The 230,686-nt window shown below is 66.7% G+C and carries 191 protein-coding genes and 1 riboswitch (2 of these 192 running past the window's edge); of the genes, 92 read left to right on the top strand and 99 right to left on the bottom strand.

The features are described from left to right. The 3 genes from dxs to FBZ89_RS01825 form a co-directional block, all read right to left on the bottom strand. Positions 1-774, bottom strand: the 5' portion of a protein-coding gene (gene dxs, locus FBZ89_RS01835) for a 1-deoxy-D-xylulose-5-phosphate synthase (protein ID WP_145748314.1). The gene continues 1,137 nt to the left of window position 1, outside the view; only the first 774 of its 1,911 coding nucleotides appear in the window; it begins with the start codon at positions 772-774; its stop codon lies off the left edge, out of view. A 78-nt stretch (positions 775-852) separates the two neighbouring features. Next, positions 853-1,719: a polyprenyl synthetase family protein gene (locus FBZ89_RS01830; protein ID WP_145748313.1), complete on the bottom strand. Its 867-nt coding sequence runs from the start codon at positions 1,717-1,719 to the stop codon at positions 853-855. A 231-nt stretch (positions 1,720-1,950) separates the two neighbouring features. Next, positions 1,951-2,223: a hypothetical protein gene (locus FBZ89_RS01825; RefSeq protein WP_145748312.1), complete on the bottom strand. Its 273-nt coding sequence runs from the start codon at positions 2,221-2,223 to the stop codon at positions 1,951-1,953. A gap of 341 nt (positions 2,224-2,564) precedes the next feature. Between FBZ89_RS01825 and FBZ89_RS01820 the strand changes: the two genes are divergently transcribed. Together FBZ89_RS01820 and FBZ89_RS01815 are read left to right on the top strand one after the other, a co-directional pair. Continuing rightward, positions 2,565-3,311: a response regulator transcription factor gene (locus FBZ89_RS01820; protein ID WP_088874235.1), complete on the top strand. Its 747-nt coding sequence runs from the start codon at positions 2,565-2,567 to the stop codon at positions 3,309-3,311. A gap of 107 nt (positions 3,312-3,418) precedes the next feature. Further along, entirely contained in the window at positions 3,419-5,452 is a 2,034-nt protein-coding gene (locus tag FBZ89_RS01815; protein WP_186457137.1) for a sensor histidine kinase, read from the top strand. Positions 5,453-5,470: 18 nt separating this feature from the next. On the opposite strand, the gene FBZ89_RS01810 is transcribed toward FBZ89_RS01815, so the two are convergent. From FBZ89_RS01810 to FBZ89_RS01800, 3 genes are all read right to left on the bottom strand, one after another. Next, a complete protein-coding gene (locus FBZ89_RS01810) occupies positions 5,471-5,797 on the bottom strand; it encodes an EthD family reductase (protein ID WP_145748310.1) in 327 nt (108 codons plus the stop codon). Between the two features lie 129 nt (positions 5,798-5,926). Continuing rightward, the gene (locus FBZ89_RS01805) at positions 5,927-8,047 is read right to left on the bottom strand and encodes a putative bifunctional diguanylate cyclase/phosphodiesterase (protein ID WP_186457136.1); all 2,121 of its coding nucleotides are present in this window, start codon (positions 8,045-8,047) and stop codon (positions 5,927-5,929) included. A 146-nt stretch (positions 8,048-8,193) separates the two neighbouring features. Next, the gene (locus tag FBZ89_RS01800) at positions 8,194-10,008 is read right to left on the bottom strand and encodes a GGDEF domain-containing protein (RefSeq protein ID WP_246171984.1); all 1,815 of its coding nucleotides are present in this window, start codon (positions 10,006-10,008) and stop codon (positions 8,194-8,196) included. Between the two features lie 338 nt (positions 10,009-10,346). On the opposite strand from FBZ89_RS01800, the gene FBZ89_RS01795 reads away from it, so the two are divergent. Further along, entirely contained in the window at positions 10,347-11,129 is a 783-nt protein-coding gene (locus FBZ89_RS01795; protein WP_145748307.1) for a 3-hydroxybutyrate dehydrogenase, read from the top strand. Positions 11,130-11,597: 468 nt separating this feature from the next. Here the strand turns inward: FBZ89_RS01795 and FBZ89_RS01790 are convergent, their stop codons facing one another. The 6 genes from FBZ89_RS01790 to FBZ89_RS01765 all read right to left on the bottom strand — a co-directional run bounded on the left by FBZ89_RS01790 (position 11,598) and on the right by FBZ89_RS01765 (position 19,373). Then, a complete protein-coding gene (locus FBZ89_RS01790) occupies positions 11,598-13,112 on the bottom strand; it encodes an OFA family MFS transporter (RefSeq protein WP_246171983.1) in 1,515 nt (504 codons plus the stop codon). Between the two features lie 242 nt (positions 13,113-13,354). Further along, positions 13,355-13,570 (bottom strand): formate dehydrogenase subunit delta, encoded by a 216-nt coding sequence (locus FBZ89_RS01785; protein WP_040846996.1) that lies wholly within the window; start codon positions 13,568-13,570, stop codon positions 13,355-13,357. Continuing rightward, positions 13,560-14,435 (bottom strand): formate dehydrogenase accessory sulfurtransferase FdhD, encoded by an 876-nt coding sequence (gene fdhD / locus FBZ89_RS01780; RefSeq protein ID WP_145748305.1) that lies wholly within the window; start codon positions 14,433-14,435, stop codon positions 13,560-13,562. The genes FBZ89_RS01785 and fdhD overlap by 11 nt, the downstream gene beginning before the upstream one ends. Further along, positions 14,432-17,293 (bottom strand): formate dehydrogenase subunit alpha, encoded by a 2,862-nt coding sequence (gene fdhF / locus FBZ89_RS01775; RefSeq protein WP_145748304.1) that lies wholly within the window; start codon positions 17,291-17,293, stop codon positions 14,432-14,434. The genes fdhD and fdhF overlap by 4 nt, the downstream gene beginning before the upstream one ends. A gap of 14 nt (positions 17,294-17,307) precedes the next feature. Next, a complete protein-coding gene (locus FBZ89_RS01770; protein WP_145748303.1) occupies positions 17,308-18,879 on the bottom strand; it encodes a formate dehydrogenase beta subunit in 1,572 nt (523 codons plus the stop codon). Next, positions 18,876-19,373, bottom strand: coding sequence for a formate dehydrogenase subunit gamma (locus FBZ89_RS01765; RefSeq protein WP_145748302.1), 498 nt, complete (start codon positions 19,371-19,373; stop codon positions 18,876-18,878). The genes FBZ89_RS01770 and FBZ89_RS01765 overlap by 4 nt, the downstream gene beginning before the upstream one ends. 193 nt (positions 19,374-19,566) lie before the next feature. Between FBZ89_RS01765 and FBZ89_RS01760 the strand changes: the two genes are divergently transcribed. Next, positions 19,567-20,298 carry a tetratricopeptide repeat protein gene (locus FBZ89_RS01760; protein ID WP_145748301.1) on the top strand — a complete coding sequence of 244 codons (732 nt, stop codon included), beginning with the start codon at positions 19,567-19,569 and terminating at the stop codon, positions 20,296-20,298. Between the two features lie 84 nt (positions 20,299-20,382). On the opposite strand, the gene FBZ89_RS01755 is transcribed toward FBZ89_RS01760, so the two are convergent. After that, entirely contained in the window at positions 20,383-21,303 is a 921-nt protein-coding gene (locus FBZ89_RS01755; protein ID WP_145748300.1) for a LysR family transcriptional regulator, read from the bottom strand. 169 nt (positions 21,304-21,472) lie between these two features. Between FBZ89_RS01755 and FBZ89_RS31135 the strand changes: the two genes are divergently transcribed. The 7 genes from FBZ89_RS31135 (at position 21,473) to FBZ89_RS01725 (ending at position 26,351) form a co-directional block, all read left to right on the top strand. Further along, positions 21,473-21,691 (top strand): hypothetical protein, encoded by a 219-nt coding sequence (locus FBZ89_RS31135; RefSeq protein WP_211115065.1) that lies wholly within the window; start codon positions 21,473-21,475, stop codon positions 21,689-21,691. Further along, entirely contained in the window at positions 21,676-21,972 is a 297-nt protein-coding gene (locus tag FBZ89_RS31130; protein ID WP_211115064.1) for a hypothetical protein, read from the top strand. Before FBZ89_RS31135 ends, FBZ89_RS31130 begins: the two co-directional genes overlap by 16 nt. A 132-nt stretch (positions 21,973-22,104) precedes the next feature. Further along, positions 22,105-23,562: an alpha/beta hydrolase family protein gene (locus FBZ89_RS01745; protein WP_186457135.1), complete on the top strand. Its 1,458-nt coding sequence runs from the start codon at positions 22,105-22,107 to the stop codon at positions 23,560-23,562. Then, complete coding sequence (locus tag FBZ89_RS01740) at positions 23,559-24,059, top strand: GNAT family N-acetyltransferase (RefSeq protein WP_186457134.1); 501 nt, start codon at positions 23,559-23,561, stop codon at positions 24,057-24,059. Before FBZ89_RS01745 ends, FBZ89_RS01740 begins: the two co-directional genes overlap by 4 nt. Before the next feature lie 129 nt (positions 24,060-24,188). Further along, complete coding sequence (locus FBZ89_RS01735; protein ID WP_145748297.1) at positions 24,189-25,055, top strand: Rap1a/Tai family immunity protein; 867 nt, start codon at positions 24,189-24,191, stop codon at positions 25,053-25,055. 10 nt (positions 25,056-25,065) lie between these two features. Then, complete coding sequence (locus FBZ89_RS01730) at positions 25,066-25,644, top strand: PH domain-containing protein (RefSeq protein WP_145748296.1); 579 nt, start codon at positions 25,066-25,068, stop codon at positions 25,642-25,644. Between the two features lie 119 nt (positions 25,645-25,763). Then, a complete protein-coding gene (locus tag FBZ89_RS01725; RefSeq protein ID WP_145748295.1) occupies positions 25,764-26,351 on the top strand; it encodes a hypothetical protein in 588 nt (195 codons plus the stop codon). Here FBZ89_RS01725 and FBZ89_RS01720 read toward each other — a convergent pair. From FBZ89_RS01720 to uraH, 20 genes are all read right to left on the bottom strand, one after another. Next, a complete protein-coding gene (locus FBZ89_RS01720; protein WP_145748294.1) occupies positions 26,327-26,782 on the bottom strand; it encodes a hypothetical protein in 456 nt (151 codons plus the stop codon). The genes FBZ89_RS01725 and FBZ89_RS01720 overlap by 25 nt on opposite strands. Positions 26,783-26,784: 2 nt before the next feature. Then, complete coding sequence (locus tag FBZ89_RS01715) at positions 26,785-27,387, bottom strand: HupE/UreJ family protein (RefSeq protein WP_145748293.1); 603 nt, start codon at positions 27,385-27,387, stop codon at positions 26,785-26,787. Positions 27,388-27,443: 56 nt separating this feature from the next. Beyond that, positions 27,444-28,067, bottom strand: coding sequence for an urease accessory protein UreG (gene ureG, locus FBZ89_RS01710; RefSeq protein WP_145748292.1), 624 nt, complete (start codon positions 28,065-28,067; stop codon positions 27,444-27,446). Further along, complete coding sequence (locus tag FBZ89_RS01705) at positions 28,064-28,834, bottom strand: urease accessory protein UreF (RefSeq protein ID WP_246171982.1); 771 nt, start codon at positions 28,832-28,834, stop codon at positions 28,064-28,066. The genes ureG and FBZ89_RS01705 overlap by 4 nt, the downstream gene beginning before the upstream one ends. Beyond that, on the bottom strand, positions 28,749-29,330 hold the full coding sequence (locus FBZ89_RS01700; RefSeq protein ID WP_246171981.1) for an urease accessory protein UreE: 582 nt from the start codon (positions 29,328-29,330) through the stop codon (positions 28,749-28,751). Before FBZ89_RS01700 ends, FBZ89_RS01705 begins: the two co-directional genes overlap by 86 nt. Positions 29,331-29,341: 11 nt before the next feature. Next, positions 29,342-31,054 (bottom strand): urease subunit alpha, encoded by a 1,713-nt coding sequence (ureC, locus tag FBZ89_RS01695; RefSeq protein ID WP_145748291.1) that lies wholly within the window; start codon positions 31,052-31,054, stop codon positions 29,342-29,344. Beyond that, the gene (locus tag FBZ89_RS01690) at positions 31,054-31,371 is read right to left on the bottom strand and encodes an urease subunit beta (RefSeq protein ID WP_040847580.1); all 318 of its coding nucleotides are present in this window, start codon (positions 31,369-31,371) and stop codon (positions 31,054-31,056) included. Before FBZ89_RS01690 ends, ureC begins: the two co-directional genes overlap by 1 nt. 15 nt (positions 31,372-31,386) lie before the next feature. Next, a complete protein-coding gene (locus FBZ89_RS01685; RefSeq protein ID WP_004273333.1) occupies positions 31,387-31,689 on the bottom strand; it encodes an urease subunit gamma in 303 nt (100 codons plus the stop codon). A gap of 13 nt (positions 31,690-31,702) precedes the next feature. After that, positions 31,703-32,524, bottom strand: coding sequence for an urease accessory protein UreD (locus FBZ89_RS01680; protein WP_145748290.1), 822 nt, complete (start codon positions 32,522-32,524; stop codon positions 31,703-31,705). A 229-nt stretch (positions 32,525-32,753) separates the two neighbouring features. Continuing rightward, positions 32,754-33,686: a LysR family transcriptional regulator gene (locus tag FBZ89_RS01675; RefSeq protein ID WP_145748289.1), complete on the bottom strand. Its 933-nt coding sequence runs from the start codon at positions 33,684-33,686 to the stop codon at positions 32,754-32,756. Positions 33,687-33,757: 71 nt separating this feature from the next. Next, a complete protein-coding gene (locus FBZ89_RS01670) occupies positions 33,758-34,072 on the bottom strand; it encodes a type II toxin-antitoxin system RelE/ParE family toxin (protein ID WP_145748288.1) in 315 nt (104 codons plus the stop codon). Next, positions 34,069-34,329, bottom strand: a complete 261-nt coding sequence (locus tag FBZ89_RS01665) for a CopG family ribbon-helix-helix protein (RefSeq protein WP_145748287.1) — start codon at positions 34,327-34,329, stop codon at positions 34,069-34,071. Before FBZ89_RS01665 ends, FBZ89_RS01670 begins: the two co-directional genes overlap by 4 nt. 73 nt (positions 34,330-34,402) lie before the next feature. Continuing rightward, positions 34,403-35,725 carry a guanine deaminase gene (gene guaD, locus FBZ89_RS01660; protein ID WP_145748286.1) on the bottom strand — a complete coding sequence of 441 codons (1,323 nt, stop codon included), beginning with the start codon at positions 35,723-35,725 and terminating at the stop codon, positions 34,403-34,405. Positions 35,726-35,739: 14 nt separating this feature from the next. After that, complete coding sequence (locus tag FBZ89_RS01655) at positions 35,740-36,963, bottom strand: urate hydroxylase PuuD (RefSeq protein ID WP_145748285.1); 1,224 nt, start codon at positions 36,961-36,963, stop codon at positions 35,740-35,742. 95 nt (positions 36,964-37,058) lie between these two features. Then, positions 37,059-38,036: a squalene cyclase gene (locus FBZ89_RS01650; RefSeq protein ID WP_145748284.1), complete on the bottom strand. Its 978-nt coding sequence runs from the start codon at positions 38,034-38,036 to the stop codon at positions 37,059-37,061. Between the two features lie 27 nt (positions 38,037-38,063). After that, complete coding sequence (locus tag FBZ89_RS01645) at positions 38,064-39,188, bottom strand: cysteine desulfurase family protein (RefSeq protein WP_246171980.1); 1,125 nt, start codon at positions 39,186-39,188, stop codon at positions 38,064-38,066. Between the two features lie 14 nt (positions 39,189-39,202). Then, a complete protein-coding gene (gene xdhC, locus FBZ89_RS01640; protein WP_145748283.1) occupies positions 39,203-40,087 on the bottom strand; it encodes a xanthine dehydrogenase accessory protein XdhC in 885 nt (294 codons plus the stop codon). Continuing rightward, positions 40,084-42,432 carry a xanthine dehydrogenase molybdopterin binding subunit gene (gene xdhB, locus FBZ89_RS01635; protein WP_145748282.1) on the bottom strand — a complete coding sequence of 783 codons (2,349 nt, stop codon included), beginning with the start codon at positions 42,430-42,432 and terminating at the stop codon, positions 40,084-40,086. Before xdhB ends, xdhC begins: the two co-directional genes overlap by 4 nt. Further along, positions 42,425-43,945, bottom strand: coding sequence for a xanthine dehydrogenase small subunit (gene xdhA / locus FBZ89_RS01630; protein ID WP_145748281.1), 1,521 nt, complete (start codon positions 43,943-43,945; stop codon positions 42,425-42,427). Before xdhA ends, xdhB begins: the two co-directional genes overlap by 8 nt. A 1-nt stretch (position 43,946) precedes the next feature. Beyond that, on the bottom strand, positions 43,947-44,351 hold the full coding sequence (uraH, locus tag FBZ89_RS01625; RefSeq protein WP_246171979.1) for a hydroxyisourate hydrolase: 405 nt from the start codon (positions 44,349-44,351) through the stop codon (positions 43,947-43,949). A gap of 234 nt (positions 44,352-44,585) precedes the next feature. Between uraH and puuE the strand changes: the two genes are divergently transcribed. The 4 genes from puuE to FBZ89_RS01605 are packed head-to-tail and all read left to right on the top strand — an operon-like array spanning position 44,586 to position 48,491. Next, positions 44,586-45,509 carry an allantoinase PuuE gene (puuE, locus tag FBZ89_RS01620; RefSeq protein WP_425465949.1) on the top strand — a complete coding sequence of 308 codons (924 nt, stop codon included), beginning with the start codon at positions 44,586-44,588 and terminating at the stop codon, positions 45,507-45,509. After that, complete coding sequence (gene uraD, locus FBZ89_RS01615; RefSeq protein ID WP_145748279.1) at positions 45,506-45,997, top strand: 2-oxo-4-hydroxy-4-carboxy-5-ureidoimidazoline decarboxylase; 492 nt, start codon at positions 45,506-45,508, stop codon at positions 45,995-45,997. The genes puuE and uraD overlap by 4 nt, the downstream gene beginning before the upstream one ends. Then, complete coding sequence (locus FBZ89_RS01610) at positions 45,994-47,241, top strand: allantoate amidohydrolase (RefSeq protein WP_246171978.1); 1,248 nt, start codon at positions 45,994-45,996, stop codon at positions 47,239-47,241. Before uraD ends, FBZ89_RS01610 begins: the two co-directional genes overlap by 4 nt. Continuing rightward, positions 47,238-48,491 (top strand): M20/M25/M40 family metallo-hydrolase, encoded by a 1,254-nt coding sequence (locus FBZ89_RS01605; protein WP_145748278.1) that lies wholly within the window; start codon positions 47,238-47,240, stop codon positions 48,489-48,491. The genes FBZ89_RS01610 and FBZ89_RS01605 overlap by 4 nt, the downstream gene beginning before the upstream one ends. A 15-nt stretch (positions 48,492-48,506) precedes the next feature. Here the strand turns inward: FBZ89_RS01605 and FBZ89_RS01600 are convergent, their stop codons facing one another. Genes FBZ89_RS01600 through FBZ89_RS01590 form a run of 3 tightly spaced genes read right to left on the bottom strand, consistent with a single transcriptional unit; the run spans position 48,507 to position 49,384 of the window. After that, positions 48,507-48,791, bottom strand: coding sequence for a hypothetical protein (locus tag FBZ89_RS01600; RefSeq protein ID WP_145748277.1), 285 nt, complete (start codon positions 48,789-48,791; stop codon positions 48,507-48,509). 21 nt (positions 48,792-48,812) lie between these two features. Then, positions 48,813-49,112, bottom strand: a complete 300-nt coding sequence (locus FBZ89_RS01595) for a type II toxin-antitoxin system RelE/ParE family toxin (RefSeq protein WP_145748276.1) — start codon at positions 49,110-49,112, stop codon at positions 48,813-48,815. Between the two features lie 8 nt (positions 49,113-49,120). Then, entirely contained in the window at positions 49,121-49,384 is a 264-nt protein-coding gene (locus FBZ89_RS01590) for a type II toxin-antitoxin system ParD family antitoxin (RefSeq protein ID WP_145748275.1), read from the bottom strand. A gap of 345 nt (positions 49,385-49,729) precedes the next feature. Between FBZ89_RS01590 and FBZ89_RS01585 the strand changes: the two genes are divergently transcribed. Both FBZ89_RS01585 and FBZ89_RS01580 read left to right on the top strand, forming a co-directional pair. Further along, positions 49,730-50,041 (top strand): ArsR/SmtB family transcription factor, encoded by a 312-nt coding sequence (locus tag FBZ89_RS01585; protein WP_145748274.1) that lies wholly within the window; start codon positions 49,730-49,732, stop codon positions 50,039-50,041. Positions 50,042-50,059: 18 nt separating this feature from the next. After that, positions 50,060-50,545: an SRPBCC family protein gene (locus tag FBZ89_RS01580; protein WP_145748273.1), complete on the top strand. Its 486-nt coding sequence runs from the start codon at positions 50,060-50,062 to the stop codon at positions 50,543-50,545. Positions 50,546-50,771: 226 nt separating this feature from the next. Here the strand turns inward: FBZ89_RS01580 and FBZ89_RS01575 are convergent, their stop codons facing one another. The 3 genes from FBZ89_RS01575 to FBZ89_RS01565 all read right to left on the bottom strand — a co-directional run bounded on the left by FBZ89_RS01575 (position 50,772) and on the right by FBZ89_RS01565 (position 54,009). Next, positions 50,772-51,512: an EAL domain-containing protein gene (locus tag FBZ89_RS01575; protein WP_145748272.1), complete on the bottom strand. Its 741-nt coding sequence runs from the start codon at positions 51,510-51,512 to the stop codon at positions 50,772-50,774. Between the two features lie 132 nt (positions 51,513-51,644). Continuing rightward, the gene (locus FBZ89_RS01570) at positions 51,645-53,072 is read right to left on the bottom strand and encodes an FAD/NAD(P)-binding protein (protein ID WP_145748271.1); all 1,428 of its coding nucleotides are present in this window, start codon (positions 53,070-53,072) and stop codon (positions 51,645-51,647) included. Between the two features lie 664 nt (positions 53,073-53,736). Beyond that, positions 53,737-54,009, bottom strand: a complete 273-nt coding sequence (locus tag FBZ89_RS01565) for a hypothetical protein (protein ID WP_145748270.1) — start codon at positions 54,007-54,009, stop codon at positions 53,737-53,739. A 316-nt stretch (positions 54,010-54,325) separates the two neighbouring features. Between FBZ89_RS01565 and FBZ89_RS01560 the strand changes: the two genes are divergently transcribed. The 3 genes from FBZ89_RS01560 to FBZ89_RS01550 all read left to right on the top strand — a co-directional run bounded on the left by FBZ89_RS01560 (position 54,326) and on the right by FBZ89_RS01550 (position 58,057). Further along, positions 54,326-56,068, top strand: coding sequence for an adenosine deaminase family protein (locus FBZ89_RS01560; RefSeq protein WP_246171977.1), 1,743 nt, complete (start codon positions 54,326-54,328; stop codon positions 56,066-56,068). A gap of 22 nt (positions 56,069-56,090) precedes the next feature. Next, positions 56,091-57,050, top strand: coding sequence for a nucleoside hydrolase (locus FBZ89_RS01555; RefSeq protein WP_145748269.1), 960 nt, complete (start codon positions 56,091-56,093; stop codon positions 57,048-57,050). Positions 57,051-57,214: 164 nt separating this feature from the next. Beyond that, complete coding sequence (locus tag FBZ89_RS01550; protein WP_145748268.1) at positions 57,215-58,057, top strand: substrate-binding periplasmic protein; 843 nt, start codon at positions 57,215-57,217, stop codon at positions 58,055-58,057. A 3-nt stretch (positions 58,058-58,060) separates the two neighbouring features. Here the strand turns inward: FBZ89_RS01550 and FBZ89_RS01545 are convergent, their stop codons facing one another. The 3 genes from FBZ89_RS01545 to FBZ89_RS01535 form a co-directional block, all read right to left on the bottom strand. Then, on the bottom strand, positions 58,061-60,241 hold the full coding sequence (locus FBZ89_RS01545; protein WP_145748267.1) for a formylglycine-generating enzyme family protein: 2,181 nt from the start codon (positions 60,239-60,241) through the stop codon (positions 58,061-58,063). A 12-nt stretch (positions 60,242-60,253) separates the two neighbouring features. Continuing rightward, entirely contained in the window at positions 60,254-61,258 is a 1,005-nt protein-coding gene (locus tag FBZ89_RS01540; RefSeq protein ID WP_246171976.1) for a nucleoside hydrolase, read from the bottom strand. 152 nt (positions 61,259-61,410) lie between these two features. Then, positions 61,411-63,612, bottom strand: coding sequence for a TonB-dependent receptor (locus FBZ89_RS01535; RefSeq protein ID WP_145748266.1), 2,202 nt, complete (start codon positions 63,610-63,612; stop codon positions 61,411-61,413). A gap of 862 nt (positions 63,613-64,474) precedes the next feature. Between FBZ89_RS01535 and FBZ89_RS01530 the strand changes: the two genes are divergently transcribed. The 5 genes from FBZ89_RS01530 to FBZ89_RS01510 all read left to right on the top strand — a co-directional run bounded on the left by FBZ89_RS01530 (position 64,475) and on the right by FBZ89_RS01510 (position 69,022). Next, positions 64,475-65,329, top strand: a complete 855-nt coding sequence (locus FBZ89_RS01530) for an ABC transporter permease (RefSeq protein ID WP_145748265.1) — start codon at positions 64,475-64,477, stop codon at positions 65,327-65,329. 3 nt (positions 65,330-65,332) lie between these two features. Then, positions 65,333-66,088, top strand: a complete 756-nt coding sequence (locus FBZ89_RS01525) for an ABC transporter ATP-binding protein (protein WP_145748264.1) — start codon at positions 65,333-65,335, stop codon at positions 66,086-66,088. Positions 66,089-66,191: 103 nt separating this feature from the next. Further along, complete coding sequence (locus FBZ89_RS01520; protein ID WP_145748263.1) at positions 66,192-67,049, top strand: hypothetical protein; 858 nt, start codon at positions 66,192-66,194, stop codon at positions 67,047-67,049. A 15-nt stretch (positions 67,050-67,064) separates the two neighbouring features. Next, complete coding sequence (locus tag FBZ89_RS01515; protein ID WP_145748262.1) at positions 67,065-67,832, top strand: hypothetical protein; 768 nt, start codon at positions 67,065-67,067, stop codon at positions 67,830-67,832. A gap of 26 nt (positions 67,833-67,858) precedes the next feature. Continuing rightward, the gene (locus FBZ89_RS01510) at positions 67,859-69,022 is read left to right on the top strand and encodes an AGE family epimerase/isomerase (protein ID WP_145748261.1); all 1,164 of its coding nucleotides are present in this window, start codon (positions 67,859-67,861) and stop codon (positions 69,020-69,022) included. Between the two features lie 26 nt (positions 69,023-69,048). Here FBZ89_RS01510 and FBZ89_RS01505 read toward each other — a convergent pair whose 3' ends face one another. The 7 genes from FBZ89_RS01505 to FBZ89_RS01475 all read right to left on the bottom strand — a co-directional run bounded on the left by FBZ89_RS01505 (position 69,049) and on the right by FBZ89_RS01475 (position 79,253). Then, positions 69,049-70,836: an HAD family hydrolase gene (locus FBZ89_RS01505; RefSeq protein ID WP_145748260.1), complete on the bottom strand. Its 1,788-nt coding sequence runs from the start codon at positions 70,834-70,836 to the stop codon at positions 69,049-69,051. Next, positions 70,833-72,812 (bottom strand): glycosyltransferase family 2 protein, encoded by a 1,980-nt coding sequence (locus FBZ89_RS01500; protein WP_246171975.1) that lies wholly within the window; start codon positions 72,810-72,812, stop codon positions 70,833-70,835. Before FBZ89_RS01500 ends, FBZ89_RS01505 begins: the two co-directional genes overlap by 4 nt. A 324-nt stretch (positions 72,813-73,136) precedes the next feature. Further along, positions 73,137-75,887 (bottom strand): response regulator, encoded by a 2,751-nt coding sequence (locus tag FBZ89_RS01495; protein ID WP_145748258.1) that lies wholly within the window; start codon positions 75,885-75,887, stop codon positions 73,137-73,139. Positions 75,888-76,000: 113 nt separating this feature from the next. Then, positions 76,001-76,642, bottom strand: a complete 642-nt coding sequence (locus tag FBZ89_RS01490) for a DsbA family oxidoreductase (RefSeq protein WP_145748257.1) — start codon at positions 76,640-76,642, stop codon at positions 76,001-76,003. 124 nt (positions 76,643-76,766) lie between these two features. Then, a complete protein-coding gene (locus FBZ89_RS01485; protein ID WP_145748256.1) occupies positions 76,767-77,738 on the bottom strand; it encodes an oxidoreductase in 972 nt (323 codons plus the stop codon). Positions 77,739-77,892: 154 nt separating this feature from the next. Next, the gene (locus tag FBZ89_RS01480) at positions 77,893-78,537 is read right to left on the bottom strand and encodes an SDR family oxidoreductase (RefSeq protein WP_145748255.1); all 645 of its coding nucleotides are present in this window, start codon (positions 78,535-78,537) and stop codon (positions 77,893-77,895) included. Between the two features lie 95 nt (positions 78,538-78,632). Continuing rightward, complete coding sequence (locus FBZ89_RS01475; protein ID WP_145748254.1) at positions 78,633-79,253, bottom strand: FMN-dependent NADH-azoreductase; 621 nt, start codon at positions 79,251-79,253, stop codon at positions 78,633-78,635. 86 nt (positions 79,254-79,339) lie between these two features. Here FBZ89_RS01475 and FBZ89_RS01470 point away from each other — a divergent pair, with 86 nt between their 5' ends. The 3 genes from FBZ89_RS01470 (at position 79,340) to FBZ89_RS01460 (ending at position 82,408) form a co-directional block, all read left to right on the top strand. Next, positions 79,340-79,717 (top strand): winged helix-turn-helix transcriptional regulator, encoded by a 378-nt coding sequence (locus FBZ89_RS01470; RefSeq protein ID WP_145748253.1) that lies wholly within the window; start codon positions 79,340-79,342, stop codon positions 79,715-79,717. A 101-nt stretch (positions 79,718-79,818) separates the two neighbouring features. Continuing rightward, positions 79,819-81,882, top strand: coding sequence for a methyl-accepting chemotaxis protein (locus tag FBZ89_RS01465; protein ID WP_145748252.1), 2,064 nt, complete (start codon positions 79,819-79,821; stop codon positions 81,880-81,882). Positions 81,883-81,931: 49 nt separating this feature from the next. Continuing rightward, positions 81,932-82,408: a GNAT family N-acetyltransferase gene (locus FBZ89_RS01460; protein ID WP_145748251.1), complete on the top strand. Its 477-nt coding sequence runs from the start codon at positions 81,932-81,934 to the stop codon at positions 82,406-82,408. A 21-nt stretch (positions 82,409-82,429) separates the two neighbouring features. On the opposite strand, the gene FBZ89_RS01455 is transcribed toward FBZ89_RS01460, so the two are convergent. Then, positions 82,430-82,849: a rhodanese-like domain-containing protein gene (locus FBZ89_RS01455; RefSeq protein ID WP_145748250.1), complete on the bottom strand. Its 420-nt coding sequence runs from the start codon at positions 82,847-82,849 to the stop codon at positions 82,430-82,432. Between the two features lie 179 nt (positions 82,850-83,028). On the opposite strand from FBZ89_RS01455, the gene FBZ89_RS01450 reads away from it, so the two are divergent. From FBZ89_RS01450 to FBZ89_RS01440, 3 genes are all read left to right on the top strand, one after another. Then, positions 83,029-83,376, top strand: a complete 348-nt coding sequence (locus FBZ89_RS01450) for a VOC family protein (protein WP_145748249.1) — start codon at positions 83,029-83,031, stop codon at positions 83,374-83,376. Positions 83,377-83,505: 129 nt separating this feature from the next. Beyond that, complete coding sequence (locus tag FBZ89_RS01445; protein ID WP_145748248.1) at positions 83,506-83,877, top strand: hypothetical protein; 372 nt, start codon at positions 83,506-83,508, stop codon at positions 83,875-83,877. Continuing rightward, a complete protein-coding gene (locus FBZ89_RS01440; RefSeq protein WP_145748247.1) occupies positions 83,874-84,206 on the top strand; it encodes a hypothetical protein in 333 nt (110 codons plus the stop codon). The genes FBZ89_RS01445 and FBZ89_RS01440 overlap by 4 nt, the downstream gene beginning before the upstream one ends. 31 nt (positions 84,207-84,237) lie before the next feature. On the opposite strand, the gene FBZ89_RS01435 is transcribed toward FBZ89_RS01440, so the two are convergent. After that, positions 84,238-84,525 (bottom strand): type II toxin-antitoxin system RelE/ParE family toxin, encoded by a 288-nt coding sequence (locus FBZ89_RS01435; protein ID WP_145748246.1) that lies wholly within the window; start codon positions 84,523-84,525, stop codon positions 84,238-84,240. After that, positions 84,522-84,836, bottom strand: a complete 315-nt coding sequence (locus tag FBZ89_RS01430) for a type II toxin-antitoxin system RelB/DinJ family antitoxin (RefSeq protein WP_145748469.1) — start codon at positions 84,834-84,836, stop codon at positions 84,522-84,524. The genes FBZ89_RS01435 and FBZ89_RS01430 overlap by 4 nt, the downstream gene beginning before the upstream one ends. Before the next feature lie 162 nt (positions 84,837-84,998). On the opposite strand from FBZ89_RS01430, the gene ftrA reads away from it, so the two are divergent. Beyond that, the gene (gene ftrA / locus FBZ89_RS01425) at positions 84,999-85,991 is read left to right on the top strand and encodes a transcriptional regulator FtrA (protein WP_145748245.1); all 993 of its coding nucleotides are present in this window, start codon (positions 84,999-85,001) and stop codon (positions 85,989-85,991) included. A gap of 4 nt (positions 85,992-85,995) precedes the next feature. Here ftrA and FBZ89_RS01420 read toward each other — a convergent pair whose 3' ends face one another. Beyond that, the gene (locus FBZ89_RS01420) at positions 85,996-86,397 is read right to left on the bottom strand and encodes a hypothetical protein (RefSeq protein WP_145748244.1); all 402 of its coding nucleotides are present in this window, start codon (positions 86,395-86,397) and stop codon (positions 85,996-85,998) included. Positions 86,398-86,616: 219 nt separating this feature from the next. Between FBZ89_RS01420 and FBZ89_RS01415 the strand changes: the two genes are divergently transcribed. Beyond that, complete coding sequence (locus FBZ89_RS01415; RefSeq protein ID WP_246171974.1) at positions 86,617-88,959, top strand: beta-glucosidase family protein; 2,343 nt, start codon at positions 86,617-86,619, stop codon at positions 88,957-88,959. Positions 88,960-89,058: 99 nt separating this feature from the next. Beyond that, a complete protein-coding gene (locus FBZ89_RS01410; protein WP_145748243.1) occupies positions 89,059-90,681 on the top strand; it encodes a GMC family oxidoreductase in 1,623 nt (540 codons plus the stop codon). Between the two features lie 45 nt (positions 90,682-90,726). On the opposite strand, the gene FBZ89_RS01405 is transcribed toward FBZ89_RS01410, so the two are convergent. Then, positions 90,727-91,023 (bottom strand): ArsR/SmtB family transcription factor, encoded by a 297-nt coding sequence (locus FBZ89_RS01405; RefSeq protein WP_246171973.1) that lies wholly within the window; start codon positions 91,021-91,023, stop codon positions 90,727-90,729. 144 nt (positions 91,024-91,167) lie between these two features. Between FBZ89_RS01405 and FBZ89_RS01400 the strand changes: the two genes are divergently transcribed. Then, positions 91,168-91,914, top strand: coding sequence for a glucose 1-dehydrogenase (locus FBZ89_RS01400; protein ID WP_145748241.1), 747 nt, complete (start codon positions 91,168-91,170; stop codon positions 91,912-91,914). 42 nt (positions 91,915-91,956) lie between these two features. Here FBZ89_RS01400 and FBZ89_RS01395 read toward each other — a convergent pair whose 3' ends face one another. The 3 genes from FBZ89_RS01395 to FBZ89_RS01385 all read right to left on the bottom strand — a co-directional run bounded on the left by FBZ89_RS01395 (position 91,957) and on the right by FBZ89_RS01385 (position 94,083). Then, entirely contained in the window at positions 91,957-92,823 is an 867-nt protein-coding gene (locus tag FBZ89_RS01395; protein ID WP_145748240.1) for a CPBP family intramembrane glutamic endopeptidase, read from the bottom strand. Beyond that, entirely contained in the window at positions 92,820-93,347 is a 528-nt protein-coding gene (locus tag FBZ89_RS01390) for a MarR family winged helix-turn-helix transcriptional regulator (protein WP_145748239.1), read from the bottom strand. Before FBZ89_RS01390 ends, FBZ89_RS01395 begins: the two co-directional genes overlap by 4 nt. A gap of 139 nt (positions 93,348-93,486) precedes the next feature. Then, positions 93,487-94,083, bottom strand: a complete 597-nt coding sequence (locus FBZ89_RS01385; RefSeq protein ID WP_145748238.1) for a TetR/AcrR family transcriptional regulator — start codon at positions 94,081-94,083, stop codon at positions 93,487-93,489. A gap of 84 nt (positions 94,084-94,167) precedes the next feature. Here FBZ89_RS01385 and FBZ89_RS01380 point away from each other — a divergent pair, with 84 nt between their 5' ends. From FBZ89_RS01380 to FBZ89_RS01365, 4 genes are all read left to right on the top strand, one after another. After that, the gene (locus tag FBZ89_RS01380; protein WP_145748237.1) at positions 94,168-94,524 is read left to right on the top strand and encodes a hypothetical protein; all 357 of its coding nucleotides are present in this window, start codon (positions 94,168-94,170) and stop codon (positions 94,522-94,524) included. Between the two features lie 22 nt (positions 94,525-94,546). Then, a complete protein-coding gene (locus FBZ89_RS01375; RefSeq protein WP_246171972.1) occupies positions 94,547-95,383 on the top strand; it encodes a DUF2145 domain-containing protein in 837 nt (278 codons plus the stop codon). Positions 95,384-95,865: 482 nt separating this feature from the next. Further along, entirely contained in the window at positions 95,866-96,375 is a 510-nt protein-coding gene (locus FBZ89_RS01370; protein ID WP_145748236.1) for a hypothetical protein, read from the top strand. A gap of 250 nt (positions 96,376-96,625) precedes the next feature. Beyond that, a complete protein-coding gene (locus FBZ89_RS01365; protein WP_211115063.1) occupies positions 96,626-99,145 on the top strand; it encodes a PepSY domain-containing protein in 2,520 nt (839 codons plus the stop codon). A gap of 162 nt (positions 99,146-99,307) precedes the next feature. Here the strand turns inward: FBZ89_RS01365 and FBZ89_RS01360 are convergent, their stop codons facing one another. Continuing rightward, entirely contained in the window at positions 99,308-100,402 is a 1,095-nt protein-coding gene (locus tag FBZ89_RS01360) for a LacI family DNA-binding transcriptional regulator (protein WP_211115062.1), read from the bottom strand. Positions 100,403-101,091: 689 nt separating this feature from the next. Here FBZ89_RS01360 and FBZ89_RS01355 point away from each other — a divergent pair. From FBZ89_RS01355 to pgmB, 4 genes are all read left to right on the top strand, one after another. Beyond that, a complete protein-coding gene (locus FBZ89_RS01355; RefSeq protein ID WP_186457132.1) occupies positions 101,092-103,545 on the top strand; it encodes a TonB-dependent receptor in 2,454 nt (817 codons plus the stop codon). 157 nt (positions 103,546-103,702) lie between these two features. Next, positions 103,703-105,190 (top strand): MFS transporter, encoded by a 1,488-nt coding sequence (locus tag FBZ89_RS01350; RefSeq protein WP_246171971.1) that lies wholly within the window; start codon positions 103,703-103,705, stop codon positions 105,188-105,190. Positions 105,191-105,274: 84 nt separating this feature from the next. After that, positions 105,275-107,659 (top strand): glycoside hydrolase family 65 protein, encoded by a 2,385-nt coding sequence (locus tag FBZ89_RS01345; protein ID WP_145748234.1) that lies wholly within the window; start codon positions 105,275-105,277, stop codon positions 107,657-107,659. Then, positions 107,646-108,290, top strand: a complete 645-nt coding sequence (pgmB, locus tag FBZ89_RS01340) for a beta-phosphoglucomutase (protein ID WP_145748233.1) — start codon at positions 107,646-107,648, stop codon at positions 108,288-108,290. The genes FBZ89_RS01345 and pgmB overlap by 14 nt, the downstream gene beginning before the upstream one ends. A 114-nt stretch (positions 108,291-108,404) precedes the next feature. On the opposite strand, the gene FBZ89_RS01335 is transcribed toward pgmB, so the two are convergent. The 4 genes from FBZ89_RS01335 to FBZ89_RS01320 all read right to left on the bottom strand — a co-directional run bounded on the left by FBZ89_RS01335 (position 108,405) and on the right by FBZ89_RS01320 (position 115,082). After that, positions 108,405-110,369 (bottom strand): RiPP maturation radical SAM C-methyltransferase, encoded by a 1,965-nt coding sequence (locus FBZ89_RS01335; RefSeq protein WP_186457131.1) that lies wholly within the window; start codon positions 110,367-110,369, stop codon positions 108,405-108,407. A gap of 418 nt (positions 110,370-110,787) precedes the next feature. Beyond that, entirely contained in the window at positions 110,788-111,036 is a 249-nt protein-coding gene (locus FBZ89_RS01330) for an Os1348 family NHLP clan protein (protein WP_145748231.1), read from the bottom strand. A gap of 115 nt (positions 111,037-111,151) precedes the next feature. After that, on the bottom strand, positions 111,152-113,176 hold the full coding sequence (locus tag FBZ89_RS01325) for a sensor histidine kinase (RefSeq protein WP_145748230.1): 2,025 nt from the start codon (positions 113,174-113,176) through the stop codon (positions 111,152-111,154). A gap of 211 nt (positions 113,177-113,387) precedes the next feature. Then, positions 113,388-115,082: an ABC transporter substrate-binding protein gene (locus FBZ89_RS01320; RefSeq protein WP_186457130.1), complete on the bottom strand. Its 1,695-nt coding sequence runs from the start codon at positions 115,080-115,082 to the stop codon at positions 113,388-113,390. Between the two features lie 241 nt (positions 115,083-115,323). On the opposite strand from FBZ89_RS01320, the gene FBZ89_RS01315 reads away from it, so the two are divergent. From FBZ89_RS01315 to FBZ89_RS01290, 6 genes are all read left to right on the top strand, one after another. After that, entirely contained in the window at positions 115,324-116,724 is a 1,401-nt protein-coding gene (locus FBZ89_RS01315) for an SAM-dependent methyltransferase (protein WP_186457129.1), read from the top strand. 158 nt (positions 116,725-116,882) lie between these two features. Beyond that, positions 116,883-120,743 carry a two-component regulator propeller domain-containing protein gene (locus FBZ89_RS01310; RefSeq protein ID WP_186457128.1) on the top strand — a complete coding sequence of 1,287 codons (3,861 nt, stop codon included), beginning with the start codon at positions 116,883-116,885 and terminating at the stop codon, positions 120,741-120,743. Between the two features lie 172 nt (positions 120,744-120,915). After that, positions 120,916-121,758, top strand: a complete 843-nt coding sequence (locus FBZ89_RS01305; protein ID WP_145748226.1) for a p-hydroxycinnamoyl CoA hydratase/lyase — start codon at positions 120,916-120,918, stop codon at positions 121,756-121,758. A gap of 132 nt (positions 121,759-121,890) precedes the next feature. After that, a complete protein-coding gene (locus tag FBZ89_RS01300) occupies positions 121,891-123,348 on the top strand; it encodes an aldehyde dehydrogenase (RefSeq protein ID WP_145748225.1) in 1,458 nt (485 codons plus the stop codon). 256 nt (positions 123,349-123,604) lie between these two features. Next, positions 123,605-124,126, top strand: coding sequence for a MarR family winged helix-turn-helix transcriptional regulator (locus FBZ89_RS01295; RefSeq protein ID WP_145748224.1), 522 nt, complete (start codon positions 123,605-123,607; stop codon positions 124,124-124,126). Between the two features lie 171 nt (positions 124,127-124,297). Then, positions 124,298-124,377, top strand: a riboswitch (Fluoride riboswitch). A gap of 79 nt (positions 124,378-124,456) precedes the next feature. Then, positions 124,457-125,839 carry a voltage-gated chloride channel family protein gene (locus FBZ89_RS01290; protein WP_145748223.1) on the top strand — a complete coding sequence of 461 codons (1,383 nt, stop codon included), beginning with the start codon at positions 124,457-124,459 and terminating at the stop codon, positions 125,837-125,839. Here the strand turns inward: FBZ89_RS01290 and FBZ89_RS01285 are convergent. The 3 genes from FBZ89_RS01285 to FBZ89_RS01275 form a co-directional block, all read right to left on the bottom strand. After that, on the bottom strand, positions 125,836-126,693 hold the full coding sequence (locus FBZ89_RS01285; RefSeq protein ID WP_186457127.1) for a ParB/RepB/Spo0J family partition protein: 858 nt from the start codon (positions 126,691-126,693) through the stop codon (positions 125,836-125,838). The genes FBZ89_RS01290 and FBZ89_RS01285 overlap by 4 nt on opposite strands. Next, entirely contained in the window at positions 126,683-127,669 is a 987-nt protein-coding gene (locus FBZ89_RS01280) for an AAA family ATPase (protein ID WP_281292001.1), read from the bottom strand. The genes FBZ89_RS01285 and FBZ89_RS01280 overlap by 11 nt, the downstream gene beginning before the upstream one ends. 155 nt (positions 127,670-127,824) lie before the next feature. Then, complete coding sequence (locus tag FBZ89_RS01275) at positions 127,825-129,084, bottom strand: replication initiation protein (protein WP_246171970.1); 1,260 nt, start codon at positions 129,082-129,084, stop codon at positions 127,825-127,827. A gap of 1,135 nt (positions 129,085-130,219) precedes the next feature. Between FBZ89_RS01275 and FBZ89_RS01270 the strand changes: the two genes are divergently transcribed. The 4 genes from FBZ89_RS01270 (at position 130,220) to FBZ89_RS01255 (ending at position 134,390) form a co-directional block, all read left to right on the top strand. Next, complete coding sequence (locus tag FBZ89_RS01270; protein WP_145748220.1) at positions 130,220-132,418, top strand: glycosyltransferase family protein; 2,199 nt, start codon at positions 130,220-130,222, stop codon at positions 132,416-132,418. Positions 132,419-132,668: 250 nt separating this feature from the next. Then, positions 132,669-133,493: a hypothetical protein gene (locus FBZ89_RS01265; RefSeq protein WP_145748219.1), complete on the top strand. Its 825-nt coding sequence runs from the start codon at positions 132,669-132,671 to the stop codon at positions 133,491-133,493. After that, positions 133,447-133,689, top strand: coding sequence for a hypothetical protein (locus tag FBZ89_RS01260; protein ID WP_145748218.1), 243 nt, complete (start codon positions 133,447-133,449; stop codon positions 133,687-133,689). Before FBZ89_RS01265 ends, FBZ89_RS01260 begins: the two co-directional genes overlap by 47 nt. 47 nt (positions 133,690-133,736) lie before the next feature. Next, on the top strand, positions 133,737-134,390 hold the full coding sequence (locus tag FBZ89_RS01255; RefSeq protein ID WP_145748217.1) for a hypothetical protein: 654 nt from the start codon (positions 133,737-133,739) through the stop codon (positions 134,388-134,390). Positions 134,391-134,416: 26 nt separating this feature from the next. Here FBZ89_RS01255 and FBZ89_RS01250 read toward each other — a convergent pair whose 3' ends face one another. The 6 genes from FBZ89_RS01250 to FBZ89_RS01225 are packed head-to-tail and all read right to left on the bottom strand — an operon-like array spanning position 134,417 to position 140,667. Further along, entirely contained in the window at positions 134,417-134,839 is a 423-nt protein-coding gene (locus tag FBZ89_RS01250; protein WP_186457126.1) for a GtrA family protein, read from the bottom strand. An 11-nt stretch (positions 134,840-134,850) separates the two neighbouring features. Continuing rightward, positions 134,851-136,128, bottom strand: coding sequence for an NAD(P)/FAD-dependent oxidoreductase (locus FBZ89_RS01245; RefSeq protein ID WP_145748216.1), 1,278 nt, complete (start codon positions 136,126-136,128; stop codon positions 134,851-134,853). A 20-nt stretch (positions 136,129-136,148) separates the two neighbouring features. Then, positions 136,149-137,120, bottom strand: coding sequence for an NAD-dependent epimerase/dehydratase family protein (locus FBZ89_RS01240; RefSeq protein ID WP_145748215.1), 972 nt, complete (start codon positions 137,118-137,120; stop codon positions 136,149-136,151). Further along, a complete protein-coding gene (locus FBZ89_RS01235) occupies positions 137,120-137,872 on the bottom strand; it encodes an SDR family oxidoreductase (protein WP_145748214.1) in 753 nt (250 codons plus the stop codon). Before FBZ89_RS01235 ends, FBZ89_RS01240 begins: the two co-directional genes overlap by 1 nt. Before the next feature lie 5 nt (positions 137,873-137,877). Next, entirely contained in the window at positions 137,878-139,215 is a 1,338-nt protein-coding gene (locus FBZ89_RS01230) for an FAD-binding oxidoreductase (RefSeq protein ID WP_145748213.1), read from the bottom strand. Positions 139,216-139,218: 3 nt separating this feature from the next. Further along, positions 139,219-140,667: a UbiA family prenyltransferase gene (locus tag FBZ89_RS01225; protein ID WP_145748212.1), complete on the bottom strand. Its 1,449-nt coding sequence runs from the start codon at positions 140,665-140,667 to the stop codon at positions 139,219-139,221. A gap of 552 nt (positions 140,668-141,219) precedes the next feature. Between FBZ89_RS01225 and FBZ89_RS01220 the strand changes: the two genes are divergently transcribed. Next, positions 141,220-142,200, top strand: a complete 981-nt coding sequence (locus FBZ89_RS01220; protein WP_145748211.1) for a calcium-binding protein — start codon at positions 141,220-141,222, stop codon at positions 142,198-142,200. 140 nt (positions 142,201-142,340) lie between these two features. Then, positions 142,341-143,144, top strand: coding sequence for a hypothetical protein (locus FBZ89_RS01215; RefSeq protein WP_145748210.1), 804 nt, complete (start codon positions 142,341-142,343; stop codon positions 143,142-143,144). A 22-nt stretch (positions 143,145-143,166) separates the two neighbouring features. Here the strand turns inward: FBZ89_RS01215 and FBZ89_RS30665 are convergent, their stop codons facing one another. Continuing rightward, entirely contained in the window at positions 143,167-143,565 is a 399-nt protein-coding gene (locus tag FBZ89_RS30665; protein ID WP_186457125.1) for a hypothetical protein, read from the bottom strand. Between the two features lie 72 nt (positions 143,566-143,637). Between FBZ89_RS30665 and FBZ89_RS01210 the strand changes: the two genes are divergently transcribed. From FBZ89_RS01210 to FBZ89_RS01195, 4 genes are all read left to right on the top strand, one after another. Continuing rightward, positions 143,638-146,187 (top strand): glycosyltransferase, encoded by a 2,550-nt coding sequence (locus FBZ89_RS01210; RefSeq protein ID WP_186457124.1) that lies wholly within the window; start codon positions 143,638-143,640, stop codon positions 146,185-146,187. A gap of 19 nt (positions 146,188-146,206) precedes the next feature. Next, positions 146,207-146,803, top strand: coding sequence for a class I SAM-dependent methyltransferase (locus FBZ89_RS01205; protein ID WP_145748208.1), 597 nt, complete (start codon positions 146,207-146,209; stop codon positions 146,801-146,803). Next, complete coding sequence (locus FBZ89_RS01200; RefSeq protein WP_145748207.1) at positions 146,800-148,113, top strand: glycosyltransferase family 4 protein; 1,314 nt, start codon at positions 146,800-146,802, stop codon at positions 148,111-148,113. The genes FBZ89_RS01205 and FBZ89_RS01200 overlap by 4 nt, the downstream gene beginning before the upstream one ends. Positions 148,114-148,291: 178 nt before the next feature. After that, complete coding sequence (locus tag FBZ89_RS01195; RefSeq protein ID WP_145748206.1) at positions 148,292-148,945, top strand: hypothetical protein; 654 nt, start codon at positions 148,292-148,294, stop codon at positions 148,943-148,945. A gap of 15 nt (positions 148,946-148,960) precedes the next feature. On the opposite strand, the gene FBZ89_RS01190 is transcribed toward FBZ89_RS01195, so the two are convergent. The 3 genes from FBZ89_RS01190 to FBZ89_RS01180 form a co-directional block, all read right to left on the bottom strand. Further along, positions 148,961-151,774, bottom strand: coding sequence for an ATP-binding protein (locus FBZ89_RS01190; protein WP_145748205.1), 2,814 nt, complete (start codon positions 151,772-151,774; stop codon positions 148,961-148,963). Between the two features lie 126 nt (positions 151,775-151,900). Next, positions 151,901-153,532, bottom strand: a complete 1,632-nt coding sequence (locus FBZ89_RS01185; protein WP_145748204.1) for a hypothetical protein — start codon at positions 153,530-153,532, stop codon at positions 151,901-151,903. A 165-nt stretch (positions 153,533-153,697) separates the two neighbouring features. Beyond that, positions 153,698-154,654, bottom strand: coding sequence for a LysR substrate-binding domain-containing protein (locus FBZ89_RS01180; protein WP_145748203.1), 957 nt, complete (start codon positions 154,652-154,654; stop codon positions 153,698-153,700). A gap of 169 nt (positions 154,655-154,823) precedes the next feature. Between FBZ89_RS01180 and FBZ89_RS01175 the strand changes: the two genes are divergently transcribed. From FBZ89_RS01175 to FBZ89_RS01165, 3 genes are all read left to right on the top strand, one after another. After that, positions 154,824-155,450 (top strand): FMN-dependent NADH-azoreductase, encoded by a 627-nt coding sequence (locus FBZ89_RS01175; RefSeq protein ID WP_145748202.1) that lies wholly within the window; start codon positions 154,824-154,826, stop codon positions 155,448-155,450. Between the two features lie 132 nt (positions 155,451-155,582). Next, positions 155,583-156,056 carry a DUF1810 domain-containing protein gene (locus tag FBZ89_RS01170; protein ID WP_145748201.1) on the top strand — a complete coding sequence of 158 codons (474 nt, stop codon included), beginning with the start codon at positions 155,583-155,585 and terminating at the stop codon, positions 156,054-156,056. Positions 156,057-156,130: 74 nt separating this feature from the next. Further along, the gene (locus FBZ89_RS01165; protein WP_145748200.1) at positions 156,131-158,161 is read left to right on the top strand and encodes a multicopper oxidase family protein; all 2,031 of its coding nucleotides are present in this window, start codon (positions 156,131-156,133) and stop codon (positions 158,159-158,161) included. A 24-nt stretch (positions 158,162-158,185) separates the two neighbouring features. On the opposite strand, the gene FBZ89_RS01160 is transcribed toward FBZ89_RS01165, so the two are convergent. Then, on the bottom strand, positions 158,186-160,258 hold the full coding sequence (locus tag FBZ89_RS01160) for a M1 family metallopeptidase (protein WP_145748199.1): 2,073 nt from the start codon (positions 160,256-160,258) through the stop codon (positions 158,186-158,188). 385 nt (positions 160,259-160,643) lie between these two features. Between FBZ89_RS01160 and FBZ89_RS01155 the strand changes: the two genes are divergently transcribed. Then, entirely contained in the window at positions 160,644-162,128 is a 1,485-nt protein-coding gene (locus tag FBZ89_RS01155; RefSeq protein ID WP_186457123.1) for a methyl-accepting chemotaxis protein, read from the top strand. Positions 162,129-162,200: 72 nt separating this feature from the next. Here the strand turns inward: FBZ89_RS01155 and FBZ89_RS01150 are convergent, their stop codons facing one another. After that, positions 162,201-163,037 carry an oxidoreductase gene (locus tag FBZ89_RS01150; protein ID WP_145748198.1) on the bottom strand — a complete coding sequence of 279 codons (837 nt, stop codon included), beginning with the start codon at positions 163,035-163,037 and terminating at the stop codon, positions 162,201-162,203. A gap of 131 nt (positions 163,038-163,168) precedes the next feature. Beyond that, complete coding sequence (locus FBZ89_RS01145; protein ID WP_145748197.1) at positions 163,169-164,068, bottom strand: LysR family transcriptional regulator; 900 nt, start codon at positions 164,066-164,068, stop codon at positions 163,169-163,171. Between the two features lie 184 nt (positions 164,069-164,252). Between FBZ89_RS01145 and FBZ89_RS01140 the strand changes: the two genes are divergently transcribed. After that, positions 164,253-165,668, top strand: a complete 1,416-nt coding sequence (locus FBZ89_RS01140) for an aminotransferase-like domain-containing protein (protein ID WP_246171969.1) — start codon at positions 164,253-164,255, stop codon at positions 165,666-165,668. A 49-nt stretch (positions 165,669-165,717) separates the two neighbouring features. On the opposite strand, the gene FBZ89_RS01135 is transcribed toward FBZ89_RS01140, so the two are convergent. Continuing rightward, the gene (locus FBZ89_RS01135) at positions 165,718-166,572 is read right to left on the bottom strand and encodes an SDR family NAD(P)-dependent oxidoreductase (protein WP_145748195.1); all 855 of its coding nucleotides are present in this window, start codon (positions 166,570-166,572) and stop codon (positions 165,718-165,720) included. Between the two features lie 427 nt (positions 166,573-166,999). Between FBZ89_RS01135 and FBZ89_RS01130 the strand changes: the two genes are divergently transcribed. From FBZ89_RS01130 to FBZ89_RS01100, 7 genes are all read left to right on the top strand, one after another. Beyond that, positions 167,000-168,733: an IlvD/Edd family dehydratase gene (locus FBZ89_RS01130; protein ID WP_145748194.1), complete on the top strand. Its 1,734-nt coding sequence runs from the start codon at positions 167,000-167,002 to the stop codon at positions 168,731-168,733. 1 nt (position 168,734) lies between these two features. Further along, the gene (locus tag FBZ89_RS01125) at positions 168,735-169,664 is read left to right on the top strand and encodes a 2-dehydro-3-deoxygalactonokinase (RefSeq protein WP_145748193.1); all 930 of its coding nucleotides are present in this window, start codon (positions 168,735-168,737) and stop codon (positions 169,662-169,664) included. Positions 169,665-169,675: 11 nt separating this feature from the next. Further along, positions 169,676-170,305, top strand: coding sequence for a 2-dehydro-3-deoxy-6-phosphogalactonate aldolase (locus FBZ89_RS01120; RefSeq protein ID WP_145748192.1), 630 nt, complete (start codon positions 169,676-169,678; stop codon positions 170,303-170,305). A 172-nt stretch (positions 170,306-170,477) separates the two neighbouring features. After that, a complete protein-coding gene (locus FBZ89_RS01115; protein WP_145748191.1) occupies positions 170,478-172,043 on the top strand; it encodes a sodium/sugar symporter in 1,566 nt (521 codons plus the stop codon). A 1-nt stretch (position 172,044) separates the two neighbouring features. After that, a complete protein-coding gene (locus tag FBZ89_RS01110; RefSeq protein ID WP_145748190.1) occupies positions 172,045-172,995 on the top strand; it encodes an SMP-30/gluconolactonase/LRE family protein in 951 nt (316 codons plus the stop codon). Positions 172,996-173,025: 30 nt separating this feature from the next. After that, positions 173,026-173,754, top strand: a complete 729-nt coding sequence (locus FBZ89_RS01105) for a FadR/GntR family transcriptional regulator (RefSeq protein ID WP_040844859.1) — start codon at positions 173,026-173,028, stop codon at positions 173,752-173,754. Between the two features lie 30 nt (positions 173,755-173,784). Beyond that, entirely contained in the window at positions 173,785-174,168 is a 384-nt protein-coding gene (locus tag FBZ89_RS01100) for a methylglyoxal synthase (RefSeq protein WP_145748189.1), read from the top strand. 51 nt (positions 174,169-174,219) lie between these two features. Here the strand turns inward: FBZ89_RS01100 and FBZ89_RS01095 are convergent, their stop codons facing one another. Further along, positions 174,220-174,807 carry a DUF4142 domain-containing protein gene (locus tag FBZ89_RS01095; RefSeq protein WP_425465948.1) on the bottom strand — a complete coding sequence of 196 codons (588 nt, stop codon included), beginning with the start codon at positions 174,805-174,807 and terminating at the stop codon, positions 174,220-174,222. Between the two features lie 192 nt (positions 174,808-174,999). Here FBZ89_RS01095 and FBZ89_RS01090 point away from each other — a divergent pair, with 192 nt between their 5' ends. The 11 genes from FBZ89_RS01090 (at position 175,000) to rfaD (ending at position 190,873) form a co-directional block, all read left to right on the top strand. Next, positions 175,000-176,799 (top strand): HAD-IIIA family hydrolase, encoded by a 1,800-nt coding sequence (locus FBZ89_RS01090; RefSeq protein ID WP_186457122.1) that lies wholly within the window; start codon positions 175,000-175,002, stop codon positions 176,797-176,799. A gap of 154 nt (positions 176,800-176,953) precedes the next feature. Next, positions 176,954-178,927: a M61 family metallopeptidase gene (locus FBZ89_RS01085; RefSeq protein ID WP_145748187.1), complete on the top strand. Its 1,974-nt coding sequence runs from the start codon at positions 176,954-176,956 to the stop codon at positions 178,925-178,927. 324 nt (positions 178,928-179,251) lie between these two features. Next, complete coding sequence (locus FBZ89_RS01080; RefSeq protein ID WP_004271904.1) at positions 179,252-179,842, top strand: helix-turn-helix domain-containing protein; 591 nt, start codon at positions 179,252-179,254, stop codon at positions 179,840-179,842. 182 nt (positions 179,843-180,024) lie between these two features. Beyond that, the gene (locus FBZ89_RS01075) at positions 180,025-183,690 is read left to right on the top strand and encodes a hydantoinase B/oxoprolinase family protein (RefSeq protein WP_145748186.1); all 3,666 of its coding nucleotides are present in this window, start codon (positions 180,025-180,027) and stop codon (positions 183,688-183,690) included. Further along, positions 183,690-184,382, top strand: a complete 693-nt coding sequence (locus tag FBZ89_RS01070) for a DUF969 domain-containing protein (protein ID WP_145748185.1) — start codon at positions 183,690-183,692, stop codon at positions 184,380-184,382. Before FBZ89_RS01075 ends, FBZ89_RS01070 begins: the two co-directional genes overlap by 1 nt. Then, on the top strand, positions 184,379-185,335 hold the full coding sequence (locus FBZ89_RS01065) for a DUF979 domain-containing protein (protein ID WP_186457121.1): 957 nt from the start codon (positions 184,379-184,381) through the stop codon (positions 185,333-185,335). Before FBZ89_RS01070 ends, FBZ89_RS01065 begins: the two co-directional genes overlap by 4 nt. Beyond that, positions 185,332-186,360, top strand: coding sequence for a DUF2891 domain-containing protein (locus tag FBZ89_RS01060; RefSeq protein WP_145748184.1), 1,029 nt, complete (start codon positions 185,332-185,334; stop codon positions 186,358-186,360). The genes FBZ89_RS01065 and FBZ89_RS01060 overlap by 4 nt, the downstream gene beginning before the upstream one ends. Positions 186,361-186,390: 30 nt before the next feature. After that, positions 186,391-187,284: a homocysteine S-methyltransferase family protein gene (locus tag FBZ89_RS01055; protein ID WP_145748183.1), complete on the top strand. Its 894-nt coding sequence runs from the start codon at positions 186,391-186,393 to the stop codon at positions 187,282-187,284. Beyond that, positions 187,281-188,192, top strand: a complete 912-nt coding sequence (locus tag FBZ89_RS01050) for a DMT family transporter (protein ID WP_211115061.1) — start codon at positions 187,281-187,283, stop codon at positions 188,190-188,192. The genes FBZ89_RS01055 and FBZ89_RS01050 overlap by 4 nt, the downstream gene beginning before the upstream one ends. 107 nt (positions 188,193-188,299) lie before the next feature. Then, positions 188,300-189,769, top strand: a complete 1,470-nt coding sequence (gene rfaE1, locus FBZ89_RS01045) for a D-glycero-beta-D-manno-heptose-7-phosphate kinase (protein ID WP_145748182.1) — start codon at positions 188,300-188,302, stop codon at positions 189,767-189,769. A 117-nt stretch (positions 189,770-189,886) separates the two neighbouring features. Continuing rightward, on the top strand, positions 189,887-190,873 hold the full coding sequence (gene rfaD / locus FBZ89_RS01040) for an ADP-glyceromanno-heptose 6-epimerase (protein ID WP_145748181.1): 987 nt from the start codon (positions 189,887-189,889) through the stop codon (positions 190,871-190,873). Between the two features lie 27 nt (positions 190,874-190,900). Here the strand turns inward: rfaD and FBZ89_RS01035 are convergent, their stop codons facing one another. Further along, on the bottom strand, positions 190,901-191,839 hold the full coding sequence (locus FBZ89_RS01035) for an alpha/beta hydrolase family protein (protein WP_145748180.1): 939 nt from the start codon (positions 191,837-191,839) through the stop codon (positions 190,901-190,903). Between the two features lie 573 nt (positions 191,840-192,412). On the opposite strand from FBZ89_RS01035, the gene FBZ89_RS01030 reads away from it, so the two are divergent. The 8 genes from FBZ89_RS01030 to FBZ89_RS00995 all read left to right on the top strand — a co-directional run bounded on the left by FBZ89_RS01030 (position 192,413) and on the right by FBZ89_RS00995 (position 203,832). After that, positions 192,413-192,955, top strand: a complete 543-nt coding sequence (locus FBZ89_RS01030; RefSeq protein ID WP_145748179.1) for a hypothetical protein — start codon at positions 192,413-192,415, stop codon at positions 192,953-192,955. A 203-nt stretch (positions 192,956-193,158) separates the two neighbouring features. Continuing rightward, positions 193,159-194,664 (top strand): aldehyde dehydrogenase family protein, encoded by a 1,506-nt coding sequence (locus FBZ89_RS01025; protein ID WP_145748178.1) that lies wholly within the window; start codon positions 193,159-193,161, stop codon positions 194,662-194,664. Between the two features lie 40 nt (positions 194,665-194,704). Further along, the gene (locus FBZ89_RS01020) at positions 194,705-195,853 is read left to right on the top strand and encodes an isobutyryl-CoA dehydrogenase (protein WP_145748177.1); all 1,149 of its coding nucleotides are present in this window, start codon (positions 194,705-194,707) and stop codon (positions 195,851-195,853) included. A 22-nt stretch (positions 195,854-195,875) separates the two neighbouring features. Beyond that, entirely contained in the window at positions 195,876-196,766 is an 891-nt protein-coding gene (mmsB, locus tag FBZ89_RS01015) for a 3-hydroxyisobutyrate dehydrogenase (RefSeq protein WP_145748176.1), read from the top strand. Between the two features lie 200 nt (positions 196,767-196,966). Further along, a complete protein-coding gene (locus tag FBZ89_RS01010; RefSeq protein ID WP_145748175.1) occupies positions 196,967-197,815 on the top strand; it encodes a DUF4214 domain-containing protein in 849 nt (282 codons plus the stop codon). A gap of 96 nt (positions 197,816-197,911) precedes the next feature. Further along, positions 197,912-201,415 (top strand): glycosyltransferase, encoded by a 3,504-nt coding sequence (locus FBZ89_RS01005; protein ID WP_145748174.1) that lies wholly within the window; start codon positions 197,912-197,914, stop codon positions 201,413-201,415. A gap of 300 nt (positions 201,416-201,715) precedes the next feature. Then, positions 201,716-202,783: a GDP-mannose 4,6-dehydratase gene (gmd, locus tag FBZ89_RS01000; protein ID WP_145748173.1), complete on the top strand. Its 1,068-nt coding sequence runs from the start codon at positions 201,716-201,718 to the stop codon at positions 202,781-202,783. Between the two features lie 80 nt (positions 202,784-202,863). After that, positions 202,864-203,832 (top strand): GDP-mannose 4,6-dehydratase, encoded by a 969-nt coding sequence (locus FBZ89_RS00995; RefSeq protein ID WP_145748172.1) that lies wholly within the window; start codon positions 202,864-202,866, stop codon positions 203,830-203,832. A 49-nt stretch (positions 203,833-203,881) separates the two neighbouring features. Here the strand turns inward: FBZ89_RS00995 and FBZ89_RS00990 are convergent, their stop codons facing one another. From FBZ89_RS00990 to galE, 8 genes are all read right to left on the bottom strand, one after another. Next, the gene (locus FBZ89_RS00990; RefSeq protein ID WP_145748171.1) at positions 203,882-204,766 is read right to left on the bottom strand and encodes an FkbM family methyltransferase; all 885 of its coding nucleotides are present in this window, start codon (positions 204,764-204,766) and stop codon (positions 203,882-203,884) included. A 76-nt stretch (positions 204,767-204,842) separates the two neighbouring features. After that, positions 204,843-205,733 carry a radical SAM/SPASM domain-containing protein gene (locus FBZ89_RS00985; protein WP_145748170.1) on the bottom strand — a complete coding sequence of 297 codons (891 nt, stop codon included), beginning with the start codon at positions 205,731-205,733 and terminating at the stop codon, positions 204,843-204,845. Positions 205,734-205,778: 45 nt separating this feature from the next. Continuing rightward, positions 205,779-208,193, bottom strand: coding sequence for a glycosyltransferase (locus FBZ89_RS31355; RefSeq protein ID WP_145748169.1), 2,415 nt, complete (start codon positions 208,191-208,193; stop codon positions 205,779-205,781). Beyond that, complete coding sequence (locus tag FBZ89_RS00975; protein ID WP_145748168.1) at positions 208,190-209,938, bottom strand: glycosyltransferase; 1,749 nt, start codon at positions 209,936-209,938, stop codon at positions 208,190-208,192. Before FBZ89_RS00975 ends, FBZ89_RS31355 begins: the two co-directional genes overlap by 4 nt. Positions 209,939-209,953: 15 nt before the next feature. Continuing rightward, positions 209,954-211,081 (bottom strand): acyltransferase family protein, encoded by a 1,128-nt coding sequence (locus FBZ89_RS00970; RefSeq protein WP_145748167.1) that lies wholly within the window; start codon positions 211,079-211,081, stop codon positions 209,954-209,956. 6 nt (positions 211,082-211,087) lie between these two features. Then, complete coding sequence (locus FBZ89_RS00965) at positions 211,088-213,490, bottom strand: glycosyltransferase (protein WP_145748166.1); 2,403 nt, start codon at positions 213,488-213,490, stop codon at positions 211,088-211,090. 227 nt (positions 213,491-213,717) lie between these two features. After that, positions 213,718-214,683 carry an interleukin-6 family cytokine gene (locus FBZ89_RS00960; protein ID WP_145748165.1) on the bottom strand — a complete coding sequence of 322 codons (966 nt, stop codon included), beginning with the start codon at positions 214,681-214,683 and terminating at the stop codon, positions 213,718-213,720. Between the two features lie 291 nt (positions 214,684-214,974). Continuing rightward, entirely contained in the window at positions 214,975-215,961 is a 987-nt protein-coding gene (galE, locus tag FBZ89_RS00955; protein WP_145748164.1) for a UDP-glucose 4-epimerase GalE, read from the bottom strand. 439 nt (positions 215,962-216,400) lie between these two features. Here galE and FBZ89_RS00950 point away from each other — a divergent pair, with 439 nt between their 5' ends. Together FBZ89_RS00950 and FBZ89_RS00945 are read left to right on the top strand one after the other, a co-directional pair. Further along, positions 216,401-217,471: a class I SAM-dependent methyltransferase gene (locus tag FBZ89_RS00950; RefSeq protein ID WP_145748163.1), complete on the top strand. Its 1,071-nt coding sequence runs from the start codon at positions 216,401-216,403 to the stop codon at positions 217,469-217,471. 16 nt (positions 217,472-217,487) lie between these two features. Next, positions 217,488-218,306, top strand: coding sequence for a hypothetical protein (locus FBZ89_RS00945; RefSeq protein ID WP_246171968.1), 819 nt, complete (start codon positions 217,488-217,490; stop codon positions 218,304-218,306). A gap of 14 nt (positions 218,307-218,320) precedes the next feature. Here the strand turns inward: FBZ89_RS00945 and FBZ89_RS00940 are convergent, their stop codons facing one another. From FBZ89_RS00940 to rfbF, 10 genes are all read right to left on the bottom strand, one after another. After that, positions 218,321-219,598 (bottom strand): acyltransferase family protein, encoded by a 1,278-nt coding sequence (locus FBZ89_RS00940; protein ID WP_145748162.1) that lies wholly within the window; start codon positions 219,596-219,598, stop codon positions 218,321-218,323. 54 nt (positions 219,599-219,652) lie between these two features. After that, positions 219,653-220,903 (bottom strand): acyltransferase family protein, encoded by a 1,251-nt coding sequence (locus FBZ89_RS00935; protein ID WP_145748161.1) that lies wholly within the window; start codon positions 220,901-220,903, stop codon positions 219,653-219,655. A 205-nt stretch (positions 220,904-221,108) separates the two neighbouring features. Beyond that, complete coding sequence (locus tag FBZ89_RS00930) at positions 221,109-223,412, bottom strand: DUF7024 domain-containing protein (RefSeq protein WP_145748160.1); 2,304 nt, start codon at positions 223,410-223,412, stop codon at positions 221,109-221,111. A gap of 44 nt (positions 223,413-223,456) precedes the next feature. Further along, the gene (locus FBZ89_RS00925; protein ID WP_145748159.1) at positions 223,457-225,202 is read right to left on the bottom strand and encodes a thiamine pyrophosphate-binding protein; all 1,746 of its coding nucleotides are present in this window, start codon (positions 225,200-225,202) and stop codon (positions 223,457-223,459) included. A gap of 41 nt (positions 225,203-225,243) precedes the next feature. Further along, entirely contained in the window at positions 225,244-226,197 is a 954-nt protein-coding gene (locus FBZ89_RS00920) for a glycosyltransferase family 2 protein (RefSeq protein ID WP_145748158.1), read from the bottom strand. Beyond that, entirely contained in the window at positions 226,194-226,658 is a 465-nt protein-coding gene (locus tag FBZ89_RS00915; RefSeq protein ID WP_145748157.1) for a GtrA family protein, read from the bottom strand. Before FBZ89_RS00915 ends, FBZ89_RS00920 begins: the two co-directional genes overlap by 4 nt. Beyond that, a complete protein-coding gene (locus FBZ89_RS00910) occupies positions 226,655-227,656 on the bottom strand; it encodes an NAD-dependent epimerase/dehydratase family protein (RefSeq protein WP_145748156.1) in 1,002 nt (333 codons plus the stop codon). Before FBZ89_RS00910 ends, FBZ89_RS00915 begins: the two co-directional genes overlap by 4 nt. Further along, positions 227,607-228,935, bottom strand: coding sequence for a lipopolysaccharide biosynthesis protein RfbH (gene rfbH, locus FBZ89_RS00905; RefSeq protein WP_186457119.1), 1,329 nt, complete (start codon positions 228,933-228,935; stop codon positions 227,607-227,609). The genes FBZ89_RS00910 and rfbH overlap by 50 nt, the downstream gene beginning before the upstream one ends. A 36-nt stretch (positions 228,936-228,971) precedes the next feature. Further along, the gene (gene rfbG, locus FBZ89_RS00900; protein WP_145748154.1) at positions 228,972-230,078 is read right to left on the bottom strand and encodes a CDP-glucose 4,6-dehydratase; all 1,107 of its coding nucleotides are present in this window, start codon (positions 230,076-230,078) and stop codon (positions 228,972-228,974) included. After that, a protein-coding gene (gene rfbF, locus FBZ89_RS00895; RefSeq protein WP_145748153.1) for a glucose-1-phosphate cytidylyltransferase crosses the window boundary here: on the bottom strand, positions 230,075-230,686 show its 3' portion. The gene runs 165 nt beyond the window's last position; only the last 612 of its 777 coding nucleotides appear in the window; the start codon falls outside the window, past its right edge — the gene reads right to left on this strand; the stop codon is at positions 230,075-230,077. The genes rfbG and rfbF overlap by 4 nt, the downstream gene beginning before the upstream one ends.

The raw sequence follows: 230,686 nt of genomic DNA, 5'->3' as shown, positions 1-230,686 counted from the left end.
GTCCAAATCGTGCCCGTCGATGGGGCCGACATAGTAGAAGCCCAGTTCCTCGAACAGCGTCCCGCCCATGACCATGCCGCGGGCGTATTCCTCAACCCGCCGCGCCGCATTCTGCAGCGGCCGCGGCAGGTGTTCCGCCACCTGGCGGCCGATGTCCCGCAGGTTGCGGTACTGGCTGCTGCTGACCAGCTTGGCCAGGTAGCCCGACACGGCACCCACCGGCGGGGCGATCGACATGTCGTTGTCGTTCAGGATCACCACCAGGCGCGAGCCCAGGGCCCCGGCGTTGTTCATGGCCTCATACGCCATGCCGGCCGAGATCGACCCGTCGCCGATCACGGCGATGACGTGGTTGTTCCCGCCCGCCAGGTCGCGCGCCACCGCCATGCCCAGCCCGGCCGAGATGGAGGTGGAGCTGTGCGCGGCACCGAAGGGGTCGTACGCGCTCTCCGACCGCCGGGTGAAGCCCGACAGGCCCCCACCCTGGCGCAGCGTGCGGATACGGTCGCGCCGGCCCGTCAGGATCTTGTGCGGGTAGGCCTGGTGCCCGACGTCCCAGATGATGCGGTCCGCCGGCGTGTCGAACACGTAGTGCAGCGCCACCGTCAGCTCCACCACACCCAGGCCGGCACCCAGGTGCCCACCCGTCACCGACACCGCGTCGATGGTCTCGGACCGCAGCTCGTCCGCCACCTGCCGCAGCTGCTCAGGACGCAGCGCGCGCAGGCAATCAGGCGTCGGACACTGGTCCAACAACGGGGTCTTCGTCGCCATTCATCGGCTCCCAAATAATTATAACCGACCTCTTACGGGCCGGTGACAGACAAACATTTTTGCATAGATCGTGATAAATCACGACTCTCGGTCGATAAGCATAAAGGGCAGGCCGCGCAACGAATCCGCCGCCGAACCGAAACCATCCAGACGGGCCGCCGCTTGCTCGGCCAGTTCCACCACCTTGGCACGGGCGGCGTCCAGGCCCAGCAAGGAGATCAGGGTCGCCTTGCCCTGGGCCTCATCCTTGCCGACGGTCTTGCCCGCCTTGCCGGCATCGCCGGTGGCGTCAATAAGATCGTCGGAGATCTGGAAGACAAGGCCGAAATCCGCGGCGTAGTCACGCAGCAGGGCGCGTTCCGCTTCGCTGGCGCCGCCCAGGATGGGGCCGGCCTCGCAGCAGAATTCGAACAGCGCGCCCGTCTTCAACTTTTGCAGGGTCAGGATTTCGTCGTAGCCGAAGTCGGAATTCGGCGCTTCCATGTCCATCATCTGGCCGCCGATCATGCCCAGCGTGCCGCCGGCCTGGGCCAGCTTGGCGATCAGGGCGCAGCGGACGCCCGCGTCGGCGTGGGCCGCCGGCTGGGACAGCACCTCGAACGCCAGGGTCAGCAGGGCGTCACCGGCCAGCAGGGCCGTCGCCTCGTCGAACTGGACATGGGTGGTGGGCTTGCCCCGGCGCAGGGTGTCGTCATCCATGCAGGGCAGGTCATCATGCACCAGGCTGTAGGTGTGCACCATCTCCACCGCCGCGGCGGCCTGCAGCCAGTTGTCCTCGGACACGCCGAACAAGGCGGACGACGACTTCACCAGGAAGGGGCGCAAACGCTTGCCGCCGGCGAATACGGCGTAGCGGGCGGCTTCCTGCACCCGGCCGATGTAGCGGGCGGGGGTGGGCAGCAGTGCTTCCATGCGCTGCTCGGTCTGGCGCGATGCGAGGCCCATGGCCTCCAGCAATTCACGACCCGAGGGGTAACGGCCCGAGGAAGAGGGTGCGGCGGAAGAAACTAGGCCGGTCACTTGAAGAAACCTCGAAGATGATGACGCGTCGTATAAGCTGGGCACACTCTGCCAGCCATCTGCCAGTGTCAATTACTGGCGACCGCAGGGCGCCGTTGCGTCGCACGTAACAAGAGGTTGGTCAGGAATGAACACGCCGGCGATGGTTCCGGGAAATTATTCGACCAGACTGCGCTTGGCGGTGTCGGCCGACACAGACGAAACCGATGGAGACTCGGCGGCCTCATCATATGGCAGATCGTCCGGCGCGGTCCGGGCCGGCCAGCGTTCGGGCCAAGGACCGGTCAGCAGGGCGGCCACGCTGTCCGCCTCCAGCATGCCGCCCCGACGGATCCACAGGTCCCGCTCAGGACCCGAGGGCACGCTGGCGGCAACGCGATAGCATTGCTCGGCGGCGCGCAGCAGCGTCCATTGCTTCGCCTGACCCATCGATGACACCCCGATGACCCAGCCTTGGCACCGGTGCGGCCGGCGGACTGGTTCCTTTGGTGCCGTCCCGTCCAGGCCGGCGACCTTTTTCGCAAAGGGGGGAGCGTAAACAACCGGGCCGTCTGCGGCAATGCCCTTCATGCCACCGGGAGCTGAAATCCGTACATGATGGCGCACATACCCGCCAGGAATCGAGGCGGCACGCATCGTATTGCTATAAAATTAATGAAAAATTAGAATGCGCCTGAGAATAGTTCCAGCGGCAGGGCCGATCTGGGGACATGGCCCAAAAAATTTGTAACCGAACCATCGCTAAAACCTTTTAATAGAAAAGATTTTCTATGGCAGACCTGGATGCGAGCGTTGGAGTCGTCGCCCCGCGCGTGGTTTTGGTGGAAGACGATGTCGATCTTCGGGAATTACTGGCCCACTGCCTGAGCAGCCAAGGCCTGGCGGTCACCACGGCGGGCTCGGGTCTGGAATTGTACCAGCAGATCGCCAAGGAGCCGGCGGACATCGTCATCCTGGACATCGGCCTGCCCGACCAGGATGGCTACGCCATCGCCAGCTTCCTGCGCGCCAACACCAACATGGGCCTGATCATTCTGACGGCCCGGTCGCGGGTGGACGACAGGCTGAAAGGCTTCACCAGCGGCGCCGACCTGTACTTCGTGAAGCCGGTGGATTGCCGGGAGCTGGCCATCGCCGCCACCAACCTGGCGCGCCGCCTGGCCGCCGGGCCGGACGTCAACGATCTTCCCAGCCTGCAGGCCTCATCCTCCAGCGAACCCTGGGTACTGGACAATGCGCGCTGGTCCGTGCTGTCGCCGCGCGGCCTGCCCGTGCGCCTGACCGCCAAGGAATTCGACCTGGTGGTAGCCCTGACCCAGGACCCGGGCCGGGCGGTGGACCGCACCGCCCTGCTGGAAATGCTGGACTACGCCAACACGGTGCAGGGCAGCCGGGGCCTGGATGCCCTGGTCAGCCGCCTGCGCCGGAAAATCGAGGCCGCGGTGGGCGAGGCCTTCCCTATCCAGACCGTCCATGCCAAGGGTTACCTGTTCTCCGCCCCCATCAAGCAGCTGTAGTCCCCCGCCGCACCATGACCGCCACCGCCCCGCCCCCCGTAGCGCCCGCTTGGCGGCGACCCAGCGGATGGCCTCGGGGCGGATGGCTATGGCTGTGCATTGTCGCCTTGGCGCTGCTGTGCGCCCCGCCCGCGCGGGCCGCAGCGGGCCCCGATGGCTGGACGGCGCCGCCGTTGCGCCTGGGGGTCGAGACACGGACGCTGCCCATTGCCGGCCACCTTGAATTCCTGGTCGATCCTGACGGGTCGCTGACCCTGGCCGACGTGACGGCCGGCGAGGCCAGCCGCCGGTTCCAGCCCCTGGCCGGCAACCTCAACCGCGGCTTCACCCTGACCGACACGTGGGTCAGGATGCGCATCGCGCGGCCCCTGGACAGCGACGACACCTGGTATTTGGAACTGCTGCCCAGCTTCCTCGACACGGTGGAAACCAATGTTGCCTACACGGCGGCCGACGCGCCGCCGCCGCCGGCCGAGGCCTATGCCAGGACGGTACAGGGCGATAGCGAGCCCTCGGCCAACCGCATGCTGCGCTTCCGCAGCTTCACCCAGCCGCTGGTGTTCGACGGCGCCGGCCAGGCCTGGATCTATGTCCATGTCCACACCACCAGCGCCACCATCCTCAGCGGCCAAATCTACCGCCTGATCCCGCTGATGAACCATATCAGCATGCAGTCCATCTGGTTGGGCTTCGTGCTGGGTATGGCGGTGGCGGTGCTGATCTCCAATCTCATCCATAGTTATTGGCTGCAGGAGCGGGTTTACTTCTACTACGCCCTATATTTGATCAGTCTGATCGGACTGGCGTTCGGGTCTTTCGGCGCGCTGGCGCAGATTCTTCCCGGGCCAGCGCCCAAGCTGGCCAACCTCATCACCGGCACCAGCGTCTGCGGCGGCATCCTGGCCGGCGCCCTGCTGACGGAGGAGTTCCTGAACCTGCGGCGCACCCTGCCGCTGATCAGCCTGCTGAACCGCATCCCCATCATCCTGGGCGCCCTGGGCATCGTCGCCACCGTCGCCGGCTATTACACGATGGCCGGCGCCACGCTGGCCACGGTCACGTCGGCCTATATGTTCATCTATATCGGCAGCGCAATCTGGCTGGCGCGGCGGGGGCACCCGGGCGCCTTGATGTACAGCCTGGCCTTCGGCTCCACCTGCATGGCGGCCTTGATGGGCTTCATGCGTACCCTGGGCGTCATTCCCGAGATCAGCCTGACCGAGGCGGCGTCGCAAGCGGCGTCGCTGGTGCACATGATCCTGATGAACATCGCCATCGCATCGCGCGTGCGCCGGTCGGAAAAGGAGCGGAAGGAGGCGCAGGCCGCCGCCCTGTCGGCCTCCGTCCACGCCGAGCAGCGGGCCCTGGACATGGTGGCGCTGCGCACCCGGGAGCTGTCGGCCGCCAAGGAAAGCCTGGAGGAGGCCCTGGCCGCCGAGCGCCAGGCGGTGCGCGAGCAGATCCAGTTCATCGACATGGTGTCGCACGAATACCGCACGCCGGTGTCCATCATCCGCACCGGCATCGACATCCTGCAGATCAAGGGCTCCGCCGCCTTGGCGGAGGGTGCCAAGGGCCATGACCTGCTGAAGCGCATGGGCCGGGCCGTGGATCGCCTGGTGGAGATCATCGAGGTCGGCCTGCGTCGCGAGACCAACCGCTCACCCGGCCTGCACCTGGAAACCCAGTCGCTGATCCTGGAAGAGGTGGTGGCCGAAGCCGTCCGGTCCCTGCGCGCCTCGCACCCCGAGCAGGCGGTGCGGTTGGAGGGCGTGGTGCCGAACGAGATTCAGGGCGACCCGGCCCTCCTCAAGACATCCATCCTCAACCTGCTGGAAAACGCCGCCAAGTACGGCCCGCCCGGCCAGCCCATCCGGGTAGAACTGGCCCAAACGGGCACGCGCAGCACCGTGCGGGTGATCGACGCCGGCGCCGGCGTGCCGCCCGCCGACCGGGAGCGCATCTTCGGCAAGTTCGTGCGCCTGTCGTCGGCCGAGCGTGTGCCCGGCATTGGCGTCGGCCTCTACCTGGTGCGGCGCATCGCGGAACTGCACGACGGGCGCGCCTATTACGACCACACCCGCCTGGACGGCTGCTGCCTGGTGGTGGAACTGGCGAACGCCCCGCTGCCCCGGGGATAAGGCCCCCGGGACCGGATGTCAGCCGCGGCCGGCGCCCACCACCACCTCGCTCACCTGGATGGTGGGCGACAGGGTGGTGTAGTTGGCGATGTCGGCCACAATCTCCTCGGCCACAGGCCCGAAAGCGGCCCAGAAACTGTCGGCGGACTCGGCGAAGATGTGGCACATGGCGACATAGGCCGGCGCTTCGCTGGGCGGGGCACCGGTCAGGCCCTTGTCCACCGTATAGAACAGGCAGGCGGCGCCCAGCTTTGCCTGGACCAGCGGCATGTGGCGGTCCCTGTAGTAATCGTGGTCGAAGCGGGCGCCGGGTTCGTTGGCATACAGCACGCTGACTTTGATCATGGCGTCGTCCTGGGGCTGGTTCAGGCTGAGGGGGTTCAGGCTATGGGATGCGCCAAGGTACGCCGGCGGCCGAAGCCGGCGTATTGTCCTATGGTTGTATGGCCCCTTCACATGTTTTCGGCGCGGGGCTCAGCCCTTCAGGAAATCGCGCTCCACCAAATCCACCGGCATGGGCCGGGCGAACAGGAAGCCCTGGACCTCGGCGCAGCCCTGCTGGGCCAGCCAGTGCCATTGCTCCTCCGTCTCCACGCCCTCGGCCACCGTCTTGAGGCCGAAGCTGCGTGACAGGTCCAGCACCGCCGTGGCGATGGCGGTTTCGGCGGGGATGTCGTTCACGAAGGAGCGGTCCAGCTTCAGCGCCGTCACCGGCAGGCGGCGCAGGTAGGCCAGCGACGAATAACCCGTGCCGAAATCATCGACGCTGATGCCCACACCCAGATCGCGCAGGCGCGCCAGCAGCGCCTCGCTGTGGTCCAGGTCGCGCATCATGCTGGTCTCGGTGATCTCGATGTTCAGCAGTTCGGGTGGCAGATAGGACTTGGCCAGGCAGTCCGCCACCAGGTCGACCAGTCCCGCCTCTTGCAACTGGCGGGCGGAGACGTTGACGGAGACGGGCACGGCGTGCCCCGCCGCCAGCCAGCGGGCCGCCTGTTCGCAGGCCGTGCGCAGCACCCAGGCGCCGATGGGCACGATCAACCCGGTTTCTTCCGCAAGCGGAATGAAATCGCCCGGCATGACCAGCCGGTCCGGCTTCTGCCAGCGCAGCAGCGCCTCCACCCCGCTGAGCTTGCGGGTCAGCGTCTCCAGCTTGGGCTGGTAGTAGAGGACGAACTGGTTTTCCTCGATGGCGCGGCGCAGCGCCGTCTCGTTGTGCAGGCGGGCCACGGCCCGGTCCATCATCTCCCGCGCGAAGAAGCGATAGCGCCCGCCGCCGGCCGCCTTGGCCGTGCACATGGCGACGTCGGCGCCGCGCAGCAGCGGCTCGGGGTCGCGCCCGTCGCCAGGGAACAGCGCCATGCCCACGCTGGCGGTCAGCGTCACGGAATGGCCGTCGATGGCATAGGGGGCGGCCAGGGTGTCCAGGATGCGTTCCGCCAGGCGGGCCGCCATCTCCGGCTGGGCGATGTCCTCGGCCACCACGGCGAATTCGTCGGCGCCCAGGCGCGCCACGCTGTCACCTGCGCGCAGAACGCTGGTCAGGCGGGCCCCCACCTCGCGCAGCACGCGGTCGCCCACATCCAGGCCATAGCTTTCGTTGACGGTCTTGAACCGGTCCAGATCCAGGTGGAAGACGGCGACGTGAAAGCCCGCCCGCTCCGCCTTGGGCAGGGAGCGGCCCAGCTCCTCCGTCAGCAGCACACGGTTGGGCAGCCCGGTCAGCAGGTCGCGCGTGGCCATGCGGCGCTGCGCCTCCTGGCTGGAGGCCAGGCGGGCCAGCAGCTCATTGGTGCGCGCGGCGATATAGCCCAGCTCATCCCGCTCATGCCCCGCGGGTAGCGGGAGGGCCGTTTCCATGGGCCGGTCGGGATTGATGTGGGAAATGGACCGGCCCAGGCTGAACAGCGGCCGGGTCACGTAGCGGTGCAGCACCGCCACCAGGGCCAGGCCCAGCAGCAGGTTGCGCAGCACGCCGCTGACCAGGCCGGTGCCCGCCAGGATCAGCAGGTCACGGGCCAGGACCACCGGGTCCAGGTCCAGGCGCAGCTCGCCGATGATCTCGCCATTGGGGCTGTTGGGCTGGCGCAAGGGGCGGCGGATGGTGGACAGGTCGCCGAACACCAGGCGCGATAGCGGCCCCGTCAGCCAGCCGTCCTGCGCCGGCTTGCGCCGCACGCCGGCCAGCCGCTCGTTATCCTTCAGCAGGATTTCCACGCCGGAGACGGCGTGGAGCTTCAGGTTGTCCATGATGACCTGGTTGGCCAGCTGGGCATCCAGATTCCACGCGGCGATGGCGGCGCTGCCCTCGACCTGGGCGGCGATGTCATCGATGATGGTCAGGACCTTTTCGCGCTCACGGCTGGCGGCCCAGCCGATCTCCACCGCGGAAAAGGCGAAGCCGATCAGCAGGGCGGCCAGGGCGCCGCGCACGCCTTCCTTGAACGACAGGGAGGACCAGAACGACCAATGGAAGCGGGACCCGGCCACGTGGGGGTCGTCGGCGCCCCCACCATCGCCGGGCGCCCGCCCGGGGAAAACACCCGCCAGCGAATCGTCAGGGGTGTCGGCACCGTCCGTCGGAGCGCCGCCCATGCCCGCCGCAGCCCCGCCGGGGCCGGCCGGATCACCCGCCGAGTGGTGGAAAGAGTACCTGACCAACGAGAATAGCGCCCCAAATGTCTTATGTTCCGGCCGGCGCCCCAATACATCCGGGGCCGGCCGGCTGACGACCGCATCCGTCATCCCGCCACCAGGAACAGGTTGTCGGGCGCCGCCTTCGCCGCAGTTTTATGGACGGCGATCAGTTCCACAAGTGTTTCCAGACCCGGACGGGCTGTGCCAGCCACAAGCTGCACCATGACGGCGCTGACCCGCAACAAGGGGTACCGCCGCACACGCCCCTCGCGGTCCTTGGCCTCGAACCATCCGCGTTCGCGTGTTTCCACGTCGTAAAGGCTTTCGGCGTCAGAGCGGAAGCGGCCCAGGAAGGCCACCAGCCGTTCCCGCATGCGGTCGGCGGTCAGGCCGCTGCACGAGAGAAAGAAGTCATCACCGCCGATGTGGCCGGCGAACCCGCCGAGGGCGGAGGCCTGGACCTTCAACTGCTCACTGAACATCAGGATGGCGCGATCGCCCTGGCGGAAACCGAAGTAGTCGTTGAACGGCTTGAAGTTGTCGAAGTCCAGGTAGACCAGCACATGGTCCCGCTCACCATCCGCCACCAGCGCCTCCACCTGGGCGGTGATGGCGTTGTTGCCGGGCAGGCGGGTCAGCGGGTTCTGGTCCACCGCCGTGGCCAGGCGGTGTTCGTGCAGCAGGCGCACCAGCGACTGGCTGCTGAGGAAGCCGACATACTCGCCGCCCTCGACGATGATGACGCCGTCGCTGTCCGCCGCCTCGGCGAACAGCTCGATCACGCGTTCCAGGGGCGTCCCGATGTCGCAGACGGGGCAGGGGATGACGAAATCCTTCAGCGTGTTGCCGAAGGCGCGGTTGCGCAGGATTTCCGTACCGTACCGCGAATAGACGAAGGGCTTCAGGTGGCGTTCGCGAATCAGGCCGCGCGGCACGCCCGCCCGGTCCACCACCGGCACCACCGGCGGGGCGGCCAGGTTGCCGAAATACTCCAGCAGCTTGGCCTTGGGCGCCTCCAGCGGCAGGGGCGCGATGCGTTCGATCAGCTCGAACAGGCGCTGGCGGGCGTCGGACGGGCGGCGGCGGTCGCTGCGGGTCAGGGACTCGGCGATCTCGCTGGCCTCAGCCAGCAGACCGCCGCCGGGGCGGCCCAACAGGAAGCCCTGGGCATGGTCGCAGCCCAGATCCCGGCAGACATAGAATTCGCGCGAGGTCTCCACGCCCACGGCGATGGTGGCCAGGCCCAGGGCGTGGGCGCTGCCGATCAATTGGCCCAGCAGGGCGCGCTTGGCCTGGTCGCCGTCCACGCCGCTGATGAAGGCGCGATCGATCTTCACATAGCTGGGCGGGCTGGCCAGCAAGCGCTGGAAATCCGCCACGCCCACGCCGAAGCGATCGAAGGCGATATCGACACGGCCCCGCCGGTCGCCACCGTCACGGCCGGCACGGGTGGGAACGGGGCTCGTGCCCGTCGTCTCATAGACCAGGTGCACCTGTTCCCCCTGCGCCGGGGGCGACACCTGGCCCTGGGCCAGGGGATGGATGTTCAGGAACAGGCGCACCTCGGCCGTGCCGCCCGCCGCCAGGAAGGCGGCCACGGCGGCCGCCTGGATGTGCGCCTCGAGCGCCGGCAGCGCGCCCTCATCCACGGCCGCCTGGAACAAGGCGGCCAGGCTGGCGAAGCCCGCGGCCTCCCACCCGCGCAATAGGGCCTCATGTCCATGCACGCGCGCCGTGCGCATCTGGACGATGGGTTGGAAGACGGGATGCAGGTGCGCCACAACGTCGCGCCAGCGGGCCGGCAAGGCGACGGGTCCCTCCCCCGCCGGCGGGGCGGCAAGCGGCGGCGCTGAGGATCCGGCGGCCGGACGCCCCTGGGTTCCCTGCCGGGGGATGCCGGTCTCTCGCTCTTCAGGCATCAAGATCAAGGAGGGATCGGACCTTCAGGCCGCAATAAAGAGTGTGTTCTTCAGTAATATCCGTAGACGGTGACAGTTATGTGATGACCCGGCAACCGTTGATGCGCGGGCGCCGCATGCCAGGACGCCGGTGCACCAGAACCGGATGCCGCGATTTGTAGATTCCAGCGGCAATCGGCCTATGACAACGGCTTAGGCCGTGGGCGGGGCTTTCGGCGGCGCACACATGGCCTTATATCAGGGCGGCACACCAGGCACATGGGGCGCCCGCCACGGTCGTCCGCGCGATGCCAACGGAATCGAGATTCACCGAACGTCCTCAACTTATAGGGGTAGTCATGCTGAAGGGTAAATCCGCCGTCATCACCGGTTCCACCAGCGGGATCGGCCTGGGCATCGCCCGCGTCCTGGCCTCCAAGGGCGCCAACATCATGCTGAACGGCTTCGGCGACGCGGCGGAGATCGAGAAGATCCGCAGCGGCCTGGAAAGCGAGTTCGGCGTGCGGGCCGCCTACAACGCCGCCGACATCTCCAAGCCGTCCTCCATCAAGGAGATGATCGACACCACGGTGGAGACCTTCGGGTCCATCGACGTGCTGGTGAGCAACGCCGGCATCCAGTACACGGCCGCCATCGAGGATTTCCCCGAGGACAAGTGGAACGCCATCATCGCCATCAACCTGTCCGGCGTGTTCTGGGGCATGCACTACGCCCTGCCCTACATGAAGAAGCAGGGCTGGGGCCGGCTGATCAACATCGCCTCCGCCCACGGCCTGGTGGCCAGCCCGCACAAGGCGGCCTATGTCGCGGCCAAGCACGGCGTCGTCGGCCTGACCAAGGTGGCGGCCCTGGAAACGGCCGAGATCGACATCACCGCCAACGCCATCTGCCCCGGCTGGGTGCTGACGCCGCTGGTGGAAAAGCAGATCAAGGACATGGCGGCCAAGGACGGCATCAGCGAGAAGGATGCCGAATTGAAGCTGCTGTCGGAAAAGCAGCCGTCCAAGAAGTTCACCACGCCGGAAGAGCTGGGCGAACTGGCCGCCTTCCTCTGCACCGACGCCGCCGCCCAGATGACCGGCGTGCCCCTGCCCATGGATGGCGGCTGGACCGCGCAGTAAGCGCACAAACATCCCGTGCCACAAAGGGCGCTTCCCGCAAGGGAGGCGCCCTTAACTTTTGCCTCTCACCGTGAGGAAATTAGACGCCAACCGAATATCAGGAAAAACCAAATCACTGTGGCGGTGATGGTCTTGGCTTTATAGTGAACTCGACTAAAAACAGTAAATGGCAACGCCGCGATCGTAATAAGAATAAATGGGAAGATTAAGAGCACACATCTCACAATCCACGCCTCACGACCCCCATTCCCGCCATCGAAAGACATCACGAAAGCTATAAATACAGGAAAAATGAGAATTACCCCTAGGGCACCAAGCGCGGCAAAGCCTGCAGTGGCCATCCATTTCCAGATTCCATCCATGCGTCACTACTAAATCTAAATCAAGACACCGTCCGCCAGATTATACGATGAGAGCGTACCTGGCATCCAGACACGCTCTCATCATCGGACCCCGATCGCGCGCTGCTCAGTTGAACAGCGGCGTGGCCTTTTGCAGGGTGGTCCACACGCCCCACAGGATGGGCAGGCCCACCGCCAGCCAGGCCAGCATGGCCGGGCCGTTCAGGCCGCCCCGGCCGATGCCGAAGGAACCACCGGCGGCATTGGCGTTCGCGGTCTTGGCCTGCAAGGCCGCCACCTGCGCGTCGCTCATGAACCATTTGGCCGGCAGCTGCTTGATGGCCAGGTTGCAGAGCAGACCGATGATCAGGAACACGGCCAGGACATAGAAGGTGACGTCGTAGACGTGATCCTTCGGCACCTTCAGCGCCAGTTCCGCCTCACGGATGTAGCCGACCAGGATGGGGCCGACGATGCCGGCCACCGACCAGGCGGTCAGCAGCCGGCCATGGATGGCGCCCACGAACTGGGTGCCGAAGATGTCGGCCAGGTAGGCCGGCACGGTGGCGAAACCGCCGCCATACATGGACAGGATGACGCCGACGGCCAGCACGAACAGCGCCACGCTGCCGGCGCGGGCCAGGCTGGGCGCCGCCGCGTACAGCACCAGTCCCAGGACGAAGAAGACGCAGTAGGTCATCTTGCGGCCCAGCTTGTCCGACATGGAGGCCCAGAAGAAGCGGCCACCGATGTTGAACAGCGAGATCAAGCCGGCAAAGGCCGCGCCGATGGTGGCGATGGCCGTCTTCTGCCCCGGATCCAGCTGGTCGAAGCCCAGCTCGGGATGGCCGATCAGCTTGCCGGCGAAGATTTCCTGCAGCATGGGCGAGGCCATGCCGATGACGCCGATGCCGGCGCTGACGTTCAGGCACAGCACCGCCCAGATCAGCCAGAACTGCGGCGTCTTGTGGGCGTTGTCCAGGTGCACGTGGCCGTGGGTGATCATGGCCCGCTGCGCCGCCGCCGGCGGCATCCAGCCGTCCGGCCGCCAGCCGGCGGGCGGAATGCGATAGCCGAAAGAGCCGGCCAGCATGAAGACGAAATAGATCGCGGCCATGACCAGGAAGGTCTGCCACACGCCCGGGCCGTCCGGCCCCTTGAACTGGTTGATCAGGATGTTGGCCAGGGGCGACCCGATCATGGCGCCGCCGCCGAAGCCCATGATGGCCATGCCGGTGGCCATGCCGCGCCGGTCGGGGAACCATTTGATGAGGGTGGAGACCGGTGAGATGTAGCCCAGCCCCAAGCCCACGCCGCCGACGATGCCGCCCAGCCACACCAGCCAGAGCTGATGGACCATGATGCCCATCGCCGACACCACCATGCCGCCGCACCAGCAGAAGGTGGCGACGACACCGGCGCGCCGGGGGCCGACCCGTTCCAGCCAGCCGCCCCACAGGGCCGCCGCCGAGCCCAGGACGACGAAGAACAGGGTGTACATGATCTGGATGTCCGCAACCCGCCAGTTGCAGTCGGTGGTGGTCAGCGCCGCCATCAGCGAGATGTTCTTGCACGCCGCCTCATCCGTGCCCGTCAGGGCCTTGGACAGCGGCAGCCAGAACACGCTGAAGCCATAGGCCATGCCAATGCAAAGATGAACGGCAAGCGCCGCCGGCGGCACCAGCCACCGGTTAAAACCCGCCTTTGCGACTATCCTTTCGCGATCCAGGATCGAGCCGGACGAGCTTCCACCCGTGGGGCCCGAAGTTGCCACACTCATTGACGTCTCCCACTTTATTTTAAGACAGCAAAAAGCAGACGGACGCTCCTTTCAGGAACGCCATCCATCCCCCCGGTGTACTGTTTTTATTCTACACAGATAGTCTAATTTACTTTGGGCAGACTTTCCACCGCCTTCAGCACCTCTGGGTCCAATCCGCCGCCGCCCTGGGCCACATGCGCCTGGATCGCCTGGCGCATCCGGGGTTCCCAGAACTTGGCGATGTGGTTGGCGATGCCGGCCGCCGCCTTGTCGCCCGGCTGGGAGGTGAAGAACTTGCCGATTTGATTGGCCATGTAGACCAGCTTGTCAGGCGACATGCCGTGTATTCCCTTGCTTCGCTTCCGCCCCATCGCCCGGCACGATCCGGCCGGCATGGGTGAAAACCTCGAATCCGTCGCGGCGGGCCACCGCCACCAGCGTGATGCCGGCGGCCTCGGCCGTGCGGATGGCCAGGGCGGAGGGGGCGGAGACCGCCACCAGCACCGGCACGCCCATGGCGGCCGCCTTCTGCACCAGTTCCACCGACACCCGGCTGCTCATCACCACCAGGCCGGACGCGGCATCGACGCCGCCCCGGATCAGGGCGCCCGCCAGCTTGTCCAGCGCGTTGTGGCGGCCCACGTCCTCACGCACCGCCATCATGCCCGTGCCCGGACGCCAGAAGCCGGCGGCGTGGACGGCACGCGTCTGCTCGAACAGCGGCTGATGGTTGGCCAGGTCGTCGCGCGCGGCGGCCACCTGGGCCGCATCGATGGTGAAGCCCTGCGGCACCACCGGCAGGGCCCGTGTCGCCTCCGCCAGGCTTTCCAGGCCGCACAGGCCGCAGCCCATGGGCCCGGCCAGGCGGCGGCGGCGGCGTTCCAGCGCCTCCCCCGGGGTCTTGGCCAGCCACAGGCGGACGTTCACCCCTTCCGGCACCACCACCAGGTCCAGGTCGGCAATGTCCGCGCGGCCTGTGATGATGCCCTCGGTCACGCTGAAGCCCAGGGCGAAGTCTTCCAGGTCGCGCGGGGTCGCCATCAGCACGGAGTAGGCCGCGCTGTCGTAGCTGATGGCCACGGCCGTCTCCTCCGCCACCACGCGCGTCCCTTCCAGCGGGACGCCGTCGCGCCAGGCGACGCGGGTCGCCGGGCGGCTGGCATCCGGCAGGGCCTGCGGCACCGGCGTCACCCGGTCCGTCATTCAGCGGCATCCGTGCCGACGATGCGGCGGCTGAGGTCGCTGTGGGTCTTGTACTTCTCCTGCCAGTCGGACGGGCCGTTGCTGGGGCTGACCTGCACCGCCGTCACCTTGTATTCGGGGCAGTTGGTGGCCCAGTCGGAATAGTCGGTGGTGATCACGTTGGCCTGGGTCATGGGGTGGTGGAAGGTGGTGTAGACCACGCCGGGCGACACCCGGTCGGTGATCAGAGCACGCAGCGTGGTCTCGCCCGCGCGGCTTTGCAGCTTTACCCAGTCGCCGTCGCGCACGCCACGATTCTCCGCGTCGTGCGGGTGGATTTCCAGCCTGTCCTCCTTGTGCCATTCGCTGTTGGCCGTGCGCCGGGTCTGGGCACCGACATTGTACTGGCTGAGGATGCGGCCGGTGGTCAGCAGCAAGGGGAAGCGGGCGCCCGTGCGCTCATCCGTGGGGATGTATTCCGTCAGCACGAACTTGCCCTTGCCGCGGGCGAAGCCGTTGATGTGCATGATGGGCGTGCCCTCGGGCGCATCGTCGTTGCAGGGCCATTGGACGGAGCCGCGTTCATCCAGCATCTGGTACGTCACGTTGCGGAAGCCGGGGGTGGTGGCCGCGATCTCCGCCATGATCTCCGCCGGGTGGCTGTAGGTCATGGAATAGCCCAGGGCGTTGGACAGGATTTGGGTGATTTCCCAATCAGCATAGCCGTTGCGCGGCGGCATCACCCGGCGCACGCGGTTGATGCGCCGTTCGGCGTTGGTGAAGGTGCCGTCCTTCTCCAGGAAGGTGGAGCCGGGCAGGAAGACATGGGCATAGTTGGCCGTCTCGTTCAGGAACAGGTCCTGCACCACCACGCACTCCATGGCCTCAAGGCCGGCGGTGACGTGATGGGTGTCGGGGTCGGACTGCACGATGTCCTCGCCCTGGACGTACAGGCCCTTGAAGGTGCCATCGACGGCCGCGTCCAGCATGTTGGGAATGCGCAGGCCCGGCTCCTTCTCCAGGGTAACGCCCCACATGTCCTCGAAGATGGCGCGGGTGGCATCGTCATGGACATGGCGATAGCCCGGCAGCTCATGGGGGAAGGAGCCCATGTCGCAGCTGCCCTGGACGTTGTTCTGGCCGCGCAGCGGGTTCACGCCCACGCCGCGCCGGCCCAGGTTGCCCGTGGCCATGGCCAAGTTGGCGATGGCCATGACGGTGGTGGAGCCCTGGCTGTGCTCCGTCACGCCCAGGCCGTAGTAGATGGCGGCGTTGCCGCCGGTGGCGTAGAGGCGGGCGGCGGCGCGCAGCTCGGCCGCCGGCACGCCGGTATACTCGGCGATGGCCTCGGGACTGTGGCGCTCCTCCGCGACGAAGGCCGCCCAGTCCTGGAACTCGTCCCAGTCGCAGCGTTCGCGCACGAAGGCCTCGTTCACCAGGCCCTCGGTGACGATGACGTGGGCGATGGCGGTGACCACGGCGACATTGGTGCCGGGACGCAGCGGCAGGTGGTGGGCTGCCTGCACGTGCGGGGTCTTCACCAGGTCGATGCGGCGCGGATCGACGACGATCAGCTTGGCGCCCTGGCGCAGCCGCTTCTTCAGGCGGGAGCCGAACACCGGATGGCCGTCGGTGGGGTTGGCCCCGATGATCATGACGACATCGGTATCCTCGACACTGTCGAAGTCCTGGGTCCCGGCGGAGGTGCCATAGGCCGTGCCCAGGCCATAGCCGGTGGGGGAGTGGCAGACCCGGGCGCAGGTATCGACGTTGTTGTTGCCGAAGCCGGCGCGCACCAGCTTCTGCACCAGATACGTCTCTTCATTGGTGCAGCGGGAGGAGGTGATGCCGCCGACCGAGGCGCGGCCGTATTTCTCCTGAATGCGCTTGAACTCACCGGCGGTGTAGCTGATGGCCTCTTCCCACGAGACCTCGCGCCACGGGTCGGTGATCCGGGATCGGATCATGGGCTTCAGGATGCGCTCGCGGTGGGTGGCGTAGCCCCAGGCGAAGCGGCCCTTCACGCAGGAATGGCCCCGGTTGGCGGCGCCGTCCTTGTAGGGGACCATGCGCACCAGCTCGGTCCCGCGCATCTCCGCCTTGAAGCTGCAGCCCACGCCGCAATAGGCGCAGGTGGTCACGACGGAATGCTCCGGCTGGCCGATCTCGATGACCGACTTTTCCATCAGGGTGGCGGTGGGACAGGCCTGGACGCAGGCGCCGCAGCTGACGCACTCGCTGTCCATGAAATCCTCGTCCATGCCGGCCGAAACCTTGCTGGCGAAGCCCCGGTCCTGGATGGTCAGCGCGAAGGTGCCCTGCACTTCCTGGCAGGCCCGCACGCAACGGGAGCAGACGATGCACTTCGATGGGTCGAAGGTGAAATAGGGGTTGGAGGTGTCCTTGGCCTGGCCCAGGTGGTTGGCCCCCTCCATGCCGTAGCGCACCTCGCGCAGGCCCACGGCGCCCGCCATGTCCTGCAACTCGCAGTCGCCGTTGGCGGCACAGGTCAGGCAGTCCAGCGGGTGGTCGGAAATGTACAGCTCCATCACCCCCTTGCGCAGGCGCTTCAGCCGTTCCGTCTGCGTGGACACCACCATGCCCGGGGCCACCGGCGTGGTGCAGGACGCGGGGGTGCCCGCCCGGCCCTGGATTTCCACCAGGCACAGCCGGCAGGAGCCGAAGGCGTCCAGCGTGTCGGTGGCGCACAGCTTGGGGATGGTGACGCCGCTATCCATGGCGGCGCGCATGATGGAGGTGCCCTCCGCCACCGTCACCGTCTCGCCGTCGATGGTCAGGGTGACCATCCTGGCGTCGGTGTCGCCCTTCAGGCCGCGGGGATGCGGGGTGCCGTAGTCGATCTCAGGAACCAAGCCCATGGCCGGACCCTCCTTCACTCTGCCGCAGCCGGCAGGGGCCGGCCCGGGGAATTGCGGGTATGAAAGTCTTCGGGGAAGTGGCGGATGGCGCTCAACACCGGATAGGGCGTGAAGCCCCCCAGCGCGCACAGCGATCCGAACTTCATGGTGTTGCACAGGTCTTCCAGCAGCGCGATGTTGGCCGCCACGTCCCGGCCCGCCAGGATGCGGTCCACCACCTCCGCCCCCCGGGTGGACCCGATGCGGCAGGGCGTGCACTTGCCGCAGGATTCCTCGGCGCAGAACTCCATGGCGAAGCGCGCCATGTGCGCCATGTCCACCGTGTCGTCGAACACCACCAGGCCGCCGTGGCCGATCAGGGCGTCGCGCGCGGCGAAGGCCTCGTAATCATACGGGGTGTCGAACTGGCTGGGCGGCAGGTAGGCGCCCAGAGGACCGCCCGCCTGCACCGCGCGGACCGGACGGCGGCTGGCGGTACCGCCGCCCACCTCCATCACGATCTCACCCAGGGTCAGGCCGAAGGCCGTCTCGAACAGGCCGCCATGCAGGACGTTGCCGGCCAGCTGGATGGGCATGGTGCCGCGCGACCGGCCCATGCCGAAGTCGGCGTAGTATTGCGCGCCCAAATCCATGATGACGGGAATGGTGGCCAGGGACAGCAGGTTGTTGACCACGGTGGGCCGGCCGAACAGGCCCTTCAGTGCCGGCAGCGGCGGCTTGGCCCGCACGACGCCGCGCTTGCCCTCCAGGCTTTCCAGCAGCGCCGTTTCCTCGCCACAGACATAGGCGCCGGCCCCCACGCGCAGTTCCAGGTGGAACTCCAGGCCGGAGCCCAGGATGTCGCGGCCCAGCAGGCCGGCGGCGCGCGCGATGTCCAGCGCCGCCCGCATGGTGGCGTTGGCGTGCGGGTATTCGGAGCGGGAGTAGATGTAGCCCCGGGTGGCGCCCACCGCCAGACCGGCGATGGTCATGCCCTCGATCAGGCAGAAGGGGTCGCCCTCCAGGATCATGCGGTCGGCGAAGGTGCCGCTGTCGCCCTCGTCGGCGTTGCAGACGATGTACTTCTGATCCGCAACTGCGTCGCGCACCGTCTTCCACTTGATGCCGGTGGGGAAGCCGGCGCCGCCGCGTCCTCGCAGACCGGACTTGGTCACCGCCTCCACCGTGGCGGCCCCGCCCGCCTCGATGGCCTTGGCCAGGCCGCGATAGCCGCCGGCGGCCTTGTAATCCTCCACCGACAGGGGATCGACAATGCCGCAGCGGGCGAAGGTCAGCCGCGTTTGCCGGGCCAGGAAGGGGTGGTCTTCCGGCCGGCCGACGCGCAGGGGATGCGTGGCGCCGGTCAGCCAGCCGGCGGCGAACAGGGCGGCCACGTCGCCGGCCTGCACCGGGCCGTAGGCGATGCGGCCCAAGGGCGTTTCCACCTCCACCATCGGTTCCAGCCAGAACAGACCGCGCGAGCCGGTGCGCACGATGGTGACGGCGACGCCCAGGGCGGCGGCCTGCGCCTCGACGGCGCGCGCGACCTGGTCGGCGCCCACCGCCAGGGCGGCCACGTCGCGGGGAATGAAGATGCGGGTGCTCATGGCGTCGACCAATCGTTGCGGGCCTCGTTCACGGCGGCGTCCAGGCGTTCGCGGTTCAGGCGGCCCAGGGGACGGCCGTCGATCAGGGCCGCCGGGGCGCAGGCGCACAGGCCCAGGCAATAGACAGGTTCAATCGTCACCTGACCGTCGCCGGTGGTGCCGCCCCAGTCCAGACCCAGGCGATGCAACAATCCTTCAGCCAGCGCATGGCCGCCCATGGACTGGCACGCCTCGGCCCGGCACAGCTTCACCACGTGGCGGCCACCGGGCGCCTCTTTAAAGTCGTGGTAAAAGCTTACAATTCCATGAACATCGGCGCGGGAAAGGTTCAGCGCCTCCGCCAGAAGGGGTATCGCGTCCTGGGGGACGTGGCCGAAGGTCTCCTGCAAGGCATGCAGTATCGGCAATGCAGGCCCTTCGAGATTTTGGTGCGCCGCAATGACTTCAGCGGCCTTTTCACGGTCCCACGGGGTACTAGTTGTGGCAGACGTCACAGCAGCGGCCTCACTTCTCAGGCAATCTCCCTGTCATTAGAAGTTGGCTATCGCCGGAACTTAATCAACGAAGCTGTTCCATGTTGCGATAGAAAACCTCTATCACGCCGCCCGGCCCGCTTTCGCCCGCCCGCGGCACATTGAAACCATATAGGACGCCCAAATTAGGACGCCCGTCACTGGGACGTGGATCATGCGTGCGCGTATTTTAGTTGCGACCTCAACCTTGCTGAGCCTGATGCTGGCGGCCCCGATCGCGGTGCAGGCCGCCTCGGTCGATAGCCCGGCTTCGGTCATGGCGGCGGCCCCGGTGGCCGCCCAGCCCACCGACCCGGCGATGACGCAGGACGTGACGCAGCTGCTGCGCGATTGGTCGGTCATCAAGTACCAGATGCACGACGACAAGGCCCAGGCCCTGAAGATGCGGGACCTGCTGGTCCGCGCCAACGAGCTGCAGAGCCGCTACCCCGGCCGGGCCGAGCCAATGATCAGCACCGCCCTGATCCTGGGCAGCATCGCCGGCTATGAGCAGAATGCCGGTTCGCTGGACCTGGTGCGCAAGGCCCGCGACCTGTTCGAACAGGCCGATAGGATCGATCCCACCGCCCTGGACGGCGCGTCGGCCGTCAACCTGGGCTCGCTCTACTATCTGATGCCGGGCTTCCCCATCGGCTTCGGCAGCGACAGCAAGGCCCGCAAGTATCTGGAGCGCGGCATCGCGTTGAGCCCTAACGGGCTGGAATCCAACTATTTCTACGGTGAGTTCCTGTCACAGCAGGGTGAGTACGAGCGCTCGGCCAAGGTGCTGGCCCACGCGCTGGAGGCGCCGGTGTCGGTGACGCAGCCCGTGTGGGACGCCGGCCGCCGCGCCGAGGCCCGGGCCCTGCTGGCCGATGTCCGCCAGAAGCTGGTGGCGTCGAACTAAGCGCCGGCCTAAGCGCCGCCACGTCAAATCAGCCCCCGGAGCGGCCCTAGCCCCGGGGGTTTCTTTTTGGTCGCCAGACCGGTGTCATCGCGCCCCATCGACGGGGGCCATGGGCTCGCCAAAGGTGCGGGCCACCTTCTTGGCCTCGGCCACCAAGGCGGCGGTCAGGGGGGTCATGGGGTCGCGATAAGGCACCACCAGGCCGATGTCATGCACCGCCGCCGGGTCGACGATGGGGATGGCCCGGATCTCTTCCGGGAAGTTGAAGGCGGTGGTCAGCACCTCGGGCATGATGCTGGCCCACTTGCCCGTGCGCACGTGCGAGAACAGCACGATCATGGAATTGGATTCCAGGGTCGGCGCCGACGTGGCGCCGGCGATGGCCAGCAGCCGGTCGATGATGCGCCGGTTCTGCATGTCCGGCGTCAGCAGGCACAGCGGTATCTCCCCCACCTCGGCCCAGCTGACCTGGGCGCGGGCCCCCAGCGGGCTGTCGCGGGAGATCAGCAGCCGGTACTGTTCGCGGTACAGGGGCACGGTGCGCACCCGGCCCAGGGGTTCGTTGTCCAGGTAGGTGAGGCCGGCGTCGATCTCCAGCCCCTCCAGCAGATGCAGGATCTCGATGGAGGTGCGCGACAGCACGGTGAACTTCACGCCCGGGTGCCGCTCGCGATAGGGCGTGGTCAGAATGGGCACCATGGCCAGCGCCGTGGGGATGACGGCGATGCGCAGATGGCCGCTGAGGCCGTGGCGCAGGGCGCGCACCTCCTGCCGCATGGCGCGGGCGTCGCCCACGATGCGGCGGGCCCAGTCCAGCACCCGCTCCCCCTCCTGAGTGAGACCCATATAGCGCGCGCCGCGGTTGACCAGCAGCACGCCCAGCTGCTCCTCCAACTGTTTCAGGCCGGCCGACAGGGTGGGCTGGGTGACACCGCAGGCCTCCGCCGCGCGGCCGAAATGCTGTTCCCGGGCCAGCGCGATGAAGAATTCCAGCTTGTCGATCATGCCGTGCGGCGCCCCCCCTTCCCTTGATCGGGAACCCCGTTCCCGGTCCCCCGCGTCCCGCGCATGATCCGCGAACAGGGTCTGCGGATACAAGACCGCGCATGAGAGAGGGTGCCAAATTGGTGGCAAGCGGCCCCGGACCGCTTTCTCATGGAACAGGGACCATACCATGTTCGATCCAAGCAGTTACGTGGGCTTCCACACCGACCTCAGCCTGCTGGCCCTTGCCGCCGGGCTGGTTCTGATCGCCGGCCTGTTCAGCGGCCGGGTGCCACCGGCGCTGACGGCCTGCTACCTGGCGGCGGCCGTCCTGACCGACGTCACCGGCTTCGGCTTTCCCTTCACCGGCTTCCTGCCCTCGCACGGCTTGGGGTGCTGTCTCTGCTGATCCTGGTGGCGGCGGGCGCCGCCCTTTACGCCTTCGGCTTGCGCGGGGCGTGGCGCTGGATCTACGCCGCCGGCCTGACCGCCAGCGTCTTCCTGCTGGCCTTCGTCGCCGTCGCCCAGTCCTTCCTGAAGGTGCCGGCCCTGCACGCGCTGGCGCCCACGGGCAGCGAGCCGCCCTTCGGCGCCGCGGAAGGCGTCCTGCTGCTGCTGTTCGTGGTGGCCGGCATTCTGGCGACCCGCCGCTTCCACCCCGGCGTCCGGCGGGCCGCCGTCACCGCCTGACCCTTGCGGCTGCCCCCCATCCCCGCCGCCACACCACCTCTTACCCCCTGGACAGCGCCGGCCGGCGACCCCACGCTCATGTCGGGGCGACCGGTTGGCGAAGGGCTGTGGACGGTGCGACGGCGGGCTTGGATGCGGATGACGGTGCTGCTGTGGGCCGCCTGCGCCGGCGGCCCCCCGCCTGGTGCCGCCCGGACGGCACCGTCGCCATCCCAGGCGACAGCGGCGGCACCCGCCGCCGCCCTGACCGGCGACTGGCGGGGCACCCTGGACACCGGGCTGACCCGCCTGCGGCTGGAGTTTCATGTAACCGCCGCCCCCGGGCCCGGCGGCGCCCCCGCCCTGGCCGGCACGCTGGACAGCGTCGACCAGCAGGTCCAGGGCTTGCCCATCCCCAGCATCAGCCGCGAGGGCGACACGGTCACCTTCGACATCCCGGCCGTGCTGGGCGGCTATACCGGCACGCTGTCGGCCGACGGGCAGACCCTGACCGGCACCTGGCGACAGGCCCGCCAGTCCCGCCCGCTGTCCCTGACGCGCCTGACTACGGCGCAGATCCAGGCGGAACAGGCGCGGCCCCAGGTACCCCGGCCGCCCTTCCCCTATCGCACGGTCAGCGTGGCCTACGACAACCCGGCCGCATTCGGCGTCCGGCTGGCCGGCACCCTGACCCTGCCGCCGGGCAAGGGCCCGTTTCCGGCCGCGCTGCTGATCACCGGGTCGGGCCCCCAGGACCGCGATGAAACCATCGAAGGCCACAAGCCCTTCCTGGTGCTGGCCGACGCGCTGACCCGGCGCGGCATCGCCGTGCTGCGGGTGGATGACCGGGGCGTCGGCCAATCCACCGGCGATTTCGACGCCGCCACCACGCCCGACTTCGCCACCGACGCCGCCGCCGGCGTGGCCTATCTGCGCGGCCGCGCCGACATCGACGCGCGCCGCATCGGCCTGATCGGCCACAGCGAGGGCGGACTGATCGCCCCCATGGTGGCCAGCCGCGACCGCAACATCGCCTGGCTGGTGCTGATGGCCGGCCCAGGGGTGGACGGGGAAAGCATCCTGCTGAGCCAGAAGCGCCTGATCGCCGGCGCCACCGGCGTGGGTGCCGCCGGGGCCGAGCGCCTGGTGGACATGGACCGCCGCGAATACGCCATCGTGAAGGACGAACCGGATCCGGAACGCGCCCGCGCCCGCCTGCGCATCTTGCTGCAGGGCGGCATGATGGGCGGCGACAACCGCATCGCCACCTCCGAAGCGGTGATCGAGGCGGTGACCAAGCCCTGGTACCGCTGGTTCCTGACCTACGACCCCGCCCCCGCCCTGCGCACCCTGCGCCTGCCCGTTCTGGCCCTGGTGGGGTCCAAGGATCTGCAGGTCTCAGCCTCCGAAAACCTGCCGGCCCTGCGCGCGGCCCTGGCCGACGACCCCAAGGCCGAGGTGCGCGAGGTGCCGGGCCTGAACCACATGTTCCAGACCGCCGACACCGGCGCCCCCACCGAATACGCCCGCATCCCCGAAACGATCGCGCCCGTGGCCCTGGACCTGATCACCGACTGGGTGGCGGCGCGCAGCGGGGCCACCAAGCCGTGAGCGTGCGTCTGCGTGCGACCCGGCCTGACGAGTTGCCGACCCTTCAGGCGCTGGAAGCCGCCGCCCGCCGCCGCTACGCCGCCTGGCCGGACCTGGCCTTCATCGCCACCCGGCCACCCATCGCTCTGGAGCGCCTGGCGGCCGGCACGGTGTGGGTGGCCGAGCATGCGGGACGGCCAGCCGGCTTCATCCTGCTGCAACCGCAGGACGGCCAGCTTTACCTCGCCAATATTTCGGTGGTACCCGAGGCCGGCAGCCGGGGTATCGGCCGCGCCCTGCTGGCCCAGGCATTGAGTGACGCCCGCGCCCTGGGCGCCGAGGCCCTGACGCTGACCACCTTCAAGGCGCCGCCTTGGAATGGCCCGTGGTTCCGCCGCCACGGTTATACGCCCATGCCGGCGGAGCGTGTGGGGCCAGCCTTGCGCGCGACAATGGAGCGTCAGACCATCACCGTGGATCCGGCGACACGGGAAGTGTTGTGGCGCCCGGTCAGTTAGAATATCGTTGCAATATCACCGCATTATTGATGTCTGATTAACACAGGTGCGCGATTGTCTTTATTCAATAAACACCGACCTTTCCACCGTCTTTGCCTTCTTGTCATACTGCTGTGGGGTTCCGTGGGATTGCCCCCATCCGCCTTGGCCAAGGCGGATGATGACAGCGAAGTCAAATGGTTCATGGGCCTGCTGAAGACGAACAATGGCAAAACATTCTGCCTGCCGGCCAGCGCCACGCCCGGCGGCACCTTGCAGGCCCTGATACGGTACAATCAGGAGCATCGCCTGCCCGATGCCCCGACGGAACCGCAGGTCCTGGCCGCCTTGGCACAAATGTACCCCTGCGCCAAGGCCAGTGCCCCGGCACCGGCAGCCGCCGATGAATATGCCACCATCGACAACAGCGCGGTGATGGCGACCATGCAGACCCTGGTCAAGACGACTGGGCGCGAAAGCGACCCGTTGATCGACACCATCAAGAACAATGCCGGAAATTACGCCCCCGTCGTCTTCTTCCCCATGGCCAAGATCCTGTTCCAGGAAGGTGATGTTGACGGCGCCATCTTCTGGCTGAATGCTGGCCTGCTGCGTGGCACCTTCGACGGACGGCTATGCACGGACCCGTCGGCCGGGGCCGGCATAGGCGCCTTGATGGCGATGGTGCCGCCCGAATTGCGCAAAGCGCAATTCGACGACATGGCGAAGCTGAGCGCCATCATCGACCGAGTCATCCAGTGGGATGAAACCACGCCCTATAACTACGACCACCGCTGGATCGCCCTGCACGGCCTGGGCGCGATGCGCCGCCACCTGGGGGCGGACGCCACCAGCCCGCCCCAGCCACTGACCATCCCGAAGGATCAGTGGGATGCCGTGGCCCAAAAAGACCGCAAGGAATTGCGCGAAGGCATCGCGAAAGCCATCGCCACCGTGGAGAAAAGCCGTCAGGCGCCGCCATCCGGCGCGCCACAGGCGGACAGGCCGGCCCAATGACGGCGCGGGGATGACCGTGACCGATATGCTCACACCCACGATACCCTTCCCGGCCCTGGCCATGGCGCTCGAGCCGAGCGAAAGGCTGTTGTGGCAGGGCGTGCCGGCACAGGGGCCGCGACTGCGCAAGCGGGATACGCTACTGATCCCGTTTTCGCTGTTGTGGACGGGATTTGCGATCTTCTGGGAAGCCGGCGTGACCACGACGGGCGCACCGCTGTTTTTCAGACTGTGGGGCCTGCCCTTCGTGCTGTTCGGCCTCTATTTCGTCATTGGGCGCTTTTTCCATGACGCGTATCGCCGGGCGCGTACGGTGTACGCCCTCACCGACCAGCGCATCCTGATCCTGTCCCCCAAAAGCAGGCAGAGCCTGGAGTTGACGTCGCTGGGGGAGATACGGCTGGACCTGGCGGACGATGGCAGCGGCTCCGTCGCCTTCGGACCGGAGGTCAGCCTGTTCGGCCGCCACGACATGGGCATGACCCTGTGGACCGGAAAGCCCGCCGTGCCCACCTTCGAACTGATCCCGGCGGCGGAGCAGGTCTATGCCCGCGTACGCGAGGCCAAGCGCCGGGCGCGGGGGGACTGACGCCCGAGCCCTGCATAGATTCTGCACGATAAGTGCCGGTTTCTGCGGGAAAAATGCCCGCCATCCCGGGGCCGGCGGCGGGTAGCGTGGCGGCTGTTCGACCACCGCCGGGGAACCCCATGACCATCGCCATTCCCGCCGCTGACCGCCCCGCCCTGTGGCCAGTGCTGGCCATGGCCACCGTCTCCGCCGGTCTGGTCATGGTCGACGCGGCGCTGGAGTGGGAGCCGCCGTTCGATGCCCTGGCCCTCCTGCTGGTTCTCGCCCTGTGGTGCGCGGCGGCGATGCGGGCGGCAAGCCTGGCGGTACGGGCCCGGCGGCAGGGGCAGCCCCGGCGCGCCGTGTCCCTGGCGCTGCTGCCCCTGGCCTTTCTGGTGACGGTGGTGCAACCCCGCCTGGTCATGGGCGGCGCGCAGACCCTGGGGGATCGCCTGCACTTCATGATCGAATACCAAGAGTATCTGGCCCTGATCCGCGCCACGCCCGATATGGGCCAGCCCAAGCTGATGCTCTGGGGCTGGGGCGGCTTCATCGTCGCCTTGACCAGCCTGGTCTATGACGAGAGCGATGAAGTCACCCTGCCGCCGGAGCGCCAGTCCGCGAGTTGGAAGGCCCGCGCCGAGCATACCGACCTCGCCTGCCCCTATGGCTATTGGGTTCGCACGGCCCTGGGCGCGCATTTCTATGCCGTGGGCGTCGGGTGCTGAGCGCCCGGACATGCGGCCCGCAGCGCCCCGATGGCCGCTTCCAAGCCGGCCGTCGCCCTCTCGGATGTCAGCGTCCTGCCAACACGCAGCCGCAAGTGATGCGCCTTGGCCAGGCGATCAATCGCCCTGGCGCGGCCCTCCATCGGCACCAGGATGCCGCCCATGCCATCAGGCTGGTAACGGCCCAGGCCCAAGGGAACGGACCGTCCATCCACGATCAGCGCTACCGGGCACGTGTCCGCGCCGCCGCAGTCAGCCTCCAGCCACAGGGTCAGGGGACCTTCTTCGCAGGTCAGGGCCATGTCCGAGAACTCCCCCGCCCCGTCGTAGGCGATGCCGGCCTTGTCCCCGTTGGCGATCCATTGGGGAGATGCGGCCGCCATCGCCGGGGTGGCGGTGAGGAGCGCCAGGACGGCAAGCGGCACGCGCATCCTCACACCACCAGCAACAGCGGCGCCAGGGCCGCCAGGCCCAGGCCGGCCAGGCGCGGGGCCAGGGCCAAGCCGGCGCGCTCCGCCAGGCGCGACAGGGCGACGCCGGCCAGGTGCAGGGCGGCGGAGGCGGTGACGAAGCCCAGGCCGTAGGCCAGGCCATCGGCATCCGCCGGCATCTCCACCCCATGGGCGGCACCGTGGCAGAGGGCGAAGACACCGATGAGGGCGGCGCCGGCGGCCAGGGGCAAGCGGGCGCCGAAGGCGGTCAGCCAGCCCAGGGCGGCCACCGACAGGACGATGCCCCATTCCACGCCGGGCAGGGCCAAACCGTTGGCCCCGGCGATGGCGCCGGCCACCAGCAGCGCCAGGAAGGCCAGCGGCCACAGCCAGACGGCGCGGGCACCCTGCCCGCCTCGGGCCTGCTGGCCGGCCCACAGGCCCACCGCCGTCATGGCGGCCAGGTGGTCCAACCCGCCGAAGGGATGGGCGAAGCCATCGGTGAAGCCGTGGGTGTGGCCCGGCATGCCCGGATGGGCCATGGCCATGGCGGGCATGAATGCGGCGGCGGCGGTCAGGGCGATCAACAGGCGGCGGTGCATCATGGTCGGGTTCCCTTGATTGGCTGGTTCTGTTAGGCGGCCAAGCCGCCCAATGCGCACTAGGCGGCTAGGCCGCCGGCGCGTTCGATGAAGCGGGTGACGACGTCCAGTCCCTGCGCCGTCTTCAGGTTGGTGAAGACGTAGGGGCGCTGCCCCCGCATGCGCTTGGTATCGCTGTCCATCACCTCCAGGCTGGCACCCACCAGGGGGGCCAGGTCGATCTTGTTGATGACCAGCAGGTCGGACCGGGTGATGCCGGGACCGCCCTTGCGCGGGATCTTCTCCCCCGCCGCCACGTCGATGACGTAGATGGTGATGTCGGCCAGCTCCGGGCTGAAGGTGGCGGCCAGGTTGTCGCCGCCGGATTCGATGAGGATGATGTCCAGGCCCGGGAACTTGGCGTTCATCTGGTCCACGGCCGCCAGGTTGATGGACGCGTCCTCGCGGATGGCGGTGTGGGGGCAGCCGCCCGTTTCCACCCCCAGGATGCGGTCAGGATCCAGGGCGCCGACGCGCGTCAGGATCAGCGCGTCCTCCTTGGTGTAGATGTCGTTGGTGATGGCAACGATGTTGTAGATGTCGCGGAACCGCTTGCACAGCGCCTCCATCAACGCGGTCTTGCCGGAGCCGACGGGGCCGCCGATGCCCACCCGCAGGGGCCCATGGGGAGAAGACGTGCTCATGAGCGGAACAACCTCGTGTATTGCGTCTCGTGGTTCATGGAGGCGATGTCGGCCACCCAGGCCGCCCCGCCCAGATCATCCAGCGTGCTGGGCGCCGCCCGGCCGGCGGTGGCCAGCACCAGCGGTTCCAGCCGCGCCAGCGCCCGCTGGCCGTCCGTCTGCCCCAGCGGCACCAGGCGCAGGGCCGCCGACACCAGGTTGCCGACGAAGCCGTGCAGGTAACCCAGCAGGGTGGCGGGCAGGCCGAGGCCATGGCCGGCCGCCACCGCCCCCACCGCCACGGGATAGGCGAGATCGCCGCCCATGGCCTTCAGCCGATCGACGGCCTCACAAGGCCAGGCCGAGGCGATGGCGGCGGCGAAGGCGCGGCCCTGGGACAGGGTTTCCAGCCGCCGCTCCGCCGTGGGCGTCAGGGCGGCCGCCAGGTCCGCCACCTCGGCCAGGCCCGACCAGTCGCCGGCCGCCGAGGCGCGCCAGGCCGCCGCCGCCAGCACGGCATCGTTCCAGCCGGACCCCAGCGTCAGCAGGTCATCCACCCAGGCCACCAGCGCATCCACCGTGCGAATGGTGCCGTCCTCCACCCCCCATTCCAGGCCATGGCTGTAGGAAAAGGCGCCCACCGGGAAGGACGCCGTCAGCCAGGTCATGAGGCGGTAGACGCCGGCAGCGTCGGCCACGGTTTCAGCCATGGCCGTGCGCATGGTGATCGTGATGATGGTGACCGTGGTCATGGTCGTGATCATGCCCGTGGCCATGCGAATGGCCATGGCCGTGCCCATGGCCGCCGCCGGCCGGGCTGTCGCCATAGGCGCCGCCCTCGGGATCGAAGGGGGCGGAGACGGGGGTGACGATGGCGCCCAGGCCGGTCAGCATGTCGGCCAGCACATGGTCGGCGCGGATGCGCAGGCGGTCGCCGCGCAGTTCGGCCGGGATGTGGCGGTTGCCGATGTGCCAGGCCATCCGCAACAGGTCGCCGATGGCCTCGCACCGCACCTCCATCAGGTCCTCCGGCGCCGCCTTGACCGCCACAATGCCCACGCCGGTCAGCACCAGCCCATCGCCATGGCGGATATGCCGGGGGCTGGGCAGGTCCAGCATCAAGGGGCCATCCCCGCCGTCCCGCTCCAGCCGCAGGCGCCGGCGGCAGCGGTGGTCGAAATCCAGCGTCACGGTGCCGGCGGCCTTGGCGGCATCCCAATAGCCGGCGGGCAGGACGGTGTGCGCCCTGGGCAGATCGGTCGCGGGGGAAAGGTCTTCACTCAAGGCGGGGATCCTCAGAACAGGAAATAGCGCTGCGCCATGGGCAGCACGTCGGCGGGCTCGCAGGTGACGATCTGGCCGTCCACCCGCACCTCATAGGTTTCCGGATCCACCTCGACATGCGGCGTGGCGTTGTTGTGCACCATGGCGGCCTTGCCGATGCCGCCCCGGGTGTTGCTGACCGCCAGCAGGGTCTTCTCCAGCCCCAGGCGCTGGCCCAGGCCATCGTCCAGGGCCGCCTGCGAGACGAAGGTGACGGCGCTGCGCCGCACCGCGCGGCCATAGGCGCCGAACATGGGACGGTAGTGCACGGGCTGCGGCGTGGGAATGCTGGCGTTGGGGTCGCCCATGGGGGCGGCCACGATGGTGCCCATCTTCAACACCAAATCCGGCTTCACCCCGAAGAAGGCCGGCGACCACAGCACCAGATCGGCCAGCTTGCCGGCGGCGATGGATCCGACATGCGCGCTCATGCCATGGGCGATGGCGGGGTTGATGGTAACCTTGGCGATGTAGCGCTTCACCCGCGCGTTGTCGTTCTCCCCCGTCTCCTGCGCCAGCCGGCCGCGCTGCACCTTCATCTTGTGCGCCGTCTGCCAGGTGCGGATCAGCACCTCCCCCACCCGCCCCATGGCCTGGCTGTCGGAAGAGATGATGGACAGGGCGCCCAGGTCGTGCAGCACGTCCTCCGCCGCGATGGTCTCGCGCCGGATGCGGCTTTCGGCGAAGGCCACGTCCTCGGGAATGTTGGGGTCCAGGTGATGGCAGACCATGAGCATGTCCAGATGCTCGTCCACCGTGTTGCGGGTGTAGGGCCGCGTCGGATTGGTGGAGGACGGGATGACATTGGCCAGGCCGCAGACCTTGATGATGTCCGGCGCGTGGCCGCCGCCCGCCCCCTCGGTATGGTAGGCGTGGATGGTGCGGCCCTTGAAGGCGGCGATGGTGTCCTCCACAAAGCCGGACTCGTTCAGCGTGTCGGAATGGATCATCACCTGCACGTCGAAACGGTCACCCACATCCAGGCAGGTGTCGATGGCGGCCGGGGTGGTGCCCCAGTCCTCATGCAGTTTCAAGGCGGCGGCACCGGCGCGCACCTGTTCCTCCAGCGCCGCCGGCAAGGCGGCGTTGCCCTTGCCGGCGAAGGCCAGGTTCATGGGAAAGGCCTCCGCCGCCTCCAGCATGCGGGCCAGGTGCCAGGGCCCCGGCGTGCAGGTGGTGGCGTTGGTGCCGGTGGCGGGGCCGGTGCCACCGCCCAGCATGGTGGTGACGCCGGACATCAGCGCCTCTTCGATCTGCTGCGGGCAGATGAAGTGGATGTGGGTGTCGATGCCGCCGGCCGTCAGGATCTTGCCCTCACCCGCGATGACCTCCGTCCCCGGGCCGACGATGATGTCCACCCCCGGCTGCACGTCGGGATTGCCGGCCTTGCCGATGTGGTGGATGCGGCCGTCGCGCAGGCCCACGTCGGCCTTGACGATGCCCCAATGGTCGATGATCAGGGCGTTGGTGATGACGGTGTCCACCGCCCCTTGCGCGCGGGTCGCCTGCGACTGGCCCATGCCGTCGCGGATGACCTTGCCGCCGCCGAACTTCACCTCCTCGCCATAGGTGGTGTAGTCCTTCTCCACCTCCACGATCAGGTCGGTGTCGGCCAGGCGCACGCGGTCGCCCACGGTGGGACCGAACATGTCCGCATACGCGGCGCGGCTGATCTTCACGGCCATCAGTTGCCCCCTTTCAGCGCACCCGAGACCTGGGCGTTGAAGCCGTACACAGTCCGGGCGCCGCGATAGGGCACCAAGGTGACGGTGCGGGTCTGTCCCGGCTCGAACCGCACCGCCGTGCCGGCGGGGATGTCCAGCCGATGGCCGTAGGCCTGGGCGCGGTCGAAGCTCAGGCCGGCATTGGTCTCGAAGAAATGAAAGTGGGAACCGACCTGGATGGGCCGGTCGCCGGTGTTGGCCACGTCCAGCGTCACCGTGGGCAGGCCGGCGTTCAGCTCGATCTCCCCCTCGGCGGTGAAGACTTGTCCCGGGATCATCGTCATCACGGCACCTCAGCGGATCGGGTTATGGACGGTGACCAGCTTCACCCCATCGGGGAATGTCGCCTCCACCTGCACGTCCGGGATCATCTCGGCGATGCCCTCCATCACCTGGTGGCGGCCCACCACATGGGCGCCCTGGTCCATCAGCTCCGCCACCGGGCGGCCGTCGCGCGCGCCCTCGACCACGAAGTCGGTGATCAGGGCGATGGCCTCGGGATGGTTCAGCTTCACGCCCCGTTCCAGGCGGCGGCGCGCCACCATGGCCGCCATGGCGATCAGCAGCTTGTCCTTCTCACGCGGGGTCAGATTCACCGCATATCCTCCCTCAGCAACGCCAGACGCGCGGGACGGCCATCCCGCGCAGATGTTCAATCAGCGGCGCCCAGGCCCGCAGCAGGGCTTGCCCGTCGGCGGCCACCAGGCGCAGGGCCAGCAGGCCGTTCCAGGCGCTGGCCCCGGCCCTCACGCCCTCGACGCGCAGCAAGTCGCGCACCGCGTCCACCCGGGCCTCGGCGTCCGCCGCCATGTAGAGACAGGACGCCACCGCCCGCCCGCCGCCGGCCACCGCCGCGCAGGACAACTGGGCATCGATGTCGCCGCTCAAGCGCACGGCGTCGGCATAGACCAGGCGCCCGCCCCGGCGGATGCGCCAGTCATCGCGGAACAGGCCGTGGGTCACCCGCTCCCCCCGGGCGGTGCGGCCGAACACCGTGGCCTCCGCCGCCAGCAGGGTGGCGTCCGGTTCCATCTCCACCTCCAGCCGGCGGCAGAGGCGGGCGCCGTCGAATAGGATGGTTTCCTGCGGCAGCCAGTCCAGCCGGCCGGCCACCGTCAGCCGGTTCACCACCCCCGCCTCGCCCGCGCTGGCGCGGTACACCTTCTCGGCGGCTTGCGTGGTGACGGTGGCATGGGCGCCCGCCGCCACAATCACCTCCGTCTCCAGCACGTCGCCGCCGGTCAGGCCGCCACCGGTGTTGATCAGCACGCCCTCCAGCCCAGGCCCTTTGGGCAGGCGCAGGCGGGCGGAGCCAGATTGATAAAGGCGGTCCAGGCGGGTGACGCCCTCGGCATCCGCCTTCACGGCGAAGACGACGCGGCCCTCCAGGCGCTGCAAACGGGTAGCCGACGGCAGGGCGGCGTCAGGCATGACGTCCCCTGTTCTCCCTTGGCATATCCCCCCGCCGCATCATTCCAGGCCACCCCATTGTTTCCCGGCCGTTGGTTCGCAACCGCCGTGCCAAGACTTGACCATGCGGTCAGCATGGCACGAGCGCCCGCGCGGGCAAAGACCATCGCCCATAAATTGGGCGCCTGGCGATGTGCGCCTAAAAGATTGGCAGCCCCCATACGTCATTTGACGTACCGGCCGCCCCTTCTCACATCACCGCATCCGGGTGGCTGGCGGCCAGCAGGCTGCGCACGCGCGGCACCAGGAAGTCGGACAGCGACTGCACCTTGGCCGGCAGCAGCGCCCGGTGCGGGTAGACGATGGCCAGTTGCACCGGCTCCGGCGGATGCTCGGGCATCACGATCTCCAGCGCGCCGGACTTCACCTCGTCCGCCACCTCCCACAGGGGTTTCAGGGCGATGCCGTGGCCGTCCACCGCCCAGCGGGTCAACACATCACCATCGTCAGCGTCCATGGGACCGGCGATGGACAGCTTGGTGCTCTTGCTCTCATCCTTACCGGGGCTGGTGAGTGTCCAGCGGTACTGCTGCGTGCCGGGGAAGCGCAGCAGCAGGCAGTCATGTTCCAGCAGGTCGGACGGCGCCTTGGGCCGGCCGCGCGCCTCCAGGTACCGGGGTGCCGCCACCAGCACACGCCGCAGGTCGGCGATCTTGCGCACGACGAAGCTGCTGTCCTTCAGCGTGGCCATGCGGATGGCCATGTCCACGGACTCGCGCAGCAGGTCCAGCAGATGGTCGGACAGGCGCAGGCGCACATCCACCATGGGGTTGGCGGCGCGGAATTCCGGCACCAGCGGGCTCAGCACACGGCGGCCGAAGCCCAGCGGTGCCGTCACCCGCACGCTGCCGGACGGCGCGCCGCCCTCCGCCGCGATGCTGCTGTGCGCCCGCTCCACCGCCTCCAGCACCTCCAGGCAGTGCTGGTAGAAGACCTGGCCGGTTTCGGTGGCCTGCAGCTGGCGGGTGGTGCGGTTCAGCAGGCGGGCGCCCAGGTGCGCCTCCAACTGCTGGATGCGGTGGCTGACCAGGGCCGGCGACATGCGCAGGTTCCGCCCGGCCGCCGACAGGCTGCCCAGGTCCACCACGCGCACGAACACCTGCATGTTCTCCAGCAGGGCCATCACCCCATCCCCCAAACACTAGGCTTATGTCCGGACTTCCCCTGCAAAACCGGGGCCTAACTAAAATTTCTTCAGTTCGCCGGCCATGCATCCGGCGGCCAATCACGGGTCATGTGCACAATGCGCAGGATCACCAGAGCTTCGCCGCCAGTTGGTTTGGCAATGAACTTGTAGGCGATAATATAAGGCAGGTCCGCCACCACCTTTTCATAGGTACCGGTAACGCGCCCTTTACGCCCCAAGGCGCGCTGCCCCAAGGCGCTGCCCGTTGCGCGGATGGCCACAGCCACCTTGCGGGCAGCTTCCGGATTGTCTTTGGCAATGTGACGCGCGATGCCTATCAGCTCGTCCAACGCATCGCGGGACCAGATGACGGACCGCTTCACCCCCGGCTCCGCGCAACTTCCTCAATCGCCGCGTCCAGTTCATCCATCGCCTGATCGTGTGGTATCAACCGGCCAGCCTCAATATCGGCCAAGCCGCGTTGGACTCCTTCAACCAAGGCGATTTCCCGTGCCACATAGTCAGCAATGGCCTCCGCCGCCAAATAGGAGCGGGTTCGGTTGGTCTGCACCGACAACGCAGCGAGCTGGTCCTTAACCTCGGGCTTGAGCCTGACGGTCAGAGTGGTGCTGTTAGACATGGCGCTTCTCTTCATATTAGCGGCCGGTATTCAGATGTACACATCTTCGCACAGGCGCACCTCAGATGCCATCTTAATCCCGGTCATGCACCCGTTGTCCCTGGATGTAGGTCGCCCGCACCGCCCGGTCGTCGCCCAGGGTCATCAGCAGGAACAGCTCCTCCTCCAGGTCGCCCTGGATGGCCTCGCGCCGGTGGGCCATGGCGGGGGTGGCGGAGGCGTCCAGCACCACCAGGTCGGCGTAGCGGCCGGGGGCGATCTGGCCAATCTCCTCCATCAGGCCCAGGGCGGCGGCGTTGCCCCGGGTCATGAGGTCGAAGGCGGCCAGCGCCGGCCAGCTCTGGCCGCGCAGTTGCAGCACCTTGTACCCCTCCCCCGCCGTGCGCAGCAGGGAATAGCTGGTGCCGCCGCCCACGTCGGTGGCCAGGCCCAGGCGCACCGGCCGGGCCGGGTTTTCCAGGGCGGCGCGGTCGAACAGGCCGCTGCCGATGAACAGGTTGCTGGTGGGGCAGAAGACGGCGGCGGACGCCGTCTCATGCATCCGGGCCATTTCCCGCTCGCTCACATGGATGCAGTGGCCGAACAGCGAGCGGCCGCCCAGCAGGCCGAAGCGGTCGTAGACATCCAGGTAGTCCGCCGCCTCGGGATACAGGCGCGCCACCTGGCGGATCTCCTCATGGTTCTCCGACAGGTGGGTCTGCATGTAGACGCCGGGATGCTCACGCAGCAAGGCACCCGCCGCCTCCAGCTGTTCCGGCGTTGAGGTGATGGCGAAGCGCGGCGTGACGGCGTAGCGCTGGCGGCCCACGCCGTGCCAGGCGCCGATCAGCGCCTTGGAATGATCGTAGCTGGTCTGAGCCGTGTCGGTCAGGGCGGTGGGGGCGTGGCGGTCCATCATGACCTTGCCCGCCACCAGGCCCACGCCGCGCGCCTCGGCCTCGGTGAACAGGGCCTTGACCGAGCCGGGGTGCACGCTGCCATAGACCACGGCCGACGTCGTGCCGTTGCGCGCCAGTTCATCCAGGAAGAAGCGGGCGTTGCGGCTGGCGTGCGCGTGGTCGGCGTAGCGCTGTTCCTCAATGAAGGTGTACTTCTCCAGCCACTCCATCAGCTGCGTCCCGTAGGAGGCGATGACCTGGGTCTGGGGGAAGTGGATGTGGGTGTCGATGAAGCCCGGCAGGATCAGGCCGTCGGGATAATGCGCCACCGCCATCCCCGCCGGCAGCGTGGGCAGCAGGTCCGCCGCCTCCCCCACCGCCGTGATGCGGCCGGCGGTCACCACCACAAGGCCGTCGGCGATGTAGCGATAGCTGTCGCGGTCGCCCGGCCCCTGGGGCGCGCGCAGGAAGGTCAAAAGCCGGCCGCGCAAGGCGGTGGTTCCGGGGGTGAACGCCATGACGAATATCCAGGTTACGGGACGCTTGCGGATGCCATGTGGGGCGATGCCGCACCGGCGGACCAGGCGGCCAGGATGGCCCGTTCCTCCGGCGTGATCAGGGTGACATTGCCGGGCGGCATGGCGCTGCTGAGCGCGGCCTGGCGCCGGATGTCGTCGGCATGGCGCAGGATATCGCCCGGATTGTCAAGGATGACGCCATGCGGCGGGGCGCTGATGCCGTCCCAGGCCGGGGCCGCCGTGTGGCACATGCTGCACCGGTTCATCACCACCTCCTGCGCCTGGGCGAAGGGGACGGTGAGTGCTGCGGCGCTGGCGGCCGGGCCGCCATCGGCCGACCCTTGTGCACTCAGCCACGCGGTCAGCAGGATGCCGGCGGCGGCCACGCCCCAGGTCCACCAGGGCGCCGGCTTGCCCGCGTGCTTGGTGTTGAAGAAGTGGCGGACGCTGGCGCCCACCACCAGGATGACGGCGAAGATCACCCAGTTGTAGCGGGTGGCGTAGGTCAGCGGATAATGGTTGCCGATCATCAGGAAGACGACCGGCAGGGTCAGGTAGTTGTTGTGCATGGACCGCTGCTTCGCGGCCTTGCCCAGGCTGGCGTCCGGTGTGCCGCCGGCCAGCAGCGTCGCCACCACCTTGCGCTGGTTGGGGATGATCAGCAGGAAGACGTTGGCCACCATCATGGTGCCGATCAGCGCCCCCATCTGCAGCAGGGCGCCGCGCGGGCTGAAGACATGGGTCGTGCCCCAGCAGGCCGCCACCAGGAAGACAAAGCCCACCGCCGCCAGCGCCCCGTTGTGCCGGCCCAGGGGGGATCGGCACAGCAGGTCATAGACGACCCAGCCGGCGGCCAGCAGGCCGATGCTGAGGGCGATAGCCTGCCCTTGCGTCAGGGCCATGACCGACTGATCGATCAGCAGCAGGTCCGCCCCCCGGTAGTAGAGGACGCACAGCAGGAAAAAGCCGCTGAGCCAGGTGGTATACGCCTCCCACTTGAACCAGGTGAGTTCAGCCGGCATCTGACTGGGCGCCACCAGATACTTCACCATGTTGTAGAAGCCGCCGCCGTGGACCTGCCACGCCTCCCCCTGCACGCCCTGCGGCAGGTGCGGCCGCTTGCGCAGGCTGGCGTCCAAGGCCATGAAGTAGAAGGAGGATCCGATCCACGCCACCGCCGCCACGATGTGCAGCCAGCGCGCCAGCGTATTGACCCATTCCCAGAAAATGAACGCCATCGCCCCGCCGCCCCGCTTTTATGCCGCAACCGCACAACGCTACGGGCGCTGGCGGCGCGGCGCCAGGGTCCGCGTATCCACAACAGCTTCAAAAATCATGAAAAGGCGGCAGCGTCCCACCACTTCAACACCCGCAGCGCCCGCAGGGTGACCCAGGGCGACGGCTTGCCCGGCCCGTCGTTGACCTTGAACCACACCCGCCCGCGCAAGTCCCAGTCCAGCGGCCAGGTGCCGTCCGCCTGGCGGCGGGACCGTAAATGGGCGATGGCCTCGGCCAGGCGCGCATCGGGCTGGGCGCCGGTGAGTTGGCCGGCGGCGCGGAAATAGTCCAGGGCGCGCAGGACGTCATAGCGCCAGCGGTTGGGGTGCAGTAGGTCCAGGAACTGCGGATCGGCCGGTTCCCCCGTCGTCAGGCGGCGGAACAGGTGGCGGGACAGCAGGTATTCCTCCCCCGTCCGCCGCGCCGCCCGGGAGCGGTCGGTGCCGCCGGTGGCACGCTCATACTCCAGCAGGCCTTCCAGCACGTTGAGGGTGCTGGCGAAGGAGGAACAGGCGGAACCGGCAGCGCGCTCGCAGTTCCAGCCCCCGTCCGGCTGGCGGTCATCCACCAGGCGGTCGACCAGGGCGGAAACGTCGGCGCCGAAATAGGCGCCGTTGGCCACCGTGCGGCCGTTGATGCACTCCTCCACCTCGCCCTGCCAGTAGGGCTGACCGCCCTGGTCCCAGCGGGAATGGGCGCCCACTAGGGCCACGGTGCGCCGGGCACGCTCGGTGGCGGGGTCCAAGCCGAATTCGCGCAACTGATCCAATGCGAAGGCGGTGGCGGTCCACGGCTGGCCGCTGCGGTGCCATTCATCCGGGGTGAAATCGGCGGGGAAGAAGGCCCCGCCGGCCCATTGCCCGTCCGCATCCTGGCAGGCCAGCAGGCGGGCACCCCACCCTTCCGTTTCGACCTTGGCGCGTTCCCCCGCCCAGTCCGCCTCCGGCAAGTCCAGCAGGTCGCACATCACCTGCCAGCGGATGGCCGGGTCCGTGCGTACCAGCCAGAGGATCACCGCGTCTTGCTCAGGCATGGGGCGCTCCCTGTGTGCGCCTGGATACTAGCGCGCCCGCAACGCTGCGGCGATATGGGCCACCGCCCGGTCCACCGCCGCCTCGGTGGTACCCCGGCCCAGGCCGAAGCGCAGGCTGCCGAAGGCCGCCGCCGCATCCAGGCCCATCGCCGTCAGCACATGCGAGGGCTGACCGGTGGCGGAGCGGCAGGCGGAACCGGTGGACAAGGCGAGGTCGGGCAAATCCAGCAGCAGGTCGGCGGCGTCCACGCCCGGCAGCGTGACATTGAGGCAGCCAGGCAGGCCGTCGGCGGGGCCGTTGCGCGTGACGCCGGGAACGGCGGCGCTCAGGCCCGCCCACAGCCGCGCCGTCAGCGCCGCCAAATGATCGCGATCCGCCTCGCGCCGCCCCAGGACCAGCCGCGCCGCCTCAGCGAAGCCGACGATCAGGGCGACGGGCGGCGTACCCCAGGACCAGGGGACGGCCGGCGCCAGCCCCGGCCGCGCCACCAGGGCACCCACCCCCTGCGGACCATAGAGCTTATGCGCCGACAGGGTAATCATATCGGGTCCGGAACGACCCTTGCCCCCCAGGGCCAGCGGCCCGGTGGCTACGTACTGCACGCCGTCGCAGTGCCACAGGGCGCCATGGCGGCGGCAGAGGTCGGCCACGGCCGCCAGCGGTTGCAGGCTGCCGACCTCATTGTTGGCGGCCATGAGCGACAGCACGGGCCGGGAGCCGGCCACGCTCAAGGCGGCCTCAAGCGCATCCAGGCGGATGACGCCCTGGCCATCCACCGGCAGCAGGGTCACGGCATGGCCGGCGGCCCGCAGTCCATCCAACTGGCGCAGCACGCTGTCATGCTCGATGGCGGAGACCAGCAGCAGGGCGCCGGCCGGCGCCAAACCCTGGAGCGCCAGACGGTTGGCCTCACTGGCGCTGGGGGTGAAGGTCACCGCCGCATCCGCCGGCGCCGCCACCAGCGCCGCCACGGCGCGGGCGGCCTGGGCGATGGCCCGCGCGGCTTGGCGGCCGGGAGTGTGATGGACGGATTGCGCGTTGCCGGCATGGTCCGGCTGGAACCAGGGCAGCATGGCGGCCAGCACGGCGGGGTCCAGGGGCGTGCTGGCCAGGTGGTCCAGGTAGATCACGCCGGTGTCGGCGCCGGCCACCGGATGGCCCCCCACTAGATGGCCCCGTAAATGTCGCCCATCATCACCGTGGTCTGCGGCGGTCGGCGCAACAGGGCCGTCAGCACCTCCGCCGCCGTCAGGGCGGCGATGACCTCCGGCCGCTTGTCGCCCGACAGGCCCGCGCCGATGGGACAGATCAGGCGCCGCAAATGGTTGGGATCATACCCCTGCGCCTGGTACCAGCGCGAGAAGCGCTGGCGCTTGGTGTGCGACCCGATGAGGCCGACATAGGCCGTGTCGGTGCGCTGCACCGCCTCCGCCGTGATGGCGAAGTCCAGGTCGTGGTTGTGGGTCATGATCAGGTAGCCGGCGCCGGGTGGGGCCAGGGCCACCTGGCTGGGCAGCTCCGTCGCCACGCGGATGTCGGCGTCCACCGGCGGGTCGGGTGGGAATTCCGAGGCGCGGCTGTCCACCCACACCAGGCGCAGCGGCAGGGGCGCCATGGCGCGGGCCACCGCCTTGCCGACATGCCCGGCGCCGAACAGCATCAGCCAGGGCTGGCCGGCCAGGGCCGTCGCCTCCGCCGCGCGCAGGCGGTACAGCACCGCCTCATCCACCCGTTCCACCGTCAGCACGACATGGCCGCCGCAGCATTGGCCCACCGCCGGGCCCAAGGGCACGTCCAGGCGTACCGGTTCGCCCCCCTCCGCCAGCAGGCGGCGGGCGGTTTCCAGGCCCAGATGTTCCAGCCGGCCGCCACCCACCGTGCCGGTCTGCCAGTCGGCACCCACCGCCATGCAGGCGCCGACCTCACGCGGGGTGGATCCCCGCGCCTCCGTCACCGTGACCAGCACCACGGCCTCACCCCGGGCCAGGCAGGCGGCCAGCCCCGCGGATTGCGGGCCGGGGGCGGAGAGCGGAACCCTGGACGCCATCATGCCGTCCGCCCCCGCAAGCGGTCGATGGTGGCCAGCACCCGTTCCGGCGTGGCCGGCGCGTCCAGTTGCGGGCACATCTTATGGTCCGCCACGCTGGCCACGGCGTCGGACAGGGCGTGCAGCACGCTGATGCCCAGCATCAGCGGCGGCTCGCCCACCGCCTTGGACCGGTGGATGGTGTCCTCGACATTCGGGCTGTTCCGTACCAGGCGGACGTTGAACTGGCGCGGGCGGTCGCCGCAGGCCGGGATCTTGTAGGTGCTGGGGGCGTGGGTGCGCAGGCGGCCCTGGGCGTCCCACCACAGCTCCTCCGTCGTCAGCCAGCCCATGCCCTGGATGAAACCGCCCTCGACCTGGCCCTTGTCCAGGGCCGGGTTCAGGCTGTCGCCACAGTCGTGCAGGATGTCCACGCGGTCCACCACATACTCGCCCGTCAACGTGTCCACCGTCACCTCCGCCACCGCCGCGCCATAGGCGTAATAGAGGAAGGGACGGCCCTGGCCCTTGGCCCGGTCCCAGTGGATCTTGGGCGTCTTGTAATAGCCGGTGGCCGACAAGGAAATGCGGCCCATGTACGCGGCCTTCACCACTTCCCTGAAGGTCAGCAGCCGGTCGCCCACCCGCACCCCATCGGCGGTGAAAACCACGGCGTCCCCGGAAACGTTCCAATGGCCGGCGGCGAATTCCACCAAGCGGGCCTTCAGCACGCGGGCGGCGTTCTGCGCCGCCTTGCCGTTGATGTCGGCGCCGGAGGAGGCGGCGGTGGCGGAGGTGTTGGGCACCTTTCCCGTGGTGGTGGCGGTGATGCGGATGCGGCCGATGTCCACCTGGAACTCATCGGCCACCACCTGGGCGACCTTGGTGTTCAGGCCCTGCCCCATCTCCGTCCCGCCATGGTTCAGGTGGATGGAGCCGTCGGTGTAGATGTGGATCAGCGCCCCGCCCTGGTTGTAGGGCGTGAAGGTGAAGGAGATGCCGAACTTCACCGGCGTCAGGGCCAGGCCCTTCTTCAGGCAGGGGTTGGCGGCGTTGAAGGCGCGGATGGCCTGCCGCCGCGCACGATAGTCCGACCACGCCTCCAGCTCATCGACCAGGGGGCCGATGATGTTGTCCTCGATGGTCTGGTGATAGGGCGTCACGTTGCGGTCGGTGGTGCCGTAGAAGTTCACCTTCCGCACGTCCAGCGGATCCAGGCCGGTGGCGAAGGCCACCTCCTCCACCATCCGCTCGGCCGCCACCATGCCCTGGGGCCCGCCGAAGCCGCGGAAGGCGGTGTTGGACACCGTGTTGGTCTTCAGCGGCAGCGAGGACATGCGCGCGTTGCCGTAGAAATAGCAGTTGTCGGCATGGAACAGGGCGCGGTCCGTCACCGGGCCCGAGAGATCCGCCGCGAAGCCGCAGCGCGCGGCGAACACCATGTCGGCGGCCAGGATGCGGCCCTGGTCATCAAAGCCGACCTGATAGTCCACCTCGAAATCATGGCGCTTGCCGGTGATGCGGAAGTCGTCGTCGCGGTCGGGGCGCAGCTTGGCGGCGCGGCCCGTCTTCTTGGCCACCAGGGCGACACAGGCGGCGAACAGGTTGGCCTGCGTTTCCTTGCCGCCGAAGCCGCCGCCCATGCGCCGCACCTCCACCGTCACCGCCGCATCGGGAATGTCCAGGACATGGGCGACGATGTGCTGCACCTCGCTGGGGTGCTGGGTGGAGACGTGGACCAGCACGTCCTCATCCTCTCCCGGCACGGCCATGGCGATCTGGCTTTCCAGGTAGAAATGTTCCTGCCCGCCGATCTTGATGCGGCCGGAAAGCGTGCGGGGGGCCGTCTTCAGCGCCGCCTCGGCATCGCCCAGGCGCAGGGTCATGGGCGGGGTGACCAGGGCGCCGGGATCGCGCGCCGCCGCGATGTCCAGCACCGCCGGCAGGTCCTCGTACTCGACCTTGGCCAGGCCCGCCGCGCGGCGGGCCTGGTTGCGCGTCTCCGCCGCCACGGCGAACAGCGGGTGGCCGTGGTACTGCACCACATCCTCGGCGAACAGCGGCTCGTCATGGCGCAGGCCGGCGCCGATGTCGTTGTCGCCCGGGATGTCGGCGGCGGTGAACACCGCCACCACGCCGGGGGCCTGGCGCACGGCGTCCAGGTCCAGGGATAGCACGCGGGCGTGGGCGCGGCTGGCCAGGCCCAGCTGCACATGCAGCAGGCCGGCGGGTTCCGCGATGTCATCGACGTACAGCGCCTCGCCGCTCACATGCTTGTGCGCGCTTTCATGGTGACGGCTGTCGTGCACCGCCCCGTCGATGCGGCGCGGGGTGACGGCGGGGATGTCGATGGGGGTCTTGTCAGGCATGGGACACCCCCTGGCTTGCGATATCGCAACCCGCCGAACGCGTCTGGGCACGCAGCGCCAACACGCGGGTGGCGGGGGCGTCGGCCATGCTTTCCGCCTGGAACTTCAGCAGCAGGTTACCGGCCACCGTCAAACGATAGGCGGCACTGGCGCGCCAGTCGCTGAGCGGCGTGAAGTCCCGGGCCAAGGCCGCCTTGGCATCGCGCGCGGCGGCGGCGTCCCAGGGCCGGCCCAGCAGCGCCGCCTCCGCCGCGTCCGCCCGCTTGGGCGTGCCCGCCATGCCGCCATAGGCCAGGCGGGCGCGGGTGATCCGGCCATCATCGCCCACCGTGATCAGGAAGCAGGCGCACAGGGCGGAGATGTCCTGGTCGAAGCGTTTGGAGATCTTGTAGGCGGCGAACAAGTCGCCCTGGCCAGGCTTGGGCACGGTCACGCTTTCCACGAATTCGCCCGGCTGGCGGTCCTGTTTGCCATAGGCTAGGAAGTAATCCTGCAGCGGCAGCGTGCGGCGCGTCGGGCCCCGGCGCAGGGTCAGGCTGGCGCCCAGGGCGATCAGGGCCGGCGGGGTGTCGCCGATGGGGGAACCGTTGGCGATGTTGCCGCCGATGGTGCCGGCGTTGCGCACCTGCTCCGCCCCCACCCGGCGCAGCAGTTCGTCCAGATCGGGATGCAGTGCGCCCAAGGCCGCCTTCGCCGCGGTGAAGGTGACGCCGGCGCCCAGTTCCAGGGCATCGCCCCGGTCGCGGATTTGGGCCAGCCCGGCCACGCGGCCGGTGTAGATCACGGTGGACAGCACCTTCTGATGCTTGGTCACCCACAGGCCCACGTCGGTGGCGCCGGAGACGATGGTGGCGTCGGGATTGGCCAATACCAGGTCGGCCAGCTGGTCCACCGTCGCCGGCGCCAGGAAGCGGCGGCCGTCACGCCCCGTCTCCACCACCGCGTCATCGGCCAGGGCGGCCAGCGCCCGGGTCACCGCAGGCAGGGTGTCGTCGATATGGTCCGGCGTCCGGTCGCGCAGCTGTTGGGCCGCCGCGACGATGGGGGCGTAGCCGGTGCAGCGGCACAGGTTGCCGGCCAAGGCGTCGTCGATGCGCTGTTCATCCAGCGCACTCCCTGGCGGTTCCGCCCGGTTCAGGGCGTACAGCGACATGACGAAACCGGGGGTGCAGAAGCCGCATTGCGAGCCGTGGCAATCCACCATGGCCTGCTGCACCGGGTGCAGGGCGCCGTCCGGCTGCTTCAGGTGTTCCACCGTCAGCAGCTGGCAGCCATCCAGGGTGGCGAGGAAGCGGATGCAGGCGTTGATGGCCTCATACCGGACCACCCCATCGACCAGGCGCCCCACCATCACGGTGCAGGCGCCGCAGTCGCCCTCGGCGCATCCCTCCTTGGTGCCCAGCCGGCGTTCCGTGCCGCGCAGCCAGTCCAGCACCGTCAGCGTCGGGTCCAGATCGGTCAGCTCACGCGGTTCATTGCCCAGCAGGAAGCGGACGGTTCGGCGATGCTGCATCTCAACTGCCCCGATACGTGGAATAGGCATAGGGGCTGATCAGCAGGGGCACGTGGTAGTGCTGACCGGCATCGGATATCGCAAAGCGGATGGGCACCTCATCCAGGAAGGGCGGGTCGGTCAGGGCCACGCCGCCCCCTTGATCGATGCGCGCGCGGAAATAGGCGCCGACGGCAAAGGTCAGCTCATAACGGCCGACCGTCAAGTCGGCACCCGCCAGCAGCGGCGCGTCGCAGCGGCCGTCGGCGTTGGTGCGGGCCTCCGCCACCCGGGTGCGGCCACCATGGTCGCCCAGCCGGTCCAGCACGACGGTGATGCCCGCCCCCGGCTTGCCCGCCGTCGTGTCCAGCACGTGGGTTGTCAGGCGCCCCGCGCCCCGGCCTGCATTCATATGGCCTGCACTCATCTTCGCCGCCCGTTCGTCGCCCTGACCTCGCTTATGCACAAAAGGTACATGGGGTGGCATCGCCCCGTCAGCCAGCCACCCCTGGAAAGTCTTTCAAAACAATCAGGAAGGCGCCCATGCCGGGGCGCGCGATATGCTGCCCTTCGCCATGCTGGACCTTTCGGGGTCGCGGCGGCAACCCTGTCGGGCGATAATGCGCCTTAAGGGCTGGGGAAACAGGGGGCGAGCAGCGGCATGATGACGGTGGACTACCCACGCGACCTGATCGGCTATGGCGCCAACCCGCCCCAGGCGGATTGGCCCAACGCCGCCCGCATCGCGGTTCAGCTGGTGCTGAACTATGAGGAGGGCGGGGAGAACTGCGTGCTGCACGGCGACGCGGCGTCGGAGGCCTTCCTGTCGGAGATGGTGGCGGCGCAGGCCCTGCCCGGCGTGCGTCACATGTCCATGGAATCGCTGTACGAATACGGCTCACGCGTCGGCGTCTGGCGCCTGCTGAAACTGTTCGAGAAAAAGAAAATCCCCCTCACCATCTTTGCCGTGGCCATGGCCGCCGAGCGCCATCCGGATGTCATCCGCGCCATGGTCGACCAGGGGCATGAGATCGCCAGCCATGGTTATCGCTGGATCAATTACCAGTACATGGACCCCGCTGAAGAGGCGGCGCACATGGCCAAGGCCATGACCATCCTGGGGCAGGTCAGCGGCACCCGGCCCGTGGGCTGGTACACCGGCCGCACCAGCCCCAACACCCGCCGCCTGGTGGCCGAGCATGGCGGGTTCCTTTATGACGCCGACGCCTATGACGACGATTTGCCTTACTGGCAGCTGGTCGGCGACCGGCCACAGCTGATCGTGCCCTACACCCTGGACTGCAACGACATGCGCTTCGTCCAGGTCCAGGGCTTCCACTCCGGCGACCAGTTCTTCACCTACCTCAAGGACAGCTTCGACGCCCTGTACGCCGAGGGGGCGGAGACGCCGCGCATGATGTCGGTCGGCCTGCATTGCCGCCTGGTGGGCAAGCCCGGCCGCATCCAGGCGCTGGAACGCTTCCTGGACTATGCCGCGGCCCATGAGGGCGTGTGGTTCGCCCGCCGCGCCGACATCGCCCGCCACTGGCACCAGCGTCATCCCTATCGCGGGGCCACGCTATGAGCGGCCGCGACGCCTTCATCGCCCGCTTCGGCGGCGTGTTCGAGCATTCGCCCTGGATCGCGGGGGCCGCGTGGGATGCCGGCCTGCCGCCCGATGCCAACACCGCAGAAGGGCTGCACGCCGCCCTGGTGACGCAGTTCCGGGCGGCCGGACGGGAGAAGCGGCTGGGCGTGCTGCTGGCCCACCCCGACCTGGCCGGCCGCCTGGCCGTGCGGGGGGAGTTGACGGCGGATTCCACCGCCGAGCAGGCGTCCGCCGGCCTGGACAAGTGCACGCCCCAGGAATACGCGCGCTTCCAGGAATTGAACGACACCTACAAGGCGCGCTTCGGCTTTCCCTTCATCCTGGCCGTGCGCGGCCTGACCCGCGCCGCCATCCTGGACAATTTCGAGGCCCGGGTGGGCAATGACGCGGAGACGGAGTTCGCCACCGCGACCGCGCAGGTGGAACGCATCGCCCTGCTGCGGCTGAAGGAAATGCTGCCGTGATCTTCGGCCCCGCCCTGATGGCGCGCCTGGACGATTTCGCCCGGTACAGCGCCGACCCGGACGCCCTGACCCGCCTGTACCTGACGCGGGAGCATCGCGCCGCCGCCGACCAGCTGCTGGCGTGGATGCGTGAGGCGGGAATGGCGGCGCACCTGGACGCCGCCGGCACCGTGGTCGGCCGGTACGAGGGAAGCACGCCCGGTCTACCCGCCCTGTTGCTGGGCTCGCACATCGACACGGTGCGCAACGCCGGCAAATACGACGGCAACCTGGGCGTGCTGGCGGCCGTCGCCGCCGTCGCCGAGCTGAACCGCCGGGGGGAGCGCCTGCCCTACGCCATCGAGGTGCTGGGCTTCGGCGATGAGGAGGGTGTGCGCTTCCCCGTCACCCTGACGGGCAGCCGGGCCGTGGCCGGCACCATCGCCCCCGACGCCATGACGGCGCGCGACCGTGACGGCATCGCCCTGGGCGACGCCCTGAGGGAGTTCGGCGGCGACCCCGCCGGCCTGGGGGCCGTGGCGCGCGATCCGTCCCAGGTGCTGGGCTTCGTCGAGGTGCACATCGAGCAGGGACCGGTGCTGGAATGCCGGGGCCTGCCCCTGGGTATCGTCACCGCCATCAACGGCGCCAGCCGTTACGCCGTCACCGTCACCGGCCAGGCGGGCCATGCCGGTACCGTGCCCATGGCCCTGCGCCACGACCCCCTGGCGGCAGCGGCGGAAATGGTGCTGGCGGTGGAGACGGCCGGCGGCGCGGAACCCGACCTGGTCGCCACCGTGGGCCGGATGGAGGCCAAGCCGGGTGCGGTGAACGTCATTCCCGGCCAGGCCACCTTCACCATCGACCTGCGCAGCCCGCGTGACGACAGCCGCAAAGCGGCCGCCGCCGGCCTGCTGGACACCCTGGCCGCCATCGCGGCGCGCCGGGGCGTGGCGCTGGACATCCAGCCGACCCACGACGCCGCAGCCGCCCACTGCCACCCCGGCCTGATGCGCCAGTTGGGCCAGGCGGTGGCGCGGGCCGGCATCGTGCCCCACCATCTGCCCAGCGGCGCCGGCCACGACGCCATGGCGCTCGCGGCGCTATGCCCCATGGCCATGCTGTTCGTGCGCTGCGCCGGCGGCATCAGCCACAACCCGCTTGAGGCCATCACGGTGGCGGACGCCGACCTGGCCGTCGCCGTGCTGCTGGACTTCCTGCGCCGTTTCGAACCCGTCTCCCTTGCTGAAGGACCCCGCTCATGACCGACACCGCCACCGCCATCCAGGGGGCCGTCCACACCTTCCTGGCGGCCAAGCGGGAGGAGCAGGTGCGCTTCCTGGCGGAGCTGATCAAGGTGCCGTCCGACAACCCGCCGGGCGACTGCGCCCCCCACGCCGCCCGCGCCGCCGAACTGCTGGAAGGCCTGGGCTATACGGTGGAGCGCCATGTGGTGCCGGATGAGCTGGTCAAGGCCAACGGCATGATCAGCGCCACCAACCTGATCGTGCGCCGCAGCTTCGGCACCGGCGGCCCCACCATCGCGCTGAACGCCCATGGCGACGTGGTGGCGCCGGGCGAGGGCTGGACGGTCGATCCCTATGCCGCCACCGTCAAGGACGGCTGGATGTACGGGCGCGGCGTCGCCGTGTCCAAATCCGACTTCGCCTCCTACACCTACGCCCTGATGGCGTTGGATGAGCTGGCGCGCCAGGGCGTGGCGCTCAACGGCACGGTGGAACTGCACCTGACCTATGATGAGGAGGCGGGTGGGGAGATCGGGCCGCGCTGGCTGTTGGAACAAGGGCTGACCAAGCCCGACTACGCCGTGTCCGCCGGCTTCAGCTATGGCATCGTCACCGCCCACAACGGCTGCCTGCATCTGGAGGTGGAGGTGCGGGGCAAGTCCGCCCACGCCGCCTTGCCCGCCACCGGCATCGACGCGCTGGAGGCGGCCACCGTCATCCTCAGCTGGCTGTACCGGCACCGCGCCGGCTACGCCGCCACCGTGTCGGCCGTGCCCGGCATCGGCAGCCCGCAACTGACCGTGGGCCTGATTTCCGGCGGCATCAACACCAACGTCGTGCCCGACCGCATCACCTTCCGCCTGGATCGCCGCATGATCCCGGAGGAGCAGGGTGCGACCGTGGAGGCCACCCTGCGCGAGGTCATCGCCGCGGCCGCCGCCGAACGGCCGGAGGCGACCGTGACCGTACGCCGCATCCTGCTGGCCGAACCGCTGAAGCCCATCGCCGGCACCGACCGCCTGACCGACGCCCTCAGCCGCCACGCCACCCGCATCCTGGGTGAGCCGGTGGCCGCCAAGGGCGTGCCCATCTACACCGACGCCCGCCATTACGCCGCCGCCGGCATCCCCACCGTGCTCTACGGCGCCGGCCCCCACACCATCGAGGAAGCCAACGCCCATCGCGCGGATGAGCGCCTGCCGCTGAGCGACCTGTACAAGGCGACGGAGGTCATGGCCCTGACGCTGGTCGATTTCCTGACCACCTGACGGCCGGCCCCCGCCTCACCGCCCCGGGCGGCGGGGGTTCCAGGGCTTGCCGCTGACGATCTGCGCCAGGACCAGCGCGCCGTTGACCAAGCCCATCACGCCCAGGATCACGGCGCCGAAGCGCGCGCCGTGCACCAGGCCGATGGTCACGACATTGTCGGCCACCAGCACCCCGACCGCCAGCAGGGTCACGGCGGCCATGAGCAGGAAGCCTGTGCGCTTTCGCGGAGTGCGCATGCCATGGACACAGATGGCAAGGATAGCCAGCAGGCCCAGGGCGGCGATGATGTCGAGGATCATGACGGAAACGGCACCGGAAATTTAAAAGTCGAGGGACAATAGGGTAGCGTAGTCGCGAGCGCCATGCAGGACGCGCAGCACCTCAACCCTCGACGCCCGGATGCGATAAAAAATAAGGTGGTCGCGAAATACGCGCCGGCGAATGCCATGCGCCTCAAAGCGCGGCACCAACGGATAGGCCAGCGGAAACTTGCCTAGGGCCGTACACCGCTCGTGTAGCGCGTCAATAAAGCCCGGGGCGCGGTCGGGCTGCTCCGCGTCGATCCAGTCCGCGATGGCCACCAGGTCGGTGAAAGCGGCACGGGTGATGACGACCCTCATAGGTTGCGTTACGCGCCTGCGGCGCTCTTAGCCTTGCCGAGCCTGGCCTTCAGCGCGTCAAACACCTCGTCAGCGGGCAGGACGTCACCTGCGTCCGCATCCTCCAGCCCCCGCTTCAGCGCCGCATCCAGCGCCGCAAGCCGGACCTCCCGTTCATGCAACAGGCGCACACCATCCCGAAGCACTTCACTACGGGAATTATAGCGGCCAGATTGAACGAGCTGATCCACGACGCCCTCCAGTTGAGGGCCAAGATTGACGCTGCTGGGCATATTCACAAACTCCTTCCGGTTCCGTAGCGTATGCCAGCCGGATAACTGTTATCAATACCGCTCAGAAGCGCTCTGGGAATCTGGGGCCGCCATGACGTACTGAACAATAACCCAGGCTGGTGTCTGCTTGGACGAAATCATCACCCTGGCTGCTGCCGGGCAGCCTCAGTTCATCACCAAGGACAACCGTGCGGTTGCGGTGGTGAGGCCGCCCAACCCTGTCCGGCCACCGTCACCGCGCCGGGCAGTCTCGCGGACTTTTTCACCACCTCGCCCCTACGGAATTCAGGACTGGTCGTTGATCGGTATCTTGACTCATCCGTTCGCCGTAGCTTACCGTAAGCCATGTCTTACGAACAAGCGCTGACCGCCCTGGCCGATCCCACCCGGCGGGCGGTGTTTGAGCGGTTGCGGGCTGGGCCGCAGCCGGTGGGGGAGTTGGCGCGGCATCTGCCCATCAGCCGGCCGGCGGTGTCGCAGCACCTGAAGGTGCTGAAGGACGCCGGGCTGGTGAGCGACCGGGCGGAGGGGACGCGGCGCATCTATCACATCGACCCGCACGGCCTGGGCGCCCTGCGCCGCTGGCTGGACCAGTTCTGGGAGACCGCGCTCGACGCCTTTGCCGCCGAGGCGGAGAGGACGAGCGACAAACCATAAACGGGAGAGGCCACCGCCATGACGCTTGCCGAACGCACCATCGCCGTAGCACCTGTGGTGAAGACCGTGACGGTGAAGGCCAGCCAGGCCCATGCCTTTCACGTCTTCACCACCCGCTTCAGCAGCTGGTGGCCCGCCACCCATCACATCGGCAAGGCGCCCCTGGCCAACGCCATCATCGAGCCCAAGGTGGACGGCCGCTGGTACGAGGTGGGCGACGACGGGTCGGAGTGCGACTGGGGCCGCGTGCTGGCGTGGGAGCCGCCGGCCCGCCTGGTGCTGAGCTGGCATCTGGACGGCGATTTCCAGATCCGCACCGATACCTATTCGGAGGTGGAGGTGACCTTCACCGTCCTGGATGAGACCCTGACCCGGGTGACGCTGGAACACCGCCACCTGGACCGCTTCGGCGCCGAGAACGGCGAGCGCCTGCGGGGCAAGGTGGACAGCGACGGTGGCTGGGGCGGCATCCTGGACCTGTACGCCGGCGCGGCAAGCGGCTGAAAACAGAACGGGGGGAACCGATGGGAAAGGTTGTCGACCGCGCGCTGGCGGTGCTGCTGATCCTGGGTGCCGCGCAGCGCACCGTCGCCCAAGCCCGCTGACCGCTATGAACAGCTGACCGATGCGAACAACGGAGGAACCGTCATGATCCCAACCGCTGGCACCCCCACCGCCCGGTAGCGGGCGGGAGGCGGTGGACCGGTCCTTCGACCGGTTCCTGGCGCGGCTAGAGGTCTAGAGGCTTGGGCAGCGCCTCGAACGCCGGCCGGCCGAACAGGTAGCCCTGGATCAGGGTGATGCCGAGATCGCGAAGGGTGGCCAGTTCCTCCGCCGTCTCCACCCCCTCCGCCACCACGGTGATGCCCAAGGTTTGGCAGACCTGCAGGATGGCGGCGATGATGGTGCGGCTGACCGGCCGGATATGCACGTCGCGGGTCAGTTCCATGTCGATCTTCAGCACGTCGGGCTGGAACTTGGCCAGCAAGCTGAGGCCGGCGTAGCCGGCGCCGAAATCGTCGATGGCCGAGAGGAAGCCGTGGCGGCGGTATTCCTGGAAGATGTCCAGCAAGTGGGCCGGGTCCTGGATGGGCTCGTTCTCCGTCGCCTCGAACATCAGGCGGTCCAGCGGCAGGCCCATCGCCCTGCTGGCCTTGAAGGTGGCGCGCAGGCAATGCTCCGGCCGGTGGATCGCCGCCGGCAGAAAGTTGATGGACAGGCGCGCACCCGTCTGCGCCAGACCCAGCTTGGCCGCTAGCTCGATGGCTTTCACCCGGCAGGCCTGGTCGAAGGCGTAGCGGTTGGCCGCGTCCACCCGCGCCAGAACGGTGCCCGCCCCCTCGCCCGCCGGGCCGCGCACCAGGGCCTCATAGGCGAAGACGGTGCCGGCGGCGGCATCGACAATGGGCTGGAACGCCATGGTGAAGTCGAAGGGAAGCACCGTCCCCTCACGGCAAGCCTGGCAATCCATCACAGGGGCACTCTTCCTTAACAAGGGACATATTCCGCCCACCGGCATGGAGGGGAACGGTCACGGAAGCCCTACATAAGGATCATGACGCCACCGTGGACAAGGGATGCGCCAAGGAATGGAAGGGTCGCGTCAGGCCTCCACCGCCACCTTGGCATGGCGGTCGATGTAGGCGCCGATGTGCTGGGCCAGGGTGGCGGCCTGCATGCGGATGTCGGGCACGGCCGTCATTTCCCAAAAGGTGCCACGCGTGACCGGGCCGATGGCGTACAGCCCGGAAACCGGCCGGCCGCCGGCATCCAGCACCCGCGCCTCGGTGTCCACGTCCAGGCCCAGGTGCAGGGGGTCGGGGCGGATGGTGCCCTGGGCCAACAGGTCGCGCACCAGCGGATCGGTCACCCGCAGGATGTCGCAGGCCGGGCCGGAGCAGTTGATGACCTGGTCGACCGGGAAGGTGATGTCGCCGTCCTCGTTCCGGGGGCGGTAGGTCACGCGCACCCGACCCTGCAGGGCGTCAGGCACCTCCTCGATGGACTGCAGTCGGCCAGCGGTGACGATCAGCGCGCCCGTGGCCTGCAAGGCGGTCAGTTGGGTGGCGACGGCCGGCGCCAGGCGGTGGCGGTGCACGTCCCACCAGGGGCGCAGATGACGCAAGAAGCGCTTCCTCTCACCTAGGGGCAGGGCCTGCCAATAGGCCACCGTGCGCGGGCGCAGGCTGTCGATCACCGGCTGCCAGGCGCGTCCGGCCGCCTGTTCCTGCCGCACCAGGCGGCGCACATGGGCCAGTGCGCGGGAGAGGGAAGTGGGCATGTCCGGCGGTGGCGGCACCACGTGGGGCACGGCGTCGGTGTGCCGGCGGGGCAGCAGGCCACGGCGCGACAGCGCCACGATCTGCCCCTGGTGGCCGCGCGCCCGCAGGGACAGCACCGTGTCGACCATGGTGAGGCCGGTGCCCACCACGAGCACGCTGTCGCGCACGCCGATGTCTCGCGCCACGCTGGGTGCCCAGGGATCGGGATGGAAGCGGGGGGAACGGAAAAAGGCGCCGTCGAACAGGTGCGGCGGCTGTGGCGGGAAATTGCCGATGGCCAGGACGGCCGCGTCCAGCTTGTATTCCCGGCCCACGTCCAGGCGCACCACCATGCGCCCGCCCTCATGCCGCAGGGCCACGGCCGTGTCCGGCACCAGGATGAGGCGGCCGGCGGAGCGTGACTGCTTGGCGGCGTCCGAGATCAGCTTTTGCAGGTAATGGCCGTAGGTCTGGCGCGCGACGAAGCTGGCGGGGCCGGCCCCGGCGGCCCCCGGCACCGCATCGCCCTGCTGGCGCAGCCAGGCCAGGAAATGTTCCGGCTGGTCGGGGAACGCGCTCATGTTCCCGGCCCGAACGTTCAGCAGGTGGGCGGGATTGCCGGTGGCGTAGGCCAGCCCCCGGCCGAAGTCGGAGGCGCGTTCGATCAACAGGATGCGGGGACAGTCGGCCCCGCGGGACAGGAGGTGCAAGGCCAGCAAAGAACCGCTGAAGCCCGCGCCGATGATGGCGATGGTCGGCCGTGTCGTCATGGGTGTTCCTACCCGGCGCCGGTGGGGTGCGCCCAAGGGGGCCGCAAATTGATCCCCATGCTCAATGGCGCCCACCCCCGCTGTCAAGCGACGTTTGGCTTACATACCACATTTGAGGTAACGTTAAATTTGCCAGACCATAGATCAGCCAAACGCCACGTGATCTATACAATTCTGGCATGGCACCTCCGCCGCGCGCCGTTCCAGGTCGACGCCTGCGGGACTGCGACGATCTGCGCCATGCTCAATCAATATGTTGAATAAAAATATGAACATAAAAAAAACGTTGTTCCTGCCCGCCTTCCTGATACCGCATCGAGAAGGGGCAGCCCCAAGAACAAGCTGAACTTGGCGGCGACCTGTGACTGGGACAAGCTGTCGCCCACGGTACGCCCCCGCCCCCCGCTAAGGCAGCACCACCTCGCTGGACAGCAGCAACCCGGCGCCGGGCCAGACCTATGGCGCCAGGTGGATCGCCGACGTCACCATCAGCTATCAGGTGATCGACGCCAACAGCACCAGCGGCGTCTATCCCTACAGCAACGACTCACCCTTCGGCTTAAACGGGGCGTTCTATTACGCCGCGTCAGCTACAAGTTCTGAGGCGGTCATTAGGATGACGGCCGCCCCGGCGGGTGCACGGGGGGCGGCCTCATCGTTTTTCTCAAGCCTTGGGTGCGGGCTTGGGCTTATGCGCATCGAGGAAGGCGCGGAACTGGTCCTGGTCCAGGAAGTACAGCTCCAGGCACTTCTCGTAATCGGCCTTTTCCTTGATGACGCGGCAGAGGGTTTCCGCGTCCTCATTTTCTTTCTGCTGCTGAATCACCGCCTTCTTGTCGGCGTCGGCCGGCGGGGAGCTCTGAGCCGCCGCCGGCAGAGACAGCAGCAGCGAGGCGGCAAGGGGGGCGCAAAGGGTGAGGGCGGAAAGGGCGCGCACCTGGGATTCTCCTGACGGCTGGAAGGACGGCCCCGGAACGGAGCGCCGTGAACAGCCGGAAGTTTAACGGCCAATGGTTAAGGTTCAACATCCCGTTTCGATAGCCGGCGGCTATGGCGGGACACCCATGCCCGGCTTGAAAGTCTTCCCGGATTTGGGCGGTGGCACCACTGGCCGCCAACCCCCATAATGCCCTGGACTGGCAACGGCGTATCCGCCCCGTGGCCCCCGCCCCTGGACGCGTCGATGGCCCGACCCTGACCCATCCCGGTGGCGGGCCATCCGTGGGCGGGTGAAATGACAAGGGGCGAGGGGCATGAGTATGGGGGCACTGCGTACCCAGATGGGGCGTACCCAGATGGGGCGTACCCAGATGGGGCGCACCCAGGCGGGGCGCACCGGGGCGACGCGTATTCGCACCATTCTGGCGGCGGGTGGCCTGCTGCTTTTGGCCGCCTGTGCCGCCGATGGGGGCCACGGCGACGCACCGGCGGCCGCTCCCCCCGCCCCGGCCGAAGCCCCCCAGACGCCGGAGTTGCGAACGGCCACGCTGTTCCGCCATCTGCGCGCCGACCCGGTGCGGCTGGCCATGTTCCTGCGCCGCATGCCCAAGGGCGCCGACCTGCACAACCACATGAGCGGCGGCATCTATGCGGAGAACATGGTGGACTGGGCGGCGGCGGAATCGGCGTGCATCGACCCCAAGGCGCTGGTGCTGAAGCCCGCCCCCTGTACGGGCGGCCTGGTGCCGGCTGCCGACGCGCGGCGCGATGTCGGCCTGTACAACCGGCTGATCAACGCCCTGTCCATGCGCAACTTCGTGGCGGGTGCGGAATCCGGGCACGACCATTTCTTTGATAGCTTCGCCAAGTTCGAGCCGGCGCTGAAGGCCCGCGTGCCCGAGATGCTGGCGGAGGCGGCGAACCGCGCCGCCGCCAGCCACGTGCTGTACCTGGAACTGATGTGGTCCAACGGCATGTCCAAGGCGGCGGCCCTGGCCGCCCCGCTGGGCACGCCGGCCCCCGGCACCATCCCCGGCAACGACGCCACGTTCGAGGCCTGGCGCGCGAAGGTGGAACCCGGCCTGCCCGCCGTCATCGCCGCCGCGAAGGCCGATACCGATGCGGCGGAGGCCCGCATGCGCCAGATCCTGCGCTGTGGGACGGCGGACGCCCAGCCGGGCTGCGCCGTCAGCATCCGCTATCTGGCCCAGGTCATCCGCGTGCTGCCCGCCCCGCAGGTGTTCGCGCAAAGCCTGTACGGCTACGCCCTGACAGCCGCCGACCCGCGCTTCGTCGGCGTCAATCTGGTGGCGCCGGAGGACAACCCGGTGACGCTGAAGGACTATGGCCTGCAGATGCGCCTGCTGGGTTATCTGGGCCGGCGCATGCCAGCGGCCAACCTGTCGCTGCATGCCGGTGAGCTGGCCTTGGGCCTGGTGCCGCCGGAGGACCTGCGCGATCACATCCGCCTGGCGGTCGAGGTGGCGGGCGCCAAGCGCATCGGGCACGGCGTGGACATCGGGCAGGAGACGGACGCCCAGCATGTGCTGAAGACCATGGCCGACCGGGGCGTGCTGGTGGAGATCAACCTGACCAGCAACGACGTCATCCTGGGCGTGACGGGCCGCGACCATCCCATCACCGCCTACCGTGCCTTCGGCGTGCCCTTGGCCCTGTCCACCGATGACGAGGGCGTGTCGCGCATCGACCTGACGCATGAGTATGTGCGCGCGGCGGAGACCTACGGCCTGGATTACGCCACGCTGAAGACCTTCTCCCGCAACGGGCTGGAACATGCCTTCCTGCCCGGCGCCAGCCTGTGGGGGGCGCCGGGGCAGCTCGTGGCATCCTGCGCCGCCGATCATCCCGGCACGAGCCCGTCCGCCGCCTGCCAGGCCTTCCTGGACCAGAGCCAAAAGGCCACCCTGCAATGGCGGCTGGAGGCGGACTTCCACGATTTCGAGATGGCCGTGGCCGCCGAGGCCGAAAGCGGCTTGTGGGGTCAGGGCCACGGCCCTAAAACCACCGCCGAGTCCCTTGGCAAATCCCCCAATTGAGTTTTGAAGCGAGACCGCGCCCATGCGCCTTCTGATCGACACCGATACCGCCGGCGATGACGCCTTTTCCCTGCTGCTGGCCCTGCGTAATCCCAAGGTGACGCTGGACGCCATCACCATCTGCCATGGCAACGTGACCTTCGACCAGTGCGTGGAGAACGCGCTGTACACCGTCGAGGCCGCCGGCCGCGGCGGCGAGGTGCCGGTCTACCCGGGCGCCCGCCTGCCCATGATGCGCAAGCCGCTGGACGCGGCCTATGTCTTCGGCAAAGACGGCATGAGCGACGCCAACTATCCGCCGGCCAAGCAGCGGCCGGAGGCCAAGCACGCCGTCGACGCCATCATCGACACCGTCCTGGCCCACCCCGGCGAGGTCACCATCATCGCCCAGGCGCCCCTGACCAACCTGGCGCTGGCGGTGATGAAGGAACCGGCCATCGTCCAGGCCACCAAGCATTTGTGGATCATGGGCGGCACCGACAACGCCGTGGGCAACGTCACCAGCGCGGCCGAGTTCAATTTCTATGTCGATCCTGAGGCCGCCAAGATCGTGGTCAACGCCGGCTTCAAGGCCAGCCTGCTGACCTGGACCCGGTCGATGGTCGAGGGCGTCATCACCAGCGCCGAGCTGGACGCCATCGCGGCCCTGGGCACGCCGGTGTCGCGGTTCTTCACCCGCGTGAACCGCGACAGCCTGGCCTTCTCACGCGATCGCCAGCGCATCGACGGCAGCATCCATCCCGACGCGCTGACCTGCGCCTGCGCCCTGAATGAGGCCCTGGTGCTGGAAGCGGAGGAGTGCGTGGTGGACGTGGAAACGGCCGGCACGCTGACGCGCGGCTATTCCAGCGTGTCGTCCGCCATCCTGCCGGACGCGGCCGATGCCGATCCGGACTTGGCGCCCCAGATGCCCAACATGCGCGTCATCAAGCGCGCCGACCGCGAAGGCTTCGTCCGCATGATGACGGACGCCGTCCGCTGATCCGAGGTGGCGCCACCACTACTACTACTGATGGTGGCGCTTTCTCCCGCAGCCCCTCTGGTGTAGCCTGTCTGGATTAGGAAGACGAACCGACCCGTTTCCAGGCTTAGTTAACGCACGTCCCGACACCTTCGATCATCCAGGACCGAACACGCGGGGGCTAGATGAGGGGCACCATCATGGACCGCCGCGCCCTGTTGCGGGGGGCCGGTTCCGCTGGCTTGGGCCTGGCCCTGGGCCCCTGGGCCGCCCGCGCGGCGGTGGCGCCCTTGCGTTTCGTCTATGCCGACAACGTGGTGCCCTTCAGCTATGCCGACGCGGACGGCAACGCCACCGGCCTACTGAAAGACGATGTGGACGTCGTCACCTCGGCCGCCGGTTATAGCCAAACCACCAGCCTGATGCCTTGGGGTCGCGCCCAAGCCACGGTGCGGGCCGGCCAAGCGGACGGCTTCTGCACCGTGCCCTCCGCTGACCGCGCCGTTTATGTCCAGTTCTGTCTGCAGCCGGTGATGACCAGCGACATCGGCATCTGGCACCGCCGCGACGACGACCGTTTCAAGGCGGTTGGCGGCCTGGAGGAACTGGCGGCCTTCCGTCTGGGCAGCTACGTCGGCAACGGCTGGGCGACGGAGCACATGGGCGCCATCCCCACCCTGGCGGTGGTGCCGGATCCGGTCAGCGTGTTGAAGATGCTGGCCGCCGGCCGCATCGACGCCTGGGCCGCGCACAGCGACACCAACCTGCGCAAGCTGATGAGCGGCAGGGGCCGCTTCTTCATCTTCCGCAACCCCGGCCTGACGGAGGTCATCCAGAACAACGGCTGGGACGGGCGGATTCGCATCCTGCCCCATCCGCTGGCGGTGGAGGACCAATATATGGTCTTCTCCCGCCACCTGGACCCTGAGGTGCGGGAACGGCTGGATGCCGGTCTTGAGCGCTTGGCTGCGGACGGCACGCTGGAACGTATCGCCCTGCGGCACGCGGGCCACGCCCCAGGACTTTGATCTTCAGCCCGCATCCTTCACGCAGCGGAAGCCCACCAAGGCGGAGCGATCGCGGGAGGGGGCCATCAGCAGCAGCTTGCCGTGCTGGTCGTTGCGGTAGGCCTGCGGGAAGTACCAGATGGAGCCCTGGGGCTGGTACAGGCTGCCGCCGCGCAGGATGGCGGCACGGGTATGGTCGTCCTGGTACTCATCCGTCCACTGCCAGACGTTGCCCACCAGATCCTCGACCCCGAAGGGACTGGCCCCCGCCGGATGGGCGCCCACGGCATCGGGCGGCCGCACGGCGCGGCCCCGTTCCGGCACGGGCGCGGCGTCATTCCGCCAAGTGTCACCCCAGGGGTAGCGGCGGCCGTCCCGCCCCTGCGCCGCGTATTGCCATTCCCATTCATGCGGCAGGCGCTTGCCCGCCCAGCCGGCGTAGGCGCGCGCGTCCTCCTGCGACACCCAGGTGACGGGCCGGTCGTCCCACCCGGCGGGATAGGTGCCGCCCTTCCAATCCTTCAGGAAGTTGCGGTCGTCCCGGGGGTGATAGCCGCTGGCGTCCAGGAAGCGCTTGAACTGCGCGTTGGTGACGGGAAAGCGGTCCATGAAGAAACGCGGCAATGACAGGCGATGCTCATGATAGCGCCGCGCCTCCCCCTCCCAGGGATAGGCGACATCGACGCCGGCGTTGGTGCCGCCCTCGATCTCCAACCCCTGGACGCGGAAGGTGAAGTCGCCGGCCGGGATTTCCACCATGCCCTCGGGCGCGGCGGCGGCGGGTGCCGTGGCTGGGATATCGACCAGGCGCTGCGGCAGCGGCGCCCACACGCGCGGCAGGCTGGCCAGATCCGTGGCCGTCAGCGCCTTCATGCGCGCCATCAGGTCGCGCGTGGCGGCGTCCGGCGCGCCGGGTAGCGCCAGCACGGCGCCGAAGCCCTGGGCCTCCAGCGGGAAGGACAGCAGCAGCTGGCCCCCTTCCCGGCGCGGCGCCAGTTCCACGCCGTGATAGAGGTCGAAATAGCGCAAGGCCGCCCCGTCCGCCGGCACGGCCAGCACCGCCTGATCCAACGGGTGGTCGTTGCGGTTGACGATGGTCCAGGCCACGCGGCCGTCGGCACCGGGCCAGCGGCTGGCGTATATGCCGGCGGCGCGGGTGGGATAAAAGGGCTGCCAGTCCGGGCTGGACAGCAGGCTTCCCAAGCCCCGTTCCAGGGTCGCCACCCGGCGCATCGCCTCGCCATCACGGGCACTGATACCGTTCCAGATGCCCCAGACGTTCTCCCACGCCTCCCAGCCGATGCCGTTGAAAAAGGCGTAGTGCAGGTCGTCGGTCTTATCCCGGGCCCAGCGGTCCGAAATGTTGACCATGTGCCGGGGCTCCAGCCACTTGTAGCGATCGACCTTGGGCACGGGCGCGAAGGTGTATTGACCCCAGGACATCAGGTCCCAAGCCACGGCCTCATCCGCCAGCACCCCTTCCGGCTGGAAGGCCAGCGGATGGCCCGTCTTGTCGGCCGCCAGCGAAAAGGCCAGCGGCACGCCGTCCTGGGTATCGCCGTTGATGCCGTCGATGCCGATCTCCCTGGCCATCTCGGCGATGGCTTGCGGCCAGGGGCGGTCCAGCGCGCGGCTGCCCTGGTCCCACATCATCATGGGCAGCAGCACGCGCACGCCCCGGCGGTGGAAGTCCGCCACCATGGCCTTCACCGCCGGCAGCCCGCCCGGCAGGTTGGCCACCTGGTCCAGCTGGTTGCGGTCGTCGATGCCCATGTTGGGGTAATCGGGCCACAGCAGGACGGCGTCGATGCCACCGAAGCGGGCCGTCAGATCATCCAGGTAGCGATCGACGGTGTAGCGCCCGGCCACGGGGTCATAGAAATAGCGATCCTCCACCATCATCTGCGTCTGGACGAAGCTGGTGCGCGTCCAGGCCAGCCGGGGATCGTCATAGCGGGCGGGGTCGTAGCCGATGCGGATGCGGCGTTCCTGGCGCCAATGGCGGACATCCGCCAGCCAGGCCTCGTAGTCGGCGCCCGCGCACTCCCGCGTCCCGCCTTCCCACGCCTCCCGCCAGGTGAGGCAGGCGGGGCCGTTGATCATCAGCTGCTTCCAGCTGCCGTAGGGCACAGCCTGGGTATCCTGCGCCCCGGCGGTGCCGGTTAAAAGCATGCCTAGAAAAGCGGCAACCAGCAGGCGGCGCATGGGCTGTCCCTCCTACTGCCGCGCCAGCAGGCCGGTCATCAATAGATCCAGGATGCCCTCCTTATCCTCCTTCAGGCAGACCTGCGCATTGGCGGGACCTGGCGCCGGCGTCGTCTCCCCCTTGTCGCCCACGACCAGGCGCAGGGGCGTCGTGGGGCACAGCCTGGGATCCAGGACATAGGCCACGGGCACCAGGTCGAACAGCGTGGGCGTGATCTGGCCCCAGCCGTTGAGGTGGCGCCACTGGTGATACATCAGGGCCAGGGCATCGGTCATGGGCGTGCCGGCGGCGAACAGCAGGTCGCGCTTCACCTCATCCAGCTTCAGCCGGGTGCTGTCGAGCGGCATCACCACCAGAGGCACGCCGCTGGCGAAAAGCTTCCTGGCCGAGCCGATGTCTGAATAGATGTTGTATTCCGGCGTGGGGCCCTTGAGCGGGCCATAGCCGGTGTCATCATAACCTGCATAAACCGAGCCACCCATCATGACCACGCGCTTCAGCTTGGCGAAGCCGGCGGGATCGCGGTCGATCAAGGCGCCCAGGGTGCTGGGCGGCGCCAGGGAGATGAGCGTGACCTGCCCGGGGTAACGGCGCGCCTGGTCCAGGATGAAGTCCACCGAGGACGGCACGGGCGCGGCCGGCACCGGCTGCCCTTCCGCCCACCGCTTCTGGGTGTAGGGCGTGGTGTTGGGCGTGGCGGGCCCTTGCGTCACGGGCACGTCGGCGCGTCCGGCGATGGCCAGCAGGCGCTGCAGCTGACGCACACGCAGGCCCGTGTCGCCCCAGGCCGCCGCCACGCCCAGAATGTCGAGGTGCTGATCATTCAGCGCCGCCGCCAGGGCGAAGGCGTCGTCGATATCATCGCCGATGTCGGTGTCGATGATGACCTTTTCCCGCATCGCCGGGGTGACCGCCCCCGGGGCCGCAACACCGGGACCGGCCGGCAGGGCGGCACAAAGGACACCCGCGCACAGCAACGGGAACAGAAAGGCGATCCGGAGTGTGGACCGGGTCATGGGTATCCCCCAAGGCACGGGACGGCCGCCCGCGATGGGGCGCGCATAGGAACAAGGACCCGCCGCTGCCACGGCCGGGCCCTTGCCAAAACAGCTCGCATCACGATCGCCCGGCGGCGGGCCGGCCGCCACCGGGATCACGCGGATACGTCTTAGAACGAGTACTTGGCCTGAACGCCGATGATGCGGGGCTCGTTGACCATGCCCGTCAGGTTGTTGAAGTCGATGGCGCCGATGACGCGCACCTGGTCCAGCACGTTGCGGACGAAGGCCGCGACCTCATAGCCGTCGTCGTTCTTGTAACCCAGGCGCAGGCCGCCATCCAGCAGCCACTTGCCGGTGAACTCCGTCGACTTGTACAGGAAGAAGTTCACGTCGCTGCGGTAGGCCCAGTCGGTGTAGAAGAACACCTCGCCCTTGTCGCCCACCGGCACGCCATAGCGGAAGGTGGCGTTCAGCACCCATTCCGGCGCCTCGGGCAAGGGGTTGCCGTCCAGCAGGGCGTTGCCCTGGGCGTTCAGCGCGTTGGTCACGGTGCAGCCGCCGCCGCAGGTGGCGACCGACACGTTCGGGTCCTGGATTTCAGTGTGGTTGTAGCTGCCGCCAAAGGTGACCAGCATGTGCTCCACCGGCTTGGCCTCCAGCTCCACCTCCACGCCGTAGCCGACGGCGTGGTCGGCGTTCAGCAGGCGGGCGGTGTTGGTGGCGCCGCCCACGGCGGTCAGCTGCATGTCGCTGGTGTCGTAGTAGTAGCCGGTCAGGTTGAAGCTGGCACGCTTGTCGAACAGCGACGACTTGACGCCCGCTTCATACGAGATGGTGGTCTCGGCCTTGGCGGACGACGTGGCGTTGGCGAAGGCGATGCGATCCTGGATGGACGGGGCCAGGTAGCCGGTGGCAACGCGGGCGAAGACGTTCACGTCGCTGTTGACGGCATAGTCGGCCGACACGTCCCAGGAGGCGTTGCCGCCGTTGACGCTGGTGCGCAGATAGATCGGGCCGGTGAAGCCGAAGTCGCGGATGGACTCGACCGACTTGTTGTCATGGGAATAGCGCACGCCGCCGCCCAGGGTCAGGGCGTCGGTGACCTTGTACTTCACCGAACCGAAGGCGCCGTCGGTCTCGCTGCGGTCCTTGTGCCGAACCTGGTTGTCGATGGAGCCATCGGCGGTGACGTAGTCGTAGTCCTTACCGGCCAGGTAGGAGTTGAAATAGTACAGGCCGCCCTGCAACAGCCAGGGGCCCAGGTCGTTGGAGGCGAAGCGCAGTTCCTGGCTCAGCTCGCGCGGGGAGTTGTAGCCGCCGGTCTCCACCGAGAACGGCACGTCCGAGGGCACGCCGCCGTCGATGTCGCCGCGGCTGAACACGTTGGCGCGCTCATAGCCGCTGACCGAGGTGACGGTCACGGGGCCGGCGTCGTAGACGACGTGCAGGTTGGAGCCGAAGGAGTTCAGCTTCTGCGGGTTGGCGCCGTCCTGGTTGGCCTTCTCGATGTCGAAGCCCGGAACCAGGTCATTGGTGCCCTTCTGGATGATGTTGGCGCGGAACAGGCGGGCGGAGCCGTCCAGCTGGCGGCCATGGACGTTCAGCAGGACGTCCAGGTTCTCGTTCGGCGTGTATTCCAGCTGGAACCGGCCGGCCAGATCGCGATAGCCCTCGAAATCCGTGTCGTTCTTCGTGGAGATGTCCTGGTTCTGGACCCAGTCGTTGCGGCGCTGCAGGCTGACCGAGGCGCGGTACTTCAGCACGTCCTTGACGATGGGGCCGCCCACGGCGCCGGTGAAGTTCACCGTGTCATAGCTGCCGTAGGTCAGATCGGCGAAGCCGCCGAAGGTGTCGCTGGGCTTGGCGCTGTCGATCTTGACCACGCCGGCCGGGGTGTTCTTGCCGAACAACGTGCCCTGCGGGCCGCGCAGCACTTCCACCGCACCCACGTCGAAGACCGGGAAGGCCTTCAGCATGGGGTTCTCCATGGCGACGTCGTCGAACACCACCGACACCGGCTGGGAGGCGTTGGGGTCGAAGTCGGCGTTGCCCAGGCCGCGGATGTAGAAACGGGGATAGGTGCGGCCGAACGACGACTCAGCCTGCAGGCTGGGGGCGCGACCCGCCAGGAAGCGGATGTCCTGGCCGCCGGAATTCAGCACGTCCAGCTTTTCCCCGCTGATGGAGGTGACGGCGATCGGCACCTCACGCTCCAGCGCCGGGCGGCGTTCAGCCGACACGATGATCTCGTCCAGCTTGTCGGAATTGTCGTCGGCGGCGTGCGCCACGCTGGTCAGACCCAGCAGGCTCAAAGCCGACATACCCAGCAGCGCGGACTTCAGCCCGCGGCCCTTCTCAACCCTCATCATGCTCGATCCCTTCACTTTTTCCAGGCCCTTGCCGGACCTGCTTTTGCGTTGCCCGTCGCACCGGTCCCCGCGCCAAAAGGCTAGGCTGGGAACAGCCGGGGGAGGGTACATGGCAGATTTTGTTTGCGGCAGCCCCACTACTACTGAAGGTCTTTCAAATCCAACAAGAAAGCGAGGACCAGACCGGAATTTTGCCGCAATGCACATATTTCAGGCGCGAGTGTTGCCGCGATGCGGCACCCGAACCCCTGCCCTCGCCTGCCGCTAGCAAAAAAGGCGCCAGTTTCAAATTGACGCAGAGGCGCGGGGGAGGGCGAAGAAAAAGGGGTGCGGCGCAGCCAGCCATGCCCATAATCCGGGCAACAGCGCCGGCATTTTGCCTAACTTATAAGCTCTCTTGGGGCTGGACAGGTTGACCGCCCGCGCCGGGCTCCCCGCTCCCAGCGATACGTCGGCCAAGCGCCCTAGAATAGCCACACTATAAAAGCGCAGTCGGCCGCCGCTCCTTCCGGTGGCTTTGGCGGGCCGGTGGCTTTGGTGGGGCTTCGGCCATTGCCACCGGCCATTGGCCGATAGCTCGGCCCCGCAATCCGCGGCGAGGAGGCCTGAGGTTTTAAGATGGAACAGGGGGACGGGGTTATGGTACCCCGTCAGCGACAAGGATGCTCATGGCCAGGCCTTCGGCTTTGTATTGTTTTGGCAAGGTGCCCCGGGCTGCCCCACGGCGCGTCCGGCCATGGCCATGGCGCCTTCAAGGCCGACAAACGGACGTCCCGTCGCGACCGGCGAGCAAAAGAAGTCTGGTGAACCCGCAGTTGGGTGCTGAGAGCATGGTGAGATTTGTTTTGGAGCCGCGTTCCCCATGATAGTCGCCGGTAAGCCGCTTTCCGCCCAGACGGATCCCATTCAGACCGCCAGGCCCGCGACGCCCAATCGGGGGCGCTTGGCGTTGCGCGACTTGGCCAGTGGCATGAGCCAGCATTGGCTTTGGCGCGCCATGGCCATGCAGGACATCGTGCTGCGCTATCGCGGCTCCGTGCTGGGCCCGCTGTGGCTGACATTCAGCACCGCCATCATGATCGCGGCCATGGGCTTCGTTTATTCCCAGATCTTCCATCTGGATCCGGAACGCTATGTTCCCTTCCTGACCCTGGGCCTGCTGATTTGGCAGTTCATCTCGTCGGTGATCACCGACGGCTGCTCCGCCTTCATGTCGGTGCAACACGCCATCCAGCAGGTTCGCCTGCCTTATACCGTGCACGTGCTGCGCAGCGTCTTCCGCAACCTGCTGATCCTGGGCCATAACGCCGTCTTGATCCCTATCGTCTTCCTGATGATGGGGCACGGCATCGGCTGGGATGCGCTGATGGCCATTCCGGGCCTCGTCCTCTTATGTATCAACGGCTTCTGGATCAGCATCCTGCTGGGCATGCTGAGTGCCCGGTTCCGTGACGTGCCGCCGATCGTGGCGGCGCTGCTGCAGGTCGTCTTTTTCGTGACGCCCGTGTTCTGGACCGTGGAAACACTGGGCAAGTATCGACATATAGGCGACTTCAATCCCCTGTTCGCCGCCATCGATGTCGTCCGTGCGCCTTTGCTGGGCGAACCGTTCGCCCCCTACTCCTGGCAGATCGTCGGCATCATGACCGTGGGCGGGCTGTTGGTGACCGCCGTTTTCTTCAGCCGCTTCCGGTCCCGGATCGCTTACTGGGTGTGATTTATGGCCTCCCTGCATTTGCAAGACCTCACGGTTGAATTCCCCATCTATCAGGCCAACGGCCGCTCACTGAAGAAGGCGCTGTTTTCAGCGCCCATGGGCACCAACCTGGCGCGTGACGCCGCCAATCGTATCCTGGTTCGCGCGCTGAACCATCTGACCCTGACGATCGACAAGGGCGACCGCGTCGGGCTGATCGGCCCCAATGGGTCGGGCAAGACGACGCTGCTCAAGACCCTGGCCGGGATTTATGAGCCCACCAGCGGCGCCCTTCACACCCAAGGCCGCGTTTCCGCGCTGCTGGATGTGCAGATGGGCATGAACCCGGATGCCACTGGCCGCGAAAACATCATGCTGCGCGGCATGTACATGGGCATCCATCCCAAGGATATGCAGGTCCATGTCGAGGAGGTGGTCGACTTCACCGAACTGGGTCCGTACATCGATATGCCGGTGCGCACCTATTCCGCCGGCATGATGTTGCGCCTGGCCTTCGCGGCGTCCACCTGTGTCGAGCCCGAGATCCTGCTGATGGACGAATGGCTGGCGGCGGGCGACAGCCATTTCTTGGCCAAGGCCCAGAAGCGCATGGAAGATTTCGTGCAGCGGTCCAGCCTGATGGTGCTGGCCTCCCACTCCTTGGAGCTGCTGGAGAAGTGGTGCAACAAGGGGCTGTACTTGCGTAACGGCAACGTGATCGCTTACGGTCCGCTGAAAGAGGTGGCGGACATCTACCAGCAGTCGCTGGCAGAGGCCTGAACCCGCCGCCTGCCCCATCCCATTTCCCCGGGCATGCCCAGGGACACTCCGGAACCAGCCATCGATCATGGTCAGAAAATACGTCTGGGCAGGCATCTCCGTCGTGCTTGCCATCCTCGTGTTCAGGCTTAGCCAGGGTGGGGATTCTTCGTCCTTTTTCCTGACCATTCGGGAACTGGCCAAACCACTGGCCACGGTTTACCTGGCCTTGTTCGGACAGCCGGAATTCGCCCTGGTCCTGGCGGCCGGCATGATGATGGCCTGCGTCGCCCTGCTGGGCGGCTTCTGGGCGGGCCAGGTCCGCCGCACGCTGGACACGCTGAAGACCATCACCGGCTCCGCCATGCTGATCATGGGGGAACCGAACGACCGCCGGGTCGGATCGATGAAGCGTCTGATGGAATCCAGTCCGCTGCTGATGGACGAATGGCGGATGTTCGAATCCACATTGTTGGATGCCGGGCAGGGTACCCAGCGGCGCGCCTATTCCACCATCCGTCCCCAGGAATATTTTTCCATGGAGGCCATGGAAAGCCGGGGCCTGGATTTCCGCTTTTACGTCGCCTTGCCCAACTACTTCGTGGGTGTGGGCCTGATGTTCACCTTCCTTGGCTTGGTGGCCGGCTTGTATTTCGCCAGCAAGGGTCTGCAGATGGGTGACCTGGCGCAGGCCCGGCAGGCGCTGGGCCAACTGCTGGCCGCCTCCACCATGAAGTTCGTCAGTTCCGTCGTCGGCATCGGCGCGTCACTGGTAACGTCGATGGTTGTCCGCCATTGGCAACGCAAGGTCCAGGCGGCGCTGGACGACCTGTGCCGCGCCATCGAACTCTGCTTCCCCCTGATCTCCGCCCATCGCCTGATGGGTGATTGGACGCAGGACGGGATGGCCGCTGCGGTATCCGCGCCCCGTTCCCCGCTCTCCCACGCACCCCAGCCGGATATCGCCGGCCAAGCGCCGTAAGACGGGAAGACTGCCATGCGACGGGGAACCAGGGCCCATGGGGACGACCAGGAGAGCTACTTCGCTTCCATGTCGGACCTGATGGCCGGCATCGTCTTCATCTTCCTGATCATGCTTATGGCCCTGTCGATGTACAACATCGACGAGGCGCCCAAGCCGCAGGATCAGCAGTCGGAGCAAGACTACCAGGAGACCATCGCCAAGATCATGGCTGAGCGTGCCCGCCTGGTGGAAGCGCTGCGCCAGGATTTGGAATCCCGGCATATCGAGGTGATGGCCGACACCGCCAAAGGCATCCTGACGCTGCCCTCCGCGCAGTTCTTCGCGCCCGGGGCAGCCGCGCTAAAGCCCGAGGGCCGTGAAAAAATGGCCGAGGCGGCCACCCTGCTGGCCCGCTACCTTACCTGCACCGGCGACACCCCAGGGATACCGGCGGGTGCCTGCCCCACCACCGCCCCGGTGGACCATGTGGACACCGCGATCAGCAAGGTTGCGCCCGCCGCCAACGTCCCGGGAGGCCCGGCACCGGAAACGGTCGCCCGCATCCAGGCGCTGGAGGCCAGCGCCGCGCTGACGTCCACCCAACCGGTGCTGTATGAATTGCTGAGCCGCGCGGGACGGCCGGTGCTGACGGTGCGGGGCGTGGCGCAAGTGCCACCGGCCCCCTCCGCGCCAGTGGGCGGGCACGGGCGTCATCCGGCCCCGGCGGCCCCGGCGACGGCGCCCAGCGCGGTCGATCAGGTGACCCTGACCTTCACCATGGCGATCCCTCCCCGCCAGTAAGGGAACCGCCCGAGCCAGAGGCCGCCATGTCGTCTTCCGCCGCCTTCGTCCGCCACGCCTTTGATCGCCTGCTGCCCTTATGCCGTGACCGGTTCGCTGACACGGTCCATGGCGGCTTCCATGAACGATTGGACTCGGCGGAACAGCCCCTGCCGCTAGGCTACAAGCGGTCCATGGTGCAGGCCCGCCAACTTTACGTTCTGGCCCATGGCGCACTGTTGGGAGACCGCAGCGGCCAAGCCGCCGCCGAGCGCGGCTACGACTTCCTGGTCCGCCATTTCTGGGATGACCGTAACGGCGGATGGTTCTTCAAGGCACAGCCCGACGGCCAGCCGTTGGATGATTCCAAGGACTTCTACGGCCACGCCTTCGTCCTGTTTGGCCTGGCCTACGTACATGCCGCTTTCGCCGCCCCCCGCGCCCTGACGCTGGCGCAAGAGACCTGGGCGCTGATGCGCGACCGCCTGGCCATGCCGGCGCTGGCGGACGGCGGCTGGGGCGGCTTGGCGGAAGGGGCCAGTGCCGAATGGATCCGTAATGGCGCGACGCGCCGCCAGAACCCGCACATGCATCTGCTGGAAGCCCTGTTGGCCTTGCATGAGGTCACAGGCGACAGCGCCTGGCTATCGGAGGCGACCGCCGTCATCCACCTGTTCCAGGCCCGCTTTTTTGACCGCACGACCAATACGCTGGGAGAGTTCTTCACCCAGGATTGGCGGCCTGATCCCGCCACCGGACACATCGTCGAGCCCGGCCACCATTTCGAGTGGGCTTGGCTGCTGGACCGGTACGCCGGACAGGGCGGCGACACGTCCGTGTTGCCCCTGGCCGACGCCTTGTTCGACAAGGCGGTGGCACATGGCTTCCTGCCCGACGGCGGTATCATGGACCAGATGGATCCCCAAGGTGCGCCCGTCCTGCGTACCCGGCGCATCTGGCCGGTGGCGGAGGCCATCAAGGCCGCCTTGTCGCAGGCCCGCCGGCACCACAGCACGAGCGCCGGCGATGCCGCAGGGGCGCTGGCCCAGCGGCTGATGGTCCACCTGCAGGCCGCGTTTCTCAACCCGGCCGGCGGGCGCTGGATTGAAACACAGGACGAGACTGGCGTGCCCACCATGCGCGATTTGCCAGGCAGCACGCCCTACCACCTGTTCTTGGCGGCTATGGAAGCCGCCCGCGCGGATACCTGACCTACGGGATCCGCGGCGGGCCGGCCCTATCCGGCCTGCCACGGATGCCGGCTGGCCGTCCACGGATCGAAATCCGCCTGCGCCCGCAAATCCTCGGCAAACGATGCCGGCCGGTCCAGCAGCTGCACCAGCGGCCAGGCCATTTCCAGCGCCGGCGGCCGGACAGCCCCAGCGGTCAGACCTGCGGCGTAATCCCGGACGAACGCCATGGCCCCATCGACCATAGCCGAGATCGCGGCGCCGGTGGCGGCATCGGCGTGCCACCGCACATCTTCAACCCCCCGCACGCCGTTGCCTGTCGCCTCCAGACCTATGGCGACCTGGCTCCGTGCATCGAACAGCAGCCCGACCGAAGCCCGGTTTGCGTGCAGGCGCCGCAGAATAGCTGGTGCCACGTCGGTGTCGGTGAACAGGGCCGTCATCCGGCGCGCACGCTGCCGCCGCCGGCTGTCTTCGTCGCCCGTCAGGCCGAAGGAATAGCCGTGGACGCTCAGGTCCACCATGCCGCTCAAGGCAGTCTCGAACGCTTCCTGCGTGGCACCGTCCCACCCCATATCGACCAGAGCCACGGGTGTCCCTGCCGCAAGCCGTAGATTCCTCATGAAGGTGAAGAGAGCCCGGCGGTTGCGCCGGCAAACCTTCAGAATCTCAAATCGATACTCAAACAAGAATCCGCGCAGACGCGGATGCACCGCCGGTGACAGCCTGATCTCATCCCCCAGTTCATACTTCTTCATCACCTCCGGCGCCGGCGCCGGAACGCCGATGCGCTCCAGCACCTCAAACGGCGCCAGGCCGTCCGATCTGGAGATCAGGAATGGCAGGTAGTCGGCGAAGTTCAGGTCATCCATTGCCGCCAGGTCGAAGGCCGTCCGGGATCCGGGGAGGAAACTGCAGGGTGGCAGGGACCAGAGGCCCGGGCTTTCCTGCACCAGGCGCTCCAGCAGATCGCCGCCCCGAGAGCAAAACAGCAGGTGCCTGATGTCGTCCAGCTTGGCCTGGCGTTCGATCCAGTTCAGGAAACCGACGGCGGCGGGACCAGCAACGCGGTACCCTAGATCGCGGGGCGGCAATGTCCCGGCGGGCAGGGCCGCCGACACGGGAATCACCGGGCCAAGGGACTTGCCGTTACCCTGGTCGTGACCCTGATGATGAGCAGTTGCGAGCCCCTTCGCCCGTGCTTGGGCCACGTCACCCTGCAGGTCGCAGCCGACATGCAGCACGCGCTCACGCGGCAATTGCAGATAGTCGATGGCCAGATCGAACAGGTCGCCGTCCCGGGCTGTGAGGTTGCAATCACTGGAGATGAACAGGGCGATGGAGTCGAGCCCGTGGCGGCCCAACGCGTCACGCACGAAGGCGCGACCCATATAGCTGTCGGCGATGATCAGCACCCGCCGGCCCAACGCCAGGGCCTGCCGTAGCGCGGCGATCGCGATGGGATCGGGACACAGCAGATCCAATTCCAGCGACACCTCAGCCGCCTTTATGGAAGCGGCCAGCGTCGGCTCCAGGGCCAGGCAATCGTAGATGCCGGCCAGCGTGATTTCCCGGCGGCCCGCCTTGTGCGCCCGGTCCAAGGCCTCCGCCTGGGCGGCTTTACGCTGGGCGGAAAAGCCCGACATGGAGTAGCGCCGCCCCAGCATATCGAAAACGGCATCCGGCGACGGGGTGGCGCGATGGAACAGCGTGCCATAAAAACCGAACGATACAGCCCCCGCAGCCATGATGGCCTCATGCAGGGCCTGGTCCCCAAGCGACGGACCGCCCGAAATGGCGGCGGGGTCAAGGCTGTCAATCATGGCCGTCATCACGCGATCTCGAAATTGCCGCCATTGGGATGCAGGTTGGGATTGCCAAAGGGATCGTGCAGGAACAAGCCGGGATGCCGGTCATAAAGCCGGCCCCGCTCCTGCTCCAACCGCGCCATCTTTTCCGGCGACACGAAATCAAGGCCCCTGCTGATGGATTCGTGGTGGATCAACTCGGCCGCCTGGCACATGACGTTGTAATAGCCAACCTCATGCAGGCGCATGCACAAATCCACGTCGTTGTAGGCGACGGGCAAGGTCTCATCGAATCCGCCCACCGCTTCGAACTTGCGCCGTTCCACCATCAAGCAGGCGCCGGTCACGGCCAGCCAGTTATATTCCAGCAAGTTACGCAGGAAATAGCCGTAGTGGTTCCGATCCTGGCGCAGGAAGGCATGGCTTGGCCCGTTGAACAAGTTCAGCACGCCGGCATGCTGTATCTTCTCTCCACCCGGGTACAGCAGCTTGGCCCCCACGGCGCCCACGTGGCCCAGCTGCACGTAGCCCGCCATGCGCTCCAGCCAATCGGTCGTCAGCACCTCGGTATCATCATTCAGGAACAACAGGATGTCCCCCGTGGCGGCGGCGACGCCCAGGTTGTTGAGTTCCGAGTAGTTGAATGGGGCGTCATGGCGGATGACCTTGACCCCGGGCCAGGCCCGGATACGGTTCAGGTAACCCAGCGTGGCCGGTTCCCGGCTGCCGTTGTCCAGCACCACGATCTCATATCGGTCATAGCTGGACCGGGCGCGGATGCTGTCAAGGCAGGCCGACAGCACCGGCTGGTTGTCGCGCGAGGGGATGATGATGGAGATGGTGGGCGTGCCCCGGATGTCGTAGCGCACCCGGTGATAGCTGGGCAGCTGGGGCAGAGGCTCCAGCGTGCCCTTCAGACCGCGGCGGGCCAAGGTGTCGGCGCGCAAGCGTTCAGACACGGACACGACGTAAGGCTTGGCGTTGAGGTCGGCCGCCGTGGATTGCGGAATGATGCGCCAGTGATAGAGCACCTTGGTCACGTGCTGGATGCGCGTCGTCCTCTCCGCCAGGCGCAGGACCAGGTCCCAATCCTGGCAGCCATCATATTCCGGTCGGAGGCCCCCCAGCTCATTCACCAGGCTGCGCCGGACGCAGCTGACGTGGCACGTGTACATCGTGCTCATCATCGTGTCGGGCGACCAGTCCGGCTTGAAGAACGGCTGCGTGAACCGGCCGTCCTCGGTGATCTTGTCCTCGTCGCTATAGACGAAGTCCGGGTCGTGCGCCGCGATGCACAATGCCAGCTCATACAGGCAGTCGGCCGTCAGTTCATCGTCGTGATCAAGGAAGACGACGAAATCGCCCGTGGCGGCGGCCAGGCCGGTGTTGGTGGCGCCGGAGATGCCCTGATTGGCCGCCTGTCGCAGGATGGTGACGCGCGGATCGCGCGGCTGCTCCAACGCCGCCCGTGTCGCCGGGTTGGGGCTGGCGTCATCCACCAGCACCAGCTGCCAATTCGGATACCACTGCTGCTCAACCGAGCGGATCGCAGCCTCAAGCAGGGCCGGCGATGTGTTGTAGACGGGCACCACGATGGAGAAGGTGGTGGACAGCTCCTTGAGCCGCGCCTCCAGATCCGCAGGCCGGCGGGGCGCGCGATAGACATAGCCGTCGGGTCCGCGCACATCCGCCAAGGCCCCCTTGGTCGAGGCCAAATCGGTGCCTGGTTCGCCCTGTGCCGCCCCGCCCGGCGCCACGCCGTTCAGCAGCCAGAACTTGATTCCGGTAATGCCGTGGTCGTGCCTAATCCGGCGAACGTCGGCGAGAGTCGCCCTCGGGCCCCGGCGTCTGAAGGCCCATAGCAGCGTGGCTATCGAGGCGCGCCCCTGGAACGTCCGGCGCAACAGCCAGCGCAAGGGGCTGGTCAGCCGCCAGCTGCGCGACTGATAGGTTTGTGTCAGCTCAGCCCGTAACGCGACGTTCGCAGCTTCCGTATTTTGCAAGGAACGCCCGCGCTCCCCAGCGAGCTGGTTGAGATACGCAATGGTGCGATCACGATCCGCCAGGGTTCGCGTCAGGCTTGCGATTTCGCCGTCCCGCTCCGCCAGAATACGCGCCGCGTCGCCCTCATCGTGCGGAGCTGGCTTACTAGAGAGTGTCATCGTCAGCACAGACCATTATTTCAATTTTTCGGCAGATCAAGGAAAAGATGCCATCTATTACTTGACATCGGCCAGGGGAGATGCTCCGCAGAACGCTATATGGATCAGGTAGTGCTGTCAACAAACGGCCCCCGCCGCCCTGTACGGCACAGTAATACGTGCCCTTCAATCCCGCCCACCCGCCACCGCGGTGACCGGGCCCGGTCCGCCGAACCGCCGGGCAACCACGGCCCAGCCCTCCCGCCCCGCCGCGACCGCGGCGTCGGCCAGCGACAGCACCCGGTCGCGTTGCCGGTCCGGGGCGGTGCAGGCGGCGTGCAGGGCCTCGCCCAGAGCCTGCAGTTGCTTAAGGCCGGCATTTCCGGCGGTGGAGATGAGGTCGTGCGCCTCGGCGCGCAGCCCATCCATGTCACCGCGGGCGCGCAGCGCCGCCACCCGGTCCAGGCGTTCGCCCCCATGCGTCACCAGGCTGCCGATGAGGTTCTGGAACTGCTGGCGGCCGGCGATGACCTCCAGCCGCTGCAACACGCTTTCATCCAGGACCGTGGCAGCCGGCAGTGGAGTGGCCGCCATGGCCGGCGCCGCTTCGTGGGGCGAGGCTTTGGTCCATCGCGCCACGGCGCCCAGGAACTTGCGCTGGTCGAAGGGCTTGGCCACCACGTCATCCATGCCGGCGTCCAGATATTCCTCACGCATGCCGGCCATGGCATTGGCCGTCAGGGCGACGATGGGCACGCGCACGCCGGCCTGGCGCGCGCGGATGACGCGCGTGGCCTCCAGCCCGTCCATGCGCGGCATCTGTACGTCCATCAGGATCAGGTCGAAGACGGCGCCTGGCGCGGTCGCCGCACGCACGCCATCCTCGCCATCCTCGGCCAGGGTGACCTCGTACCCTTCCTTGCGCAGCATCAGCAGCGCCACCTGCTGGTTGATGTGGTTGTCTTCCACCAGCAGCACGCGGCGGCCGGCGCCGGTGCCCACCTTGGCCGGGTCGGGCTTGACCGGGGACGCCGCCACCTGGCTCAGGAACAGGCGGCTCAACACGTCCAGCAAGGTCTGCCGGCGCACCGGCTTGGCCAGCACGGCGGCGAAGACATCGACAGCGGCGTTGCCCCGGTCCATGACCCCGAAGGATGAGATGAGCACCAGCTTGGTTTCGGCGAAACGGCTGTCGTCGCGGATGCGCTGGCCCAGCTCATCACCCCGGACATCCGCCATGGAAAAGTCCACCAACACCAGATCAGGCGGCCGGCTCGCTTTCCAGCTTTTTTCCAGCGCCGCCAGGGCGGACGCGGCGCCATCGGCCAAGCTGACCACCAGGCCCAGGTCGCTGAGCGCACGGCTCAGGATCTTCTGGTGCAGGGGGATGTCGTCCACCACCAGCACCCGCAGGCCCTTGATGCCGTCCACCAAGGTGTCCTGGTCCACCAGGGTGGCGGCCACTGGTCGCAGGGGCACGGTGAACCAGAAGGTGCTGCCCTGGCCGGGAACACTGTTCACGCCGATCTCGCCCCCCATCAGGTCCACCAGCTGGCGGCAGATGGACAGGCCCAGGCCCGTGCCGCCGAAGCGGCGGGTGATGGAGCTGTCGGCCTGGCTGAACTTCTGGAACAGGCGGGCGCGCTGTTCCTCGGGAATGCCCATGCCCGTGTCGCTGACGGCGATGCGCAGCCGCCGGCGGCCGTCCGCCCCAGTGGCCGCCCCAGTGGCCGCCCCGGTGGCCGCCCCGGTGGCGCCGTGGGGCTCCTGGCCGACCTCGATGGCGACACTGCCGGTGGTGGTAAATTTGATGGCGTTGGACACCAGGTTGGCCAGGATTTGGCGCAGGCGGGTGGGATCGCCGCGATAGGCGCCGCGCGCCGCGTCCTCCACATAGCAGACCAGGTCCAGATCCTTTTCCGCCGCCTTGGGCGACAGCAGCATGGCGACGCTATCCGCCAGCTCATCCATGGAGAAGTCGATCTCCTCCAGCTCGACCTTGCCGGCTTCGAGCTTGGAGACATCCAGGATGTCGTTGATGATGGACAGCAGCATTTCGCCGCTATCATGGATGGCGGCGGCCAGCACCCGCCGCTCCGCATCCAGCGGCGTATCCAGGATCAGCTGCGCCATGCCCAGCACGCCGTTCATGGGCGTGCGGATCTCGTGGCTCATGTTGGCCAGGAATTCCGACTTGGCGCGGCTGGCCGCCTCGGCCGCCAGACGGGCCTGGTCACGCTGCTCCGCCAGGGTGGCCATCTCCAGCGCCTGGTCCTGCAGGGCTGCCTCGGCCCGGCGCCGCTCCGCCACCTCGACCTCCAGCCGGGCGACGGTGGCCGTCCGTTCCTCCAGCAGCATCTGCTTCTCATGGAAGCTGAGTTGCTTGCCCAGGGCGCCGCCCAAGGCCTTGGCCATCATCTGCAGCAGGGCCACGTCCTCAGCCGTGAAGGCGTCAGGCTCCGTGCCCATGACCTTCAGCACGCCGACCACACGGCCCGCCTCGGACAGCGGCGCGCAGATCATGGAGCGCACCCCCACCATGCGGCAGGCGTTGCGGTCCACGCGGTCATCGGTCTCGCTGTCCCGGCACATCAGGACCTTCCCGGTCTCGACGCAATAGCCGGACAGGCTGCCCTTGCGTTTCAGGCGCACACCGACGAACTGCGACACAGCCCCGCTGGCGGCGCGGTAGACCATGTCTTCGCCCTCGGCCAATTCGACGACGGCGCCCTTGGCGTGCATCAGGCGTTGCAGACGGTCCACCACCGTCTGCATGAAGGCATCCAGGTCCAGGTCGGAATCGGCCAGCAATGACTGGGTGAGCACCACTTCGCTCAGGCGCTCCACCTGATGCTCCAACGCACGGATGCGGTCCACCTCGGACTCCGACCGGGTCACGCCTGCCTCTTCCACGCTCAAGCCATCGAACCTAGCCATACCCAGGCGCCACTATACGTCCACCTCGGCCCGCGGACAGCGGTCAAGTTGGGACGCAAGGACTATCTTTGGCAGTAAATTGCTGGCGTAGCCAACCACCGGCCTGACCGCCGTTAGGCGGAAGCAACAGCACCCGCAGCTTCGCGGATGGCCGATGCAATCTCGTCTTCGCTGCGTCCCCCGTTGATGGCGATGCGCCCGCCGAAAACGAAGTGAGGAACCGACCTGACCCCGGCCGCCATCGATTGGGCCGCCTCCCGCTCGACACGGCCGTGTTGCTGGGGATCGAGCGCTATCGCGCGGGCTTCCTCGCGTTCGAACCCATAGGCCACGGCGATATCCGCAAGGACATCGGCGTCTGAAATGTTCTTCGCTTTCAGAAAATGGGCATGGGTGATCGCGACCGCGAGTTGATGCTGCGTCCCCCGTGCGCGCGCCGCAAGGATTAGCCCGTGCGCCGCCTGCGTCCTGTAAGTCCAGGGCTGGCGGCTCAGGTCAAGGTCAAGGCCGGACGCCCGTGCTTCCGCCTCTGGCCGGGCGAACGATGCCTTTGGATCAGTCACGCCATAGCGTGCCAGGAGGAGATCGGGAATGTAGAGGCCCTCCGCCGGCGCATCGGGAAGCAGAAGCACCGGATGTTGACGGATATCCACGTCCAACCCAGGGAAGCGCTCCGCCAGGACCTTATCGAGACGGTGATGCCCGACGATGCACCAGGGACAGGTGATTTCGGTGTAAAGGTCGATTTGCAGCATTATGCCATCCTTGTGGTCATTGAGCCGACAGCACTGGGATTAATCCGAGCCCACACTCATCGGATCTCGGTTCTGCCTACCGAGCTGGCTGAAATGTCGGTGAAGCTATCCACGCCATGAATGGTTATGACGGCGGTGGCGTGGGCGGGACCTTTCCGGCTCCATTGCGCTCGACGACAGGGTTCCAGAGCGGCAAGCCGGGGTCGATGCCGGTCATCTTGACGGACACATCCCAGAGTCGTTTGGCGACCTGCGGGCTCCTCGCCTCCTCAGAGGGAACACCTTCACCGGAAGGACCTCGCAGCCCGGAGAATCCCGTTGGCCCGTAGTAACCGCCAGGCTTTATACGCCCGGTCGCTGCGTGCAGCGCGCCCCAGGCGCCCATCGCGGGCTTGGCGAATAGCAAGCCGATCAGCGACATCGCTATGTTGCCCCACCAGCTGCCGCGGGCGAGGTTCGTTCCGACAAGACCCGGATGGCAGGCTACCGCCGTTACCGGCGCTCCTGCCGCCCTCAGCCGCCGGTCCAGTTCGAAGACGAAGAGCAGGTTCGCGAGCTTGCTGGCGCCATAGCGCGGGAGCCATTTGTAGTTCTTCTGCGCGTTAAGGTCTTCCCATTCGATCTTCGCGCCCCTGTGCTGCCCGCTGCTCGTGACAACGACGCGCGATCCGGGCATTTCCATGAGCTTGGGTAGCAGCAGCGCCGTGACCGCGAAGCAACCAAGGTGATTGACGCCGAACGTCTGCTCGAAGCCCTGCGCTGTGTGCTTCAACGTCGGCCCCTGCACGCCGGCATTGTTGATCAGCACGTCAACACGCGGCTCCTTGGCGGCCAGTTCAGCCGCCCGTCGCACACTCGCCAAGTCTGCCAGATCGAGGGGTAGGAAAGCGAGGTCAGCGCCCGGGGTCTTCCGCCGGATTTTGTCCATCCCGGCTCTCGCCTTCGCTTCGTCGCGGCACGCGAGCAGCACTCGCGCGCGCCGCGCCGCCAGCGCACTCGCCACTTCGAAGCCTATGCCCGTATTGGCCCCCGTGACGATGAAGCATTTACCTGATTGGTCGGGCACATCGGCCGTCGTAAATCCCTCGGATGGCACGAATATCTCCTCGTTCTGAACGCACGCGCTTTGAGTCTGCCGATCCTGAACGCCACGCCGAACCGCACTCGACGTTACGAGCCGCCACGCCGATCGAGTGGTGCACCGGCGGCGGCGCAGCGCGCATGCCCGCAAATTGACGATCCATCTATCCTCAGATGTGATCGGCTATCCCCGGCGCAGCGCGCACGAACTCCTTGGCCGCGACCTGATCGATCAGGAATTTCGCAAGATTCCCGCGGAACAGCTTCATGCCGAGCTTCGTCTTGCCGTACCAGCCGACGTCCACTTGGCCTGTTGCGGACCCATCCTTGAGGTTGGGAATCCGGACCAGCGTCCAGTCGAGATGCGATTTGCTCACCAGTTCAGCGGTCGCCTTGATGTCGTCATAGGCGTTGTGAACGATCAGCTTGAACAGCATGACGAATGCCTGTGACTTGAAGTCGAAACCGTCCTTCGGATCACGATAGGCGGCCGTCGAAATCTGGATGAATCGACGAACGTTCAGCTCTTCCATGACAGAGATGATCGTGCCGACGCCGCGCATGATCGGCCGCTTCTCGCGCGCTTTCAGACTGTTGGGCCCCAGGGCGCTGATCGCCGCGTCCGCGCCCGCGACGCATGCTTTGATCGCTTCCCGATTGTTCAGGTCACCGACGACGACATCGACCTTGCCGCCAAAGGCCGAGAGCTTTCCGGCATCGCGCGTGTAGACGGACAGCTCATATCCTTGCCGGAGCGCCTCTTCGATAATGTATCTTCCGGTTGGTCCGGTCCCTCCGAAGAGAGCGATCTTCATCTCATCTTCCTTGTGGTTTTTTGGCTTGGATCGACCGCTCCAGCCGCTGACAGGCAGGGTCGCGCGCACGGCCCGAGCGGTCGGCCGGCCCGCCTTCAGGCGGCTTTTTCCAAGACCGCGCGAACCTGGGCTTCGGTGGCGGCGATAGCGGCCTTGGCCGCCTCGGGCCCGAAGACGGTGCCTTCCACGCGGACGATTTCGATGTCGGTCAGGCCGATGAAGCCCAAGAGGTGGCGCAGATAGCCGGTCTGGAAATCAAAGGCCGCCCAGTCGCCTTCCGAGAAGACGCCGCCCGTGGCAGTGACCAGATAGACCTTGTTGCCGGTCAGCAGTCCCTGCGGCCTGCCGGCTCCGCTATAGCCAAAGGTCACGCCCGGCCAAGTGATATGATCGAACCAGGCCTTGAGCTGCGACGGCGGGCCGAAATTGATCATGCCCGAACCCAGGACAATGACATCAGCAGCCTTCACCTCATCGACGAGCGCCTGTGCAAGGTCGACCGCCTCGACCTGCTCGGGCGTGCGCGCCCCGGGGGCCGTGACGCGGCCGTGAATGTAGGCCTGCGCGATATGCGGCAGGGGGTTGGCCGCGAGATCGCGGGTCAAAAGGGTGCCGCCCAAGCGACCCTTGAGGCCTTCGGCGATCTCAGTCGCGAAACGGGTGGACAGGCTCTCGGCGCCACGAGGGCTCGATGTGACGAGGAGGATGTTGGTCATGGTTGCTCCGACGTGAATAGGGCAGTAAATTTTTGTTACCAGCACTATTAGGGTGACTGCCCTGTCCCTCGCAAGAAGGCACTCCCATGACACTCAGTGACATTGATTTTCCTACCCCCGGCGAAGGTGCCGACTGCGGGATGGTTCGGGAAATCCTCGATCTCATCGGCGACAAATGGACTCTGTACATCATCGCAACGCTCAAAGATGGACCTGTTCGGTTCAATGAACTGCGGCGTCGGATCGACGGCATCTCACAACGGATGCTGACGATCAACTTGCGCGGACTGGAACGTAACGGGTTGGTGAAGCGGACATTGTTCCCAACTATTCCGCCGCGCGTGGATTATGAGTTGACGAGTGTTGGACGGACGCTTCTTGCACCAGTAATGGCCCTCGTCACGTGGGCGAACATCAATCAGGAGACCATCCAAGACGCGCGCGTTCGATACGACGCCAGCTAGGCGGGCGGGCGTTATGGTTCACGCAACCTTAACCTGGACGTTATATCGCTTATTTAACGGAAAGCGCCCCTGTCCACCCCCGGCCAGCCAGGAAATGCCCTATGAACATCAGCAAGACCGTCTTGTCGGGTATCGGCGGCGTCGCCGCCCTGGCCGTCGCCCTGTCGGGCATCATCGCCTTCGTCGCCGCCCGTGATTTGGCGGCGCAAGCCGCCGCCGGGCGCACCCTGGCGGCCTATGGCGACACCTTGCGGCTGGGGGCGCTGCTGGCGTCGGAACGGGCCGCCTGGAACGGCGCCTTCAGCGCCGACGGCCCGGTGGATATCGGCACCGGCGGTGGGCCGGGCAAGGCCATGGCGGCCACGGACGCCGCCCTGGCCGCCGCCCGGAGCAGCACCACGGTCGCCGGCCTGGACGCCGCCGGTCTGGCGCAGGCGGAAAAGCTGCTGACCGACATGCGCGCGGGCGCCAAGGCCGAGACATCCAAGGCCAAGGCCGACCGGGTGGCGGACGGCGCCGGACGGATGCAGGACGGCATCGCCGCCGCGGCCGGCGCGGTGGACCACGCCGCCGACCTGGCGTTCCGCCGTACCGCCGCCTCATCCGCCGACCTGACGGTACCCCTGCAGATCGCCACCATGGCGCAGGACCTGCGCGCCGCCGCCGGCACCCGCTCCGCCATCCTCAGCCTGTTCCAGGCGGGCCAGGCGCTGGACGCCAAGCGCCTGCAGACCGCCACCCGGCTGACCGGCCAGGTGGCCACCCTGTGGCAGCTGCAGACCCAGGCGGTGGCCAACCTGGGCAGCCCGGCCAAGCTGGCCGAAGCGCTGGCGACCGAGGAGGCCACCCTGATGAAGGAGGGGGAACCGCGCTACCAGGCCATCCTGGAGGCGGCGCGCACCGGGGCCGCCAGCCCGATGGACAACGCCGCCTGGCGCGCCTGGACCAGCCCCATGCTGGATAATGCGCTGATCCTGCGCGACCGCGCGCTGGAGACGGCGCGCGACATGAACCGCGATGCCCTGGCGGAGGCGCGCTGGCGCCTGGTGGTGGGCGGTCTCACCCTGGCCTTCGTCGTCGCCATCACCGCCCTGGTGGCCTGGGTGCTGCGCCGCCGCGTGACCCATCCCATCAAGGACCTGACCCAGGCCATCACCCGCCTGGCGGAAGGCGACCTGGAGGTGGCCATCGCCGCGCCCCGCGTGCGGGACGAAGTGGGCGCCATGGCGATCGCCCTGACCGTGCTGCGCGACAACGCCGCCCAGGCCCGCGCGGCCGAGCGCGAGGCCGCCGCCGCCCGCCAGGCGGCGTTGGACCGCGCCCGGGCGGTGGACGGGCTGTGCCGCGACTTCGACAGCCGTGCCACCGTCGGCTTGAACGCCATGGAGGAGGCGGCGGACCACCTGGCCGCCACCTCCGCCGCCATGACGGAGACGGCGCAGCAGTCCAGCCGCCAGGCCGCCACCGTGGCCAGCGCCGCCCAGACCGCGTCCAGCGGCATCAACACCGTGGCCGCGGCGGCGGAAGAACTGTCGGCCTCCATCTCCGAGATCAGCCGGCAGATGGCCCAATCCACCACCATCGCCAACGACGCCATGGCCAAGGCGGAGGAAACGGACCAGTCCATCGCCGTGCTGGCCACCGCCAGCGCCAAAATCGGGGAGATCGTGGGCCTGATCACGGCCATCGCCAGCCAGACCAACCTGCTGGCGCTGAACGCCACCATCGAGGCGGCGCGGGCCGGCGAGGCGGGCAAGGGCTTCGCCGTCGTGGCGGCGGAGGTCAAGAACCTGGCCAACCAGACGGCCCAGGCGACGGACGAGATCACCCGCCAGATCGGGGAGATCCAAATGGTGACGCGCAGCGCCGTGGCCGGGGTGCGCGCCATCTCCGACGTCATCCACACCATGGGCGGCATCACCGCCGGCATCGCGGCGGCTGTGGAGGAACAGGGGGCGGCGACGCAGGAGATCGCCCGCAACGTGCAGGAGGTGGCCATGTCCACCCACCAGATCACCGCCAGCATCGATGACGTGCGCAGTGCCGTGGAACAATCCACCACCGTGGCGGGCGACCTGCGCCAGGCGGCCACCTCCATGACCGACCGGGCGGAACGGCTGAAGGGCGACGTGGCGGGCTTCCTGGGCGGCGTGCGCACGGCCTGAGCTGGCCAGGCGCGTACAAGGGTTTCCCGATGCCAAAGGGGGAAATCGCATGGACCTGACCCACCGCTTGGGCCATCGGCCGCTGACACCCGATGACCTGGACCTGGTGTGCCGGCACCGCGCCGCCATGTTCCACGAGTCCGGCCGGCCGGAAGACGCCATCGCGTCCATGGCCGCGCCCTTTCGTGACTGGCTGGCGCCCCGCCTGGCGGATGGGCGCTACTTCGGTTTCGTCCTGGAGGATGCGGACGATGCGGCCGTAGCCGGCATCGGCCTGATGGAGATCGACTGGCCGCCCCATCCCGCGCATCCCGGGGAAAGCAGGCGCGGCTATGTCCTGAACGTCTATGTCGAACCCACCCACCGCCGCCGGGGCCTGGCGCGCCGGCTGATGGATCTGGCGGAGGCGGAGTTCCGGCGGCGCGGCGTCGCGTACGCCATCCTGCACGCCACGGCGGCCGGCCGCCCGCTGTATGAGCAAGCGGGCTGGGCCCCGACCACCGAAATGGCCAAGGCCCTCACCTGACCGGATCATACACCGGGCCGATCAGCGTTCCAGGCCCAGGCCCTCATCGATCCAGCCTGTCAGGCCGCCGATCATCTCCTTCACCGGACGGCCCATCTTGGCCAGCTTCAACGCCGCCTTGGTGGAGCCGTTGCAATGCGGCCCGGCGCAGTAGACGACGAACAGCGTGTCGGCGGGGTAGTCGGCCAGCCGCGCCTCGCTCAGCTGCCGGGTGGGGATGTTGACGGCGCCCGGCACGTGGCCGGCGGCGTACATCGCCGGGGTACGCACGTCCACCAGCACGAAATCCTTGCTCTCATGGTTGGTGGCGTACCAGACGTCGGCGCAGTCGGTCTCGAACGCCAGCTTGGCCTCCAAATGGGCCGCGGCGGCCTGGGACGGGGCGGCCGGCGTCTTGGCGACGACGGACGGGCCGGCGGGGGTGGGCGCAACGGGGGCCATGATCGGTATTCCTATCGGGCGATGGTGACGCGCCCTTTGTCACCCGGCGCCCGATTTCCCGCCAGTGGCGCGCCTGCCAATATGCAGGCAGTTCCGGCCAACGTGCTGCTGACAGCCGCTGTCATCAAACCGCGCTACAGTTCCGGCCGACAACAATCGCGCACGGAAGGCATCGTCCCATGGCCCGCCCCAACTACATCGAACTGCCCACCCGCGACATCGCGGCATCCCAGAGCTTTTACGAGCAGGCCTTCGGCTGGTCGCTGACCGGCTTCGGCCCCACCTACGCCTGCACCATGACCGGCGACGTGGACATCGGCCTGCAGGCCGACGCGACCGAAGCCGCCAAGGCCCCCCTGCCCGTGATCCAGGTGGACGATCTGGAGGCGGCGCTGGCCGCCGTCACCGCCGCCGGCGGCACCATCGTCCGCCCCACCTTCAGCTTCCCCGGGGGCCGCCGCTTCCAGTTCACCGACCCCTCGGGCAATGAATTGGCGGTGATGCAGCCGGACGCCCACCACGGCTGACACCCGCGTTGTTCGCAGTGCTGCGACGGCGGAAATCCGCATCATCCGGTAGAGCCTCAAGCTTAAAATGCGCCCATCACGGGTGGTTCTCGCGCAACCGCGCATGGATCACCCGGATGGAAGGTTCCGATGAGTTCCCTATCGACGCCGAATGACGGCGGCCTGCCCCTGCTGGTCCTGCTGGGCGCGACCTTGGTACTGGCGGGCATCGGCTGTGTTCTGCACTTCGTTCCCGGTGACCCCGCCCTGCGTCGGCGCGTCCTGCCCTGGTACTACGCCGGCGCCGCCGGCTTCACCTTCCTCGTCATCGGGCTAGGCACCCATTGGTCCCAGCTTGTGCTGGCCCTGGTGCTGGCCGCCGTGGCGGCGGGCAAGCTGGCGTTGACCTCCGGCTTTTGCGAGCGGTGCGGCGTCATCACCAGCACGCGCGGCTTTTCCATACCGGACCGCTGCGCCCGGTGCGGACATGCCTTTCCCGATGGGCGGAGGGACACCCCATGACCTCGTGGGGAATGGTCATTCCGTCCATCCTGCTGGGCCTGGTGGTGGCCCCACTGACAGGCGCCATCGCCTGGTGCCACCTGGTGCCGGGCGACGCGGCGCGGCGCAACCGCGTCTATCACTGGCTGTACGTCGGCATCGGCATGGCCGTCTTCATTTATGCCTGGGCGCTGTTGGGCTGGGATGAGGTCTGGCCACTGGCGCCGGCGGGCCCTGTCATGGTCACCGCCGCCCTGGCGCGAAGCCGCTTATGCCCCGCCTGCGGCATCGTCAGCGCCCGCATCGTGCGGCACTGCCCGCACTGCGGCGCCGCCATCGAACCGACCTGATACAGCGTCTGAGTCGGGAAAGATCGTGAGTCTAGGGCAAGTCTTCCGGCCAAAGCTGCGCCGCATGTAAAACACGCAGGATGAGAACCACGCCGCCCTCAAAATGATAGGCTGCGATATAGGGCGTATCAGCCATCACCAACTCCCGTGTCGGCGGCACCCGGCCTGGACGGCCCTTTTCCGGAAATGCCTTGAGGCTTCGGACAGCGGCTTGAATCCGGTCATCCATGGCCAAGGCGGCCTGGGGGTTCCGCTCAGCCAAATAGTCGAAGATCCTTTCACGGTCCGCAACCGCCCAAGGGGACCAGCGCAGCCTCACGTGCCACTCTTATCGGCATCATCCGCCCGACGCTGAACGGCGGCCCGCCGTCGCGCGAAGTGGGCCTCGACATCCTCTTCAGCCACGCTGGGCCGTGGGTCCTCCAACGCCTGGCGCACCTTGGCGCGGAACCACGCATCGTGGGCGGGGCCATCCGCCAGCAAAAAGGGCAAGGCCCCCTCGTTCGCTGTACGGGTCAGCAGGATACGAACGGCATCCGACACGGTCAGCCCCATGCCTTCCAGCACGGCGGCGGCCCGCTCTTTGACATCGGCATCAATGCGCGTCTGCACCAGGGCATTGCTGGCCACGGCATCCTCCTTGATCATTTGCATGACAATGTAATGCAAATGACGGATCGAAACCATGGCCGCCTATTGGTGTTCTGCCTTTTACGCCAATAGGCGGGCATTTTCGGCCACGCGGGTGATGTTCCCTTGGCGGCCCTTTCGCGCCGGTGTTTCATGGGCCCCATGACCCTGCGCCGCCCCGCCCAACCCGCCCCGCCGCCCCCGCGCAACCGCACCGTGGCCGTGCTGGCCTATGACGGGCTGTGCACCTTCGAGTTCGGGGTGGCGGTGGAGGTGTTCGGCCTGCCGCGTCCGGAGATGGTGGACTGGTATGAGTTCCGGGTCTGCGCCGCCGATGCTGGCCCTATGCGGGCCATGGGCGGCATCCAGGTGCTGGCCGATGGTGGGCTGGAGGATCTGGCCGAGGCCGGCACCATCATCATCCCCGGCTGGCGCGGCAAGGACGCCCCGGCGCCGCCGGCCCTGCTGGACGCCCTGCGCCGGGCGCACGCGGGCGGGGCGCGGCTGGTGTCCATCTGTTCGGGGGTCTTCGTCCTGGCGGCGGCCGGCGTGCTGGCGGGCAAGCGGGCCACCACTCATTGGCGCTATGCCCAGGCCCTGGCGGAGCGGTTCCCCGACATCCGCGTGGAACCGGACGTGCTGTACGTGGACGAGGGATCGGTGCTGACCTCGGCCGGCAGCGCCGCCGGCCTGGATTTATGCCTGCACATCGTACGCCGCGACCACGGCGCCCGCATCGCCAACCAGGTGGCCCGCCGCCTGGTCATCCCACCCCACCGCGATGGCGGCCAGGCCCAGTTCGTGGAGGCGCCGCTGGCCGACGAGGCCGCGCCCTTGTCCGCCCTGTTCGACTGGATCCGCCACAACCTGGACCAGGATTTGCCTCTGGCCCGCCTGGCATCCCAGGCGCGCATGAGCGAGCGCACCCTGGTGCGTCGCTTCCGCGAGACCGCCGGCACCAGCCCCAAGGACTGGATCCTGACCGAGCGGCTGAACCGCGCCCGCACCCTGCTGGAGGCCACGTCCCGGCCGCTGGAGCAGGTGGCGGCCGACTGCGGCTTCGGCAGCGCCGATACCCTGCGCCACCATTTCCGCACCCGCCTGCGCACCAGCCCCGCCGCCTATCGCAACCGTTTCGCCGACGCGGCGGAGTGACCGGCTACAACCGTCCGCCAGCGGCATTCACAGCGGCCAGCACGGCGGCGATGTCCTCCGCCACCGTCTGGTGGGCGCCGCCGACCAGCAACGTGGCCTTGCCCGTGCCACCCGGCGGGGTTTCCGTGGGCAGGGGCTGGCGCAGCAGCGACACGGCCGCCCCCCGCACCCACAGCGCCGACCCGTCCGGCCGCGTCAGGCGGGCGAAGTCCGGGGTCAGGCCCAGACGGGCCAGCAGCGCGTCCGGCGCCTCCGCCGTCGTCACCCCTTCGGCCAGGCCGTCCAACGCCGTGGCGCCCGACGCCGTACCGCCCGACGCCGTACCAGGGGGACCACCAACCAGGGTGGTGATGCCGCCGGCATCGATGTGAATGGTGGTGCCAGCGGATGTCTTGATCTCGGCCATCGTCTTCCTCCTGACAGGGGTTTTGCTCCAGCCAAACCCGGGGCTGCACCGGCGGCCTAGACGCGCATTCGGCCATCAGCCATCCGGCCTCGCCGTAAAGCTGCACAAAACCGGTTGCGCCCGCCCAGGCCAAACCCTAGAGTGCCCGCCATATGACAAGGTTGTCATATACTCCGCCGGACCCTTTCCGGCGGCAATAAAACTAGGGAGTAGACGTTCGTGCCCCATGCGCCGTTTGGGTCCTGCCTGCCTTCCACGCCCCGTACCTTCACCCGCCGCCTCGCCGCTGGCGCCGCCCTCAGCGCGCTGATGATTGGGGGCGCGCTGACTTCGCCGGCCCACGCCCAGATCGCGCTGGAGGCCGAGATGTCGGCGCGGGCGACCGCCGCCGCCGTGCCGCCCACCCCGTCGGTGCCGGGCCCGTGGATGAACACCAAGCTGTCGCCGGATGAACGGGCGCGCCTGCTGGAAAGCCAGCTGACCCTGGATGAGCGCATCGGCATGCTGCACGGCATCATGGCCCTGCCCTACAAGATCGAAGGCTTGCCGGACGGCGTCGTCTGGTCCGCCGGCTACATCCCCGGCGTGCCGCGCCTGGGCATCCCCGCGCTGCGCGAGACGGACGCCAGCCTGGGCGTGGCCACCCCCCACCGCCTGCGCCCCGACGGCGCCACCGGCCTGCCCGCCGGCCTGGCCATCGCCGCGACGTGGAGCCCGGAGCTGGCCTACCAGGGCGGCGCCATGGTGGGTGACGAGGCGACGCGCAAAGGCTTCAACGTCCTGCTGGGCGGTGGGGTGAACCTGACGCGCGAGGCGCGCAACGGCCGCAATTTCGAATATCTGGGCGAGGATCCCCTGCTGGCCGGCACGCTGGCGGGCCAGGCCATCCGCGGCACCCAGGACCAGCATATCGTGGCGACGGTGAAGCACTTCGCCATCAACAGCCAGGAATCGAGCCGCCGCGCCGTGAGCGCCGTGATCGACGAGGCGCCGCTGCGCGAAAGCGACCTGCTGGCCTTCCAGTTCGCCATCGAGGCGGGCAAGCCCGGCTCGGTCATGTGTTCCTACAACCGCGTCAACGGTCCCTGGGCTTGCGACAGTGACTTCCTGCTGAACAAGGTGCTGAAGGGCGACTGGGCCTATCCCGGCTGGGTCATGTCCGACTGGGGCGCCACCCCGGCGCTGAGCGCCGTCATGAACGGCCTGGACCAGCAGTCGGGTGAGCAGATCGACAAGGAGGTGTTCTTCGACAAGCCGCTGAAGGCGGCGGTCGAGGGCGGCCAGATCCCGGCGGCCCGCGTGTCGGACATGGTGCGGCGCATCCTGCGCTCCCTGTTCGCCACCGGCGTGTTCGACGTGAAGGCCCCCACCGGCCCCATCGACTTCCAGGCCCACGCCGCCATCACCCGCACGGTCGCCGAACAGGGCATCGTGCTGCTGAAGAACCGGGGTGATGTCCTGCCCCTGGCTAAAGGCAAGCGCATCGCCGTCATCGGCGGGCTGGCGGACGTGGGCGTGCTGTCGGGCGGCGGCTCGTCCCAGGTGCTGGCGGCCGACGGGCCCAACCATGACTACAAGAACGGCGCCTTCGTCCACATCGGCGGGACCGGTGAGTTGGTCCACATCTCCGACGCCGTGTACCAACCCGACGCGCCCCTGAAGGCCATCGAGGACAAGGCCGGCAAGGACGCCGTGTTCTTCGCCGACGGGCGTTACGTCAGCGAAAGCGTGGCCGCCGCCAAGGACGCGGACATCGCCATCGTCTTCGCCACGCAATGGAACATCGAGGGCCAGGACGTGCCCGACCTCAGCCTGCCCCAGGGCCAGGACGCGGTGATCGCCGCCGTGGCCGCCGCGAACCCCAACACCATCGTGGTGCTGGAGACGGGCGGCCCCGTCGCCATGCCCTGGCTGGACAAGGTGGCCGGCGTGGTCGAGGCCTGGTACCCCGGCACGCGCGGCGGCCAGGCCATCGCCAACGTGCTGTTCGGCGACGTCAACCCCTCGGGCCACCTGCCCATCACCTTCCCCAAGGATGAAAGCCAGCTGCCCAGCCCGGTGCTGGCCGGCTTCTATGAGCGCGACCGAACCAAGCTGATCGACGCCCATTATCCGGAGAAGTCGGACGTGGGCTATCGCTGGTACGCGGCCAAGGGCCTGACGCCCCTGTTCCCCTTCGGCTATGGCCTCAGCTACACCACCTTCGCGCAAGGCGGGCTGAAGGCCGCCGCCGGCACCAAGACGGGCGAGGCGATGAAGATCAGCTTCACCGTCACCAACACCGGCAAGCGCGCCGGCCAGGACGTGGGGCAGGTCTATCTATTGTCAGGCCCCCAGGGCAACCGCACCCGCCTGCTGGGCTTTGGCCGCGTGGACCTGAAGCCGGGCGAGAAGAAGACGGTCAGCATCAGCGTCGATCCGCGCCTGCTGGCCGATTTCGACACCCAGGCCCATGAGTGGAAGGTGGCGGCCGGCAGCTACACCGTGGCCCTGGGCAGCGACGCCTTGAGCCTGGGGGAGAAGCAGGCCGTGACGCTGAAGGCCCAAGCCCTGAAGCCGTGATGACAGTCCCGCGGCGCCGGGGATGACACCCCGGCGCTTGCCAGGCACCCCGTGGGCGGCCGACACTGGCGGAAACAACCGCCTGGGAGGGCCGCCCGCATGACCACCGCCGCCGCCGACACCGATATCTTCGACTACGTCGTCGTGGGCGCGGGCTCGGCCGGGTGCGTGCTGGCCAACCGGCTGTCCGCCGATCCGGGCGTGCGCGTGGCCCTGGTGGAGGCCGGCGGCAAGGACGACTGGATCTGGTTCCATATCCCCGTCGGCTATCTGTTCGCCATCGGCAATCCCCGCGCCGACTGGATGTTCAGGACCGAGGCGGTGCCAGGACTGAACGGCCGCAGCCTGGCCTATCCGCGCGGCAAGGTGCTGGGCGGCTGCTCCGCCATCAACGCCATGATCTATATGCGCGGCCAGGCCGCCGACTATGACGGCTGGCGCCAGATGGGGCTGGAGGGCTGGGGCTGGGCGGATGTGCTGCCCACCTTCCTGGCGCAGGAGGACCATGTGGCGGGCGCCAGCCTGTTCCACGGGGCCGGCGGCGAGTGGCATGTCGATCACCCCCGCATCCGCTGGGCCCTGCTGGACGCGTTCATCGACGCCGCCGGGCAATGCGGCATTCCCCGGACGGAGGATTTCAACCGCGGCGACAACGAGGGCTGCGGCTATTTCCAGGTGAACCAGAAGGGCGGCCGGCGGTGGAGTGCCGCCCGAGCCTTCCTCGACCCCGTGCGCCACCGCCCCAACCTGACCGTCATCACCGGCGCCCTGGCCGACCGCCTGACGGTCGAGGGCCAGCGTGCCACCGGCGTGCGCTTGCACATGCCGGGCGGCGTCCGCACCCTGGCGGCGCGGCGAGAGGTGGTGGTGGCCACCGGCGCCGTGGCGACGCCGGCCCTGCTGGAACGCTCCGGCATCGGCGCCGGGAAGCGGGTGCGCGACCTGGGCGTGGCGGTGGTCGCCGACCGCCCGGGGGTGGGGGAGAATTTGCAGGACCACCTGCAGCTGCGCCCCATCTTCAAGGTGACGGGCGTGCCCACCCTGAACCTGCTGCACCAGTCCCTGCCCCGCCGGGCGTGGATGGGGCTGGACTATGCCCTGCGCCGGCGCGGGCCGCTGACCATGGCGCCGTCACAGCTGGGCGCCTTCACCCGCAGCGGGCCGGAATACGCCACCCCCAACCTGCAATTCCACATCCAGCCCCTGTCGCTGGACAAGTTCGGCGACGCCCTGCACCCCTTCGGCGCCTTCACCGCCAGCGTCTGCAACCTGCGGCCCACCAGCCGGGGCGGCATCCACGCGCGCAGCCCCGACCCCACCGACGCCCCCCTGATCCAGCCCAACTACCTGGCGACGGAGGAGGACCGGCGGGTGGCGGTGGACAGCCTGCGCCTGGCCCGCCGCATCGCCCAGGCACCGGCGCTGGCCGCCTTCAAACCCGAGGAATACAAGCCCGGCATCCATCTGCAGAGCGACGCCGACATCGCGCAGGCCGCCGGCGACGTGGGCACCACCATCTTCCACCCCGTGGGCACCGCCCGCATGGGCGACCCCGGCGACCCCCACGCCGTCACCGACGCCCGCCTGCGGGTCATCGGTGTGCAGGGCCTGCGCGTGGCCGACGCCTCGGTCATGCCGCGCATCACCTCGGGCAACACCGCCTCGCCCACCATGATGATCGCGGAACGGGCGGCCGCCATGATCCTGGAGGATGCGCGGTAGCGGGGAGCGGCGCCGATGGGGGCGCCGATGGAGGGCGATGTTTCCTTACACCCCGACCAGGGCGTAGGCGCCCAGGATCGCCGCGATAAGGCCCGGGAAGCGCTGATCCACCTCGGAACAGCGCGAATGGTTGCGCATTTCCACGCCGTGCCGCTCGCACCGGATCAGGCCGGCCTCGCGCAGCACCTTGATGTGGTGGGACAGCGAGGATTTGGGGATGGCCCTGTCGCCCACCATCGCGACCTCCGAGCACGCCTGCACACAGCCCTGCCCAGAAATCTGGGTGAAGATCGCCGCGCGCACGGGATCGGACAGGGCGTGAAGGATGGCTTCCGGTCGCATGTCCGCGACCGCGGGGTGGGATAAGGGCCTCATGATTTTTTTAATATGAGGGGGCTTGTTGCCCGCTTCAATAGTTCCGATATTCCGAACTATGGGACAAAGCCGGCATCCTCCGGCTACCCGAGTCAAAAGGGAACGGAAAACATGGGAAAGCTTACCGGTAAGGTCGCCGTGGTGACGGGCGCCTCCAAGGGTATCGGCGCCGGCATCGCCAAGGCGCTGGCGGCGGAGGGCGCCGCCGTGGTGGTCAACTACGCATCGAGCAAGGCCGGCGCGGACGTGGTGGTCCAGGCGGTCGCGGCGGCCGGCGGCAAGGCCCTCGCCGTGCAGGGCGATGTCACCAAGGCGGACCAGGCGCAGGGCCTGATCGACGCGGCGGTCAAGGAATTCGGCCGCCTGGACATCCTGGTCAACAACTCCGGCGTTTATGAATTCGCCGCCATCGAGGAGGTGACCGAGGAACACTACCGCCGCATCTTCGACGTCAACGTGCTGGGCCTGCTGCTGACCACCCAAGCGGCCGCGAAGCACCTGGGCGAGGGTGGCAGCATCATCAACATCTCGTCCGCCGTCACCAGCGTGCTGATGCCGACCTCGGCCGTCTACACCGGAACCAAGGGCGCGGTGGACGTCATCACCGGCGTGCTGGCCAAAGAACTGGGCCCGCGCAAGATCCGGGTCAACGCCATCAACCCGGGCCTGGTGGAGACCGAGGGCACGCACACCGCCGGGGTCGTCGGTTCCGACATCGAACACGGCTTCGTGGCGCAAACCCCGCTGGGCCGTATCGGCCGGCCGGACGACATCGCCGCCGTGGCCGTCTTCCTCGCCTCCGACGACGCGCGCTGGCTGACCGGTGAACGGTTGACCGCCAGCGGCGGCCTGCGCTGAGCGGCACGTCCCGCCCGTGTGCTCCCCTTCGGGGGGCACACGTCAGGCCGGGTGCTTGAGGGTTGGGTGCTTGAGGGCCGGGCGCAGCCAGGCCAGGGCGGCGACGGTGATCACCACCAGCGAGATCAGCGAGCCCTCGACCCCGAAGGCGCCGCCGGTCAGCCACGGCGCCCCGGCCAGCTCCCCGCGCACCAGGCCGGCAGTGACCGCGTGGCCCGACACCGTGGTGGAGAACACCTGGCCCACCGTGTAATTCCAGCCGATATGGCTGCCCACGCACAGCCACAGGCGGCGCGTCTTCATATAGATCGCGGCCTGCAGCACGCCGTAGGCGCAACCGGCGGCCACCGCCAGAACGGAGATGCCTTCGTTGGGCAGGTGCATCAGGCCGAACAGCAGGGCGGAGAGGGCGAGGGCGGCACGGCTGCCCAGCGCCCGCTCGGTCACGCCGAACACGATGCCGCGAAACACCACCTCCTCCGCCAGGGCGACCAGCACCAATTCGGCCAGGGGCGGCAGCAGGGCCAGGCTCACGCCATTGACCCCATCGACCCGGTACACGCCGAGCGCGGCCAGCAGCCCGAAAACGGCGGACACCAGGGCGACCCCCAGCAGCAGGCCCAGGCCCAGTTCGCGCGGCGCCTGCGGCAGCGCCAGCTCCGCCATCGGGCGCCCCTCGATCCGCCGCACATAAAAGCGATAGCCCAGCCAGACGAAGGCGGCCGCCAGCAGCTGCGGCCACACCACGCGATAGGGCTTATCCACCAGCTTGGCGGTGAGGATCATGATCAGCGGCACCGGCGCGAAGGTAAGCAGCGTGCCGATGAGGATGCGCGTCACCGGGTGGGCCATCACCCGCAGGGCGAAGCTGGGGCGGGGGGCGGCCAGGGCCAAAGTGTGATCCATCATTCGCTTTCCAAGTGGGGGGATGGGGCCAGGTCAGGGGCGGTGTCGGGCCGCGAGTGAGCATCGGCCTGCCCGCGCCGCGCGGCGCGGATGCGGTCGCCGAACGACTGCCGCCGCAGGGCCTCGATGGCTTCGTGCAGGCAAAGGGACAAGGGATAGGGCAGCTCGGCGTCCAGGCTGTCGGCGGCCTGGCGGGTGGCGTCCCAACAGTCCCGCAGGCGGTCCAGCAGCGACACGCCATGCGCGCTCAGCCGCACCACGCGCTGGCGCGCGTCGCTGTCGCTGGCGGTGATGGACACCAGCTTGTCGGCCTTCATCAGCGCCAGGGTCTGCGTCACGGCCGGCTGGGTGATGCCGGCCAGTTCCGCGATACGCCCCACCGTCAGGCTGCCGTGCGCCGCCAGCACCCGCATGACGGGCGTGTAGCGCGGCCGGTAAGCCAGCCCCGCCTCGCCATAGGCGGCATCGACCGCCCCGTCCAGCAGTTCGATCAGATGGCGCAGTTGAGTTCCCAATCCCTGTTTCATGCGGTGACCATATCACCACTTATATAAGCGATGATATAATTTTCTTTGGCTTAATACCGAGCCACCCCCGGGACCGTCCCCGGCCAGAATTCTCGTCGCTATTTCAGATTTCCAGCGCGTCGACAGACGCCGAAGGGCTTTAGTCAAGCCCCGTCAGGTACCGCTTGACGATGGATCGGGCGATGTCCTTGGGGTCAATGTCCCGGGCCAGAAACTCGTAATTGCCCCCACTTGCAAGCGACGCGACCCCCTGCAAAGCAGCCCAGAGGGCAACGACCGCCCTCTGCCTTGCCACGATGTCGGTGACCAGCGGGGCGATCGCCGTGGCGACGATCTCGATCAGACGCGCACGCGGCCGGGAATAGGAATCGGGAACGGCTTCTCCCGGCTGGGGTGGCCGATTCAGCAGGGCCGTCCAGAGGTTCGGGTTCTTCAGGACGAAGTCGACATAGCTTTCGGCGATCGCCAAGGCGTTCTCGATTGTACCCGGCCCATGAGTGGCCACGACGGCGTCAAGTTGATCGGCCATCTGCTTCAGCGTCATCGCGTTGACCTGGCGCAGCACCGCGTCGAGATCGCCGACGGCGTTGTAGATGCTGCCGGGCGCATAGCCGATCAAGGCGCCCATCTTGCGCATGGTCACGGCCTCGGCGCCCTCTTCCACCACGATTTTGCGCGCCGCCTGCAGCACAAGCGCCGCCAACTCTTCGCGGGAATGATCGGATCGTCTGGCCATAGGGACTCCAAGAAATATATTGAACGGCGTTCATAATGAGGATATCTATCTGAACGTTGTTCAATTTTAACGCTGGAGCAGCGGATGTCAAAAATCAAAATCACCGGCCTAACGGGCCTTGGGCTGATCGCCGCCGTCACCGTCACGGGTTGCGCGGGTGATAATTCGAATACCGCCGTCGCCCTTAAACAAGCCTCGCAGGCGGGTGCATTGGCAAGTAGCAGCGCCGCGCACGCCGTCGCCGCCTCTGGCCAGGCGGCGTTGGGCGCGTCCTCCGTCCCCCTGGCAGTGGGGGGCGCGGTATCGGGCGGCGTGGGCAACGCCAGCGCGGCCATGGCCAAAACGTCGATGGCCGCCGCATCGGCCCCGTCGGGAAAGGCGCTGCCCGTCACGGACCAGACGATCACCGTCGTCCCGCCCAACGCCGCGCTGGAAAAATAACCCCGCACGTCAGGTGAATTGGTTGTCGGATGCGTTGGCTATGGAGCAGGAAATGAGGGGCTTTTCCGCGCGGATCCTTTTCCTCTTTTTTCTTTTGACATCAACCGCCTCTGCAGCCAGTCCGGGCCACAGCTCAAGTGGCCGTGGCACCGCTGATGAGACCCCGTTCAGCTCGGATGAAATCGCGACATTTGCGAAAAAGGTCGAGAAAACGCTCGCGGCAACGGGAGCCCGCGTGGCGATCGTCGGTAGGGTCGGGGTACCGCTCGACCAGGTTCCCGATGGCTTCCATTACTCCCACGTCGGATTTGCCGTTTATTCGCAGATCACGACATCCGACGGGCAGACCGTTCCAGGCTATGCCATGTACAACTTGTATCAGGAGGACGCCCATCCAGAGCGCAGCGACCTCGTGCAAGATTACCCAAGCGATTTCTTCTCGGGCGTGCACGCGCTAGAGGCCGGAATCCTCATACCATCGGAAAAACTGCAGGACCGGATCCTGGACGTCATCCGGTCCTCGACCTACGCCCGCCTGCACGATCCCCATTATTCGGTTATCGCCAACCCCTATACACTTGGGCGACAGAACTGCACGGAGTTCGTGCTCGATGTCATAACCGCGGCGATTTACCGGACCGGCGACATCGCAAAGATCAAAGCGGCGGAAAACGCCTATTTCACCGCCCAGCCGGTCACCGTCAGCCCGCTCAAGCTTTTGGTCGGGTCTATGTTCATGGCCGGCGTATCCACCTCGGATCAGGCCGGCACGCCCGTCACCGCGACCTTCGAGCGGATTTCCGACTTCGTACGCGAATATGACGCCGGTTCCCAAGCGTTCACCGTTCAGCCCGATTGAGTTTGGTCCACCACCAGACATGAACGCCGCGCGCCCGCAAAGACCACGGACCCAAAGACCGCGTCATCACCAGAAAAGTCGCCCTCGACGTCCGCAAGGCCCGAACCTCTATCCGGAGAAAGGTAAACGCTCCGGATGGTCCGACGCCTTCGCAAGATCCGTCATCGGACACAATGCAATAGCCCTGACGCCGCCACCCTCGCAATTCATGGAAAATTGTGGGATCGGGGGTAGCAATGGCCCCTTTTGCATCCCATGGCACCGTTCAAGCGGTTACGCCTCTTAAGCATATAGTCAAAATAAATATGGGAATAAATATTATAGCGTGTGGATTTACTCACTTATTCCCGCTCTTATTAAGCTCGCGCATAGCCTATCATCCTGCCCGAATGCAAGGCAGCCCCTATCCATTCGGAAAGAGAAGCCATGCAATCCCTTTCGCAGATTTCGAATATGGGAAAACTGTCCGTTGGAGGACTACCATGGCTGGAATAAAGGGCATTCCGTTAATTCATTTAAAATCGGATGTGTGGAAGCGAGGCTCCAAGATGACTGCGAGGCGCCTTGCAACGATTGTTACATTGGCCACGACTCTCACCACAATTTCAGTGACAGCAGCCACCGCCGGTAATGAATGCAGAAAATTCCAACCGAGGGTGTCTTGGGCCAACGGCCCTGGCGTGAACCCTGGAAAGATACATTTGCAGATTGCGTGGGAGTTCTTGGGCCCGGCCTCTTGCAGGGACGCTGTCCACATCCGCTTCGGTGAAGCGGGTAAAACACCCTTTATTATAAAGGAAATCGATTTCGGTAAAAATTGTGGATACTACACCAATGAAGGCCGTCCTTTGCCGCGCTGCGCCTATAACGTGGAGGTCGATTACGGCATCAGCTACGAAGCGAGCGTTCAAGCCTGCCACAAACATGCTTTATCCGGCGACGCTTGTTCATCCTGGGGAAGCAATAAGATAATTTTTCCACGCCCCGGATGATAAATCCCGCATCCGCCGGGGCGTCTTCCTGCTTCACTTCTTGGCTATACTGTCGAGAAAGGTCGACCCGCCGCGCAATTGAACTTGGCGAGCGATTTGTCGGCGCCGCGCCAAGGCCGCCGCTACCGCCGTCAGAACCTCCCACACCACCCCCGACCAACGCCCCTTCCCAACGTCCCGTCTGCCCGCTATAAGAGTTGCGAGTGATTTGCAATATCGGGCGGTGGGACGTCGCCCGGGGGACGTGACCGTGACCAGCGTGACCAGAAATCAGGCCGGCGGCGACGCCGTGGCCAGCCAGAGCATTCGTGCGCCCGGTGAGGCGCGCCGGTTGCCGGCGGGCCTCACCGGGCGGTGGGTGGTCTACCAGCTGCACTGGCTGCTGGGCATCACGCTGGGCTTCGTCTTGGCCCTGATGGGCATCACCGGCGCCACCATGAGCTTTGAGGACCAGATCATGCGGGCGCTGAGCCCCGGCGTGATTACGGTGGCGCCGCGCGCGGTGCCGGTGCTGACGCCCGACGCCCTGCTGGCCCGGGTGCGCGAGCAGCGGCCCGACACACGGGTGGAGGGCGTGTTCCTGTCCGCCCGCAAGGATGAGGCGGCGCGCGTGCTGTTCGCCGGCGGGATGGGCGGCAACCGGGGGGAGCGCGCCTATATCGACCCCTATGACGGCACGGTGCTGGGCCGCGCCACGGGGGAGGAGTTCTTCGCCTTCGTCCGGCGGCTGCACCGCTGGCTGGCCCTGCCCGGCAACGGCGACGGCTTGGGCCGGCAGATCACGGGCGCCGCCGTGATGGCCCTGCTGTTCTTCTGCGTCTCGGGCCTATACCTGCGCTGGCCCCGCCGGCCGCTGGACTGGCGGGCCTGGCTGGCGCTGGACACGGGGGCCAGGGGCCGCGCCTTCCTGTGGTCGCTGCATGCCGTCATCGGCACCTGGGTGCTGCTGGTCTACCTGGTCATCGGCCTGACCGGCCTGTGGTGGTCGTACGACTGGTACCGCGACGGCGCCACCCGGCTGCTGACCGGCCAGCCGCTGCCGGCGCGCGAGGAAGGCCCGAAAGGCGGGAAGGGCGGGCGGGAGCGGGGCAAGGGCGACGCCGGCCCCATCCTGGTCGATACCGCCTGGGCCGCCTTCCTGGCGCGCGAGGGCGATCACTACGCCATGGCGCTGCTGACCCCGCCGGGCAAGGCGGGCGGCCCCACCCGCGTGCGCTATCGCCCCCAGGGCGCGCCGGCGGACCAGGCCTATGACGAGATGGTGCTGGACACCGCCACGGGCCAGGTGACGTCCGAGAGCCATTACGCCGACAAGGCGCTGGGCGCCCAGCTGCTGGCCGGGGTGCTGACCGTGCACCGGGGCACCTATTTCGGCACCGGGGGGGCCGTGGTGTTCATGGCCGCGGCCGGGGCCATGCCCCTGTTCACCATCACCGGCCTGCTGATGTACCTGGACCGCCGCCGCAAGAAGAAGGCGGTGCGCCTGGCCCGGGATGGCGCCCAAGATGGGGCCATCCTGGACGGGGCTTCCGCGATCCCCTCCACCGCCAGCACCACCCTGACCATCGCCTACGCCAGCCAGACCGGCACGGCGGAACAGCTGGCCTGGCGCACGGCGGGCGCGCTGCGCGACGGTGGCCTGGCGCCCCAGGTGCTGCCGCTGGCCAAGCTGGACCCCAGGACCTTGTGCGGCCGGTTGCTGGTGGTGGCCAGCACCTATGGCGAGGGGGAGCCGCCGGACGACGCCCGCGCCTTCGCCCGCAAGCGCATGGCGGCCCCCGCCGACCTGACCGGCGTGGCGTTCGCCGTGCTGGCCCTGGGTGACCGGCAGTATGAGACCTTCTGCGGCTTCGGCCGCGCGCTGGACCGCTGGCTGGGCGACAGCGGCGCCACCCGCCTGTTCGACCCCGTGGTGGTGGACGCCAACGCCCCGGGGGATGGCGCCGAGGCCCTGCACCAGTGGCAAGAGCAGTTGCGCGGCATTGGCGCCGGCGCCGCCCCCGACTGGACGCCGGAAGCCTATGGCCGCTGGCGCCTGGTGGAGCGCCGCCTGCTGAACCCGGGAAGCCCGGGCGGCCCCGCCTATCACCTGTCGCTGGAGCCGCTGGACCAGCCCCCGCCCGACTGGGCCCCCGGCGACATCGCCCAGATCCTGCCCGGCAACGACACCGGCGCCCACCACCGCGACTATTCCATCGCCAGCCTGCCGGCCGAGGGCCGCGTGGATCTGCTGGTGCGCCAGCAGACGCGGCCCGACGGCACCCTGGGCCTGGGTTCCGGCTGGCTGACGGCCGGCGCGGCGGTGGGGGGCGAAGTGCGGATGCGCCTGCGCGCCAACCCCGGCTTCCACGCCCCGGCGGCGGCGGTGCCCATGATCCTGATCGGCGCCGGCACCGGCCTGGCCGGCCTGCGCGGCCACCTGAAGCACCGCCGGGCCCTGGGCCTGGGCGACGCTTGGCTGCTGTTCGGGGAGCGGAGTGCCGCCACCGACGCCTGGCATGCCGAGGAGATCGCGGCCTGGCAGGCCGACGGCACCCTGGCCCGCGTGGACCTGGTCTATTCCCGCGACGGCGAGGGCTATGTCCAGGATCGCCTGGCGGCCCAGGGCGACACGGTGCGGGACTGGGTGGACCGGGGCGCCGCGCTGTATGTCTGCGGCAGCCTGGAGGGCATGGCGCCCGGCGTCGACCAGGCGCTGGAAGCCATCCTGGGCCGCGACCGCCTGGACGCGTTGATGGCCGAGGGCCGCTATCGCCGGGATGTTTACTGAGGTCCTACCGCACCAAATAAACCTTCCACAGGCGATGAGCATTGCCCATCGCCTGTTAGGCCCCGACCGGGGCCGCCGCAGGTTTCCGGGGAGCATCAGCGGACTGGAAACCGAGGACAGCCAAAGGCGCGGACGCGCCTGCCGGCGCCTGAGGAACACGCATCAAGTCGCGCGTACGACTAGCCTAGTCGGCAGGATCAGCGAGTCCGGGTGCTCGCCATTGATGAGCGCCAGCACGGCCTGCGCCAGGCGCACCCCGCCCTCCGTCCAGTTCTGGTGGACGGAGGTCAGGGCCGGCGTGTGGAAGGCGGCCATGGGGGTGTCGTCGTAGCCAATGACGGAGACATCGTCCGGCACGGTCAGCTTCGCCTCCGTCAGGGCGCGCATGGCGCCCAGCGCGATGGCGTCGCTGCAGGCGAAGATGCCGTCGAAACCGCCACCCAGGGGACCGCCGCCCACGGGGCCACCGGGCGCATCGGCCAGCAGGCCCCGCACCGCCGCCACGCCGGCGTTGAAGGTGAAGTCGCAGGGCGCCAGCGCCGCCAGCACCGCCCCGGCCGACGCCAGGGTTTCGGTGAAGCCGTGCAGGCGCTCGGCATTCTCGCGGTGGCGGGTGTCGCCCAGGAAGACCAGCCGGCGGCGGCCGGTCTCGATAAGGCGGGCGGCGGCCAGCGCCCCGCCCTGGTGGTTGTCGCTGCCCACGAATACGGGGTCCACGCCCGGCTGCGGCGCCCCCCACACCACCAGCGGCACGCCCATGGGCAGCAGCTGGCGCACGGCGGTGTCGTCCGCCCCCTGGCCCAGCAGGATGGCGCCGTCGGCCGCCTGCACGGCGGCGGCCGGCTGCGACTGCCCCGTGGTCAGCAGCACGTTGTACCCGGCCGTGGTCAGTTCCTGGCAGATGCCGCCCAGCAGATCCAAGGGGAAGGGACCGGACATGGGGCGTTCCGGCGTGGGCTTCATGTCAACCACCACGGCGATGGTGTGGCTGCGCTGCAGGCGTAGGTTCCGCGCCGTGGCGTTGAAGCGGTAGCCCATCTCCCGCGCCAGGTCCTGGATGCGGCGGCGCGTGTCCTCACGCACGGACGGGCTGTCGCGCAAGGCCCGCGACACGGTGATGATGGACACCTGCGCCCGTTCCGCCAGGTCGGCCATGGTCAGGCGCGGGGCGTCGCCGGGGATGGCGCCACCGGGAATGGAGTCCGCCATCACGGACGAGGCCGCCGGGCGGCTGGACTTGGCGGGGCGCGGGCTCATCAGCGGGTCCGAAACGAGAAAGGAAACCGGGAAGAAGGAACATCCCCATAAACGGACATTCCGGGCGACGACTGTTTCATAAACCCACTGTGCTTGCCAGACGAGGCCTTGCCAAGCGCGGGCTGGCCCTGCCCGGCGGCGTCATCGAGTCGCCGTCCAGTCCCATATGCGGATAGACGTGCCGCCCGGGGCAATCCCCTATCCTCCCGGTTTCCACTGGGTGGGCCCGCCCCCATTCCCGCCTGGGGCCCGCACCTGTTCGAGGGCCCAGCCCTAGCATTGAATGACATCGATAACAATAGTAGCGCCGCGTCATACCCCACACGGGGGAAGGAGCACGATACTGATACGCCAAGGGTTTAAAGGAAGCGCGGTACATCCAGCATTTATGCTGCATCCGCGAAGCGCAAGCGCAGCAATGTTTACCCCGTTTACGCCCCGGTGTTGCGCCAATGCATCGCCCGGCACCCTTCGTGACTCCCGAATGACATCGATGTCTTGTTATCGATGTCATTCGATGTTATCAATGCCCTATTCAAGCAGGGGTGGTAAGCGGCCCAATCAGGGCGTGCCATCCCGATAAGAAGCCTTGGGTCAGGGCGCGACGGGGCGAGCCAGTCCAAGTCACGATCACCACCAAGACATAAGGGGAGGGAAGAATGTCACATCCTCACAGGATAGGTGCGTTGTTGGGCGGCGTCGCGTTGGCCGCCCTGCTGATGCCGGCCGTGGGCCTGGCGCAAACGGCGACCACCACAGCCGCGAACACCACACCGGCGCCGCAGGCGGCGGGCAACGGCGCCGTGGAGGAACTGCAGGAAATCATCGTCACCGGCACCGCGCGCAGCGACGGCATGAAGAAGCTGGACGCCAGCTTCGCCATCAGCACCATCAAGGCCGAGGACATCGTCGCCCAGCAGCCCAACGGTACCGCCGACCTGCTGAAGCTGACGCCGGGCCTGTGGGTGGAATCCACCAGCGGCACGGCCGGCCCCAACATCGACGTGCGCGGGTTCCCGGGCGGCGGCGACGCGCCCTTCATCACCATGCAGATCGACGGCTCGCCCATCTACCCGGCGCCCACGCTGTCGTTCATGGACAACTCCACCCTCATCCGCCTGGACGACACGGTGGAGCGGGTGGAGGTGCTGCGCGGCGGCCCGGCCACCGTCTTCTCCAACGCCCAGCCGGGCGCCACGGTGAACTTCATCCAGCGCAAGGGCACGGACACGCCGGAAGGCAGCATCCGCCTGACCGTGGGTGACGAGGGGCTGTACCGCGTCGATACCTATTACGGCGGCCCCATCACCAAGGACCTGAACTTCATGGTCGGCGGCTTCTACCGCTATAACGAGGGCATCCGCAGCACCCAGTTCCCCGCCGACGATGGCGGCCAGGTGGTGGCCAACATCACCAAGAAGTTCGAGAATGGCGAGTTCACGTTCTACGGCCGCCGCACGGACGACAAGAACGCCTTCTATACCGCCATTCCGCTGGTCAGCAGCAACGGCGGCAAGGACATCTCCGCCTTCCCCGGCACCGATCCGGGCACCTTCAGCCTGTACAGCAACGACGTCCGCAACGTCACCATCGAGACCGGCCCCGGCCAGTCCAAGAACCTGGACATCGGCGACGGCCGCGGCATCCAGCTGACCACCCTGGGCAACACGCTGGATCTGGACCTGAAGGGCTGGCAGCTCAGCAACAAGATGAACTTCGTCACCGGCCGGGCCTTCACCCAGTCGGAATTCACGGGCTCGAACCCCGAGACGCTGGGCCAGTTCATCAGCGACACCGTGACCTCGGCCAACGCCAACGCCGCCGTGGTGGCGGCGGCCGGCGGCATCGCCACCGGCGGCTCGGCCAAGATCGTCGGCTCGGGTGCGGCCCTGACCAACATGAACCAGCAGGTCATCGCCGTGGGCATGTGGTCGGTGGACAAGCGCATCCAGTCCTTCACCGACGACGCGCGCCTGAGCCATGAGCTGTTCCCCGGCAACACCCTGACGGTGGGCGCCTATTTCGCCCAGTATTCGTCCAAGGACCAGTGGTACCTGGGCAACAACTACCTGCTGACCATGCAGAATCACCCGCAGGCGGTGGACGTGGTGCTGAACAACGGCGCCAAGGCCTCGCGCGGGGGCCTGACCTCCGGTTCCTTCTACGCGCTGGACGCCAGCTACGACGGCACCGCCGTGGCCGGCTTCATCTCCGACGAATGGAAGATCACGCCGGACCTGCGCCTGGACGCCGGTTTCCGCATGGAACACCAGAGCATCAACGGCACCATCAGCAACGACAGCACCGGCGACTTGGATAACAACCCGCTGACGCTGTACGACAATGCCGCCAGCTACACCAACGGCACCTACTACGGCGTCAGTTCCCACCGGACGGAGCCGTCGTGGACCGTCGGCGCCAACTATTACCTGACCGACGACCTCAGCGTGTACGCCCGCGTCAACAGCGGCCACGAGTTCCCGCAGTTCGACGCCCTGCGCGGCGGCGACTACCAGATGGTCAACATCCGGCAGCAGGAAGTGGGCCTGAAGACATCGTCGCACTACTACAGCGCCTACGTCACCGGCTTCCACAACACCTTCTCCGGCCTGCTGTACCAGGCGGAGGTGGTGAACCCCGACGGCAGCGGCAGCCTGATCAACGAAATCTATGGATCGGAAGCCTGGGGTGCGGAGTTTGAATTGGCGGTGCGGCCCGTCACCAACCTGACGGTCAGCTTCCGCGGCACCTATCTGGATGCCAAGTACCAGGACAACCCCAGCTTCAACGGCGACCAGGTGCTGCGCCAGCCCAAGTTCCAGTTCTCCATCGCGCCGTCGTACGAGATCCCGTTGGATTGGGCCAGCCTGCGCCTGTTCGGCACCTACACCCACGTGGGCGACCGTTACGGCGACCCGAACAACCAGCAGCCGCTGCCGGCCTACGACACCCTGGACCTGGGCGTCTCGGCCGAGTTCGACCGCTACACCGTCCAGCTGACCGGCACCAACCTGACGGACGAGCTGGGCATCACCGAGGGCAACGCCCGCGTGGTCGGGTCCGGCACCAGCAGCAGCGGCGTCTTCCTGGGCCGCCCACTGTTCGGCCGGTCCATCCACCTGAGTGCCGCGGCCAAGTTCTGACCGCCGGTTGATCACCGGGGGCCGCCGTGAGAGGGCGGCGCCCGAACACCATGGGGCCGTCGCCCCGAAGACGGCCTCTGGGGATGGGCGGGCATTGCCCCGATCTTTGCCCGCCCATCCTCCTTTTCCTTCGGCTCCTTTTCCTTCGGCCTGCCCCGTGAAGGTGACCCTGCCCGTGTCCAACGCCACCGCCATCACCACACCGCCCTCCGGCCCGCCCGCGTTGACGGAAACCGATATCCCGGCGCGGCTGGACCGCCTGCCCTGGGGCCGGTTCCACAGCCTGGTGGTGGCCGCCCTCGGCATCACCTGGGTGCTGGACGGGCTGGAGGTCACGCTGGCCGGCGCCGTCGCCGGCGCCATGAAGGAAAGCCCGTCGCTGGCGCTGAACAACGCCCAGGTTTCGGCCGCCAGCAGCGCCTATCTCATCGGCTGCGTGCTGGGCGGCCTGTTCTTCGGCTGGCTGACCGACAGGCTGGGCCGCAAGAAGCTGTTCAGCATCACCCTGCTGGTCTACCTGACCGCCACCGCCGCCACCGCCTTCAGCTGGGATTTCACCAGCCTGCTGCTGTTCCGCTTCATCACCGGGGCCGGCATCGGCGGCGAATACGTGGCCATCAATTCCACCATCCAGGAACTGATCCCCGCCCGTGCGCGCGGCTGGGTCACCCTGGTGATCAACGGCAGCTATTGGCTGGGGGCAGCCCTGGGCGCCATCGGCGCCGTCGTGCTGCTGGACCCCGGGTTCCTGGGGCCGGACATGGGCTGGCGCGCCAGCTTCTTCACCGGCGCCGTGCTGGGCCTGTTCATCCTGCTGCTGCGCCGCGCCATCCCGGAAAGCCCGCGCTGGCTGATGACCCATGGCCGCGTGCCAGAGGGCGAGGCCATCGTCGCCCGCATCGAGGCCGGCATCCAGGCCCAGGGCCTGACCCTGCCCCCCGCCGGCCCGCCCGTGCGCCTGCGCGAGCTGCGAACGGTGTCGACCGCCGCCGTGGCCCGGTCGCTGCTGCGCGATTACGGGCGCCGCACGGTGCTGGGCCTGTCGCTGATGACGGCCCAGGCCTTCTTCTACAACGCCATCTTCTTCACCGAGGCCCTGGTCCTGACCTCGTTCTTCGACGTGCCGTCCAGTTCCGTGGGCTGGTACATCCTGCCCTTCGCGGCCGGCAACTTCCTGGGCCCCCTGATCATCGGCCGCTTCTTCGACACCATCGGCCGGGTGCCCATGATCGCCGGCACCTACGCCCTGTCCGGTGTGCTGCTGATCGGCACCGGCATCCTGTTCCAGCAGGGCCTGTTGACCGCCACCACCATCACGCTGGCGTGGAGCGTCATCTTCTTCTTCGCCTCGGCCGCCGCCAGCTCCGCCTACCTGACGGTCAGCGAGTGCTTCCCGTTGGAGATCCGCGCCGTCGCCATCTCGCTGTTCTTCGCCTTCGGCACCGGCTTGGGCGGCGTCTGCGGCCCGCTGGTGTTCGGCGCCCTGATCGACACCGGTTCGCGCACCAACGTGCTGTGGGGCTACGTCCTGGGTGCCGGCCTGATGATTGCCGCCGCCATCGCCGAACTGGTGCTGGGCGTGAAGGCGGAGGGCCGGTCGCTGGAAGACGTGGCCGCGCCGCTGTCCTCCACCCCGCACAGCTGAACCTTCCCCGCCGGAGGGAACCCAGGCCCCCTTGCCCTGGTTACCCCCTAGGCCACCCGCAGATCGAAACCACGTGGATCGCCCGTGACAGCCTCGCTCCCCCCCTTCCCCGCCCTCCCGTCCGCCACCGATCCCTGGGTGGTCATCGCCCAGGGCGACAGTCCTGCGGCGCTGAAATGCACCGAATCCCTGTTCACCCTAGGCAACGGCTTCATCGGCGTGCGCGGCGGTGTCGAGGAGGATGCGCGCTCCACCGCACCCGTGGTGCATCTGAACGGCGTCTATGAGGTCACGCCCATCAGCTATCACGAGAAGGCGCCGGGCTTCGCCGAGGCCAGCGACACCCGCATCCCGGTGCCGGACGGCACCCTGATCGGCCTGACCGTGGAGGGCGAACCGCTGGATCTGGCCACCGGCACCGTGCTGGAGCATCACCGCTGGCTGGATCTCCGCACCGGCGTGCTGCACCGCGCCCTGCGCTGGCGCTCGCCCGCCGGGCGCACCCTGCGGCTGGCGACCGAGCGCCTGGTGGTGGAGGACCACCCCGGCCCCGTCGTCATCCAGTACCAGGTGACGGCGGAGGACTTCACCGCCGAGGTGGTGGTGGATTCGTGCCTGGCCCCGCACCAGCCGCCCTCGGCGGACGAAGGCGGCGTGCACGACCCCCGCGTAGGCCCGCAGCTGGCCGCCCTGGCCTTCCGCCGCTGGATCGAGGAGGACGACAGCGACGGCATGGTCCTGCGTACCGGCCGCAGCCGCCAGGGCGTGGCTGTGGCCATGACCCATGGCGTGACCGTCACCAGCGCCGCGCCCATCCTGACAGCCAGCATCCGCGACCAGGGCATCGTCAGCCACACCGTGCGCACGACCCTCACGCCCGGGTCCGTGCTGACCCTGGTGAAGTGCGTGGCCTATGCCGCCGACAAGGGCGTGGACGGCACCCACGCCGATGACGAGACGCTGGCCCGCGCGGCCGTGGCCGCCCTGGCCCAAGCCAAAACAATCGGCCTGCCCGCGCTGCGCCAGGCGCGCACCCAGGCGCTGCAAGATTTCTGGCTGTCATCCGATCTCGCCATCGAAGGCACGCCGGAGTTGGAGCGCGCCGTGCGCTTCAACGTTTTCCAGCTGCTGCAGGGGGCGGGGCGCGATGGCCTGACCTCCGTCGGCGCCAAGGGGCAGAGCGGCGAAGGCTATGAGGGCCATTACTTCTGGGACGCGGAAATCTTCGCCCTGCCGGTGCTGGTCTACACCCGGCCGACCGTGGCCCGCGCCATCCTGGAATACCGGCACCGCACCCTGGACGGCGCCCGCACCCACGCGCGCGCCATGGGCCACCGCAAGGGCGCGCTGTACCCCTGGCGCACCATCGGCGGCGCCGAATGCTCCGCCTATTTCCCCGCAGGGTCGGCGCAGTACCACATCAACGCCGACATCGCCCACGCCGTGCGCCAGTACATGGACGCCAGCGGCGACGATGATTTCCTGGTGCGCCACGGCGCCGAGATCCTGTTCGAGACGGCGCGCCTGTGGCTGGACATGGGGCACTACAATCCCCGCCGTGGCGGTCGCTTCTGCATTCATGAAGTGACGGGGCCGGACGAATACACGGCCATGGTGGACAACAACCTCTACACCAACGCCATGGCCCAGGCGCACCTGGAGTACGCGGCCGAGATGGCGGCCCGCCTGGGCCGGGAGAAGCCGGAGGCCCTGGCCCGCATCGCCGCCGCCATCGGGCTGGGCACGGAGGAGCCGGAGGGCTGGCGCCAGGCGGCGGCGGCCATGTACCTGCCCTATGACGAGGCCAGCGGCCTTTATCCGCAGGACGACAGCTTCCTGGACAAGAAGCCCTGGGATTTCGCCGGCACGCCCGCCGACCACCATCCCCTGCTGCTGCACTACCACCCCCTGGTGCTGTATCGCCACCAGGTGTGCAAGCAGGCGGATGCCGTGCTGGCCTTCTGCCTGCTGCCCCATCGGTTCGAGCCTGAGGCCGTGCGCCGGTCCTTCGCTTTCTATGAGGCGGTGACGGTGCATGACAGCACCCTGTCGGCCGGCGTGTTCGCCCTGTTGGCGGCGCGCCTGGGCCAGATGGACAAGGCGCTGGCCTATTTCAACGACACCGCCCTGGTCGATTTGGACGACCTGCACCACAACACGGGCCATGGCCTGCACATGGCAGCCATGGCCGGCAGCTGGATGGCCCTGGTCCAGGGTTTCGCCGGGCTGCACGCCCTCGGCGGCACCCTGCGCTTCGCCCCCGCCCTGCCCCCGGGCTGGACCGGATACCGCTTCCGACTGGAGTTCCAGGGCAACCGGGTGGAGGTCGCCGTCGGTTGCGACGCCGCAACCACCTATCGCCTGCTGGCCGGCCCCGGCCTGGCGCTGAGCCATCATGGCCAGGTCGTGCACCTGACGCCAACGGCCCCGGAACAGGTGATGGAGGGCGCCCGCCATGCCGCGCTTTGATGCCGTGCTGTTCGACCTGGACGGGGTGCTGGCCGACACCGCCCACATCCATTTCGCCGCCTGGCGCCGCCTGGGGGAGGAACTGGGCATCCACCTGGAACCCGCCTTCGAGGAGAAGCTGAAGGGTGTGGACCGCATGGGGTCGTTGGATCTGATTTTGGCCCAGGGCGGTGTCCAGCGCACGGCGGAGGAAAAGCGGGTGCTGGCTGATCGCAAGAACGGCTACTACACCGCCGCCATCGCGGAGCAGACGCCCGACGATCTGTTGCCCGGCGCCCGCCGGGTGCTGGAGGAGGTGCGGGCCGCCGGCTTGAAAGTCGCCCTGGCCTCAGCCAGCCGCAACGCCCCGCCCCTGCTGCGGCAGCTGGGCATCGCCCCCCTGATCGACGCCATCGCCGACCCGGCGGCGGTCAAGGCGCCCAAGCCGGCGCCCGACCTGTTCCTGGAGGCCGCGCGCCTGGTGGGTGCCGTACCGGAACGCTGCCTGGGCATCGAGGATTCGGTGGCCGGCATCATCAGCATCAAGGACGCCGGCATGGTGGCCGTCGGCATCGGCGACCCCACCGTGCTGACCCGGGCCGACTATGTCGTGCCCACGACCGAGCAGTTCCACATCGGCGATTTCCTGTAACGTGCCGGCCCATCCTTACGCCCCGGGGGCCTTTCCCCCGGGGCGTAAGGGTATTCGTTCCCGCAAATCCCTCTCAACCCGCCACAGACGACGACGCCAGCCTTCTTGGCAAGGTCAGGCGACCGGTTCCGGCATCCGCGCCGCCTGGGCGTGATGGAAGTAGGACCGCCCCCAAGAGGTGCGGATCTCCTCATGCCGCGGAGCGCGGTCGAAGCCCGGCTGGCGCAACGGCAGGGCCAACAGTTCGTCCCCCTCGCGCAGCAGCAGGGCCAGCGCCTCCAGCTCCACCACCGCCGCCGTGACGGCGGCATCGCCGAAACGGGGCGCCAGGGCCTTCAGCAGCGGGCCGGCACCCTGGATTTCGGCGCAGGCATCCAGCACCGCCGTGGCGACGGCAGTCAGCGCGTGCCGCCGGGAGGCGGCACCCCGGCCATCCTCCACCACCGCCGTGCCATCGGCGGCCGGTGTCAGGGTCAGCTTCGCGTCGCCCCGGCGCCATAGGTCCAGTTGAGCGGCCAGGGCGGCATGACCAGCCGCCAAATCCGCGTCCGGCCGCTCGGGCGTCATGTCGAAGTGATAGGCCAGGCGCGCGATGCCGCCCTCATCGTGGGGGAAGATGTGGCTGTAGCCTGGCACGGGGCGGATGGTGACGCCGAAGGCCGCCGGCGTGTTGAAGTAAGGACTGAAGCGGTCGGCGCGCACCCGGTGGAAGCCGCCGGGCGGATGCAGGTGGGTGATCTTGGGCACCACCGCGGCGGCCGCGTGGTAGTGGGCCGCCGTCTCCCCCGGGAAGCCATAGAGGTGGGACCAGTCCACCAGCACGCCCGCCTCCGCCGCCAGGCGCAGGGTCTGGACGTTGCGCAACAGGGTGGTGCCCTTGCGCATCAGGGCCAGCACCGGGGTGCTGAGCGATTCCACGCCCGGTTGGATCTTGCGCACCCCGGCCTGTCCCAGCAGGGCCAACTGGCCCGCACGTAGGTTGGCCTTGACCTCGTAATGCAGCAGCAGCGGCCGGTCCAGCGCCGCCAGGCGGGGCAGGAAGTCGCCGAAGTAGCGGCTGTCCAGGATGTTATCGACCACCATGATCTCGCGCCCATAGCGGTCGGCCACGTCCGTCAGCTCGGCATAGGCGCGGTCCTGGCTCTTGCTGCGGTAGGCCATGCCCAGGCCGTTCAGGCCGCAGAAGGTGCAATGGTGCTTCTGCCCCCACCAGCAGCCCCGGGCGCTTTCGAAAAGGGGGAAGGCGGGAAAACGTTCCGCCACCGCCGGCAGGCGGGCGCGGTCGGCGTAGAAGTCGGCGTAGTCCAGCGGCGGCAAGCTGTCCATGTCGGTGATCATGCCGGCGGGCACGGTGGCCGGCAGGGTCGTCCCGTCAGCGGCGCGGATGGTGGTGCCCGGCAGCCCGGTCAGATCCAGCCCCATCCCGTGGCGGCGCACCAGGTCGGGCAGCACCTCCTCCGCCTCACCCCCCACGACCACGTCGATGAAGGGATAGCGGCGGTGCAACTCCACCCCCATCTCGTCGCTGCAATTGGCGCCGCCGAAGACGATCAGGATGTGGGGATGCGCCGCCTTGATGCGCCGCGCCAGCGCCAGGGACGCCATGGTCTGCTGGAAAGAGGTGGAGAAGCCGACGACGGCGTAGCGCAACCAATCGACCTGGCCGAAGCAATGCTCGATGAAGCCCGCCGCCTTGTTGCGCGCGGCCAGGATGCCCATCAGGCGCTGCGGCCCGAAATAGCGGCCGTATTCCCCCGCGATCAGGCCGTTCAGAAAGGTGAAAGGCTCGCCCTCTGGCGTGCCCCCCCCTGGCGTGCCATGGGCGGCCCCGGTGAACACCCAGTCGCCCACCATGGCCAGGAAATAGCGGCTGTCCTCGACCGCGGCGTAGGCGTCGAAGCCGATGTAGTCGGCGAAATCCAGGTAGAAATGGCGGATATCCGCCGCCATCCCCCGCCGCGCCAGCGCGCCCTTCAGCAGCGACAGGCCGATGACGGGATAATGCAGGGCGGCGACGGGCATGGCCACCAGCAGGGTGCGGCCGGCACCGGGTTCGTTCACTGCCGATCCGTCGGCCATGCGTATTCCGATTCTTGACCGAAGAAATAATGCCCCTCCGACCTTTGATCGAAGGGGCATCTCAACCCATGCCTCCCTCAGTCACGCTGTTGATGGGCAGCTGCCAATCAAGGCGATCCCGGGGAAAGTTTGTTGTTTAGAACCAAGTGGACGGAAGCGGGGAATCTGCGGAGATCACCCCCAGGTCGCTTTCCTCTACCGTCCGGCAAGCAAGGTTCCGCAAGAAAGCCGTCTTCGCCTCAGACTCGGGGAAAGCCAAAACCTCCCGCGTTTGTCCAAAGGAAAGGCCTTTTGAAAGTTCCGCTCGATCTTTCATGTCCAACTCCTGATTTAGTAGATAAATGGAGAACCAGGCAATTTGACAAAACGTCAGGCTTCACTTCTTGGAACACGAGAGTAATCGGATAAATTCGGGTAATCAGTACCAAACATCAGGCAGCGGATTGGCGGCGATGTGGGCCGCCAAATCGTCGGCGGCGTCCCCGAAGGCCTGGTCACCCAGCTTAGCGAAAAACGCGAGGGCTTCCGGCGAGGCCTTGAAGCCCAGGATGGTCAGCGTGCCCTTGGGATCGGCCAGCAGCTGCTTGCGGAATGCCGGTTCCAGCAGGGCGCGGCCCAGAACCTTCTGCACATCCTCGGGCGTCATCTCGGTGAGAAATTGAGTCATAATTCCCCTGGGATTTGGTGTGGGTTATTGAATTGAAGCACAAAATTATCGCGCGCATCGTAATTGCACGCAAAATCGCCATGCGTCCGAAAGCTACTATTCCCTAAAAGGAATATCAACCGGCGAGAGATGGGACACGCAGCGTCACGCGGGTGCCCTGGCCTTCAACGCTTTCCACCGCCAACGAGCCCTTCAGCCGCTGCGTCACTTGATTAAACGCCACGTGCAGGCCCAGGCCCGGATGGCCGCTGCCGCGCGCCGTGGTGAAGAAGGGATCGCAGACATGGCCCAGCGCGTCCGCCGGAATGCCGACACCATTATCCGCCACGATGATGACGGCACCACCGTCGCCTGCCGCCGTGGCCGAAAGCACGACGCGACCGTCCTGGTTGGCACGGAAGGCATGATCGATGGTGTTGGCCAAGATGCGGGTCAGGGCCTCCGTCAGCGACTCCCCCACCGTCCGCACCACCAAGGCGTCCGTCACCACGAAGTCGAGATGGATGGCGCCCCGATCCAGTGCGGGGCGGAAAAGTGTCACCACATCCGACAATAGGACCGAAAGGTCCGTCTCCAGCACCCGCCCATCCACCTGATCGACGGCGACGGCGGAAAAGCTTTTGACCAGCGCGGCCGTGCGCACGGCGTTGCGCTCCACCACCGTGGCCAGATCCGCCCACTCGGCGATGCCTTGCTCCAGCGCCGCGCGCGTCAGGCGGCCGCCGGCGATGGCGTCGCGCAGGTCGGTCACCCCGCCGTAGAGGCTGCCGGCAGCGGTGAGCACCACACCCAGGGGAGTGTTGATCTCATGGGCCACCCCTGCCACCAAGCGGCCCAGGGAGGCCATCTTCTCCTGCTGCACCAGCTTGTCCTGCGCGGCGCGCAATTCCGACAAGGTGGCCTCCAAGTCGCGATAGGAGCGCGCGTTGGCGATGGCGATGGCCGCGTAGGCGCAAGCCGACCGCAAGATTTCCAGGGTGCGGGGACCATAAGCGTCGATATCGTGGCTTTGCGCCGTGATCAGCCCCAGCACCTGCCCTGACACCACCAACGGCCGCCAGATGGCCGACCGCATCCGGTTGCCCTCGGCCGAACCCGCGATGCCGGTCATCCAGGCGGCCACGTCGTCCCCCAGCGTCAGCACCTCCGCCGCGAGTTTCAGGGCACGCACCGCCGGCTCCGCCGTATCGCGCGTGGACCGGGAAAACGCCGGTAAGACCTGCCCATTCAGGACGAAGTGTTCAAAGACGATGTCGCGACCATCGCCGGATAGCCGCGCGATGCCGAACGCGTCCATGGGGATCAGCCCGGAAAGGTGCCGGTACAGGGCCTCATGCACCTCGGCCAAATCCAATGTTGCCGTGAGCGCCAGCCCCGCATCGCCCAGCTGCCGCAAGGTCTCCGCCGAAACCGCCAGATCGTTATTGGCCTGGCGCAGTTCCGCCGTGCGAACCTCCACCTCCTGGCGCAACATTTCGGAGCTGATGCGCAAGCGCTGTTGGTACCGCCCGATCAACCAGGCCAGCAAGGCGATGCCCAGCATTACCGCGACGGCGGAATAAAGGAAGGTGCGGACCGTGGATTCCGCTTGGCGCGTCGCCTCCACCGCCTGAAGCTGGGCATCCTTGCCCGCTTCGGCGACGATGCTCGTCAGTTCCACCTGAACACGATCAAACACCTCGCCGAAGGGCTCAATGAAGCTGACCGTGCTGGCGAAGTCGATGCCCAGCATCGACCCCACCCAGGTCACCGCACTTTTATAGTCGGACAGGTTGCGCAGGATCTCATCCAGGCGCGGCCGCTGCGCCGGGGTGGCGTAGAGGTCACGGTACGCCTGGAGATCATTGGTCAGGCTGTTGACCTGGGTGGTAATCGCCGCCAATTCAGCATCAACGTCGATGGCTTGCCGCCCGGCGGACTTTACGGCCAACAGACGATTGAAACGGGCGTTGACGCTCTGGACGCGCGTGTTGATGTCGGACAGCCTGACGCTGCCCGCGAGATTGCGATAGACGATTTGATCAATGGCGCCGGTGAGACGATAGAGCGTTCGTTCCCCGGTTCCGAACAAGGCCACCATCAGCAGGCCGGCGCCCAATACCGGCACCAGGATCCGCAAGCCGATCCGGATACGCTCCATCAATCGCGGAGAAGGGGCGGCGGCACGGTGGCCCCACCCGTCTATCCTGTTGTCCTGCGCCAACTCTCCCAATCCGCCACCTGTCCGAAGTGCATAAGAAGCCCTTCCAGCCAAGCGACGGTGATAACACCCGCCGCAGTTGCGTCACAGGACAAACTGCTACCGCGCGGGAGATTCGATGTCCGTCCACTGGGGTTCTGGCAAACCGCGCCTATGGCCGCAATCGCCAGTTCTCGATAGGCGCGGCAGCGAAGGTCCGAGCGTCAACGGTACCTTCCAGCCGGTGATCGGACAAGGTGATGACCGTCCCGAACCACAAGGGCAGCGCCGGCAAACCCTCGGCGTAGGCCTTCTGCAAATCCACCAACGCCGCCTGACGGGGTTCGACCGCGCAGCTTGCGGTCAAAAGCCGATCCATGGCCGCGTCGAAGGCCGGCACCTTGATGCCAAAGTAGTTGCTCCCCTGCCAGCCGTTGGCTGCCGACGGGATCATGGCGGAATGATACCAATAGCGGGCGACCTCAACACCCCCCAGCAGCCATTCCGAGAAGCCCACGAAACCAGGATAGCGCTGCCGGGAATCGACCGCGTCACCGGTCAACTGCGGGTCCTCTACCATGTCCACCTGAGCGCCCAAGGCCCCCCACGCTTTCACCAGCTGTGGCGTCAGGTCGATCCATGGCTGGGTACGGCGATACCGTATCTCGAACCGCAGGGGCTTGCCGGTGGTGTTGCGGCGGTGACCATCCTTGCCCTTTACCCATCCCGCCTCGTCCAGCAGGGCGGCCGCCTTTTGCGGATTGTAGGTATAGCGATCCACGACGGCATAGCCGGGCATGAAGGGGCTCAGCAGGCTTTGCGCCACCGTTCCCTTGTTATCCAGCAACGAGGCGACGAGCCCCTCGCGGTCCAGGCCGTACATCAGCGCCTTACGGACGCGCACATCGGCCAGGACGGGATTATCGAAATTCGGCCGCAAGTGGACCAGGAAATCACTCGGGGCGTAAAACGCCGTGTACTTGTCCGCCAAATCCTTGGCCAGGCTGCGTCCGACGTCGAATTCGAGGGTGGTGAACGTATCGATCTTTCCTTCGCGAACCAGCTTTTCCAGGTCAACCTTGTTCGCCGCCACCGCCACCGTCACCCCATCGAACGCCGGCGACTGACCCAGCCAGAACGCGTTGCGCGCCAACTTCAGGGTGCCACCGGCCATTCTGACAAGCCGAAAAGGCCCGCTGTAGAGCCCCGGGGTTTCAGGCTTGGTCTTGTAGAGGGAATGTTCGAAATACCGCTGTGGATCCGCAGCCCAGATCTTCTGTTCCAGATGGCTGGGCACGAGGGGCGGAACCGTCAAGCGCGGTCCACATAACATCCCGTCATGCACAACCTCAAACGTCCGCGTATCGATTACGCGGATATCCTTGATTTCGGTCGATCGGGTATCGAGGGGGGCGGAGATGCCGCCGGAATTACGCATCACCTGCCAACTGAAACCCACGTCGGTGGCAGTGACGGCCACGCCATCCGCCCACTTCGCATCCGGGCGCAGGACATATCTGGCAACCGTTTCCCATTTGCCGTCGGCGCCACGCTGAAAGCGTAGAGAGCCGTCCGCCTCGCTGGGGATCGATACGCAGTAGATGCACACGGGCCCGCTGGGTGCCTGTTCCAGGACCGGTCGGGTAATGTACCGCTTTACGGTCACATGACCCAATTCATCGCTGGTCAGGGGGTGCAAGTCGACGGGCCAACTGCCGACAACCGCCGTCGCCACCACATGCTCCACCTTTTCCGCCGCCAAGACCGGAACAGACCAAACGCCGCCATAGGCGGTGAAACAAGCCGAGAAGAGGCACGTCAGGAAGGAACGCCGCAGCCCCACGCGGAAAATGCCGATATCGAACAACGAAGCCCCTCTGATCCGCAGGTCAGCACTCATCCCCCGCGGGCACTATGGTCCAACTCTCCACCCGATTGCAAAGGTCCATTAACGCACCATTGACATGGGCCATCACGGCCCCGTCCACCGGCCGTCACGGCCCCGCGCGAAGGGGGATTCTGGCCGGACGCCATATTCCATCTACCCGTTCTGATTGTAGACTGGTAGCTTATCTGCCCAACTACAAACTCAACCGATGGGGGTAGTGATGCCGGACACCAGAATTGCCGATACGCAAGCGATCCTGACTGAAACCAAAGCGAAACAATCCAGCGGAAGCCTGGCCATTGTGGGCACCGGCATCCAGGCGCTGGGTCATTTGACCCGTGAAGCCGAGGGCCACATCCGCCATGCCGACGTCGTGTTCCACTGCATCCGCGACCCGCTGATGCTGGCCGACCTGCACGCCCTCAACCCCAACGTCATCGACCTCACCACCCTGTACGGCGCGGACAAGCGCCGCAGCCTGACCTATGTGCAGATGGCCGAGGTGATGGTGGCCGAGGTGCGGTCCGGCCGCCGCGTCACCGGCGTGTTCTACGGCCATCCGGGCTTCTACGTCGCCCCCGCCCGCCTGGCCCTGACCACCGCCAAGGCCGAGGGTTATGACACCTGCCTGCTGCCGGGCGTGTCATCGCTGGACTACCTGTTCGCCGACCTGCGCGTGGATCCCAGCCAGTCCGGCTACCAAGCCATGGAGGCCACCGACTTCCTGCTGCGCAACCGGCCGCTGGTGACCAGCGGGCACGTCGTGCTGATGCAGGTGGGCCCGGTGGGCGACCTGTTCCGCCCGGTGACCGACAACCTGGAGCGCCGCGCCATCCTGTTCGAGCGCCTGATCGAGATCTATGGCGAGAACCACCCCTGCGTGGACTATGTCGGCGCCACCCGCCCGGGGCAGAAGCCCGTGCTGCGCCGGCTGAAGCTGGGCGCGTACCGCGACCCCGCCAACCTGAAGCGGCTGAGCAAGGCCAGCACCCTGTACATCCCGCCCAAGGACAGCCTGGACAACGATATGGCCATGGCGGAGCGGCTGGGCATCAGCGCCATGGTGGGCAAGCCCCTGCCCGTGCCGGCGGCAGAGTCCGCCCCCGTCACCCTGGTGCCATCCACCCCGCCGGTGATGTCCAACGCCTACTTCAAGGCCATGCAGCAGATCGCCCTGGACCCCGACGCGGCCCAGTCCTTCCGTGCCGATCCGGTGCGCTATGTCACCAGCTTCGGCGCGCTGAACGCCGATGAGCAGCGCTGGCTGGCCGCCTTCGCCAAGCCGGCAACGCCGGTGAAGGTGGTCGCCGCCGTCGAAGAGGTTCAGGACCAGAACGTTTCGACCGAGGATGTCCAGGATCAGAACGTCTCCACGGAAGACGTGCAGGACCAAAACGTCTCCACCGAGGACGTCCAGGACCAGAATGTCTCCACGGAAGACGTGCAGGACCAAAACGTCTCCACAGAAGACGTCCAGGACCAGAACGTCTCCACGGAGGACGTGCAGGACCAAAACGTTTCGACCGAAGATGTCCAGGATCAGAACGTGTCCGTTGAGGACGTTCAGGATCAAAACGTTTCGGTCGAAGATGTTCAGGACCAGAACGTCTCCGCAGAATAAAAGCAGGTGAAATTAGTGCGGGGTCTTGGCAGAAAGTCTGGGCACGGCACCGTATCCGGCCCGGCTTGCCAAGGCCCCGTTTTACCGGGAGGCACATATCGCGACAGACTGATCGGTCATTACCCTGACGCCGCCGTTTGACGTATAAGATGAGCCTCATGCTGAATTTCGTTCAGGAAATTGGAAGATCGCTCAATAAAATCGGGCGCGTTGGCGTGCTGATCGCCGTCTGTTTACCAATTCTCACCGCCGCGCCGGCGCGTGCCGCCGAGATGTGGCGTAATTCGGTCATCGATCTGTTCACCCGGTACAACGAAGACAAAGGCAAAAGCATCGAATACATCACGGCCATCCAGCAGGACCGTGAGGGCTTTCTGTGGGTAGGCACCGCCGGCGACCTGGCGCGCTTCGATGGCTATCGCTTCAAATCCTATGGCGGCGGCGCCACCGGGCCCTATGGTCTGCCCGACAGCAACATCCGTACCCTGCACACCGACGTCCAAGGGCGGTTGTGGGTAGGCACCAGCGCCGCCGGGCTGGTGCGCTATGACGCCGCCACCGACCGGTTCGTGCGCGTGCCGCTGGACACGATGAGCCATATCGACGTCCGAAGCATTGAGGATGACGGCGCCGGCGGCCTGTGGGTGGGAACCGAGGGCGGCCTTGACCACCTGTCCGCCAACCAGGAGCCGGCCACGCACCTGCACGGCGCCGACAACCCGGCGGGCGGCGTGGTGGGCGACAAGATCCAGGCGCTGAAGCGCGACCATCTGGGATATCTGTGGGTGGGAACGGCCAACGGGCTGGCCTATCTGCCGCCGGGGCAGACGGAATTTCGCAGCCTTACCCTGCCGCGGTCCGCGGCCATGGATGGCGTCACCACCCTGTACGAAGATGGCCGCGGCCGCCTGTGGCTGGGCACCAGCCGCCACGGCGTGCTGCTGCTTCAGGTTGATAAGGCGGGCGACCCACAGTTCCAGACCGTGCCGGCACCTTTCACCGGCGTGGCCGGCGACTGGGTCAAGGCCATCCTCGAGGTGCAACCCGACGTCTTCTGGGTCGGCACCATGGGCGATGGCCTGCTGGAGGTGGATTTGGCCAGCGGCGGCGCCAAAGCCATCAAACGCAACCGCACGGTTCCGGACAGCCTGCTGAACGACAACATCCTGTCGCTGTACAAGGACAAGGCGGGCCTGGTCTGGGTGGGAACCTATCCCGGCCTGTGCCGCTTCGATCCCTCTGCCCAGGCTTTCCGCTTCCTCACCCCCATCTCCTCCACCCCCCAGACGGAAGACCGCAGCGCCCATTCGCTGATGGTCACGCCGGACGGGAAGCTGTGGCTGGGTCGCGGCCGGGGCGGTGTCGATGTCCTGGACGCTTCGGGGCAACTGGTTTCCCACCTGGCCTCCGACCCCGGCAACCCCGAACACGCCCTGCCGGCCAAGGTGGCACGATCCTTCGCGGTTCAGCAGAACGGCACGGTGTGGATCGGCACCCGCGACGGCCTGTACCGCACCGACCTCAGCGCCGGGGCCGTGCATCTGACACGGGTGCCGGGGCTGGATGCCGCCCTGAACATCTCCAGCCTGCAGTGGGATGGGACACAGCTGTGGATCGGCGATTCCAACGTCGGCGTCTGGGCCTACAATCCCGCCACGGGAACCGCCCGCCCGCTGGGCCAGGGTACCGGGGGCCTGCAGGATCAGCGCATCACGGTGCTGCAACTGGCGGATGACCATGGCCTATGGATCGGCACCTACAGTGGCCTGTACCTGGCCGGCATCGATAACGGCACGGTCCAGAAGATCGACCTGGACAGCGGCAACCCCACCACCCTGACCAGCCACAACATCGCGTCGCTGGCCACCGACCGCCAGGGCCGGCTATGGGCCACCATCTACGGCCAGGGTGTCGCCATGATCGGCAAGCCGGACGCCAACGGCCGGCGGGCAGTGAAGTTCCTGGCCAGCGACGTGGAGCCCTTGCTGGCCACCGCCAACGCCGTGGCACAGGATGAGGACGGCTTCATCTGGGTGTCCACCGATACCGGGGTCGTGCGTATCGATCCCATCACCATGGCCATCCGCCCCTTCCAGCGGTCGGACGGCGTGTGGCTGACCACCCACTGGTCCACATCCGTCGCCAAGGGCCCCAACGGTGAAATCCTGTTCGGGGCGGAGGACGGCGTCACCCTGATCCACCCGCGCCTGCTGGCGGACTGGACCTATGTGCCGCCAGTGGTGGTGACCCAGGCCTATATCGGCCGACGGCAGATTCCGGGGTCGCAGGTGGCCCACGCCACCACGCCCCTGACGATCCATCCGGACGACCACGGCTTCCGCCTGGAGGTCGCCTCGCTGGACTTCTCCGCCCCGGAACGCAACCGCTACGCCTACAAGCTGGAAGGGTTGGACCGGGACTGGCTGGAGATCGACGGCAATTGGCGGCAGATCGCCTATACCAACCTGCCGCCCGGCAACTACACCCTGCGGGTGCGCGGCAGCAACCGCAGCGGCCAATGGTCGACGGCGGAGCTGACGGTGCCGCTGGCCATCCTGCCCGCCTGGTACCAGACCTGGTGGGCGCAGATGCTGGGCATCGTCGCCCTGGCCGGGGCCGTCGGCCTGCTCGTTCGGGGCCGCACCGCCATCCTGCGCCGCCGCCAGCAGGAGCTGGAGGCCGTGGTCGCGCAGCGCACGGTGGAACTGACGGAGGCCAACGCCGCCCTGACCCAGTCCGCCGCCATCCTACGCCGCCTGGGTGACGCGGGGCAGGACATCACCGCCACGCTGATCCTGGACGCGGTGCTGAGCACGCTGAAGCGCTATGTGGGTGAGCTGCTGACCGGCCACCGCCTGGTGCTGTACCGCCTGCAGGGATCATACCTGGAACCCGCCACCGCCGACGGCAGCGCCGTCGAGCCGGTCTACCTGGATGATCCCCACTCCCTGCCCGCCCGCGCGGCGCAAAGCCGGCAGGAGCTGACGGAGACGGTGGAGGACGGTGTGGCGCTGGCCTATCCGCTGGTGGTGGAAAACCGCGTGCTGGGCGTGCTGGTGGTGGTCGCCGACCATGCCTATGGCGACCGGGAGCAGATGATCTTCCGCACGCTGTGCGCCTATAGCGCCATCGCCCTGGAAAACGCGGAATCCTACCGCCGCGCCGAAACCGCCTGGATGGAAACCGCCCAGGCCCTGGCGGATCTGCGCACCACCCAGTCCAAGCTGATCCAGCAGGAAAAGATGGCCTCGCTGGGCCGCCTGGTGGCCGGCGTGGCGCATGAGGTCAACACCCCCCTGGGCGTGGTGCTGACGGCCGCCGGCAGCCTGCGCGGCAGCCTGGAGGATGTGCGCGACAACATCGCCCAGGGCAAGCTGACCCGCAACGCCCTGGAAACCGGGCTGGAGGAATGGTCCGACCTGGCCGACCTGGTGGAACGAAACACCAAGCGCACGGCGGCCCTGGTGAAGAGCTTCACCGCCATCGCGGCGGAGGACGGCGAAAGCAAGGTGACGGAGGTCGACCTGTCCACCCTGCTTACCGATGTGGCCAACGTGGCGCGGACCGCCCTGGCCCAAGGCGCCATCGAGCTGACAGTGGACGTGCCCTATGGCCTGGTGGTGCCCACGGCGCCGGAATCACTGGTCAACGCTCTGACGCACATCCTGGCCAATACCGCCGACCATGCCTTCGATCCCGGCGCCCATGGCCATGTGACGGTCACCGCCTCGGCCGAGGGCGGCGTGGTGCTGATTTCCGTGACCGACAACGGGCGGGGCATTCCCGCCGAGGTGCTGCCCCACATCCTGGATCCCTTCTTCACCACCGCCCGCGGCCGCGGCCATCCCGGCCTGGGCCTGCACGTGGCCTACAACCACGTGACCCAACGGCTGAAGGGCAACCTGACGATCGACAGCGTGCTGGGCCAGGGCACCACCGTCACCCTGGTCATCCCGTCGATGATCGGCGCCAGCTTGAGCGCCACCGCGGCCGACCGGCTGCGCGCCTTTCGTGCCTGATCCCTGACGGCCGGATTCCGCGTCCAACCGTCCCGCCGGCCGGCATTTGCGACGTCGCAAATACGGATGCCGCGCGCGATCTATTGCACCCATAATAGTTATTGTATATAAGTTAATCACCGGCCGTGAACCGGCCCTTGAAGGAAATGCCGTTGAGGAGGCCCCGAGGCCCATGTCCCAGTCCAAATATGCGGATCGCTGGAAGACCGTTCTGGTCGATGTCGTGGACGGTATCGCCTGGGTCACCCTCAATCGGCCGGACAAGCGCAACGCCATGAGCCCGACCCTGAACCGGGACATGGTCGATGTGCTGGAAACGCTGGAACTGGATGCGGACGCGCAGGTGGTGGTGCTGACCGGTGCCGGCGACGCCTGGACGGCGGGCATGGACCTGAAGGAATATTTCCGTGAGACCGACGCCGGCCCGGAAATCCTGCAGGAAAAGGTGCGCCGCGAGGCCTCGACCTGGCAATGGCGGCTGCTGCGCATGTATTCCAAGCCGACCATCGCCATGGTCAACGGCTGGTGCTTCGGCGGCGCCTTCTCCCCCCTGGTGGCTTGTGATCTGGCCATCTGCGCCGACGAGGCGGTGTTCGGCCTGTCGGAGATCAACTGGGGCATCCCGCCGGGCAACCTGGTCAGCAAGGCCCTGGCCGACACCATCGGCCACCGCGCCGCCCTGCACCTGATCATGACGGGCGAAACGTTCACCGGCCAGGAGGCGGCCCGGATGGGCCTGGTGAACAAGAGCGTGCCGCGCGACCAGCTGCGCGATGAGGTCACCAAGCTGGCCCAGGTCCTGCTGGCCAAGAACCCTGTGGTGCTGCGCGCCGCCAAGCACGGCTTCAAGCGCTGTCGCGAACTGACGTGGGAGCAGAATGAAGACTACCTGTATGCCAAGCTGGACCAGGCCCAGCTGCGCGACCCGGAAAAGGGCCGGGAACAGGGCCTGAAGCAATTCCTGGACGACAAGAGCATCAAACCCGGTCTGCAGACCTACAAGCGCGGCTCTTGAGAGGCGGGGGCCTGTATGCCCCCAGGCGGTAAGGATAAGCGCCGCCGTCCAGTTCCCGGGACGTTATCCTTACGTCCTGGGGGAACAGCGACGGCGGCCGGAGACAACGATAAAACCCCAGGGAGGGTCCCGATGACCACCACCACCATCGGCCTGCTGATCGGCGGACGCGACGTGCCCGCCGCCGGCGGCACCACCTTCACCCGTGCCAACCCCGTCAGCGGCAAGGTCGTGACCACCGCCGCGGCGGCCACCCCGGCCGATGCCGACGCCGCCGTGGCCGCGGCCCAGGCCGCCTTCCCCGCCTGGGCAGCGCTCAGCCCCGGAGAGCGGCGCCAGCGCCTGCTGGAGGCCGCCGACCTGATGGATGCCCGCACGGCGGATTTCATCGCCATCGGCGCCGCGGAAATCGGCGGCATGCCCAACTGGTACGGCTTCAACGCCATGCTGGCCGCCAACATGCTGCGCGAGGCGGCGGCCATGACCACCCAGATCAATGGCGAGGTCATCCCCAGCAACGTGCCCGGCAGTCTGGCCATGGCCCTGCGCCAGCCCTGCGGCGTGGTGCTGGGCATCGCCCCTTGGAACGCCCCCGTCATCCTGGGGACGCGGGCCATCGCCACGCCGCTGGCCTGCGGCAACACCGTGGTGCTGAAGGCCAGCGAGCAATGCCCGGCCACCCATCGCCTGATCGGCCAGATCCTGACCGAGGCCGGCCTGGGTGACGGGGTCGTCAACGTCATCACCAACGCCCCCGCCGACGCGCCGGCCATCGTGGAACGCTTGATCGCCAATCCGGCCGTGCGGCGGGTGAATTTCACCGGCTCCACCGGCGTGGGCCGCATCGTCGCCCAGCTGGCGGCCAAGCATCTGAAGCCCGCCCTGCTGGAGTTGGGTGGCAAGGCGCCGCTGCTGGTGCTGCACGATGCCGACCTGGATGCGGCGGTTGCCGCCGCCGCCTTCGGCGGCTTCTTCAACCAAGGCCAGATCTGCATGTCGACGGAGCGGCTGGTGGTGGACGCCCGCGTCGCCGACGCCTTCGTGGACAAGCTGGCGGCCAAGGCCCGCACCCTGATCGCCGGCGACCCGTCCGCCCCGGGGTCCATCCTGGGCGCCTTGGTGAACGCCCAGGCCGGGCAGCGCATCAAGGCGCTGCTGGACGACGCCGTGGCCAAGGGGGCCCGCATCGCCGCCGGCGGAACGGTCGATGGCGCCATCATGCAGGCCACCGTGGTGGACGGTGTCACGCGTGAGATGAAGCTCTATGCCGAGGAATCCTTTGGGCCCGTGGTCGCGGTCATGCGCGTCGATGGTGACGAGGAGGCCATCCGCGTGGCCAACGACAGCGAGTATGGCCTGTCGGCCGCCGTGTTCAGCCGCGACGTCGCCCGCGCGCTGACGGTGGCGCAACGCATCGAGTCCGGCATCTGCCATATCAACGGCCCCACCGTGCATGATGAGGCGCAGATGCCCTTCGGCGGCGTGAAAAGCAGCGGCTACGGCCGCTTCGGCGGCAAATGGGGTGTCGCCGAGTTCACAGAGCTGCGCTGGGTCACCATCCAGACCGGCCCCCGCCACTACCCGATCTGAGGGGTCTCGAAAACCGGCCACCCTTACCGCTTGGGGGATGGCCGGTCCCTTCCCGGCCGATCCCCCGCCCGTGCCATGCGGGTGACGCTCGACGAGCGGCGGTTCCCCTGGACGACCAGGACAATTACCGGGATACTTCCATCAACGCCATGGGCACCAACGCTATTGGCCCCGCCGCCCCGGCTGATATAAGGGCCTGAACCGATCATCCGTCCTACCCTTCCACACCCGCACCGCTTTTTTTGAGACCGCTCCCATGCCGGCCCTGAAGAACACCACGCCCGCCGCCGATGTGCTGATAGCCGAGGAGGGCCGCGACGAGTCCCTGTCCGCCACGGCCAAGGCGGAAACGGCGCTGGACTGTTCAAAGCTGGAGCGGTTCGTCGGCTTCAACCTGTCGCGGGCGGAAACCCTGGTGCGGCGCCTTGTGCTGGAGCATCTCGCCCCCTGCCAGCTGACCTTGGCGGAATTCTCGCTCCTGAGCCTGGTGAGCGTGAACAAGGGCGTGAACCAGCGCCAGGCGGGCGAGGTGCTGGAAATCGCCCCGCCCAACATGGCCCACCTGGTCGACCGCCTGGCCAATCGCGGCCTGCTGAAGCGCGTGCGCGGCCGGCAGGACCGCCGGGTGCAGATGCTGAGCCTGTCGGACGCCGGATTGGACCTACTGGCCCAGGCCGAGGGCCTGGTGGAAGAGCAGGAGGCCAAGGTGTCCGCCGTGCTGACGGCGGATGAGCAGACCCAGCTGCTGGCCCTGTTGAACAAAATCCGCACCCTGTAAAGGCGTACGCGACTCGGTCCATCACGAAAACTAACCGTTGCTTAGCTTTCTTTCTTATCACCAAGAGCCAACGAATCGGCTTCTTGCGCGCGATTCGATATTCTCCGTGACCCCGGTGCGCGCCAGCGCTGCGCGGCAGACCGTTGACAGCGGGCGCCGGCATCCGTCATAGCTGATTCCGGCAATGGATTTCTGCCTGGCCGCCTCGCGGCCGAACCGCCCCGTCCGGGGCTGATGATTCCTACCTTCGGTGTTTCGCCACCTGATGGTTGGAGTCTGTCCGCAGTGTCCGCGCCCTATCCTTACTTCATCAGCTCCGGGTTCCTCTCCATGATCCCCCGTCGCCTGTTGGCCTCGTGGGCCGCGCAGACGCGCGCCCTGTTGAAATGGCTATGCCTGACAGCCCCCGTCGCCGCCCTGATCGGCAGCGCCTGCGCCCTATTCCTGTGGGGTCTGGACCGGGCCACCCAGGCCCGCTTCGACCACCCCGCCCTGCTTTACGCCCTGCCCTTGGCCGGCATCGCCATCGTCTGGGTCTATAGCCGTTTCGGCGGTCGGGCCGACGGCGGCAACAACCTGATCGTGGACCAGATCCACGAACCCGGCGCCGGCGTGCCCCTGCGCATGGCGCCGCTGATCCTGGCCGCCACCGTCGTCACCCACCTCTTCGGCGGCTCAGCGGGCCGCGAGGGCACGGCGGTGCAACTGGGTGGCAGCCTGGCCAGCGGCTTTACCCGCCTGATGAAACTCTCCCCCGCCGATAGCCGCCTGGTACTGATGGCCGGCGTGGCCGCCGGATTTGGCGCGGTGTTTGGCACGCCCATCGCCGGCGCCATCTTCGCGCTGGAGGTGCTGAGCTTGGGTCAGGTGCGCTATGAGGCGCTACTGCCCTGCCTGATCGCGGCCTTGGTCGGCGACTGGACCTGCCACGCCTGGGGCATCGAGCATACGGCCTACATCATCGCCATCGGCAATGGCGGTTTTCACCTGCAAGGCTGGCTGCTGGCCAAGGTGACCCTGGCGGCGGTGATCTTCGGCCTGGGCGGCCTGGTCTTTTCCGAGGTCTCGCACAGCGCGGCGGCGCTGGTGCGCCGCCTCTGCCCCCAGCCCCTGCTACGGCCCGTCCTGGGCGGCCTGCTGCTGATCGCCTATGTCCACATCCTGGGCACGCGCGACTATCTGGGTCTGGGCGTCTGGTCGGCCGATCCGGGAGCGATCACCCTGCCCGGCCTATTCCAGGCCGCGCCCTATCACCCGTTCAGTTGGCTGTGGAAGGCGCTGTTCACCATCACCACGCTGGCCACGGGCTTCAAGGGTGGCGAGGTTACGCCGCTGTTTTTCATCGGTGCCGCCTTGGGCCACGCCTTGGCGGGCATAATGGATGCCCCAACGGACCTGCTGGCCGGCCTGGGCTTCGTGGGGTTGTTCGCCGCCGCGGCCAACACGCCCCTGGCTTGCACCCTGATGGGGATAGAGTTGTTCGGCGCCGCGCACACCCCTTACATCGCCGTCGCCTGCTTCGTCGCCTACGCCTTCAGCGGCCACTCCGGCATCTACCTGTCACAGCGCATCAGCGTACCCAAGGCTCGACTGGCCTCATCCTTACCGCCTGGGGGCACGTTGCGGCAGGCGCGCGACCTGCCGCCAGCCCCCCTCACCCTGCATCGTCAAATCCGGGTGCTGCTGAAGCGCCGATTGCGACGTCGCAATTAGCGGAGGATTTCGTCCAGCCGCTGGCGCAGCTTCTCCAGCCGCTCACGGTCCTTGGCCGCCAGGCCGTTGGGGCCGGCCGACACCTGCGCCAAGTCCCGCTCCATGCGCGTGATCAGGCGGCCGGCGGCCGGGGTCACCTTGGGCGCCGGCACAGCCGCCTCGGCCGGCTTGTTGGCGGCGCGCAAGGCCTTGATGGTGGCGCCCCCCTTGATCAACCCCCACAGGCGATGGCGGGCGGCGTCATCCTCGGCATCCGCCAGGATGAACAGGTGGCTCTTGCTCACCTGGTCGCGGTACTCGGGATATTCCGCCAGGATACTGTCCGGCAGGCGCACCAGGGCCAGCAGGCGCGAAACTTCGGACTTGCTGAGCCCCACGGCGCCGGCCAGCTGGTCCTGGGTGTAGCGATGGGTCTCCCCCAGGCGGCTCAGGCCCCAGGCCACCTCCAGCGTGTCCAGGTCCTGGCGCTGCAGGTTTTCGATCAGCGCGATCTCATCGACCCCACCCTGGGTCACGATGGCGAAGATCGTGGCCTTGCCCAGCAGGCGGTGGGCGCGCCAGCGGCGTTCACCGGCGGCGATCAGGTAGCCGCCCTCCGCCCGCTTGCGCACGACGATGGGCTGGATCAGGCCCTGGGCGCCAATGCTGTCGGCCAGCTCGCGCAGCGCCGCCTCATCGAAATGGCGACGCGGCTGGTCCGGGTTGGGGTGCACCTGGTCCAGGTCCAGTTCCACCAGTTCCGGAAAATCCTCCGACGTGCCGTACAGCTTGTTCAGCGGCTTGGCCGTGGCGGGCAACAGGCTGGCCGCCGTCGCCGCCAGGGCGGGATTGCTGCGGGCCAGTTTACGCGACATGGGCGACGTCCTCTCCATCCGCCTCAAGCAGGGCTTGGGCAACCTCGCGGAAAGGTGCCACGGTTGCAGGGTCCGATGCCACATCGATGGTGGGCTGCCCGGCGGCCACGGACTGGGGGAAGATGGTGGCGCGCGGCACGGGGGTGAAGATGCGGATGGCGCCGCCGAACCGGGCTTCCAGGTCCGCCAGGGTGGCGCGGTCCTGGGTGTGGCGGGCGGTGAACATGGTGGGCAGGATGCCGATGACGCTGAGGTCCGGGTTGCCGCGCCGCCGCACCTTGCTGATGGTGTCCAGCAGCAGGGGCACGCCCATGAGGGCCAGCATCTCCGTCTGCACGGGAATCAGCACGCCATCGGCCGCCGCCAGGGCGTTCAGGGTCAGCATGCCCAGGTGGGGCGGGCAGTCGATCAGGATGTAGTCATAGGCCCGGCGCACCATGGCCAACCGCTCCCGCAGCACCAGGGTGCCCATGGGCTCGGCGATCAGCTCCGTCTCCGCCGCCGACAGCAGGATGGTGCTGGGCAGCAGGTGGAAGCGGCCGTCGCACACCGGCACGGCCGCCTGGCCCGTCGCCTGGTCCTTCAGCATGACGTGATAGGTGGTCTTGCCCGCCTCCGACATGTCGGCCTGGCTGATGCCCAGGTGCACCGTGGCGCTGGCCTGTGGGTCGGCATCCACCAACAGCACCCGCTGGCCCAAGGCCGCCAGGGCGGCGCAAATGTTGACCGAGGCGCTGGTCTTGCCCACGCCGCCCTTTTGATTGGACAGGGCGATGATGGTGGCCGTCTGGCGGGCACGGCGGCGGGGGGTCAGCAGGTCGATGACCGCCTGGGGGATCTTCTCCCCGCCGGTTTCCCAGCGGCTGACGCGGCCCTTATCGTATTTGCGGCCCAGGCTGGCGTTCAGCCAGTCGGCGAAGGTCTGCTGGGTTTCACCACGCGCTTCCCGCGCGATCCGCAATGCGGCGCCATCCATGGCCGTCCCTTCCGTTTTGAGCCCCAAGATGTTGGGCCCAAGAATAATGTCGCCTGGCCGATAACGTCAACATGATCCGTTGTGTTGCGTCAACATCACGAACTCGGTTGCGACGTCGCAACCACCGTGTCGCAATGATCGACGCGATCACATCCTTACGCCACGGGGGCAGGGTCGGCAGCCTTATCCTTACGGCGCGGGGGCGCGACGATCTCCACCCCGGTGATGGACCCAGAGGTCAGCGAAACCAGGACGCTACGGATGCTGGGCTCATGGTTCATGCGGGCCGTCTGCGCCGTGGCGGGATGGCCGGCCACCAGCACCAGCCGGCGTTCGCCCCGCGCCGTCTCCTCGATGCGCTCCACCTCCAGGTCGCGCAGCAGGGGGGCGGGGACGTTCTTGGCCAGCAGCGCGTGGCGGGCGGCGGCCCACAGGGCGTTGGCATCGTCGGCGTCGGGCAGGGGCGTGGCCTCGACCACTGCCGGCTCCAGCTTCTCCACCTTGCCGATGCGCCGTGCCCGGCGGCCCACACTGTGCCGTTCCCGTTCCAGGAAGGTGTCGGCCACCTCATCCTCGTCCTTGGCGAAGAAGTCCAGCGTGACCTCCTCCACCTTGCGGCCCCGGCGCACCATCTTGGCCTCCGGCATTTCCACGCGGAAGGGCGCCAGCTGGTTCACCTCGGCGATGGCGCGGTCGATGGTGCGGGTGCGGAGAATGCCGAAGTCCTTGTACGCCCCCTCCGGCACGTTCAGCAGGCGGCGCAGGGTATCGATGTCCAGCGCCAGGGAGGGAAAGTCCATCTGGTAGCGCTGCATGCCGATCTCATAGAGTTTCAGCGCGTAGGTGCTGGTGACCTTCACCATGGCTGGGCCCGATAGCCGCGCCCACAGCTTGGACGCACGCTGCAGTTCCAGGAAGGCGTCGGTGAACTGGAAGTGGATGTCGGCGCTGTCGCTCTCGATCTCCTCCTCCGGCCGGACGTAACTGCTGAGGATGCGCAGCTCGGCGCGGGACCGGCGGCCGCGGAAGGGGCCGATGACCACCAGGCTGGACTCGTAGATCTCCTTCACCGCGTCGAAGATGCGCTCGTTGCCCTTGTGGTTGCCGCGCACGACCTTCTTGGGCAGGCGGTAGAGCTTGTTGGCGAAGTTCTGGCTGCCGGCCAGGTGGATCATGAAGTTCAGCATCTTCTGCGCCGGCAGGGACAGGCGTGAGCCGTTGGCGGGGTAGGAGTAGACCGCCTCCGCCGCCTTGATCAGATGCTTGTAGCCATCCCGCTCGAACGTCGCCGCCGCCACCTTGGCCGTCAGGCCCAGCGCGTTCTCCTCCGCCAGCACCGGGACGGAGGTGTCCATGCCGCCGTCCATGTCGATGACGATGCCCGGTCCCGCCACGTCCTGTGGCCGATAGGGCATGAGGGCATCCCTGGTCGTGGCCATTGTGGGCGACACCAAGCGGTCAGCCGCAGGCCCCGCCGGCATGGAAACCGAGGGCCTCAAGACCGGTTTATCGCTTTTGCGCGGCATGCCATCATCCTGTGAACGAATGGCGGCACTGTAGGGTCTTCCTTACATGGATCGCAAGTAAGGAAAGGGTGGAAAGCCCTGATTTGCCAACTCCTTACTCCCTGGGGGCGAAATGGGACCCGACCCTTACGCCCTGGGGCGATAGCCGACTCGCCCCCACCCGTAGGGATGCCGCCCCCGGCTGGTAAGCATAGGGCCCCAAAAACCCAGAGCTTGCCAGGGCTTGCGCGTCCTAGAATCCTTTTTGAAAGGGAACACCTAAAAACAACCCATTATTTGGGGATCAAAAAGGCCGACAAGGCCGTCGATGGGCAAGGGGTGCCCAATGGGGCCGCGACTCGTCAGGTAAGGATGGGCGTCGCTACTTGTGGCCGAATCAGGAGCGGCGCTTCCGAAAGGGCGGCGCCCCGCCATCCTTACCGCCTGGGGAAAACCTTACCGCCTGGGGGCGGGGAGGGCCGTCATCCTTACTCCTTAGGGAGGTCATCCAGGGATTATCCTTACCGCCTGGGGGCGGGGAAGGTCCCTCCAGGGCTGTCTGGTCGCCGAACGAGGCCGGGGAAGGAGGGTGAACCCTCTGGAATCCTTATGAACTCCTATGAAGGTGGAGCCCGGATTGACCCGATGCCCCGTCAGGGCGCGACTCCGGGGATGGCACGCCCCCAGGCGGTAAGGATTGGGGGATGAATGACGCGAACGCAGGGAGTCGCACGCCCCCGGCCCGTAAGGAAGCCCGGCTGTCCCGGACAATGTCGGTTGTCCACGGGCGACTCGCCCCCCGCCGGTAAGAATAGGGAAACGGGCACCCCCAAAAACCGTCCCCCAAGGGGTAAGGATGCGCCCACCCCGGCACCGGTCCGGCCATCTCTTCCCCTGCCGGGGTGCTCCGCGCGTGCATCCAGGGCGCGCTGCGCTTGAACTTTGTGACAGCGTGTTGGATAAGTTGGCCGCGTTTATCGGTTCCAGCACCCAGGCGGAATTAAATATGTCAGTCATGGCGAGCGGTCTTCGTCGGGGATATTCCATGAAGGCAGCGGGTGTTGGGTTCGTGATTCGGTCCTTTATTGTGGCGGCGCTTCTAGTTCTTGCCGCCGTCGTCGTTTCCACGACGATCCTGGCGGTGGTTCGCTTTGGAAGCGCTACCCTTGTCTGGGATCAATGGTCCGATCTGCAATACACGCATCGGCTGGCCGACGGCAATCTGCAGTTCAAGGACCTATTCAGTCAGCATAACGAGCACCGCATATTCTTTCCGCGGCTGATCTTCTTCCTGGATTATCTGCTCGCGAACTGCACCAACGCGGTCAATCTGACCGTCAACATCCTGATACCGGCGGGGACCCTGGCAGCCATCTTGGTGTTGGGTAGGAAGATCGAAAGAAGCCGGGCCGTTTTCCTCGGACTGTCGGGTGTGGCTGCCGTCCTGCTGTTCTCACTGTCGCAGCGCGAGAATTTCCTGTGGGGCTTCCAGGTCCAATTCTTCGGGGCGGTTTCCGCGCCGACCGCCGCGTTCCTGGTGTTCAGCGGCTTCGTTGAGCGGGCGCGGCGGGGCAGGGCGTCCCTGGGCCTGCTCGGCTTGGCCTGCTTCCTGGCGCTAGTGGCGACGTACACGCTGTCCAACGGTATCCTGGCCGCGTTCCTGCTGGTTCCCATGGCTGTGATCCTGCGGGCCGGGCGCATGGCCGTCCTGACCGTCGCGCTGTGGGCTGTGGGGGTGGCGTTCAGCTATTTCCTGAACTTCCACCCTGTGCCGGGGCACTCGCCCTACGTTTATTCTCTGACGCACCCCATCGAATATCTCGGCTATGTCAGTGGCTATCTGGGTAACCTCATGACCTGCCTGGGCGCAGTGGAACCGGCGCGTAGCCGCTGGTCCATCCTGCTGGGCGCGGCGGGCCTGGTGCTGACGCTCGCGGCGCTGGCGCGCACCCTGCGCAATTGGGAAGAGGCGCCAGCCCGCATCGCCCTGCTGGCCATCATCCTGTTCGTTCTGGGCACCGCCATGCTGACCGCCCTGGGCCGCATCACCTTCGGGCTGGAGCAGGCCTACTCCGGACGCTATCTGACGCCGGTTTCCGTTTTCTGGGTGGGGCACATCTTCTATTGGGCGCCCCTGCGGCGTCTGCGTGATCCCCTGGGTGTGGGGATGGCGCTGGCCGGCATGGCGCTGGTGGCGCTGCTGGCCTGGTGCGGAGTTCAGGGAGAGCTGCGCGGCTGGCAGGAGGCAATCCCCCAAGCCCTGAACAACGCCAAGGTGCGCGACGCTTTCATCAGCGAGGTTCGGGACGAGCCGAGCTATCGCCTCGCCTATCCGGAGGACGATTATCTCCTCAGCCAGTTGTCCTTCGTGCGCGACCACCATCTGTCGTCCTTCGCCGATCCGGATAACCGCCTGTTGGGCCAGGCGCCGACGTGGTTGGCCGCGGCTCCGGCGGACCAGTGTCTGGGCGCCATCGATATCATGCAGGTGCTATCCTCGGATCGTGGCGACCAAGTCAGCCTGACGGTGACCGGCTGGGCATGGAATGTCACGCGGCGCGAAGCTGTTCCCCGTGTCCTTTTCACCGACGCCGCGAACAGGATCGTCGGCTATGCCGGCGGCGGTTGGCCGCGCCCGGATGTGCCCACCGTCATGCCCATGGTGCGCAGCGGCCGGGTGGGCTGGGTGGGCTTCCTGAAGGGTGGAATGACCGCGCCGATCAAGGCCTATGGCCTGATGCCCGGTCACCGAGTCTGCAAGATCGGCGAGAGGATGGTTCCGGAAAGCCACGCGCGGCTGGTGCCGCTTTCGGCCCTGGGCGCCGACATACCCTTGCCGTCGGCGCCGGAATTGTCCGGCGGCTGGGCCCGGGATGGACAGAACCCAGCGGCGGGCCCGCTCCCCGGTGGGGATGTGGTCTATGGGTCGTGGGGAGGCGCAGACGGCAATGTCGGTGAGCTGCGGATTGGGCCGTTCATGGCCAGCCAGCCTCGGCTCGCCTTCCCGGTGGTGACCGGCCCGCACGCCGAGAATCAGGCCATCGTGTTGCTGGATGCCGCCACCGGCGCGGAGCTGGCCCGGTATTCCCTGATGCTCTCCACCCAATGGACGGGCCTGGAGATCCAGTTGCCCCAGGCGGCGATGGGCAAGGCCGTGATACTGGTGTTCCGGGATCAGGGGGCTGGCTGGGGGGAATGGTCCGCTGTGGGCGGTCTGCACGAGACTGCCGTCGACGCCCCATAAAGGCCCGCCACCCGAGGGGGGCGGCCGCCTCCGCCAGTATCAAATGAATGCCGCGGCGCCGCCCCCGGCGTGATGCGGCCATTTTCCGTTGTAAAATTGCAGTAAACCCCTCGACATGCGGAAATCAGCGCTTGCTGATGGATTCCTGGGTCACCCTGATGTATGCATAGTTGCATTCTTCGCATCCTTTAACGATGCATAGCCGGGATTTTCTGGCCAGTCATATCCAGGAATGTGAAAAGCGGACACCATGAGTGATGCGCATTGGGGCCTTGATGTCCTTCTTGTACTATTATTCACGCCCCTGGTATTGCTGCTGACCTATCTGCCGGCGACGGTGGCCTTCACGGGCTTCGGCGCGAAGTGGAGCAAGGCGCCGCTGGACCGGATCATCCTGGCCGGCGCCAGTTACGGCTTGGCCGGCTATGTAGCCTTCGGCGCCTATTTCCTATCCAGCGGTTTCGGGCACGCTTTCATGCTGGCAGCGGCCCTGGCCTTGATCGTCGCCGCCTGGCGCGACGGCTGGTGGAGGATGGGCGGCTGGCGTCAGGATCCGCTGGCCGGCGTCATGGCGCTGATGGCCGCCTTCACCATCGCTCTGGCCGCCACGGGCTTGGCCTATGGCGGCTTCACCAATGTCCTGGCCGCGGCGGCCATCCGTTTCACCCATCATTTGCCGATAGACAACGAACTGCCGCGCCTGTTCGGCGATGGCCTCTATGGCGGCCATGTTCCCCGGCCCCTGGTTGGCGACTGGCTCAGCAGCGACCGTCCCCCTCTGCAGACAGGGCTGGAGCTGGAGGTGGCCCCCCTGGCGGCCAAGACGGGATGGCGGCACGACCTGATCTATCAGCTGGCATCCATGGGCGCGCAGGCCCTGTTCCTGGTGGGACTGGCGGCCTATCTCTCCGCCTGGCGCCTAAAGGCGGAGCCATCGCCGTCGCCCTGGTCGCGTGCGCCTTTTCCTCCATCGCCATCGTTCATGGCTTTTCGTATGGCCCAAGCTGGTCGCCGCGGGCTTCATCCTTATGACCGCGGCATTGCTGCTGTCCCCCCATTACCGAGACATCCGTGATAGCGCCCCGCATGGCGCCCTGGCGGGGATCACCGCCGCCCTAGCCATGTTGAGCCATGGTGGCACGGCCTTCATCCTGATCGCCCTGGCGCTCACCGTCCTGGCGTTCGGGCGCGTGCCCCACTGGCGTTTCCTCCTGGCGGCGCTGGCCTGCTTCGTGGCCCTGATGCTGCCCTGGTCGCTTTCCAAGCCCTGATCGACCCACCGGGCAACCGGCTACTGAAGTTTCAACTGGCTGATGCGGTGCCGGTCGACCCCCGGGGCACCTGGGCAACGCTGCGGGACGCCTACGGCGCCTTGACCTGGCACGAGATCATCCAGACCAAATGGTCTAATTTCCTCCAGATTTTCAGCGCCGGGCTGGATATGCCCCGATGGCTCTGGTTGGCGGGCACCACCCTTGTATCCGGCGACGCCGCCCGTTATCAGGCCCTGTCGGCGTCGTTGCGTGGCCAACTGTTCTTTCAGATTTCCGCCCCTATCGGCGCCTTTTACCTGGGCTTGCCGGCGGTGCTGCTGGTCGCCCGGCGGGAAGCCGCCGCCGCCCGATTTGTGCTTGTCACCGGGGCGGCTTTCCTGATGACCGCGGTGGTATGGAGCTTGGCGATGTTCAAGGCGGGATCGACCATCACCCACCAGGGCACGCTGGCCATGCCGCTTATGGCGATCGCCGCCGGTGCGGTGGGGCTGTACGCCCTGTCGCCCTGGCTGGCCATCGCCGTGACGGCGGCCGAAGTCCTGATCAGCGTGTCGCTGTACGGGGTTGGACTGCCGGGCGATTTCGTGCAGGTGATCCAGCGGCCCATGCTGAATCCGGGTATGGCGCTGGTCGCCATCCTGGGTGCCGCCGGTGTGATCCTGGCGTGCCGGCGGGTGGGGCGGCAACTGGGCGCCTAAGCAGCCCGGCACGGGCTGCCGGGGGGCTATTTGCCGAATGAAAAGTACCGGTGACCGAAATAGCTGGTCACCACCGGGGACAGCACGCCAATGATGTGGGCGATGTCCTCGGCATGCCAGGTAAGGCCCGCCGCCGGGAAAGCCAGGCGCGCCAGGCCCTCGCTGACCAGCCACACCTGGGCCGCCGCCACGGCGTTGACCAGGCAGAAGCGGATGAACTCCTCGTGCGCCTTGCGGCCCGACGCCTTGAACACGAAGCGGCGGGACAGCAGGTAGGCCGTGACCATGCCGAACAGATAGGCCACCAGCACGGCGGCCTCGAACGGCATGACGCGGTTCAGCAGGTAGCGCGCCACCACGTTCACGCCGGCGGAGAAGCCGCCCACCAGCAGGAAGCGGGCGAACTCGCTGGCCAGCAGACGATCCAGCGGCGACTGGGGCTTGGTCATGGTCTTGTCCATCACAACGCATCGACCATGCGCTTGGCGAAGCGGATGCTTTCGGCGATGCCCCGGTCCTCGGGGTAGTAGTAGCATGTGTCGGCCACCTGCAGGCCGGCGATCTCGGTCTTCACCGGCGGCAGCTTGTCCAGGAAATCGGGCTCGCACACCGGCTGGGCGTAGCGCAGGCGGCCGACGTGGGTGTCGATCAGGTCGGCGTCGGTCAGGGCCGGATTCAGGCGGCGCACGCAGGCCATCGTCTCCGCCACGAAATCGGCATCCGTCCAGCCCCACTTGGGGTGGCTGTGCGGCATGTAATACGGGATATAGACCACCGTGTCGGGCAGGGGCCGCAGGTTGGAGAACTCGATGATGCCGGGGATTTCCATCGTCGGATCGTTCACGTTCAGCCAGAAGTGCCGGGTGACCGGCCGCTTCAGCTTCAGCATGACGCAGACCACGCCGATGTTCCTGATGGCGTCGTACTTGTCCTTGGTGGACTGGGTGAAGGCCGGAACGAGGCCCGCCACGTAAGGCGTGGGGGCGGTGCAGATGACGGCGTCGGCGGGGAAGAAGCCCCGGGCGGTGCGCACGCCCGTCACCCGGCCGCCCTCGGCCACGATTTCCTCCACCTTGGCGCCCAGATGCAGGCTGCCGCCCCGCCGCGTGATGTCGGTGGCGAGGGCCTGGACCAGGGTCTCCGACCCGCCTTCCAGATAACCCAGCTGTTCCTTCATCAGGGATTGGCGGGAATTGCCGATGCGGCGGATGCGGGTGGCGATCCAGCTGGCCGAGACGTTATCGGCGTATTCGAAGAACTTCAGGTCCAGCAACCGCTTCCACAGCACGTTGAACGGCTTCTCGCCGGCGCCGCGCTTGAACCAGGTGGCGGCATCCAGATGCTCGATGGACTGGAAGTCGCGGGCCTTGGTGGTCAGGAACATCTGCAGGCCCAGGCGCAGCTTGTCGATGGGGCCCAGCAGGGGGAAGGCCAGCAGGGCCAGCGGATCGCCCCAGCGGTAATGCTTGCCATCGATGAAATAGCCCATCGACGTGGTGCGCCACTTCAGCGTGCCGGCGATGTCCAGCTCCGCCAGCAGGTCGAAGGTCGGCTGGTCCGATTTGCAGATGAAGTGATAATAGCGCTCGATGCTGAGCCCGCCGAAGTCGAAGTGCGCCGCCATGCCTCCGGGCTGGGTATCCACTTCGTAGACCGCCACCTCATGGCCGGCCTTCAGGGCATAGTGGGCGGCGGCCAGGCCCATGGCGCCGGCGCCGATGACGGCAAGTTTAGCCATTGCGGGAAACCCTTCGGAAATCAGAAGTCCAGGACGACGCTGGCGTAGCGCGGGTCGTTGAAGGTGACGGACAGGGCCTCGTCCAGGGGGGTGGAGGGCACGCCGAAGATGCCGGGCCAGTCGATGACGATGAATTCGTCGGGCGTCACCAAGGCCTTCAGCTGCTTGGTCGTGAAGGGCGGGTTGCGGTCGACCAAGGCATAGACCGACAACAGCGCGTGGAAGATGCCGTAGGGAATGCGCAGCAAGGGCGTCTTGGCGCCCACCGTCTTGCGCAGGGCGCGGATCAGCTCGATGTAGGTGATCTTTTGCTGGCCCGAGATGTCGTAGGTGCCGGTGCGGCGGCCTTCCAGGCAAGCGATGATGATGGCGCTGAAATCCCCCACATACAGCGGCTGGCGGATGTAGCGGCCGGAACCGGGGATGGGGAAGACCGGCACCTTTTGCATAAAGCGGGCGAGCCAGCCCAGGTGCTTGCGGTCGAACCAGCCGAACATCAGCGTGGGGCGCAGGGTGACGTGGGGGATGGGACAGGCATCCACCAGCTTTTCCTGGGCCTTCTTGCTTTCGGTGTAGAAATCCACCGCCATGGAGTTCACGACGGAGGAACTGGCGTGGACCAGGTAGGGCACGTTGGCGGCTTGCATGCCGGCCAGCACCCGCTCCGTCGCCGTGATGTTGTTGTCCTCGAACTCCGCCCAATCCAGGCCGCCGATCTGGGCGTGCATCTGGATCACGGCGACGGCACCCTTCAAACTGTCCTGCCAGCCGTCGTCATGGGCCAGATCCGCCTGGATGACGGTCAGATCCGGGTGCATGCGGGCCAGTGCCGGGGTGTTGGCCGGATGCTTGTCGATGCAGACGATGTTGGTGTAGCCGGCGTCCTTCAGGCGGACCACCAGGTTCTGGCCCACCAGGCCGGCGGCGCCGGTGATGACGATCTTGCCCGTGGGCTTGTCGGTGCGGCTGGGCATCAGATTTTCATCCGCCATTAAATTTTCATCCGATTGAAGATGGCGCCCGGCAGGTTGCGGATGATCATCATGATGCCCATCCAGAACCAGGGGGTATAGACGGTGGTGGCGCCCTTGGCGGCGGCCCTGTCGATGTCGGCCGCCACCTTCTCCGGCGTGGCCCACAGCGGCCCGCCTTTGGCCAGGCCATCGGTCATGGGCGTGTCAATGAAGCCTGGCTTCACCGTCAGCACCCTCACCCTCGTGCCGGCGAAACGGTGGGCCATGCCCTGCGCGAACAGGGCCAGGCCACCCTTGGCGGCGCCATAGACGTAATTGGACTGGCGTCCACGATCCCCGGCGACGGACGCTATGGCGATCAGCGTGCCTTGGCCCTGGCGCTCCAAATGATTGGCGGCGACGGTCAGCCAGGCGCAGGCGCTGGTCATGTTGGTGGTCAACTGGCGGGCCATTTCGGCGGTGTCCGCCTCGGCCGCCTTCTGGTCGCCCAGGATGCCGTAGGCCAGCAGCACCGCGTCGACACGCCCGCCCAGCTTGGTGGCCATCTCGGCCCAGGCCGCGTCGAAGCCCGCCGCGGGGGCCGCCAGATCCACCATGGCCACCTCGGCACCCGCGGCGCCGCGTGCCATCAGGTCGGCCGCGATGGCCTCGAGCCGGCGGCCATCGCGGCCGGCCAACACCAGGCGCGCGCCGCGCCCCGCCTGCAGGCGGGCGTAACGCTCCGCGACGGCGGAGGTCGCTCCCAGGATCACCACGGTCTGTCCAGTCATGTCGGTCACGCCTGCTTGCTCTTCGTAGGGGCCTGTTCCATGCGCCGCCAGAAGTCGGACATGAAGGCCGGGTCGATGTGCCGTTTGAAGTCCGCCACAGCGGGATAGCCCGCCGCGAACAGGTCCGCCGGCATGCGCGCGTCCTTGGCGGGATAGAGCCGGCCGCCGGCGGCCGCCACCGTGCGATCCAGATCCGCCATCAGGGCCAGGGTGCGCTGACCCTGGTTGGGGAAGTCCAGCGCCAGGGTGGTACCGGCCATGGGAAAGGACAGGAGGCCGGCGGGCGCAACGTTGCCGAAGTTCTTCAGCACCACCAGGCACGATCCGGTGCCCGAGGCCGCGATTCGGGCCAGCAGCTCCGTCACGGCCTCCCGCGCCATGGCCGGTGGTACGACGCATTGGTATTGGTAGAATCCCCGGGGACCGTACACGCGGTTCCAGTGATGCACGCCGTCCAGGGGATAGAAGAAGCCGTCAAAGTGGCAGCGGCCGGCGAAGGTGGCGCCCGGCCGGCTGTAATAGGCGGCGTTGAACGCACGTAAGCTTAGGCCGTTGATTAGGCTGATGGGCGGGGTCAGGGGCACCGCGAGCTTGGCGCGGGCCGGCTGGGCCAGGCGCGGGCCATCCGGCGCGTGGCGGCCGCGGGAAAAGACGCCCCGCCCCAAGCTGTCGCCCTGGCTCAGGCAATCGACCCAGGCCACGCTGTAGGGCCAGTCCAGGCTTTCCGCCGCCAAGTCGAAAAAGCGGTCGACATGGTCGAAGCGGATGTTCTCCACCTCCATGTCGGACGAGGCGATGGCCTGCAGCTGGATTTCCACCCACTCGATCAGGCCGGTCAGGCCCAAGCCGCCGATCGTGGCATGGAACAGGTCGGCGTTGCGGTCGGGCGCGCAGTCAACCAAGGTCCCATCGGACCGGCGCAGGCCCAGGGCACGCACATGATGGCCGAAGCTGCCGGCCACATGGTGGTTCTTGCCGTGCACGTCGTTGGCCACGGCGCCGCCCAGGGTGACGAACTTGGTGCCGGGGGTGACGGCCACGAACCAGCCGCGCGGCACGGTGATGACATGCAGATCGGCCAGACTCAGGCCCGCGTCCGCCCGCAACACGCCGGTGGCGGTGTCGACGGCGTGGCAGCGATCCATGCGACGGGTGACCAGCAGGCCGCCGCCGGCGTTCAGCGGGCTGTCGCCATAGGAACGGCCCAGGCCGTGGGCCAGCACGCTGCCGGTCTTTTCCACCAGGGTGGATAGCAAGGGGGCGGCATCTTCGCGAAAGGCGGGCGTCGCCACTTCATGTTCGACGCTCGCCAGATTTCCCCAGGACTTGATCGGCTGGCGCATGGGTCAGATCGCCGCCAGGACGATGGCCACCATAACGGCACCGGTGATCAGGCTGGTGCGGTCGGTGGCGGCGAAGACGACGGGATCGTCATGCAACTCGCCACGATGGGCCAGCAGCAGCAGGCGACTGATCCAGTATAAGAGGGGGGCGCAGGCCAGCCACAGCAGCGACGGATTGCGGTAAAGGACGTGGACCTCGGGGCTGTTGAAATACAGCGCCAGGATCAGGACGGAACAATAGCCACTGGCGCTGGCCAAACCCGACAGGATGCTGAGATCCTCCAGCCGGTAGCCGCGACCCTTGGGGTTGCCCTTGTTCGCCTTCAGGCTGCCGACCAGCTCGATGTAGCGCTTGATCAAGGCCAGGCAGAGGAAGACGAACACGGAAAAGCCCAGCAGCCAGGCGGACGAGGGCCGGTCGATGGCGGCGCTGCCCGCCAGGATGCGCATGGTATAAAGCCCGGCCAGCGTCAGCACGTCGATCAGCATGTGGCGCTTGAGATGCAGCGAGTAGGCCAGGGTGATGACGTAATAAGCGGCCAGGACGGCGAGGAAGCCGGCCGACACCACCAGGCCGCACAGGGCGGAAACGCCCAGCAGCAGGGGCGCCAGCATGGCCCCCTGGATCAGGGGCAGGCGACCGCTGGCCAGGGGCCGGTGGCGTTTGCTGGGATGGACCCGGTCGTTGGGCAGATCCAGCAGATCGTTCAGCAGATAGGCGCTGGAAGCCGCCAGGCTGAAGGCCAGGGCTGCTATAAGGCTGTCGGCGATGGTATGACCGGTCAGGTCATGACTGGCCAGCAGTGGTACGAACACCAGCAGGTTCTTCAGCCATTGATGCACACGAACGGCTTTCAGATAAACCTTGAGTCCGGCCTTAGGTACCGCCAGTTCAACGGCATCCTGACGTTCCGCCTTCAGCTGTCGCACCAGGCGGGCTGTGGCGTTGGTGGCGATAGCCACGCGGCAGCGGCGCCACACCGCGAAATCCACCCGATCGTTGCCGATATAGTCGAAGCCCCGGTCGCCGAACGCGCGGCACAGTGCTTCGGCCTTGGCCTTGCCCGACAAGTTGACGGTTTCATTCGACCCGAAGGTGCCATCGATGAAGCCGAGATGCCGCGCCAAAGCCTCGACAAGCCGCTGGTTCGAGGCCGAGGCCAAGTAAATACGGCGACCTTTCGCTTTTTCTTGAAGAAGAAAATCGACGATCGGCCGATTAAGCGGCAGTGTCGTGACATCAAGGTTGGCATTGCCAGCCAGGTAATCTTTCAGCCAGGCTTTGCTGCGCAGCGGTAAACGCCATATGCCCAAAGCCACCAAAGGCTTGGTGGCCAGCGCGGTAAAGAAATTCTCAATGAGGAGATCGGTCCGGATAAGGGTGCCATCGACGTCCACCACCAATGGCACTTCGGCAACATGGGCCAAGGGCTTGCTTTCAGCACCGTTCATCGGCTGGTGGATCCCCATAATATGAGCGCCAGAGCGTTGAATATCCGCGCGAATACTGCGTCACGGCCCAGGCCAAGGACGTTCAGAGCGGAAAAGGCCATAGGCCTGGGCTGAGCGTCAATCTTTTAATCTCCGACTTTATAATCGCGGGGCTGGTTGTTTGGATACGGTTAACCTTGATGGAAGCCGTCTTTGGATACCTACCCGAATCGCTGCACCCGCGAACGGCGGCTTGGTCGTTTTTGCCCGTCGCTAAGCCGGTCAAGCCGGCCATCTTGCCGAAGGTAATAGGCCTAATGGGCTAAAATCCCGCCCTGCTTGCCGGTCGCTTTTCTTTGGCCGATGTGTCTAGGCGGCTTACATCTAAAATTAAGGCGATAATCTTCTTGAATCCGTCTTGTGCAGCGGAACCGACGTGAATTATACCTACTTCCACGCGGGACTGGCGGAACGCGTTAATAAATTCGCCAAGGGGTTTTAACTGACGCGTCACTGCCGCAGCGGGCTGCGGCTCCATAGCCAAAAGCGACGTTTTAGCGGGGGTATTAAAATATGCCGACTCTTTCCGGTGGTAACGGTACGGTTAGCTTCTCAACGGCACCGACCGTCTCGCAGGCTGATCAGGACAAGATCACGACGGCCCTGTCCGGTATTCTGGCGAACAGTACCGGCACGCTGAGCGTCGCCACCGTCGCGCCGACGTCGGCCAGCACCCCCACTCAAACGCTGTCCTCGACCATCACGTTCGGCACCCAGGCCGTGAGCTCGGTGAGTAGTGTCGTCGTTTCGGGTTCCAGCGCCAACCCCACGCTGGCGGCTGTCGACCTGTCCCAGACGGCGGCGGGCACCTCCACCGGTAGCAGCGTCGTCACGAACGTCGTGGCCGACAGCAGCCTCACCTCCGTCGTGCTGACCGGCACAGCCCCCGGCAACACCACCGCCCTGTTCCTGGACGCCAGCTCCGGCGGCAAGGTCGTCGTCGGCGACGCCGGCAACAACTTCCTGGTACTGAGCGGTGGGTCGAGCACGATCGTCGGTGTCCCCAATACCATCATCGCCGGCACCGGCAACGACAGCATCATCGGCTCCTCCACCAATGACCTCATCAGCTCCAGCGCGGGCAACGACATCATCAACGGTGGGGCCGGCAACGACGTCATTGATGGCCGTTCCAGCGCCGGTGCCGATACCCTGGGTGGTGGCGCCGGTGACGACACCATCTATGCCAGCAGCGGTGGCAGCTTCATCATCGGTGAGACGGGTAACGACAGCCTGGTTGGTGGCGCCGGCAATGATGTCTTCATTTTCAGCCCGGGCAGCGGCAGCGACACGGTCGCCAGCTTCGACCCGACCAAGGACACGCTGGCCTTCGCGAGCACCAACTACACTGGCGGTACGCTGAACCTGGCCTCGCTGATCAGCAATGCCACGGTCAGCAACGGCAACACCACCCTGACCCTGCCGGACGGCACCACCGTGACCGTTCAGGGCGTTACCGGTGCCAACCTCAGCTGGTTCACCAGCAAGGGCTGATCAAGTCGTCTATACATGAGTTACACTATGGCGGGCCTTGTGCCCGCCATAGTCGTTTCTGGGCCACGGTCTTTCTTGCATTCGCATTTATTCCAGGGCAGGGTTCAGGTGCTTCCATTCTCTTCCGTATTGGTAGACCCATGCAGCCTAATATCCTGGCGACGGCCGGCACGACGGCGGTGACCACTCCTGCCCCTGGGGGCGACCCGCTGCGGGCGACGCCCAAGGTCATGGCCCTGCCGGAAGGAACCTATTACATCACCGCCCGCCTCGGTGCCGAAGGACGGCAGCAGATCAAGGGCGTGACCTTCCCCTGTGTCCAGCTCTCGTCACTTCCGGAACCCGGGCGCAAGGTTCCGCAATTCCTGACACCGGACGGTCTCAGCGCGTCGGCTTGGATCAGCGGGTCGAACGGCGTGGCCGTGTTGGTTACGGCGGATTCGGCGCCGTTGCTGCTCACCACCTTGACCCTGAACGGTCAGCTGTCCTCCTCGGTTGCCATCGGTGTGCAGCGGTTGGGGGATGAGACGGTTCCCGCCAACGTCGACGTGCGGTTGGTCGCGCACATCCAGCGCATGGGGGACAAGGTTTTCGCTGGCGGCGAATGGGCGTCGGCCGGCGATCACCTGCTGTGGCTTGAGGGCTTCACCGTCGTCGGTTCGCCCGAACTGGCGGACTGTCTGGAATATTGCGCCGCCAATCCGATCGACCAGGCCGGTACCTGGGTGAAGGCCGGCACCTTGGCGGGGACCCAGGGCCGGGGTCTGCCCCTGCTGGGCGCCGGCTTCCGCTTGGTGGGACCATTGGCCACCACCCACCGCCTGGATTACACTGCTCGTTTCCTGCGCCATGGCGACGTTGAGGGGCAGGCAGGGGTGCTATGCCGTTCCAGCCAGCCCCAGGATCCTTTGATGGCGATGAAGGTCGCGGTCCTGCCGCGATGATACGATCCGCGTGATGTCCGGCTTATCTACTCCAGTCCAGGGTCGGACGCTGCAGGACATGGAAGCGGCTTCGGCTAGGAAGGACTTTGACACGGCCATAACCTTGGGTTGGCTGGCGTTGGCCGAACCAGAGACTCGGCTGGCCGCGCTTCGGGGGTTGGTGCATGCCACCTTGGAGGCCGGCCGGCTGGAAGAGGCCGCCCATCACGCCGCCCGTTTGGTTCGAGGCGGAAAAATCGCGCTTGATGTCATCCTCGAAGGCGTCGTCGCCCTGAGCAGAGGTGAGCTTCATCAGGCCGCCGGATGCTTTACCCGCGCCTTGGAGATAGACGGCACCCACCCCTTGGCGGCGGTCGGTTTGTTCCAGGCGCTGTCGGGATCCCGCGAGGGCCTGACGGCTGCCCTGGATCGCCTTGTCCACGCGCTTTCCTGGAATGCCGAAACCAACGATACCTGTCTTGCCGCCCTGCGTGGGCTGGTGGCGGGGGGCGCCGTGCCCGCCGTGGTCTACACACAGGCCGGCCGGATCGAGGGCATCGCGGCGGCCCCGGGGGTACGGGCCGAGCTTATATGGAATGGGCTGACGGTAAGCCAAACCACCTTGGTCCCTGACCAGCGCGATCCGCGCCTGTGTCTGTTCAGCTTCACCGTGCCGCCGGACTTGGCAGGGAACGCCCAGGTCGAGGTTAGCGTCAATGGCATTCCGGCATCTGGCTCCCCCCTGCCGGCTGCCATGACCCGGCCACCCCGCCTCATGGCACGCTTCAACCGCATATCCGCTTCAGCGACGCCGGGCTCCGTTCCGCTGGGTAACGGCGAGTGGTCAGTGCAGGCTTGGGATGCCGCCCACCCGGCGCGTCCGGTCGCCCTCGACCTGGTGAACCGGGACGGGCAGACACGCCGGCTGGTCTTCCGGCCGGAGGAAGGGGGCGCGCGTCCGGTGGAGCCCCAGACGGTGTCGGCGGGGCCGGGCGTGCGGCCACTTTTTCCCGCCACCGGCGAGCCTGCCTATTGGCAAGGCGGTGTGCTGCCGGGGGAAGACGCGGTGCGGCCTCGCGCGTCCGTGTCAGGGTTGAGGCGGCCGGTGGACATCATCGTCCCCGTTTACGGCGATGCCGCCGTGACGCGGGCCTGCCTGGCGGCACTGCGCGATAGTATGGCGGGGGCGCAGGCAGGACAACCTGTCGATGTCATCCTGATCGCCGATGGTCCGGCTGATACGTCCGTGTCGGCGCTGGTGGACGAGGTGGCGACCGAGGGCTGGGCGACGGTGCTGCGCAACCCCGGGAACCTGGGCTTTGTGCGCACGGTCAACCGGGGCATGGCCTTGCGTCCCGATCGTGACGTGGTTCTGCTGAATGCCGATGCCATGGTTCACGGGGACTGGCTGCGCCGTCTCGCCGCCGCGGCCTATAGGGACGCCGCGATAGGGACGGTGACCCCGCTGTCCAACGACGCCACCATCCTTAGTTATCCCGATCCTGAGGGGACCCCGCTGGCCGATGTCTCGGTGCCTTTCCTGGATGGGCTGGCCGCCACGACCTTGCCAGGCAAGGTCGCGGACGTACCAACGGGCGTGGGCTTTTGTTTCTACATCCGTCGCGACTGCCTGGATGACGTCGGCTATTTCGATGCCGAAACGTTCGGCCGGGGCTATGGCGAGGAAAATGATTTCTGCTGGCGGGCGCACACGCGGGGTTGGCGCAACGTCGCGGCGCTCGACATCTTGGTCGGCCATGTCGGCGGTTCGTCCTTCGGCGGGGAAAAGGCGGATCGTGTCGCAGCGGCACTCACGCTGCTGGACCAGCGGCATCCTGATTATCAACCGGCCGTGCATGCTTTCATCGCGGCCGATCCGCTGCTGCCGTTCCGGCGCGCGTTGGACATGGCCTGGGCACGTACCCTGGGTCGGCAGACCTGCCTCTTGCTTTGTCCTGTCCTGGGTGGCGGCACGGACCGTTTTATGGACGGCCAGGTCGCATCGCTGAGGGCGCAGGGTGTCGGCGTGGTGGTGGTGCGGCCCGAGGGGTGGGGAGACGAGGTGGGGGAGGTGTCGCGCGTCCGGCTGGAAATCGCCGGCGCGCCGCAACTCCGATCCCTAGTGTACGAAGGCTTGGCAGCCTTGCCGGATCTGTTGCGTGACTTGGAGGCCTTGGGCGTAGGCCGCATGGTGGTCCATCACGTCAAGGGCGTGCCGGCCGCGTTGCTGGCCATGCTGGCCGGTCAGTGGTCCTATGACGTGCATATCCATGATTACGTCTGGTACTGCCCGCGCATCAATCTGGTGGATGGCAGCGATCATTATTGCGGCGAGCCGGCGGTGGCCGTGTGTGAAGCGTGCGTGCGTGACAATGGCCATTTCCTGAGGTCCGGGGACTTGGCGGGGTATCCGCCGGTCGCGACCTGGCGCCGGTCCATGGCGGCCTTGCTGGCCGGCGCGCAGCGGGTGATCTGTCCCACGCAGGATACGGCGCGCCGCTTGGCGGCGCAGTTCCCCGGATCCGGCATCCGCCTGGCGGTGCAACCCCATCCGGATCGGGAGATTCCGGCGGTGGAGCCAAAGCCGGACCGGCCGTCGATGGTGCGGGTGGCCGTCGTCGGTGCCATTGGCGATGCCAAGGGATACGGCGTTCTGCTGGCGTGCGCCCGGGATGCCCAGGCCCGGGCCTTGCCTTTGGAATTCCTGTTGGTGGGCTACTCCCGCGACAACGCGCCTTTGCTGGAAACCGGGCATGTTCGCGTGACCGGCGCCTACGCTGCGGAAGAGGGCGTGGACCTGGTTCGCGCCTATCACGCGCATCTGGGCTTCCTCCCCTCCGTCTGGCCGGAAACCTGGTGCTACACCCTCACGGAAATGCTGGCGGCCGGCCTGACCGTCGCCGCCTTTGACCTGGGCGCCCAGGCGGAACGTTTGCGGATGCATGGCCGTGGCATGTTGCTGCCGTTGGGCATGACCGTGCCGCGCATTAATGATGCCCTGTTGGAATTGGCGCGCCGCCAGGGGATAGTACCGGCCGTCAACGCCATGCCGGCGTCGGCGTGAGTTTGGGATTGAGTTGGGCATGACCTTGGACACCCCGGTTTCACGCACCGTCCTGCATGTCGGATGCGGCGTCCACAAGCCGGAGAAACTGCATAGCCTGTTTCATAGCAGCGAATGGCGTGAGGTTCGGCTGGACATCGATCCGGCGGTCCGGCCCGACATCGTCGCTTCCATCACCGACCTGTCCATGGTTGCGGATGGCAGCGTGGACGCCGTCTGGTCCTCCCATAACGTCGAACACCTCCACGCCCACCAGGTGCCGGTCGCTTTGGCCGAATTTCGCCGGGTGTTGAAGCCCGACGGCTTCGTCCTCATCACTCTGCCGGATCTGCAGGCTGTCGCCGCCCTGGTGGTTGAGGACAAGCTGGATGAGGCGGTCTACATGTCGTCCGCCGGCCCCATTGCGCCCCTGGACATGCTGTTCGGATTGCGCAGCGCCATCGCGCGCGGCAATGAGCACATGGCGCATCGCACCGGTTTCACCGCCCAAACCTTGGGCAAGGCGTTGCTGGCCGCCGGCTTCGCTGCGGTGAAGGTCACGAAGGACAAGCCCAGCTTCAACCTGTGGGCCATCGCCTACGTCACGCCGCCGGCCGGCGGCGCCCAGCCATCATGAAGCTGCTGTTCGTTCATCAGAACTTTCCCGGGCAATATCGTCATTTGGCGCCGGCGATGGCGGCTGCGGGGCATGAAGTGGTTTGCTTGGGTGATGACGCGAACGTGCTGGTGCAGAGCCTGCCGCCCGGCATGGCCATGGTTCGCTATCCCTCACCGGCCGGCGCCAGCCCCGGCAGTCATCATTATGTGGCCGGGTTCGAGGCGGCGGTCCGGCGGGGCCAGGCGGTGCTGCGGGCCTGTATGGAACTGGGCCGGCAAGACTTCACGCCGGACGTCATCTGCGCCCACCCCGGCTGGGGTGAGGCGTTGTTCCTGAAGGACATCTATCCTCAAGCCAAGCTACTGGCGTATCTGGAGTTTTTCTACAATACACGGGGGCAGGACGTCGGCTTCGATCCGGAGTTCCCCGGCACACTGGACGACACCTTCCGCATCCGCATCAAGAACAGCGTCCTGCTGCACGGGCTGCACGCCATGGACTGGGGCGTTGCGCCCACGCGCTGGCAGGCGCAGCGCTTCCCGGCCGATGTCCGGCACCGCATCACCACCGTGCACGACGGGGTGGACACACGCATGGTTTGTCCGGACCTGGCGGCGACCCTGACAGTCACGCCCGAAGGCGCATCCACCCCACTGACCCTGCGGCCGGGGGACGAGGTGGTGACGTTTGTCAACCGCAACCTGGAACCCTATCGCGGCTTCCACACCTTCATGCGTGCCTTGCCGGAATTGTTGCGCCGCCGCCCCAACGCCCAGGTGGTGATCCTGGGTGGCGATGAAGTCAGCTACGGCTCACGTCCCACCGACCACCCGCACTATCGCGCCCAATACCTGGCGGAGGTGGGCGCGCACCTCGATCTGTCGCGCGTCCATTTCCTGGGCAAGGTCCCTTACGCCACGTTCCTGTCGGTGCTGCGCGTCTCGGCCGTGCATGTCTACCTCAGTTATCCCTTCGTGCTGTCCTGGTCCCTGATGGAGGCCATGGCCGCCGGGTGCCTGGTGGTGGCGTCGGATACGGCGCCGGTGCGCGAGGTGGTCCGCCACGGCCACAATGGCCTGCTGGTGGACTTCTTTTCGCCCGGCCAACTGGCGGAGACCGTGGCGGCGGCCCTGGAAAACCCCCAGCGGCTGGAACGCCTGCGCCGCCGGGCGCGGGAAACCATCCTGGCCCGCTATGATTTGGAGACGATCTGCTTGCCGGCCCAAATGCGCTTGATCGAGGATCTGGCGGCCGCCCGCCCGCCATCGCGGCGTCCGCCGGGTTCGAAGCCGCCTCCCGCCCCCCCGGAGCCCGCCCCCACCGAGTAAGTGTCCCCCGGGGCGTAAGGAAGCGCTTCCCGCTGCCCCTGCCGACAGGTTCCTGTCAGGAAACGCGTGGAAACTGGACCGGCCCGTCCCATATTGGAAATGGGCCTGCCGCCCGCCCCCTGCCGCCCGCCCCGGTCGGGCCGATGCGGTTCCCGCACCGGTCCTGGAGTTGAAAGCCATGCCTGTCGTCCATCCATCCAAGCCCTTGGGCAAAGCCGCTGGCAAATCCGGGGTGTCCGCCCTGTTGCTGGTGGCCTGCCTCACCGCCATGGGCGGTGGCGCCTGGGCGCAGACCGGGACGGCCGACACGCCGGCAAACGCCATCGACGAGGGCCCGGCGCGCCCGCCGGTGCTGGACGGTCCCGGCGTCGCCACGGCCGACGGCAGGGATGATGGCGTGGTTGCCGCCCGTCCGCCCGAGGATGATGGCTGGAAGTCCAAGGACACCAGCTGCCGGGCCGGTGGCAGTGTCACCATGGGTATCGGCTTCGGCGGCGGCCTGATCGAGCGCGGTGCCGGCGCCACCCTGAATTACGGCCAGGACGGCAACCCCTTGCGGCCGTGTGAGGACACGGGCATTGGCTTCTCGCTATCGGTGTCGCAAGGCAACGTCACCGGCCATCCCCGCAACGGCGCCTGGGGTGTCGGACCCTGGGGTGGGGTAGGTGGCGGCCCCTGGGGGCCGGGCCTGGTCGATGGCGTGGACGGTGCCTATCCCTATTATGGATCGGCTTACCCTTATGGCGGCACCTATGCCGCTCCGTACGCCTATGGGCGCTGGCTGGATCGTGGCAGCCTGGACAGCTGGTTCCCCAGCCGTATCCACCCCTGACGGCGCCGGTGCGCCTCAACTCCGGGTGCCGTACAGCGCGTCCAAGCGGTCCATCAGTATCTTCACCGACAGGGGCTTGATGAAAAAGGCATCGGCACCGCCGGCGCGGGCCGTGGCTTCGTCCACATTGGCGCTGTAGCCGGTGCACAGCACGCAGATCAGACCGGGGTTCCTGCCCTTGGCGGCATGGATCAGGCTCAGGCCCGTCATGCCCGGCATGGTCTGGTCGGTGATCAGGGCGTTGTAGCCCCTCGTCTGGTCGGCCAGCAGGGTCAGTGCCGCTTGCGGCTCGCCGCAGACGGTGACGTCGTGGCCCCGCCGGGTCAGGCCCTCGCGCAGCAGCTCGCCCATGGCCTCGGTGTCGTCCACCACCAGCACCCGCAGGCGGGCCGGGGCCGGATTGGGAGGCGAAGGCGTGGCCGCTCCGCCAGAGGAGGCTGCGGGCGCCGTGCCCGCGGTTATGCTGGGACCCGACAGGCTGGGAAGGGTGATGCGGATGACGGTGCCGGCCCCCGGCTTGCTCGCGACCGCCAGGCCGCCGCCATGGGCCTTGACGATGCTGTGCACATTGGCCAGGCCCAGGCCGGTGCCTTTGTCCTGGCCCTTGGTGGTGAAGAAGGGTTCGAACATGCGGGACAGGTGGTCGGGCGCCAAGCCGGTTCCCTGGTCGGTCACCTCCAGCACCACATGCGGGGCGCCCACCGGTGCCGGCAGGATATCCGCCACCGCCCAGTCGTCGGGGAAAGCGAAGGGTTGGGGGCCCCGGTTCAGGCGGATGGTGATATCGCCCGTCTCACCCCGGCGGGCGTCGTGGGCGTTGATGACCAGGTTCATCAACACCTGCATCATCTGCGTCTGGTTGGCGCGCAGGGGCGGCAGGCCTTCCTCGGTCATGCACGTCAGGCGGGTCGTGGCCGGCACGGTGGAGCGCAGCACCACCTGCGCGTCGTCCACGATGGCGCGGGCCGGCACCACCTCCTGCACACCGGCGTCGGTGCGGGCGAAGCCCAGGATCTGGCGGACCAGTTCCTTGGCGCTGGCACCCACCGCCAGGATGCGGTCGGCATAGCCGCGCGCGGGACTGTCCGCCGGCAGGTCGGCCGCCAGAAAGCCGGCATAGCCCAGGATGGCGCCCAGCAGATTGTTGAAGTCGTGCGCGACACCGCCGGCCAAGCGGCCCACCGTTTCCAGCTTGTCCTGCTGCAGGATCTGGCGTTGCAGGATCTGACGCTCCCGCTCCACCCGGTCACGTTCCGACACGTCGCGGGCCACGACCAGGATGTCACCGCCGGGGTCGTTGCTGGCGGTGAACTCCACCGCCTCGATGCGATAGCCGGTCAGGGTGGTCCAGTTATCGACCTGGCCTGTCCACACCCCGGTATGGGCCAGGCTCGCGGCGATCTGCTGGCGCAGCCCCGCCAGTGAGGCGGCCGTCTCGGGCATGACGAATTGGGAAATGCGCTTGCCCAGCAGGGTTTCGCCGTTGGTGACGCCCACCAGGGTCAACGCCTGGCCGTTGGCGTAAAGCACCTTGTAGTCGCGGCTCATCATGTAGATGGCGTCATGCGCCGCCTCGATGCAGGCCGCCACCCGCTGCAGGTCGCGCCGCAGATGGTCCCGTTCCACCAAGGTCTGGCGGAAGTCCTCCAACCCGCGCGCCAGGTCGCCGATGACGTCGGGACAGTTCTGGTCGGGCAGGGTGCGGTCGTATTCGCCCCGCTTCAGCCAATCCACCCCCGCCTGCAGACGCTGCAGCGGCCTGGCAACGATCAGGCGTACGGCCAGGACCACCAGGCCGCTCAGCAACAGGGCGCAGAGCAATCCGGCCATCAGGATGGCGGTGCGGATACCGGCGAAGGGCCGCGCCAGCCGGTCCAGGGGCACGTCCATGACCAGCAGGCGCCGGCCCTCGCCGGGGAACAAGTCCACCGGCCAGGTGAAGCGGCGCAGCCGGGACCCATCGGGCAGGCGGCGTTCCAGGCTGTAGGGCTGGGCCTGGTTGACGAACACCCGTTCCCCTGGTGTGAACTGATAGTCGGGTCCGTCGCCGAAGGTGGCGGCGCTGCCCAGCCGGGCCGGGTCCGGGTGATAGCCCCAGACACCGGAGGTGTTGATGATGGCGATGGGTGCGCCGAAGGGATGGTGCCCTTCATAAATGTGGGCGCGCTGCCGCTGGTCCAGGTCCACGCCGGCCACGCCGATGAGGCGGTCACCCACCATGGCCGGGAAGGCGTGGGAAACCAGGGCGGTGGGCACGCCCTGTATGGGAAAGATATGGATCGGCAGGATGGCCAGGCGATGGCTGCGCTGGGCGCGGGCATAATAGTCCTGGGTGTCGAAGTCCGCCGGCGGGGACTGCAGGCGCACGGCGCCTTCCTGGCTGGTGGCGTACAGGGCGTAGCGGCCGGTGGCCGCCATTCCCACCAGGGGATCCCGCGCGGCCAGCGCCGCGGCGTCGGGCCCCAGGGCGTCGGGCTCGGCAAAGAACCAGATGCCCACGGCTTCGGGATGCAAGGCCGCCGCCTGGCGCAGGTATTCGGTGATCTGCCGTCGGTCGGCCAGCGTGGGGGCGACCCCTTCCCGCTCCCGCGTGGCGGCCAGGGCGGAGACCAGGCGGGCGGCGCCCTCGGCCAGGGTCATCTCTTCCTGGATGCCGGCGCTGATGGCCAGGGCCTCGCGCTGGGCTGTGTCGCGGCCGTAATCATTGATGAAACGCTCCACCACCCGTTGGCTCAGGTGCAGGGTGACCAGGATCATCCCCCCCAGCATGATGCCGGCGGCCGGCAGGATCGCCAGCAGCAGCCGCATGGGGAGGGAGAAGCGGATCATCCGCGGGTCCATGATTGGCGCCCGGGCCGGGCTCGGAGCGGGCGGGCGCGGCAGGGGTGGCCTGGTTGGCACAAACGCCTAAAAAGCGTAGCGCAATCAACGGTGATTTGCGCCTTACCAAGAAGGTCAGGGTTGGGGTGCGGCCGCCCGCTCGGCGGTGTTTCCCGCGGGCAGGTCTCCCCCCGCCATTTCCACCGCCAGGCCATCCGGCACACCCAGATCGATGAGGGGACTGGTCAAGACAGGCCGCGCCGCGCGACGGCGCAGCAGGGCCGTTGGCAGGGACAGGGCATTGGGCACCCGCACCGCCGGTTCCGCCTCATCCTCGGTTTGGCGCAGGCGGGTGTTCAGGGCCAGGACGAACACGGGCACCAGCCACACCAGCCGGTTCTGATAGCGGTCGTGCGGGTTGGACAGCGCGCCGCAGATCAGGGCGTTGCCGGCCAGCGCTGCCCACAGGAACACCAGGGCGCCCAGGGCCATGCCGTCGCGACGCCTTACCGCTTGGGGGACCAGGGCCGCCAGTGCGGTCAGCGCCAGATAGGCCAGGGGGACGGTCAGATAGTTGGACAGGTCCGCCATGCCGGGGGTCGGGCCCTCGCTCTGCTGGTCGGCCTTCAGGTAGGTGGGCTCCAGCGGCGCCAGCCATTGGTGCACCGCCTCGCGGGTGCTGCGGTGGAACTCGTCCAGCCCATCGCCCGTCTGCACGCGAAAGAACTGTTCCATCCCCGCCTGCAGCGAAGCCAGGGCCAGGGCCAGGGGATAGGCGCGCATCACCGCCATGTTGATGCGCGCCGCCTCAGGCTCCATGCCTTCCCAGCCGCCCAGGGCCATCAGGGGGGAATCCTCCGCCCACAGGAACTCATCCGCCGTGGTCGGCAGGCGGTGGCGATAGGAACACAGGGCGTAGGCGTGCGGATCCTCGGTGCACCGCTCGTCCAGCAGGCGGCGCACCTGGCCCTGCTGCAGCAGGCTGCCGAACAGGAACAGGGGTCCGCCGGGGGTCAGCCTGGTTTCGCCGGTGACGGCGCCGTTCAGCAGGGGCAGGGTCACCACGCTGCCCGCCACCAGGGCCGCCGCCGGCAGCAGGCGCAGGGCCCGCCAGGATCGGGGGCGGCCCAGGACGCCCACGGCCTTCATCAGGGCCAGCACCGCCACCAGGCCGGCGCCCAGGGCCATGCCTGACATGTGCGACAGCAGGCTGACCAAGCCCACGGCGGCCGCGCCCAGGCGCGTTCCCCAGGACAGCCGATCCCAGCGGAAGGCCAGCAGCCACAGGGTCGCCACCACCAAGGGGATGGCGATGTCCGGCATCAGCTGGGAGGTGTACCAGGCCATGCCGGTGCCCAGCGCCAGCAGCGCCACCAGGCCCAGGGCGCCGAGCCCATTGCCGTTGCCGCCCGGCAGTCCGTCGCTGGGCGCCAGGCCGGCGCACAGCAGGCGCAACAGCCACAGGGTCAGCAGGCTCTGCGCCACCACCGGTCCCCACAGCGTGCGCCAGTTCAGCGACGCCGCCTGCAGGAACAGGCCATAGGCCAGCGACCGCCCCTCCACCAGTTCACGCTCGGCCGCAGCCTCGATGTAGCCGCCGGTATCGAAGAAGACGATGGGGAAGCCGTTCAGCAGCGCTGGCCACAACATCAGGACCAGGGCGGCGAGGGGGGCCAGCAGCGGCAGCAGGACGCGCCGGGCCAGGTCGGCGCGCGCAAACCCGCCCAGCCGCGCACCAAGGCGGCGGACAGTAGACGACCCAGGCATGGCGGATGGGTCCCCCAAAACCAAAACTTCCCCAAAATTCTTATGCTTAGCGTGTCAGTAGCACCGGCGGCGGCCTCTGCTGTCAAGGGCAAAGGGTGGGATGGTTGCAGATGTGCGGCCAAGGTGGTTTTCCTGCCACGGCGGGCGGGCCACCCTGCTGTGCCGCTACAGCCCCAGGCTGGGCCCGCCGCCGATCCAGGCGGGGTTGGCGGGGCAGGGGGTCGTGGGCCGCTCGGCGAATTCCGCCGCCAAGGCGTCGATGAAGCCGCGCACCGCCGGCACCAGGCCCCGGCGCGAGGGGAACACCGCGTGCACCACGCCCGCCGGCAGGGTCCAGCCGGGCAACAGCGCCTCCAGCATGCCCTGGGCCAGATAGTTGTCGATGATGAAGTGGGGCAACTGGGCGATGGCGACCCCGCTCAGCGCCGCATCGCGCAACAGGGCCATGTCCTCGGTGATCAGGCGGGGCTGATGCGGCACGGTGCGCAGGATGCCGTCGGGACCATAGAGGCGCCAGACGTAGTCGCCACCCGTGCGCGGCATGTCGGCGGCAGGCAGAGCCGACAGCTCCTCCGGGGTGGCGGGCCGGCCGTGGCGATCCAGAAAGGCGGGGCTGGCCACCAGGGCCGAACCGTGGCTTTCCAACACCTTGACGATCAAGTCGCTGTCCTCCAGCGGCGGCATGCGCACGCGGATGGCCAGGTCGTAGCCTTCCTCGATGACGTCGACGCGGCGGTTGCTGGCCTCCAGCCGGATGGTCACGCGCGGATGTTGCGCCATGTAGCGGGTGACGACCGACCCCACGCGGGTGGGCACCAGGGCGGTGGGGCAGCTGACGCGTACGGTGCCCTGCGGCTCCGCCCGGGTGCGGTCCACCACCTCTTGTGCCGCTTCCGCTTCGGCGATCATGGCCAGGCAGTGGGCGTGGTAGGTGCGGCCCACGTCGGTGACGGCGAAGCGGCGGGTGGAACGCTGCAGCAGCCGCACCCCCAGCTGGTCCTCCAGCATGGAGACGCGGCGGCTGAGGGTGGACTTGGGCACGCCCAGCGCCCGCTCCGCCGCGGCGAAGCCGCCATGCTCCACCACCTGGGCGAAGTAGTAGAGGTCGTTCAGGTCGCGCATGGTGAGGCCCCGATCGCCGCCCGGTTGCCGGGGGCGGCCATTGTTCCAATCATGGAACATAGAGTGTGAAATCTGCCCCCTGATGGCAAGGGCGTTCCAGTGGCAATCTCAAGGGGTCTTCGGCGGCCGGGTCTCACCGGCGCCCATCCCAGAAATGAGAGTATGGATCATGAAGCTCCTGCACATCGATTCCAGCCCCCTGGCCCAGGCCTCCGTCTCCCGCCAGCTGACCGCCGCCGTGGTCCAGGCGTGGCAGCAGGCCAACCCGTCGGGCGAGGTGGTGTACCGTGATGTCGCCGCCGTGGCCCCCGCCCACCTGGATGCGGAGCTGCTGGCCGTCGCCAAGTTCGGCGCCGACCAGAACCTGACCCCGGCGCAGCAGGCCGAGCGCGCGCTGGTCGATACCCTGGTGGATGAACTGCTGTCGGCCGATGTCGTGGTCATCGGCGCGCCCATGTACAACTTCTCCATCCCCAGCCAGCTTAAGTCCTACCTGGACCGCCTGGCCCAGGCCGGCCGCACCTTCCGCTACACCGAGTCCGGTCCCCAGGGCCTGGCCGGCGGCCGCAAGGTCATCCTCGTCTCCTCCCGTGGCGGCAAGTACGCCGGCACCCCGTACGAGGCGGCGCTGGACCATCAGGAAGCCTATCTCAAGGCCTTCCTGGGCTTCCTGGGCATGACCGACGTCACCATCGTCCGCGCCGAGGGCATCGCCATGGGCCCCGACGCCAAGGCCGGCGCCCTGACCGCCGCCAACACCCAGATCGGCGACCTGTTCGTGGCCCAGGCCGCCTGACCCACGGTTCCTGAACAAATTTTCCCGTTGGCGGTTGGAAGCCGGCGTCCCTGACCCTCAGGGGCGCCGGTTTTCTCTTGGCCGGCGGTGTATGCTGTGCGCCGGTCGTCGTGGGAATAAGGGAAGGGAGCCATGGACCACCCTGTCGACTCATCCACCGCCAGCCCGCATTGGGACCTGCAACGCTTCGTCGACGCCCAGAACCCGCAGCTGGACACGGTGATCCAGGAGCTGACCACCGGGCACAAGCGCAGCCATTGGATGTGGCACTTCTTCCCCCAGATCGCCGGGCTGGGCCAAAGTGCGACGTCGCAACACTACGCCCTGGCCTCGCTGGACGAGGCGCGGGCCTACCTGGAACACACCATCCTCGGCGGGCGCCTGCGCCAGCTGACCGGCCTGGTCAACGAGTTGCCCGGCCACGACGCCCAGGCGGTGTTCGGCCCGGTGGACGCGCTGAAGTTCCGCTCCAGCATGACCCTGTTCCACCTGGCTGCGGGTGACTGCGACAGCCTGTTCCAGGATGCGCTGGACAAATACTTTGGCGGCCAGCCCGACCGGCGCACCCTCGATCTGGCGGGCCTGCCCCGAAACTTGCCTGTGTAAGTAGCGCGAAGTATGGATTTATACGCGTATATCGGACAGTGTGCCGCCAAGTGTACGCTGAGGGGGGAACGCGCATGTCCATTATCGCGAAGTCGGGCCAGCGGGTGCTGGCCTCGGGGGGCTTGGCCTTAACGGCGCTGGCCACGACATTGGCCGCCGGCCCCGCGCCGGCGGGGGAACTGGTCCAGCCGGCACCGGCGCCGGTGGTGGCCGGCGTGTCGCAGCTGATGGCCTTCCCGCAGATTTTCACCCTGCCCAACGGCGATGGCGCGCCCCTGAAGGTGCAGGCCAACGCCTTCGTCAGCTTCGGCGACCGCAAGGAGGCGGAGGTGAAGGCGGCGGTGGCCGCGCGCAGGCAGGCGACGGGTGCCGCCCTGCCGACGGGTGAGTTGTTGGCCGGCCCCACCATCCGCGCCCATCCCGGCGACACGCTGGATATCCTGTTCACCAACGGCCTGCCGTTCGACGCGGACGAGGGCGACGGCACCATGTTCAACGCCGTGCCCCATGGCTTCGACGTGCTGAACCTGCATACCCATGGCCTGCACGTCAGCCCGCAGAAGGACAGCGACAATGTGCTGCTGGCCATCTACCCGGCCGACACGCCGGCCGATGTCATGGCCATGTGCGTGCGGGACGCGGGCGGCGACGCCAGCCTGTGCCAGAAGGGCGACTACCACTACCGCATCAAGATACCGGAGCAGCATCCGGCCGGCACCTACTGGTACCACCCGCACAAGCACGGGGCGGTGGCCCTGCAGTTGGCCAGCGGCATGAGCGGCGCGCTGATCATCCAGGATGAGAAGAACGGCATCGACAGCCTGCCCGCTGTCCGGGCGGCAGCGGAAAAGGTGATGCTGCTGCAAAGCATCGAATCCGCGCCCAACCTGACCAGCCCGCAGCGGGTGACGTGCAAGAGCGTCTATTCCTTCGCCCGCTGCACCTATATCGACGGCCAGCCGGCGCCCGAGCCGGCGACGAACGTGAACCAGAAACTGTCCGTCAATGGCCAGCTGAACCCCACCGTTACCATGACGACGGATGAGGTGCAGCTGTGGCGGGTGGTGAACACCACGGTGGGCAATGTGGTGCCCATGTGCCTGGTGCCCCAAACCGGCGTGGACGCGACGGCGGCGCCCGCCGCCTACGTCCTGGCTGCCGACGGCGTGCCGGTGCAGCGCACCCTGTCCCCGGGGGAGGAGGATCTGCCGCTGCGCCTGACGGCGCCGGTGGCCCGGCCGGACGGCAAGGGCGTGGTGAATAACGAGCTGCTGTTCCTGGCGCCGGGCCAGCGCCTGGATCTGATGGTCAAGGCGCCGGCCAAGCCCGGCCGTTACCTGCTGGTCCAGCCCGCCCCCGGCGCGGTGGTGAAGCGGCAGCAATCATCGCGGGATCCCCTGGCGCGCCAGCCCGGCATCGGCGATCTGTGCAAGCCCGGCGTGGTGCCGGACGCGCAGCTGGTGATGACGGTCAACGTGGTGGCGGCGTCCCGGTCCACGGCGACCGCCCTGCCCACCCAGTCACAGCTGAACCGGCTGTACGCCCCCGCCACCCTGGTGGACGCGCCCGACCGGCCGGCCTCCCCCACCCAGGGGGTGGTGTTCGGCTTCACCAGCGGCACCTACGCGGAATCGGCCGGCGGCGCCTCGGTGGTCAACGGCCGCCCCTTCAATGCCGAGGGCGGTCCGCAGCGCATCCTGACCCTGGGCCAGACGAACCTGTGGGGGGTGATGAGCGCGGCCGACACCCACATGTTCCACATCCACACCAATTCCTTCCAGGTGGTGAGGCGGGGCACGATCGACTACGCCTTCCCCATTTGGCGCGACACGGTGCTGATCAATTGCGCCCCGGCGGTGGGCGGAACGAACTGCACCTTCCCGGGCGGCTTGACCAACGTCGACGCCAACACCGGCTTCAATTACGGCGAGGTGGTGCAGTTCCTCAGCCAGGCGCTGGACTACAGCGGCGCCATCGTCATGCACTGCCACAACACCAGCCACGAGGATAACGGCATGATGGAACTGGTGGAGATGGTGGAACCGGGCAAGGCGCCCACCATCACCCCCCACGCGCATCACCACGAAGGGGCAGGGCATCACTGAGCCGCCGGCACCCTGCTTTCATCCCTACTTCATCTCCCACACGTCGTTGGCCCGGTCGGTGTCGGGCAGGGCGTGGGTGGGGTCGATGGTGACGCGGGTGATGGCGGGGCCGCCGTCCAGGCGCACGGCGGTCTCGGCCCGGCCGCGCCAGGTCTCCACCGGAATGCGCAGGCTGCGCTGGCTGCCGTCGGCGTAGTCCACCTGCAGGGTGGCCGGCAGGACCAGGCGGTCCAGGGCCGCCAGGGTGACCAGGGCGCCCTTGTCCGGCCCGCCCTCGGCGTAGGCGACCTTGCGCACGGCGAAGTCCACCGCCCAGTTGTTGAAGTACCAGCCGCGCCAGAACCAGGTCAGGTCCTCGCCCGCGCCGGATTCCATTGCGCGGAAGAAGTCGGACGGTGAGGGGTGCTTGTAGGCCCAGGCGCGGATATAGCGGCGCAGGGCGGCATCGAACCGCTCCGGCCCCAGGATCTGTTCGCGCAGCAGCACCAGGCCCAGGGCCGGCTTGAAGTAGCTGACGGGGTGGCGGTACTTCTCCGACATGCCATCGGGGGCGTTGATGATATTCGGCGCCGACGCGTCGGTCAGCAGGGGCAGGATCTCGTCCACCGGGTTGCCGCCGCCGGGCGCGTATTCCCCGTCGCGCTTGGGCGCGTATTCGCCGTGGTTGAAGGCGTCCTGGGCGTAGATGTCGATAAAGGTGTTGGACCCCTCATCCATCCAGGCGTCTCGCCGCTCGTTGGACCCCACGATCATGGGGAACCATGTGTGGCCAATCTCGTGCGCCGTGATCCAGTACAGGGTCTTGCCCTGGTCCTTGTACCCGTCGAACACGACCCCCGGGTATTCCATGCCGGCGCCATGGCCGCCCAGGTTGACGGCGACGGGCCAGGGATAGGGGAACCACTGGCTGGAGAAATGCTCGATGGCGGCCTTCAGGTACTCCGTCGACCGGTTCCACTTGTCCGGCCCCACACCCTCCACCGGGTAAACCGACATGGCCAGGGCGTGCTTGCCCTCCGGCAGGTTCACCCGCGCGGCGTCCCAGACGAAGGCGGCTGAGGCGGCGAACACCACGTCGCGGGTGTTCTTCATGCGGAAATGCCAGGTCATCTCCCCATTGGTGCGCGGGCGGCTCCCGGGGGCCGTCACCTCATCCGGCGTGCGGATCATCACCGTGGCGTCGCTGGCGCGGGCCTGGTCCAGGCGCTTCACTTGCGTGGGCGTCAGCACCTCCGCCCCGTTCACCAGTTCGCCCGAACCCGCCACCAGCATGGTGGCCGGCACGGTGACGGTGTAGTCGAAGTCGCCGTACTCCAGATAAAACTCCGACCCCAGGTAGGGCAAGGTGTCCCAGCCGCGCAGATCGTCGTAAACCGCCATGCGCGGGTACCACTGGGCGATCTCATAGATCTCACCGTTCTGGGTGGGCGTGTGCGCCGTGCGCCCGCCCCAGGTGCCGGGGATGGTGTAGGCATAGTCGATGTGCAGCGCCAGCTTGCCGCCCTTGGCCGCCAGCGGCCGGGGCAGGTCTATCCACATGCGGGTATCATCGATGTGGAAGGGCAGGGCCACCACCTTGCCATCCCCCATATCGACCGCGACCGCCTTGATGGTCATGCCGTCGGTGCTGCCCCGGCTGGCACGTCCGCCGCCGGTCACGGCCGCCCGCGCGTCCTTGCGGTAGATATTCTGGTCGAGTTGCAGCCACAGCCGGTCCAGCGCGTCCGGGCTGTTATTGGTGTAGCGGATGACGCTGCCACCGCTCAGCGCGGGGGTGTCGGGGTTGCTCAGATCCAGGCGGGCGTGCAGCTCATAATCCGCGCGGTTCTGCCAATAGGCCGGACCCGGCAGGCCGCTGCCCGACCGGTACTGGTTCACCGCCTGGGGCAGGGTCAGGGGCGCGAACGCCTCGAATGGGCGATAGGCGGTGGCCAGCGGCGGTTCGGGGTCGGCGGGTTTTTCCAGCTGCGGGGTGATCCGCGGCGAGGCTTGCTGCGTATCGGTAGGTTGAGCGCTTTGGCCATGGCTTGTTCCCACGGCGGTCAAGGCCAGTGCGAACCCGATGGACACGGTGCGGCGGAACCAGGACATGGCCATGGAGAAGGCGACCTTTGCTGTCGTTTCAGGGGGCGGAAGGATGGGTGGCCGGGCGCCCTCATCCCCCGCCCAAGGCGTGGCGCCGACCGTTAAGTCACTGCCATCATGGGGTATTGCGCAAAAGAGGGGAAGCCCTGCGGCAATGGGCGGCACCCGCTTCCGGATGGCCGGTCAGTAAATCATAACCAAGAGAAATAATGGTTGGCCATAATGGATTTGGAATCCACATAGACACAGAATAGCATTCAAATTACATTGACGTCCAACTGGCGCCTCCGTCAGAGCCGTCTTTTGCGTTTTTGTCTTCAATAAGCGTGCCGTACTTTTGTGTGAAAGGCCCTTTAGTCATCTTAAAAGGGCGAACTCTTACTTCGCGGAGTGGTTAATGTTTCGGTCTTTTCTGGCGCGACATATCCGGGACATGAAGGCGACACTGGCTGCCCTGGGCAAGTCACAGGCCATTATCGAGTTCGCCCTGGACGGCACCATCCTCACCGCCAACGACAACTTCCTGAAGGCCATGGGCTATACCCTGGCCGAGGTGAAGGGGCGGCATCACAGCCTGTTTGTGGCGCCAGGGTATAGGGACAGCCTGGAATACCGCCAGTTCTGGGACAGCCTGCGCCGGGGGGAATTCCGGGCCGCGCAGTTCAAGCGTTTGGGAAAGGGCGGCCGCGAAGTCTGGATCGAGGCCTCATACAACCCTATCCTCGACCGCGCCGGCCGGCCGTACAAGGTGGTGAAGTACGCGACCGACGTGACGGCGGCGAAGCGGGAACACGCCGACCTGCAGGGCCAGGTCACAGCCATCAACAAGTCGCAGGCGGTCATCGAATTCAGCCTGGACGGCACCATCCTGCGCGCCAACGACAATTTCCTGACCACCATGGGCTACACGGCGGCGGAGCTCGAGGGCGGGCACCACAGCCTGTTCGTGGAGGCGGGCTACAAGGACACCACGGAATACCGTCAGTTCTGGGACGCCCTGCGCCGGGGTGAGTTTCAGGCCGCGCAGTTCAAGCGCATCGGCAAGGGCGGGCGCGAGGTGTGGATCGAGGCCTCGTACAATCCCATCCTCGATCCCGATGGCCGGCCGTACAAGGTGGTGAAGTATGCCACCGACATCACCCGCCAGGTGCGCATGCTGGCAAACCTGAAGCAGCTGATCGACAGCAACTTCAAGGAGATCGACATCGCCGTCGAACAGTCGGTGGGCCGGTCCGAGGGCGTGGCCGCGGCGGCGAACCAGACGGCCGGCGCGGTCCAGGGCATCGCCGCCGGGGCGGAACAGCTCGCCGCGTCCACCCGCGAACTGGCGGCCAATATGATCCAGTCCCGTCAGGCGGTGGACAGTGTCGCGGCCGAGGCGGAAACCGCCGGGTTGGCGACCGAGCGCCTCAACGCCGTCGCCCAGTCCATGGAGCGGGTGGTGGATGTCATCCGTGGGATCGCCGGCCAGATCAACCTGCTGGCCTTGAACGCCACCATCGAGGCGGCGCGGGCGGGGGAGGCCGGCAAGGGCTTCGCCGTCGTCGCCACCGAGGTGAAGAACCTGGCCAACCAGGCGGCAAGGGCCACGCAGGGGATTTCGGACGAGATCACCGGCATGCAGTCCGTGGCCGGCGAGGTGGTCGGCGCCCTGGAAGGCATCCGCCGCTCCATCGATGCCGTGCGCGACCATGTCACCTCGGCCGTGGCGGCGGTGGAGCAGCAAGGCGCCGTCACGCTGGAAATGTCGCAGAACATGCAGCAGACCGCCGGCGCCGTGGACACCGTGACCGAAAACATCAACGACATCGGCCGCGCCATCCGGCAGGTGGAAACCATGGTGGACAAGACCCGGGAAGCGGCGCGCGTGCTGGCCCAATAAGCGGAACACCCCGCTCCGGTGATCCGGCGGCCGGTTGCTCCCCGTGCCGCCGCCGGAAACGCTGTGATGACCTCAGGCCGGGAAGTCGGTGCTGAGCGCGACCGGCCGCCAGTCGGCAAGGTTGGCGGTGAACGCCTCCTGCCGGGCCTGCACCCGGTTCCAGGCGTCGGTGCCCAGCACCAGGTGCAGGGGCGGGTTGGGTGAGCGCACGGCGGCCACGATGGCGCGGGCGGCCAGCGCCGGGTCCCCCGGCTGCCTGCCGTTCAGCGCCTGCAGGCGGGCCACCGCCGCCCCGGCCGTCGCGGCATAGTCCGCGATGGGGGCGCCGGTCAGCCGCAGGGAATGATCGGTCAGGAAGTCGGTGCGGAAGGCGCCCGGCTCCACCAGCGTGATGCCGATACCCAGGGGCGCCACCTCCTGCGCCAGGCTGAGCGACACGCCCTCCAGCGCGAACTTGGATGCGGCGTACAGGCCGGAACCCACGCCCGGCGCCAGCCCGGCGATGGAGGTGATGTTGACGATGTGGCCGGCCCGGCGCGCCCGCATCAGCGGCAGGGACGCCTGCATTACCGCCAAGGCGCCGAAGAAGTTGACCTCGAACATGTGGCGGGTGGCGGCGGTGTCGCCATCCTCCACCGCACCCAGCAGGCCATAGCCGGCGTTGTTGACCACCACGTCCAGCCGGCCGTGCAGGGCATGGGCCTTGGCCACCGTGTCCTTAACCTGGGCCGCGTCCGTCACGTCCAGCGGCAGGACGTGCAGCCGGCCGTCGGCGGGCAGATCGCTCTGGCCGTCGCGGGTGGTGCCGATGACGACTTGGCCCTGGTCCAGCAGGGTGCGCGCCAGCTCCTTGCCGAAGCCGCGCGAAACGCCGGTGATGAACCAGACCTGTTGGGTGTCGTTGACCATGATCCGCATCCTTCCTGAAAGCCGGCCCTGAAAACGGGGGAATGGGCCGGGGATGCGCTGAAGATGGGGAACGGCCGCTCTGTGCGGTATGCGCTATAGTCGAAACGGTTAATGAAGGGTGTCGTACATAATCAGCCGTAGGTCGCGCGCATGAATTCGGTGAAGACGCGCAGCGGCAGGGGCGTGTGCCGCTGCTTGGGATAGCACAGGAAAAACCCTGGGAAGGCGCCCGACCATTCCTCCAGGATCGGCACTAGCCGGCCGTCCTTGACGTAGGGCAGTATGCGGTCCTCCAGCCACAGGGCGATGCCCACGCCCTGCAGGGCGGCGGCCAGCACCATGCTGCGGTCGGTGACGATGATGGGACCCTTCACCGCGACGGAAAACCAATCGCCGCCCGGCTCCTGGAACTCCCAATGGTAGATGCGGCCCGTCTCCGTCCAGCGCCAGTTGATGCAGGCATGGTCCAGCAGGTCGCGCGGATGCTGCGGCACGCCGTGGCGGGCCAGATACTCAGGGGTGGCCACGGCCACCTGGCGCAGGCTGCCGCCCAGCTTGATGGCCACCATGTCGTCGGAAATCATCTCGCCCAGGCGGATGCCGGCGTCGTAGCCCTCCGCCACGATGTCGCGCACCACGTCGTCCACCGTGGTGTCCAGGACGATCTCGGGATAGGCGCGGTGGAATTCACCCAGGATGGGCGCCAGGAACCGCTCCGCCCCGACGCGGGAGGAGGTCAGGCGCAGGGTGCCGGCCGGCCGCTCGCGCAGGTCGTTCACGTCGGCGACGGCGGCCTCCAGCTCCTCCAACACCGGCTTCAGGCGGGCGTAGAGGCGCGAGCCGGCATCGGTGACGGAAACGCTGCGTGTGGTGCGGTTCAGCAGGCGCACGCCCAGCCGCGCCTCCAGCCCCCGGATGGTCTGGCTGAGCGCCGAGGGGGAGACGCTCAACTGCACCGCCGCCCGCGCGAAGGTGCCGTACGCCACGATGGTGGCGAACGCCCGCAGATCCGCGAACTCACTGCCCCGCATGCTGTCCCTTCCCCAACAGGATCAATCGCCAGCGGATAGCACGGCCGTCGGCGGCGGCGCTGTGTCTGCCGACACTCCGGCCCCAAATCCATTGATGGAAATCATGGCATAAGGCTATTGCATGCCTTCTTATGTCGATTGTCCGCATACACATAATCCATGCAATAAGGGCAGTGAGGTGGCCGTGGCCGACGATGATTTGTGGAAACCCCGCTTGGACGGCCGGGGCGGGCCGCTTTACCTGGCCATCGCCGACGCCATGGCGGCCGACATCGGCGCCGGGCGGCTGGTGCCGGGGGAACGCCTGCCCACCCAGCGCGCCTTGGCGGAGGCGCTGGGCATCGACCTGACCACCGTCACCCGCGCCTATGCCGAGGCGCGCCACCGTGGCCTGCTGTCGGGCGTGGTGGGGCGGGGCACTTTCATTTCAGACCGCGCCGCGGCGGACATGGCGCCCCTGGCCCAGGGCGACATCGACATGTCCATGAACGTGCCGCCGCAACCGCTGGCCTTGTTGCGCACCCACCTGGCCCAGGGGCTGGAACGGCTGGTGCGGGCGCCGGACCTGGGGCGTCGCCTGGGCTATCGCGCCGCGGGCGGCGGCGCCACGGAACGCACGGCCGGGGCCGCATGGCTGCGCCGCCGCTACACCGCCGCCGGGCTGGCGGCCAACACCAGCCCGCATGCCGACCGCGTGCTGGTGACGCCGGGGGCGCAGGCGGCGTTGCACGCGCTGTTGTCCCTGCTGGCGCAACGGGCTGACGTGGTGCTGGCGGAAACGCTGAGCTACCCGGGCTTCACCGCCATCGCGGCGCGCCTGGGCCTGCGGGTGGTGGCGGTGGATTGCGATGGCGAGGGGCTGGTGCCCGACGCGGTGGCGGCCGCCTGCCGCGGCAGCGGCGCCCGCCTGCTCTATTGCACCCCCACCCATCACAACCCGACCACGGCGACGATGTCGGAAGGGCGGCGCCAAGCCCTGGCGGACGTCATCCAGGCCCAGGGCCTGACGGTGGTGGAGGATGACGCCTATGGCGCGCTGGCGGCCACCCCCGGCACGCCCCTGGCGGCCCTGGCCCCCGCCCAGGTCTGGCATGTGGCCACCCTATCCAAATGCCTGACGCCGGCCCTGCGCACCGCCTATGTCGCCGCCCCCGACGCCATCCAGGCGGAACGGTTCGAGGGCGTGCTGCGCACCCAGACGCAGATGCCCTCTCCCCTGGCGGCGGGGTTGGCGGCTGACTGGATCCTGGATGGCACCGCCGCCACCCTGGCGGAGGCCATCCGGGCCGAGGCGACGGCGCGCCAGCGCCTGGCGGCGGATATCCTGCCCCCGGGCAGCTACCAGGCCCAGCCGGACAGTCTGCACCTGTGGCTCAGCCTGCCGCCCGACTGGACGCCCCACGCCTTCGTCCAGCGCGCCGCCCGCACCGGCCTGACCCTGGTGGCGGGCGATGCCTTCCTGTCATCCGACACCCCGGTGCCCGCCGCCGTGCGCCTGGCGCTGGGTGCCGCCCCCGACGCGGTGTCGCTGAAGGGCGCGCTGGTCAGGGTGGCGGGCCTGCTGGCGGGACCGAGGGGCGGGGCGACGGGGGTGATCTGAACCCGTCTTGTATGGTGCCCATAGACCGCGCCCGCTCGGCGTATGAGGGCTAACTGAAACTTCTGCCGCCATCCACCACCAGCGACTGACCCGTCATCATGCTGGATGCGCGTGAGGCCAGGAACAGCACGGCGCTGGCGATGTCCTCGCCCGACAGGGGGCGTTTCAGGCATTGCGCGGCCAGGGTCTCGGCCAGGGCTTCCGGGGTCACCCACAGGCGCCGCTGCCGTTCCGTCATGACCCAGCCGGGCACCACGGTGTTGACGCGGATGCCGTCGGGGCCGAACTCGCGGGCCAGCGCCCGGGTCAGGCCGGTGACGCCCGCCTTGGCGGCGACATAGGCCGGGTATCCCGCCAGGCCCAGGTTATGGGCGGTGGAGCCCAGGTTGACGATGGCGCCGCCGCCGGCGCGCTTCATGCCCGGCACCACCGTCTGGGCCAGGAAGAACTGCGGGCGCAGGTTGATGGCCAGATTGTCGTCCCACTCCGCCACCGTGACATCGGCGGTGGCGTGGCGGTCGTCGCGGGCCGCGTTGTTGACCAGCACGTCGAAGCCGCCCATCTGCGCCTCCGCCTCACGCACCTTGGCCTGCAGCGTCTCCACGTCGCGCAGGTCGCAGCGCAGGAAGACGGGACGGTGGCCGGTCGCGGCCTCCACCGCCTGCACCAGGGCCAAGGCCGACGGCTCACGTAGGGCGATGAAGGCGACGCGGCAGCCCTGGGCCGCGAAGGCGTAGGTGAGATAGGCGCCGATGCCGGACCCCCCGCCGCTGATCAGCACGGCCTTGCCCGCCAGGTCGCCATAGACGGGATAAAGATGCTGGGTCACGCCTTCCGGGGCGCCGGGCGGCGGCTCTTCCGGGGTGTCGATGGGACCGGTGGCGGGCTGGTTGCTGTCTGGCATGGGGGCGCCTTCCTTACGCATTGGGCCCATGGGCGTTGGGCCGCGTGACGGCCGGGTCAGGAAGGATAGTTAGAACGGTCCCACCCAGGCCGCAATTCCCCATGCCACCAAATCCCCTTTACAGGGGCCATTTTTGTCCGATAAATCATACCAAGAACCGGAGGCTGGGCGCCGGGTCGTGGGGTCGTGCCATGACGGTCACGATACCGCAAACCGCGCCGCAACCTCCTATCATAACGACATTGGGTGGGGAAACGGCGGGTGCGGGCGGCCACTGTTTGGCCCCATGCCATCAGCCGCCGCGGGCGACCGGTTGACTTGCGTGCCCAGGCCACGACCAGGCCTGCGTCCCGAAGGGTCCGGCCACCCATCACCCCACCCCGTGCCAAGGACCGGGGCCGTTCCAGGCCCCCGAGGTGGACGGACGATGACCGACGACGGCAAGCGGAAGTTACGCAGCGCGCACAGCTATGGGAAACTGGACCGCGACGGGTTCATCCACCGCAGCTGGATGAAGAACCAGGGCCTGCCCGGCGACGTGTTCGACGGCCGGCCGGTCATCGGCATCTGCAACACCTGGTCGGAACTGACCCCCTGCAATTCCCACCTGCGCGAGGTGGCGGAGCATGTGAAGCGCGGCGTGTGGGAGGCCGGCGGCCTGCCGGTGGAATTCCCCGCCATGTCGCTGGGCGAAACGCAGATGCGCCCCACCGCCATGCTGTTCCGCAACCTGCTGGCCATGGAGGTTGAGGAATCGATCCGCGGCAACCCCATCGACGGCGTGGTGCTGCTGGGCGGCTGCGACAAGACCACCCCGGGCCAGATCATGGGGGCGGCCAGCGTCGACCTGCCCACCATGGTCATCTCCTCCGGCCCCATGCTGAACGGCAAGTACCGGGGCAAGGACATCGGCTCCGGCACCGACGTGTGGAAGTTCAGCGAGGCGGTGCGCGCCGGCGAGATGACGCTGAAGGACTTCATGGGGGCCGAGGCCGGCATGTCCCGCTCGCCCGGCACCTGCATGACCATGGGCACCGCCTCCACCATGGCCTGCCTGATCGAGGCCATGGGCCTGTCGCTGCCCTTCAACGGCACGCTGCCGGCCATGGACGCCCGCCGCCGCGCCATGGCGCATGAGACAGGCCGCCGCATCGTCGCCATGGTGAAGGACGACGTGAAGCCGTCGCACATCCTGACCCGCGCCGCCTTCGAGAACGCCATCCGCGTACACGCCGCCATCGGCGGGTCCACCAACGCCGTGATCCACCTGCTGGCCCTTGCCGGCCGGCTGGGCGTTGACTTGTCGCTGGAGGACTTCGACGCCTTGAGCGCCGACATCCCCCTGCTGGTGGACCTGCAGCCGTCGGGCCAATACCTGATGGAGGATTTCCACTACGCCGGCGCGCTGCCGGGCCTGATGACCAAGATCAAGGACAAGCTGAACCTGGACGCGGTCACCGTCGGCGGCATGACCATCGGCGACATCGTGGCGGAGGGCGAGGTCTACAACGACCAGGTCATCCGCCCCATGGCCAACCCGGTGAAGCCCGTCTCCGGCATTTGGGTGCTGCGCGGCAACCTGGCGCCCGATGGCGCGGTGATGAAGCCCAACGCCGCCTCGCCCGAGCTGCTGACCCATCGCGGCCGCGCCGTGGTGTTCGACACCATCGAGGACTTCAAGGCCCGCATCGACGATCCGGCGCTGGAGGTGGACGAAACCTCCATGCTGGTGTTGCGCGGCTGTGGCCCGAAGGGGTATCCCGGCATGCCGGAAGTGGGCAACATGCCCCTGCCGCCCAAGCTGCTGGCCAAGGGGGTCAAGGACATGGTGCGCATCTCCGACGCCCGCATGAGCGGCACGGCCTTCGGCACCGTGGTGCTGCACGTCGCCCCTGAATCCACCGCCGGCGGCCCGCTGGCCCTGGTGCGCACGGGCGATGAGATCGAGCTGAACGGGCCGGCGCGCAGCCTGTCCCTGCTGGTGGGCGAGGCCGAGTTGGCCCGCCGACGGGCCGAGCTGGCGGCCCAGCCCGCCGCCCCCCTTCCGGCGCGCGGCTACTACCGCTTGCATGTCGAGCATGTGATGCAGGCCGACAAGGGCTGCGACCTGGACTTCCTGGTGGGCGCCAGCGGCGACCGCGTCACGCGGGAGTCGCATTGACATGGCGGCACCCGTCTTCATCGCCGGCGATTGGGGCACCAGCAACCTGCGCCTGTCGCTGGTTGACGCGGACGGCGCCGTGCTGGACACCCGCGCCGGTCCCGGCGCCGCCGCCGTGCCGGCGGGCGGCTTCCCCGACACGGTGCGGGGCCTGCTGGCCGATTGGGATGCCGCCCACGGCCGTCTGCCCCTGCTGTTGTGCGGCATGGTGGGCTCCACCCTCGGCTGGGTGGAGGTGCCCTACGCCGCCGCCCCGGCGGGGGCGGCGGAGATCGCGGGCCACCTGCACCGCATCGACCTAGACGGCCGCGCCGTCTACATCGCGCCGGGCGTGAAGGGCACTAACCTGCAGGGTGCCCCCGACGTCATGCGGGGGGAGGAAACCCAGGTGCTGGGCGCCCTCATCACCCATCCGGATCTCGCCGCGGGCGACCATCTGCTGTGCCTGCCCGGCACCCATTCCAAGTGGGTGGATCTGTCGGACGGTCGCATCACCGGTTTCACCACCGCCATGTCGGGCGAGATCTACGCCCTGTTGTCCAAGCACAGCACCCTGGCGCGCGGGGCGGCCGAGTGGGATGGCACGCCGGATGCCGGCTTCCGCCACGGCCTGAAGCGGGTGGCGGAGGCGGGCGCCGACGTCCTGCACCTGCTGTTCGAAACCCGCGCCCGGCAGATGGCGGGCGTGCTGACGCCCAAGGACGCCCTGGGCTTCCTGTCCGGCCTGGTCATCGGCGGTGACGTGGCCGCCACCCTGGCCCGGCACCGGGCGCTGGGCAGGCCGGCGCCCACGCGGGTGGTCCTGGTCGGCGCCCCGGCGCTGAACACCCTATATACCCTGGCATTGGCCAGCCACGGCGTGGCCGCCCTGGCGCTGAACGGCGCCGAGCAGTCCACCGCCGGCCTGCTGGCCTATTTCCGCCGCCTGTGAAGGAACGCGTCATGACCGAAGCCAGGTTGAAGCACATGCCCGTGGTGGCCATCCTGCGCGGGGTGACGCCCGATGAGGTGGTGGCCGTGGCCCGCACCCTGCACGACGCGGGCATCCGCGCCATCGAGGTGCCGCTGAACTCACCGGAGCCGCTGCGCAGCATCGAGCGGCTGGTGCAGACCTTCGGCGATGATTGCCTGGTGGGCGCCGGCACCGTGCTGACCCCGGACAGGGTGGACGCGGTGCGCGCTGTGGGCGGCCAGCTGATCGTCTCCCCCAACGTCGACGTTTCCGTTATCGCCCGCACCGTGGCGCTGGACATGGTGTCCATGCCCGGCTTCTCCACGGGGACCGAGGCCTTCGCCGCCATCGGCGCCGGTGCGCGCTATCTGAAGCTGTTCCCGGCCAGCAGCCACGCGCCCGGCCATGTGAAGGCGCTGAAGGCCGTGCTGCCGGCCGACGTCGCCGTTTACGCCGTTGGCGGCGTCACCGCCGCCAACCTGCAGCCCTGGGCGGACGCCGGCGTCACCGGCTTCGGCTCCGGCGGCGACCTGTACAAGCCGGGCGTGGATTTGGGCCAGATGGCGGAACGCGCCGCCGGCCTGGTGGCCGCCGTGCGCGCCGCGCTGAAGCTGGGCTGAATATGCTAAAAGCCGCCGCCGACCTTCGGCGGCGGTAGGCTCCGACTGGGGCCGCCGGAGTTTTGTGGGGAGCGTCAGCGGACTGCAAAACGAGGAAGCCAAGCCGGCGGACGCCGGCGCCCGGCGACTGAGGGGCCTTGAAAAGGCCAGATAACATAAGGGGGGTACGCCGATGGGTTTGGCGACGCTTGATATCGCGGTGCTGGGAGTCTACGCCGTCTTCATCTTCCTGCTGGCGCAGTGGGTGTCGCGGGAAAAGGTCGGCCATGAGAAGAACGCCAAGGATTATTTCCTGGCCGGCCGGTCGCTGCCCTGGTGGGCCATCGGCGCCTCACTCATCGCCGCCAACATCTCGGCGGAACAGATCATCGGCATGGCGGGCTCCGGCTACGCCATTGGCCTCGCCATCTCCTGCTATGAGTGGATGGCGGCGCTGACCCTGATCATCGTGGGCAAGTACTTCCTGCCCATCTTCCTGGAAAACCAGATCTACACCATGCCCCAGTTCCTGGAGCAGCGGTACGGCCCCAGCGTCCGCCTGACGCTGGCCGTGTTCTGGCTGGGCGTCTACGTCTTCGTCAACCTGGCCTCCATCCTGTGGCTGGGCTCCATCGCCGTGCACGCGGTGGCGGGCGTGGACCAGATGTACGCCCTGATCGCGCTGGGCCTGTTCGCCTGCGCCTATTCCCTGTTCGGCGGGCTGAAGGCGGTGGCGCTGACCGACATCGTGCAGGTGGGCCTGCTGGTCATGGGCGGGCTGATCATCAGCTACCTCGCCCTGAACCAGATCGCGGACGGCCAGGGCGTGGTGGCCGGCTTCCACCAGCTGGCGGCCAATGTACCGGAGAAGTTCAAGCTGATCCTGACCAAGGACAGCCCCTTCTACAAGGATCTGCCCGGCATCTCCGTCTTGGTGGGCGGCCTGTGGGTCATGAACGTGTCCTACTGGGGCTTCAACCAGTACATCATCCAGCGCGCCTTGGCCGCCAAGTCGGTGCGCGAGGCGCAGCGCGGCGTGGTGTTCGCCGCCTTCCTGAAGCTGTTGATGCCGGTCATCATCGTGCTGCCCGGCCTGGCCGCCGTGATGCTGATCCCCAACCTGCCGGTGCCCGACCAGGCCTACCCGGAACTGATGAAGATGCTGCCCGTGGGCCTGAAGGGCCTGGTGTTCGCGGCTCTGGTCGCGGCCATCGTCGCCTCGCTGGCGTCCAAGATCAACAGCGTGGCCACCATCTTCACCCTGGACCTCTACGCCCACATCAAGACGAACGCGTCCCAGCACCATCTGGTGGCCGTGGGCCGCATCGTCAGCGTGGTGGCCGTGCTGATCGGCATCGTGGTGGCGAAGCCCCTGCTGGGCAATTTCGACCAGGCCTTCCAGTACATCCAGGAATTCACCGGCTTCTTCACGCCCGGCATCTGCGTCATCTTCCTGCTGGGCATGTTCTGGGCCCGCGCCAGCGCCGCCGGCGCCCTGACGGCCGCCATCGGCTCCGCCGTGATGTCGCTGGCCTTCAAGATCTGGCTGCCGGCGCTGCCCTTCATGGACCGCGTGGGCGTCGTGTTCCTGCTGTGCCTGGCCGGCGCGGTGCTGGTGTCGCTGGCGGCCCCGGCCGCCATCCCGGGCCAGATCAAGGTCAAGCTGAAGGGTATCGACTATTCCACCACCACCGGCTTCAACATCGCGGCCCTGGTGGTGCTGGTCGTCCTGTCCGCCCTCTACATCACCTGGTGGTAACATGACCGCTGCGAAACCGCTGCTCGACGCCCCGCTGGTCGCCACCGTCGCCCTGGGCAACACCCTGGGCGAAGGGGTCACCTGGGACGAACGCGACCAGTCGCTGTGGTGGACGGACATCCATGAGCGGCGCCTGCACCGCCTGGACTGGGCCAGCCGGACGGTGGAAACCTTCGCGGCACCGGAACGCGTCTGCTCCTTCGGCCTGGTCGAGGGCGCCCCCGACCGCCTGGTGGTGGCGTTCGAAAGCGGTTTCGCCCTGTTCACGCCACGTAGCGTGGCGGTGGGCAGGGGGGCGGTGGAGTGGCTGGCGCGGCAGGACCTGCCCGCCGGCGTTCGCTTCAACGACGGCCGGGTGGACCGCCAGGGCCGCTTCTGGGCTGGCACGATGGTGGAGGATGAGGCGGCGCGGGCGGCCAAGTCGCTGGCCGGTGCGCTCTATCGCCTGGACGGGCGGGACCGGGCCACGTCCCTGGTGCACGGCGCCCTCATCTCCAACAGCCTGTGCTGGAGCCCGGACGGCACCCGCATGTACTACACCGACAGCGTCACCCGCCGGATTCGCGCCTTCGATTACGATCCGGCCACCGGCACGCCGTCGAATGAAAGCATTTTCGTGACGACGGAAGAGGGGGCCTTCCCCGACGGCGCCAACATCGACGCGGCCGGCCACCTGTGGAGCGCGCAGTGGGGGGCGTCGCAGGTGGTGCGCTACGCCCCGGATGGAAGCGTTTCCGGTGTCATTCCCGTGCCCACGGCGCGCGTCAGCTGCGTCGCCTTCGGCGGCCCGGACCTGACCCTGCTGTTCGTCACCACGGCGCGCGAAGGCATGACGGCGGCGGAGATCGCGGCCGATCCCAATGCCGGCAACCTGTTTGTGTATGATATCGGTACCATCGGCACGCGCGGCTTGGTCGATAGTGCGTTCAAATTGGCGTCGGCAGGGATATAAGTAGTTGTGAGGAATAATGTGGGGGAAGGGATGATTGCCAAGTTTCGCGGCCAAAACCTGACGTTCGCCATCGTCCAGGATCTGGGGGCCGCGATCGTTACCGGGACCTACAGCGCCGACAAGCCCTTCCCCATCGAGGCCGACCTGTGCAAGCACTACAACGCCAGCCGCAGCGTGTTGCGTGAGGCGGTGAAGATGCTGACGGCCAAGGGCCTGCTGCGCGCCCGCCCCCGTCAGGGCACGTGGGTGGAGCCAGAGGAAAGCTGGAGCCTGCTGGACCCCGACGTCCTGCGCTGGATCCTGGAGCGCAAGTTCTCCCTGCCCCTGCTGGCGGAATTCACCGAGATCCGCCTGGCCGTGGAACCGCTTGCGGCCCAGCTGGCCGCCGCCCGGGCGACACCGGCGGAGAAGGCCGCCATCAAGGTGGCCATCGACCGCATGTACGCGGCCGAGCGGGGGGAGGATGACCCCCTGACCACCGACATCAACTTCCACGTCGCCATCCTGAAGGCCAGCGGCAACCGCTTTTACCTGCAGCTGCGGGAACTGATCGACACCGCCTTGCGTTTCAGCATCCGGCGCACCAACCAGTACAAGGGCGTGCGCCTGGCCAGCGTGGCCGACCACAACGCCGTGGCCGAGGCCATCCTGGCGGGCGATCCCCCCCGGGCGGAGGCCGCCATGCGCTACCTGATGCAGGAGGCGCTGGACCTGCTGTCGCAGGGCGAGGAGGCCGAGGGCAAGGCCGCGGCTTCCTGAGACGGCTCTTGAAAATCCGGAGTCTGCACGATGCGTGAAGATGGACGCCTGGCCATCGGGCTGATCGCCCATGATGGCAAGAAACAGGCGATGGTCGACTGGGCGCTTGCCCATGCCGATTTCCTGCGGGCGGGGAAGATCTTCGCCACCTCGTCCACCGGCACCCGCGTGGCGGAGGTGATCGGGGGCCTGGACATGACCCGCCTGCGCAGCGGCCCCCTGGGCGGCGACCAGCAGATCGGCGCCCTGATCGTCGAGGGCGGGCTGGACATCATGATCTTCTTCGTCGACCCGCTGGGCACCCTGCCGCACGACGTGGACGTGAAGGCCCTGCTGCGCCTAGCGACGCTGGCCGACCTGCCCTTCGCCTGCAACCCCGCCACCGCCAGCCTGCTGGTCGCGGCCATGACATGAAAATGGGGCGGCCCGTGCGGACCGCCCCTGTTCTGCCGGTGATCCCGGGACTTACTTCGTCTTGTCCAGCGTCTTGGCCATCTCCAGGTGCTGGGCGATGGTGGGTTCGGTCTTGGCGGCCCAGTCCTTGAGGGCCGCGTTGTCGCCGCCCTTGGCGTAGCGTTGGAAGGCGCTGTCGGCGTCCTTGTGGGCGCCCACCTGGTCCTCGCGATACTGCTTCACGAAGTCGGCGCCGCTCAGGCCCTTCAGCTTGTCCAGCTTCTTCTGATGGGCGTTGTCCAGCGCGGTGGGGATGGTCGCCTGCACGGTGCCGCCGGTGACGATGGTCTTCAGCTCCGTCGACGTCTTCTGGTGCGCCTGGATCATTTGGTCGGCGAAGGACTTGGTGGCCTCGTCGCCCTTCTGCTGCGCCAGTTCGCTGGACTGGATTTCGAACATGTCGCCGATGGCGACCTCCTTCACGAAGTCCTCCGTGCGCGGGGTGACGCCCAGGACGGAATTGGCGCCGGTCTTCTCGCCCATGGACTTGGCCTTGTCGCCCACGGACTCTTGCGCCGACGCCTGGATGGCGACGGCCGGGGTGAACAGCATCAGGCACAGGGCGGAGGCGGCGGCCGCCTTGCCGGTCAGGGTCCTCATGATGGCAACTCCTTCATGACGGTGACATGAGGCGGGCGGCCCCTAGGTCGCCCACAACCCCAGCAGAAGTGCCGGGCCGGCCGTTCGGTTCCGCCGGTCGCGGTTATTGCGCCGGCGGCCCCCCGCCTCCTATGGTGGCAACCCGCTGGTGACGGCTGGTGAGGCGAGAGGGGAATGGGGAATTTGGCCCAGGTGGTCATACTTGCGGGCGACGGCGACACTCCCGCCCTGACCGACATCGCCGGCGTGCCCCTGCTGGGCCGGCAGCTGGCGATGATCGCCCGGTCCACCCTGCGTGACGTGCTGGTGCTGAGCGGCTCGGCCGCCATCACCCGGTACTGCGGCGATGGCGCCGCCCGGGGCCTGGCGGTGCGGGTGGCGCCCGGGGTCGAGCCCGGGGTGGCGGAAGCCGAGACCATGGTGGTTCTGCCCGGCGACGTCCTGCTGGACGTGGACCTGGATCACTTGCTGGACCATCACCGCCGCCAGGGCGCCGACGCCACCCTGCTGCTGCGGCCCAGCGACAGGCCGGCGGAGGCCGACCTGGTCGACAGGGCGGAGGATGGCCGGGTGCGGGGCCTCCATCCCCCGCCCCATGTGGGTGATTTTCATAACCAGGCATGGCCCGGTCCTTATGTCGTGGAGCGGCGGGCGCTGGCCGGCGGCGACCTCTCGGGCCGGGCGCTGGTGGATCGCCTGTTGCGGGCGGGCCACCCGGTGCAAAGCTATCTCAGCCCGGAATATGTCCGCCCCATCGCCTCGGCGGGCGACTTGGACCGGGCGCGGACGGAGGTGGCCGCCGGCCTGCCCGACCGCCTGTCCCTGCGCCAGCCACAGCCGGCCGTGTTCCTGGACCGCGACGGCGTGCTGAACGTGGAGAGGGGCAGCGTCAACACGGTGGCGGCGCTTGACCTGATCCCCGGCGCCGCGCCGGCGCTGGCGCGGCTGAACCGCGCGGGCTTCCGCACCCCGGTGGTGACCAACCAGGCGGCGGTGGCCCGGGGTCTGTGCACCCTGGAAACGCTGGACGCCATCCACGCCCGGCTGGAAACGGGGCTGGCCGCCCAGCATGCCTATGTGGACCGCATTTATTTCTGCCCCCACCATCCCGATCCCGCCCTGCCCGGCGGGGTGCCGTCGCTGCTGGTCCGCTGCGAGTGCCGCAAGCCCAAGCCGGGCATGGTGCGCGCGGCGACGGCCGACCTGAACATCGACATCGCCCACTCCTGGATGGTGGGCGACAGCTCCAGCGACATGGGCCTGGCGCGGGCCTGCGGCATGGGCGGCATCCTGGTGCGTGACGGTCATGGCGGGCGCGATGGCAAAAGCCCGGCCCAGCCGCACGTGGTGGTCGATGACCTGGCCGATGCCGTGCGCTTCATCCTGGATGTCTGGCCCGGGCTGTCCGCCCATCTCGACGGCTTGGCCGCCGGCATCGGGCCGGGCGACGTGGTGCTGGTCGGTGGTCTCGCGCGGGCGGGCAAGAGCCTGCTGGCGCAGTGCCTGTCCTTGCGCCTGGGTCAGCGGGGCCACCGGGCCCTGGTGCTGGGCCTGGACAGCTGGCTTAAATCCCATGACCAGCGGGGCGCGGGCGTCCTGGGCCGCTATGATCTGGCGGCGGCGGGCCAGGCGCTGGCCGCCGTGGCGAACCGGGGCACGGCCATCACCCCGCCGCGCTATGACGTGCTGACCCAGACCAGCCACCCGGGCCGTGAGGATGTCGTCCTGGGGCCGGACGACATCCTGATTGTCGAGGGCGTGCCCGCGCTGACACAGCCGGCCTGGCGGGTCCTGGCCACGCGCCGCCTGTACGTCGCCACGGACGAGGCGGGCCGCCGGGCGCGCTTCCACGCGGAATATCGGCGACGGGGCTGGTCGGATGACCGTATCGAGTCGACCTACCAGGATCGTCTGCGGGATGAGCGGCCCATCGTCCTTGCCAGCAAAGGTTATGCGGACGCCGAAACCAGCCTTGATGGCCTGCTGGACTGAGCCCGCCACCACGGAGGCGGGGCGTATCAAAAATTTCACCGTTCAAATTATTAAAGAAACAATGCAAGATTTTTACATATGAATTGAAGGGCTAAGCTAAGATTTGGCCCATGCCAACATGCCTGCGCGGGGCGGGCCAACAAGATGGGGTTTGATGTCCGTGAAGTCTTCCGTCCTGTCCCTGGCCGCCCTGCTGGCGGCCGGTACCGCCCTGATGAGCCCGTTGTCGGCCGTGACGGCGCGGGCCGATGAGGTCCTGCCGCAGCCCTATCCCGCCGCGGCCCCCATACCCGAGCCGCAGGACGTGGCCTATCCCGGCACCATCCGGCTGCAGGTCGATGCCACCGACACTGAGCGCCGCATCTTCTGGGTGAAGGAGACGGTGCCGGTGAAGGGGCCCGGCGCCATGACCCTGCTGTACCCGAAGTGGCTGCCCGGCAACCACTCCCCCACCGGGGCCATCGACAAGCTGGCCGGCCTGATCATCCATGCCAAGGGCGGGGCCGCCGATGGCCAGCGGGTGGAATGGGAACGCGATCCCGTCGAGGTCTACGGCTTCCACGTCGATGTGCCCAAGGGCGCCACGGCGCTGGAGATGGAATTCCAGTTCGTGTCCCCCACCGCCGACAACCAGGGCCGCATCGTCATGACGCCCGACATGACGAACGTGCAGTGGAACGCGGTGGCCCTCTACCCCGCCGGCTACTTCACCCGCCGCATCCCGGTGGAGGCCAGCGTGAAGCTGCCGGAGGGCTGGGGTTTCGGCACCGCCCTGGACGTCGCCAAGGAGGCGGGCAAGGACGGCGTCACCACCTTCAAGACGGTGCCCTTCGAAACCCTGGTGGACAGCCCCATGTTCGCCGGCCGCTACTACCGCCGTCTGGATCTGGACCCGGGCGGGCGGTTGCCCATGCACCTGAACATCGTCGCCGACCGGCCGGAACTGCTGGAGGCGACGCCCGACCAGATCGCCTTCCACCGCAACCTGGTGGTCCAGGCGGACAAGCTGTTCGGCGCCCGCCATTACGACCATTACGAGATGCTGCTGGCGCTCAGCGACAAGCTGGGCCACATCGGCCTGGAACACCACCGCTCCAGCGAGAACGGCACCACGCCCACCTATTTCACCGACTGGAACAAGTCGGCGGGGCATGAGCTGCTGTCCCACGAATATACCCATTCCTGGAACGGCAAGTACCGCCGCCCGGCGGACCTTTGGACGCCCAACTTCAACGTGCCCATGCGCGACAGCGGCCTTTGGGTGTACGAGGGCCAGACGCAGTTCTGGGGCTGGGTGCTGGCCGCGCGCGCCGGCCTGACCACCCGGCAGCAGGCGCTGGACAACCTGGCCGGCGTGGCCGCCACGCTGGAAGCCCGGGCGGGCCGCGCCTGGCGCGACCTGGCCGACACCACCAACGGCCCCATTGTGGCCATGCGGCGCCCGGCGCCGTGGATCAGCTGGCAGCGCGCCGAGGATTACTACATCGAAGGCCAGCTGATCTGGCTGGACGCCGACAGCCTGATCCGCGAGCGGTCGGGCGGCAAGCGCTCGCTGGACGATTTCGCCAAGGCCTTCTTCGGCATCAACGACGGCAGCTACGTCCCGGCCACCTACACCTTCGACGACGTGGTCAAGACGCTGAACCAGGTGGAGCCCTATGACTGGGCGACCTTCCTGCGCACCCGCCTGGACACCCACCAGTCCGCGCCCCGGGATGGCCTGGCGCGGGGCGGCTACAAGCTGGTCTATACCGACCAGCCGCTGTCCGAGGCCAGCCGCGCCAACGAGGCGCCGGGTTCCCTGAACCTGACCTATTCCCTGGGCCTGGCCCTGGACAAGGCCGGCATGCTGACCAGCGTCCAGTGGAACGGCCCGGCCTTCAAGGCGGGCCTGACCGTGGGCACCACCGCGGTGGCGGTCAACGGTGTCGCCTACGACGCCGACCGCATGAAGGCGGCGGTGACGGCGGCCAAGGGCCAGGGCCCGGCGGTGGAACTGATCGTGAAGAACGGCGATCGCTATCGCACCGTGCGCATCGACTACCACGACGGCCTGCGCTACCCGCACCTGGAACGGGTGGAAGGCACGCCGGCGCGCTTGGATGACCTGCTGACCCCGCGCGGCTGATGGAACTGCCACCCCCGGCCCCGCGCGGGCCGGGGGTGTGCGCAATAAAATGTCTGGACGGTGGATTTCCGCGCAATGCAGGCCCCAGGTTCCGGGGGTGGACACGGAACAAGATTATCCTATGGTGGCAACGCAAAATTTTCTGGTTCAAAATTTTTGACCTACCCAGCGTGATTTTGGGGGGCCCGGGCAAGACGGTGCGAGTGGAAAACAGGGCCGGACCGATCCAACGGTACCGGAATGGGGCCTAGCGTTTCAGGAGGAAGTGGGGGCGGCCGGGTATACCCCCGGTGTCGGCCCGTCGAGGAAGGTCGAGGAGTCCCAATGCAGATTTTGAGTACCCGGGCCAAAAAGCCGTCCATGCCCATCGGGGAGCAAATCCGCAAGCGTCGCAAGGACATGGGCCTGACGCTGCAGCAGCTGGCCGACCGTTCCGGCCTGTCGGCGCCGTTCATCAGCCAGGCGGAGCGCAACCTCAGCGTTCCCTCGCTGGTGTCCCTGCTGGCGCTGGCCGAGGCGCTGGAAGTCGACATCTCCTTTTTCATGCAGGTGCCCAACACCGGCACCATCGTTCACCGCGCCGCCAAGCCCAACATCATCGAGGTGGACAGCCCCGTCCAGTACATCGACCTGGCGTCGGACCTGGATGACCGCAAGCTGGACATCATCCTGATGAAGATCCCGCCGGGCCACGCCTTCCCGGTGGACACCCGCAATGGGGAGCATTTCCGCTACGTCCTGTCGGGCGAGCTGTACGCCACGGCCGGCAACACCCGCACCACCTTGAAGGCGGGCGACAGCATGCACTTCGACGCCCGCATGAAGCACACGGTGGAAAACCGCACCGACCAGGAAGCGGTGCTGCTGTACGTCGGCACGCCCAGCGTCTTCAAGAAGGCCCAGCGCGCCAAGTAGATAATTCCGCTCCCAACGCCGTCGGCAGAACTTTCGGAACGGTGGCGGCGCTCTTTCGGTCATTTTCACTAACGATCCCACCTTGGTCCCGAACGGGACGCCAGGGTAGGGTAAGGCCCGTCGGCAACAGGCGACCCGTGGGGATGGCTTTCCCCGTGGGCATTCAAGAAGAAAGACGGGACATGGCGGCAGTGCGTCCGGAGGCAGGCGGATCCGGCTGGGAATTCTGGGTCGATCGCGGCGGCACCTTCACCGACGTGGTGGCCCGCCGGCCCGACGGCCGGCTGCTGACCGCCAAGCTGCTGTCGGAAAATCCCGAGCAATACCAGGACGCGGCGGTCGCCGGCATCCGCGCCCTGCTGGCGGACCATCCCGCCTTCCCCGCCGACATCGACGCCGTGAAGATCGGCACCACCGTCGCCACCAACGCCCTGCTGGAGCGCAAAGGCGAACCGCTGGTGCTGGCCGTCACCCGGGGCCACGCCGACGCCTTGCGCATCGGCTACCAGGCGCGCCCGCGTCTGTTCGACCGGCACATCAGCCTACCCGACGCCCTCTACACCCGCGTGGTGGAGGTGGCGGAGCGGGTGGACGCCGAGGGGGCGGTGCTGACGCCGTTGGATGAGGAGGCGACCCGCCGCGACCTGCAGGCGGCCTATAGCGCCGGCTACCGCGCCGTGGCCATCGTGCTGATGCACGGCTACCGCTTCGACGATCATGAAAAGCGCGTGGCCGCCATCGCTCGCGCCATCGGCTACACCCAGGTGTCGGTCAGCCATGAGACCAGCCGGCTTATCAAGCTGGTGCGCCGGGGCGACACCACGGTGGTGGACGCCTACCTGTCGCCGGTGCTGCGCCGCTATGTCGACCAGGTGTCGGGCGCCGTGAAAGAGACCGAGGGGGCACAGGGCGGCGAGCCCCGGCTGCTGTTCATGCAGTCGAACGGTGGCCTGGTGGACGCGCGATCCTTCCAGGGCAAGGACGCCGTGCTGTCCGGCCCCGCCGGCGGCATCGTCGGCATGGTCAGCACGGCGGTGGAGGCCGGGTTCGACCGGGTCATCGGTTTCGACATGGGGGGCACCTCCACCGACGTGTCGCACTACGCCGGCACCTATGAGCGCACGTACGAGACTACCGTGGCCGGCGTGCGCCTATGCGCGCCCATGATGAACATCCACACCGTGGCGGCGGGCGGCGGCAGCGTCTGTTCCTTCGACGGGTCGCGCTTCCGCGTCGGCCCGGAATCGGCGGGGGCGGTGCCTGGCCCCGTCTGCTACCGCCGGGGCGGGCCCTTGGCCGTCACCGACTGCAACCTGATGCTGGGCAAGATCCAGCCGGTCTTCTTCCCCCACGTCTTCGGGCCCGGCGCCGACCAGCCGCTGGACCTGGCCGCCGTCGAGGCCCGCTTCCGGGATTTGGCCGCCGAGGTCAAGACGGCCACGGGGGAGGAACGCACACCGCATCAGCTGGCGGAAGGGTTCATTACCATCGCCGTGGAGAAGATGGCCAAGGCCATCAAGGAAATCTCGGTACAGCGCGGCTACGACGTGGCCCAGTACACGCTGGCCTGCTTCGGCGGTGCCGGGGGGCAGCACGCCTGCCTGGTGGCCGACGCCCTGGGTATGAAGCGGGTGATGATCCATCCCTTCGCCGGGGTGCTGTCGGCCTATGGCATGGGCCTGGCCGACCTCCGCGTCATCCGTGACCGCACGGTGGAACAGCCGCTGTCGGCGGACCTGGATCTGGCCACGCCGGCCGATGCCCTGGCGCAAGAGGCCAAGGCCGCGCTGGCCGCCCAGGATGTGCCGGTGGCGGATGTGGCGGTCGAGCTGACCGCCCGGCTGAAGTACGCCGGTACCGACACCGGCCTGACCGTGCCCTTCGGTGACGCCGGGGCATTGGCCGACGCCTTCGCCGACGCCCACCAGCGCCGCTTCGGCTTTACCGCCCCGGGCAAGGCTGTGGTGGTGGAAGCGCTGGCGGCCGAGGCCATCGGCCATCCCGGCCGCGGCAGCCTCACGGCGGTGGCGGGGGACGCGGCCACCGGCGCACCACGGCCCTTGGCCGAGGTCCGGACCTATATGGCGGGTGCCGAGGCCGGCACCCCTGTCTATGACCGCGCCCATCTGGCACCCGATCATGAGGTGAACGGACCCGCCCTGATCCGCGAAGCCACGGCCACCACGGTGATCGAGCCCGGCTGGCGCGCCCGGGTGGACGGCCATGCCAACCTGGTCCTGGAACGGGTGGTGGCCCTGGCGCCCCGCACCGCCATCGGCACCACCGTGGATCCGGTGATGCTGGAGGTGTTCAACAACCTGTTCATGGCGGTGGCGGAGCAGATGGGCTATGCCCTGCAGAACACCGCCTATTCGGTCAATATCAAGGAACGGCTGGATTTCTCCTGCGCCCTGTTCGACCGGAAGGGCGGACTGATCGCCAACGCCCCGCACATGCCGGTGCACCTGGGGTCCATGGGCGACAGCGTGCGGGCCATCGTCGATGCCCGGTCCCGGGATGGGCGGGGCCTGCGGCCCGGCGACGTCTACATGCTGAACGCGCCCTATAACGGCGGCACCCACCTGCCCGATGTCACCGTGGTCATGCCGGTGTTCGACGCCGACGGCAGCCTGTTGGTGTTCGTGGCGGCGCGGGGCCACCAGGGCGACATCGGGGGCATCACGCCCGGCTCCATGCCGCCCAACAGCCGCACCGTGGAGGACGAGGGCGTGCTGATCGACAATTTCCTGCTGGTGGAGGGCGGCCGCTTCCGGGAGGACGAGACGCGGGCCCTGCTGGCGGGCGGCCGCTATCCCGCCCGCAATCCCGACCAGAACATCGGCGACCTGCGCGCCCAGGTGGCCGCCTGCGCCAAGGGGGCGGAGGAGATGGCGGCCATGGTGGGGCAGTTCGGCCGCGATGTGGTCGAGGCCTACATGGCCCATATGCAGGACAATGCCGAGGAGGCGGTGCGCCGCGTCATCGATGTGCTGAAGGACGGCACCTTCACGTATGAGATGGACAACGGCGCCGTCATCCAGGTGGCCGTCACCGTGGACCGGCGGGCGCGCCAGGCGCTGGTGGACTTCACTGGCACCAGCCCGCAGCTGGAGACCAACTTCAACGCGCCGCTCAGCGTCTGCCGCGCCGCCGTGCTCTACGTCTTCCGCACCCTGGTGGATGACGAGATCCCGATGAATGAGGGGTGCCTGAAGCCCATCGTGCTGAAGGTGCCGCCCGGCTGCCTGCTGAACCCCGCCTATCCGGCGGCGGTGGTGGCGGGGAATGTGGAGACCAGCCAGGTGGTGGTGGACGCGCTCTACGGGGCGCTGGGCGTGATGGCCGGTGCCCAGGGCACCATGAACAACTTCACCTTCGGCGACGACGCCCGCCAGTATTACGAAACCATCTGCGGCGGTTCCGGCGCCGGGGCCGACTTCGACGGCACCAGTGCGGTGCAGACGCACATGACCAACAGCCGCCTGACCGATCCCGAAGTGATGGAGGTGCGCTACCCCGTGCTGGTGGAACGCTTCGGCATCCGCCGCGGCTCCGGCGGGGCGGGGCGCCATCGCGGTGGTGACGGGGTGGAGCGGCTGATCCGCTTCCGCGCGCCCATGACCGCTGCCATCCTGTCCAACCGCCGCCGCGTGCCGCCCTTCGGCCTGGACGGTGGCGGTGCTGGCGCGCCGGGGGTGACGGAGGTGCATCGGGCCGATGGCACGGTCCAGGTGCTGGCCGCCACCGATACCGTGGCCATGAACCCGGGCGATGCCATCCTGGTCAAGACGCCAGGGGGAGGTGGCTTCGGCGGCGGCTATGGGCCGGTGGGCGAGGGCGACGCCTGATGCTCAGCCTGGTCGGCATCGCCATCGTCGCCGCCGGTTTCGCCGCCCGCCTGAACCCGCTGCTGGTGGCGGTGGCGGCGGCCTTCGGCACAGGGCTTGCCGCCGGCATGGGCGTGCTGGAGATCGTCGCCGCCTTCGGCCGCCTGTTCAACGCCAACCGTTATATCTGTCTGGTCTACCTGTTCCTGCCCTTGATCGGCCTGCTGGAACGCCTGGGTATCCAGGTACAGGCGCAGCGCCTGATCGGCGGCCTGAAGGCCGCCACGGTGGGACGCACCTACCTGGTGTTCTTCGTGCTGCGCCAGGTGCTGGCGGCCCTGGGCGCCAAGGACCTCAGCGGCCATGCTCAGATGGTGCGCCCCGTCCTGGCCCCCATGGGCGAGGCGGTGGCGGAAGAGACGCTGGGCCGGCCCCTGGCCCCGCCGGAACGCGTCCTGGTCCGCGCCCACGCGGCGGCGGCGGAGAACATCGCCCTGTTCTTCAGCGAGGACATCTTCGTCGCCATCGGCTCCGTCATCCTGATCAAGGGCTACCTGGCCGCCAACGGCATCGAGGTCAGCCCCTTGGACGTTTCGGTCTGGGCCATTCCCACCGCCCTCGTCGCCGTGGTGGTGCACGGCGCCCGCCTGTTGCTGCTGGACCGCCGCCTGGCGGCCAAGACCGCGCCAGCCGGGCAGGGGGCGCCGTCATGATCGGCATCACCCTCGCCTATGACCTGGCCGGCCTGATGTTCGCCGCCATCGCCTGGCGCTCGGCGCGCGATGCCGGCAATCCCCGGCGCCTGGGCGCTGGCCTGTTCTGGGCCCTGCTGGCGCTCAGCTTCCTGGCCGGTGATCATCTGGGCGACCTTGGCAACGGCGTCCTGGTTCTGGCGCTGGCGGTGCTGGGCGGCTTCGGCCTCATGGGCCGGGGGACGGAGGCGGAGGCGCCCAGGGTGGAACGGGAGGCCCAGGCCCGGCGCTGGGGCTACTGGCTGTTCCCCGTCCTGTTCCTGCCGCCGGTCATCGCCCTGGCGGGCACGATCTGGGGCCCGGCTCTGACCTGGAACGGCCAGCCGCTGGTGGACCCCAGGCAGGGCACCCTGATCTGGCTGGCGCTGGGCATCGTCGCGGTGCTGGCGGCCACGGTCCTGTACACCCGGCAGCGGCCGGGCATGCCCCTGCGTGACGCGCGGCGTCTGGTGGAACTGGTGGGCTGGGCCGCCATCCTGCCCCAGGTGCTGGCGGCCCTGGGGGGCATCTTCGCGCTCGCCAAGGTGGGTGACGCCGTGGCGACGCTGGTGGGCCAGTACCTGACCCTGGACCACCGCTTCCCCCTGGTGTGCGCCTATACCGGCGGCATGGCGCTGCTGACCATCCTGATGGGCAACGCCTTCGCCGCCTTCCCGGTCATGACCTCGGGCATCGCCCTGCCGCTGCTGGTGGGGCGTTTCGGCGGCGACCCGGCCGTCATCTCCGCCATCGGTATGCTGTCGGGCTTCTGCGGCACGCTGATGACGCCCATGGCCGCCAATTTCAACATCGTCCCGGCCGCCCTGCTGGAACTGCCGGACCGCAACGCCGTCATCCGGGCGCAGGTGCCGACGGCCCTGCTGGTCCTGGCGGCCAACACCCTGCTGATCCAAATCCTGGGTTTCCCCAAATGACTGAAAGCGCTTTCCCTGGCCTGTCCGAGGCCCACGCCGTCCAGTTCGCGGAGATCGCGCTGGGCCACGTCACCCGCGAATACCCCAACGTCATCACCCATTTCCTGAACGGGCCGGATGACGCGCGGACGCCGCGCGCCCTACACCCCATCTTCTTCGGCAGCCTGGACTGGCATTCCTGCGTCCACGGCCATTGGCTGCTGGCCCGCACCCTGCGGCTGTTTCCCGGCAGCCCGGTGGCCGACCGCATCCGCGCCTTGTTCGCCGACAGCTACACCCCGGAAAAGGTCGCGGGCGAACTGGCCTATTTCCAGCGGCCCAACACCGGCACCTTCGAACGGCCCTATGGCTGGGCCTGGTACCTGCTGCTGGCCGCCGAACTGCGCCGCACCGGCATGGGCGCCGTCGGCGCCGCCTGGGCCGCGGCGCTGGCGCCCTTGACGGCGGAAATCGTGGGCCGGCTGAAGGCCTATCTGCCCAAGGCCACTTACCCGGTGCGCACCGGCCTGCACATCAACACCGCCTTCGCCCTGACCCTGTCCATGGCCTATGCCCGCCGCCGGGGTGACGACGGCCTAGCCGACCTCATCACCCAAACGGCCCAGGCCTGGTACGGCGGTGATGTCGATGCGCAGGTGTGGGAACCGTCGGGCACCGACTTCCTCTCCCCGGTATTGACCGCCGCCGTCGCCATGGCCGCGGTGCTGCCGCGTGAGGAGTTCCAGGCCTGGTTCTCCCGCCTGCTGCCGGGTGTCGCGGCGGGCCGGCCCGGGACGCTGTTCACCCCCGCCACGGTCAGCGACCGCAGCGACGGTACCATCGCCCATCTGGACGGCCTGAACATCAGCCGCGCCTGGTGTTGGCGCGCCATCGCCGCCCAGCTGGACGCGGAGGATCCCGTGGCGGTGCGGGCGCGGGCGGCGGCCGACGTGCACCTGGCCGACGCCCTGCCGCACCTGGAGTCCGACTACATGGGCGAACATTGGCTGGCCAGCTTCGCCGTGCTGGCCCTGGATGGGGTATGACGGGGACAGGGTTGAACGGGGGAGGATAAGATGGGACGGCGCACGATCCTGTTGGACGGTGGCATGGGACGGGAATTGCAGCGCATGGGGGCACCCTTCCGCCAGCCGGAATGGTCGGCCCTGGCGCTGATCGAGGCGCCCGGTTATGTGCGCCGGGCCCACGACGCCTTCCTGGATGCCGGCGCTGACATCATCACCAGCAACAGCTACGCCCTGGTGCCCTTCCATATCGGGGAGGAGAGGTTCGCCGCGCAAGGCGGGGCCCTGGCCTCTCTGGCCGGGCGGTTGGCCCGGCAGGCGGCGGGCGCCAAGGCCGGCGCCCGCGTCGCCGGATCCCTGCCGCCGCTGTTCGGCTCCTACCGCGCCGACCTGTTCGATGCCGCCCGCGCGGCGGATCTGCTGGTCCCGCTGGTGCAGGGGCTGGCGCCCCATGTCGATCTTTGGCTGGCGGAAACCCAAAGCGCGGTGGCGGAGGTGCGGGCCGTGCGCGCGGCTTTGGGAGCCGACCCCAAGCCGCTGTGGCTGTCGTTCACGCTGGAGGATGAGGCGGCCGACGCGGCCACCCATCCCCGCCTGCGCGGAGGTGAGACGGTGGCCCAGGCCATCGAGGCGGCGCTGGCCCTGGGGGCCGCCGCCCTGCTGTTCAATTGCAGCCAGCCCGAGGTCATGGGGCCGGCCCTGGCCGCGGCGCGGACCGCCGCCGCCGGCACGCCGCTGCCCCTGGGGGTGTACGCCAACGCCTTCCCCCCGCAGCCCAAGGATGCCACCGCCAACGACGGCCTGGATGAGCTGCGTGCCGACCTCACACCCGCCACCTATCTGGACTGGGCGCGGCGCTGGGTGGATGCCGGCGCCGCCATCGTCGGGGGCTGCTGCGGCATTGGACCCGACCATATCCGGGCCCTGGCGGCCGCCCTGCCGTGAGGGGTGGTGCATCCATCGCCCTTCGGGCCCGCCTGCTGGGATGGGCCGCCCCCTGGCTGTTCATCCTGATCTGGTCCACCGGCTTCCTGGTGGGGCGGGCTGTGTTGCCCTATGCCGATGTGCAGCTGTTCCTGGTGGCGCGCTTCGGCCTGACGGCTGTCCTCTTCGCTGGCGCCACGCTGGCGGCGGGCGTTTCCTGGCCCCACGGCCGGGCGGCCGGCCTGCATCTGGTGGCCGGCGCCTTGATGCAGGGCGTCTATATCGGCTTTTCCTACTGGGCCATCGCCCAGGGGCTGGCGGCCGGCATCATGGCCCTGATGGGCGCCTTGCAGCCCCTGTTCACCGTGCTGATCACCACCCTGGTGTTCCGCCAGCGGCTCAGCCCACGCGCCTGGGCGGGCCTGGGCATCGGTTTCGCTGGGGTCGCCTGCGTGCTGGCGCCCAGGCTGGTCCTGCACGCGACGGCTGGGGCGGGGTCGGGTGGCCTGCCGCCCCTGGGTGCCGCCCTGGCCGTGCTCAGCGTCCTGTCCATCACCATTGGCACCCTGCTGCAGAAATCCTCCGTGGCCGGTGACGACCTGCGCCCGGCCGGCGCGCTGCAGAACTTGGGCGCGCTCTGCGTGGTCTGCCTGCTGTTCTTGGCCGTGGGCACGCCGCATTGGGATCCGCACCCGGTGTTGTGGACGGCGCTGGCCTGGGCTGTCCTGGGCCCTTCGGTCATCGGCATCTCCCTGCTGGTGTGGATGGTGCGCCATGGCGAGGCCACGCGCGCCACGGCGCTGCTATTGCTGGTCCCGCCGCTGGCGGCGTTGGAGGCCTTCTTCCTGTTCCATGAAACACTGACACCGCTGCAGCTGGCCGGCTTCGCCTTGGCCCTGGGCGGTGTGGGCCTGACCCGCCGCGGGTGAGGGGGCGCGGCCGGTTGCCCTCCGCCACGGGCGGTGTGCTAAGCTGCGCGGATCATGGCCTGTTGTTTGATCTGGGGCCTGTTGTTTGATTGGGGGATGGGGAAGCCATGAGCCGGTTCGTCGGTTTGAGTTCCACGGTGGAAGGCCTGGCGGGGGGCCGGGTCATGGTCATCGGCGACGTGATGCTGGACCGCTTCGTGCGCGGCAAGGTCGGGCGCATCTCGCCCGAGGCGCCGGTGCCCGTGCTGCGCAATGCGCATGAGGATGTCATGCTGGGCGGTGCCGGCAACGTGGTGCGCAACATCACGGCGCTGGGCGGCCACGTGGTGTTCGGCGGCGTCCTCGGCGGCGATGCCGCTGGCGTGCGCGTGGCCCAGCTGGTCGCGGCCGACGCCCAAGTCACCTCCATCCTGCAGGTGGACGGTCGGCGACGCACCTCGGAAAAGACGCGTTTTGTGGCCGACGGCCACCACCTGCTGCGCTCCGACTGGGACAGTGAGGAGGCGGTGGCAGAGGATACGCATCGCGGCCTGGTGACGGCCATGGCCGCGCATCTCTCTGGTGTCGATGTCGTCATCCTGTCCGACTACGGCAAGGGGGTGTTCACGCCGCCGGTGCTGAAGGAATTGATCGCCCTGGCGCGCGAGGCCGGCAAGCCGGTGATCATCGACCCCAAGAGCGCCGATTATTCCATCTATCGCGGCGCCACGCTGGTCACGCCCAACCGGGCGGAGCTGGCCATGGCCGTGGGCCACAGCCCGCGCACGACGGAAGAGATCGTGGCCGCCGCCGGCACCCTGATGCGCGACCATGGCATCGAAGGCATGCTGGTCACCCGCAGTGAGGAGGGCATGACCTTGGTCCGGGGCGACGGCACCTCCCTGAATGTCCAGGCGGAGGCCAAGGAGGTCTTCGACGTTTCCGGCGCCGGCGATACCGTGGTGTCGGTCATCGCCACCGCCCTGGCGACGGGGGCCGACATCGCCGAGGCGGTGGAGCTGGCCAACGTCGCCGCCGGCCTGGTGGTGGCCAAGGTGGGCACGGCCGTGGTCAGCCCGGCGGAACTGCTGCACGCCCTGGCCGAACAGGACGACCGCCAGAACCTGTCCAAGGTGCTGGGCGGGGCGGAACTGCGCGAGCAGATCGCCCGCTGGCGCCGCCGGGGCCTGAAGGTGGGGTTCACCAACGGCTGCTTCGACCTGATCCATCCCGGCCACGTCCAGCTGCTGGCTGCCGCGCGCGCCACCTGCGACCGCCTGATCGTCGGCCTCAACTCCGACGCGTCGGTGCGCCGCCTGAAGGGGCCGGAGCGGCCCATCCAGGATGAGCGGTCGCGCGCCATCGTGCTGGCGGCTTTCGGCTCGGTCGACGCCGTCGCCCTGTTCGAGGACGACACGCCCCTGGCGCTGATCACCGAGGTGATGCCCGATGTGCTGATCAAGGGCGCCGACTACACCATCGACCAGGTGGTGGGCGCCGATGTGGTCCAGGCCCACGGCGGCCGGGTGGCCCTGGTGGAGCTGGTGCCCAACCAAAGCACCACCGGCATCGCCAAGCGCATCCGCGTGACCGGTTGACGCCGCCCCCCTGACCTGTCGGTGGGACGCTTGTCCTGGGCGGCGCCGTCCCCTATCAAGGCCCATGCCCGCTCCCATCAGGGGCGGGCATGGGATTTTCACGAGAAGCAGCAGCTTATGATCATCGTGACCGGCGGCGCCGGCTTCATCGGGTCCAATCTGGTGGCCGGCCTGGAGCAGCGGGGCCTGGGCCCCATCGTCGTGGTCGATCGGCTGCGCCAGGGGGACAAGTGGCGCAACATCGCCAAACGCAACCTGCATGACCTGGTGACGCCGGAACAGCTGCCGGAATTCCTGGACCGCCATGGCGACGCGGTGAAGGTCATCTTTCACATGGGCGCCATCTCGGCCACCACGGAGACCGACGCCGACCGGGTGGTGGAGAACAACTTCCGCCTGACGCTGGACCTGTGGTCGTGGTGCGCCGCCACGGGCGTGCGCCTGATCTACGCCTCGTCCGCCGCCACCTATGGCGACGGCGCCCAGGGCTTTGACGACGATTCCTCGGCCGGGGCGCTGGCGCGGCTGCGCCCGCTGAACCCCTATGGCTGGTCCAAGCACTTGCTGGATCGCCGCGTGCGCGCCGCGATCGACCAGCGGGCCCCCACGCCGCCGCAGCATGTGGGCCTGAAGTTCTTCAACGTCTATGGCCCCAACGAGTACCACAAGGGCGGCATGCGCTCCGTCCCCGCCAAGCTCTATCCCCAGATCATGGGCGGGGAGCCGGCGCGGCTGTTCGCGTCCGACCGGCCGGACTATGCCGACGGCGGCCAGCTGCGCGACTTTGTCTGGGTGGGCGATACCGTCGACGTCATGCTGTGGCTCTATGACAACCCGGGCGTCAGCGGCCTGTTCAACCTGGGCACCGGCAAGGCGCGCAGCTGGAACGACTTGGCGCATGCCCTGTTCGCCGCCGCAGGCCTGCCGCCGCGCATCGACTACATCCCCATGCCCGACACCCTGAAGGGCAAGTACCAGTATTACACCCAGGCGGACATGGGGCGCCTGCGCGCCGCCGGCTACGACCGCCCCTTCACCGAACTGGGGGAAGGCATTCGCCGCTACGTCCAGGACCACATGGGGACGGCGGATCCTTATGTGTGAGGATTCCGGCGCCCGGCCCCTGGTTTCCTAGTTCCCCAGCGTCTGCAACCAGTTGATCACCGCCGCCTCCAGCGCGATGCGGTGGTCGGACCAGCCATGGTCGGTCGCGGCGTGGGCGGTGCTGATCCGGGTGCCGCCGTGGGCGCGGATGCCGGCCACCAGGGCGTCGGTGTGGCTGGCCAGCCCGTCGTCCGACGTCAGGGCCAGCAGGGGCGTGCCGGTGAGGCGGGCGGTCAGCGGGGCGGTGGCGAAGGCATCGGCATGGCTTTCCATTTCCTTGGCCATGCTTTCCGGCGTGACGCCCGCCAGCGATTCCCGGTTGTCGGCGGCCAGCGCCACCAGCTTGTCATGAGGCAGGTGGGCGACGACGCCGATGTCGCCCATGGAAATCAGGATCAGGCCGGCCACCTTGCCGTCCTTGGCTGCGGCATGGGCCGCCGCCCAGGCCCCCATACTGTGCCCGGCGATGACCAGGCGCCCGGTGTCGATGCCCAGGTCCTGGGCGTGGGCCGGATCGCGCAGATAGGCCAGGGCCGCCGCCGCATCCTCCGGGTTGTTGGCGAAGCGGAAGCTGCCAGGGCTGCCCCAGGATCCGCGGTAGTTCATGGTCACCACGTTCCAGCCGGCGCGGCGCACCGCCTGGGCCAGATCCAGGTTCTTCTCGTTGCCGGGCAGGCCATGCAGCAACAGCAGGGTGGGGTGGGCCCCGGCGCCGGCCGCCAGGTAGGCGACGCCGTTGATCTCCACCGGATGGCCCGTGCGGCCGCCGGTGGGGATGTGCAGCACCGCCATGCGGGCGGGATGCTGGGAATCGGGGGCGGGATCGGTGCCGATGGCGGCCGGGATGGTCTGGGCCGCCAGGTTGATGTCGCCGGCTGGGGTCTTGGCGCTCGCGGTCCCCGCCGCAACGGACAGCGTGCAAAAGGCCACGGCCAGGGCGGCGGTGGCAAGCGGATGCCTACGCATGATTGTCGAAGTCCCCCAGGTTTTCCTTGCCCGCATCCTGGCGCATGACATTCGCTCAGGGAATCAGGAACTTCGCGCCGGTCCGGAGTTTGGGACAAAAAAGAAGCCGGGGCGACGCGCGCCCCGGCTTGGGGAGATAAGACCCTGGGAACGGGAGGGTTCTCACAGGGCCATCGGGTAACCCCTGCCGGACCATGAGCGGGCCTCTGCAGGACTTGCCAGATGCGATGTGCCGACGGGGCCGGCGAAACTCGGAGATGGGGGAACGGGAAGCGGTGGCCGTCGGGCCAACCCGCCGCACGCCCAAGGGGGCGATGCCGCGTCTTCGGGTGTTTCGTCCCCATCTTGGTCGATCGGCCCCCTAGGACCGTTCGCTTGGGATAAATAATATTTATATCCATTCGCGTCGTCAAGCGACTTTTGTTAGCGGTAACAAATTTTAATGGCGTTACATGACCGCGTCCCCGCCGCTACTCCCGTAGCGCGCCCGGCCCCGCTGATCGGCCATGTTCAGCAAAGACGCTGGTTTCCCGCCAAATAGGCGTATTCATGGGACCAACCGGACGTTTAAGGATGGGTAGCATCAAGGAACGGGTCATGACGCGGGTGCCGGTCGCGGGATTGATAATGCTGGGTGTCGCCGTGGTCCTCGGCACCTGGGCGGTGGAAAAAGGCGAGGAGCACCGGACGGTGGGCCAGACTTGGGTCCTGGATGCGGCACCCCGGTCGTTGCCCTTGAGCGGCCCGGCGCGCTGGGTCGATGCCGTGGCGGCTGTGGCGCAGGGCCATCGGGTGCAACTGGTCATCCATGACGTGCGCCGGCGTGCGCCGACGGGCACGCCGGTGATGGTCTTCGCCGGCACGCTGGAAGCCGCGCCGGTGGATGCGGCGGATGAGCCCCGCCGCCTGGGCCTTTACACCTATATGGCCAGCCAGCCGGCGGAGGATGACGGCGGCCACCGTGACGTGGTGCTGGACATCACCAGCCGCCTGCCCGCGCTGGCGACCGCGGCGGGGGAATCACCGCTGGCCGATACCGTGACCTTGATCTCCCGACGGCCACCCAAGCCCGGCTCCGACCCCAGCGTCGGGGGCGCCAGCCTGGTGATAGACTGAGGCCCGTGTGCGTCTTTTCCCCAGGGCCGGGGCATCACATCTGCGCATTCTTGCACAGCCGTTTCGCGTACTTGCCACCTATGTCGCCAGGCTCTCCGCCCGGATAATGGCGATCTGCGCGGGGCCATGCCATGTCCCCAGCAAAGCGCGCCTCCCGGGGCCCAGCCGGAACCGCGATACAGAATAAACAGGAGTGAACCCCCATGAGCACCACCGCCGCCTTCCTCGCCCCGCTGTTGGATCCCCATGCCCTGGCGGCCGAGCTGTCGGGTAAACACCTGATCGGCGGGCGCCTGGTGGCCTCGGCCTCCGGCAAGACCTTCGACGTCATAAACCCCGCGAAGGGTGAGGTCATGGGCCGCGCCGGCTATGGCGAGGCTGCCGACGTGGATGCCGCCGTGGCGGCGGCGGTAGAGGCCGGCGGGCCGTGGAAGGCCCTGCCGGCGCGCGAGCGCGGGCGGCTGGTGGCGGAATGCGGCCGCCTGCTGACCGCGCATACGGAGGAACTGGCCCGCCTGGTGGCGCTGGAGACGGGCAAGGCCCTGCGCACCGAAAGCCGGGTCGAGGCTGGCGTGCTGGCCGATGCCTTCACTTTCTTCGGCGGCTTGGGTGGTGAGCTGAAGGGCGAGACGGTGCCCTTCAATCCCCAGATGCTGACTCTGACGGTGCGTGAGCCCCTGGGCGTGGTGGGCGCCATCATCCCATGGAACGTGCCCATGATGCTGATGGCGCTGAAGATCGCGCCGGCGCTGGTGGCGGGCAACACCGTGGTGGTGAAGTCGGCGGAAGAGGCGCCCTTCGCCGTGTTGCGCGCCTGTCAGATCATGGCCCAGGTGTTGCCGACCGGTGTGCTGAACATCCTGTCCGGCTTCGGCCCCGAATGCGGCGCGCCGCTGGTGGCCCATCCCAAGGTGGCCAAGGTCACCTTCACCGGCTCCGTCGAGACCGGCCGCATCGTCAGCCGCACGGCAGCCGACAAGCTGATCCCTGTCACCCTTGAACTGGGCGGCAAAAGCCCCATGATCGTCATGGGCGACGCCGACCTGAACCAGGCGGTGGCCGGCGCCATCACCGGCATGCGCTTCACCCGCCAGGGGCAGAGCTGCACCGCCGCCAGCCGCATCTTCGTGCACGACAGCCTGCACGACGCCTTCGTCACGGCGCTGAAGGCCAAGGTGGACGCCATGGTCATGGGCGACCCGCTGGATGAGAAGACGGACATCGGCACCATCGTCTCGCCGCAGCAGTTCGACCGCGTCCAGGGCTACATCGCCGAGGGCAAGCGCACTCCCGGCGCCACCGCGCATGAATGCTCCGCCCTGCCCACGGACGCCGCTCTGGCCCAGGGCCTGTACGTCCGCCCCGTCATCTTCACCGGCATGACCAACGACAGCCGGCTGGCGCGGGAAGAGATTTTCGGGCCGGTCACCTGCGTCATCCGTTTCACGGACTATGAGGACGTGATCGCCCAGGCCAACGACAGCGAATTCGGCCTGGCCGCGACCATCTGGACCCGTGACCTGAAGACGGCGCTGGACGCCACCCAGCGCCTGCAGGCCGGCCTGGTGCAGGTGAACCAGAACCTGGTGGTGCAGCCCAACCTGTCCTACGGCGGGGTGAAGTCCTCCGGCCTGGGCAAGGAAGCGACGTTGGAGGCCATGCTGGAACACTTCACCCACAAGAAGACCATCATGTTGAACATGGCCTGACGCCGGGTCGCCTCAGAATAAGAACAGGGAGGATAGGGCCATGGACTTCGGTTTGACGGAGGAACAGCGGGCGTTCCGGGACATGGCGCGGGACTTCGCCGGCGAGCATCTGGCGCCCCACGCCGCCGAGTGGGATGAGAAGGAAATCTTCCCGCTTGATGCCCTGCGCGCCGCCGCGGCCCTGGGCATGGGCGGGCTATATTGCGGGGAGGAGCATGGTGGCTCCGGCCTCACCCGCCTGGACGCGGCATTGTTGTTCGAGGAGCTGTCGGCCGGCTGCGTCGCCACCTCGGCCTTCCTGTCCATCCATAACATGGCGGCATGGATGATCGATCGTTTCGGTAACGACACGATTAGGGCGCGGTACGTCCCCAGTCTCATGACCATGGACTGGGTGGCCGGCTATTGCCTGACCGAACCCGGCTCCGGCTCCGACGCGGCCGCCCTGCGCACCAAGGCGGTGCGCGACGGCGATCACTATGTGCTGAACGGGTCCAAAGCCTTCATCTCCGGCGCCGGTGTTTCGGACCTCTATGTCGTCATGGTGCGTACCGGCGGGCCGGGTCCGAAGGGCATCTCCGCCCTGGTGGTGGAAAAGGGCACGCCGGGCCTCAGCTTCGGCAAGAAGGAAAGGAAGATGGGCTGGAATTGCCAGCCCACCGCCCAGGTGATTTTCGAGGATTGCCGCGTGCCGGCGGAAAACCGGCTGGGGGAGGAAGGGGCGGGCTTCGGCATCGCCATGAAGGGCCTGGACGGCGGCCGCATCAACATCGCCTCCTGCTCCCTGGGTGGGGCGCGGGCCTGCCTGGACCTCGCCACCCGCTACATGGGCGAGCGCGAGGCTTTCGGCCGCAAGCTGGCGGATTTCCAGGCCCTGCAGTTCCGCCTGGCCGACATGGCGACGGAGCTGGAGGCCGCGCGCCTGATGGTGCACCGCGCGGCGGCGGCCCTGGACGCCGGCGATCCGGAGGCGAGCACTTGGTGCGCCATGGCCAAGCGCTTCGCCACCGACGTGGGCTTCCAGGTGTGCAACGAGGCGCTGCAGCTTCACGGCGGCTACGGCTACATCCGCGAATACCCGGTGGAACGCTATGTCCGCGACGTCCGGGTGCACCAGATCCTGGAAGGCACCAATGAGATCATGCGCCTGATCATCGCCCGCCGCCTGTTGGCGAGGGTCGAAGACTAATCATTACGGGAGAGGAACGATCATGAGCCGCATCGCGTTCATCGGCCTGGGCAACATGGGCCTGCCCATGGCCCGCAACCTGCTGAAGGCCGGACACACCGTCGTGGGCTTTGACCTCGCGCCCCAGTCGCTGGCCGCCCTGGCCGAGGCTGGCGGCGTCATCGCCGGCTCCGTCGGTGACGCGGCCTCGGGGGCCGAGGTGGTGGTGACCATGCTGCCCGCCGGCCGCCATGTGCGCGGCGTCTATGAGGACGTCGGCAACGTGTTCGACACCGCGGCCCCGGCCGCCCTGCTGATCGACAGTTCCACCATCGATGTCGACAGCGCCCGCGCCGTGGCCGCCGCCGCCGCCGCCCGTGGCTTCGCCATGGTGGATGCCCCCGTTTCCGGTGGCACCGGCGGGGCCGCCGCCGGCACCCTGACCTTCATGGTGGGCGGCAGTGACGAGGCGATGGAGCGGGCGCGGCCCTATCTGTCGCAGATGGGCAAGACGGTGGTGCACACCGGCGGCCCCGGCACCGGCCAGGCCGCCAAGATCTGCAACAATATGATCCTGGGCATTTCCATGATCGCCGTATCCGAGGCCTTTGCGCTTGCCGACAAGCTGGGCCTGGACTGGCAGAAGCTGTTCGACGTCAGCTCCACCTCCTCCGGCCAATGCTGGTCGCTGACGACCTACTGCCCCGTCCCTGGCCTCGTGCCCACGTCGCCCGCCAATCGCGACTACGCCCCGGGCTTCGCCGTCGACATGATGCTGAAGGACCTGAAGCTGGCCCAGGCCGCCGCCGCCTCCAGCGGCGCCGCCACGCCCTTGGGCGCCAACGCGGCGGCCTTGTACGCCTTGTTCGCCGCCGCCGGCAACGGGCACCTGGATTTCTCGGCTATCGTGAAGATGCTGGGCGGCCATTGGTAAGGACGCCAATTCCAATTGGGACGCGTGAAATCGGTGCGGAGAACCATCGCCCGCACCGATTTCATGTGACCCCGTTTTCCTAGTCTGTCGATTGGGGAGTGGCGCGACAGACTCGCTTCATGCGATACGAAGAGCTTGGGCTGATCCGCCTCGCGGGGCCAGCTAGAATATAATTTCGTTAGGATGTGGATGATCAGGTGATGGTCGAAGAAATCCTGAAGTTCCATGATAAAGAGTTCATTGATTCAGCGTATCAGAATATTCTCGGCCGTCTTCCCGATAGTCATGAAGTGGACGGATACCGCGACATGTTGCGCGGCGGCATCGACAAGCGAGTCGTCCTTTTGGCAATTTGGCGGTCTGAACCGGTTCGGCGGCCCTTGCCGCCAGAACTTGACCGCGCCTTGACGGCGCTGCAGACCGAAATGAAGCGAGAACGAGGGTTCCGCGGAAAGATGGAGCGTGGAGGACGCCTGGAACGTCAAATTCATCAATTCAATTGGAAGATCCATCAAATTGGCGAGAAGCAGGGCGAATTGGCGCTGCAGACTGATGTCGGCTTTGCCGAGATGCGCCAGACATTCGACGAGCTCTCGGGATGGCTCACGCGGCTGGGTAGCAGGGTCGATAATGTCGGGCAGCAGATCCATGAAAAGACCTACCCTAATTTTGTTCACCTCCAGCAAACCGCCGATGAACTTCAGCGATCTATTGAGGACAAGCTCGGTGCTTTAGAGGCCAGGATTGAAGCCACGGTCGACGAACTCTCGGAACAGCTCACGCGACTGGGTGCCAGGGTCGATAATGTTGGGCAGGAGATCCACGAAAAGACCTATCCCAATTTTGTTCACCCCCAGCATACCGCCGATGAACTTCAGCGATCTATTGAGGATAGGCTCGGTGCTCTCGAGGCAAGGGTCCAAGGCAGGGCCGGCCAATTGGAGCCCGTGGTCTGTCGTGGTGGGTCCACATCCATTGCCAGCATGGCCGACCTTCCCGGTGGCGCGCAGCGTCTTGTTCGGCGCGTGCGCAGCTTGATGGTTCGCTGACAGGAGTGACGGACAGTGCGTCTAGTCGTGGACTTGCAGGTGTGCCAAGGGGCCGGCCGGCATGGGGACGCTGCGCATGATGCGCGGGAACTGGTGATGGGCTTGGTGCGTAGCCAGGGTCAACACGAGATCATCGTCGTCCTAAATGCCCATTTCGTCGAAACTGTCGAGCCGTTGCGCGCCTGGCTAGATTCGACCCCGTCTTGCCGCGTCGCCGTCTGGAGCGCGCCGGCGTCGGGGCTCGCGGCTGAATTGTTGCGCGAGGCCTACATCGCTTCGCTGGAACCCGACTGGGTATTGTTGCCTTCGTTGCTTGACGATGATGTGCGCGACGCGGTGGCCAGCATCGGCCGGTTCTATGCCCAGCCGACGGCGGTGCTGCTGCGTGATTCGGGGTCTGAGAGCTTCCTGCCAGGGCTCGTCTCCCAGCGGTGGCAGCAGCGCCGACTAGATGATCTGCGTCGTGCCGACCTCGTCTTGGCGCAATCGCCCGCCGCAGCGTCGATGGCGATTGATTTCCTAGGTTTCGAAGACGAGCGGGTGTTTACCCTCGCTGGCCAAGATGAACTGGATGCCGGGGGCGATTGGGATCTGGTCGCCCTGCGGGTGTGGGCGGGACTCGAGCGATTTCATCAGCCGCGAATGCGGCAGCAGGTTCGCGGGGAACGACTCCGCCTCGCCTACGTGCTGCCTCAGCCTCCCAGTCAGGAGCTTCCCGGCCAAGATATGGACCTGATTCGGGAGTTGACCCGCTGGTATGAGGTCGATGTTATCGTCAAGGCGCCACAGGTACTGAACGGCGACGACATCCGCGTGCATGGTGGCCTACGCTCAATCGGTGAGTTCCGCCACTCAGCGGCCGGGTATCACCGGGTCCTCTATAGTGTGGCGGATACCGAGGGCTGCGCTCCGATATTGGATTTGCTGCGCGAGTTCCCAGGCGCCATTGTGCTGCGGGATTTTTTCCTGGCGGGCGTCCAGGAACGGGACGAAGCCATCCGGCGGCGGCCCCATGCTTGGACCCGGGCGCTGGCCTTGGCGCATGGCTATCCTGCGGTGGCCGAACGTCACCGCCCAGGGATGATGGGAGCGGTCGCCGCGTATCCCGCCAACCTTCCCGTCTTGCAGGACGCCCTGGGTGTTATTGTTCAGGACCATCGCAGTCTGGCTCTGGCAGATCACTGGTATGGCACCTGGACCAGCCGGGATTGGGAGCTAATCGCGCCCGTGCGGTGGCAGGAACGGTCCGTCGGGCGTTCCACGGCGCGCGCGGCGCTGGGGCTGGACCCGGACGCCCTGGTTGTCAGCGCGTTTGCCGGGGCGGGCGACGACGGCGAGTTGGCTCTGCGTCTGCTGGCTGCCTGGCAGGTCTCGCCGTTGTCGAGGCAAGAGGGGGCCTGCCTCGTCTTCGTCGGGGCGCAAACCGACGAATGCGCCGGCCGCCTGCGGCGGGCGGTGCTGCAGGCATCCTGCCGCGCCCACGTTATGATGACCGGCCGCATCACCTCGGGCGAGCACCGAAATTGGCTGGTGGCCACCGACATCGCCGTCCAGCTGCAGTCGTACGGGTCGGCGAAGGGCAACGAGGCGATATTGGATTGTCTCAGCGCCGGGGTGGCGACGGTGGTGAACGCGGTGGACGGCTTGATCGCGTTGGATGACCAGGTCACCCTTCAACTGCCGGCCGATGTCAGCCAGGAGCAGTTGGCCGGGGCCTTGGTGGATCTGTCCATCGGCGGAGCGCGGCGGCGGATCCTGGTGGAGGCGGCATGGCGTTTCATCCAAAACCGGCATCATCCGCGCCGTGGTGCCCAACGATACGCGGAGGCTTTGGAGCGGTTCTACGCCCGTACGCATCACAAGGTGCCGCATCATCTGGCGGCCCTGGACCTGGAAGGGGATTTGGCAGCCGTGGCGGTAGCCTATAACCGCAACCACCCTCCCGCGCCACGCCCCCGCCAGTTGCTGTTCGATGTGTCGGAAATGGTACAGCGTGATGCCCGCACGGGGATTCAGCGCGTTGTTCGCGCCATTCTGTCCGAATGGCTGCGCTCTCCACCGGAAGGCTATGTGGTCGAGCCCGTTTATGCCACCACCGACAGGCAGGGTTTCCGCTATGCCCGCCGCTACACCACGGGTTATCTGGGCATTCCAGGCGATTGGGCGGATGACGAATCGGTTGAGGCCTGGGAAGGCGACGTTTTCGTCGCCGTGGATCTGCAGCCGGTGCTTCTTCCCGCCCAGGCCCTTACCTTGCGGGATTGGCGCAACCGTGGCGTCCGCACGGCTGCCGTCGTCTATGACTTGTTGCCGCTATTGTTGGCGGATCACTTTCCACCCTCCACCTACGGCACTTTCTTGGACTGGCTGAAGACAGTGGTGCAGCTTGATGTCCTGGTGGGTGGATCGAAAGCAGTGGCGGACGATATTCTGGATTGGCTGCAGACGATGAATCCCGTCCGCAGCCGCCCGCTATCCGTCGGCTGGTATCATAACGGGGCCGATATCGACCAATCCGAACCATCGGGCGGCCTGCCGAACGACGCTGACGCCGTTCTCGGGCAACTGCATTCCCGCCCGTCGTTTCTGATGGTCGGTACGATTGAACCGCGCAAAGGCCACGCTCAGGTCCTGGCCGGCTTTGAACAGCTATGGCGGGATGGAACCGATGCCAACTTGGTGATCGTCGGCAAGGAAGGCTGGATGGTTCATGAGTTGATGGCGGCATTGCGCGGTCATCCCCAGTTGCGGCAGCGCCTATTCCTGCTGGAGGGGGCGAGCGACGAGTATCTGGAAGCGATTTACGGTGCGTGCGCCTGCTTGATCGCCGCCAGTGAAGGCGAAGGTTTCGGTCTGCCCCTGATCGAGGCAGCGCATCATCACCTGGCCATTCTGGCCCGCGACATTCCGGTTTTCCGCGAGGTGGCGGGGGGGCACGCCAGTTATTTCCCTGATGAAACCGACGCCACAGTCCTGGCCTTGGCGCTTCGGGATTGGCTGGAGTCATACAACGCGGGCCAGCACACCCGGTCTGAAGGGCTGAGATACCTGACTTGGCGGGAGGGCGCCCGGCAACTCTGGGACGCCATTCACAATGGGGGCCATGAAGGGGGGCGGAACGTCCACTGGTCTACGCGGTCTCAGGATGACTATGTTTTCTGGGGTAGTGATCGCCGGCTGAACACGACGTGCGGAACGCGTCGCCAGCGCGACATTTCGACGACCGGCAACCGCGGCTTTCTGTTCTTCGGCCCCTATCAGAAGTTGCGGATGGGTACCTATCGGCTGACGGTCACCGGCTGGATTGGGCAAATGACCGGCGACGAGTATCTGGACGTCTGCGGTGCGGCCGGCACCCGCACCCTGTTTCGCCAGGACTTAGTCGCGGAGGCATCCGCCGGGACCTTGGAGCTGGGCGGCCTTGTCGTGGTCGACGAGGAGGTCGACGATTTTGAAATTCGATTCTTCGTCACTGAAGACACACGCTGCTCCGTGGCGGCAATCCGGGTCGAACGGCTGCCGGATGTCACGCGGGTCGAGGCTGCTGTCAGTGGCAGGACGAATTCCCTTCAATTGATGGCACCAGCCTGCGACAAATAATTCTATACGAGTTTAATTTGGGATAAGTGGCGATGGCGAGAGTCCAGATCGATAATAACCAGAATATTTACTCGATTACATATAAATAATTTACTCGATTACATATAAATAATGGCGCGTCTGGAGGGGCGCTCTTTTTGCATGGCAAAATCTCCCCTTCACTCTTTGTGCTGCGGTTTGATATGGTGAATGATGACGGTCGACAATGACATTTGAATCAAATCAGGCCTTGACAAGGGCATCTTTTTTGTCGCTCGGATTGCTTCTGGCGTGCCGGCGAGTCAATCTCAGGAGGGGTAGTTGGGGAAAGTTGCTTTAATTACCGGGGTCACGGGGCAAGACGGGGCTTATCTGGCCGAATTGCTTCTGGCCAAGGGCTATGATGTTCACGGCACCAAGCGTCGAGCATCATCATTCAACGTCGGTCGAGTGGATCACCTTTTCAAAGAAGAAAATGGCGCCACCCCGGCGTTTCAACTTCACCATGCCGACCTGACGGACTCCACCAGCCTCATCCGTCTTGTCCAGGATATCCAGCCGGATGAAATCTACAACTTGGCTGCGCAGAGCCATGTCCAGGTCAGCTTCGAAACCCCGGAGTACACGGCGAACGCTGACGGCACGGGTACCCTGCGCCTGCTTGAAGCCATCCGCCTGCTGAAGCTGGAGGGTAAGACGCGCTTCTACCAGGCGTCCACGTCCGAGTTGTATGGCATGGTGCGGGAGACGCCGCAAACTGAGCTGACGCCCTTCTATCCGCGCAGCCCCTATGCCGTGGCCAAGCTGTATGGCTACTGGATCACCGTCAACTACCGTGAGGCATACGGCATTCATGCGTCGAACGGGATCCTGTTCAACCATGAGAGCCCGATCCGTGGCGAGACCTTCGTTACCCGCAAGATCACGCGGGCGGTGGCTGCAATCGAACACGGCCGGCTGAATAAGCTTTCGCTGGGCAACCTGGACGCCCGTCGCGACTGGGGGCACGCTCGCGACTATGTCGAGGGTATGTGGCGTATGCTGCAGCAACCGGCGGGTGATGACTATGTCCTGGCCACCGGTGAGACGCATCCTGTTCGTGAATTCGTGACGCTTGCCTTCAGTCACATCGGCCGCACCATCGAATGGGTGGGCAGCGGTACGGAGGAAAAGGGCCTGGACGCCCGTGATGGCACGCTTCTGGTCGACATCGATCCGCGTTACTTCCGCCCGACGGAAGTGGATCTGTTGTTGGGCAATCCCGCGAAAGCGGCTGAGAAGCTGGGTTGGAAGGCGACGACGCCGTTTGAGGACCTGGTCCGTGAAATGGTGCTGTCGGATGTCGAATTGCTGAAGACCGAGCCCGTCCGCTACAGTTATCGGGACTGATCGCCCGGTGATCCCCGATCCGGGGGCGTTGGTTTGGTGCCAGGGCCCCCGGTTGCGTTTATATCCCCACGAGATTCAGCATGCAGCAGAAGACGGCTTTGATACTTGGTGTAAGTGGGCAAGATGGCGCCTATCTCGCGAAGCATCTTTTGTCCAAGGGCTACAAGGTTCATGGCTCTTCTAGGCGTGATAAGTATCAGCGGATCACCAACCTGGACAGGTTGGGCATCCATGACGACGTACAGATCCACTCCATCCAAACGGATGACTTTTACAGCCTTTTCCGGACGCTAAGAATTCTGCGGCCAGACGAAATTTACAATCTGTCTGGGCAAACTTCGGTGGGGCTTTCCTTTGAGGTCCCTATCGAGACTTTCGCCAGTATCGCCAACGGTACGCTGAACATTCTCGAGTGCTTGCGGATGCTGGACATCCCAACCAAGCTATTCAACGCGGGATCCAGCGAGTGCTTCGGCAACACGCCGTTGCCCGCTGCTGAGGAGACGCCGTTCCAGCCGCGCAGCCCTTATGCTTCCGCCAAGGCGGCCGCGTTTTGGATGACGGCGAACTATCGCGAATCCTATGGCCTGCCCGTCTGCACGGGCATCCTCTTCAATCATGAATCCCCCTTGCGTCCGTCACAGTTCGTGACCCGGAAGATCATCTCCGCCGCGGCGCGCATCTCCCGGGGGTCCGGTGAACGGTTGAGGCTGGGTCGGTTGTCCATCTACCGGGATTGGGGGTGGGCGCCGGAATACGTGGATGCGATGTGGCGGATGCTGCAAGGCGATGCGATGGATGATTTTGTCATCGCCACAGGGCAGTCGCAGTCACTGGAGGATTTCGTGGCCGTTTCGTTTGAAACGGTCGGCCTGAACTGGAGGGACCATGTCGATGTCGACGCCAGCCTGTTCCGTCCGTCAGAGATAGATCATAGTGTAGGCAATCCTCTTAAGGCCCAACGCCTTTTGGGATGGAAAGCGGAAAAAGGCATCTCGGCCGTCATCGCCGAACTCATGTCCACCGAGCTTGAGACGGCGGCCTGCTAATGCGGACAAAACATAGAGCTTGCCGCGGTTCCGATTGAGTGCAGCGGCTCTAATCATCAATCAGATCGGCCAGCACCTGAAACTGATCCGAGGATTGATGAAGGCAGAGCAGGTTGATGAAACCGCGATTTTCCACGAGGATTCGTTCCCCAAGCCAATAGGCCATGTCGTCCTGCCGTAGGCGGGTCAGGCGCGGTTCCGTTTCCAGCAGCTTGAAGGTAGCGTAGCCAAGGTCGTCCAACTGGCGCCACAGGGCGCCGGCGTCATCCCCACTGCCATGCAGGCCGTATGGCCAAAACTCCAGGATCATGTTGGGACGCCAGCCTTCGCCGAGAAGCCGGCGGGCACCCCGCAGTACCCGTGCCTCGGACCCTTGCGTGTCGGACTTCAGCAGCGTTGGCAGGTGCTTGCACCCCAGAAGCAGGTCGTCAAGGGCGCGGACTTCAATGGTTACCGATTGACGGCTTTCTCGGCTGGCGAAAAGGTTGTGGTCGCCGCGATTGACGGGCGACAGGAACAGTGTCGAGGCTTGCCGCTTGTCGCCAATGGCAAAGTTGAAAAGGCGCACCTTCGCCTTTGATGGGGGTGACGCAGCGTTCCGGCGCAGTAGGGCGTAATTGGCCGGATCCGGTTCAAAGGCATGTACACGGCCCGCAGGGCCTATGAGGCGCGCGGCTATGGCGGTGTACCAGCCGATGTTGGCGCCAATGTCGAGAATGAATTCGCCGGGTCGGCAAAGCCGGCTGAAGATCTCCGTTTCGAAGGACTCCCAAATTCCGTCCTTCTCCAACTCCGGCGATATGTATTTGTCATTGCTCGTGTGAATGTGAAAATCAAAGAAGCCGGCTCTGGGGGTGCCCACCTTTACGACCTTGGTGTCGACAGGCGCTGCCGAAAATAACTTTGGGATTTTTCTAAGCGTATTCAGAAGCAAAAGCCTCTCCGTGGCATGGCTCTTAAAGGAGGTCCGGAACTGCGCAGCCCGGAGTCATCCCGCCCAAGGCGATGGATTACTGCCGCAGCGACTCGCAATTGCGGCACAAAGGATTTTCCACCCGATTCGATTGGAATTCAAGCCGAAGAGCCCGCATGGCGGGGCCATTCCAAATAGCCGACAGTGGCTCGATCAAGACGTTGCCCAGTACATAGCGTTTGTCAAAATCGAAACAGCAGGGCACGACATCGCCGTCCCAGGTGATAGTGACGCTTTGCATCGGCACACGACAGGTCACGGGATGCTGCTCCGGCATCCGGTCCCACTGCTTCAAGGCCGTGACTTCCGGTGTATTGCCATCAAAGCTGGTGAAGGGTTTGTCGAGAAACTGGTCTATGCGGTCAATACTGGACCAGTAGGCGCGCATCTTCTCGATACTCTCGATATTGGCGTCGAAGTGTATCATTGACAGTAGGATGCGGGTGGATGGGCTGAGGACCTTCTTCATCTCCAGGAAGGCGAGCAGCCGCTCCACCGATTTCCCGTAGGCATCCTTCACACCACGGATCCGCGCGAAACTGTCGTCATCATGGCCATCCAGCGACAAGTAGAGCTTGGCCGGCCTGGCCAGAAGCAGCCGCTCGGCGATTTTCGGCGCCAGCATCAGCGGGTTGACCGATAATCCGGGGGATACGCCCCGGCCCGCGGCATAGGCCATCAACCGGTCGAACTCCGGATGCACCAGGCTTTCGCCAAAGTGATGCAGCCAAACGCCATGATTGCGCGCGTAATCAGGATTGGCGTCGACCAGTTGGTCAATAACGTGTTGGAAAACCTCGAAAGACATATAGCCCTGGTCACGTTTCATGTTGTGCGTGCGCGGGCACATCACGCAGCGAAAAGGGCAATGGTTGGTCAGTTCGATGTTGAAAATCGCGAACGGCGTTTCCAACCGACCATCAATCATGGAAGCCTCCAAGCGGTACCGGCAATGGGGGGCGACGGTGCCGGGTCAGTCACAAGCGCTGACAGCCTCCCGCATATGAGGCCTCCACGCCGGCGTGGGATAGGGATTGCCGAGGCCATAGAGCAGATTGCCCATGTCCATGGCATAGTCTTCCCAGTCAGACATGTTGCGGGCCGCCAATTCGCTTTGCAGGCGGGCCAGCAGGATGTCGTCCGTCGCCAGGCGCTCCATGGCGTCCGACAGCGCATCGATGTCGAAGACGTCGGTGGTCAGGCAGCCGCCCGGCTGCGCTAGTTCCGCCATCACTTCCCGTTGGAAACAGATGACCGGCTTGCCCAGCCACAGACTTTCCATGATGGGTAGGCCAAACCCTTCGAAAACGGAAGGATAGACGGTGAAGCGCGATGCCGCATATTCGGCGAGCAGTTCCTGGTCGCTCAGAACGCCGCGCCATTCGATGGCGATACCTTCGCGTTCGGCGGCAGAAATCTGTTCTGCCAACTCATCGGCGCCGACATAGCGGTTGCCGACCAAGGTAAGACGCAGAGACAGATCCGGGCGACGCCGGACTAGGCGGCCGAACGCCTCTACCAGGCGCCGGTGGTTCTTGCGGGGTTCGATCGTGGACACGCACAAGATGCGAATTTCCGGACCGACGGGCACCGGCGTCGGCCTGTGTCGCGGAACATTGGAAAACTGCGCCGGTAGCCAGACGACCTGCGTGTTCAACGGCAGTTCAGCCTTCTGTGCATTCACGTACCGGCGCAGATCCGTCAGGCTCATTTCGGAAACGGTGATGATCTGATCCATGTGCAGGACGGGCGGCAGGTAGCTGGCGAAGCCATCGACCACCTCTTGGGTGCAGTATTGCTTGTGATAGTGGGCGATCAGGTCATGGAGAATGGTCGAGACGAACATATTCCGGTCACGAGCCCAGCGAACCCGGCTACCCAGGGTGCCATCCAGGCAGATCTCGGGCATGAACATGATGGGCGCCAGCGGCAGGCGGGGATCGGGCGCATATAATAGACGATCAACCTGGATGTGGGCGGTCGTTGGATCGTAGAACATGCCATGATAATCCTGCGGCCCGGCGTAGTTGGCCAAGTGGCTGCCTTCCGGATTGATCAGGCTGTAGCTGTACCTTTCATTGTCCCAGCGCACGCACACCACATCCAAACCCGGATGGCGTTGCAGGCGTTTGGTCAACTGGCGGGAAACACGGATGACGCCGGAATTGGCAGGGTCGCGGCAACTGTTGGACAGATCCACCAGAACCAGCCGACGGCCGGTTAGCGTCGGGGGGGGGGAGGCCGTGTACCGGGCCAGGGTTACTGTTTCCTGCCACCAGTTCTCCAAGGTTGCGCTCCATGGCAGGCGTCTGACGTACCGTGCCAGTGCCTGCAGAGGGCGCGACGGCACCTTGTCCGTGTCGGCTCCCAGAAGCAACTTCGCTTTGAGGGCCATCTGGTCCACATTGGCGCAGAGGAACCAGGGGTCGGCGACCACTTCGGAATGGGCGCCGGCCACAAAGGCTAGCACCGGTTTGCCAATATTCTGCATTTCGGCCAGTGGCAGATTGAACCCCTCCCACAGTGACGTGGTAAGGCCAAGATCCGCCTCCCGCATAATGGCCAGCAGACCGCTATCGCTGGGATTGCCGATGGGCAGCACCACGCCGGCCAAGTCCGGTGGGACCGTGAATTCCGATGCCCGTCCCAATACAATCAGCCTGGCATCGATGCCGGCAGCACGTACGTTGCGCAGCGTTGTGAAACTAGTGAAGGAGTTTTTGTACCCCTCTCCTTCGAAACGACCCAGATTGATGATCAGCTTGCCGCCCGTCGCCTTGATGTCACGCAAGGGGGCCAGCAGCGCATCGTGGGTGCCGGTAGGTTCCGCAGGGGCCGTGGCGAGATGATCCGTGCCGATTAGAACCGTCCTCACCCCCTGGGTGTGCCCCCGGTCCCGTTCCGTCTGGGATAAACGGATAAAATCGCTGATGGGTAGCACGCTGCTGATGAAGGGCTGCGTCAGGGCGCGGATGCGCCGCAATTCCTGCTGCACATTGGTGGCGTTTTCGGACAAGCCGTCGTGGGGAACGGCACCTACGTCCGGATAGCAGCTGGGAACACCCAGGGCCGGCGACTTTGACGCCAAATCGAAAAATGGCCAACCGCCGACCATCACAACGTCTGGCCGCTGCTTCAGCCAGGACGTCAGCATGTGATGTGTCGTTTGCCGCTCGGTCGCCTGCATGTCCAGGCCCTCGGGCACGATGACCTTCTCCACCTTGAAGCCCAGGGAATCGACCAGCGTCTGATCGTACCGTAACGCCGCCAGGCTGACCTCCGCCCCTTGGGTCCGGAAATAGTGGGCCGCCTGGAGCAGCACGCGGTCCAGGCCGAAGCGGGACAGGAAGCGTTCGTTGCAGATTTGTACGCGGATGGATTTTTTCATTTGAGTGTCGCTGCCTCAAGGCGGAAGTCACGCCGGTCCCGCAGCATGGTGTAGGCGCGTAGGATGGACTTGGACAATGCGACCTCCGGCTTCATCTGGTCACTGGGCGGTGTGGACAGCAACTGCTGGAGGATGGCTGCGAAACCTTCAGGTTGCTGATAGTGATGAAGTCCAGCTGCCCAGTTGAAGCGGGTGGCCAGATCCGGATCGCTTCGGGTTATGACGGGCAGGCCATAACGCGCCGCCCGCTCGAAGGCAGGCAGCAGATCGCTCTCCCGCGTCCAGTGCCAATAGGCAACGGCCCCGCTCCAGGTCTGCGCATCCGCCCAATCCTGCCAGATAAGGCGAATAGGGGTATCGGGCAGCAAGTCGTGCAGGGTATTCACTAATGTTTTGCTGCCAAGGTCGGGTTCTCCGCCGCCGCAGATGATTATAGGTAAAGGGGCGGGAGCGGGGGCCGGCGGATCGGTCAACAGGGCTTCCAGGCGATTCATCGTATGGCGTTCGGACAACCGGTCCCGTTGAGCGAGATTGGCGGCGCTGAGGATGGGGATCAGGCTGGGACCATTCTCGATCAGATGAATCATGGCTGCAGCTATGGCGGCAGGGTCCGCCCGCTCGACCAGGATACCCGTTTCCCCGTCGCGGATGAGTTCGGGGTTGCCGCCAAGATTGGTCGCAATAGGGACGGCGCCTGAGGCGATGCTCTCCAGCAGAATGACGGGCTCGTTCTCCGGCCAGACGGACGGGAGGACCACGGCCTGCGACCGGGATAGGGTACGGATCAACTCGGCGCGTGGTAACTTGCCCAGGAAGCGGACGGCGTCGCCGAATTTGCTCGCGGCCAGGCGAGTCCGTACCATCGGCGCCAAATGCCCCGCGCCCGCCAGGGATAGAGTCCAACGGCCGCGTAAATCCTCACGGCGCCATAGCAGTTCCGCGGCCTCCAGCAACTGAGGGATGCCTTTGTGCTCTCCCATGTAGGCCGCGCATAGGAAGTTGATCGGGCCCTCGCCGCTGCGGAGCACTGGCGGGATGGCGTGCAGGTCGATGCCGTTGGAGACGGCGTTGATCCGGTCACGCGCCACCCCGGCCTCGTCATAGGACCGGGCGGTGAAACGGCTGGGGCTGATCAGGGTGTCCGCCCGCTCCAGGCACCAGGCGACGTAATCGCGCCGCACCCGTATGGGTAGGCGACCGCCGCTGGGTATCCGGATTCCGGGGTGGCAAGCCCAGCATTCCTGCGGAGTGTCGCAGACACTACCATCTTCCCGCAGGCGGGTGCCGCGATAACAATGTCCCCAATTGTCGTGCAGGGTGGTGATGACGCGAAGGCCCATGGAGCGCGCCAGGGGAATGATGCCGGCCCCCAGGCCGATCACGTTGTGGCAGAATACCCATTTAATGTCGTAAGCGGAAACCAGAGCGCGGAAATAGGCTTCGGCCAGTGGCCAGTTGAAGTTTGAGTCCGGATCAAGGGACTGGATCTCCAGCCGGTAGACCGGAATGCCATCCTGCTCGTCGGTCACGAGCGTACCCCCGGGTGCCGCGCCTGAGGTCAATTGGCCGGCGAAGGCGAAAACCTCCCACCCCCGTTCCTTGAGCGCCAGCGCCTGTCGGTGGGCTACGACTTCGGCGCCGCCGACCGTTGCCGGCGGATAGAAGTTGCTTACAAAGACAATTCTTCGACGTGCATCGTCGATGCTTTGGGGGTGACTTCCAGCCTGCGCTGCTAAATCCATCATAAATATTCCTTGATCCTACGAGACGAATCTCTCCAAGGGGCGCTGTCGGCCTTTTATCCAGTCAGTTATGTTACGGCCAATATTGATGGTCGGTATTTCAACGAACCGATACAGCCATGCTGCGGGCGCAAGGGTTATCAAGGTGGCGAGCAGGCCGACCAACAGGCCGAATTCGACATAATGTTCCTTGTATGTCGGCAGGAAATAATAAAGAGTGCGCTCCACTATTTCCAGTGACAGAGGGTTTAAAAGATAGAAGCTGAAGGATATTTCCCCAAAATATTGGGAAAGCCGGTTGGACAGGAAGGCGACGAGTTTGTCGTCGTCAGCCGTGGAATAGGAAATTTTGCAAATCAGCAGGAAAACCAGGAAGCCCTGGCAGATCACCACGGTGACATGCTGGTACGGGAAGAACATCACCCACGACAGGAACAAGGCCAGAATGAATATGGCCGGGACACGCCTAAGCCCCTGGCCCAACTTTGCGCCCATGTCGGTGCTGACCAGCCCGCCCAAGGCGAACAGGAATGCATGCTCGCTCATATAGGGAACGGGGGCCAGCAGCGCGGTCCCGGGCAGGGCCAGAAGAAGGGTCACGGCCAGGAAAACGCCGCCGCTGCCGAACGCGCGGTGCAGGAAATGGGTTCCCAGCAAAACCGGGATCGCCAGCAACTCCGCCGTCAGCGTCCATGACGCTCCATACATTGTTACCTGGGTCAATGAAGCATTGATCAACAACTGCTTAAAGGTAAAATAAACAGACCAGACGCTGGGCATCAGGTGGGTCCCGGCGATGAAGACGCCGGCGTAGATGGCCAAGGCCACCCAGAGGGGGGGATAAAGCCGTATCAGCCGTTTCACGGAGAACGCCAAGGCGGTGACCGCCGGCTTATTTTCCGTGCGTTGCAGCGAGTCGAAAAGCACCTTGCCGCTTAAGACAAAGAATATGACGACCGCGGCGTTGCCGTTGAAAAGCATGAGGGACAGCTTCGACAGCACGGCATAGAGCCCGTCCTCGCTCTGCAAGGGGCGCATCATGCTATCATGGGCCGCAGGGCTTAATTGCAGGATGCCATGATACATGGACACGGTTATGGCTGCCCATCCCCTCAGACCGTCCAGGGCAACGAACCTACGCGTCATCTCTATTCATCCCCCAGTGATCCGTGCATAGATAGCACTTAGCTGATCCGCGACCCGATCGTAATTGAAATTATTCCGCACGAAGGTGGCGCGCCGCAGGCGGCTGTCCGGTGAATCATTTTCAAGAGCCTGGCGAAGAGCCGATTGCATGGAATCAACATCCCAAGGATCGCAATAATAGCCATGGTCGCCAAAATACTCACGTTCGGACGACTGGCTGCTGAGCACCAGGGGAATGCCCAGGGCGCCGGCGTCCAGCGCCGAGAGTGGGGCGCCTTCCGCCCAACTGGGCAGCACAAAGGCGGCGGCGTTGGCAATGATAGTTCGCAGCAGGCGGTCATCGTTGATATGGCCGGTCAGGTGCGTCCAAGGTGTCATGAAGCGCTGAACCAGCTTGCCGTAGGGACTGGGGCCGCCACCGCCGGCAAGCACCAACGGCCGGTCGAGATCGCGGCAAGCATGCAGCAGCAGCAATTGGTTTTTGCGCGGCTCGATGTTGCCTAGGCACAGGATGTATCCGCCTTCGGCGATGACCGGCGGCAAACGGTTGGTGGGCTCCGCCGTTAACAGCTGGTCACTGGCGGCGTTGCGCACAATGGAATGCGCCGGCAGATCAAATCCGTAGGTTCGCAGCAGATTGAACTCAAAGTCACTGGTGGTGACCAGATGATCGGTCAGATCCAGCATGCGCTGCACCTGTTCGGCATAGCCTGGCAGGGCGTGGCTGATGGTCTGTCGGCGATTGGCCATCGCTTCACGGTGCCGATCGCCCAAGCCCGCCAACGCCTGTTCCACTTGGCCGAAGGTGCGAGCCTCTTCAAACGCAGCGGTAGCCTGGTTTTGGACACCGTCCATGGCCAGGTCGATGAAAATGGATGAGAACACGGTCGGCAGATGCCGGCGCCGGGCGCTTTCCAGCAATTGGGTGGCGCTTTGCGGTTCCCACACGTTGAAAAGATGCACCAGGTCGGCGCTGGCGGGGCTGGGCAGGTCGCCATGGTGGACAATGGCGGTGTGACCCATTCGGTTCAGGGCCGCCGCGGTTTCAACCGCCCGGCGGGATGGGCCGCCCGTACGGCCTTCCCCTTCCGGCTTGTGCAGGACCAGACCGGCGCGCAGCACGTCGGACCGCGGCGCCTTGGTGATGTCGGGTACGGCGTCGGCGCCGGTCAGCAGATATTGGAACTGCGTGTGGTGTTGGTGGGCCCAGGCATTCCAGCTGTATCGCTGCACCACGCGGCTTCTGGCACTCCTCTCCTCCGCCAACTGGACCAGGATGCGGCGCACGGCCACGGCGTCGCCGGTAGGATAGGAGATGTGCGGCAGTTCGCTGACAAAGCCGACTTCCGGAGCGATCAGCGGCTTGCCGCACGACAACGCCTCCAGTGCCGTCATCGGGCCCCCCTCATACAGCGAGGGGACCAGCAGATAGTCGATGGCGTGGAAGAAGGCGTGGCGCTCATGCTCCGGATACATGACGCAGGGGCCAGGCCAGCCGTCACCCGAGAAGTGCCATTCGATACCCGGCAAGTCCATCAGCTGGGCGACCAGAGCCTCACCCTTACGGCCGCTGCCATACGTGCGGCCGGCCACGCCGATACGCAAAGGCGCCAGCGGAAATTCGTGGGGATCCACGCCCGGCGTGATGCGCACGCTGCGGCGGGCGTTCGTTTGCACGGCAGTGCGGTAAAAGTCTGACATGTAAATGGCCAGGTCCACCTCCTGGCAGGCGCGGATGAAGCGCTCCCGCATGGCGGGATCCTGTTCCATGTGGGTGAACAGCGCCATGTTAATCCCGGGGGCGGCCTCGCGCCGCGCGGAATACGGCAGGAAGTATTGTATGGGCGCTGATCCGGGCGTCACGCCCACGGTAACATATGGCAGCCTTTGCTCGATCTCGCCCGCCAGACGCTCCAGGATCCAGCCACGGTCGGCGATCACGATATTGACCAGGGGGCGCGTATTCTTTTCAGTGAGGCCATCCAAGGCGACGCGTGACTGCGCCCGCGCCCGGCACTCCTCGCCTTTGGCGATATTCAAAATAATGCCGGCCCGGGTCATCAGGGACGTGTCCAACTGCCCCTGGTAAAAGGCCCGTCCGTCTTCATCGATATCGCGACCCAGCAGGAACATATAGAGATCCGCCAGAAAATTCGCATCCGGATGGAGAAGATCCCGCCAATGATAGAAGACGTGTGCTGTGATCGCGCCTTCCGCGCTATCCGCCAATATCGCGATGGCGGCCAAGCGGCTGACCGTCCCCTCGTCTAGCTGGCGTAAAAGCTCAACCACGGCCATGTCTTCGGCGGAGCGTAAGAAAAGCTGTTCATGCAGGTGATTAAGATATTGCCGATTGTCTAGCGCCTTGCCAAACGCGAGTAGTTCAGACGCACTCAGGTATTTGGGCATTTGGACCACAGATTTGTTATTAATCGGTATACGTACGCCTGCCGGTCAGTCATCAAAAACGGTCTGGCATGGGGCAGCTTCCCCATCTAATAGCATGTTATCATTAACGGGGAATGGGAATAAAACACCCGGCAGGGTGGAGTGTGTGGTCCGCCATTAGAGTGATCTACTTGCGCACCCATACAAAAGGCTTATGCCTTTAGGCCTTTTGCATGAGTGCGAGGCAGTTATTCCCGATGCAGTGCGACCTCATTGCGCGCGGTATGAGCGCGGACAAACTGCCAGAGGTCATTTACGTCTTCAGACAGGGAACGGCGGATCTGCAACAGCTGTTCGCTCAGCGCGTCGGTCTGGGAGCCCACGGAGTGGATGCGGGCCGACAGGGTGCTGTTGAGCCCTTGCACATCGACACCCGGTTGGGCGTTCACATGCGTCTGCAGCGCGTGGACACTTTGGTCCAGTCGAGCTTCCAAGCTTTCCAGGCGCGTCGCCAGGGCAGATATATCCTCCAGGGCGGTGTCCAGCCGGGCGGATTCGGGCGCGACATTGATGACAGGCAAGGGGAGGGGAGGCGGTACGATGGCTGGCTGCAGGGCAGGGGCACCGCCAATATGTTCCAATCTCTGCAGCACGGTCTCCGTCGCGTTGGCCAAATCCCGCAATGCCTGGCCGTGTGCCTGCAGCACCTGCTCACGCTCCTGTAAGGTTTCCTGATGCTGTTGCAAACCAGTAGCGAGTTGGTCCACCCGCTGCGCTAGGGACGTGGCCTCCGTTCCCGACCGCTTCACAGCGGCGATGGCGCCGACAAAGCTGGGGACGTACACACGCCACTGAGCCTGAAGCTCATTAAGGGCGCCGGACAGGGCATGCAGCCTGTGATTTAAGTCGTGCTCGATATGATTGAAGCGATTTTCCAGGGCAGTGATGTGGTTGACCAAATGCTGGCCGTTGAGTGGCTGCTGCTGATTTAAGTTGTGCTCGATATGATTGAAGCGATTTTCCAGGGCAATGATGCGGTTGACCAAATGCTCGCCGTTGAATGGCTGCTGCGCCTGCACAAGGGCCAACTGCTGTTCCAGCTGATGCAGGCGCTCCCGCGTGGGAGCCAGACGGACCTCAATGCGGTAACTGACGCGCCGCCAAACCGGCATAAGTAAGGCTTTAAGGGATCTTTTGGCGATGGCGGAAATCATTATAAACCCTGTGTAAAATATCAGGAAAAGAACGGAGAGTACAAGTGGGGAAAGCCATCATGCTGCCAGCTGGCAATATATGGCATGCCAATGACATTAGAGAGAATGGCGACTTGACTACGAGATTGCATCTTCGCACCTCATCGCCTGCATGCCCCACCCGCGATGTTGCGTAATTTTTCGTGCCCTAGATACCCTACCGTGACATTTTTGTCCTAACGCTGTCAAGGTAACTGCGTCCAATAACCTTAGCCCGGTGCAGCGGGGCACGGCTTGCCCGTGCCCGCCGCGCTAGCTGCCGCCGGTTCCCAAATAGCCGAACGAAACGGCCGCATGCTGCACTTGCTGCGTCAGTTCCGGGAATTGAGGTGACCAGCCTAGCTCACGTCGTGCCACGGTCGCGTCGGCTACCAGGATCGCGGGGTCGCCGGGCCGGCGCTCAGCCAGGCGGATGGGAACGTCGCGCGCCGTCACGGCGGCCACCGCGGCGATGACTTCGCGCACAGAATAGCCGCGTCCCGTCCCCAGATTAGCGGTCAAGGACGCGCCATCGGCCAAAAGCCGTTTCAGGGCAAGGACATGAGCGCTTGCCAGATCTGTGACATGGACGTAGTCGCGGACGCAGGTGCCGTCTGGCGTGGGGTAATCCGTGCCGAACACGGCGATGTCGGCGCGCTGGCCATAGGCGGCCTGAAGCGCCAATGGAATGAGGTGGGTCTCCGGCTGATGATTTTCCCGCAATTCTCCATCCGGATCGGCGCCGCAGGCATTGAAATAGCGTAGGACCACATGGCGCATGCCGTGGGCCGCGTCCAAGTCGGCCAGGATGCTCTCCGTCATCAGCTTGCCGCGGCCATACGGGTTGACCGGAGCAAGGGGATGATGCTCCGGGATGGGGGTGAATTGGGGGTTCCCGTATACCGCAGCGGTCGAGGAAAAGATGATCTTGTCCAGCCCGTGTGCCTGCATCACCTGCAACAGCGCCAGGGAGCCACCGATGTTGTTGCGGTAGAAGCGCGCCGGTTCCCGAACGGACTGGCCCGCTTCGATGAAGGCTGCGAAATGAATGACGGCGATGGGACGGTGCGCCCGCATCACCGCGGCCACCCGCGCTTCATCTTCCAGGCGGCCCTGTTCGAAAGGCCCCCATTTAACAGCGTCACGCACGCCGTTGGACAGATCATCATAGGTGACGGGAAGAAAGCCTGCCGCAGCCAACGACTTGCATGTATGGCTTCCAACGAAGCCAGCCCCGCCGGTGACCAGGATCTTGTTCATTAAATTCATTATCTCCACGTGCGCTGAACCATGGGCAAGGGTCGAGATGGCTACCCTTGACCGGTCCGAAAAAGCCAACCCGCTGGTGGCCAGATGGTCGTTGGGGTCATGAAGAACTGTTGATGCGGGTGAAGGGGAATATTCAAGGGATGGTCAATCCCGTATTTACTGCGCAGAAGGGGTGGCCGAATTTATCTGCTGTCGCGACAGGGCAAAGGGTTAGGGTGTCAGCGCCATTGTGTGCGTCAACTGCGACAGCATTGTCAAATGTTGAACCGACGTGCAAACGCATGGCAATGGGCAGGCCAGTGCCGAACGCCCAGGCGTTGACATTATTAGCAAATCTCGCCACTTCTCGACAGCTTGCCTCTTTCGCCGTCCAGCACCGGGTCGTACAGGGCACCTAGCATCCGGATTGAACAAGGAATGCCGAATCTTGATGTCACTTGGCCTGGTGGAAACGATGTCCACGGAAGGTGAATACGATGCCCGCATTGTCGCGGATCCGGATGAGGCGGAGGCGTGGTCGGCTAAGGCGAAGTTGCGCCTGTCGCAAGGCGACCATCAGGCGGGAGTGGAGTTTGCGATAGCGGCGACATCCCGCGCCGGGGCGGTGCCGGAAGCCGGCCGTCTGCTGGTTGAGGCGGCGGCCCGGGCGGGCGATGCGCATCTGCTGGGCCTGGCCGCCAAGCGTCATCTGCAGCTTTTCCCTGATGAGCGCGGGACCACGGTCTTCAAACGGCGGGTTCCGCCACGCCTGCTCGTTCCCACCCCCCAGGATGCCGAAGAGTTGGATGCGTTCAACCAGGTCCTGGCTACCATTCGTGACCGGCGCCCGCGGCGATATGGCCAGTTGCTGCAATGCCTGTTGGCGTTGCGGCCGCGGTCCATTCTGGAAATCGGGGTGTTCGATGGCCGGAACGCTGCGGATATGATCCGGGCCGGGGGACGCACGCCCGCCCGGACCGGGGCTCTGCGTTACGTCGGATTTGATCTGTTCGAGGAAATGACGCCGGAGGTTCATGAGAAGGAATTCTCAAAATATCCGCTGTCTCGTGCTGAAATCGGCGGTGCGCTGTCGGCTTTTAATCAAAACCATCTGCTTATACAGGGATACACCCAGGACACGCTGAAGGCATTCCGGCAATCGCCGGATGCTGGGCCCATCGACTTCGTCTTCATTGATGGCGGCCATAGTGAAGAGACTATTCAGTCAGATTGGGACAATGTCGCGCCCCTCATGTCCGAAAAGACGGTCGTGATTTTCGATGACTGTTATTTGAACAAGGTCAAGGAGCTTGATGGTCTGGGCTGCAACAGCCTGGTTGAGCGTCTGGCGCGTGACCCGCGTTATGTGGTCGAGATGCTGCCGGTGCGCGATTCCTTCGACAAGGATTTTGGCGTGCTGACAGTGGCCCTCGTAAAGGTGCGGCTGCGGCCCCGCGGCGGTGCTCTGCGCCGTTTATTGCGGATAAATCCATGGCGCCGGCCCGCGACTGGCCGGTCGTGATCGAAAAGGGGGCAATATGGAAGAGCTTCACGACGCTGTGGCCACCTTGCAGCGGACCACGAGCCAGCTCAAGGACATCCTGGTCCAGGACGCCAACATAAGGTTCCAGGCGGTCCACCCCAACCCCTTGAACAGGTTTGGCCGCAAGGGCTTCTCCCAATCGGATGAAGACGGGATCACGCTGGAACTGGTGCGCAGGCTGAATCTGTCCTGCGGAACGTTTGCCGAATTCGGTGTCGGCAATGGCTTGGAGAACAACACCATCATCCTAGGTGGCCTGGGCTGGCGCGGCTTCTGGGTGGGGGGGCAGGAACTTGTCTTCGATCCGACGCCGCTGCCTCGGCTGACCTATATCCGGGACTGGATCACGCGCAACAACGTCCTTTGCCATGCCGAGGCGGGGATGGCGGCGATCGGAACGGGGGCCGTTGACCTCATATCACTCGACCTTGACGGCAATGACATCTACATCGCGGAAGCCCTGCTGAACGGTGGCGTTCTTCCCAAGATTTTCATCGCTGAATATAACGCGAAGTTCCTCCCTCCGGCGAAATTTCAGATCGCTTATAATCCGGATCATCGCTGGGGTGGCGATGATTACTTTGGCGCCGCCTTGCAGAATTTTGTCGATTTATTTTCAATATTTGGATACGTCCTGGTTTGCTGCAATGCATATTCGGGTGCGAACGCTTTTTTCGTCCGGAAGGATTTTGCGGATCGGTTCCCAGAGGTGCCGGCCGATATTCGCGACATCCATGTTCCACCCCGGTATCATCTTTATTCCGCGTATGGGCACAAGGCTTCGCCCCGCGTCGTCGAAGCCTTGTTTTCTTGATGGGGTTGCCTGCATCATCTTTGCGGGAATTCCGAGCCGGCCGTTCCAGTGATGGGGCGGGGAGTCGCCCGTGTCCTCAGCCGGCGGCTGAGTTGTAGGGACGGTCGGTCGATATATATCTCGAACAGTTTCGCCACGGCCACGGACAGACTGCCACTCAGTATGGCTGTTATAATGAAGGTAACGCCGTAGGGGAAGTACCAGTGGAACAAATTAAAGATCGCGAAGCCCACAGTAAACAGCAAGGGAAAGTGCACCAGATAGAGACCAAAAGAGCAGCGGCCTATCCTCACCACCCAGGGCGCGGACAGCTTACGCCGCAGACCTGGTAAAACCAGGATGCCGACCATCACCAGTACCGCCGCGATCTCGGCCTGTAGGCGCACGCCTGCGGTGGCTTGCAGCAAGCTGATATGCTGGGCGGCCTCCAGTAGTTGGTCGAAGGAGAGGGAGGTAGGCAATCCGGCGATAAAGAACCCTATGGTGAGTAGGATGAGACCTGCCGCCGTTGCGGCGAGTCCCTTCTGGGTCAGCAACAGGTCGCGCGCCAGATACGTCGCGAATCCTAGCAAGAACAAAGTGAAGTGGCTGGTGCCCGTCACGAGCAGCAAGGCACAGAACACCGTATAAAACCACCCGCGGGGTAAGTGGCGGTAGAGGTGCGCCAATAGAAGCACCAAAAGCGAACCCCAGAATTCCGCATGCAGTGTCCAAAGAGGGGGATTCATACTCAGGTTAAGTCGATTGATGACGACACCCTGAGGGTCGATGATATCGAATAAGGACGCGCCGCGATAGCCTATCAGCATGGAGTCCATCAACGTGTCGCGGGTTAGCGAGACTAAGGTCATGGGGTTGACATATAGGCGTTGCGCCCACAGTGATTGGGCATAAGGCGCAACCCAGGCCCGAGGTTGCGGGAGGAGCGCCAGCAGCATAATGGCCAATAAGATGGAAAAAGCGGTGGGGGGGAACAGGCGGACGAACCGGCAGAGTATTTGCCGGGATATGGTCTGGTTAAACTTGAGGTAGGACTGAGCCAAGACGAATGCGCTGATCTGGAAGAAAAGAAAGACGGTGACGGTGCCATTGAATAGGGCGAAGGCTTCGGACCTGGCCAGCGGCACTTCCCAGTCAAAATGTGGGAGCCCTGGAACATGAGCCAAGGGCGGCAGGAATGCGGACAGGTAGTGGATCAACATGACCTGAAGGCATCCAAGACCACGAATTCCCTCAAGGAAGGTGAAATTTTGTGATCCTTGATGCGTTTCGTCTTCCATATTGGCGGGCATAAGCCACTCCAGGAAAGAAGCCCCAACGGCGAGGACCCGCCGGCTGGCCGTTGTTTATTCCGCGGCGGTTTCCAGTGGCGCGGAGGATGGTTTGGGACGCAGCATCTTGCGACTGAGGCGTATGGCGGGCCGGTCGATCCATCGCTCGAACAGCGTCGCGGCGGCCAGCGACAGGCTGCCGCCAAGCGCGACGGTCAGGAAGAGCGCGGTTCCTTGCGACAGATAGGCCAGAAGCACGGAGAAGATGGCGAAACCGACGGTGAACAGCAGGGGAAAGTGCACCAGATACAGGCCAAAGGAACGATGCCCCAGCCACACCAGCCAAGGGGCGGCCAATATGTGCCTTATTCTCGGTTGTATCAGAATACCCGCCATCAGCAGCGTCGCCGCCACTTCGTTCTGCAACCATTTGCCGCCGGGTGCCTCAAGGAGGCTCACACTCCGCGCCGCCACCACCCAACTGTCAAAGGGAAAGGATGCGGCTCGCGTGCTAAGAAACACCGCCGCCGCGATCAGCGTCGTCCCCATCAAGGCTGGGGCGGTGCCGCGCAGTGCCAGCATCCGGTGACGCCCTAGATAGCCGGCGACTCCCAGCAGGAACAAAGTGTAATGGCTGGTTCCCGTTACCAGCAGCGTTGCCGTGAAAACCCCCCAGAACCAGGGGCGTGGAAGGGCTTGGTATAATCGGGCCATCAACAGCACCAGAAGTGACCCCCAAAACTCCACGTGCAGGGACCATAAGGGGGGGTTCAGGCTTTCTGTCAGGCGAGCAACGAGGAGGTGAGTCTTGGCGTTCGCAAAATCGAACAGTGAGGCACCTTCGTAACCGAGCAGCATGGAATTGAGGATCATGTCCTTTGCCAGCGCCGGCAAGGTCATGGCCTCCGCGTAGCGTTGCCTCGCCCATGGCGAAACATAGGGCGCTACCCACGCCCGAGGTTGCGGCAGGATGGCCAACAGAACCAGGGCCGCCACCCACGAGGCGATGGCCGGTGCAAGAAGCCGGATGGCGCGTTGCAAGATCCGTTGGGTGACGGTGTAACTTGTCTCCAAATAGGACTGGGTTAGGACGAATGCGCTCATCGTGAAAAACGCGTAGGTGGCGGTCCCTCCACTCGTCAGGAAAGAGAGCGGCGAATTGGCCAGCGATATTTCCCAGGGGAAATGAGTCAATCCAGGAAGCCCAACAATGGCTGGAAGGAAGGCCGAGGCATAGTGGTTTAGGAGAACCTGGACGGCCCCTATACCTCGAATTCCCTCAAGAAAAAGAAAATGTGATGATTTGTGATGCGCTGCATTTTCCATGACTTAACTATTAAGGGAAATGCGCGATTAAGGAAACCCGCTTAAAAGCATTGATTTTCCCGAACGGAATCATTGCCGGCGGGTGACAGCTTGCCCGTTTTCAAGGGTCGGCTGTAAGTGTTTGGAAAGAAGAAATTTTATGGGCGATGGCGCCGTGGCGCCGGCCGCCTGCCGCATCGGGTCGATTCCATCCCCATGCGCGCCATCAAGGTTTCGTCTCAATCCGCAGCTGGATCAGCCCGATGCCGAGACGGCGCGGGTCGTCGTTTATTCCAAGCTCATTGGGCGAGATCGGTTTGGGAGGCACGATTTCAATGGTCGTGCTCTTCTCCGCGCCGAGCGAGACGGCGATGCGATACTCCGCCGCCGCAGGCCCTATGGTGATGGGATAGCTGTGCTCACCGATGCGCACCAGGGTCGGCGCGTCCGCATTAGGCCCGAAGGCTTGTGCTGACAGAACCAGGGTGAATTCGGCCGGCAAGGGATCGCTGAAGAGAATACGAACGGTTGGGGTGGTGTCTGCATTGGACCAGCGACCCCATGACTCGACCATGGAAAGGCCTTGAATGTCCTTGATGTAGCTAGGCCAGATCGATTGCGAGAATGACAGGCCTTCCGACAGGTCGGCCATGTAGCGGCCGCGCGTGTCGACCCTGTATCCCGCGCGTTCCATGATCTGCCCTGGGGAAAGGCCGGTCAGATCGACAGCAGGGGTGTCCAACCGAAAGAATAGGATGGCGCCATCATCCCGGGTGAGCAGCGGCCCGCTCTTCAATAGCCGAGTCAGTTGGCCGATGATGTCGTTGCCCCCATCGGGGTAACCTCGGCGGTCGAGGTAGATGCCGGCAAAACCAAGCCGGCGCAGGACGCTCAACTGGCGCTCCACCGGTTGTTCGGCCAGCGACTGATAGAACAAATCGCCCGCCCGCCCCATCATGCCGCCGTAACTCCACCGCAGTGTCCGGGAATTGACGAAGCCGCTGGCCAGGGCATAGTCCAGCAATTTATGGCGGGGGCGCGCTTCAGGGAAGCTCATGAAGGGCAGTTGGTAGATGGGGCTTCCTGCGGGCACCGCCTGCTCGATAGCCTGCACGAAGGCACGTTCCTCCTCAAACTTGGCGCGGGCTTCGTTGTTGCAGGGAACGCAGACCGCGGGGGTTTGGTCTGCGATGCCGATGACCGTCAGTGCGCCGGCGGCGACCCACGCCACCTGGCGCAGTCGCGGTTCCGCCAGCCACCGCTCCAAGCCGGCCTGTAATAGCAAGGTGAAGCTGGTGAGCGCGCCAAAGGAAATGAAGACGCTGATGCGGTTCCAAGCGCGGACAAGCGGGGAGATCTGGTCTGCGAAGATCGCACCAAGTCCGCCGATGGTTCCGAAAAGGAACAGGATAAGAACCGTCAGGGACAAGAAGGAAAGTCGAGGGTCGACCGGGCGGCGGGCCAGCGCCGCGGCGATCACGGCACCCAAGGCCAAGAATCCCAGGCTGCCGATCATCCCCAGGGCCGCTGAGTGATTCTCGTTCACCAGCGGCCGGCCCTCCTCATAGCGTTCGGTCATGGACGCCAAGGCCGGTACCCGATGATGGTATCGCGGATACAGCATTTGAATCAGTTTCAGCCCAAAGATTTCCGATTCCACCGGGCTGCGAGCTGCCACCGTCGTGTTGGCGCCGACCTCCATCCGATGCACCACGTTGGGCGCTACATTCAGGCCGATGCCGATGCCGATGCCAAGGATGAGCAAGGCCGCGTACCGCGCGCCGGCCAAACTACGGTTCATCAGCACCGAAAACAGCGCCGCCGTCGCCAATAGGATCATTCCGAAGGCGGCGTTATAGAGACCGAAGGACGCAGACAGCACGCCGATGCCGTACGGCAGCAAGCGCCCCGCCCGGCTGGTGGCGGCCCGCGTTGGTGCCGACATGTGAACGATCTGATTGCCGAAGTAGAAGAATATGGGAACGGTGAAGTAAGAAAGGAGCAAGATGTGATTGAATCGTGTGAACGGGAACGGCATGAAGGCAAAAAGGAACGCCATCATGACGGCTAGAGTGTCGCGGACACCGAAGTGTCTTCCTGCCCAATATGCGGAGATGAAAGAAAGAGGGAAGCTGAAAATTATGAAGAGATTCATGGCACCAAAAAAATTTCCGGTAATAATGCCATATAGTCTCAATAGAACAAAATTCAGGGTGTCGGAGTTCGGATAGTCCAGCAGGCTGGAATCGAATGGATAGCCAACGCGGGGATTGGAATAAACCCATCCCTCCATCACCCGCTGAATCAGCGCGGCGTTGAACAGGCCGTCGCCCTCATTGAAATAGGGATGCGACAAGTCTGGGATGAACAGATGCGGCCAACCCGCGATCAACAGGTTCGCGAGGAGATAGGCCACGACGGCGCCGGCCGCCCACATCCGCCACTCGCGCAGAAATGCCTGCGAGTTGAAGGCCGGATTCATGCCCGCGGCGGGGGCCGCCGCCGGGCGGTCAACCAGTCTCTGCATCATCTGTATTCCTGAGAGGGGAGCGGGGCACGTGACGCTGCTGCCCCTCAGTGCCGCTTATAGTCGATAAAGGCGTTTCCTTCGGCCAACTCCGCTTCGTCGAGGTAAGGGAATTGGTCATTGATGGGGCGGCCCATTTCCGCCTTGGGCTCGATGGTGGTCCGTTCTTCAAGAATCACGTCCAGAATTCGCAGGCCCTTATGAGTGAACATTTCAGGCGTGATCTGGTCTGGTCGCTCAATGCGGTGGTAATCAAGGCCATAGGCGTATGCGATCTTGCCGAAGTCCGGCTGGCTGTAGCCGACGCCGGTGGCGTGATAGCGCCCCTGCATGTAGGCGTCCTGGAATTGCTTGATGATGCCGTAGCCGCCGTTGTTCAGGATGACAATGGCGATGTCGAGTTCATAGTGCACGGCCGTCTGCAGTTCCTGCAGGTTCAACTGGAAGCCGCCATCTCCACTGAAACAAATCACTTGGCGATCTGGCGCCGTCAGCTTGGCGGCGATGGCGGCCGGCAGGGAATATCCCATGGGGGAGTTGCCACCTGCGGTGAAAATGGTCTGGCCTGTGCGATGGAACGTCTGAAAAAACCAGCACAAGGCGGCGCCGGTATCGTTGGCGATAATGGCATCGTGGTCGACCAGCCGATTGATGCGCTGGATCACCGCATAAGGCGACTGGGCGCCGCTGATGGCGGTCCGCCCGGCGTGCTTGCCGAGGTAGCGTTCCCGCATCAGGGCGACGTGGTTCAGCCAGGCATTGCTGGGACGGGGTAGCCTTACCTGATCCAGGACGGCGGGCAGGTCCCTGAAATCCAGCGGGACGGCGACGTAACCGTCCGCCTGATATTTAGCCAGTTCCTCAACGTCAACGTCCAACACCACGACGCGAGCGGACGGCGCGAAATTGCGTGTGTTCCCAGTCCGCTGGCGATTGTCCAGGCGGCTGCCCAACACCAGCAGTAAGTCGCAGTTCTGGACAAGGAAATTGCCACCGCGATTACCGTAGACGCCCACGGTGCCGCAAAAGCCTGGAAGGTCATGATCGAAATATGTGGCGCCGTTCCAGCTGGATACCATGGGCACGCCCGTGGCCCGCACCCAACGCTCGACCTCGGGCGCGACACCGGCCAGGCCCACGCCCGCCCCCCAATAGATCAGGGGACGCGTCACCTCGGCCAAGGCCTGATTGACGGCTGCCGCCGCCGCCGCTATCGCCGCTGGGTCGGCGGCGGTGGGCTCCGGTGTCAGCGCTGGGGAAAAATGCCCCACCTCGGCTTGTTGCAAGTCCATGGGCACGTCGATTAATACCGGTCCCATGCGGCCGCTCATGGCGATGCGGTAGGCTTTTTCCAGCTCTTCACGCAACTCCTCACCGGTCCGCACCTGCACCGCGTATTTGGTGATGGGGCGGGCCATCTCGACGATCTTTGTCTCCTGGAAGCCGATCTGGCGGGGAGAGGCCCCACCCAGCATCGCGCTTTCCCTCATGTTGACCTGACCCGTGATGTGCAGGGCCGGGATGGAATCGAAATAGGAGCAGGCGATGCCGGTCAACAGGTTGGTAGCCCCCGGTCCCGATGTGGCCATGGCCACGCCCAGGGCACCGTCCGTGCGCCACACGGCATCCGCGGCCATGGCCGCCGCCTGCTCATGCTGCATGCAAATGTAGTCGATGTCGTCCCGGTTCCCGATGGCGTCGATCATGAAGGTCGCCGCCCCACCGGTCATGAGAAAGACGTGCCTGACACCCTTGCTGGCCAGGAAGGCGGCGATATACTCAGCTCCGGTCATGTCGCTATCTGCTTCTGGAGGGGCGGCTGGCGTGGCGTCAGTCAGGCGTCGGGGCCGGTGAAGTTGATGCGTTCCCGTTCGAAAACCGCCGGTTTGTCCCTGACCCGGGCATATATGGCCAACACATATTCGCCGATCAGGCCCATGAAGAACAGTTGCACCCCGCCGAAGAAAAAGGCGGCGACGATAAGGGTCAGGATGCCTGGCTCCGCCAGCTTGTGATAGAAAATAAGGCCGAACAGCAGGTTCACGACCGCGTAGACCAGGCTGAGGGTGGCTGCCAAGAAGCCGGTGATCAAGGCGAACCGCAGGGGGGCGGTGGTGAAGGTTATGATGCCGTTCATTCCCTGATCGAACAAGGCGGAGAGCCGGTTCTTGGAGACGCCGTGTTTGCGCGCACGCCAGCGATAAGGGATGCCGACGGCGCGGCCACCGCATTCGAAGGTCATCATGCGCATGAAGGGATAATTATCCCGGATTTGGCGCATGGCTTCCACCACCCGGCGATCGACCAACTGGAAATCACCGACGCCGGGCGGCACGGCGATGTCGGAAAACCGCGTCAGGAGATTGTAGTACAGCGTGCGCACGGAGCGCATGGTCCACCCTTCTTCCCGCGTGGCGCGGATGCCGTAGACAATCTCATATCCCTGCTCCCATAGCGCGACGAATTCGGGAATGAGTTCCGGCGGATCCTGAAGGTCGGCCGGCATGAACAGCAATACCGCATCACCGGTGGCCGCCATCACGCCATTGTAGTTGTTGCGCAGTGGGCCAAAGTTACGGGCATTGACAATGATGCGGGCGCATGGGTCGTGCGCCACGATATCCTTTAGAATTTCAAGCGTTCTGTCCGTGGAAGCATTGTCACAAAAGATGTGCTCACGCTCATATCCTGGAAGCAGCTTGTCGAAGATGGCCTTAATTGTCGCGTGACATTCCGCAATGCCCGCTTCCTCATTGTAACAGGGGGTGACGATGGAAACTCTTTTCAATTACCTCTCCTGAAAACAATGAATTTATTGATGATGAAGGACAAAATTACCATGATGGGCAATAATAAAACCTGTGCCAGCAATGAGGGGACCCCGGCGGCATGCGTCAACTCCAGCGCCTCAAGATTGACAATAAAACAAACGATGTAGCCCCCAATGAACAGTGGCAAACGATGGATGCGCTGACTACCGAAAACCAGGCGGCCGGTGGTCAGGAAATTGAATGCAACTCCAATCACGTTGGCCGCCGTCAAGGCCAGGCGATGATCGCCCGTTGTCAAGATCCCCACGGCGAAAACACCATAGCCGAAAAGCGTGTTCAACACGCCCACCAGCACGAAGCGTATGAAGTCCCCTAGTCGCTCATCATTTTCGTTCCGAAGAGCCAGACCGAGCCTGGCGGGCAGATGTTTCCGCAGCCAAGGCGGCAGGTTGAGGCTGGTCGTGGACTGTTGCCTCATGGCGTTCTACTTACCAGATTGCGATGCCAAGCGATGGTTGCACGCAGGCCGTCCCCCAAGGTTAAGGTCGGCCGCCAACCCGTCAGAGCGGTCAAGCGGCCGATATCTGCTTCCAGGTGCATCACGGGATTGGGCCCGTAGGGGATTTCCCCAACGCCCAGCGGAACTGTCGGATCAAGAAGGTCGCGCAGGTGGATAACCGTTTCAAGCAACGGTGGCGCCCGGCCGGAGCCAAGGTTGAACAGCCCGGCGGCGCTGGGCGTGCGCGCCACCGCGGCCACGGCCGCCGCCGCATCCTCCACATAAAGATAGTCCCAGCGCTGGGTACAGGCGGTCAGCTGCGGCCGCTGCCCCCGCCCGATCTGCTCGATCAGCGCGGGGATCAGGCACTGGGGATTGTCGCGTGGGCCGAAGAGGGAGAACACGCGCAGCCAAGCCCAACGCAAGCCGGCCTGGGCGCAGATGCGTTGCGTGGCCAGCGCGGCCGAAAGCTTGGCGATGCCGTACAAGGTCACGGGCCGGGCGGGTACCGCCTCATCTGTCCGCCCGCTGACGGGACCGTATTCCGCCTGGGAACCGATGCCGATGAAGGTGGATGCCCCCAGCCTGCCGGCCAGGGCGGCCAACTCCCCCGCCGCGACCACATTGCGCAACTGGCCGGGTCGGTCACGATCCTGGGCACCTACCCCGGCCCATGCGGCGTGAACCAGGACGTCGGGGCGGAAGTCCGCTAGCGGTGCTTCCAGGGCGCCGATCGTATCGAGGTCGCCCTCGATGATCCGCATCGCGCCCGCCAAATCCGGCAGTCGGTCCTGGGTGGTACCGGGACGCACGATCGCCGCCACCGCGTCCCCCCGCGCCGCGAGAAGGCGGACCAGGGGGGCGCCGAGGAAGCCGCCGGCTCCGGTGATGGCTATACGCACGGGACGGGCCCCCAGGTTGCGCTTTTTAGCGGCGAATAAAGGTGCGAATGGTGTCGATGGCGTATTCCACGGCATCCTTGCCCAAGCCGGGGTAGACGCCGATCCAGAAGGTCCGGTTCATCACGGCGTCGCTATTGGAAAGGGTGCCGACCACGCGATGGGGCCGTCCGGCCATGTAAGGTTGGCGCAGCAGATTGCCGCCGAATAATTGGCGGGTGCCGATCTTGTGCGCATCCAGGTGGACGACCAAGTCGCGCCGGCTGAAGGGGACGTCGTCCCGCAGGGTGATGGGAAAGCCGAACCAGGACGGTTCGGCTTTGGGTGTCGCCTCGGGTAGGATCAGCGCATCCTGCAAATCGGCCAGGCCCTGCTTCAATAGGGTGAAGTTGCGCCGGCGCGCGGCGATGAAGCCGTCCAGGTGATCCAGTTGCGACAGCCCGACGGCCGCCTGCATGTCCGTGATCTTCAGATTGTATCCCAGGTGGGAATATATGTATTTATGATCGTAGCCTTCCGGCAATTGGCCCAGTTGCCACTGGAAACGCTTGCCACAGGTGTTGTCCCGCCCTGGCGGGCAATAGCAGTCGCGACCCCAGTCGCGAATGGATTCCATGGCCCGGCGCAGCAAGGGCCGGTCGGTGAACACCGCGCCCCCCTCGCCCATGGTGATGTGGTGTGCCGGATAGAAGCTGAGCGTGCCGGCGTCGCCGAAGGTGCCGACCGGCCGGCCCTCATAGGTTGCCCCCAGCGCGTCGCAACAATCCTCGATGACCCAGAGGTCATGCTTGCGGGCGACCGCCATGACCGCGTCGAGATTGAAAGGGTTGCCCAGGGTGTGGGCGAGCATGATGGCCCGGGTCCGGGGGGTTACCGCTTCTTCCAGGCGGGTGACGTCAATGTTGTATGTTGGGATGTCGATGTCGAGGAAGACCGGGACCAAGCCGAACTGCAAGGTGGGGTTGACCGTGGTCGGAAAGCCGGTGGCACAGGTGATGACTTCATCGCCCGGCTTCAGCGCGCGATCCTTCAGGAGGTGCGATGTCAGGGCCGCGAACGCCACCAGGTTGGCCGACGATCCCGAATTCACCGTCAACACGTGCTTGCGCTGCAGAACCTCGCCCAGGCGCCGCTCGAAGGCATCGTTAAAGCGACCGGTGGTCAACCAGAAATCCAACGCGCTGTCGACCAGGAACTGCATATCCTGGGCTTGATAGGCTCGTCCGGATACGGGTACCGGCGAGTCTCCCCGGATGAAGGGGCCGGGGGCGTGGACCAAGTCGTAATAGTCCCGCACGAGGTCCAGGATCTGCTCGCGCAGGGCCGATGCCTTGGAATTGGAAGCAGAGCCAGACATTACCTCGGTCCTTTGCCCACACGGAAACGCCAAACCCTAGGCCGCGCGCGGATGATGGTTCATGTAAGCCTCGATCTGCGCTTGGGTGATGGCGCGCAGGTCGGCCCCGGCTTCATAGGCTTTGAACCAATCGACCGTCAACGCCACTGCCGTCTTATAGGTATGGACGGGGGTCCAGCCCAGTTTGATGTTGGCCTTGGTGGAGTCCAGATGCAGCAGGGTGGCTTCGTGCAGGTCAGCGGGGTCGCCCACCTGCCGCCAAGTGGCGCCGCCGCCCCAGCATGCCGCCAACGCATCGACCACATCCGATACCGGCTGGTTGCTGTCGTGCCCGGGCCCGAAATTCCACCCCCCGGCATAGGCCCCAGCCTCATCTCCCAGAAGGCGGGCACCTAGCAGCAGGTAGCCTTGCAGTGGTTCCAGAACATGCTGCCAGGGACGCACGGCGATCGGGTTGCGGATGTCCAGCGTGCGGCGGGCTAGAAAGGCGCGCATGGCGTCGGGCACCAGGCGGTCGGCCGTCCAGTCGCCACCGCCGATGACGTTGCCCGCCCGGGCGGTCGCCACGGCCACGCCGGCCTTGCGGAAGTAGGAGTCACGGAAAGCGGCCACGACCAGTTCCGCACATCCCTTGCTGTTGCTGTAGGGATCGTGCCCGCCCATGCGGTCATGTTCCCTGTAGGCCCATATTTGTTCGCGGTTTTCGTAACATTTATCGCTGGTGACGACCAAGATGGCCTGCACGTCCGGGCAGCGGCGCGCCACATCCAGCAGGTTGGCCGTGCCCATCACGTTGGTCGAATATGTGGTCAGCGGATCGGTATAGGAGGCGCGGACCACCGACTGTGCCGCCATGTGGATGATAATCTCCGGCCGGGCCCGCGCCACGGCTGCCTCCAGCGCCGGCAGGTCGCGGATGTCGCCGATGACGCTGTCGACATCGGCAGCAGCCCCAACCAGGCTGAACAGGTTGGGTTCGGTGGGGGGCGCCAGGGAAAAGCCGGTAACCCGGGCACCGAGCCCTGCCAGCCAGAGGCTCATCCAACTGCCCTTGAAACCGGTGTGACCAGTCAGAAGGACACGACGTCCCCGCCAAGCCGTGGCCCAGGAACCGCGCAGCCCGCTTCCAGCTTGTGAACTCATGGCCAGACCTTCCACTCCGCTTTGCCACTGGCCCACCGGTCTTCCAGGAAATTCTTGTCCCGCAACGTGTCCATCGGCTGCCAGAAACCCTCGTGATGGAAGGCGTTGAGCTGGCGTTGCTCCGCCAGGGCTTCCAGCGGCTCATGTTCCCAGACCGAGGTGTCGCCGTCGATCAAGTTGATCACTTGCGGCGACAGCAGGAAGAAGCCGCCGTTGACCCAGCCGATTTCGTTGGCCGGTTTCTCGCGGAAGGAGCGCACCTGATTCTCGCCATCGATATCCAGAACGCCGAACCGGCTGGGCGGACGGACCGCAGTGATGGTGGCCAGCTTGCCGTGGCTGGTGTGGAAGGCGGCGAGGGCAGCGATGTCGATGTCGGATACGCCATCACCGTAGGTCATGGCGAAATAGGGCTCATCCTTCACGTATTCCTGGACACGCTTCAGGCGGCCACCGGTATTGGTGGTGGCACCGGTATCCACCAGCGTCACCCGCCAAGGCTCGGCCGTTTCCCGATGCACTTCCATTTGGTTGCGGGCCATGTCGAAGGTGACATCGGCCATGTGCAGGAAGTAATTGGAAAAGTACTCCTTGATGACATAGCCCCT

This window comes from Nitrospirillum amazonense, assembly GCF_007828045.1.
Taxonomy (GTDB): Bacteria; Pseudomonadota; Alphaproteobacteria; order Azospirillales; family Azospirillaceae; genus Nitrospirillum; species Nitrospirillum amazonense_C.
Note: the sequence above shows the minus strand (reverse complement) of the source record. Positions and strands in the feature narration are given on the sequence as shown.

What these genes read in the sequence shown, in the direction of transcription:
- FBZ89_RS01830 (WP_145748313.1), bottom strand. Translation starts at nt 1,719, where the DNA reads ATGGGCCTCGCATCGCGCCAGACCGAGCAGCGCATGGAAGCACTGCTG.
- FBZ89_RS01825 (WP_145748312.1), bottom strand. Translation starts at nt 2,223, where the DNA reads ATGGGTCAGGCGAAGCAATGGACGCTGCTGCGCGCCGCCGAGCAATGC.
- FBZ89_RS01820 (WP_088874235.1), top strand. Translation starts at nt 2,565, where the DNA reads ATGGCAGACCTGGATGCGAGCGTTGGAGTCGTCGCCCCGCGCGTGGTT.
- FBZ89_RS01810 (WP_145748310.1), bottom strand. Translation starts at nt 5,797, where the DNA reads ATGATCAAAGTCAGCGTGCTGTATGCCAACGAACCCGGCGCCCGCTTC.
- FBZ89_RS01805 (WP_186457136.1), bottom strand. Translation starts at nt 8,047, where the DNA reads ATGGGCGGCGCTCCGACGGACGGTGCCGACACCCCTGACGATTCGCTG.
- FBZ89_RS01800 (WP_246171984.1), bottom strand. Translation starts at nt 10,008, where the DNA reads ATGCCTGAAGAGCGAGAGACCGGCATCCCCCGGCAGGGAACCCAGGGG.
- FBZ89_RS01795 (WP_145748307.1), top strand. Translation starts at nt 10,347, where the DNA reads ATGCTGAAGGGTAAATCCGCCGTCATCACCGGTTCCACCAGCGGGATC.
- FBZ89_RS01790 (WP_246171983.1), bottom strand. Translation starts at nt 13,112, where the DNA reads ATGGCCTATGGCTTCAGCGTGTTCTGGCTGCCGCTGTCCAAGGCCCTG.
- FBZ89_RS01785 (WP_040846996.1), bottom strand. Translation starts at nt 13,570, where the DNA reads ATGTCGCCTGACAAGCTGGTCTACATGGCCAATCAAATCGGCAAGTTC.
- fdhD (WP_145748305.1), bottom strand. Translation starts at nt 14,435, where the DNA reads ATGACGGACCGGGTGACGCCGGTGCCGCAGGCCCTGCCGGATGCCAGC.
- fdhF (WP_145748304.1), bottom strand. Translation starts at nt 17,293, where the DNA reads ATGGGCTTGGTTCCTGAGATCGACTACGGCACCCCGCATCCCCGCGGC.
- FBZ89_RS01770 (WP_145748303.1), bottom strand. Translation starts at nt 18,879, where the DNA reads ATGAGCACCCGCATCTTCATTCCCCGCGACGTGGCCGCCCTGGCGGTG.
- FBZ89_RS01760 (WP_145748301.1), top strand. Translation starts at nt 19,567, where the DNA reads ATGCGTGCGCGTATTTTAGTTGCGACCTCAACCTTGCTGAGCCTGATG.
- FBZ89_RS01755 (WP_145748300.1), bottom strand. Translation starts at nt 21,303, where the DNA reads ATGATCGACAAGCTGGAATTCTTCATCGCGCTGGCCCGGGAACAGCAT.
- FBZ89_RS31135 (WP_211115065.1), top strand. Translation starts at nt 21,473, where the DNA reads ATGTTCGATCCAAGCAGTTACGTGGGCTTCCACACCGACCTCAGCCTG.
- FBZ89_RS01745 (WP_186457135.1), top strand. Translation starts at nt 22,105, where the DNA reads ATGCGGATGACGGTGCTGCTGTGGGCCGCCTGCGCCGGCGGCCCCCCG.
- FBZ89_RS01730 (WP_145748296.1), top strand. Translation starts at nt 25,066, where the DNA reads ATGACCGTGACCGATATGCTCACACCCACGATACCCTTCCCGGCCCTG.
- FBZ89_RS01725 (WP_145748295.1), top strand. Translation starts at nt 25,764, where the DNA reads ATGACCATCGCCATTCCCGCCGCTGACCGCCCCGCCCTGTGGCCAGTG.
- FBZ89_RS01720 (WP_145748294.1), bottom strand. Translation starts at nt 26,782, where the DNA reads ATGCGCGTGCCGCTTGCCGTCCTGGCGCTCCTCACCGCCACCCCGGCG.
- FBZ89_RS01715 (WP_145748293.1), bottom strand. Translation starts at nt 27,387, where the DNA reads ATGATGCACCGCCGCCTGTTGATCGCCCTGACCGCCGCCGCCGCATTC.
- ureG (WP_145748292.1), bottom strand. Translation starts at nt 28,067, where the DNA reads ATGAGCACGTCTTCTCCCCATGGGCCCCTGCGGGTGGGCATCGGCGGC.
- FBZ89_RS01705 (WP_246171982.1), bottom strand. Translation starts at nt 28,834, where the DNA reads ATGGCCATTCGCATGGCCACGGGCATGATCACGACCATGACCACGGTC.
- ureC (WP_145748291.1), bottom strand. Translation starts at nt 31,054, where the DNA reads ATGGCCGTGAAGATCAGCCGCGCCGCGTATGCGGACATGTTCGGTCCC.
- FBZ89_RS01690 (WP_040847580.1), bottom strand. Translation starts at nt 31,371, where the DNA reads ATGATCCCGGGACAAGTCTTCACCGCCGAGGGGGAGATCGAGCTGAAC.
- FBZ89_RS01680 (WP_145748290.1), bottom strand. Translation starts at nt 32,524, where the DNA reads ATGCCTGACGCCGCCCTGCCGTCGGCTACCCGTTTGCAGCGCCTGGAG.
- FBZ89_RS01675 (WP_145748289.1), bottom strand. Translation starts at nt 33,686, where the DNA reads ATGGCCCTGCTGGAGAACATGCAGGTGTTCGTGCGCGTGGTGGACCTG.
- FBZ89_RS01665 (WP_145748287.1), bottom strand. Translation starts at nt 34,329, where the DNA reads ATGTCTAACAGCACCACTCTGACCGTCAGGCTCAAGCCCGAGGTTAAG.
- guaD (WP_145748286.1), bottom strand. Translation starts at nt 35,725, where the DNA reads ATGGCGTTCACCCCCGGAACCACCGCCTTGCGCGGCCGGCTTTTGACC.
- FBZ89_RS01655 (WP_145748285.1), bottom strand. Translation starts at nt 36,963, where the DNA reads ATGGCGTTCATTTTCTGGGAATGGGTCAATACGCTGGCGCGCTGGCTG.
- FBZ89_RS01650 (WP_145748284.1), bottom strand. Translation starts at nt 38,036, where the DNA reads ATGCCTGAGCAAGACGCGGTGATCCTCTGGCTGGTACGCACGGACCCG.
- xdhC (WP_145748283.1), bottom strand. Translation starts at nt 40,087, where the DNA reads ATGATGGCGTCCAGGGTTCCGCTCTCCGCCCCCGGCCCGCAATCCGCG.
- xdhB (WP_145748282.1), bottom strand. Translation starts at nt 42,432, where the DNA reads ATGCCTGACAAGACCCCCATCGACATCCCCGCCGTCACCCCGCGCCGC.
- xdhA (WP_145748281.1), bottom strand. Translation starts at nt 43,945, where the DNA reads ATGCAGCATCGCCGAACCGTCCGCTTCCTGCTGGGCAATGAACCGCGT.
- uraH (WP_246171979.1), bottom strand. Translation starts at nt 44,351, where the DNA reads ATGAGTGCAGGCCATATGAATGCAGGCCGGGGCGCGGGGCGCCTGACA.
- puuE (WP_425465949.1), top strand. Translation starts at nt 44,586, where the DNA reads ATGATGACGGTGGACTACCCACGCGACCTGATCGGCTATGGCGCCAAC.
- uraD (WP_145748279.1), top strand. Translation starts at nt 45,506, where the DNA reads ATGAGCGGCCGCGACGCCTTCATCGCCCGCTTCGGCGGCGTGTTCGAG.
- FBZ89_RS01605 (WP_145748278.1), top strand. Translation starts at nt 47,238, where the DNA reads ATGACCGACACCGCCACCGCCATCCAGGGGGCCGTCCACACCTTCCTG.
- FBZ89_RS01600 (WP_145748277.1), bottom strand. Translation starts at nt 48,791, where the DNA reads ATGATCCTCGACATCATCGCCGCCCTGGGCCTGCTGGCTATCCTTGCC.
- FBZ89_RS01595 (WP_145748276.1), bottom strand. Translation starts at nt 49,112, where the DNA reads ATGAGGGTCGTCATCACCCGTGCCGCTTTCACCGACCTGGTGGCCATC.
- FBZ89_RS01590 (WP_145748275.1), bottom strand. Translation starts at nt 49,384, where the DNA reads ATGCCCAGCAGCGTCAATCTTGGCCCTCAACTGGAGGGCGTCGTGGAT.
- FBZ89_RS01585 (WP_145748274.1), top strand. Translation starts at nt 49,730, where the DNA reads ATGTCTTACGAACAAGCGCTGACCGCCCTGGCCGATCCCACCCGGCGG.
- FBZ89_RS01580 (WP_145748273.1), top strand. Translation starts at nt 50,060, where the DNA reads ATGACGCTTGCCGAACGCACCATCGCCGTAGCACCTGTGGTGAAGACC.
- FBZ89_RS01575 (WP_145748272.1), bottom strand. Translation starts at nt 51,512, where the DNA reads ATGGATTGCCAGGCTTGCCGTGAGGGGACGGTGCTTCCCTTCGACTTC.
- FBZ89_RS01570 (WP_145748271.1), bottom strand. Translation starts at nt 53,072, where the DNA reads ATGACGACACGGCCGACCATCGCCATCATCGGCGCGGGCTTCAGCGGT.
- FBZ89_RS01560 (WP_246171977.1), top strand. Translation starts at nt 54,326, where the DNA reads ATGAGTATGGGGGCACTGCGTACCCAGATGGGGCGTACCCAGATGGGG.
- FBZ89_RS01555 (WP_145748269.1), top strand. Translation starts at nt 56,091, where the DNA reads ATGCGCCTTCTGATCGACACCGATACCGCCGGCGATGACGCCTTTTCC.
- FBZ89_RS01550 (WP_145748268.1), top strand. Translation starts at nt 57,215, where the DNA reads ATGAGGGGCACCATCATGGACCGCCGCGCCCTGTTGCGGGGGGCCGGT.
- FBZ89_RS01545 (WP_145748267.1), bottom strand. Translation starts at nt 60,241, where the DNA reads ATGCGCCGCCTGCTGGTTGCCGCTTTTCTAGGCATGCTTTTAACCGGC.
- FBZ89_RS01540 (WP_246171976.1), bottom strand. Translation starts at nt 61,258, where the DNA reads ATGACCCGGTCCACACTCCGGATCGCCTTTCTGTTCCCGTTGCTGTGC.
- FBZ89_RS01535 (WP_145748266.1), bottom strand. Translation starts at nt 63,612, where the DNA reads ATGATGAGGGTTGAGAAGGGCCGCGGGCTGAAGTCCGCGCTGCTGGGT.
- FBZ89_RS01530 (WP_145748265.1), top strand. Translation starts at nt 64,475, where the DNA reads ATGATAGTCGCCGGTAAGCCGCTTTCCGCCCAGACGGATCCCATTCAG.
- FBZ89_RS01525 (WP_145748264.1), top strand. Translation starts at nt 65,333, where the DNA reads ATGGCCTCCCTGCATTTGCAAGACCTCACGGTTGAATTCCCCATCTAT.
- FBZ89_RS01515 (WP_145748262.1), top strand. Translation starts at nt 67,065, where the DNA reads ATGCGACGGGGAACCAGGGCCCATGGGGACGACCAGGAGAGCTACTTC.
- FBZ89_RS01510 (WP_145748261.1), top strand. Translation starts at nt 67,859, where the DNA reads ATGTCGTCTTCCGCCGCCTTCGTCCGCCACGCCTTTGATCGCCTGCTG.
- FBZ89_RS01495 (WP_145748258.1), bottom strand. Translation starts at nt 75,887, where the DNA reads ATGGCTAGGTTCGATGGCTTGAGCGTGGAAGAGGCAGGCGTGACCCGG.
- FBZ89_RS01490 (WP_145748257.1), bottom strand. Translation starts at nt 76,642, where the DNA reads ATGCTGCAAATCGACCTTTACACCGAAATCACCTGTCCCTGGTGCATC.
- FBZ89_RS01480 (WP_145748255.1), bottom strand. Translation starts at nt 78,537, where the DNA reads ATGAAGATCGCTCTCTTCGGAGGGACCGGACCAACCGGAAGATACATT.
- FBZ89_RS01475 (WP_145748254.1), bottom strand. Translation starts at nt 79,253, where the DNA reads ATGACCAACATCCTCCTCGTCACATCGAGCCCTCGTGGCGCCGAGAGC.
- FBZ89_RS01470 (WP_145748253.1), top strand. Translation starts at nt 79,340, where the DNA reads ATGACACTCAGTGACATTGATTTTCCTACCCCCGGCGAAGGTGCCGAC.
- FBZ89_RS01465 (WP_145748252.1), top strand. Translation starts at nt 79,819, where the DNA reads ATGAACATCAGCAAGACCGTCTTGTCGGGTATCGGCGGCGTCGCCGCC.
- FBZ89_RS01460 (WP_145748251.1), top strand. Translation starts at nt 81,932, where the DNA reads ATGGACCTGACCCACCGCTTGGGCCATCGGCCGCTGACACCCGATGAC.
- FBZ89_RS01455 (WP_145748250.1), bottom strand. Translation starts at nt 82,849, where the DNA reads ATGGCCCCCGTTGCGCCCACCCCCGCCGGCCCGTCCGTCGTCGCCAAG.
- FBZ89_RS01450 (WP_145748249.1), top strand. Translation starts at nt 83,029, where the DNA reads ATGGCCCGCCCCAACTACATCGAACTGCCCACCCGCGACATCGCGGCA.
- FBZ89_RS01445 (WP_145748248.1), top strand. Translation starts at nt 83,506, where the DNA reads ATGAGTTCCCTATCGACGCCGAATGACGGCGGCCTGCCCCTGCTGGTC.
- FBZ89_RS01440 (WP_145748247.1), top strand. Translation starts at nt 83,874, where the DNA reads ATGACCTCGTGGGGAATGGTCATTCCGTCCATCCTGCTGGGCCTGGTG.
- ftrA (WP_145748245.1), top strand. Translation starts at nt 84,999, where the DNA reads ATGACCCTGCGCCGCCCCGCCCAACCCGCCCCGCCGCCCCCGCGCAAC.
- FBZ89_RS01420 (WP_145748244.1), bottom strand. Translation starts at nt 86,397, where the DNA reads ATGGCCGAGATCAAGACATCCGCTGGCACCACCATTCACATCGATGCC.
- FBZ89_RS01410 (WP_145748243.1), top strand. Translation starts at nt 89,059, where the DNA reads ATGACCACCGCCGCCGCCGACACCGATATCTTCGACTACGTCGTCGTG.
- FBZ89_RS01405 (WP_246171973.1), bottom strand. Translation starts at nt 91,023, where the DNA reads ATGCGACCGGAAGCCATCCTTCACGCCCTGTCCGATCCCGTGCGCGCG.
- FBZ89_RS01400 (WP_145748241.1), top strand. Translation starts at nt 91,168, where the DNA reads ATGGGAAAGCTTACCGGTAAGGTCGCCGTGGTGACGGGCGCCTCCAAG.
- FBZ89_RS01395 (WP_145748240.1), bottom strand. Translation starts at nt 92,823, where the DNA reads ATGATGGATCACACTTTGGCCCTGGCCGCCCCCCGCCCCAGCTTCGCC.
- FBZ89_RS01390 (WP_145748239.1), bottom strand. Translation starts at nt 93,347, where the DNA reads ATGAAACAGGGATTGGGAACTCAACTGCGCCATCTGATCGAACTGCTG.
- FBZ89_RS01385 (WP_145748238.1), bottom strand. Translation starts at nt 94,083, where the DNA reads ATGGCCAGACGATCCGATCATTCCCGCGAAGAGTTGGCGGCGCTTGTG.
- FBZ89_RS01380 (WP_145748237.1), top strand. Translation starts at nt 94,168, where the DNA reads ATGTCAAAAATCAAAATCACCGGCCTAACGGGCCTTGGGCTGATCGCC.
- FBZ89_RS01370 (WP_145748236.1), top strand. Translation starts at nt 95,866, where the DNA reads ATGGCTGGAATAAAGGGCATTCCGTTAATTCATTTAAAATCGGATGTG.
- FBZ89_RS01360 (WP_211115062.1), bottom strand. Translation starts at nt 100,402, where the DNA reads ATGAGCCCGCGCCCCGCCAAGTCCAGCCGCCCGGCGGCCTCGTCCGTG.
- pgmB (WP_145748233.1), top strand. Translation starts at nt 107,646, where the DNA reads ATGCCGCGCTTTGATGCCGTGCTGTTCGACCTGGACGGGGTGCTGGCC.
- FBZ89_RS01335 (WP_186457131.1), bottom strand. Translation starts at nt 110,369, where the DNA reads ATGGCCGACGGATCGGCAGTGAACGAACCCGGTGCCGGCCGCACCCTG.
- FBZ89_RS01330 (WP_145748231.1), bottom strand. Translation starts at nt 111,036, where the DNA reads ATGACTCAATTTCTCACCGAGATGACGCCCGAGGATGTGCAGAAGGTT.
- FBZ89_RS01325 (WP_145748230.1), bottom strand. Translation starts at nt 113,176, where the DNA reads ATGGAGCGTATCCGGATCGGCTTGCGGATCCTGGTGCCGGTATTGGGC.
- FBZ89_RS01315 (WP_186457129.1), top strand. Translation starts at nt 115,324, where the DNA reads ATGCCGGACACCAGAATTGCCGATACGCAAGCGATCCTGACTGAAACC.
- FBZ89_RS01310 (WP_186457128.1), top strand. Translation starts at nt 116,883, where the DNA reads ATGCTGAATTTCGTTCAGGAAATTGGAAGATCGCTCAATAAAATCGGG.
- FBZ89_RS01305 (WP_145748226.1), top strand. Translation starts at nt 120,916, where the DNA reads ATGTCCCAGTCCAAATATGCGGATCGCTGGAAGACCGTTCTGGTCGAT.
- FBZ89_RS01300 (WP_145748225.1), top strand. Translation starts at nt 121,891, where the DNA reads ATGACCACCACCACCATCGGCCTGCTGATCGGCGGACGCGACGTGCCC.
- FBZ89_RS01295 (WP_145748224.1), top strand. Translation starts at nt 123,605, where the DNA reads ATGCCGGCCCTGAAGAACACCACGCCCGCCGCCGATGTGCTGATAGCC.
- FBZ89_RS01290 (WP_145748223.1), top strand. Translation starts at nt 124,457, where the DNA reads ATGATCCCCCGTCGCCTGTTGGCCTCGTGGGCCGCGCAGACGCGCGCC.
- FBZ89_RS01285 (WP_186457127.1), bottom strand. Translation starts at nt 126,693, where the DNA reads ATGTCGCGTAAACTGGCCCGCAGCAATCCCGCCCTGGCGGCGACGGCG.
- FBZ89_RS01280 (WP_281292001.1), bottom strand. Translation starts at nt 127,669, where the DNA reads ATGGATGGCGCCGCATTGCGGATCGCGCGGGAAGCGCGTGGTGAAACC.
- FBZ89_RS01275 (WP_246171970.1), bottom strand. Translation starts at nt 129,084, where the DNA reads ATGCCCTATCGGCCACAGGACGTGGCGGGACCGGGCATCGTCATCGAC.
- FBZ89_RS01270 (WP_145748220.1), top strand. Translation starts at nt 130,220, where the DNA reads ATGAAGGCAGCGGGTGTTGGGTTCGTGATTCGGTCCTTTATTGTGGCG.
- FBZ89_RS01265 (WP_145748219.1), top strand. Translation starts at nt 132,669, where the DNA reads ATGAGTGATGCGCATTGGGGCCTTGATGTCCTTCTTGTACTATTATTC.
- FBZ89_RS01260 (WP_145748218.1), top strand. Translation starts at nt 133,447, where the DNA reads ATGACCGCGGCATTGCTGCTGTCCCCCCATTACCGAGACATCCGTGAT.
- FBZ89_RS01250 (WP_186457126.1), bottom strand. Translation starts at nt 134,839, where the DNA reads ATGACCAAGCCCCAGTCGCCGCTGGATCGTCTGCTGGCCAGCGAGTTC.
- FBZ89_RS01245 (WP_145748216.1), bottom strand. Translation starts at nt 136,128, where the DNA reads ATGGCTAAACTTGCCGTCATCGGCGCCGGCGCCATGGGCCTGGCCGCC.
- FBZ89_RS01240 (WP_145748215.1), bottom strand. Translation starts at nt 137,120, where the DNA reads ATGGCGGATGAAAATCTGATGCCCAGCCGCACCGACAAGCCCACGGGC.
- FBZ89_RS01235 (WP_145748214.1), bottom strand. Translation starts at nt 137,872, where the DNA reads ATGACTGGACAGACCGTGGTGATCCTGGGAGCGACCTCCGCCGTCGCG.
- FBZ89_RS01230 (WP_145748213.1), bottom strand. Translation starts at nt 139,215, where the DNA reads ATGCGCCAGCCGATCAAGTCCTGGGGAAATCTGGCGAGCGTCGAACAT.
- FBZ89_RS01225 (WP_145748212.1), bottom strand. Translation starts at nt 140,667, where the DNA reads ATGAACGGTGCTGAAAGCAAGCCCTTGGCCCATGTTGCCGAAGTGCCA.
- FBZ89_RS01220 (WP_145748211.1), top strand. Translation starts at nt 141,220, where the DNA reads ATGCCGACTCTTTCCGGTGGTAACGGTACGGTTAGCTTCTCAACGGCA.
- FBZ89_RS01215 (WP_145748210.1), top strand. Translation starts at nt 142,341, where the DNA reads ATGCAGCCTAATATCCTGGCGACGGCCGGCACGACGGCGGTGACCACT.
- FBZ89_RS01205 (WP_145748208.1), top strand. Translation starts at nt 146,207, where the DNA reads ATGACCTTGGACACCCCGGTTTCACGCACCGTCCTGCATGTCGGATGC.
- FBZ89_RS01200 (WP_145748207.1), top strand. Translation starts at nt 146,800, where the DNA reads ATGAAGCTGCTGTTCGTTCATCAGAACTTTCCCGGGCAATATCGTCAT.
- FBZ89_RS01195 (WP_145748206.1), top strand. Translation starts at nt 148,292, where the DNA reads ATGCCTGTCGTCCATCCATCCAAGCCCTTGGGCAAAGCCGCTGGCAAA.
- FBZ89_RS01190 (WP_145748205.1), bottom strand. Translation starts at nt 151,774, where the DNA reads ATGATCCGCTTCTCCCTCCCCATGCGGCTGCTGCTGGCGATCCTGCCG.
- FBZ89_RS01185 (WP_145748204.1), bottom strand. Translation starts at nt 153,532, where the DNA reads ATGCCTGGGTCGTCTACTGTCCGCCGCCTTGGTGCGCGGCTGGGCGGG.
- FBZ89_RS01180 (WP_145748203.1), bottom strand. Translation starts at nt 154,654, where the DNA reads ATGCGCGACCTGAACGACCTCTACTACTTCGCCCAGGTGGTGGAGCAT.
- FBZ89_RS01175 (WP_145748202.1), top strand. Translation starts at nt 154,824, where the DNA reads ATGAAGCTCCTGCACATCGATTCCAGCCCCCTGGCCCAGGCCTCCGTC.
- FBZ89_RS01170 (WP_145748201.1), top strand. Translation starts at nt 155,583, where the DNA reads ATGGACCACCCTGTCGACTCATCCACCGCCAGCCCGCATTGGGACCTG.
- FBZ89_RS01165 (WP_145748200.1), top strand. Translation starts at nt 156,131, where the DNA reads ATGTCCATTATCGCGAAGTCGGGCCAGCGGGTGCTGGCCTCGGGGGGC.
- FBZ89_RS01160 (WP_145748199.1), bottom strand. Translation starts at nt 160,258, where the DNA reads ATGGCCATGTCCTGGTTCCGCCGCACCGTGTCCATCGGGTTCGCACTG.
- FBZ89_RS01155 (WP_186457123.1), top strand. Translation starts at nt 160,644, where the DNA reads ATGTTTCGGTCTTTTCTGGCGCGACATATCCGGGACATGAAGGCGACA.
- FBZ89_RS01150 (WP_145748198.1), bottom strand. Translation starts at nt 163,037, where the DNA reads ATGGTCAACGACACCCAACAGGTCTGGTTCATCACCGGCGTTTCGCGC.
- FBZ89_RS01145 (WP_145748197.1), bottom strand. Translation starts at nt 164,068, where the DNA reads ATGCGGGGCAGTGAGTTCGCGGATCTGCGGGCGTTCGCCACCATCGTG.
- FBZ89_RS01135 (WP_145748195.1), bottom strand. Translation starts at nt 166,572, where the DNA reads ATGCCAGACAGCAACCAGCCCGCCACCGGTCCCATCGACACCCCGGAA.
- FBZ89_RS01130 (WP_145748194.1), top strand. Translation starts at nt 167,000, where the DNA reads ATGACCGACGACGGCAAGCGGAAGTTACGCAGCGCGCACAGCTATGGG.
- FBZ89_RS01125 (WP_145748193.1), top strand. Translation starts at nt 168,735, where the DNA reads ATGGCGGCACCCGTCTTCATCGCCGGCGATTGGGGCACCAGCAACCTG.
- FBZ89_RS01120 (WP_145748192.1), top strand. Translation starts at nt 169,676, where the DNA reads ATGACCGAAGCCAGGTTGAAGCACATGCCCGTGGTGGCCATCCTGCGC.
- FBZ89_RS01115 (WP_145748191.1), top strand. Translation starts at nt 170,478, where the DNA reads ATGGGTTTGGCGACGCTTGATATCGCGGTGCTGGGAGTCTACGCCGTC.
- FBZ89_RS01110 (WP_145748190.1), top strand. Translation starts at nt 172,045, where the DNA reads ATGACCGCTGCGAAACCGCTGCTCGACGCCCCGCTGGTCGCCACCGTC.
- FBZ89_RS01105 (WP_040844859.1), top strand. Translation starts at nt 173,026, where the DNA reads ATGATTGCCAAGTTTCGCGGCCAAAACCTGACGTTCGCCATCGTCCAG.
- FBZ89_RS01100 (WP_145748189.1), top strand. Translation starts at nt 173,785, where the DNA reads ATGCGTGAAGATGGACGCCTGGCCATCGGGCTGATCGCCCATGATGGC.
- FBZ89_RS01095 (WP_425465948.1), bottom strand. Translation starts at nt 174,807, where the DNA reads ATGAGGACCCTGACCGGCAAGGCGGCCGCCGCCTCCGCCCTGTGCCTG.
- FBZ89_RS01085 (WP_145748187.1), top strand. Translation starts at nt 176,954, where the DNA reads ATGTCCGTGAAGTCTTCCGTCCTGTCCCTGGCCGCCCTGCTGGCGGCC.
- FBZ89_RS01080 (WP_004271904.1), top strand. Translation starts at nt 179,252, where the DNA reads ATGCAGATTTTGAGTACCCGGGCCAAAAAGCCGTCCATGCCCATCGGG.
- FBZ89_RS01075 (WP_145748186.1), top strand. Translation starts at nt 180,025, where the DNA reads ATGGCGGCAGTGCGTCCGGAGGCAGGCGGATCCGGCTGGGAATTCTGG.
- FBZ89_RS01070 (WP_145748185.1), top strand. Translation starts at nt 183,690, where the DNA reads ATGCTCAGCCTGGTCGGCATCGCCATCGTCGCCGCCGGTTTCGCCGCC.
- FBZ89_RS01065 (WP_186457121.1), top strand. Translation starts at nt 184,379, where the DNA reads ATGATCGGCATCACCCTCGCCTATGACCTGGCCGGCCTGATGTTCGCC.
- FBZ89_RS01060 (WP_145748184.1), top strand. Translation starts at nt 185,332, where the DNA reads ATGACTGAAAGCGCTTTCCCTGGCCTGTCCGAGGCCCACGCCGTCCAG.
- FBZ89_RS01055 (WP_145748183.1), top strand. Translation starts at nt 186,391, where the DNA reads ATGGGACGGCGCACGATCCTGTTGGACGGTGGCATGGGACGGGAATTG.
- rfaE1 (WP_145748182.1), top strand. Translation starts at nt 188,300, where the DNA reads ATGAGCCGGTTCGTCGGTTTGAGTTCCACGGTGGAAGGCCTGGCGGGG.
- rfaD (WP_145748181.1), top strand. Translation starts at nt 189,887, where the DNA reads ATGATCATCGTGACCGGCGGCGCCGGCTTCATCGGGTCCAATCTGGTG.
- FBZ89_RS01035 (WP_145748180.1), bottom strand. Translation starts at nt 191,839, where the DNA reads ATGCGTAGGCATCCGCTTGCCACCGCCGCCCTGGCCGTGGCCTTTTGC.
- FBZ89_RS01030 (WP_145748179.1), top strand. Translation starts at nt 192,413, where the DNA reads ATGGGTAGCATCAAGGAACGGGTCATGACGCGGGTGCCGGTCGCGGGA.
- FBZ89_RS01025 (WP_145748178.1), top strand. Translation starts at nt 193,159, where the DNA reads ATGAGCACCACCGCCGCCTTCCTCGCCCCGCTGTTGGATCCCCATGCC.
- FBZ89_RS01020 (WP_145748177.1), top strand. Translation starts at nt 194,705, where the DNA reads ATGGACTTCGGTTTGACGGAGGAACAGCGGGCGTTCCGGGACATGGCG.
- mmsB (WP_145748176.1), top strand. Translation starts at nt 195,876, where the DNA reads ATGAGCCGCATCGCGTTCATCGGCCTGGGCAACATGGGCCTGCCCATG.
- FBZ89_RS01010 (WP_145748175.1), top strand. Translation starts at nt 196,967, where the DNA reads ATGGTCGAAGAAATCCTGAAGTTCCATGATAAAGAGTTCATTGATTCA.
- FBZ89_RS01005 (WP_145748174.1), top strand. Translation starts at nt 197,912, where the DNA reads ATGGGCTTGGTGCGTAGCCAGGGTCAACACGAGATCATCGTCGTCCTA.
- FBZ89_RS00995 (WP_145748172.1), top strand. Translation starts at nt 202,864, where the DNA reads ATGCAGCAGAAGACGGCTTTGATACTTGGTGTAAGTGGGCAAGATGGC.
- FBZ89_RS00985 (WP_145748170.1), bottom strand. Translation starts at nt 205,733, where the DNA reads ATGATTGATGGTCGGTTGGAAACGCCGTTCGCGATTTTCAACATCGAA.
- FBZ89_RS31355 (WP_145748169.1), bottom strand. Translation starts at nt 208,193, where the DNA reads ATGAAAAAATCCATCCGCGTACAAATCTGCAACGAACGCTTCCTGTCC.
- FBZ89_RS00975 (WP_145748168.1), bottom strand. Translation starts at nt 209,938, where the DNA reads ATGATGGATTTAGCAGCGCAGGCTGGAAGTCACCCCCAAAGCATCGAC.
- FBZ89_RS00970 (WP_145748167.1), bottom strand. Translation starts at nt 211,081, where the DNA reads ATGACGCGTAGGTTCGTTGCCCTGGACGGTCTGAGGGGATGGGCAGCC.
- FBZ89_RS00965 (WP_145748166.1), bottom strand. Translation starts at nt 213,490, where the DNA reads ATGCCCAAATACCTGAGTGCGTCTGAACTACTCGCGTTTGGCAAGGCG.
- FBZ89_RS00960 (WP_145748165.1), bottom strand. Translation starts at nt 214,683, where the DNA reads ATGATTTCCGCCATCGCCAAAAGATCCCTTAAAGCCTTACTTATGCCG.
- galE (WP_145748164.1), bottom strand. Translation starts at nt 215,961, where the DNA reads ATGAACAAGATCCTGGTCACCGGCGGGGCTGGCTTCGTTGGAAGCCAT.
- FBZ89_RS00950 (WP_145748163.1), top strand. Translation starts at nt 216,401, where the DNA reads ATGTCACTTGGCCTGGTGGAAACGATGTCCACGGAAGGTGAATACGAT.
- FBZ89_RS00945 (WP_246171968.1), top strand. Translation starts at nt 217,488, where the DNA reads ATGGAAGAGCTTCACGACGCTGTGGCCACCTTGCAGCGGACCACGAGC.
- FBZ89_RS00940 (WP_145748162.1), bottom strand. Translation starts at nt 219,598, where the DNA reads ATGCCCGCCAATATGGAAGACGAAACGCATCAAGGATCACAAAATTTC.
- FBZ89_RS00935 (WP_145748161.1), bottom strand. Translation starts at nt 220,903, where the DNA reads ATGGAAAATGCAGCGCATCACAAATCATCACATTTTCTTTTTCTTGAG.
- FBZ89_RS00930 (WP_145748160.1), bottom strand. Translation starts at nt 223,412, where the DNA reads ATGATGCAGAGACTGGTTGACCGCCCGGCGGCGGCCCCCGCCGCGGGC.
- FBZ89_RS00925 (WP_145748159.1), bottom strand. Translation starts at nt 225,202, where the DNA reads ATGACCGGAGCTGAGTATATCGCCGCCTTCCTGGCCAGCAAGGGTGTC.
- FBZ89_RS00915 (WP_145748157.1), bottom strand. Translation starts at nt 226,658, where the DNA reads ATGAGGCAACAGTCCACGACCAGCCTCAACCTGCCGCCTTGGCTGCGG.
- FBZ89_RS00910 (WP_145748156.1), bottom strand. Translation starts at nt 227,656, where the DNA reads ATGCCGTGGAATACGCCATCGACACCATTCGCACCTTTATTCGCCGCT.
- rfbH (WP_186457119.1), bottom strand. Translation starts at nt 228,935, where the DNA reads ATGTCTGGCTCTGCTTCCAATTCCAAGGCATCGGCCCTGCGCGAGCAG.
- rfbG (WP_145748154.1), bottom strand. Translation starts at nt 230,078, where the DNA reads ATGAGTTCACAAGCTGGAAGCGGGCTGCGCGGTTCCTGGGCCACGGCT.